The sequence below is a fragment of the Sinorhizobium mexicanum genome, from assembly GCF_013488225.1.
GTDB lineage: Bacteria > Pseudomonadota > Alphaproteobacteria > Rhizobiales > Rhizobiaceae > Sinorhizobium > Sinorhizobium mexicanum.
In genome coordinates this window covers 57,672-285,678 of the sequence record NZ_CP041241.1, presented here as the reverse complement: position 1 = coordinate 285,678, position 228,007 = coordinate 57,672, and the positions used below count along the sequence as shown (strand labels likewise).

Sequence of the window (228,007 nt, the reverse complement as noted above, 5' to 3'; positions counted from 1 at the left end):
ACAGTCGTGGTGACGGATGAGCCGAAGTCGCTGGACCCTTGCGACACGGATCTCTCGGGCAATGCCCGCGTCCTGCGCAACAACATCACCGAAACGCTGGTCAATCTCAGTCCCGCTGATGGCTCGGTCGAACCCAGTCTTGCGACGGCGTGGGAACAGGTCGGCGATCTAGCCTGGAAGTTTACGCTGCGCGAAGGCGTAAGCTTCCACGACGGAAAAGCCTTTGATGCCGCCGCCGTTGCCGTGGCCCTGAAGCGCGCCCAAGACCCCACGCTCGCCTGCGAAGTCGGCCTTGCCACACTCAAGGGCATCGTTTTGACACCGGAGGTCGTCGACGCAAAGACGCTGGTGATCCACACTGATTTCGTCGAGCCCATCCTGCCCAACAAGCTTTCTGCTCTCGACATCGGATCGCCGGATACGCCGACGCATGCGAAGTCCCGCGAACCGATCGGTACCGGCCCGTACAAGCTTGCGGCCTGGACGCCGGGTCAATCGATCACGCTGACGGCATTCGACAAATACTGGGGCGACAAGCCCGCCATCAAGGATGCAACCATTCTCTGGCGGGCAGAATCGGCGGTTCGCGCCGCTATGGTTGATACCGGCGAAGCGCAGATCGCCTATGAAATCGCGCCGCAGGACGGCACGACAGCAAATGACCATGCGTTTCCCAATGCCGAAACATCCGTGTTGCGCATCGATCAAGAGGTTGCGCCTCTGAATGACAAGCGCGTGCGCGAAGCGCTCAATCTCGCGATCGATCGTGACGGGCTGATCGGCACGATCTTCCATCCTCAGGCCCAGAAGGCGATGCAGGTCGTTCTGCCCTCCGTATTCGGTTACAATGCTGATATCCCGGTCTGGAGCTACGATCCGGAAAAGGCACGCGGCCTGTTGGATGCCGCACGTGCTGACGGTGTGCCTGTCGATACCGAGATCGTCATCTACGGGCGCATCGGAATCTATCCCAATTCGTCCGAAAGCCTGGAGGCCATCCAGACCATGCTCGCCGATGCCGGCTTCAATGTCCGTCTCGAAATGCTGGAAACCAGCCCGTGGCTGAAGAAGCTCCTGAAGCCATGGGATGGCGGTCGCCAGCCCTCCATTCTGCAGACCCAGATCGACAACACCGAAGGCGACGCGGTCTTCACGCTTCCCAACCGCTTCACCAGCGACGGCAATACGTCATCGATTGCCGACACGAAGCTTGATACCTTGATTTCCGATGCTTCCAAGGCAACGGGCGACGAGCGCAAACGCCTCTTCCAGGAAGCGTTCAAATATCTCGCCGTCGATGCAATCAATATCGTGCCGCTGTTCCATATGGTCACGATCGCGCGCATTGCACCGGATGTGAACTATACCCCGGATGTTCAGGCCGGTAACGAGATCAAGCTGAAAACAATCAGCTACCGCTGACCATTTTCTTCGATCGTTACCCGAGGAGAACGGATGTCGCTCGCCTATTTTGTCAGAAGGATGGTCTTCGCCGCGCTCGCGCTTGCGGCGTTGATGACCTCCGCCTTCATCCTCGTGCGCCTTACCGGCGATCCCGTAAACCTCTACTTGCCGGTCGATGCATCCGATGCGGCGCGTGAGGCGATGCGGGGTCGTCTCGGCCTTGACCGCTCCCTCCTGACCCAGTTCTTCGACTGGGCCGGAGACATGCTCCGGCTCGATTTCGGCATGTCGCTCTGGCATAACCGGCCAGCCATGGATGTGGTGCTCGAAGCCTTGCCGAACACGCTTGCCCTGGGCGCAATTGCCCTGACGCTCGCCTTCGTGGCGGCCATCGTTGTGGGCTCCATTGCCGCCGTCAACGCCGGCGGCTGGATTGATCGCGGCATCAATGTGCTGTCGCAGGCCGCGGCGAGCGTTCCCGACTTCTGGCTGGGACTGATGGGCGTACTCCTGTTTGCCGTCACCTTTCGCTTGCTGCCGACATCCGGCTTCGGCGGCCCGGTCTACTGGGTTCTTCCGGTCGCCTGTCTTTTCGCCCGACCTTTCGGAACGCTGGTTCAGATCGTTCGCGGCTCGATGATCGAGGCGCTGAACGCGACATTCGTCCGCACCGCCCGCGCCAAGGGCGCCCGCAGCAAACGCGTGATCTTCGTGCACGCGCTACGCAACGCGTTGTTGCCGGTCGTCACGGTCACCGGCGATCTGGCCGCGCAGTTTGCCGGCGGCGGCGGTGTTGTCGAGGTTGTCTTCGGGTTCCCCGGCATTGGTAAACTTCTGATCGACGGAATTCTCAAACGCGATTTTGCCATCGTGCAGGCGTCGATTTTCGCCGTCGCCGTCGTGATCTTCATCATCAATATCCTGGTCGACATGCTCTACGCGTCCATCGACCCGCGCGTGAGGGTGGAATGACCGAAGCCACCTCAGAATCGCTCAGCGAACGCAACTCCGGAACCGGCCGCCTCGCCTGGTTCCTTCGTGCCCTTCGCGGAGATCCCATGGCTGTCGCCGCCTCGGTCTGGCTGCTGATCGTTGTCCTCGCCATTCTGGCGGATGCCTTCTCTCTTCTGGGAGACACCCGCATTTCGCTGAAGGCTCGCAATCTGCCGCCTTTCGACTTCAGCCAATCCTGGACGCTGTGGCTTGGTGCGGATGCGCTCGGGCGACCGCTTCTTGTGCGGCTGATACAGGCAGCGTCAACAACGATCGGCATTTCCCTTGTGACCGTGCTGACCAGCCTGCTTGGAGGAACGCTGCTTGGGATTGTCGCCGGCTATTTCGGTGGCCTCATCGGCAATGTCATCATGCGGATTTCCGATATCATTCTCGGCTTCCCGACACTGCTCGTCGCGCTCTTTGGTCTCTACCTGTTCGGCCCGAGTATCCTCAATCTCATCCTCGTTCTCGCGATCACCCGCATGCCCGCCTATATCCGCGTTGCCCGTGCTGAAACGCTCGAAGCGCGCGAACGCCTGTTTGTCGACGCGGCCCGCGTCTTTGGCGGCGGATCGCTCTGGATCCTGCGTGTTCATATCCTTCCAAGTGTCGCACCGACGATGCTGACACTCGCATCCGTCAATCTCGCCATGGTGATGCTGTTCGAATCCGGCCTCAGCTATCTGGGTCTCGGCATTCAGCCCCCGGCCGTCAGCTGGGGCCTGATGGTCGCGCAGGGACAGGGCTATCTCTCCTCCGCCTGGTGGCTCGGCTTTTTCCCCGGCCTTGCCGTCATGCTCACCACTATGTCCTTCAATCTTCTCGCCAACTGGTTCCGGATCGTCAACGACCCCTCTCAGCACTGGCGTCTCGTGAGCCGGAGACGGTAATGGCGCTCCTCGAAATCAAGGACCTTCAGGTCAGCTTCGACACGGCAGCCGGACGCATTCTGGCTCTCAACGGCGTGTCTTTCTCGCTGGAACGCGGTGAGGTGCTGGCGCTGCTCGGCGAAAGCGGATCAGGCAAATCCGTGACAGCGGCTGCGATCATGGACCTCATTCCCGATCCGCCCGGCGCAATCAATAAAGGCGCTATTCATTTCGACGGCACCAATATTCTCCGGCTTGCCCAAAACGAGCGCCGGGACCTCTGCGGCAGTCGCATTGCCCTGATCTTCCAGGATGCGCTCGCCGCCCTCAATCCGGTTTATCCGGTCGGCTGGCAGATCGCCGAAATGTTCCGTATCCATGGCCTCACACCAGAGGCAGGCATCGACAACGCCGTTCTTGATCTGCTGACGGCGGTCGGCATTCCAGACCCTGCCCGGCGCGCGAAACAGTTTCCGCATGAATTCTCCGGCGGCATGCGCCAGCGGATCATGATCGCGATGGCTGTCGCGCTCGAACCGGACATCATCATTGCGGACGAGCCGACGACTGCGCTCGACGTCACCATTCAGGCCCAGATCGTCGATCTCTTGGACCGCGTGCGCAAGAAAAGCGATGCCGGCATGATCTTCATCACCCATGATCTTGGTGTCGTCGCCGAACTCGCCGATCGTGTTGCGGTGATGTATGCCGGCCGGATCGTCGAGACGGCGAATGTTTTCGAGTTGTTCGAGGACCCGCGCCATCCCTACAGCGAGGGTCTTCTTGCCTCGCAACCGCGCATGGATAGCGAGGATGCCGAACTCACGCCGATCCCCGGTTCCGCTCCCAATCCGGCCTCCCTGCCCTCCGGCTGCGCTTTTCGGACCCGCTGTCCCAAATCTGAGGATATTTGCGCTCAGGTCGTTCCCGCCCTTCAGCCCATGGGTCCCGGCCGACAGGTCGCGTGCCATTTCCCGGTGTTATCCGCATGAGCAAACCGCTTCTCAAGGTCGAGAATCTTTCGCGACATTTCGGTAGCCCGCAAGCGCCGATCCGCGCCGTCGAGGACGTCAGCTTCGAGATCGCGCGAGGCGAAACACTGGGCCTTGTCGGAGAAAGCGGCTGTGGCAAGACATCGCTGGTCAGAACCCTGCTGAAACTTGGCCCGGCAACCAGCGGTCGCGCGGTGCTTGATGACGTCGATATAACGAGCGCGAGCGGAAAGCAGCTTCATGCCCTGCGCCGCAAGATGCAGGTGGTGTTCCAAGACCCTTACCAATCGCTCAATCCCCGCATGCGTGTCGATCGCCTGATCTCGGAGCCCTGGGCGCTACATCCGGATGTTTTGCCGCGGTCACGGTGGTGCGCAGAAACCATCGACCTTCTGGAATCCGTTGGCTTGCGGGCCGAGCACGCCGAACGCTACCCCTCCGAATTTTCCGGTGGCCAGAGACAGAGGCTTGGCATTGCGCGAGCGCTCGCGCTCAATCCCGCCCTTCTCGTCTGTGATGAGCCCGTATCCGCACTCGACGTATCAGTTCAGGCGCAGGTGGTGAATCTTCTTGCGAAACTGCGGCGCGAACGAAATCTGGCCATGCTGTTCGTCGCCCACGATCTCGCAGTCGTTCGGCATGTATCCGATCGGGTTATGGTCATGTATCTCGGCAAGATCATCGAGACGGGGCCGAAAGAGGCGATCTTCAGCGCGCCGGCGCACCCCTACACGCAAGCCCTGCTCTCGGCGGTCCCAACACCGGACCCGAAGTTGCGACGCACGCGTCAACGCATCGTTCTCCAAGGAGACCTGCCAAGCCCGGCAAACCCTCCGAGCGGCTGCAGGTTTCGCACCCGCTGCTGGAAGGCGACTGAGATCTGCGCAGAACGCGAGCCAAACTTGGTTGAAAGAACAGCGTCGCCTGGCTTGTTTACTGCCTGCCATCATGCAGACATCGCAACGTAGCCAGTCAATTGCGCCTTCAACCCGGACTCTGACGCCGGAGGTCGGCCGATCGAGTTGTGTGACTGTAGCAGTTGCCCATATGGCAGTCTCAGGTGGACGCGCCCGGTGGAACGCTCCTGTGCCCGGTTGCGGCCAACGGCTCAGATGAACCCTCGCCCGCGAGCGTCACTTCGTGCTCGCCTGTGTCCTGATGGACTTGAAGAGATTCGATCGGGCAACCCAGCAATCGAGTTCGCCCGCCCGGCGACTGCCTTTGCGGAGTGACCAGCCCCACAAACGGAACAATAAGCGGTGGAAGCCGTTGTGGCTGCTGATCAAGAGGAGACAGAAGCGATGCCCACTGAGCGTGACAAAGCCCCCCAGCAGCCAATCGATGAAGACGCTCCGGGGACGATCGTCGGCGGCCCCGAGGCTCACGCGCGGGAAAAAAAGGGTAAGGATCCGGTCAACAAGAAAGAGCCGACCGGCACCATGACGCCGCCCTCTCGCGGGCCCTCGAAGTCCGATCGAGACGGACGCGCCTGACAGTAGCCTCTCGGCAAAGAGATAAAAAAGCCCTCCCCGAGACGTCCGGGGAGGGCTCATTTCGTGGTGCCAGGCAGATCAGCCGACCAGATCGAACCGGTCGTTGTTCATGACCTTGGTCCAAGCGGCGACGAAGTCGTTGACGAACTTCTCCTTGCTGTCGTCCTGTGCGTAGACCTCGGCATAGGCGCGCAGGATCGAGTTCGAGCCGAACACGAGGTCGGCTCGGGTCGCAGTGTACTTCGCCACGCCCGACTTGCGGTCGCGGATTTCGTAGCTGTTGCGGCCGGTCGGAACCCAGGTATAGGCCATGTCCGTCAGCGTGACGAAGAAGTCGTTCGTGAGCGCACCGACGCGGTCGGTGAACACGCCGTGTGCCGTGCCGCCATGGTTCGTGCCGATGACACGCATGCCGCCAACCAGAGCCGTCATCTCAGGAGCTGTGAGGCGCATGAGCTGGGCACGGTCGAGAAGCATTTCCTCGGGGCTGACCACGAACTCGGTCTTGGCCCAATTGCGGAAACCATCGGCCAGCGGCTCGAGCGGAGCAAAGCTCTCGGCATCGGTCTGCTCGGCCGTCGCGTCGCCGCGACCCGGAGCGAACGGAACGGTGATATCGAAACCGGCAGCCTTGGCAGCCTGTTCAACACCCCAGTTACCAGCCAGGACGATGACGTCGGCAAGGCTGACGCCCGTCGACGCCGCAATCGGCTCGAGAGCGGCAAGCACGCGGGCGAGGCGAGCCGGCTCGTTGCCTTCCCAATCCTTCTGCGGAGCAAGGCGAATGCGTGCTCCATTGGCACCGCCGCGGAAGTCGGAACCGCGGAAGGTCCGTGCGCTGTCCCATGCGGTGGCGACCAGTTCGGCTGACGGCAGACCGGCAGCAGCGATCTTGGCCTTGACTGCGGCGACGTCGTAGTCCTTGCGGCCGGCCGGGATCGGGTCCTGCCAGATCAGGTCTTCAGCCGGAGCATCCGGGCCGAGGTAACGCGACTTCGGTCCCATGTCGCGGTGGGTCAGCTTGAACCAGGCGCGAGCGAAGGCATCGGAAAACGCGTTGAAGTCGTTCATGAAACGCTCGGAGATCGCCCGGTAGGTCGGGTCAACCTTGAGCGCCATGTCGGCATCGGTCATCATCGGCATCCAGCGGATGGACGGGTCCTCGACGTCGACCGGCTTGTCTTCCTCGGCGATCGAGACCGGTTCCCACTGGGTGGCGCCGGCGGGGCTCTTCACCAGGTGCCATTCATGCTTGAACAGCATGTCGAAGAAGCCGTTGTCCCACTTGGTGGGCTCGCTGGTCCATGCGCCTTCGAGGCCGGAAACCACGGTGTTGCGGCCGATGCCGCGACCCTTGGTGTTCATCCAGCCAAGTCCCTGGAATTCGGGGCCGGCCGCTTCCGGATCGGGGCTGAGATCAGCCGCGCTGCCATTGCCATGGCACTTGCCTATCGTGTGACCGCCTGCAGTCAGGGCGACGGTCTCTTCGTCGTTCATGCCCATGCGTGCGAAGGTTTCGCGCATCTGAGCGGCCGTTGCGAGCGGATCGGACTTGCCGTTCACGCCTTCCGGGTTGACGTAGATCAGGCCCATCTGCACGGCTGCAAGCGGGTTGGAGAGGGTCTTCGGGTTGGAGACGTCGCCGTAGCGGTTGTCGCTCGGCGCCAGCCATTCCTGCTCGTCACCCCAGTAGACGTCCTTTTCCGGATGCCAGATGTCTTCGCGACCGAAGGCGAAGCCGAAGGTCTTCAGGCCGGCCTGTTCGTAGGCGACGGTACCGGCGAGCGCGATGAGGTCGGCCCAGGAGATGCTGTTGCCGTACTTCTTCTTGATCGGCCAGAGCAGGCGACGACCCTTGTCGGTGTTGACGTTATCCGGCCACGAGTTCAGCGGAGCAAAACGCTGGTTGCCGGTGTTGGCGCCGCCGCGGCCATCGGCCGTGCGGTAGGAACCAGCCGCATGCCAGGTGACGCGGGCCATCATGCCGACATAGCTGCCCCAGTCGGCAGGCCACCACTCCTGGCTATCGGTCATCAGTGCACGGAGGTCGGCCTTTAGAGCCTCTACGTCCAGCTTCTTCAGCTCTTCGCGATAGTTGAAGTCCTTGCCGAGGGGATTGGTCTTGGTGTCGTGCTGATGCAGGATGTCGAGATTCAGCGCGTTCGGCCACCAGCCTGTCACCGACTTGCCGGAAGCGGTATTGCCGCCGTGCATGACAGGACATCTTCCGGTCGTCGTTTTGGTATCCATTTAGATCCTCTTGAATTTTCTTTGTCCACAACGGATACGGCATCCGCACTTCTCGATCGATCCATTGGACGCCGAGTCGAGGCAGCTACCGGATGACCTCACATAGCAAGGTGGATCAATAATCTCCAATTGTATATTCTAACGCCTGCGATATGTTTGTCTTATGACTAGCCTGTCCATGAAGCATCTGCGCTATTTCGATGCGCTTGCCCGTATTGGCCATTTCGGTCGTGCGGCCGAGAGCTGCGCCGTGTCCCAGCCCGCGCTTTCGGTTCAAATCCGTGAACTGGAACAAGTGGTTGGCTCGCCTCTCGTCGAGCGCGGCGGGCGTCACATCCGGCTGACCGGGCTCGGAGAGGCATTCGCGCTGAGAGCACGCGCCATCCTCCGACTGGTGGACGAGCTCGAGGATCTCGGCAAGGCAACCCGAGGACATCTCAGCGGGCGGCTTCGCCTCGGTATCATCCCGACGGTAGCCCCCTATCTATTGCCGGACATCATCAAAACTCTGAGCGCCCGCTTTCCTGGAATTGACACCAGGCCGCGTGAAGCGATCACGCATAGGCTGATCGACGATCTTGCCGAGGCGCGCCTGGACGTAGCGATCGTCGCGCTTCCCGTGTCCGAGCCATCACTGGAAGAGGTCGCGCTGTTTCAGGAAGAATTCGTTCTGGTGCGGCCGCTGGAAGACAGCGGCAAGTCGGTCCCCGACCCCGACCTGCTAAATGAAATGCGGCTGCTGCTGCTAGAAGAGGGGCATTGCTTCCGCGACCAGGCGCTCTCCGTATGCAATATCACCACATCGTCCGCACGGGAACTCATGGAGGGCAGTTCGCTGACCACGCTCGTGCAGATGGTCGGCGCAGGCATAGGCGTGACACTCATCCCGCAGATGGCGGTGGAGATTGAGACGCGGTCCTCGCCGGTCTGTGTATTCCGCCTCGCGGAGCCGCGTCCCACCCGTACGATCGGCATGGTCTGGCGCAAGACCAATCCGCTAACGGCGCAATATGCACAGATAGCCGATGTCGTGCGCAATGTCGGGCTGCAGAAAGTCAAGCGAGTGTGACACCCTCTGTCACCTGAGACCCAAGTTTCCTCCGGGATTTCGGAGAGTCTTGGGTTGTTTCGGCCGAGACCGAAGCTTGGACCGCCGGGAGTTGGAGTTTCCTGCTTTGATCAGGCCGGCGGGCTGGCGACGCCACCAGGCATCCAGCCCGCCGGCCCTTACAAGATGCCGTGCGTGAACTCTCGCACCTCTTGGGCGATCCAATTGCGGAAGGCGTTCACCTTCGGATGGTCCTGGTTGCCGATCCGGTAGACCAGGTCGTAGCCCCATTCCACCTCAAGCCGGGCTTGGGGAAAAAGCGATACGAGCCGGCCGGCTGCGAGGTCTTCGGCGACGAGGACGCTCCGTCCGAGCGCGACACCCGCGCTACGGATAGCCGCCTCGATGGACATGCTCCCATGGCTGTATCCAGGACCCCGCATGCCCGGATAGGGCAACTGCATCATGGCGAACCACCGCTCCCATGTGGTATTCATGCCGATCTCGTGAATGAGCTTGCATTTCGTCAAGTCTTCGGCCGCGTGCAGCCCTCCCATTTTCCCCCGATAGTCCGGAGAACAGACAGGCGACACGGTCTCGTTCATGATGCGCTCGGCCGTCGCAAAGGGATACTGCCCGTTGCCATAGCGTAGGGCGACGTCCACATGACCGGACACGAAATCCACGGGCACGTCAGTGACTTCCAGATGCACGTCGAGGTCCGGATAGTTTCCCATCAGGCGATGCAGGCGCGGGGTCAGCCACTTGCTCGCGAAGGACACGCCGCAACTGACAACAAGGCGACTGGTATCGCTCCTGCGCCGTATGTCCTCAGCTTCGCGTGACAGCTCGGAGAGGAGCCGCGTGACGGTGCTGAAGAACGACTGGCCTGCTTCCGTCAGTTCGATTCTCCGTATCATGCGACGAAAGAGCTGCACACCCAGATGGTCCTCCAAGGCCTTGATCTGACGGCTCACTGCCCCATGGGTCAGATGGAGTTCTTGCGCCGCGAGCGTCATGCTCAGCCGCCTGCCCGTTGCCTCGAAAGCGCGGAGCGTCTGCAGGGGAGGAAGCTGGTCAGTCATGGCGTCGAATGCGTGATCAAACGTCACGCGTCCTGTGAGAACAAATGGTTTGTCGAGCGGGTAAAGCTCGGACTACACATGGCATAGACTCACGCCAAAACCAACTCGACGGCCACCTGAACATGTCACAATATTCGCTTGAAGCGGCGGTTTTGCCGCGACCGCTGGCTCCATCCGGCTTCTTGTCGACGAAAAGCCTCGGTGCGATGTTCCTGCTGGCGCTGATGTGGGGCCTATCGATCCCGATCACCAAGCTTGGGCTCGGCACAATACCGCCGATGACGTTCACGGCCCTGCGCTTCATGGTCGCTGTGCCTCTGTTCATGTTCCTGGCGCGGCGCGAGCTTCGGGTACCCAGAAAGGCCATTCCCAGCATCATTGGCCTTGGCGTGATGGGCATCACGCTCGGCAATGTCGCCCAGTCATTCGGGGTGCAGGGGACATCGGCTTCCGTCGCGACGATCCTTTCGGCCACCATCCCCGTCTTCATGGTCATCCTGGCGGCCGTTCGCTTCAAGCAGGCGGTGACCCGCCTGCAATGGGGTGGCCTCGTCGCCGCATTCTTCGGCATCGCGCTCGTAGCCGTCGGCAGCGGGTCAGGTGTCGACGACATGTCGAAGACGACGGTCGCCGGTGTCGTCTGGATGCTGGTATCGGCGGTCGGTATTGCCTCCTATTACATCTGGAGCGCCGAGTTGACCGAGAAATACGGCCTCATGCCCGTTGCTGCATGGAACATGCTCGTCGGGCTTCTTACAGTCCTGCCGATGGCCGGCTGGGAAATGACCCGGCAACCCGTTGAGATCACCGTCGAAGCCTTTGCCGCCATCACCTATCTCGGCGTGATGGTGACGGTCGTCGGCCTGATCCTTTGGCTCTATCTGCTGAGGGCCGTACCCGCCCGCGTCGCGGCGAGCGTCCAGTACCTGCAACCTGTCTTCGGCATCACTGCAAGCGCCTTCTTGTTCGGCGATAAGCTCGGTCTAATGTTTGCCGCTGGCGTGGCGCTGGTTCTCGCAGGCCTCGGGCTCGCCGCGTCTGGAAAGCGTGCCGATTCCTCATCTGCGTGAGGTCGGACGAGCACGCGAACTTTCCCCCCGCTCGGTTACTCCCCGAGCGTACTTGGCCTGCCCGTCGTGGCAGGCCCCTTCTTATGAACGATTGAGGAATACCGCCGTGGTGAGACTGCCGAGGGAGAACGACAGGCAACGGTCATGATATGCGCGCCACCCTGCCTCCACGTTTCGGCATTCCCGCTGTGGAGTTCAGCCTTTCTCGGCATCCGCCACACATCCGACCTTGGGCCGATATCGCTTGCCCTCTTCTGGCGTACGCTGGTTGCCGGCTGTTCCTCGATCTGCTGCGACAGAGAAAGCATGGTTATCACTCACGAGCTTTGACGCCGAAATGGAGGCTCGCCTAAGCGGGCCTCGATTGTGTCTTACCGGCGCCGACAGTCGCTCCGGTGATGACAGACATCAAGCGCTACGAGCGAGTGGCATATTTGGTTGAACCGGTTTCAATCCGAAATGTGATCTCAAGGTGCTTCCTTCATAGTCAGTGCGGAAGAGACCTCGCTTGCGAAGTATCGGGACGACCTCGGTTGCGAACAGCTCGAACTGCTTGTGAACGATCGGCGGCATGACATTGAAGCCATCGGCTGCGCCGGTCTTGAACCAGTCCTCGATGATGTCGGCAACTTGTTCCGGCGTTCCTGTCGCGGTGAAATGTCCTCTGGCTCCCGCCAGCTTCTGCAACAGCTGGCGCAGTGTGAGGCCTTCCTTGAGGGCCGCATCGACATAACCGGTCGCACGGCTTTTGGACGCCTCGACTTGTGTCGGATCTGGAAAATCTCCACGCGTCAGGACGCGATCCAGCGGGATTCCGGAGAAGTCATGCCCACCGAACCGCGCCGAGAGGCGCGCGAGCCCGATCTGCGGGCTGGTCAGCGCGTCAAGCTCCTCCCACACCTGCTGCGCTTCACGCGTGGTCGATCCGATCGCGGCGCTGATGCCTGGGAGAACAACGATATCTTCCGGGTGGCGTCCGAAGGCGCCCGCCCGTCCCTTCACGTCTGAATAGAATGATTGCGCGGTTTCCTTGACGAGGTGGGCAGTAAAGATTGCTTCGGCCCAGCGCGCCGCGAAGCTGCGTCCCGATTCCGATTGGCCGGCTTGTACATAGACAGGCCGACCTTGCGGGCTGCTCGGGACGTTTAGCGGTCCCTGCGTACGGTAATGGGTGCCGCGGTAATTGACGGGCTGTATGAGGGCTGGATCGAGATATTGCCCGGAGTCCCGGTCGTCCTTAATGGCTCTGGACGGAAAACTGCGCCAAAGCGCGTCGACCGCCTCCACGAATTCTTCTGCGATCGCGTAGCGATCTCCGTGACCGACATCCTGCTCGAGCCCATAGTTCAGGCCGGCCTGAGGCGCCCAGGAAGTAACAATATTCCAGCCCACTCGACCGCCGGACAAATGATCAAGGGAGGCAAACTGCCGCGCATGCGTATATGGCAGACTGTAGGTCGTCGAGGCAGTTCCGATCAGGCCAATCTTGTTTGTACGTGCCGCCACCGCAGACAGAAGCGTGACCGGCTCCAGAGAACCGGTGGCAACCAGACCGCCATTGTTGGGAGCAACCAGAACATCAGCAAGGAATACGGCATCGAATTTTGCGGCCTCGGCAATTTTGGCAGCTTCGACATAGAGTTCCAAATCGGTCAGGGCACGGCGCGTAGAGTCCGGATGGCGCCATGCGCCCTCGTGGTGTCCGCGGGGCATCAGAAAGAGGTTGAAGTGCAGTTGACGCGTCATGGCAATTTTCTTTCAAACGAGGTTTGGTTCAACGCCTAGGCTGCGCAGCAGCGTCTGGCGGAGTTCGATAAAGGTCGGGTGACCGGCGCTTCGGGGATGCGACAGGGCGAACTGGTGGTCTTCGGCTATCCGACCATCTTTCAAAACGAGGACACGATCGGAGAGAAGCAACGCCTCATCGACATCATGGGTGACGAGCACGACCGTCGGCTTGTGAAGTTCAACGAGGTGGAACAACAGGCCATGCATCCGAATGCGTGTAAGCGCGTCGAGTGCGCCGAACGGTTCGTCAGCAAGCAGGAGTTGCGGCTGACGAAGGAGCGAACGCGCCAGCGCCGCCCGCTGCTTCTGGCCGCCGGACAGAGTGGCCGGCCAGACATCGGCCTTGTCGCCAAGTCCCACCGCTTCCAGCATTGCCAATGCTGCAGGTTTCGCGTCAGCCCGTCTCAGACCGAGCGTCAGGTTGTCGACGACGCTCATCCAGGGCAGCAACCTCGCATCCTGAAACAAGACCGACGTGTTTCGGGGTGCCCAGAACTCTCCCTCGGTTTTGGCATCGTCGTCCAGGCCGGCGAGCGCTCGCAACAGGGTTGTCTTCCCGGAGCCCGATTCGCCAAGAAGCGCCACAAACTGCCCCTTGGGTATATCCAGCGTGATATCCTTGAGGATCGTCTTATCGTCGAAGCCACGCGACAAGTTCCGCAGGGAAACCGACGAGAACGAGGGTGAGTGGACGTTCATGCTCCCAATGCCTTCCGATAAGAGAGCGTCCGCGCCTCGACCAGACGAACCACGGCGTCGGAAGCAAGGCCGAGTATCGCGTAGATGAAGATCCCGACGACGATGATGTCTGTCTGACCCCAATCGCGGGCACGGTTCATCAGGTATCCGATGCCGGTCTGCGTATTGATGAGCTCGAGCACGACCAGCGCTGTCCAGCAGAGCGTGACGGCCAGGCGTAGAGAGACGAAGAAGCCGGGGAGAGCACCTGGAAGCGCAACCCTTCGGACGAATTCGGCTCGGGTCAGGCCGAGGGTTCGAGCCAATTCGACGTGACCGATGTCTATTCCGCGCAGGGCCGCATGCGTATTGATGTACACCGGCACGAGAACGGCGGTGAAGATCAGGAATATCTTCATGGCCTCGCCGATACCCAGCCAGATGATGACAAGGGGGACGAGCGCCAGCGTTGGAATCGCGCGCTTTATTTGCACCACGCCATCGATCAGTGCTTCGCCGCTCCGTGTCAGCCCAGACACGAGCGCAAGGACGACGCCGGCCGTGACGCCGAGAAAAAGGCCGGCATAGGCACGCACCGCTGAAGCCAAGAGATGTGGCAGCAGAGTGCCGTCGGCCAACAGTTCATAACCGGTCACGACGGCGGTGGAAGGCGCCGTCAGCGTGTAGGGGGAGAGAAGCCCGAGGCGAGACGCAGCCTCCCATACCAGAACGACCAGGGCAGGACCAAGCAGCCTTGCACCCGAAGGAAGGCGTCCTGGCGTGAGGCGTCCGCTCCAGGCGCGTTCGGCTGGCCGATCGACGATGGGTGCGGGCTTGGGCAAGTTGGCTGGAAAGGTACGGTCGGAAATGAACTCGGTCACGGTTCCTCCTCTCTGCACAATGGCTCGCTCAGCGCTCCGCCGCGATGATTGAGTCGTAGGTGTCCACGAAGGACGTCTTTGCGTCGAAGCGCTCCCTGAGCGACCCCGCCTGATAGAGGATGTCGATCAGCTTCTGGTGGTGAGGAATGGCTTCCGCCGACGTCTGCAGCAAGAGCGGGGACTCTGCAGCGACAATTGCCGCCGTTTCGTCGGGCGAGATTCGCTGGAAGTCGGTGAAGTAATACTTGGCCCAAGCCTGCCTGTTCGCATTGCTCCACTTGGCTGCACGGGCAAACGCGGCAAGGAAATTTTCGATAGCTGCGGCCTTCTTGGAGTCGGCCAGGACATCGGGCCGGGCATAGAAATAGCTCGTGCTGGGCAGGATTTGCCGTTCGACCGGATCAAGCACCGGAGAGGCGCCAGCTTGCCTGACGAGACGCGTGACATGAGGTTCGGTCAGAACGGCCACGTCGACAGTACCGGACCGGATCGCATCGGGTAGGTCCGCGACACGAAGGTTGACGAGCTCAACGTCTTTCAAAGAGACCCCGGCCCTGTTTAGAGCCTCGATCAGGAAAACCTGGCGCCCGGATCCCTCGACATAGCTGAGCTTCTTGCCCTTGAGCTCCGCCAGTTTGTTGATCACCAGTCCAGGGCGGCTCGTGAGCCGGTATTGCGCAACCTGACGCGTAAATGTGCCGACGATCGGCAGGAGTGTGCCGGCGGCACGCGCCTGGATCGGCGGCGTATCGCCGACATATGCTATATCCAGCGCGCCCGCTCGGATCGCTTCAAGGATAGCCGGCCCACCGGCAAAGTTCGGAAAACTCGCCTTGAATCCGAGCTCCGAGGTTTTGCCGCTGGCATCGAGGAGATTGCGCACGAATTCGCTCTGGTCGGCGATTGCGAGTGTCGTGCTGGCGTCGACGTTCGCGGCCGCTTTTGGGAGACCCAGTGCAAGTCCAAGCGAAAATGTCGAGGCAAAGGAAAGAAATGTACGTCGGTTCATCGACTGGCGTCCCGGATTTCATTGATGGTGCTGGAGTGCAATTGCCAGCAACTAAACTGCATAGAATTGATAGATTTTATAAGCAAAGAATTTTCTCAAATCGAACGCAAGATGACATTTTCGTTCCACCTTGCGCTGGGCCTTGGCTTTCATTGCTGGCGTGCGAACGGTCACAGCGTGAAGGAAAAAGGCCCGACGACGGTCGACTTGTCCGATGTGATGGAGGCTGGAACGAAGGTTTCGGCGCAGCGCCGGACGGTAACGCCCAATCCCGAGCCCTCGTCTCGCCGATTGGACCGGGGGCAGGGCGCCGGACGGCGTGGCGAAAGGTCTCCGTCAGAACGGAGACTCCCTGCTCGGGTGAAGACGCGACCGATCGGGAGTGCAGGCAGCGTCAGTCGCCTTGACGGACCACGCTGCGAATCCAAAAAGTATACGTTCGACGATATGGCCGGCTAAGCCGTCAGCTCGCAGCGATAAGCACTTCAATGCCGCGGCGCTCAAATTCTTTCGCATCGCGATCGGAAATGCCGTCGTCAGTAATGAAGGAGTGGACGACGTCCAGGGAACCAAGCCGTGTGAAGGAGGATTTGTTGATCTTGGTGGAGTCGGCCACGAGGTACACGTGGGCCGCCGCCTTGATCATAGCCTCCTTTAGCTGCAGGTCGGCGAAACTTGGATAGGTCAGTCCCGCGTCCAGCGCCACACCAGCTGTCGCAAGGAACAGCTTGCCGGCAAAGATGTTGCGAAAATACTCGACGGACTTGTCCCCCGACAGCGAAAGCGTCGGCGACTTGAACTGGCCACCGGGCATATGAACAGCAAAGGTCGGCACCGAGCCAAGGATGATGGCGATGTTGAGTGCGTTGGTGATCAGCGTCAGGTCGCGCCGGCTGGTCAGGCGCATGGCGATTTCAGTGGTCGTCGTCCCGGCATCGAGGATCAGAGTTTCGCCATCCTTGACGAGGCTCGCGGCAAGCGCGCCTATACGGCGCTTTTTGTCCATGTTTTCCTGGTGATGGAGCGTCATGGTGCCGATCTGGCGTGAGCCGGCGTTCAGGTAGGCGCCGCCATGTTCTCGGGTGATGAAGCCTTCGTTTTCCAGTCGCTCGAGATCCTGGCGGATCGTCGCCTCGGAAACGTGGAACGCGGCTGCGAGTTCGCGCACCCGCGCGGAGCCTTCTTCTTCCAGCCATTCGAGGATCCGCCGGCGCCGCGGTTCGGACAACAGCCCCACCATGGACTCGGAAGCATCGTTCTCTGTCTTCGCTTCCATCTGAACCTGCCTAAACCCCGATAATCGCAATCAAACGAATTTAAATCGATTCTACCCCATGGCACCCTTACAGCAAGACACTGCGCGCTGAAATCCTCAATTCGCCTGCTGCTGCAAGATCACCCGCGCCTGCAGCTTCTGCTGGATCTGGTCCACCACGACCGCGGCGATGATAACGAGGCCTTTGATCACGGTCTGCCAGAAGGACGAGATGCCCATCATGATCATACCGTCGGCCAGAATGCCGATGACGAAGGCGCCTATGATCGTCCCGCCGATGCGGCCGCGGCCGCCCGACATTGACGTTCCACCGAGCACCGCTGCGGCGATCGCGTTGAGTTCGAAGGTTTCGCCGGTTGCCGGATGGCTCGCCTGCAGCTGCGACGAAATGATCAGGCCGACGAGCGCGGCGCAGAGACCGGAGAACATGTAGACGAAGAGCTTGGTCCGGTCGACGTTGACGCCGGAGAGAGCCGCCCCGCGCTCGTTGCCGCCGACGGCGTAGATGTGCCGGCCGAGCGGAGTGCGCGCGGCGAGATAGGCGGCCAGAAGGGCGACCACAGCCATGATCCAGACCGATAGCGGGAAGCCGAACAGCGTTCCGGAGCCGATCAACTTGAACGTATCCGAGCCGTATTCCGGGTTGCCGCCGAGGTTCGGGAACGTGCGTCCGTCGGAGAAGAGCAGTGCCGCGCCGCGGGCGACATAGAGCGTACCAAGCGTGGCGATGAACGGCGCGACATTGAGTTTCGTTATCAATATGCCGTTGATGAGACCGATGAACACACCGACCACCAACACCATCAGGCAGATTTCCAGCGTGTTGAACTGGATGCTCCAGCCGATGCCGAGATCGATGCCGTAGAGCACGAGATAGCCGGCGACCATGGCGCAGAGGCCGACAATGGACCCTACCGAAAGATCGATGCCACCGGCGATAATGACGAAGGTCATGCCGATCGCCAAGAGCGCGTTGAGCGCCACGTGCTTGGAAATGATCAGCATGTTGGCGGTCGACAGGAAGTTCGGGGCGGCGAGCGCGAAGAAGCCGAAAACGAGGATCAGCGCGACGAAGGTCCGCATATGCAGGAGCAAGAGAAGCGCCGAGGTTCCCGATGCCTTGGGGCCCAGCTTCGCGGCGGTTGCGGTGTCGATGCTGCTCATTGTGTTTCAACCCTGCTCAGATTGGGCGTGGCGGCGGAAATGACCGCCGACGCTTCGGCGCCGGACGGGAAACTCCCTGTCAGCTTGCCATTCGCCATGACGAGAATGCGATCGGAAAGGGCCAGAACCTCCTCCAGATCCGATGTAACGAAGAGAATCCCGAGACCTTCGGCGGCCAGACGCCGCATGGTGCGGAAGATCTCGGCCTTGGCGCCGATGTCGATGCCGCGCGAAGGCTCGTCCATCAAAAGAATCTTCGGCCGCGTCATCAACGCCTTGCCGATGACCACCTTCTGCTGGTTGCCGCCCGACAGGCTGGAAACCGGGTGCTCGAGGCTGGCGATCTTGATCGCCATGCGCTTGACGAACTCCGTCGCCTTGGCAGCTTCCTGCTTGAGACTGAGATGGATGAAGCGGGTGAAATCGCCGAGCGACGACAGCGTCAGGTTCTCGCGAATGGTCATGATCTGCACGAGACCGTCGCGCTTGCGGTCCTCGGGGATCAGCGCCAGTCCGCGCCGGATGCGGCCGGAGACACTCTTTTCCCGCACCGGCTCGCCACCTATGAACAGCTGGCCGGTGGCGTTCGGATGCTGCGCCATGATGCATTCGAGTAGTTCGGTGCGGCCCGCGCCCATCAGGCCATAAAGGCCAACGATCTCGCCCGCCCGCACCGAAAGCGACATATGGTCGACCGCGTAACCGACGGCGGGGCTCGGCAGGCATATGTTTTCGACCCGGAACACCTCCTCGCCGAGACTGTGCTCAACGGTTTTCGGAAACTCCTTGGAGGAACTGCCGATCATGTTGCTGACGATCCAGGGGATATCAACGCCGGCCATGGAGCGCGATCCGGTGATCACGCCGTCGCGCAACACGGTGATGTAGTCGCCGATGCGGATCAGCTCTTCCAGCCGGTGGGAAATATAGACGATGCCGACGCCCTGGCGCTTCAGGTCCGTGATGACCCGGAACAGAACCTCGACCTCGGCCGCCGACAGAGCCGAGGTCGGCTCGTCGAGAATGAGGATGCGCGCGTTTTCCGCCAGCGCCTTGGCGATTTCGACAATCTGCTGCTGGCCGATGCGCAAATTTCCAAGCGGCGTTTCGGGATCGATATCCTGCTCCAGCCGCTTCATCAGCGCGCGAGCCGCTTCCGTCTGGGCAGCCCGGTCGATGTGGACGCGGGCGCGCGTCTTCTCGCGGCCGATGAAGATGTTCTCCGTCACCGTCAGGTTGGGAAAGAGGTTGAGTTCCTGGAAAACGATGCCGACGCCGTGGCGGGCGGCATCCGACTTGTCGCCGAAGACCACGGGTTTGCCGTCGAGCTCGATCGTGCCCCCATTCAACTGTTCGACGCCGGCGATGATCTTCATCAGTGTCGATTTGCCCGCGCCGTTCTCGCCGACCAGCACGTTGACCGCGCCCATGCGCAGGTCGAAATCGACATTCTTCAGCGCCTGGGTTCCAGGATAGACCTTGGAGCCGCTGCGAATGGACAGACCGATCGGATGCGCATCGGTCATGGCGCGATCTCGACCGAAACGGGGACGATCAGCGGCTGTTCGGTTGCCGAGCGGATCGTGGTCGCACCGACGAAGGCGACCTTCTTGCCCTTTAGGCTACCCTTGGGCAGGGACAGGCTCGACACGGCCTTGTCATTGAGCGCGCGGCCGAGCTTGGCATATTCGATCTGGTCACGGAACGTGGAGAAGTCGTAAAGTTTCGTGGTGTCACGCAGCGCCGTGCCTTTGACGACGGGACCGAGCTGCAAGGTTGCATCGGCCTTGCCGTCGCCGTCGATATCCACCTTGGCCAGGGCCGCCTTGCTGGCAAGATCCTCTTCCACCACCACGCCTGTCCCCTTGACCGGGAAATTCCACCCGCCGCCGGCGCCGCCGACGCGCACGCCATGGGCTTTCCCTGCGGCGTCGAGGCCGCCCTTGATCGCCGCCTGCAACGTCGGCAGGTCGACGGCCTTTTCCTTGAGCGCAGGGACAAGCTTGCCGTCGAACGTGGTTGCGACGAGGCCCGAAACGCGCTCCTGATCGCCACCGGGACCAGCCGCGGCGCCGTTCTTGCCGCCTTCGCCGGTCTTCACCAGCTTGCAGCCGGAAAGACAGAGAACCGCGAGCATCCCCGCGGCGAGGAACAGTTTCATCTTCATTGGCGCAACCGGATCTTACACGTCTGAAAGCACGTCCCGGGAAATCGATGCTCCCGGGACGTGTCGATTTGACGTCAGTTGGAAAGAGCGAACGTTTCGAGATTCGAAGCGTTGTCCGCGCTGATGAGAACGCAATCCATCAACTGCTTTTCTTCCAGGCCGGTGGAGCCAGTCTTGATGAACTTGTCCGCCTGTTCCACGGCCAGCTGCGCCTGCTGATAGGCCGGCTGGAGAACGGTGGCCTTGATGCCGCCCTTCACGATGGAGTCGCGCACGTCGTTCGAGCCATCGAAACCCACGACGATGACGTCCTTGCGACCGGCGGCTTCAAGAGCGGCATAGGCGCCCATGGCCATCGTGTCGTTGCCCGAGATCACGCCCTTGATATCCGGGTGCGCCTGCAGGATCGATTCCATCACCGTGTAGGCTTCCGTCTGCGACCAGTTCGCGGTCTGCTTGGCGACCGACTTCATCTCCGAATATTGGTCGATGACATCGTGATAGCCCTGGGACCGGATACCGGCGTTGGTATCGGACTCCTTGCCGACGAGCTCGGCGTAGTTGCCCTTCTCACCCATCAGCTTGACGAACTCCTCGGCGCCGAGCTGAGCGCCCTGGTAGTTGTTCGACACGATCTGGGAAACGGCGACGCCCGCGGTGGTGATTTCGCGGTCGATCAGGAAGGAGGGAATGCCCTTGTCCTTGGCCTTCTGCACGGCGGCGACCGAGGCGTCGGCGCCGGCGTTGTCCAGGATGATGGCCTTGACGCCCGCGGCGATTGCCGAATCGAACAGTTCGTTCTGCTTGTTGGCATCGTCGTTGTGCACGAGAACCATCGTCTCGTAGCCAAGCTCCTTCGCCTTGGCGGCCGCGCCGTCGGCTTCCGCCTTGAAGAACGGGTTATCGTGGCTAGGCGTGATGATGGCAATCGTATCGGCCGCCATGGCAAAGCCCGGCACGAAGCCGGAGAAGCTGAGAGCGCAGACGGTAACGAGCAGGCGACGTGTGATTTTCATGTGAGAACCTCCCTTTCTCAATCCAGGCACATAGGTGACCTTCTCAATCACTATCGAATGTTATCGAATTCTGTCAATCTATTTTTGTTTATCTGTTATTTTAAGCGAAACAACCTTCCCGCACTATCGATCGCCAGGGCTTGAGAGGGAGAAACCCTTATTTTGTTGCAATGCGGCATTTATACTGGGAAGCATTGCGGTTTTTCCCTTGCTGAAACAATCAAAATGTGAAAAATATCGAAAACAAATAAAAATAACCGAAAGCATCCATTCTAGCGCTTCTCTAGGCCACGTAACGGAGGAACCCATGTCCGCACAGCGTTTTGGCGCCGGCATCTGGCACTTTGCCACCTATCTCGACCGCTATGCCACCGACGGCTATGGCGCGCCGCGCAGCGTCATCGAAGCCATCGATCTTGCCGGCCAGGTGAAGGACCTGTCGGTGGTGGACATCAACTATCCGTTCTTCGGCGGCGATTTTTCCAATGCCCAGGTCAAGGAAGCGCTGGACCGCAACAAGCTCGGCGTCATCGGCATAACGCCGGAGATCTACACCCGCGAATTCGTCAAGGGCTCGTTCACCAACCCCGACGCCGGCGTCCGCCGCCGCGCCCACGAGCTGGTCACCGAGGCGTGCGACCAGGTGCGCTATTTCGGCGCCGATTACGTCAAGCTCTGGCCGGGCCAGGACGGCTGGGATTATCCCTTCCAGGTCGACTACGGCACGCTGTGGAAACATTCGCTCGACGGCGTCGGCCGGCTCGCCAGCGAAAACCCGGACTTGAAGTTCGTCATCGAATACAAGCCGCGCGAGCCGCGTGTGCGTATGAGCTTCGGCTCGGTCGCCCGCACCCTGCTCGGCATCGAGAAAATCGGCCTGCCCAACGTCGGCATCCTGCTCGACTTCGGCCACGCCATCATGGGCGGTGAGTCCGCCGCCGACAGCGCCCAGCTCGCCATCGATTACGGCCGTCTGTTCGGCATGGACGTCAACGACAACTACCGCTCGTGGGACGACGATCTCGTCGCCGGCAGCCTGCATCCGATCGAGATCTTTGAATTCTTCTACGTGCTTCGGAAGAACAATTGGGAAGGCGTTTGGCAGCTTGATCAATTTCCGTTCCGCGAGGACAGCATCGCCACGGCAAACCACGCCATCGACTTCCTCAAGGCCGCGGCGAAAGGCCTCGACGCTCTCGACGTCGATGCGCTGAAGGAAGCGCAGAGCCGCCACGATGCCATCAGCGGTTTGAAAATCGCGCAGAAGGCTTTGTTCGGCGCCATGTAGGGGCGGCGGGATGAGCAAGGGTTTGAGACTGAAAGGCTTACAACTATGCTGAGAAACGATACTGTCGCAACGATCCAGGAAAAGGCTCTGTGGATGCGCCGCAAGGCCTTCCACATGGTTTTCGACGCACAGCTCGGCCATCCGGGCGGCGACTTTTCCGCCATCGATATTATCGCGACGCTCTATTTCGGCGTGATGCGTTACGACGCAAAGAAGCCTGACATGGCGGAGCGCGACCGCTTCATCATGTCGAAGGGGCATGCGACGGGCGCGCTCTACACCGCGCTCTGCGCTGCCGGCTATTATCCGGAAGACTGGCTCTCGACCTACATGGGGCCGAACTCGAAGCTCAACGGCCACCCCAACCGCAATTACCTGCCCGGCGTCGAGACGAACACCGGGCCGCTCGGCCATGGCATGCCGGTGGGCCTCGGCATCGCGATTGCCGGCCAGTTGACCAGCAGCGATTACCGCACCTATGTCCTGACCGGCGACGGCGAACTGCAGGAAGGCTCGAACTGGGAGGCAGCCATGACCGCCGGCCACCGCAAGGTCGGCAACTTCACTCTGATCGTCGACCGCAACCGGCTGCAGCAAGGAATGGGAACGGAAGAGACCAATGGCCTCGATCCGCTCGATGACAAGTTCCGCGCCTTCGGCTGGGACGTCGAAATTCTCGACGGGCACGACGTGGCGGCGCTGCTGGACAAGCTCGATTTCGCGCCGGGCTCGCGCCAGCGTCCGCTTTGCGTGATCGCCAACACGGTCAAGGGCAAGGGCGTGTCGTTCATGGAGAACAAGGCATCCTGGCACCATGGCGTGCCGAACGCCGAACAATTCGATATCGCGATGAAGGAACTCGTGTAATGGCCGCTCCCGCTGTGAAACAGGAAGGTTTCTTTGATTGCCGGGACGCCTGGGCCCAGACGCTGGAAGCCCTGGCGCAAGACGATCCCCGCATCGTCGCCGTGGTCAACGATTCCGTCGGCTCCTCCAAGCTCGGAGGTTTCCAGAAGAAATTCCCCGAGCGGCTGATCAATGTCGGCATCGCCGAGCAGAATATGGTCGGCGTCGGCGCCGGGCTTGCCAATGGCGGCCGCATTCCCTTCGTTTCCGCCGCTGCGTGCTTCCTGACGGGCCGCGCGCTGGAGCAAGTGAAGGCGGACATCGCCTATGCCGGGTTCAACGTTAAACTCGTCGGCCAATCCTCCGGTATCGCCTACGGCGAACTGGGGCCGACCCATCACTCCATCGAAGATTTCGCCTGGCTTCGTCCCCTTATCCCCCTCACCGTCATCGTTCCGGCCGATCCGTGGGAAACGGCGGAGGCGGTAAAGTGGGCGGCGAGCCATGAAGGCCCCGTTTTCATCCGCCTCAGCCGCATGCCGGTGCCGAACCTCGAGGTTGCCAACCGGACGTTCCAGCCGGGCAAGGCGGAATTGGTACGGCAGGGCGGCGACGTGGCGCTAATCGCCTGCGGCACTATGGTCCATCTGGCCGCCAAGGCCGCGGCGGCGCTGGAGGCGGACGGCATCTCCGCCCGCGTCCTGAACATGGCGACGATTAACCCGCTGGACGAGGCCGCCGTGGCGGCGGCGGCCAGCGAAACGGGCGCAATCGTAACAATCGAGGAAGCGGGCATTCGCGGCGGACTGGGCGGCGCGGTCGCCGAATTCACCGCCGGCAATTTACCGGTTCCGGTCGAGCGCATGGGTTTCCCCGGCTTCGTGCCGACCGGCTCTGTCAAGTGGCTGTTCGAGCAGTTCGGCCTGACGGTGCCCGGCATCGCCAAGGCCGCCCGCAAGGCGATCGGCCGTAAACGCCCATGACGAGCGGTCGCGTCATCGCCATCGACCAAGGCACCACCAATACCAAGGCCATCCTGGTAGATGGTGCCGGAGGGATCGTCGCCAAGGCCTCGTCGCCGCTGAAATCAACCTATCCCCGCCCGGGCTGGGCTGAGCAATCCGCCGAAGACATTTGGGCGAGCGTACGAGCCGTGATCACCGACATCGTCGCCACCGGCATATCCGACATTCGGGGCCTTGCTATCGCCAACCAGCGCGAAACGCTCGTGGTATGGGATGCCGGCACCGGCTCGCCGATTGCACCCGCGATCCTGTGGCAATGCCGGCGCACCGCGCAGGCCTGCGAGGCACTGATCGAAAGTGGCGCGGGCCCCGCGGTCGTCGACGCGACCGGTCTTTCGATCAATGCCCTCTTTCCGGCCTCCAAGCTGGCCTGGGTCATGGAAAACGTACCCGCGGCCAAGTCGTTGGCCGCTCAAGGCCGGCTTCGCGCCGGCACGGTGGATAGCTGGTTGCTCTATCGGCTGACGGGCGGCCGAGAGTTTGCCACCGATCATTCCAATGCCTCGCGCACCCAGCTTTTCAACACCGACCGACTTGCTTGGGACGAAAGCCTCTGTGCGCTGTTCGGCGCGCCGCTTTCCGCCTTGCCTGAACCAAAACCGTCCGACAGCCTGTTCGGCCACACGGTGGAGGGGGCAACGGCGTTGCCCGCCGGCGTTCCGATCCTCACCATGATGGGCGACAGCCACGCCGCCCTCTATGGTCACGGCGTCCGCGCTCCGGGTCTGGTCAAGGCGACCTACGGGACCGGCTCTTCACTGATGACCCTGACGCCCCGGCGGGTCATGTCCCGGCACGGGCTGTCGAGCACCATCGCCTGGAGCGACCGCGACGGCACAGTTTACGCACTTGAGGGCAACATCACCGTCTCCGCGCAGGCCGCCGCGTTCGCGGCGACGCTGCTCGGCCTCGCCGATACCAGGGCACTCTCCGATTTGGCACAGACCGTGCCGGACTCCGGCGGCGTCACCTTCGTGCCGGCCCTCGCGGGTCTCGGCGCGCCACATTGGAACGACAATGCCACCGGCACGATTTCCGGCATGACGCTGGCCTCCACACCCGCTCATGTAGCGCGCGCCACCTTCGAAGCGATTGCCTTGCAGATCGCCGATGTGTTTTCAGCCATGGAGAAGGACGTGGGCACGCCGCTCAGGGGCTTGCTGGCCGATGGCGGCGCATCCGCCAACGATTTCCTAATGCGGCTCCAGGCCGACATTTTGGACCGCCCCGTCTCGCGCGGCGATCAGGCGGAAGTTGGTGCCATTGGCGTGGCGACCTTGGCGCGGCGTTCCCTCGGGATGGGAAGCAACGGCGAAACCGAGGAGATCCACCGGTTTGCCCCGGGAGGAATGTCCGCTCCTGAACGCGACGGGCTCCTGCGAAACTGGGCGCGGGCGGTTACACAAGCCATCCACGACCGCTAGGACATCCCGTATTTTAGTAACCTGAATGAAATTCAGTGTTTTTTGCACCGCGGCAGTCTTGCATTTCCCGGTCGCTTATCCTTATGTTTCCAACGTTCTCAGGGCGGGGTGCAATTCCCCACCGGCGGTATCGGGAGAAATCCCGGAGCCCGCGAGCGCTTCCGGCGGCGTCGGAAGGTCAGCAGATCCGGTGCGATGCCGGAGCCGACGGTATAGTCCGGATGGAAGAGAGCACGACTAAGGCGACTCCCCCTTCAAGGGATGAGTGTGCCGCGTCTGTTCGCCCAAGGGATATTTTGCCGATGCGCGTCCAGCGCGGATGGCTCAATCAAGCCGGGTCCCCGGCTCAACCCTTGAAAGACATAAAGCATGACTATCTCGAAAATTGATGATGCGATCGCCGCCATTGCCCGTGGGGAAATGGTTATCGTCGTCGATGACCAGGATCGTGAAAACGAGGGTGACATCGTGTTTGCCTCGCAGGACGCAACGCCCGAAAAAATCGCCTTCATGATGAACAAGGCCCGCGGCCTGATTTGCGTGTCGATGGAAGGCGACCGTCTCGACGAACTCGATATTCCGCTGATGGTGCCCAACAACACGGAATCGTTGAAGACGGCCTTTACCGTTTCGGTCGACTACCTGCCAGGCACGACGACCGGCATTTCCGCGGCCGACCGGGCCGCGACCGTCAAGGCGCTGATCGACCCGGCCTCGAAGCCCGCGGATTTCGCCCGCCCCGGCCACATCTTCCCCCTGCGTTCCAATCCTGCCGGCGTCCTCGGCCGCCCGGGCCACACGGAAGCCGCCGTCGATCTCTGCCGGCTGGCCGGCAAGGTTCCGTCGGGCGTCATCTGCGAGATCGCCAACGACGACGGCACCATGGCCCGGCTGCCGGAGCTGGAAGTTTTCGCCGAGCAGAATGGCATGCTGCTGGTAACCATCGAGGACCTGATCGCCTACATGCGCGAGAACCAGACCTCAGTAATCGAGATTGCGGCATAACAAAACCGCGGCTGTTGCGGCGGGCGGCCGCGTGGTGTCGATCGCACCGACCTCGGCCGCGTTTTTTCTGCCACCGCGCTAAGGAAAACGCGCTTCGGGGCTGGAAGGCGACGAGATCGACAGCATCAGCTTGCAAACTTCAGGCGCACGGCGCCCGACGCGGAAATGATTTCCGCATCGATCGAGGCTTGTCCGAAATAAGCGCAGAGGCTTGCGCCACGGAGCAAGACGCCAAACGGCGCCGCGGCGACGTGCGCTTATCAACGGGATCAGGAGACAGATAAGCTTCCCGTTCGAGGCGAAACAGGCACAGCAGGCCGAGAACATTCGTCGTTTAAGTCCGCCTGTTGTTCGCGGTCAAGTGATAGGACCCACGGCGCTGTAGTCGCGCGGCGCCACGACGCGACTGCTCCGCGTCCTCGATGAACGGCTTGCGGGCCGCGACTGGGTGATGGGCGCTGACTAAAGCATCGCCGATATTTCGCTGCTCGGCTGGGTACGCAACCTGATCGGCTTTTACGAAGCGCGCGAGCTCGTCGGCTTTGACCGCTTTCTTCATGTGCAAGCGTGGCTCGACCGGCAGGCGAGAGCGACGGGTGGCCGCCCCCATCGCGGAGATGGAGGCGGCACCTTCTCACTGGCGCTTGTGTTGACCGATCAGGGCTTCCATCATCGAGATTTCCTCCGCCGAAAGATCCTGCAGCGGCGAGCGAACAGGACCTGCATCGAAGCCCTGGAGGCGCACGCCAGCCTTGATGGCCGACACCGCATAGCCCTTCGCGCGGTTGCGGATCGCCATGAACGGATAGAAGAAATCAAGAAGGATCTTCTCGCACTTCGCTCGCTCTCCGGCACGCAACGCCCTGTAGAACTCCAATGCCAAGCCCGGCACGAAATTGAAGACCGCCGAGGAATAGGTGGTGAAGCCGGCGCCGAGATAGGCTTCCGCGAAGAGCTCAGCCGTCGGCATGCCTCCGAGATACGTCAGGCGGTCGCCCATCTTTGCGGTAATCTGGCGGACAAGGCCGATGTCACCGGTACCATCCTTGAAGCCGACAAGGTTCGGGCACTCGTCGCAAAGGCGCGCCAGCGTGTCAGCCTGGAGAACCGAATTATCGCGGTTATAGACCATTACGCCCATGCCGGTCGCCTGGCACACAGCCTTGATATGCCGATAAAGGCCTTCCTGCGGCGCATCGATAAGATAGTGCGGCAGGAGCAGAATGCCGTCGGCGCCCGCCTTTTCGACGGATCTGGCGATCGAGACGGCAATATTGGTGCCATAGCCGCAACCGGAGACGATCGGGGTCTTGCCTGCCGCTTCCTTGGCAACACGCACGATCTGCGGAATTTCCTCCGGCGTCAGCGAAAAGAACTCGCCGGTGCCGCCGGCGGCGAACAGGGTAGCCGCCTCGAAACCGGAAAGCCAAGCCACGTGTTCGGCATAGCTCGTGGCGTTGAAGTTGCCCTCCGCATCGAAATGCGTCACCGGAAAGGAAAGCAGACCGGCGCCGAGCGCCTGCTTCAGTTCTTCAGTTTTCATGGGTGTGACCCTCCTTTGGAGGAAGCATCGTAGAATGCCGATGCTTCCGGGTTGACCTGGTTGTCAGGGGACGTTTTCTCCGGCCTCAAGCGACCGCACCATGGCGGCAAGACGCTCGCAGGCACCCTCCAGTTCGCGGTCGGATGCCGCGATTGACAGGCGGATGAACCCGGGCGCACCGAACGCCGCACCGGGCACGCTCGACAGGCCGAATTGCTGCAGCAGATGCGAGGCGAAGGCCGTATCGTCGGCGATCAACTGTCCTGTCGCCGTCTTCCGGCCGAGCAATCTGGCAACACTGATAAAGGCATAGAAGGCACCATCTGGCGGGGTGAAATCGATCCCCTCGATGAGTGCTAGACGTTCGGCGATGATCTTCGCGCGGCCGGCGAAGGTTTCCGCGGCTTGGGCGACAAAAGCCTGATCACCCGTCAGCGCGGCAAGCGCGGCCGCCTGCGCGACGGTCGAGACGGACGTCACGCTCTGCGACTGCATCTTGTTGAGCGCAGCGATCAGAGCCCTCGGTCCGGCAGCGTAGCCGACACGCCAACCGGTCATCGCATAGGCTTTGGACACACCGTTGACGATGAGCGTCCGGTCGCGCAGACCCGGGCAGGCCGAGGCGAAGGAAACGAAAGGCACATTCTTCAACAGGATGTGTTCGTAGATCTCGTCCGAGATCACCAGAACTTGCTGATAGCGCGCAAGCACCGCCGCAAGCTCGCGGAACTCGTCGGCGGAATAGATTGCCCCCGTCGGGTTGGACGGCGAGTTCAGCATCAGCCAGCGGGTCTTCGGCGTGATCGACGCCTCCAGTCTCTCGGCGGTGATCTTGAAGCCGGTGTCCGACCCGCAACTGACGTAAACCGGTTCTCCACCGTTCAGGGACACGATGTCGCCATAGGACACCCAGCACGGGGTGGGAATGATGACCTCGTCGCCGGGCTCCAGCGTGGCCAGGAACACGTCAAACAGGATCTGCTTGGCGCCGTTCGCCACCGTCACCTCGTCAACGGCATAGTCCAGTCCGTTTTCCGTCTTGAACTTGCCAACGATCGCCTGGCGCAGGCTCTCCATGCCGGCCGGCACACCGTAGCGTACCCTGCCCCTTCGGATGGCCTTGCAGGCTGCGTCGGCAACATGGGCCGGCGGTTCGAAATCCGGCTCGCCGAGCGACAGATCAATGATGTCGCGGCCTTCCGCAGCCAGTTTTTTTGCGGCTACAGCGATTGCCATGCTGGGGGACGATTTGATGCCCGCAGCGCGCTTGTTCTCGAACGTCATCTCCGGCTTCCTTGAATTGATCTTACACTTGAGGCCGGACGAAGTTTTCACGTCGCCCGACCCCGGGGAGGGTCACTCGGCGACGACGTAGTCGAAATCGCTGTCACGCCGCACGGCGACCGGATCGCGCCTGTCGGCCGGGCCATAGCCGCCGCCGCCGGGAAGCTGAAGGATGAGCCGGCGGCCGGCCGGCACATGCTGGCGTCCCTTGGCCGCAAGGCGTGTGCCGTCGTCCAGCAGCACGGCTCCGGGGGCACCGTTCTCGCCGCCATCACGGCCGCGTGCCGGATGCTCGATGCGATCGAACATGGCGTTGAAATGCATCTCGTGACCTTCGGTGGGCGAGATCTCCACGACCTGACCGAGACCGCCGCGGAATTGCCCGGCGCCGCCCGATCCGTCGCGCAGTTCCTTGCGCCAGAAGATGACCGGGCCGACATGCTCCGTCGCCTCGATCGACATGGAATGCACGCCGCTCGGGAATGCTGTGGCGCTCAGCCCGTCAAGCATCGGACGTGCACCGGCGCCGCCGCTGTTGAACAGCAGGACTTCGGCGCGCTGGCCGCCGTCGGCCGGTGCCTTTTCGCCCTGCAGCGGCCGTACGCTGACATGCAGGTTCCACAGCGCGCCCGCTCCTTCCGCGGGCACGCGACCGGGCAGCATCTTGTGAACCGCGCCGAGCACCGCATCGGGAACGAGGTGACCGAGGACGTGGCGTACCGATACGGGCGCCGGATGCTGGGCGTTCAGGATGCAATTTTCCGGCGCCGTCACGCGGAACGGCAGCAGGGACGCGTGATTGTTCGGGATCTCCGGTGCGATCGAGCACTTGAGGCCGTAGCAGGCATAGGCTGCGGAATAGATGATCGGGCAGTTGATGCCCTTAGGGCTCGGCGGCGAGGTTCCCTCGAAATCGGCGAGGATGTGGTCGTCCGCGACATCAAGACGAACGGCGATATCGATCGGCGAACCATAACCATCGACTCGCATCACGTTGGAATAGGAGCCCTTCGGCAGCGTCGCGAGCCGCTCCAGCGTTGCGTCGTAGCTGCGCTTGAAGATGAAGTCGGCCAGTGTTTCCAGATCCGCGAGATCGAATTCGTCCATCATGTCCATCAGCCGGCGATGGCCGATCTCGTTGCAAGCCGCCAGCGAATAGACATCGCCGACCACCTGGTGGCTTTCGCGCACATTGTTGCGCAGGATGTTCACGAGGTCCTTGTTGACCGTGCCGCGCTCCGCGAACTTCATGATGGGAACAAAGATACCTTCCTCGTAGACCTCGTTGGCATCCGGACCGAAGCCGCGGCCGCCGACATCCACGACATGCGCGGTGCAGGCGAAGTAGCCGACCAGGGCGCCGTTGCGGAAGGTCGGAGACACGACGGTGAAGTCGTGCAGATGGCCGGTGCCCTTCCACGGATCATTGGTGATGTAGACGTCACCCTCGAAGATGTTTTCCGGACCGATATCGCGGATAAAGTGGCCGACAGCCTCGGCCATGGCGTTGACGTGGCCGGGGGTACCGGTCACGGCCTGGGCGATCATCTTGCCACCCCGGTTGAAGACGCCTGCAGACAGGTCGCCGGATTCACGCACGCTGGTGCTGAAGGCGGTACGGATCAGCGTGACGGCCTGCTCCTCGACCACGGAGATGAGCCGGTTCCACATGATCTGCATATGGACGTCGGAAAGTGCATCGGTTTTCATGGATTATTCTCCGTTCAGGCGGCTTCTTTGGCGCGCACGAGCAGGCAGCCATCGGCCTGCATGACGACCTCGCGGCTCGCCGTGATGATGGTCGAGGTTTCGCGTTCCGTGATGACGGCCGGGCCGACGACCCAGTCGCCCGGCTTCATGTCGTGGCGGGAAACGATCGAGGCATTCTGGAAGCTGCCTTCCTGGACATCGAAGATTTCGCGCCTGCCGCGAATGGTTGCGGCGACTCCCTTGGCGGTTTTGCCGATCCGCTGAGGCGGGGTAACCTTCGAGGTGGCGCGCAGCGACCAGCTGACGATCTCGACGTCGAGGCCATCGATCACGCGGCCGAAGAAGCGCTCATACTGCTCGTCGAACAGCGCGCGGAACAGTGCGCCATCGCCGTCAACATATTCGCGCACCTCGATGGTGACCGGCACTTCCCAACCCTGGCCGACATAACGCATGTAGGCCGTGCACTCGAGGTCGGGGTCAGCATCCGGCGCGCCGGAACGGACGAAGGACGTCGCCTCCCCGATCAGATCCGAAATGGTCGCGGTGATGGCCTTCGCTTCGAAACGGCTAAGGCGGCTATAGGCGCTGCGGACAGCTTCGAAGCCGAAGGGCGCGCGCAGGAAGCCTATGGCCGAGCCGACGCCGGCACCCGGCGGGATCAGCAGCTCCGACATGCCGAGCTTTTCGCAAAGGCGGGTCGCGTGGATCGGTGCTGCGCCGCCGAAGGCGATCATGGTGAATTCGGAGAGTTCCTTGCCGTTTTCGACAGCATGCATGCGGGCGGCATTGCTCATATTCTCGTCGACCACTTCGCTGAGGCCATAGGCGGCCGTCGCGACATCGGTGTCGAGCTTGGCCGCGATGTCCTGCTGCATGGCCTTGTCCGAGGCCGGGCGGTCGAGCTTCATCGCGCCGCCGGCAAACTCGTCGGCATCGAGACGGCCGAGGACGAGGTCGGCATCGGTGACCGTTGGGTTCTCCCCGCCGCGGCCGTAGCAGGCCGGACCCGGCTCGGAGCCGGCGCTGTGCGGGCCGACGCGGATCTGACGCATGCTGTCGACCGTTGCAATCGAACCGCCACCTGCGCCGATCTCGACCATTTCGATGACCGGAATCGAGATCGGCATGCCGCTGCCCTTTTTGAAGCGCCAGGTGCGGGCAACCTCGAAGGTCTTCGACGTCTTCGGCGACTGCTTCTCGATCAGGCAGATCTTGGCCGTCGTTCCGCCCATGTCGTAGGACAAGACCTGATCGAGGCCGTAGCTGCTGGCGATATGGGCTGCGAAGATCGCACCGCCAGCCGGGCCGGATTCAAGCAGGCGGACCGGGAATTCAATGGCGCTTTCGACGCTGATGATGCCGCCGCCGGAATGGATCATGAAGACGGGGCAGCGGGTACCCTCTTCCGTCAGCCGCCCGACGAGGCGGTTGAGATAAGAGGCCATCAGTGGCTTGACGAAAGCGTTGGCGCAGACCGTGTTGAAGCGCTGGAATTCGCGCATCTGCGGCGAGACCTCGGACGAGATCGAGATTGAGATGTCGGGCTTCTTGGCGAGCAGACGGTCGCGCACGACCTTCTCATGGGTGCCATTTAGATAGGAATGGATGAAGCCGACGGCGACGCTTTCATAGCCGGCGGCAATGATACGATCGCAGAGAGCATCGACCTCGGCGAGATCGAGCGCCTTGAGCACCGAACCGTCCGCGCCGATGCGCTCGTCGAGCACGAACCGCTCGTTGCGGGCAACCAGCGGCGCCGGGAGAACGATGTCGAGATCATACTGCTCAAAACGGCTTTCGGTGCGCATCTCGATGACGTCGCGAAAGCCCTCGGTGGTGATGAAGGCCGTTTTCGCGCCGCGGCGCTCGATCAGCGCGTTGGTGGCAAGCGTGGTGCCGTGGATGATCGTGTCGATCTCGGCGAGAGCCACGCCCGCGACTTCGGCAACCTGGCGGATGCCTTTGACGATCGCGTTTTCGGGGAACGAGTAATCCGTCAGCACCTTGATCGAATGGAGCGTGACGCCTACCTCCATCGCGACATCGGTGAAGGTACCGCCGATATCGACACCGACCCGGATCTGCTTGCCATCTTTAGCCATTTTCTTGCAATGCTCCATAAGCGAGCTGTTGTTGCGCCACGCCCGAGAGGGCACCGTTTCGACGCAGGCGGGCAGTCCCCGCCCGCACGAACAGGCGGAGGCCAAGAGCTCTTCGGTTGTTGATGTTTCTGGTGCCCTGCGCGGAGGCCTGCGCCGTCGCGCAGGGCTGAGCGCTACTGCTTGCCGGTGAAATCGACACCAGGAAGCGTGGTTGGAAGCTTGGCGCGGTCTACACCGATCCACTTCTTGTAGAGAGCGTCCAGCGAACCGTCAGCAGTGTGGCGGCTCACGAAATCCGTCAGAAAGTCGAGCATTGCCTGGTCGCCTCTGCGTACGGCCATGCCCTGGAAATTATCTGCAGCCTTGTACTTGCGCTCGTATTCCGCGTTATGGCCGGTCTTGTCGATGACAAGGCCATAGGTCACGCTGCCAAGGATGGCATCGACCTGGCCGGACAGAAGCGCCTGCACCGTCGTGGCATCGTCGTCGAAGCGCTTGATCTCGGTGTTCGGCGGGGCCGCCTTGACGAGGATCGGCTCAAATGCGCTGCCGCGGTTCACGCCGATGACATATTTTCCGAGATCCTCGTTACCCTTGATCTCCGCGTCCTTCCTCCCCCAGACGGTGATGTCGTTCGATGAGTAGGGAATGACATACTGGATGACCTTGGCGCGCTCCTCCGTAATCGTCATCGACGGCACGAGGAAATCGACGTTGCCGTTGACAAGCAGCGGAATGCGGTTCTGGCCGGTGATGCGCTCGAACTTGACATCGACGCCGAGCTCCTGGGCGATCAGCTTGGCGATTTCGATGTCGAAGCCATCGTTCTGACCGCTTTGGTCGATGAAGCCCCAGGGAAACTGGTCCATCTGGACCCCGATGACGGCCGTGCCCTTGGCCTTGATCTCTTCCGGGGTAACAGCCTCGGCATTGGTGGCGAAGACGGTTGCCGCCAGCAGAACTGCTGTAAGGCGCGACAGGACCCTGGAACCTGAGTTGGTCAGTGCTGAATTGAACATGGAGATTACCTCTGGTTGGCTTTGGTTACGCGTTCTTCTTATTATCGGGCGGCGTTGAGGCGCCGTTCGACTCTTGCGCTGAAGTAGGTCAGGGGAAGGCAGATGAAGAAGTATACGAGCCCGACCGCCCCGTAGACTTGCAGCGGTTGAAAGGTAATGTTCGCCATCAGCTGGCCCGAGCGGGTGAGCTCGGTCAGGCCCAGCAGCGCCGCCAGCGCCGTGCCCTTGATGAGGTTGACCATGAAGCCGATGGTGGCAGGAAGGCCGATGCGAAAGGCCTGCGGCAGCACCACATCGATCATGCGATGGACATAGCCGATGCCGAGTGCGCGGGCAGCCTCGCTCTGACCCGCCGGCACGGCCTGGATGCTACCGCGCCAGATCTCGCCGAGGAACGCACTGGCATGCAGCGACAGGCCGATCGTCAGCGCCACCCAGATATCCACCTTGAGACCCAGAAGTGGCAGGCCGAAGTAGACAAAGAACAGCTGCACCAGAAGGGGGGTGCCCTGGAAGATCTGGATGTAGGTTGCCATCAGGCCGCGCAGCACCGCCCACTTGCTGGTGCGGCCGAGCGCAACGGCGAGACCCAGCGCACCTCCGACGGTGAAAGCGAGCAGGGATAGGATGACCGTCCAGCGGGCACCATCCAACAGGAACCAAAACTCTGCGAAACCAAACTCACGGATCATCGCCTCGGCCTCACTTTGTCGGATAGGAGAAGTAGGTTCTGCCGATGAACTGCAGCGCGACAGAGAAGAACTGCGATAGCAGCAGATAGATCGCACCGAGCACGAAGTAGATCTCGAAGCTGCGGAACGTCTGGGCGTCGAGGGTCTGGGCCATGTAGGTCAGCTCCTCTGCCGAGACTGATGCGACCAGGCTCGAATTCAGCATCATCAGGATGAATTGGCTGCAGAGCGCCGGAAAGACCGCCCGGATCGCGGGCCGGAAGACGATAAAGCGATAGATGTCGAGCGTGTGTAGGCCCAGCGCCCTGCCCGCCTCGATCTGGCCGGGACGGATGGACTGCACCCCGCCGCGGACGATCTCCGCGGCATAGGCCGCACAGTTGAGCGACATCGCAAGGACTGCCGCCTCTTCGCCGCCCAGCTTGATACCGAGCGTCGGCATCCCGAAATAGATGAAGAACACCTGCACGAGAAATGGCGTGTTGCGGATCAGCTCGATATAGCCGATTGCGACCATGCGAAACGGGGCGAGCTTGCTCATGCGCATCAGCATGAAGACGATGCCGAGTGCCAGGCCCGCAATCATCGAGATTGCCGACATTCTGAGCGTCTGGATGGCACCGTCCAGAAACATGGGCCAGGCGGCGAGAACCGGGGCGAAGTCGAAGGAATATTGCATCGATCGACCTCCGGCCTAGTGATTGAGGATCTGGCTGAGGAACGACTTGGTGCGCTCGTGGGTCGGATTGCCGAAGAACTCTTCCGGCTCGGCGCTTTCGATGATCTCGCCACGGTCCATGAAGATGACGCGGTGGGCGACCGCACGGGCGAAGCCCATTTCATGGGTGACGCAGATCATGGTGATGCCGTCGTCGGCGAGCGAGATCATCGTGTCGAGCACTTCCTTGACCATCTCGGGATCGAGCGCCGAGGTCGGCTCATCGAACAGCATGATCTTCGGATCCATGCAGAGCGCACGCGCAATCGCAACGCGCTGCTGCTGGCCGCCGGAAAGCTGGGCCGGGTATTTCGATGCCTGTTCGGCGATATGCACGCGCTCCAGGTGGCACATGGCCTTTTCCTTGGCTTGGGCCACGGAAGCCTTCCGCACGCGGCGCTGGGCCAGCATACAGTTTTCGAGCACGGTCAGATGGGGAAAGAGATTGAACTGCTGGAAAACCATGCCGACATCGCGGCGGATGTGGTCGGCATTGGCTCCTTTCTGGCTGAGCTGCGTGCCGTTGACCGAGATAGTGCCCTGCTGGACCTCCTCCAGATGATTTATGCACCGGATCAGCGTGGACTTGCCGGAGCCAGACGGCCCGCAGAGAACGATGTGCTCGCCACGAGGGACGTCCAGGTTTATGCCCTTCAGCACCTGCAGGGAGCCGTACCATTTGTTGACGCCAATCATTTCGATGGCTTTTTCGGACTTGGTGCTCTCGCTCATCGCCAGTTCCCCTTCCCGCTATCGTCAGGATTTCGTTGCGACTTCAAACACGGCATCGACCTCGACGGATGAGCCGCGTGGAAGTGATCCGGCGCCGAGTGCCGTGCGGACATGGCGTCCCTTGTCCCCGAAGATTTCGACGATGAGGTCGGAAGCACCATCAATGATGGCCGGATGGCCCTTGAAGCTCGCCGGCGCATTGACAAAACCGCGAACCTGGACACAAGCCAGCACGCGGTCGAGATCACCTTCGAGAGCCGCATTGACCCGGGCCACGATGTTCAGCGCACACAGCCGTGCGGCCTGATAACCGTCTTGCGGGGTGATGTCCTGCCCGACCACTCCAACGAAGTGCTCGACACCATCGATCCTCGGGATCTGGCCCGATACAAAGAGGAGGTTTCCCGCAAGCCGATAAGGAATGTAGTTGCCGGAGGCCGAGGCAATCGAAGGCAACACTATGCCTAGCTCGGAGAGGCGTGCTGAGACGTCGCCCATAGCAGTTTCCACCTGATTTTTGCGTGCACCACAGGGGCGCAAATTTCGTTCCCGGAGCCATTCGCCACATCCGCCTCATGGGTCAGCTATGTCGGCGGCTCGCTTTTCTGAGGTCAGAGATTATTGAAATAGTATCTCATGTCAACAAGGAATTTAGAGATACTATCTCTTGTGGAAATGACGCAAAGGCAAAGTCGCAAAACCTTTTATTATCAATTATTTCGGAGACTATTTGGTTGTGGATTTCGACACACACTTCCATTTTCAGCAAGAAATATCGTGACTTCTCTGCGCAAAATCGAGGCGATCTCCGCTGCGGAAGTCGCCATCACCGGGAGTGTGTGCACACTTTCGAGAAACGGTGGTCAAAGAGATAGCATCACAACATCATGTAGTGCTATCTTGTCAGAGCGGTTGCGAATCCCTATTAATCAGACATCGCCGATGGAGAATGCGGCGCCAGTTAAGCGAGTGGACCTTGGACACACTGACAAGCCGAACGATACAGGCGATGAAGGCCCATATTGTCGAGAGCCAATTCGGCAAGGGACACAAGCTCGGATCGCTGAACGAATTGTCCCAGCAGTTCGGCGTGAGCCGCACAGTCATTCGCGAGGCTGTCTCCGCGCTGCGGTCAGACGGCGTCGTCGAGGCGCGTCATGGCGTGGGCGTCTTCGTGCGGGAAATGCCGCAGCCGGAGGACCCGAACCGTTACGATTCCGACCTGGTGCTGGCACCGCTGCGGCGGTTGAAGACTTCGTTTATGGACCTCCTGGAACTCCGGATGGCATTCGAGGTGCATGCAGCCGGCCTTGCCGCGACCCGGCGCTCCTGGGCACAGGAATCGAATATCTGGAACGCCGCTCGCCAGTTCGAAGCCTCGCTCGACGACGAAGCCGCGCTCGATCATCTCGACTTCGTGTTTCATCGCTCGATTGCGGAAGCAACGAACAACGGCGCCTTCATCGAATTCTTCAACCTGATGAGCCTTCAGATCCTTCCCCAGCCTGCGTTCTCAAAGGAGCTGAACCCAGCGCTCATCACGCCGGAATATATTCAAAACACGGTGAGAGAACACAGGACCATTTGTGAGGCGATTAGCATCGGAAATTCAGAACAGGCGCGCGAGGCAATGCGGGCCCATCTCAATCGAAGTCACCTTCGTTATCGCGGTTTTTCAGACGACGCCGCCTCGCCTCTCAGCAATGTAGCGCGAGAAGATTGACTCAAAGATCTAAGCAGGATCTTCACCGATTCTCGAATCGGAGATCCGTAAGCTGATATGTGGAGTTTCGACCTGTGGTCGACGACGGGTGAGCGATCCGACCGCTACAGCGCCGTGCGTCCTTCAGGACGCACCAAGGACGCTGCAAGTCTTCGAATCTACGCATCGTGCTTTCCGAAAATCGATTCCGATTTTCGGGCCGATGCGCTACTGCATGTCTCCTTAAATCGACCTCGGCTTAAGGACAAAGACATGCAGCAATTCAAAGTGCTACAGCGACCTTTGCGCGTCTGATAAGACGCGCGGCGCTGTAGCAAACTCAAGCAAGGAGTCTCCCGGGAAAGCGCTTCGCCTTTACGAAGCGCGCGTCGCGGCAGTCATAACCCGTCGACCATCCACCCGGTCGTTCACAAGAACGCGGCGGCCGTTAGCTATGAGTTCTGATTTTTCATAAAGGCCGCGTGCCATTTCGCCAGCATGGACACCGCTTCCTTGAGAAAGGCCGGATGGGTGCCGGGCAGGAACTCGATTCGTGGGGCCTTTCCATCGAGCCTCAGGCGCGCGAAGACACGGCCCGCCTCGTCCCTCAACTCCTCCGGCTTCTGCGGCTCCGGCTTGTCGTTCTCAGACAGGCGATTGAAGACGAGCTGGAAGCGCTGGTCGGTGTCTGCTGCGCGGAATCGCGACGCGCCGATCTCGGCATCCGCCAGATCGCGGGCCTCCTCCCTTTCGAGCAGCGTGGCGATCGCCATCCACCGCTCCCGCCCTGCCTTCGGCGCCGGCCCGATGGCACGGGCGAGATGATGCGGCACGCTGTCGGCCACCTGGAGAAGGCGCGACAGCTCACTCTTTTGCACGGCAAGCGCATCGCCGATCACCTTGCGGTCGAATCCGCGCGCGGCAAGCGCCGCGGCGAAAAGCGCCCGCTCGATGAAGGAGAGGTTGCGCCGCTCGGCGTTTTCCTTGCCCTGGGCGAGCACAAGCTCGTCGTCGGAAAGCGGCCGAACGATCGCCTTCACCTGCAGTTCGAGCCGGCGGACCGCCTTCAACCGGCGATGGCCGTAGGCGGTCTGGTAGTGACCCTGCTTTTCCGGGTGCGGACGCACGAGGATCGGCGATTGCTGGCCGTTCTCGCGAATGCTTTCGACCAGCGCCAGAAAATCGGGATCGTCGACCTCGCCGTCGGTCAGCCGGTCCTCGACGAAGGAGCCCTCGATGAGCGCCGGATCGAGCGCCACCACGCGCTCACCCTGCGTCAGAGCTTCCCGCAACGCGCGCGCCTCTTCCGCCTCGCGTGTGATATTGCCGAGCGAAAGCCCCATCGCCCGGACCGCGCCGGATGCGGCGCGCGGGACCTCCGCAGTGGAGGCGGGCCGGCCGTTGACAGGTGTCAACTCGCTCTCGGCCTTCTGCTCCGTCGGTGCCGCCGGAGCACCGCCCGCAAACAGCGCCCGCAATTCGTTCTTCCGGTTGTTGCCAGCCATGTCTTAGCGCCCCCACGCCGCATGAATGAGAGCCTCGACTTCGCCGTTGACGGCATTCAGCGACTCGATCGCCCGGTCGTAGGTCGCGCGGGTGAAATTCTCGCGGCCGACCTCGTAGAGCGTCTGTTTCGTCAGGCCTGCATCCGAGATCGCAGTCGATTTCACCATGGCCGAGGTCAGCACGCGATCGCCGAAGAGCGAGCGCATAAAGCCGACGATCTGCGCCTGCGGCCCGTCATTGGGCTCAAAGCGGGTGACGAGATAGCGCAGGAAATCGAAATTGAGTTCGCCGCCGGCTTCGCGCACGACGCCGAGCAGGTCCGAGGTCATGTAGAGGAACTGGTTCATCGAGGCGACGTCGAGCATCTGCGGATGCACGGTGACGATGACCGAGGTCGAGGCGCAGAGCGCCGAAAGCGTCAGATAGCCGAGCTGCGGCGGGCAGTCGATGACGACGACGTCGTAGTCGTCGGCAACGCTCGCAAGCGCCGTCTGTACGCGCGCGAAGAAAAGCGGGCCGGCGTCCGCGCCACTCTGGCGGGCGCTCAGCGCCTGCGGCGTGGTATGCTCGAACTCCTGCAGTTCGAGATTGCCCGGCACCAGATCGAGCCCGTCGAAATAGGTCTTGCGGATGATGTCCTTCAGCGGCCGCGCCTCGGCATCGTAGCGGATGGCGCCGTAAAGCGTGTCGTTGCCGGTCAGGTCCAGTTCCGGCTGATAGCCGAACAGCGCCGAAAGCGAGGCCTGCGGGTCGAGGTCGACGGCGAGCACCCGGTGGCCGGTCAGGGCGAGATACTGGGCGAGATGGACGGACGAGGTTGTCTTGCCCGAGCCGCCCTTGAAGTTGGTGACGGAGATGACCTGCAGGTGCTCGCCCTTGGCGGCATCGCGCCATTTCAGGTAGCTGCGCGCCTTGGCGGCATTGCCCTTGCCGAGCGCCTGGTCGGCGAGATGGCGGCGAAGCGCATTGATGTCGAAGAGCGAATAGGAGCGCCGCCCGCCGGATCCGGTATCGGGCTGCGGGCCCTCGCCCGCCAGCGACAGCTGCCGAAGATAACCGTCCGAGACGCCGATCAGCCGGGCGGCCTCGCCCGAGGTGAAGCTTCTGAGCGTCTTCATCGCCGTTGGCGGGAACAGACGCTCGCGCATCGCCTTGAGTTGCTCCGACAGTGCCCGCGCGTCCGCCGCGATCGCCTCGTCCGCGGGTCGCCGATAGTCCGTCCCGCTCAAGCCCCCCGCTTCTCCGACCACCGCCGTCGATCCCGCCATATCCATTCCCAAATACCCTCTCATGCTTCGCATCGCATTTGCGGGGTTCAACAGTGTCCCTATTGCGGCCGCGCAAATGCGCCCGCAATATCTCCTTACAGACCGGCCGCTGAACTACGCTGAAATGCGGAATATGCGATCTATTCCGTTAGAGGGTGATTCATCCTCTGATTCGCGTCAAGCCCTTTCGGAAAGGGGCGAAGCATCGTCACCGGTTCGGCGGCGTACGGCCGTAGAGGAGCAGCATGAAGATGATGACGACGCCGTAGACGATCTGGCGGCCCGCTTCCGGCATCTGCATCACCGAGAGGATCGATTGGAGGAGCGTGATCAGGATCACGCCGGCGACCGTGCCCAGATAGGAGCCGCGCCCGCCAAGGATCGACGTGCCGCCGAGCACGACGGCGGCGATTGCCGGCAGCAGATAAGCATCCCCCATCGCCTGCGCCGCCTTGGAGGAATAGCCCGCGAGCAGAACTCCGCCAAAGGCGCTGAGCGCGCCCGAAATAGCAAAGGCGATCATGACGATGCGCCGCGTGTCGACCCCCGACAGATAGGCCGCGCGTTCGCTGTTGCCGATCCCGTAGACCGCCCGGCCGAAGGAGGTGCGGGTGAACAGGAACACCATGATGGCGCTGATCGCGACCCAGACGAGGATGGCGTTCGGCAGGCCCGGAATGACGAACCCCGTCGCGAGCCAGCGCACAGCCGGAGGCGCGGAGTCCTGCGGCGAGAAGCCGCCGGTGTAAACGACCATCAGCCCTTGCGCGACGACATTGCTTGCAAGCGTGACGATCATCGACGGGATGCGCAGATAGGCGACGCCAAAGCCGTTCAGCAGGCCGAAGACCGTGCCGCAGAGGATCCCGAAAGGAATGGCGATCACCGGCCCCATGGCCCCGAAGCCGGCAGCGGCACAGGCCATCATCGCGCCGGTCGTCATTACCCAGGGAATAGAAAGATCGATATGGCCGAGAAGAATCACCACCATGACGCCGGCGGCCACGACCCCGAGGAATGACGCGACCTTGAGCTGTTGCAGGAGGTAGTTGAGCGACAGGAAATTGCTGGAATAGAGGCTGCTCAGAAAGAGGAGCAGCAGGATGCAGCCGAAGGCGGTGAGCACGGCCGGATCGGCGCGCCGGAGGAACGCCGGCAGGCGGGTCCTGATCGAGATGCGGTCCTCGGATGTGTCGCTCATTGGAACCAGTCCAGACGGTTGCGCACCCGCAGCAGAGCCAGCGAGCCGATGCTGACCGCGATCATCAGGACAACGCCCTGGAGCAACGGCTGCCACAGCGGATCGACGTCGAAGACGAACAGCATATCACCGGTCGTGCGGGCGGCGAAGGCGCCGAAGATCGCGCCGACGGCGCTGCCGCGGCCGCCATAGAGCGACACGCCGCCGAGCACGACCGCAGCGATCGACCAGAGCGTATAGCCGCTGCCGCTGGCATAGGCCGCCTCGCCGGTATAGGTGAAGAAGGTCAGGAACAGGCCGCCCATGGCGGCGAGCAGTCCGGCGAGCGTATAGGCCGCAAACTTGCCGCGCCGGATCGGCACGCCGGACATGAAGGCCGCCTGCTCGGACGAGCCGGCCGCATAGGCAGCTCTGCCGAGTCTCGATCGCCGGAAGGGCAGCCAGACCAGGACAACCGCCGCCGCCAGCGCCACCAGGCTCGATGGGATCACGCCGAAGAGGCGGCCGGTCAGCGCATCCGCGAGGTCCTCGTTGACCGAGCCGCCGGGAAAGGGTCTCAGCAGCAGCGCCAGGCCGAAATAGACCGCGCCAGTCGCGATCGTCGCGACGATCGGCTGTAGCCGACCGTAGATCACCAGAAGCCCGTTGATAGCGCCGCAGACCATGCCCGCCGCAAGCACGGCGACGACGCCCAATGCGGTCGGCAGCGGCTCGCCGACGACGATCCAGGACGCCAGGCAATTGGTCAGGATGAAGATCATGCCGACCGAGAGGTCGATGCCTGCCGTGATCACCACCAGCGCCTGGGCCATGGCGACGAAGGCGAAGAGCACCCCCTTGTTGGCGGCGGTCTGGGCGACGTTGGCTGTCAGACCGGCCGGATGGTTCGCGATGTAGACGGCAAACATCAGGAGAAAGATTGCGAGCCCCATCAGCGTCCCGCGTTGCTCGTTCAGCCAGTAGCGCCATTCGCTCATGTCGCCGTTCCCTCCTGGCCGCCCTCGACATTGAGAGCGCTCGCGATCAGCGCGTGCTCGGTGATATCCCGGCCTTCAAGCTCGCGGACGATACGACCGTCATAAAGGACAAGGACGCGATCGCAGCAGCCGATCAACTCGTCATAGTCGGTCGAATAGAAGAGGATCGCGGCGCCGGCGTCGGCCAGCCGGCGCAGAAGCTGATACATCTCCTGCTTCGTGCCGACGTCGATACCGCGTGTCGGATCGTTGAGCAGAACGATCCGCGGCTGGCGCATCAGCCACTTGGCAATGACCACCTTCTGCTGGTTTCCGCCCGATAGCGCGCCCACCGGGATGTCGAGCCCGGCCGTCTTGATCGCGAGCAGGCGCACCATTTCATCGATCAGCTGTTCTTCCGCGGTGCGGTCGATGATGCCGCCGCGCGAAACATGATCGAGTGCGGCGAAGGACAGGTTCTCCCGCACGGTCATCGGCAGCATCAGCCCCTCGGTCTTGCGGTCTTCCGGGATGAGCGCCATGGCGCTGCGCGAGGCGCGGGCGGCCGCGGGGCTTGCGATCGTCATCGGCGCCCCGTCGATGAGCAGAGAGCCCGTGGTGCCCCGCAATACCCCGAAGAGAGCGAGCAGCAGGTCGCGCTGGCCTTGGCCGTCCAGCCCGCCCAGGCCCACCACCTCGCCTTCGGCGACCGAGAGCGAAATGTCGCGCAGCCGGTCGCCCCAGCCGAGATTCCGGCATTCGAGGCGGGGAGGCTTGGCGTTGGCCGCACGTGGCGGCTTCGGCGGAAAGACGTTGCTGTATTCGCGCCCGATCATCATTTCGACGACTTCGCTGTTGCTGCGGGTGCCGGCGCGGAAGCTCGCGACGTTGCGGCCGTTGCGGAACACAGTGCAGGTGTCGGCGAGTTCGGCGATCTCATGCATGCGGTGCGAGATATAGAGGAGCGCCAGACCTTCGGAACGCAGGCGCTTCAGCACCGCAAACACCTTGGCGACATCGCCGGCCGTCAGCGCCGACGTCGCCTCGTCGAGGATCAGGATGCGTGGCTTCGATGCCAGCGCCTTGGCGATCTCGACCACCTGCCGGCGCGACAGCGGCAGGTCCTTCACGGCCGCACGCGGGTGAATGTCCTCGGCGCCGGCCCGCGCCAGCGCCTCTTCCGCGATCACGCGCTGGGCCCGACGGTCGATCAGGCCGAAGCGGCGCGGCGGATCGGCAATGGCGATATTGTCGGCGACGCTGAGGTCGGGGATCAGGGACAGTTCCTGGAAGACGCAGGCGATGCCCGCGGCTGAGGCTGCAGCCGGCGAACGGAAGGTGACGTCGCGGCCATCAAGCAGCATCCGCCCCTCGTCCGCTGCAACCACGCCTGCCATGATCTTGATCAGCGTCGACTTGCCCGCGCCGTTTTCGCCGAGGATCGCATGGATGTGGCCCGCTTCGACGTCGAGCTTGGCATTTTCCAAGGCGCGCACGCCACCATAACGCTTGGAGACGCCCTCCATCCGGAAGAGCGGTGGCTTCGCCTCTATCTCTGCCGTCGTCATCCGTCGCCTCGGCTACCGCAATTTTCGCGCATGCCGCGCCTGAACGCGACATGCGGATCAGGAAGGACCTCTACTGGTTTTCCTTCGTCTGCCCCATGATCTCCTGGGCGGTAAAGTTGATGCCGCAGGTGGGGAAGGCATTGCCGACGAAGAAGTTGTCGGACTGATCGGGATAGAAATCCTGCCCTTCCTTGAAGTTCGGATCCTCGACGATTGCCAACGGCAGCTTGATCGACTGCGGCACCACCTGTCCCTCGAGTGCAGCGATCGCCGTCTTGATGGCGACGGCAACCTGAGCCGGGCCGGTGCCGGCCGACGAGCACTTCAGCCCCTCGCCGGCATGCTTGGCACAGAACTTCCGGAAGCCGTTCTCGGTCTCGCCGCCGAACGGAACGAAGGGATGGCCGGCGTCGATCATCGCCTGCACCACGCCGGTATCGCCGCCCTGTGCGGTGATGCCGTCAAAGGTCTTGTGCACAGCGATCGCATCGGCGGTCGCCTTCTGCGCTGTCGGGTCGTCCCACTTGCCGATCACCTCGACGACGTCCCATTTCTTGCCGGTCGACGCAAAAGTTTCGTGGATGCCGTTGTGGCGGTCTGTATCGACCGACGTACCGGCGACACCACGCACCTCGAGGACTTTGCCGCCGTCCGGAAGATGCTGGGCAAGCCATTTCGCCCAGAGGATGCCGAGACCCTTCTGGTCGACGTTGACGTTGATGGCGTCCTCGGTGTCGAGAATGTTGTCGAAGGCGACCAGGACCACGCCGGCTTCCTTGGCACGCTTGATGACCGGCCCGAAGGCGGTCGGGTTCTGGGCGTTGACGACGATCGCGTCATAACCGGAATCGATGAAGTTGTTGATGGCCGATATCTGCGCCGGCACGTCCTCGCCGGTGGAAACGACCTTGAACTCCTTGAGCTTGGCGGCAACGTCCGGCTGCGCCGCGTAGGCCTTGGCGGTCTGGATCATCTGGATGCGCCATGTATTGGCGATGAAGCCATTGGCGAGCGCGATCCGATATGGCCCGTCCTTTTTCGGGAACTTGAAGAACTTCGTTTGGGCCGTCCATGGCACGAAACAGCCCGGTTCGGCTGCGGGACCGCTGACGACTTCGGGTTCGGCATAGGCTGTCGTCGATAGAAACGTGAGCGCAGCGGCCGCGAGAATGCCGCTGACGAATGTTCTGGTCATCGAATTCCCTCCCATTGTGGTTATGTCGGGACGGGGTATCGAAACAGGGGCCGTTGGAGCATCCCGCTTTGGGTGGAATCCCGAAAAGCGTCCTTGTGCGTTCACTCCAGCGCCGCGCGTCTCAGACGCGCAAAGGACGCTTTAGCCCTTTTAAGTGCTGCATGTTTTCATCCTTGAATCGGCTGCGATTTAAGGAAACATGCAGTAGAACGCACAAGGCTCTAGACGTCGAGCATTCGCCGCAGGCAGCACCTGCGTTCGTTGCCAATCCGGCACGACATGTCGATACGCGAGTCCGGTGACGTCAGACAGGTCTCCTCCCGAAACGTCACAAGCTGGAATGGTAGCGCTACCAACAGGCATTGTAAAGCGGCGCATTCTCGCTGAGCCGCGGTCAGATCGCGGGTTTCGCGGGAAGCGTCGTGCTCTCGCGAACTTTCAACTCGAAGCCGAGATCCACGACGGTTCGCCGTGGCCGCTCGCCGGCAATAGCGGCACGCGCCATGGCGATGGCACGGCGTCCGATTTCGTATCGGGGGGTGCGCACGCTGGTAATGGAAGGCGACGCGACCTCCATCATTTCAAGGTCGTTGAAGCCGGCTATGCTGATTTGAGCCGGAACCTGCAAGCCTGCGCGATGGCAGGCGAAGAGCACGCCGAGCGCCACGTCGTCATTGTTGCAGATGACCGCGTCGAGATCCGGGGTTTTTTCGAGCGCCTTGTGAAAAAGGCCTACCCCCATCGAAACGCTGGAGGGCGAAATGGTTGTCGTCACGAGTGCTGCATCGAAGCGACCGGCTTCGCGCATCACCGCCTCATAACCTGCGAGGCGCCGACGCGAGCGCGGATCCATGCGGGCGCCCAGAAATCCTATGCGCTTGCAGCCGACATCGATCAGGTGCTGCGCCACTGCCTTGCCAGCATCCAGATGGGAGAAGCCGATCATCATGTCGACCGGGTCCGGCCCGATCTCCATGATCTGCACGACCGGACAGCCTGCCTCTTCCAGCATCTGCCGCGTCTTCGGCCCCTGATCTATGCCGGAAACGATCAGCGCCGATGGACGCTGCCCGAGGAAGACCCTCAGCAGTCGCTCCTCCTCCTCGCCGGAATAATGCGTGTTGCCGAACTGGATCTGCAGCGGGCAGTCCCCCAGGCCGTCGTGGATGCCGCGCAAGACTTCGGAAAAGACATTGTTCGTCAGTGACGGAACGAGCACCCCGATGACATCGGCGCGCGCCGAGGCCAGCGCACGCGCGCTCGGGTTCGGCACGTATCCGAGCTTATTGACTGCCGCGGCGATGCGCTGGCGCAACTCCGGCGACACGCGCTCGGGATCGCGTAGCGCGCGGGAAACGGTGATGCTGCCGACGCCGGCGAGACCCGCAACATCCGCGAGCGTCGGGCGGCCGCTGCCACGGCGCGATCGATTCCTGACTTCGCTGTCGTTGGACGACGCCACACCCCGCCCCAATCTAGCCCATCGGCAACGCTCGCCGCTGCCTCTTCTCGCCTACTGGTGCTTCGCGCCGCTGATAAGACGCGCGGCGCTGTAGTCGGCGCTGGGGAATTACGCATGGCCTGGCGCTCCCCTCACCCTATCTTACGGCATAGAATGAAAGGAAAGAACTCTCCGTCGTGCGGTGACGGCGCTGCGGGCCCACATCGGCAAACGCTGACAGCCGGACAACGAAACAGCGCGGCATGACGGCCGCGCTGTTTGTGCAATCCGGGTTCCGTACTGTCACTCAGCGTGAAGCGGCTGATTGAAGCGGTCGACGAAAGCTTCGATCGAACCGCGCCCGAAGCGCCTCAGCCGGCGCCTGACCAGAACGGACATGACGCGGGCGGCAGTGGAAAAGGGCATCTCGTCAAGCGGTCCGCGGCCGCTCCATGGCTTGCTCAGCCGGTCGGTGACGATACCGAGCATGTTGGCGGGCATGATATCGGTGCAAGGTTTCATCCAGTCGAAAACGTCGCCGATCGGCAGGACGTTGCCTTCGTAGGGTACGATCGGTTCCGGCATCCCCTCATCCCAGTCGTCATAGGCCTCGAGTGCGTCTCGAAACAGATTTTGCAGGGTGATCGGGGCGTGCCCTTCGTAAAGGGCGGGCAGGAAATTCGTCATTTGTGTCTCCTCAGAATGTGTAAATCGGGAAACGCGAATGGCCAATTCTGTCGGTTACGAAATACGATGCTCCTACAGCGCCGCGCGTCTTTTCGGACGCGTAACGGTCGCTGTAGCCCTTTGAATTGCTGCATGTCCCTGTCCTTAAATCGACATCGATCTAAGGAGACATGCAGTAGGCAGCCGAGACGCGAGCAGCACGCAATCGATAGATTGCGGGCAAAGACGGAATGCATGATACACGAATAGGTTCCCGGCGGCGGTACTTTTTCTTCAGGAAAATGCCGCACACAACTGCGGCCTTTTGCCTGCCGGCAACCGCCGTCCACTGATTTTTGAAGAGGATACAGACGGTTTCCCGCCGGCTTTCCACGCCCGCCGCAGTGATCATCCGCCAGTCGCGCTGCGCTGCGGATACGTCATTCCACATAGGTGACGAGGGAAGAAGGCGTTTAAATCAAGGGGGAGGCTCGTCGCCGCTGACAAGCTATCTGAGTGCCTTCAGGATGCTCCATGCCCAACGCGTCCGGATCTGAAAATCACGACGAGACCGACGACCAGAATCACGAGCAGGATGATGTGGAATGTCTTGTCGGCCGCGGTCTGCGGACCGATCCCGACGGTGATGGTGAAGGCGCCGACCAATGTCCCGAGTAGCGCAAACGCCTGAACCACGAGGGCGATGAGGCGCGTCCGCCCCGGCACGCCGATGCAAGCCAGCAGGCCAAGGACCAGGACTGCCGCAATCACGCCCTCGGCAGTCGCGGCGCGCGAATGTTCGTAGCCGCCGAACAGGATGCCGGCGTGGACAAGTGAGGCGGCAGCAAACAGCAGTGCCTCGAATCCGAGTATCGCTTTTATCGAGGAGACGGGCATCACATCTCACCTCTTGGGCAGTTGAGCCGACCATGGGCTCAGCATCACGGGATCACTTCGCCGTGAGGCCTACAGCGTCGCGCGTCTTATCGGACGCGCAAAAATCTTTAGCACTTTGAATTGCTGCATGTTTTATCCTTAAATCGGCTGCGATGTAAGGATAGCCAGCAGCAGGCTGCGGCTTGAAACGGGAATGAGCCGCTCCAGTTCCTCCGGCAAATTCAGCTTGTATTCGGAGGGCGCCGATGGACGTCTTTTCCCTAAAGGCCGGATTTCTCTGCGCTCGAATGCGGTTTCTCGCGCTGGCAGCGCTCGCCTCCGGCGTGGCTCTCGGCCCGGCACGGGCCGCCCTGCTCGCCCGCGTTCCCGCCGCGCGCGAAATGGCGGTCTGCGGCGACATCGTGTTCGTCGGAACCAAGGGTTCCTCGGTCTATGCCGTGCCGTTGTCCGGCGGCGGAGCCCGGCGGGTCGCCTCGGGTTTCTCCGCTGCGAACGGAGTCGCATGCTCCGGCGGTCGTCTGTTCGTCGCTTCGAGAGACAGCGTAACCGTGTTCGACATCGGGCGCGGGGGCGATCTGAGCGGCAGGCGTGATATTCGCCGAGACCTGCCGAACTCGGGAGCCCATAGTTATCGCTATATCGCCGTCGGCCCCGATTCCCGGCTCTACGTCTCGTTGGGATCGCCCTGCAATATTTGCCGGCCGCGCGGGCAGCAAGGCACGATCGTCAGCATGAACCAGGACGGTTCCGATCTTCGGCGCGTCGCATGGGGTGTGCGCAATTCGGTGGGCTTCGACTGGCGCGGCGGGACCATGTTCTTTACCGACAACGGCGCCGACCGTATGGGCGACGATGTCCCGCCCGACGAGCTCAACGCGCTTCGCCCGGGCGGCTTTTACGGTTTTCCCTACTTTGGAGGCCAGACGCGCCTCAAAGGATTTGAGGACGCATCGCCGCCCGAGCGGCAGATCCCGCCCGTCTTCGACTTTCAGGCGCATGTCGCGGCGCTCGGCATCCATTTCTTCCGCAGTCTCGGCGGTGACGCTCTGGTCGCCCAGCACGGCAGCTGGAACAGGTCGGTTCCGGTCGGGTATCAGGTGGTGCGGGTACGCTTCCGGGGCGCCCGACCGGTCTCGGCAACGACTTTCCTCAGAGACGTCGGCCGGCCCGTGGACGTCAAGGAAGCGCCCGACGGTTCCGTCCTCGTTTCCGACGACGCTGGAGGCGCGATTTACATCTTCAGGTGATGACCCGGGCCAGCGGCTTCCCGGCCGTCAGCGCGGTAGGATCTGTTCGTAAGTGCACTGGCGCGGATCCTTGTCCGGCCTCCACCGCATCAACTTTGTACCGTGACGAAAGCGCCGGTTGCCGACGTGGTCGAACCGAACCTCGACGACGAGTTCCGGACGAACCGGCTCCCATTCGCCGCTACGCTCGCTGCTCCAACGGCTGGGTCCGCCGGGAGCCTTGCCGGTAAAGCCCGGTGGTTCGCGCAGGCCCTCGAGCCGGCGCGTCAGCGCAGGCCGCTCCTTGTCGGAGATCGTCGCGGTGAAGCCGACATGGTTCAGCGTTCCGTCTGCGTCGTAAAGACCGAGCAAGAGCGAGCCGACCTCCGCGCTGTCGCTTTCGTACCGGAAGCCGCCGACGACGCAATCGGCGGTCTTCAGGCGTTTGACCTTCACCATTGCGCGCGCTCCGCATTCGTAGGGGCCGTCGAGGTTTTTTGCGACAACGCCATCGGTGGCGCCTGCTTCCCACCCGGTGAGCCACCGCTCGGCTTCCTCCCTGTCGAGCGTGAAGGGCGAAAGCTCCAGCTTGTCCGTAACGGCGTTCTCCCTTGCGAAGGCTTCGAGCGCAGCTCGCCGGACAACGAGCGGCTCGCCCGTGAGGATTGCGCCGTCGGCGCCGACCAGCACATCGAAGAGGATGAGCTTGGCGGGCGTCTCCTGCGAGAGCTTTCGAACGCGGCTCGCCGCCGGATGCAGACGCATCTGCAGCGCGTCGAAGGAAAGCCGTCCATCGACCTCGATTACCAGTTCGCCGTCGACCACGAACTGTGCGGCGCCGAGCTGCCGCAGCACGGCAACGACTTCCGGGAAGAAGCGCCCGAGCGGTTTGCCGGATTTCGCGCGGAGATCGACCTCTTCGCCGGACTTGAAGGCCAGGCAGCGGAAACCGTCCCATTTCGGCTCGTGCTGCCATGCACCATCAGCCGGGAGCTCCGGGGCAGAGCGCGCCTCCATCGGCGCGGTGCTGACGGGCAGGGCGAAGCGGCCGGCAGGTGCGACTGCGCCGGTGGTTCTTGCCTTACGCGCCGGCCGCGGTGCCTTCGCCCGCCTCGTTGGTCTTTCACGCGTGCGCAGAGCCATCGTCCAACCCCGCTAGCTCAGCCTGGCGCAGCGTTCCTTCGCCGAGCCGCAAAGCTTGCCAAGCTCATCGAGGAGGGCCGCTGCTGGCGGATCGGTGAGACTGCTCGCCTGGTCGAGAGATTCAGCAATGCCTGCTTTGCCGCAACCGGTGGCCGGTCTCTCGTTGCTTGGCCTGGCGGCTTTCTTGGCCATGGAAGCACTCCTTTGGTCGAGTGCACGAAACCCCAACCCACAGACGTTAGTTCCAGCTGTCGACCAAAATCGAGCTGCCTCGGTTGGCGCAATGGGCGGTGATTATTCCGAGCCGTTGCGCCACCGATCATCCGATGTTCTCCCTGCACGGCGCACGTTTCATTCGACGTTGGCGAAGGAAGCAGGAAGCAACGATCTGGCCGCAGCATAATTTTGCCGGTTATTGGAAATCCGTGAGCGCCGGCGGTTATGATGGACACAGCGACAAAGGGAAAAATCATGAAAGCACGAATCAAATGGGTTGAAGAGCGGACGTTCGTTGGCGAGTCCGGGAGCGGTCACAAACTCGTATTCGGAACGGCTTCAGGGCCGGAAGGGCGGACGCCCGGGCCGAGCCCGATGGAACTGGTTCTGATCGGGGCCGGCGGCTGCTCGGCCTATGACGTCATTCACATCCTCGAAAAGGGCCGCGAGGCGGTCGAAGACTGCACCGTCGAGCTCGACGCAGAGCGAGCCGAACAGGACCCGAGGGTCTTTACCCGCATTCACATGCACTTCGTGGTGACGGGGCGTGGTCTCGCGGCGAAGAAGGTGGAGCGCGCGGTCGCGCTGTCACTGGAAAAATACTGCTCGGCGTCGGCGATGCTGGCCAAGACCGCGACGATCACGCATGATTTCGTCGTCATCGACACGGTGGCTGTAAGCGGGTGACCGTTCTAAGCTCGCTTTCGCCTTTTCTAAATTTGGCTGGCACCCGAGGTTCTGCGCGGGCTAATTAGGTGGTGAGGGAGATGGCCGGCAAGCCTGTAAGCTCGTCGCCCCTCCCCGAGCTGCCGGAGGCTTGCGCAACGGTCGACGCGCGGAGTCCTTGCGCCAAAAAAAGAGCGCGGCCTGGACAACCAGACCGCGCCACACCGCAAGACTGCGGTCTTGCCCTGGGAGGCAGCTTATTCGGCGGGCTGGATCGCCGCCGGGATCGTCTCGACGGCAGGTGTTCCACCGCCGAGTGCGGCGGAGAGCTGCGCCTGATCCAGTTCGCCTTCCCATTTCGCCACCACGACCGTCGCGACAGCATTGCCGACGAAATTGGTGAGCGCGCGGCACTCCGACATGAAGCGGTCGATGCCGAGGATCAGCGCCATGCCGGCGACCGGTACCGAGGGGACGACCGAGAGCGTTGCGGCAAGGGTGATGAAGCCCGCGCCGGTGATGCCGGCAGCGCCCTTCGAGCTCAGCATTGCGACAAGCAGGAGCAGGATCTGGTCACCAAGCGACAGCGGGATATCGGTCGCCTGCGCGATAAAGAGCGCGGCAAGCGTCATGTAGATGTTGGTGCCGTCGAGGTTGAAGGAATAGCCGGTCGGGATGACGAGGCCGACGACCGAGCGCTTGCAGCCTGCCTTCTCCATCTTGTTCATCAGGCCCGGCAGCGCCGCTTCCGAAGAGGACGTGCCGAGCACGAGCAGCAGCTCTTCCTTGATGTAGCGGATGAGCGCGACGATCGAGAAGCCGTTGTAGCGCGCGACCGCACCAAGCACGATGAAGACGAAGAGGAACGACGTGAGATAGAAGGTGCCGATCAGCATCGCGAGATTGGCGATCGACGCCACGCCGTACTTGCCGATGGTGAAGGCCATCGCGCCGAAGGCGCCGATCGGAGCGGCCTTCATCAGGATCGCCACCAGGCGGAAAATCGGCAGCGTCAACGCATGCAGGAAATCGACCACCGGCTGGCCTTTTTCGCCGACCATGGCAAGCGCGATGCCGAAGAGGACCGAGATGAACAGCACCTGCAGGATGTCGCCCTCGGCGAAAGCACTGACCAACGTCGTCGGAACGATGTTCATGAGAAAGCCGGTGACCGACTGTTCATGCGCCTTTTCGGTATAGGTGGAGACCGCCTTCATATCGAGCGAGGCCGGATCGATATGCATGCCGGAACCAGGCTGCACCACATTAGCGACGATCAGACCGACGACGAGCGCGAGCGTCGAGAAGGTCAGGAAGTAGATCATCGCCTTGCCGGCGACGCGCCCGACCTTGGCAAGATCGGTCATGCCGGCAATACCGGTCGCGACCGTCAGGAAGATGACCGGCGCGATGATCATCTTGACGAGCTTGATGAAGGCATCGCCCAGCGGTTTGAGTTCGGTGCCGACATCCGGATAGAAATGCCCGAGCAGGATGCCTGCGGCGATCGCCGCGAGGACCTGGACATAGAGATGCCGATAGAGCGGTGTCTTGCCGCGGACCTCCGCGGAATGTTGTGCGATCATGATATCCTCCACGCGGGCCTAGTCCGGCAACAGCCGGGCCTCCCAGGCCACTCTTCCGAAGACCGACAGCACCCGGCTGCCATGCGGAGGGACTTGCAACGTCCGTGCCAGATTTGAGGAACAAGGACAACCCATTGATTCTTAACCTCTTTAAATTTCACCCTTAATGATTCACGCTGGATTGGGCGGAAATCCGCACAGATGAATTGGCACGATGAGCGAAAAGATGCACAATGCCGCCCATGGCCATTCCACTCAAAAACGATCTCGGCGATCTCCAGCGCCGCGCCGTGCGGTCGTGGTCGATCTTCGCGCTCGTCGCGGTCGCGCTACTTGCGGCGGGCTTTTTCGCCGCCGGCGAATATGGCCGCACGAACGCGCACCGCACATTGACCGACCAGAGCCGCATCGACGCCAGCCTCAAGGCGTCGCTGTTGCGGGCCGTCGTCGAAAGGCAGCGTGCGCTGCCACTGGTGCTCGCCGACGACACGGCGATCCGCCAGTCGCTCCTCGCCCCGGACGCAGCTGCGCTCGACCAGATCAACCGCAAGCTCGAGGCGCTTGCCACAAGCGCCGGCGCGGCGGTCGTCTATCTGATCGGGCTGGACGGCGTCGCCATCGCCGCGAGCAACTGGCGGGAGCCGACGAGTTTTGTCGGCAGCAATTATGGCTTTCGCGACTATTTCCGGCTGGCGATCCGTGATGGCCAGGCGGAGCATTTCGCCATGGGCACGGTCAGCAAGCGGCCGGGCCTCTACATTTCGCGGCGGATCGACGGTCCAGCGGGGCCGATCGGCGTGATCGTCGCCAAGCTCGAGTTCGATGGCGTCGAAGCCGATTGGGCGAACACGGGCAAGGCCGTCTATGTCACCGACCGACGGGGGATCGTTATCATCACCAGCATCCCCTCCTGGCGCTTCATGACCACGAAGCAAATTCCCGAGGAGCGTCTGGCGTCGATCCGTGAAAGCCTGCAATTCGGCGATGCGCCCCTGCTGCCACTGCCCTTCAGCCAGATCGAAGCAGCGGCCGATGGTTCCTCCACCCTCAATGCCCTGCTCCCGGGCGGTCACGCCGAGACGTTCCTGCGCGTCGAAACGCTGGTGCCGTCGACAAACTGGCGGCTGGAGCAATTGTCGCCGCTTACGGCAGCGCTGTCGGCAGGCGCACGTGAAGCAAGGCTGCAGATGCTCGCGGTCCTGGTGCCTGTCCTCGCGCTTGCGGCCTTGCTCATGCGCCGGCGCCAGGTGGTCGCCTTTCGTTCGGCGGCCGAACGCGCGGCCCGCAACGAGCTCGAAACGCGCGTCGAGGAGCGGACGCGTGACCTCACCATGGCCCGCGATCGCCTCGAGACGGAAATCGCCGACCATCGCCAGACGACGGAAAAGCTGCAGGCCGTTCAGCAGGACCTCGTGCAGGCCAATCGGCTGGCGATCCTCGGACAGGTCGCCGCTGGCGTCGCGCACGAAATCAATCAGCCTGTCGCCACGATCCGCGCCTATGCGGACAATGCCCGCACCTTCCTCGATCGCGGCCAAAGCGCGACTGCGGCGGAAAACCTCACCAGCATCGCCGAGCTTACCGAACGTGTCGGGACAATCACCGACGAGTTGCGCCGGTTTGCCCGCAAGGGAAACTTCGTCGCCGAGCCGACCGAGATGCGGGACGTCATCGAAGGCGCGATGCTTCTGCTTCGCAGCCGCTTTGCCGGCCGCATGGATACGATCAGGATTTCCCTTCCTCCAAACGGCTTCAAAGCCATGGGCAATCGCATTCGCCTGGAGCAGGTGCTGATCAATCTTCTCCAGAATGCGCTGGAAGCGCTCGGCGACGCAGAGAGCGGCGAGATCAGGGTGCGCTGCGCGGAGACCGAACGCGGCATCGAACTGATGGTCGCGGACAATGGCCCGGGCATTCCGGAGGATGTTCGCGATGAGCTCTTCACGCCCTTCAACACCTCGAAGGAAGAGGGGCTTGGCCTCGGACTGGCGATCTCCAAGGAGATCGTCGCCGACTATGGCGGTGACATCGCGGTCGAGACAGGCGCCTCCGGAACCACATTCACGGTCCATTTGAAAAAGGCTCAAGCGCAATGAGCGACGCCGCTTCCGTTTTCCTGATCGACGACGACCGCGACCTACGCAAGGCGATGCAGCAGACCCTTGAACTTGCCGGCTTCACCGTCTCGCCCTTCGCCAGCGCGATCGAAGCGCTTGACGTCCTCAGCCCGGAATTCGGCGGTGTCGTCATCAGCGACATCCGCATGCCGGGCCTCGACGGGCTCGCCTTCTTCCAGAAAGTGGCCGCCCTCGATCCGGACCTCCCCGTCATTCTGGTCACCGGGCATGGCGACATCCCGATGGCGGTGCAGGCCATGCAGGACGGGGTTTATGACTTCATCGCCAAGCCCTTTGCCGCCGATCGACTCGTCCAGAGCGCGCGGCGCGCCGAGGAGAAGCGCCGCCTGGTGATGGAGAACCGTGCGCTCAGACGCGCGGCGGAAGCCGCCTCCGACAGCCTGCCGCTGATCGGCCAGACGCCGGTGATGGAGCGGTTGCGGCAGACGCTGAAACACATTGCCGACACCGACGTCGACGTCTTGGTCGCGGGCGAAACCGGCAGCGGCAAGGAAGTGGTCGCCACTCTCCTGCACCAGTGGAGCCGGCGCCGGAACGGAAATTTCGTGGCGCTCAATTGCGGCGCGCTGCCGGAGACGGTGATCGAAAGCGAGCTCTTCGGGCACGAGCCGGGCGCCTTCACCGGCGCCGTGAAAAAGCGGATCGGCCGGATCGAGCATGCCAGCGGAGGCACGCTGTTCCTGGACGAGATCGAAGCGATGCCGCCGGCGACCCAGGTCAAGATGCTGCGCGTGCTTGAAGCGCGCGAGATCACGCCGCTCGGCACCAACGCGACGCGCCCGGTCGACATCCGGGTCGTCGCCGCTGCCAAGGTCGACCTCGGCGATCCGGCCGAGCGCGGCGACTTTCGCGAGGATCTCTACTACCGGCTGAATGTCGTGACGCTTTCGATCCCGCCGCTGCGCGAACGGCACGAGGATATCCCGCTGCTCTTCTCGCATTTCCTGACGCGGGCTGCGGAACGTTTTCAGCGCGACGTTCCCGCGGTTTCTCCGGCTGTGCAGCACCACCTGATGTCGCATTCCTGGCCTGGCAATGTGCGCGAGCTTTCGCATTTCGCCGAACGTGTGGCGCTTGGCGTTGAAGGAAACCTCGGCGAGCCCCTCCCGCCGGCGGCGGCCGGAGCATCGCTTCCCGAACGACTGGAGCGCTACGAGGCGGAGATCCTGAAAGACGCCCTGACGGCGCATCGGGGCGACGTCAAGGAAACGCTGGAAGCGCTCGGCATTCCGCGCAAGACCTTTTACGACAAGCTGCAGCGCCACGGCATCAACCGGGCCGACTATGTCGAGCGGTCTGCGCCGGCGAGCAGCCGAGAGTGAAAAGCCCGCTGCCACTTGCCTAATCGTGTCGAGTTCAAAATATTGTGATAAGTTTTGCGCCCAAAGGACAGTGAAGAGACGGCAATGAGCGAGGCAGCCATGCACAAACGCGACCTGCGCCAGGAAACGGCGCCCCTTCGCGCCCAAATTCTCGACAGGCTCTCGCAACTGCCGTGGGACGGGGTTCGCTACAGCCACTCGATCCCGGGGCTCTCCCTTTATCGCGTCACCGGGCCGACCGGCCCGTTTTCCAGTCTCTCTGAGCCGAGCCTGTCGCTGATCCTCAAGGGAAGCAAGCGCGTCAAGGTCGGCAACGAAACGCTCCTCTACGACGAGTCCTGCTTCTTCGTGACCGCGATCGGCTTGCCCATGACCGGCCAGATCTGCGAGGCGAGCGAGGGTGAACCCTATGTGGCCGCGACGTTGCGCCTTGATCTCGAGAAACTTCGCCGGATCATCACCGATTACGACATACAGCCGGCGGACATGCCGGAGCGCGACCTCGGCGTCGTCGTCGGCGCTGCGACACCGGAACTGTTCGATGCCCTGTCGCGGCTGATTTCGCTCGTAAACGCGCCAGCGGACATCCCCTTCCTGGCCAATCATGTTCAGAACGAGATCCTCTATCGGCTGCTTACCGGCGAGCAAGGGGCGCGGCTTCGGCGTTTCGCGCTCACCGGCACCAACAGCAACCGCGTGGCAAAGGCGGTGGCATGGCTGAAGGAAAACTATGCCCGGCCATTGCGAATAGAGGAGTTGGCGGAAGTCGCGAACATGGGCGTATCGACGCTCCATCACCATTTTCGCGCCATGACCGCAATGAGCCCGCTGCAGTTCCAGAAGCACTTGCGGCTGCATCACGCACGGGAGTTGATGCTTTCACAGTCGATCGACGCAGCGACGGCGGCCCTACGCGTCGGATACGAGAGCCCGACGCAATTCAGCCGGGAGTATCGACGCGCTTTCGGCCACCCGCCGATAAGAGATATCAGGGCTATCCTGAACTCCAGCGAGCCGAACCGGCGCGATTCCATTAACTAGGCGCGGCGCCCAAGTCGGCTCTCTCCAGACTCGACTCGGCGGCTTGACCTGTGATCACAAGTACGTCAGGTCGAGAGAATTAGGCAATAATCCGACAGGATCGACTCTACCGCGCCGGGGGATCGTCTCCTAAGCTTTGGCCGCAGCCTGGCGAATGGCTGCCGCGCGTGAAGCGGCATGTCCTAAACGCACATGCCGACGCCGCGCCTAACGCGAGGAGACCACCATGGCAATTGTGACGATCAACGGCGTCGAACATTCGGTCGAGGCCGAGGCGGATATGCCGCTTCTTTGGGTGATCCGCGATCTTGTAGGGCTGACAGGTACGAAGTTCGGTTGCGGCATGGCGCAATGCGGTGCCTGCACGGTCTATGTCGACGGCGCGCCGGTCCGGTCCTGTCAGACGCTCATCGGCGACATCGAAGGGGCCGAGATTACCACCATCGAGGGGCTCAAGGGCAAGGTCGCGGAAGCGGTCCAGGCCGTCTGGGCCGATCTCGACGTTCCTCAGTGCGGCTATTGTCAGTCCGGGCAAATCATGTCGGCGACAGATCTCCTGACCAACAATCCGAAACCCAGCGACGAGGACATCGACGCGGCGATGGCGGGCAATCTCTGTCGTTGCGCCACCTATCATCGAATCCGTGCCGGCATCCATGAAGCCGCAAAGCGCCTGGAGGGCTAAGTCATGATCCCGAGATTGATGCAATCGGTTACCCTCCCCGCAGCACAGGTCCAAGCGTCGCGGCGGCAGTTCCTCATCGGCGCCCTTGCCGCTGGTACCGGTATCGCCGTCGGTTTCCACCTCCTGCGTGCATCGCCGGCGTCGGCAAGCGAGACGACGTCGGCAGAGGGCGCGAATTCCTTTTCCCCCTATCTGATAATCGACGGGGACGGAACGGTGACCGTACTCTCGTCGCAGTTCGAGATGGGGCAAGGATCCTATAACGGTATCGCCACGCTGGTGGCGGAAGAGCTCGACGCCGACTGGTCGGCGATCGACGTGAAGGGGGCCGCCGGCAACATCAAGGCCTACGGCAATCTCGCCTTCGGCGGCGCAATACAGGCAACCGGAGGCTCGACCTCCATGGCGTCCTCGTGGGAGCGCTATCGCAAGGCCGGTGCGGCAGCCCGCGCGATGCTTGTCGCTGCGGCAGCCTCCGAGTGGGGCGTGGATGCGGCGGAAATCACCGTCGAGAACGGCGTTCTTGCCCATCCCTCCGGCAAGAGCGGCGGATTCGGCGCCTTTGCCGCCAAGGCGGCGGCCATGCCGGTGCCCGGCGACGTCAAGCTCAAGCAGCCCGGCGACTGGAAGCTTATCGGCAATGCTGACCTGAAGCGCTTCGACAGCGCCCGCAAGGCGAACGGGACGGAGCAATATACGATCGATGTCAAGCTGCCCGGCATGCTGACGGCCGTGATGATCCACCCGCCGCTCTTCGGCGCGAGGGTGAAGTCCTTCGACCCCTCTGCCGCCCGCGGCATCAAGGGCGTCGTCGACGTCGTCGAAACGCCGCGCGGCATCGCGGTGATCGGCGAACACATGTGGGCGGCGATCAAGGGACGCGAAGCGGTCAAGGTGGAATGGGACGATGCGGCGGCGGAAAAGCGCGGTACGCAGGAGGTCATGTCCACGTACCGCGATCTCGCAAAGAAGACGCCGGCGGCGGCTGCCCGCAAGGACGGCGACGCCGATGCCGCCTTTGCGCAGGCTGCGAAGGTCATCGAAGCGAGCTTCGAGTTCCCCTATCTGGCGCACGCCGCCCTGGAGCCGCTAAACGCCGTCGCGCGCATGAATGAGGACGGCACGCTCGAGGTCTGGGGCGGGCATCAGTTCCCGGACGTCTATCAGAAGCTTGCCGGGGAGATCGCCGGAATTGCTCCCGAGAAGGTCCGCCTCAACGTCATGAAGTCGGGCGGCAGCTTCGGCCGGCGGGCCGTATTCGACGGCGATGTCGTCGTCGAGGCCGTGCATGCGGCGAAGGCGATCGGCTTCCGCGCGCCTGTGAAGGTGCAGTGGACGCGGGAGGACGACATGCGCGCCGGCCGCTATCGCCCCGCCTATGTGCACACGCTCAAGGCGGGCATCGATGCGGACGGAAAGCTGCTCGCCTGGAACGATCACATCGTCGGCCAGTCGATCATGGCGAAGACGGCGTTCGAGGGAATGGTCAAGAACGGCGTCGACCCGACATCGGTGGAAGGCGCGAGCAACCTTCCCTATGCCGTCCCGAACCAGATGGTCGGCCTCACCACGACGGATGTCGGTGTTCCCGTTCTCTGGTGGCGCTCGGTCGGTTCGACGCACACCGCCTTTGCTGCCGAAACCTTCCTGGACGAGGTAGCCGAAGCGGCAGGACGCGATCCGGTAGAATTCCGTCTGTCCTTGCTCGAGCCGCAGTCGCGCCACGCGACCGTGCTCAAGCTGGCGGCGGAAAAGGCGGAATGGCAGAAGCCGTTGCCGGAAGGCCGCTTCCGGGGTGTCGCCCTCGCAGAGAGCTTCGGCTCTGTGGTGGCACAGATCGCCGAGGTGTCGACTGACGGGAGCGGTCAGATCAAGGTCGAACGCGTGGTCGCTGCGGTTGATTGCGGTTTGGCGATCAACCCGGACCAGGTCCGCGCGCAGGTCGAGGGCGGCATCGGCTTCGGGCTCGGCGCCATACTGGCCGAGGAGATCACGCTGACGGATGGCAAGGTCGATCAGGGCAATTTCGACGTGTATACGCCGCTCAGGATCGACGCCATGCCAAAGGTCGAAGTCCAAATCGTGGCCTCGGCCAATCCTCCTTCCGGCATCGGCGAACCTGGCGTTCCGCCGATCGGCCCGGCCGTTGCCAATGCCGTCTACAAGGCGCTCGGCAAGCGGATCCGCGTGATGCCGTTCTCAAAATCGCTCAACGCCTAGTCCCGAATGCCCGGCCGCTCCGCGGCCGGGCATTCTCTTCCAGGAGCAGCAGCGGCATTTCGCGCAAGCTTTCACGACTGGGCACCGGCTTTCCCTCGTCCTCATCCGGCCGGACCAGCACGACCTCGGTCACGGACGGTTCGGATATCGGCTGCGCCACGATGGCCGTGTCGATCAGGAAATCCAACTTAAATTAATGGAACCCTTTTGGTACATTGCTTGAGCCGTAGAGGAAACAGCCAACGTCCCCCGCCTCGATTTCCGACGGCGGGAAAGTCAGTGATGTCCTGACCATCCAGAACGGTGGCACTCAAGGCTGTTTTGTTCAGAGGGTCTTTCCCAAGGGAACCTCGAGCAAAAGGACATTCCATGTGTCCGGCGCATTCGCGCTGGCCATGAAACCGGACCAGCACGATTCGTGTAATTACAATGGGAGACCGACATGGACGCAAAAGCCGAAAAAACGGGCCGCTGCCCAGTCGTGCACGGCACGTCGAACCGCGACTGGTGGCCCAACCAGTTGAACCTGAAAATCCTCCACCAGAATTCGTCGCTCACCAATCCCATGGACGAGGCGTTCAACTACGCCGAGGAGTTCAAGAAGCTTGACCTGAATGCCGTCAAACAGGACCTCTATGCGCTGATGACGGACAGCCAGGACTGGTGGCCGGCCGACTTCGGACATTACGGACCGCTTCTCATACGCATGGCCTGGCATAGCGCGGGCACCTACCGCACCGGCGATGGCCGCGGCGGCGCGTCCTCCGGCACGCAGCGCTTTGCGCCGCTCAACAGCTGGCCGGACAATGCCAACCTCGACAAGGCGCGCCGGCTGCTCTGGCCGATCAAGCAGAAATACGGCAACAGCATCTCCTGGGCCGACCTGATGATCCTCGCCGGAAACTGTGCGCTGGAATCGATGGGCTTCAAGACCTTCGGCTTCGGCGGCGGCCGTGCCGACGTCTGGGAGCCGGAGGAAGACATCTATTGGGGCATGGAGACCGAGTGGCTCGGCGACAAGCGCTACACGGGCGACCGGGAGCTCGAAAATCCCCTCGCCGCCGTGCAGATGGGCCTGATCTACGTGAACCCGGAAGGGCCGAACGGCGACCCCGATCCGGTCGCGGCCGCGCGGGACATCCGCGAGACCTTCGCCCGTATGGCCATGAACGACGAGGAGACTGTCGCCCTCATCGCCGGCGGCCACACCTTCGGCAAGACCCACGGCGCCGGTGATGCCGCACTCGTCGGCCCGGAACCCGAGGGCGCCGGCATCGAAGAGCAGGGCCTGGGCTGGAAGAGCAGTTACGGCAGCGGCAAGGGCGGCGACACCATCACCAGCGGCCTTGAAGTCACCTGGACGTCGACGCCGACGAAGTGGAGCAACAACTTCTTCTGGAACCTGTTCGGCTATGATTGGGAGCTGACCAAGAGCCCGGCCGGCGCGCACCAGTGGAAACCGAAGCATGGCGCAGGCGCCGATGCCATACCGGATGCACACGACCCGTCAAAGCGTCGTGCGCCATCCATGTTGACCACCGACATCGCGCTGAGGGTCGATCCCGCCTACGAGAAGATCGCAAGGCGCTTCTACGAGAATCCGGATCAGTTCGCTGATGCCTTCGCCCGGGCGTGGTTCAAGCTGACGCACCGCGACATGGGTCCGCGCTCGCGCTATCTCGGCCCGGAGGTCCCAACGGAGGAGCTGATCTGGCAGGATCCGGTTCCCGCCGTCGATCATCCGCTGGTCGACGCGGCTGACATTGCCGGCCTCAAGGCCAAGGTCCTCGCATCGGGCCTTTCCGTATCCGACCTTGTCTCGACCGCCTGGGCGTCGGCTGCCACCTTCCGCGGCACCGACAAGCGTGGCGGAGCGAACGGCGCGCGCATCCGTCTCAGCCCTCAGAAGGACTGGGAAGTCAACCAGCCCGCCCAGCTCGCCAAGGTGCTGGAAACGCTCGAAGGCATCCAGAAAGCCTTCAACGAGGCGCAGTCCGGCGGCAAGAAGATCTCGCTCGCCGACCTGATCGTCCTCGGCGGCGCCGCCGCGATCGAGGAGGCCGCAAAAGCCGCCGGGCACGATGTGGACGTTCCCTTCGCGCCTGGCCGCACGGATGCATCGCAGGAGCAGACCGATGCGGAAGCCTTTGCCGTTCTCGAGCCGATCGCCGACGGCTTCCGCAACTACCAAAAGGCTCAATATGCCGTTTCGGCAGAGGAGTTGCTGGTTGACAGGGCGCATCTCCTGACGCTGACCGCGCCCGAGATGACGGTTCTCGTCGGCGGCTTGCGCGCCCTGAACGCGAATGCCGGACAGTCCCAGCACGGCGTCTTTACCGAGCGCCCAGGGGCACTCACCAACGACTTCTTCGTGAACCTGCTCGACATGGGTACGGAGTGGGAGGCGTCCACGGAAGCCCAGGACGTGTACGAGGGGCGTGACCGCAAGACCGGCGAAGTGAAGTGGACCGGCACCCGCGTCGACCTCGTCTTCGGTTCGAACTCCGTGCTTCGTGCAGTCGCGGAAGTCTACGCACAGCAGGATTCGCAGAAGAAGTTCGTGCGCGACTTCGTGGCGGCCTGGAACAAGGTGATGAACGCCGATCGGTTCGACCTCGTCTGATCCTACAGCGCCGCGCGTCTGATCAGACGCGCGGCGCTGTAGCACTTTGAAGTGCTGCATGTTTTTGTCCTTAGATCGACTACGATTTAAGGGAACATGCAGTGGCCGAATCCGCCGTCCCGTGTAGGGGTCGGCACACAAAAAAGTCCCGAAAAGTCGCCTGGACCAGCATTCATGGGGCGCTTCGCCCAGCCATTAACCCCACTGAGGGTTTGGAACGACAACTCCATTGAATGGGCCGGCTCACCACACTCGTACGAGATTTCTATGCCGAGCTTGACAACCCGGTGACCGAATGAGAACATAACATGAACATTCGGAGAGCTTACCATGACCCACGCCGAAGAAGTCATGAACCGTGCCATGGCCGTCGTCGCTGCTTCTCGCGTCCGGCGAGAGCGCGAAGAGGAACGGCGGAAACAGATCTTCGGGCGGATTCAACTTAACCCGCCCCTGCCCGCGTTGAAGCGCGGCGGTACGCAACTTTCGCTCAATCTGGACAGCTAAGCGCATGAATGACGATGAGGCATCGACGGGGAATCGACCTGGCACCGCGCGGAGATACCGCGGAATCCGCCTCGACCCTGGAGACGCTGCCCGAATGGTATGTGCTCGTTGCCATGTGCGGGAAGTGTCGGCATCAGGCGCCGGTTGATCGTCGCCAGATTGCCAGGACGCGCGGTGTCGGCACATCCTTGCTGGCGATTGCAGGCATGTTGAAATGCCGGCGATGCGGAAACGCTACAGGAAATGAGCTTTTGCTCGGCAAGCTCCCGCGCGATTGACGTCGGGGAACGGCAATGTGTGTTCACATCTTTGTTGCCCACCAATGTGGTGAGGGGGAGCCCGCCTGGTTGTGGCCTGCCGCATGTTTGCAGCAATTCACGGCTGCGACCGCGACGCCTGCGCGTCTTAAAACGCCTCTCGGCGCCTCAGAAATGTTCATTTGCTGGGGTCTTTTGCCATTCTTGTCGTTTTTCAGCTTGACCGCACCCGCTGCATGTTTCCTTAAATCGGAGCCGACTTAAGAGCAAAAACATGCAGCAACTCGAAATGCTGCAACATCCTTTGCGCGTCTGATAAGGCGCGCGGCGCTGCAGTGCCGAAGGCACTCGGCTAAGTGCAGAGCCATTGCGGAACGAACATGGCAGGGCGGATGAGCGCAGCTTACCTTGAAAAACTGAACGACAGGCAGCGCTGCGCCGTCGAGCATGGTATCGGACCGGACCACGGCATTGTCGGCGGACCATTGCTGATCATCGCCGGGGCGGGATCGGGGAAGACCAACACGCTGGCCCACCGGGTCGCTCACCTGATCGTCAATGGAGCAGATCCCCGCCGTATCCTTCTCATGACCTTTTCGCGCAGGGCCGCGGCTGAAATGTCGCGCCGCGTCGAGCGCATCTGTGCTGAGGTGCTTGGTGCCGGCTCCGGCGTGATGACCGACGCGCTTGCTTGGGCGGGAACGTTTCACGGCATCGGGGCGCGCCTGCTGAGGATCTACGCCGAGCAGATCGGGCTGAACGTGGATTTCACCGTCCACGACCGGGAGGACAGCGCCGACCTGATGAACCTCGCCCGGCACGAGCTCGGTTTGTCGAAGACCGAAAGCAGGTTTCCGACGAAGGGCACCTGCCTGGCGATCTATTCGCGGACGGTGAATTCGCAGACGCCGCTGAATGATGTGCTGCGGAACTGGTATCCTTGGGTTTCCGGCTGGGAGACCCAGTTGAAGGCGCTGTTTTCCGGATATGTCGAAGCCAAGCAGGCGCAGAACGTTCTCGACTACGACGACCTGCTTCTCTACTGGGCGCAGATGGTGACCGACCCGACGCTCGCGGCCGACATCGGCGGCCGGTTCGACCATGTGCTTGTCGACGAATACCAGGACACCAACAAGCTGCAGTCCTCCGTCCTGATGGCGCTGAAGCCCGGCGGGCGCGGCCTGACGGTCGTCGGCGACGACGCACAGTCCATTTATTCCTTTCGGGCGGCGACCGTTCGCAACATCCTCGATTTCCCGAAGGAGTTCTCCCCGCCCGCCGACGTCGTCACGCTCGATCGGAACTACCGTTCGACGCAAACGATCCTCGCGGCCGCCAATGGCGTCATCGAGCTTGCACGCGAGCGCTTCACCAAGAACCTCTGGACCGACAGACAGTCGGCGGAGCGTCCGAAGCTGCTGACGGTCAAGGATGAGAGCGATCAGGCGAACTACATCGTCGAGCAGGTCCTCGCCAACCGTGAGACCGGAATGCGCTTGAAGCAGCAGGCCGTCCTGTTTCGCGCGTCGAGCCACAGCGGTCCTCTCGAGGTGGAACTTACCCGCCGCAACATCCCCTTTGTGAAGTTCGGCGGCCTGAAATTCCTCGACTCGGCCCATGTCAAGGACATGCTCGCGGTACTGCGTTTTGCACAGAACCCGCGCGACCGCGTCGCCGGATTCAGGCTGCTTCAGATGCTGCCGGGAATCGGGCCGCAAACCGCCGGCAAGATCCTCGACGCGATCGCCGCCGACCCCGAACCGCTGATGGCCCTCGGCGAGGTTCCTTCCCCGCCCAGAAGCGGGGACGACTGGGTGCGTCTCGCGGAACTGCTGCAGGGTCTCCGCAGATCCGGGTGGCCCACAGAACTCGCCATGGTGCGCGCCTGGTACGAGCCGCATCTCGATCGCATCCACGAGGATGCCGAGACACGCAAGGCCGATCTTCTGCAGCTTGAGCAGATCGCTTCCGGCTATCCCAGTCGCGAACGCTTTCTGACAGAACTGACGCTCGATCCACCGGATGCGACCAGCGACCAGGCGGGCGTGCCGCTGCTCGACGACGACTATCTGATCCTCTCGACCATTCATTCGGCAAAGGGGCAGGAATGGCGCGCCGTCTTCATGCTCAATGTGGTCGACGGCTGCATTCCGTCCGACCTCGCAACCGGAACGACCCATGATCTCGAAGAGGAGCGGCGGCTGCTCTACGTCGGCATGACGCGTGCCAAGGACAGCCTGACGCTGGTGGTCCCGCAGCGCTTCTTCACCGGTGGCCAGCACGCCCAGGGCGATCGCCATGTCTATGCGAGCCGGACGCGGTTCATTCCCGCGACGCTCCTGCAGTTCTTCGAGACGGCGAACTGGCCCATGGCCAGCCCGACGAGCGCCGAGCGTAACGCCCTGCAGATCCGGATCGACGTCGCCGAGCGCATGCGCGGCATGTGGCGATAGGGCGACGGTCACGGAGAGCAATTCCAGGAAAAGTGTGTGACGGTTTTCCGTCCGGGATTGCGTAGATTCAAAGACTTACAGCGTCCTTTGTGCGTCCTGAAGGACACACGGCGCTGTAGGAGGGACAACGGCCCCGCGTCCCTCGTACAAGGGACGCCAAGGCTGAACGTTCCTCGGCCAGGCGGGATAAGGGAAAAAATGCGAGCGCTTCCGCCCGCGTCCCGCTCTAACCTATTGAAATCGATCACGTCATGATTTTGGGTCGGTTCGACCCAAAATCATAGCGAACTAGGGCCGCATGAACGCCTGGACCTCTTCGACAGAAACCTTCCCGTCCTTGTTGGCATCCACCTTGTCGAAGATCCGTCTGTGGATGGCCGTCACCTCATCGAACGAGAGGCTGCCGTCCCCGTCCGCATCGGCGATGGCGAACATTATCTTCATCATGTGCCCGCGCATGGGCATCATCGGCATGCGGCCCATCATACCCCTACCCATCATGTCCTGGCCCATCATATCCCGCTCGCGAGGCTGGTCGCCTTCCCTCATACCTTCGGGGCTGGAGCGCTGCGCCTCCGCTTCGGGTGACGCGTCGGGCCGACGCTCTTCGCTCTCGGTTGTTTGCGCGCTGGCGCCAGCACTCACGCCAAGGGCGATGAGACCGGCAACAGCAGCCGAACGCAGTAATGCAGTCGGTATCATGGACTCCTCCTTCCCGTCAGGGGCTGTCAGAACCGTTCGAAGCCATCGGCGTTCGTCGCCGATGGCTGATGACGGGCTCATTATACCTTAGATCGGCGACGGTCTCGCGACCTTGCACCCGATCAAATTGTCGGGAAAAGCCCCCATGGGATCGTCGGCTTCGGGTGCTCCTGCACGTTTCCTTAAATCCTAGCCGATTTAAGAAAAAACATGCTGCAATTCAAAGTGCTACAGCGTCCTTTGCCGTCTGATAAGACGCGCGGCGCTGTAGTGACGCGGGACAGACAGGCCGCAGGCCACGGCGGCAAAACGGTGATGCCATTGTGGTTCGTGCGCCGCCGTTGTACCGTGCAGATAGACAGCGCCCAGATTGCCAGTGCTTAGCCGGCGCAAAAGTCCGGCCACGTGTTTCAACCCGTTGGAAAAGCAGCCACGGACATGGAACTTATCGTCGCCCTTGGCCTGATCGTCTTCAAGGTCGCGTTGCTGATCGCGATGCTCCTGCTCTTGCCCTTGCCGCTGACCTGGCTGGAACGCAAGATCGCCGGGCACATGCAGCAGCGGATGGGGCCGATGCGCGTCGGGTGGCACGGGATGCTGCAACCGGTGGCGGACGGCATCAAGCTCTTCACCAAGGAGGACCACATCCCCGCCGAAGCCGATCGCTTCCTGTTCAAGCTGGCGCCGATCCTGGCGCTCGCCCCGCCCTTCGTGGTGTTCGTCGCGATCCCCTTCGGCGAGAGCGTCTCGGTGCTCGGCAACGAGATCTCCCTCTACGTTTCCAACATGAACGTGGCGCTGCTTTTCGTCTTCGCGGTGATCGGACTCGAGGTTTATGGCGTCATCTTCGGCGGCTGGGCCGCAAACAGCAAATATGCCGTGCTGGGCAGCCTCAGGACCTGCGCGCAGATGATCAGCTACGAGATCCCGATGGGGTTCGCGGTCATCGGCGTGGTGATGCTGGCGCAATCGATGAGCCTTTTGGACATCGTCCGGGCTCAGGCCGATGTCTGGAATATCGTTTACCAACCGGTCGGATTTTTCGTGTTCTTCGTCGCCGGGCTTGCCGAAGCCCAGCGCATCCCCTTCGATCTGGCGGAAGCGGAAGGCGATCTGGGGGCCGGATTCCACACCGAATACAGCGGCATCCGCTTCGCCTTCTTCATGGTCAGCGAATACGTCATCATGCTGCTCGTCTCGGTCCTTTCGGTGATCCTATTCTTCGGTGGCTGGAATGGGGTGCTGATCCCCTTGCCGCCGCTCCTCTGGTTCGTGCTCAAGGTGGCGTTCTTCGTCTATTTGTTCATGTGGTTTCGCTTCACCTTCCCGCGCTATCGCTATGACCAGCTGATGGCCATCGGGTGGAAAGTCTTGCTTCCGCTGTCGATGGCGAACATAATTATTACAGGTATTGTTTTCTCCTAGGGGCCGGGAGCGGCTTCCCGCATCCGAGGAGACGATGCAGCAGCGAGGCGGCGATGTCGCACGCACGAGACAGAACCGGAACATGGATCGGCTGGGCGTTCTTCTCTGATCTGTCGAGCGCCCTGGCGGTGACCTTCGGCTATATGTTCTCCAGAACCGTGACCATGCAGTATCCGGACAAGGAAAAATGGCTGCCCTATTCGCGCTATCGCGGGCACCACTTCCTCAAGCGGGACGATGAGGGCGAGATCAAGTGCGTAGCCTGCGAACTCTGTGCGCGGATCTGTCCCTGCGACTGCATCGAAGTCGTTCCCTACGAGGACGAGAAGGGCAACCGGCGCCCGGCCAAATTCGAGATCGACACGGCCCGGTGCCTGTTCTGCGGGCTGTGCGAGGACGCCTGCCCGGCGGATGCGATCGCTCTTGGCCAACAATATGAATTCTCGAGTTTCTCCTCGCGCGACCTGGTGATCGGGCGCGACGACCTGCTCGCGAAGCCCGGCAAGGCGGCGACCGGCGGCGGCGTGGTTGCCGCGCGGCTGAACACGAAGAAGGACGTTCTGGTCGAGGCAAGCGAGCCGCAGGGCTACAACTGGTGGAGGAATATCCGCCGAACGTGAACGCGCGTTAGTTGTCGATCCCGGGCTTGGCGCATGACCGCTTAAATTGCAGGCGATTTGAGGGTAAAATCGTGCGGCAATTCAAAGTGCTACAGCGACCCTTGTGCCTTTGAAAAACGCACGGCGCTGCAGGGCAGGAGGCTCACATGTTTGTCGGCGATATCGTGAAGAACAAGGGCGTCGGGGTTATTGCGGTCACACCCGCTCACACCATGGTGGAAGTGCTGCGGCTGTTTCGCGAAAGCAATATCGGTTTCGTGGTCGTCAGTCGCGCGCCCGGGGAATACCTGGGTACGCTTTCGGAACGCGATTGCTGCAATGCCTTGGCGGAATACGGCGCCGACGCAGCGATGATGCGGGTTGCTGATATCATGAACCGCAGCGTGGCAACCTGCTCGACACAGGATTTGCTGCCCTATGTGATGGCGATGATGACCCAACGGCGTACCCGCCATGTGCTGGTCCTTGAAGGCGACAGCGTTGTCGGCGTGGTCAGCATCGGCGACGTGGTCAAGCACAGGCTCGACGAAGCTTTGCGCACGGAGCAGGACCTGCACGATTACATCTGCGGAAGCCACTATCACTGAACCAATCAGCCTGCACGAGGTACCCCGCCGCCCTGCCGGGCATCTCCCCCACAAGGGGGGAGATCGGCAAGACGCAGACTCCCGGCCTTTCCTCACCGCGACAAAGTTAGCCTCATTGTTGGCAGAGGCGAGTTCGCAGCGGTGCCCCCTTGATCTCCCCCCTTGTGGGGGAGATGCCCGGCAGGGCAGAGGGGGGTACTGCGCTCGGTGGATCACAAACGCTACGCAGGACGGTGTCCTGGGAGCGATTCAATCAAATTCGATCTTGCTCAAAAGCGGTGGAAGCGGCGCTATCGAAAACTGGTGCGGCCTCGCATACTTCCACCGGACATGGATATTCGTTTCTCCGCATCAGGCTGTTGAGGCGCAGCGCCCTGTAGTTTTCCGGAACAAACACGAGGCCGCTCGGGAAGCGCCGGTTGACATTGAGTTTCGCCGTCAGTTCGCCGTGCGCGGATCGCACCACCAGCTGAGCGCCATCCGAAAGGCCAAGCTCGGCGGCGTCCTCGGCGCTCATTTCGACATAGGGGTCATCTGCAACGGTGTTCAGGATCTCCGAGCGTTCGGAAAGATATCCGTTATGGAACAGCGAGTTGCCGGTCACCAGCACGAGCCGGTCGGTAGCCTTCGCGGCCGGCGGCGCCGCGAAGAACCTGCCAGCCGCAGCTAGCGCGGCCGATTTGGTGAAGGCACCGTCGGCGCCGAGACCGTCCTGCGTCAGTCCCTGATAGGCTGGAACGAGCCGGGCAATCTCGTCGAGGATCCCGCCTTGCGTCGACGGCTGCAGCGGTTCCTTGCGAAGCGCGGCGACGAAGTCGAAGATCGCCAGATTGTCGCGCGCCTCGAAGGCCGGCTCGCGGAATTTGCGAACCTTCTGGACCCGGCCCTCGTTGTTGGTGAACGTGCCAGCCTCCTCGCCGAAGCCCGCCGCCGGCAGGACGACCTCCGCCAGGCCTGCCGTTTCCGTGAGGAAGGTGTCCTGCACAATCAGGAGATCGGCGCCGCCGAGCGCATGCGTCACGAAATCCCGGTCGGGATAGGCGATCAGAGGGTCGGTTCCAACGATATAAAGCGCGCCCATCCGCCCGTCGGCGCAGAGATCCAGCATCGCGTCGAGACCGGAGCCCGGTTCGAACGGAATCTCGGCGCCCCAGGCCCGTTCGAGAGTTGTTCGCGCCGCGTCGTCGCTGACGACGCCGAGCCCCGGCAACGCCGTAGGCAGAACCCCCATGTCCCAGGCGCCCATCTGGTTGGCGCGGTCGAAGAGAAACTGCATCGCCGGGCCCTTGCCGAGCAGGTCAAGAACCTTCAGCAGGCTGTTGACCTGTTGCAGCGTCGCGCGCGCTTCGGGTGACCTCAGGAGCTCCATGCTGACAAGCACGGTGACACTGCGGCTCTCCCTGAGCGTGGAGGCCAGTCGATCCGATTCCTCACGATTGGCGGCCTCGGCTTGTCCGCCGATTTTCGCGCCGATATCCGCAGGGACGTCACCCGCCAAGGCCTGACCGTCCGCCGCCGCGAGCGCAGCCGCTACGTCCGCAAGGCCCGCCGCCTCCCCGCCCGGTCGCACGCGAACCACCGCACGGGCATCGGCATCGAGACGCGATGGCCGCGCCGAAAGCATGAGCAATCCAGTCTGCCGCCGCCGCACGGCATCCCTCAGCAGGTATTCGGTGACCGGGTTTTCCTCCGTCACGTTGCCGCCGATCACGAGCACGCAGTCGCGACCGATCACCTCTTGCAACGGCGCACGGCTATAGAAACCCGCCACCAGCGGGCCGAGCGCATCGAAAGGCGTAGACCAGCGCGAGGAGCAGTCGATATTGTTGGTGCGGAACACCGTCCGCATCAGCTTCTGGAATTGATAGAGCACCTCGTTGGGCAGGCGCGCAGAGGCAAGCCCGCCCGCGGCCTTGCCCTCGACAGCCGAGAGGCGGCGGCGCAGGTAGTCCCCGGCCTCAGCCCAGGAAACCGGAGTGAGCGCGCCGTCACGACGGATCATCGGCCGCTTGATCCGGTCCCGGCTCTCGATGAAGTCGAGGCCAAAGCGCCCGCGCACGCAGAGCGTTTCGCGGTTCACCCCGTGCTCCCAGTCCGAGCGGACCCGCATGAACTCGCCCTTGCGCGCGCCGACGGTCAGTTGACAGCCGGTGCCGCAATGCGGGCAGATGGTATCGGTCTCGGCAAGATCCCAGGGCCGCGCCTTGTAGCGGTAGGGGAAGCTCATCAGCGCGCCGACGGGGCAGACCTCGACGCAGTTGCCGCACTGGTCGCAGCTTGCAAGACTGCCCTCGAAACCGGTGACGGCGGTATCCATCCCCTTTTCGACCGTTCCCAAAGCGACTGCACCGACGACCTCTTCGCACATCCTGACGCAGCGTTGGCACTGGATGCAGCGGTTGACGTTCATGATGATGACCGGGCTCAGACGGATGTCCTTCGAGTGGAAGACACGCTTGGGGTCGCGGAACTCGCTTTTGCGCGGTCCGTATGCCATCACCATGTCCTGCAGCTCGCACTCTCCGCCCTTGTCGCAGATCGGGCAGTCGAGCGGGTGGTTGGCGAGGAGCATGTCGAGCATGGACGAGCGCGTCTCCTCGATCATGGGCGTGTTCGTCCTGACCACCATGCCGTCGGTGACCACGGTCGCGCAGGAAGGTTGCAGCCGCCTGAGCCCCTCGATTTCGACCAGGCACATGCGACAGGAGGCAAGTGCCGGCAGCCGCTTCCAGTAGCAGAATGTCGGGATTTCGATGCCCAAACGCTCGGCGGCCTGCAGCACCGTGGAGCCAGCCTCAACTTCCATCGTTTGTCCGTCGATCGTAATGCTAGCCATATTTCCTCGCAGCCCTGTCCGTCTTGGTTTCATGCATGTCGTTGTCGCAAAACCGCAGCACGCTTTTTGGGTGACATGCATTAGTGGAACGGGCACCTCCGTTCCTCGATATGGGCGACGAACTCGTCGCGAAAATGCTTCAACGCGGCACGCAATCCCATCGCGGCGCCGTCACCCAGGGCACAGAACGTGTTGCCGAAAATGCCCTTGCAGAGCATATCGAGCTGCTCCAGGTCACCGGGCGCGCCCTCCCCGGCTTCGATCCGACGCAGGACCTTCACGGTCCAGTTCAACCCCTCCCGGCATGGCGTGCACTTGCCGCAGGACTCATGGTGGAAGAATTCGACGATCCGGGTCGCGACCTTGACCATGCAGGTGGAATCGTCGACCACGATCACGCCGGCCGAACCGAGCATCGAACCGACGGCGGCGAGCGAATCGAAATCCATCCCCACCTCCAGCCCGGGCTCCGGAATGACCGGCGCCGAAACGCCGCCCGGTATGACCGCCTTGATCTTGCGTCCCGGCAGCGGGCCGCCGGCGTGCTCCTCGACCAGTTCCCTGAGTGGTATGCCCATCGGCAACTCATAGAGGCCGGGTTTCTTCACCTGCCCGCTCACACAGTAGAGCTTCGGGCCGGGGCTCTTGTCCGGGCCGATGCCGCGGAACCAGGCAGCGCCCCGCGTCACGATATGCGGCACGCAGGCGAGCGTCTCGACATTGTTAATCACCGTGGGGCTGGCGTAGAGCCCGGCCACGGCCGGAAACGGCGGCTTCAATCGCGGCTGCGCCCGCTTGCCCTCGAGCGACTCGAGCATCGCGGTCTCCTCGCCGCAGATATAGGCGCCGGCGCCGCAGTGAATGTGGACAGTGAAGTTGAATTCCGTGCCCAGAATGCGCTTTCCGAGGTAGCCTCTTTCGTGAGCCTCGGCGATCGCCTGCTCCAGGCGACGGATCGCCGTCACATATTCCCCGCGAACGTAGACATAGGCCGTCTCGGCCCCAATGGCGTAGCCGCTCACCGCCAACCCTTCGATGAGCTGGTGGGGGTCGCGCTCCATGATGATTCGGTCCTTGAAGGTGCCGGGCTCCCCCTCGTCCGCATTGCAACAGAGGTATTTTGGCTTGTCGGTCCCTTTCGGCACGAAGCTCCACTTCATCCCCGTCGGGAATCCGGCGCCGCCGCGACCGCGCAGGTTGGATTGTTTGACGAGCTCGACAAGCTCGTCAGGCGTGTTTTCGCTGAGCGCCTTCCTAAGCGCCTGATAGCCGCCGCCGGCCTCATAGGTCGAAAGCAGATGGCCGTTCGCGGCCTCGATATTCTTGAGAAGAACCGGCTCGAACATGGCGCTACTCTCCCGGCAATGGCTGAGAAGCACGCTCATCGTCCGCGACCCGCCCCGCCGCAGCCCGAAGACTGTCCAAAAGGGCGTCCAGCCGCGCGACATCGAGATCGCCGTGGTAATCGTCGCCGATCTGCATCACGGGGGCCATCTCGCAGGCGCCGAGGCATTCGACGGTCGAAAGGGTGAAGAGCCCGTCCGCCGTGGTGTCGCCCCTTCTGATGCCGAGCGCCCCCTCCATATGCCTCAGGAGGTTCTCCGATCCGCACAGCATGCAGGAAACATTGTCACAGAGTTGCAGATGGAACATGCCCACCGGCTCGGTGTGGAAGAGCGTATAGAAGGTCGCGAGCTCGTAGACCCAGATCCGCTCGACGCCGAGGATGTCGGCGACCTCCTCAAGCACGGGACCGGGCAGATGGCCATGCTCCTTCTGTGCGATCACAAGCGCGGGCATGATCGCCGAGCGCTGGTCCGGATAGGCTGCCGCCGCCTGTTCGATTTTTTCGCGCATGCTCATCGCGCCCAAATCTCCCCTACTTGTCCACCTCCGCCATCACCGGGTCAAGGCTGCCGAGCACCGCGATCATGTCCGCCAGGTAGCGAGCGTTGGTGACCCCGAAGAGCGCCTGAAGATTGACGAACGAGGGCGCCCGCACCTTCATGCGGAACGGTTTTGGCGACCCGTCGCTGATGATGTAGAAGCCGAGCTCGCCCTTTGGCGCCTCGATCGCCGAATAAACCTCGCCGGCCGGCACGTTGAAGCCATAGGCCGACAGGTCGAAATGCTGGATCAACGCCTCCATCGAACAGTGCACCCGTTCCTTGTCCACCGGGAAGGCGATCGTCGGCATGTCGATCTGGAACGGCCCTTCTGGCATCTGGGCGAGACATTGCTCGATAATGCGGATGCTTTCACGCATCTCGTCGACCCGGCACCGCCAGCGCGCGTAGCAATCGCCCTCGTCGCGGGTGATGACCTTGAAATCGAGCCGGTCGTAGATTTCATAAGGTTCGTCGCGCCGGATGTCCCAGTCGACACCGGAAGCACGCAGGTTCGGGCCGCTCACGCCCAGGTCGATGGCATCTTCGGCAGAGATCACCCCGACGCCTTCGGTGCGATTGAGGAACACACGGTTATCTTCGAGCAGTCGCTCATAGTCGCGGATCCGGCTCGGGAAGATATTGCAGAACTCCCTGATCTTCGGAAGGAACCCCTCGGGCAGGTCTTCGCGCACCCCGCCCACCCTGCAGAAGGAGGTGTGCATGCGCGCACCGGTAATCATTTCCAGGAGGTCCATGATCATTTCGCGTTCGCGCATGACGTAAAGCAGCGCGGTCATGGCACCGAGGTCCATCGGCAGCGCCCCGGTAATCAGGAGATGGCCGGAGATCCGCGCCAGTTCGGCCATCAAGACACGGATATATTGCGCGCGGATCGGCGCTTCGATCCCCAGAAGTTTTTCCACCGCCAGCGCGAAGGCAAGGTTGTTCGAAGGCGGACAGAGATAGTCGAGCCGGTCCGTCAGCGGGAAAATCTGGGTGTAGGTAAAACTCTCCGCCAGTTTTTCGGTGCCGCGGTGAAGATAGCCGATATGCGGATCCACGCGCTCGACATACTCGCCATCCAGTTCGAGGACGAGGCGCAGCACCCCGTGGGTGCTCGGATGCTGCGGGCCGAGATTGAGAAGCACCTCCTTGGTATCGAGCGCTTCGCCTTGCGGCCTCGTGAGCTCAGTGACTTCGGTCATCTCAAGTCTCCGGTGCGGAGCGGCCTCCTTTGAACCAGTGAGTACGATGCGGGCGGAAAACCGCCGACAAAACCGCTGCACATTTTTTGGGCGACATGCATCAGGGAATCTCCCTGGTGGCAAGATCGGGCTGCGTCGGCGGCGGGCCTTCGGCGCCAAACGGGTTCAGCTCGTCCTTGTAACCCCGGAGCGGAAAATCCTTGCGCTGCGGGAAGCCCTCGAACCCTTCCCACATGTAGATCCGGCGCAGGTCGGGATGCCCGGTAAACCGGATCCCGTACATGTCCCAGGCCTCGCGCTCGTGCCAGTTGGCGGTGCGCCAAACGCCCGTGACCGAGGGAACCTCGGGGGGATCGCCAAGCCGGCACTTGATGCGGATCCGCCATTTGTTCGGCAGCGAATAGAGGTGATAGACGGCCTCGTAGCGCGGCGTTTCGGGATAGTGATCGACCCCGCAGATGTCCGAGAGGAAATTGAATTTGAGCGCCGGATCTTCTTTCAGAAACCGGCAGAACTCGACGATCTTCTCAGGAAGAACAGCAAAGGCATCGATGCCGTGCGCGGTGCCGAGATCCTCGATTGCTCCCCCGAAGCGCTCCATGATCGGAGCGCGGTTGAGAGACGGTTCCACACTCATGACGCTACAACCCTACCCAGAGGCGTTCCCGTCAACGCACGGGACTTCTTGATCTTCTCTTGCAACAGGAGGAAGCCGTGCATCAGCGCCTCGGGCCGCGGCGGGCAGCCGGGCACATGCACGTCGACCGGCACGAAGGTTTCCGACCCCTGAACCACGGCGTAGGTGTTGTAAACCCCGCCCGAAATGGCGCAGGTGCCCATGGCGATCACCCAGCGCGGCTCCGGCATCTGATCGTAGAGCCGCCTGACGACCGGTGCAAATTTCCGCGTCACGGTGCCGGCGATGATCATCACGTCGGACTGGCGGGGCGAAGGCCGAAACACCACGCCGAACCGGTCGAGGTCATAGCGGGCGCAACCGGCCGAGATCATTTCGATGGCGCAGCAGGCAATGCCGAAGGTCTCCGGCCACAGTGCCGACCTTCGGCTCCAGCCGATGATGCTGTCGGCGGTGGTGAACAGGACGCTGTCGCGGATCGCGTTTCCTACTCCTCCCATTCAAGCGCTCCCTTCAGCCAGGCGTAGGCGAAGCCTACGAGCAGCAGCACGATGAAAACGAACATCTCGATAAAGCCGATCAGCCCGATCTCTTTGAGGACCACGGCCCAAGGAAAGAGGAACATCGCCTCGACATCGAAGACGACCAGCAAGATCGCAAGGATATAGAACTGCACCCGGAAGCGGCCTCCCGCAGCCTCGCCCGCAGGGTCCATGCCGCACTCATAGGGCATGTTCTTTGCCGGATAAGGATTGGAGGGGCGCAGCAGCGAGGAAACAAAAAGCGTCACCCCCGCCACCAGAACAACTCCGGCGACCATGAAAAGAACCGGCAGGAATTCCATTGCCGTCATATCAGTACGCCCCGCTCAACCAACGAGGGCTTTGCTCAGTCGCGATATGGGGGCCGGTACTATCATCGCCCCGAGAAGCAACCTGGGCAATCCTCCTGAGACTTTATTCCGTCGGGCGGATCATTGCAAATCCAATCGATTAGGCGGAATCGGTGGATCGTTTCGGGTCGTGACCACGTTGCCGAGTGGAGGCCCCCCCTCTGCCCGGCCGGGCAGAGGGGGGTATCAATGCTCGCTTCCACTCTAATCGGCATCCCACTTAACCCCCAGCCGCCGACTGTTGCGCAAGCCCAAGGAACCACGCCGGGAATAGTCCGATGCCGATGGTGCCGAGGGCGGTGAAGGCGAGCGTGGCGCGCACCATGGGCGTCAGCGCCGGGTCGAACGCCCTCTCCGGCTCGCGCATGTAGATCACCATGACGATGCGGATGTAAAAGTAGGCTGCGACGGCGCTCAGGAGCACGGCGATCACCGCCAGCAGGACGAATCCTCGCTCGACGAGTGCGACCAGCACGTAGAACTTGGCGAAGAATCCGGCCGTCGGCGGAATGCCGGCGAGCGAGAAGAGATAGAGCAGCATCAGGAGCGCGAGTCCCGGATGCGACTTGGCGAACCCCGCGTAGTCGTTGATAACCTCGCCCGAGAAATCGCCGTTCCGCATCATGATGACGGCGCCGAAAATGCCGAGGTTCATGAAAGCGTAGATCAGCAGGTAGAGCATCACGCTGGCGATCCCGTCCTGGCCGCCGGCCACCACGCCAAAGATCGCGAAGCCGGCATGAGCGATGCTGGAATAGGCGAGCAGACGCTTGAAATTGTCCTGCACCAGCGCCACGAAACTGCCGAGCGCCATCGTTACCACCGCGATGACCGCGACGAGGATCCAGACGTCCGAGGCGGCGACCAGAGGGTTGAGGAAGACCCTGAGGATCACTGCGAACCCCGCCGCCTTCGGCCCAACCGACATGAAGGCGGTGATCGTCGTCGGCGCGCCTTCATAGACGTCCGGCACCCACATGTGGAACGGCACCGCGCCGACCTTGAAGACCAGCCCGGCGACAATGAAGACCACCGCCAGCAGCAATCCGGGATCGAGCGGATCGCCGGTCACCGCCTCAGCCATGGCATTGAGCTGCGTCGTGCCGGTAAGCCCGTAGATCAACGAGACGCCGTAAAGGAAAATCCCGGTCGAGACCGCGCCAAGGATCACGTATTTCAGCGCCGCTTCGTTCGAGCGCCGGTCGCGCCTGAGGAAGCCCGTCAGCACATAGGTGCAGAGCACCATCAGTTCGAGGCCGACATAGATCGACAGAAGATCCGTCGCCGAGGCCATGATCATCATTCCGAAAAGCGCGAAGAGCAGCAGGACATAGTATTCGCTGCTCCCGATCCCTTCGATATCGGCATATTTTCGCGACAGGAGGAAAGTCAGGATGGTGGCCAGGTAGAACACGAGCTTGAAGAAGACCGCGAAGCGGTCGGCGATAAACATGCCGGAATAGGCCGGCCGCACCTCGCTCGCCAGCAGCAGCGTCGCAAAGGCCGCGATCAGCACGACCGCGACGGAGGCGGCGACAAGGAAATGTTCCTGCCGCTTGCGCACAAGCTGACCGAGGATCAGCAGGATGCAGGCGCCGGTGACCACCACGATCTCGGGCAGGCTTGCTATGATCGAGTGGAAGAGCTCGGCGTCGGTCATCGGCCGCTCCCCTCATCATGCACCTCTGCCAGCAGATGCTTCACGGAGGCGTCGATGATCTCGAGAAAGGGTTTTGGATAAAGCCCGACCCAGAGCACGAAGACGGCGAGCGGTAGGATCGCCACCATCTCGCGGGCGTTCACGTCGCGGATCTTGAACCGGGCGCCGACGCTGGCCGGACCGAGCGCCACTCTCCTGTACATGCCGAGCAGATAGGCCGCGCCCAGGGTTGCGCCCAAAACGGCGGCCGCGCCGACGGCGAGGTTCGCCGCAAACCCGCCCGACAGCACCAGCAATTCACCCACGAACGAATTCGTTCCCGGCAGCGCCATCGACGACAGGGTGAACAGCGCGAGAAACACGGTATAGACCGGCGCCACCTTCATCAGCCCGCCATAGTCGGCGATGCTTCGCGTATGGGTGCGCTCGTAGATCAGGCCGACAAAGAGGAACAAAGCGCCCGTCGTCACGCCGTGATTGAACATCTGCAGGATGCCTCCCTCGAGCCCGCGGATGTTCAGCGCAAAGATTCCCATCGTCACAAAACCCATGTGACTGATACTGGAATAGGCGACCAGCTTCTTCAGGTCATCCTGCGCGAGCGCAAGCAGCCCGCCATAGACGATTGCGAGCGCGGATAGCGCCAGCATCAGCGGCGAAAAATACACCGACGCCTCCGGCAGCATCGGCAGCGAGAAGCGCAGGAATCCGTAGGCGCCCATCTTCAGGAGCACGCCGGCAAGGATGATGCTGCCCGCCGTCGGCGCCTGCACATGGGCATCCGGGAGCCACGTGTGCACCGGGACCATCGGCACCTTGACGGCGAAGGCGATCAGGAAGGCGAAGAACAGCCAGGACTGGACGCGGAACGGCAAGTCCTGCGCCGTCAAGGCGAGGATGTCGAAGGTCTCGCCGCCATGGAAATAGAGCGCGATGACGCCAATAAGGAACAAGAGGCTGCCCGCCAGCGTGTAAAGAAAGAACTTGAACGCCGCATAGACCCGGCCGTCGCCGCCCCAGACGCCGATGATCAGGTACATGGGGATCAGCATCGCCTCCCAGCATACATAGAACAGGAACAGATCGAGCGCTGAAAACACCCCGAGCATCAGCGCCTGCATGGAAAGCAGGCTGACCATGAACGCCTTCACCTTGCGCTCGATCGCGACCCAGGAGGCGAGCACAGAGACCGAGCCAAGGAGCGCAGTCAGGAACACGAAGAGCGCGCTGATCCCGTCGACGCCGAGTGCGTAGGTGATCCCGAGCGCGGGCACCCACGGGACCGTCTCGGTGAACTGCATCTCATGGGTCGTCGTGTCGAAGCCGGCCAGCAGAGCGATCGCGAGCACGAGGTCGAGGACGGTAACAACGAGCGCTGTCCACCGCACCGCGTCGTCGCTGCGGAGAAACATCAGAACCGCCGCCCCGGCGGCCGGCGTGAATAGGATGAGACTGAGCAGCGGGAACCCCATCATTCCCCCTATCGCCATACCACGGCGAAAACGACGATAGCCGCAATCACGCCGGCGATCATCGCCAGCGCGTAGTGGGTCACGACGCCGGTCTGCAGCCGCCTCAGCACCCCGCCGCCGCCAAGGATCGAACGGGCGACGCCGTTTACGACGCCATCTACGCCGTTAAGGTCAAGCCGCAGCCCGGCGCGCGCCGAACCGTGCAGGAAGGGCAGCACCGCAGTCTCTGACGCGTCACTCACAGCCTTCTCGTAGCGCGCCAGCGGCTTTTCCGCGAGCCACATGAAGCCTCGCGCCGCCTTGCGATAGAACCAGTCCGTATCGAGGCTGATCGTGTTCTCGGGATCGAGCGCGCTCAAGAAAATGACGAAGCCCAATGCGGTGAACATCAGGATGCCGAGGCTTTCTGTCACATGGGCGCCTGTATAAGGCTCGAAGTCGACCGGATAGGGCAGGAGCGCATAAAGCGGCCCGGGGAATACCCCGATCGCAATGCAGAGCGCCGCCGCCATGCCCATCGCAACCAGCATGTTGCGGGGAGGCTCCCGCGCCTCCAGCTTCCGGTCCGTGCCGAAAAACATGTAATAGGGCAGCTTGAGCCCCGTGTGCAGGAACGTTCCCGACGATGCCATCGTCAGCGCCAGCATCACCAGCGCACGGTGATCCTGGCCCGCGGCCGCCACCACCATCGACTTGGTGACGAAGCCCGAGAAAAACGGAAACGCCGAGATCGCGAAGGCGCCGACCATGTAGAGCGCCACGGTCAACGGCATGGTCCTGTAGAGCCCGCCGAGCTCGGTGAGCTTGCGCCGGCCGGTGACGTGAATCACCGCGCCGGCCCCCATGAACAAAAGCCCCTTGTAAAGGATATGGGCGAAGGCATGGCTGGTGGCTCCGTTCACCGCCAGCTCGGTCCCGATGCCGACGCCCGCCACCATGTAGCCCACCTGGCTGACTATATGATAGGCGAGCAGCCGCCGGCAGTCATTTTCAAGGACTGCGTAGACGACACCGTAAAGCGCCATCACCGTGCCGAGCCAGACCAGGAGCTCCGTGCCGGGAAAGGCTCGTGCCAGCACATAGACGGCGGTCTTGGTGGTAAAGGCGCTCATGAACACCGCGCCGGTGACGGTTGCCTCCGGATAGGCGTCGGTGAGCCAGGCGTTGAGCGGCGGCACAGCGGCATTCAGCAGGAACCCGGCGAGGATCACATAAGCGCCTGGGCCCATATTGCTCTCGATCGGGCCGAAGAGCAGCGATCCGGTGGCGGCCGCATGGACAAGGATGCCGCCGAGCAGGGCGACGCCGCCGGTGACGTGGACCATGAGATAGCGGAATGCGGCGCGTGTCGCCTTCTCGCTACCTTGAGCGAAAACCAGATAGGCCGAGGCGAACGCCATGCCCTCCCAGAAGAGGTAGAGCGTCAGGTAATCGCCGGCGAACACCACGCCGAGCGCGCTGCCGACATAGACGAACGCCGCCACATGTTGGCCCGCGCGCGTAAGATGCAGCGCGTAGACCATGCCGATCAGGGCCATGATGGTGAAAACCGTGGCAAAGACGATGCTGAGCTTGTCGACCCTCGCAATCAGGATTTCCTGTCCGATGAAGGTCGTCGCGCCGTAGCTGCCCGGCTCAATGGCGAGCACGGCGAAGATCGCCAGGAGCGGGATCAGCACCAGATAGACCTTGCGAACCAACCCCTCCAGGAACGGGATCGCTACAGCGCCAAGAATGAACAGGAGGGCGGGATGGACAAAGTCAGTCATAATAGTCCTCGCGCCGCATGAGCCCGCCCTGGTGGCCGAGGAACTTGGAAACGAAAATCAGGATCACGCAGGAGCCGAAGCCATAGACGGCCGACCAGCCAGGCAAGCGCTCCCACAAATATTCTGCATGTTCGCGGGGGACCAGAAAGTCGGCGACGACGATCAGAGCGAGCAGCAGATAGAACAGCCGGCGGCGGCGTGTCGCATGTCTCTCGTCGCCAAAGAAATCGACGATGCGCTCGATCATTTGATCACTCCCTCCGCCAATACGAGGAAATAGCCGGGGAAGACGCCCATCAGCACCGACAGGATCGCGGTCGCAACCAGCGGGATCGTCACCAACGGAATCTCGCGAACTTTTGCCGAGCTCTCCTGCGCCTCCGCCCCAAAAAAGGCGACATAGCTGACCGGCAGGAAATAGGCGGCATTCAGCACCGAGCTCGCCAGCAGCACGATCAGGAACGCGACTTCTCCTGCCTGGACCGAGCCGAGCGTCAGATACCACTTGCTGACGAAGCCCGCGGTCGGCGGCACTCCGATCATGCTCAGCGAGGCGACGAAGAACGCCCCCATCGTCCAGGGCAGCCTGCGGCCGATACCGGCCATGTCGCTGATGTTGCGCTTGCCGGACGCGCAGTAGATCGAGCCGGCGCAGAAGAAGAGCGTGATCTTGGAAAAGGCGTGCGCCGCGATGTGAATGATCCCGCCGACCATCGCGACCGGCGACAACAGCACCGCGCCCAGCACCACGTAGGAGAGCTGGCTGACTGTCGAATAGGCGAGCCGCGCCTTGAGGTCGTCCCGCGTCAGCGCGTAGATGGACGCCATCACGATCGTGAACGACACCAGATAGGCGGTGGCGATGCCGAGTCCCAGCCCGCCCATCAGGCCCACGCCGAAGACATGGAACACCACCCTGAGCACGCAGAAGACGCCCATCTTGACCACCGCCACCGCATGCAGGAGCGCGCTGACCGGCGTCGGGGCGACCATTGCGGCAGGTAGCCAGGCATGCATCGGCATCACCGCGGCCTTGGCGAAGCCGAAGAGATAGCAGAAATAGACGACCGTCAGCAGAGCCGCCGGGGCGTTGGCGCCCGCGAGCAGTCCCCCGGGCACGAAGTCCAGCGACCCCGCGATGTGGTAGGTCAGCGCCAGCGCGGCAAGGAGCACGCTTTTCGAAGCACCCATCAGATAGACGAGATACTTGCGGCTGCCCTTCCAGCTCTCCTCGTCCTCGTGGTGGTAGACGAGCGGATAGGTGACGAGGCTCAGCACCTCGTAAAAGATCACCAACGTGAACAGATTGGCGGCGAAGGCGCCCCCGACAGCCGCCGCGAGGCTCATGGCGAAGCAGGCGAAGAACCGGGTCTGCGCGTGCTCATGCAAATGCCGCATGTAGCCGATGGAATAGACCGCCGCCACGATCCACAGGAGCGACGAGACGGTGGCAAACACCATGCCGAGCGCATCGACCCGGAAAGCGAAATCGATGCCGGGCAGGATCTCGAAGAGACGCAGTTCGACGGTTCCGCCGGAAAGCACCGTCGGCGCCATCGAGGCGACGGTTGCAAACATGGCGATCGCCGCCAGCGGCGAGACGAGATCGCGGGCTTTTTCGCGCTTGTTCAACAGGAGAACTGAAAGGGCCGCCAGGCCGGCAATGGCGACGGCAAGCAGCGGCCGGATCGAGATCACCGGTTCCAAGCCGCTATCCTTTCATCACGGTCACATCGTCGACCTTGAGAGTAGCCTTGTTCCTCACGAGGGCGACCAGGATGCCAAGGGCGACGGCTACCTCCGCAGCGGTAGTTGCGATGACGAAGATCGCGAAGATCTGCCCGCGGAAATCAGCGTAGTAACGCCCGAAAGCGATGAAGTTGATGTTGACCGAGTTGAGCAGCAACTCCAGCGACATCAGCACGACCAGAATATTGCGCCTGAGCAGCACGCCGGCCGCCCCGATCACGAACAGCACTACTCCGAGCAAGATGTACCACGAGAGCGGAACCATCACCCCGGCTCCTTCCGCGCCAGCACGATCGCGCCGACAAGGGCAGCCAGCAGGATGACGGAGGCGGCTTCGAACGGGAGGAGATAGTCGGCGAAAAGGGCCGTGCTGAGTTCTCTGACCTGATCGCCGCCGCGGATGGCGACAGGTTCCGCGATCGAAAAGCGGTCGCTCCAGAGCACCAGTACAACCATCTCGACGCCGAGCAGGACGAGCAGCACGAGAGCCGGCAGGTTGCCACCCGGCAGGAACCGCTGCAACACCGCTTCCCGCACGTCGATCATCATGATCACGAACAGGAACAGGACCATGATCGCGCCGACATAGACGAAGATCTGGATGACCGCGAGCAATGGCGCGCCGAGCAGGACAAAGATTGCCGAGACCTGGAGGAAGCACGCCATCAGTGCCAATGCGCTGTGAACGGGATTGCGCGCCAGGACCACAGTCAGGGCTGTGATCACGGACACCGCAGCGAACAGAAGAAAGAACCCCTGATGCATCGACGCCGACCCCTCCCACGCGAACTAGTCACTCGGCGCGAGGCGGCCGGTCTGCGATAGCTCCGCACTTCGGGTGCATTCACAAATTGTGCCCTAGTATCGGATATTTCACAAGATTATTGAGATCGGCCGAGCAGACCGGGGCAGTCCGGACCTGGCACATGGGCACCGTTCCTCGAACGGTGGCTCGACCCCACCAACCGCAGCCCTGCGAGACGATGCGCCACACCTCTTTCGAACGCCGCCTCTCGATGCCGGCCGGCTTGCCGGGAATGGTGGCCCGTTTGTTCCTTGCCATCCGGCCTGCAGGTGGCGCAGGGGCAATCTCGAGAAAGGCCGCCATTGATCTGATGGCATCAGTCGAAAGACTCTTCGCAATTTCTGCCATAGAGCTCGAATAGAGTATGCTTGCATTCCGTCAGCGGCGCAGCATCTGCCATTCCTTGTACCTGTCGTTGGCAACCTCTTGCCCGGCCAATGCGTTCTGCGCGCAAGGCGATCCGAACCGAAGCGAGAACATCGGAAGGGTCGCGTCGCGCGGCTCATGGCGGCGTTGGCGCAGTCGTTTGGAAAAGAGTTCACGCATGGCGGACAACAACGCTGCTCCGGGTGGAGGCGCGGAAAATCAAGGGCCAGAGTCATCCCGGTCCGGCATTGAAGCGGCAGGACGCTCCGATGGCGCTGCATTTGGGCGTACGGGCAGAGCGCTTGCAGAAATCGGCCGGGCGTTGCTGAGGCTTGGACAGGCAGTGCGTCACGATGCGGTCGGCGCGACCTCCCAACTCGCTGAAAAGCTTGATGGCAAAAACCTCCGGCAGCGACCGCGAGAGCCGGAGGTATCCGACGCAAGGCAGAACGCTGCCGGCTTGGATGGAACCCTTTGGATGGGCCTTCGGCGCCGGCGTTCAAGAGACATGACCGCTCCCCCAGCGAGCGCACACAGGAAGCGCGCCATCTTCGCGCGGGGCGCGGCAATTGCGGGCGCAGTATTGCTTGCCGCGCTGATCGCCGTTTTTTCGTGGGCATTGAGGGACGTGCCGTGGGACGAGATTGCCGATGGTTCATTGAAGCCGGTGGTGGTGCTTGAAACGGCTGCCGGCAAGCCGCTGGTGACCCAAGGGCCGCTTCAGGGCCCCTATGCGACCCGAGCAGATTTCCCGTCGCATCTCATCGATGCCGTGCTTACAAGAGAGGATCGGCGTTTCTATGCGCACTTCGGTATCGATCTAAGGGGCATTCTTCGTGCGCTTTATACGAATGTCGGTGCAGGCGAAGTCGTGCAGGGCGGCAGCACGATTACGCAGCAGCTGGTCAAGATCCTCTATCTGGAGCGGGATCGCACCTGGAAGCGGAAGATCCAGGAAGCAGTCATTGCCTTCTGGCTGGAGCGCAAACTTGGCAAGGACGAAATCCTCACGCGATACCTGAACAATATCTATCTTGGTGCCGGCGCAACGGGCGTCCCGGCAGCTGCCCGCATTTACTTCGACAAGGACGTGCGGGATCTCAATGTAAGTGAATCCGCGATGCTTGCGGGCATCATCCGTGCGCCCTCGCAGCTCAATCCCATAAGCAACCCGGATGGCGCGCGGCGGCAGGCGGAACTCGTGCTCGATGCCATGATCAAGAGCGGCAAGGTAACCGCAGAGCAGGCCAAGACCGCGACCGCCGAACTTCGTCCGGCAAAGCCGGCAATACGGTCAGGCAGTTGGTTTGCCGACTGGGTGATGCAGGAGGCGCGCGAGCTTGCAGGCCCTTACCGCGGCACGATCAAGGTCAGAACGACGATTGTGCCGCGGCTGCAGGCGATCGCCGAAAAGGTGGTTGCCAAAGCCCTCGAGCAGGCAGGTAAAGAAGCGGGAGTGCAGCAGGCTGCCTTGGTGGCGATGACGCCGGAGGGCGCTGTGGTCGCCATGGTCGGTGGGCGCGATTACTCGAAGAGCACCTTTAACCGCGCAGTCTCGGCGATGCGCCAGCCGGGCTCTGCCTTCAAGCTCTTCGTCTACTATGCCGCATTGAAGGCCGGCCTCACTCCTTTCGACTGGGTCGAAGATGCGCCGATAGAGATCGACGGCTGGTCTCCGGAAAACTACGACGGCGGCTATCGCGGGCAAGTGAGTATCGCGGAGGCGTTCGCGCGCTCGCTGAACGCCGCGACGGTGGCGCTGGCGATGGAAGTTGGGATCGACAAGGTTATCGCCGCCGCTCGCGAATTGGGGATCGATGCCAAACTCGCTGAAACGCCGAGCTTGGCGCTCGGCTCATCGGAAGTGAACCTGCTTGATCTTACCGGCGCCTACGCTTCGGTCCGGGCGGGCGCGGCCCCGGTCGAGCCCTGGGGGATCGTATCTTTCCGGGCGGATGGCGAGCCCCGCGCGTTCCGCTTGGGCGCTCCCAAGCACCCCACTATCGATCTTCGCCAGTACCAGCCGGATCTCGTCGATTTGTTGCGGCTGGTCGTCGAACGAGGGACGGGCCAGGAGGCCAATCTCGGGATGTTTGCAGCGGGCAAGACGGGCACCAGCCAGAACCATCGCGACGCATGGTTCATCGGTTTCAACGAACGGCTGGTCGTTGGCGTCTGGGTCGGAAATGACGACGAGACACCCATGAACGAGGTAACAGGCGGCAAGCTACCGGCGCGAATCTGGCGGAGCTTCATGAGCGCAGCATCGGCCACAGGCGACGAAAAGGCGCCCAGCGAGTCCGATCAGACGATCAGTTCCGCAGATGACGGCGGGGCGCCTGCGTCCTGCAATGTTCACGCCTGCGCACGCGCCTACCGCTCGTTCCGGCCGTACGACTGCACGTTCCAGCCCTACACGGGGCCTCGTCGCCTTTGCGAAAAATAATCCACTCCGCGACCTTGGGAACCGTCTGCCGGAAATGAGTCGAGGTCTCGAATTCCGCGGCCAAGCGACGTCTTGCAGCCATTTTCGTCGCGATTAGGACTTCCGCCTGGCGATGGCTTGCATGTCTTCCAGCTTGAGCTCATCGATCGCCGATAACGCCTCCTCGGCGGACCAGCCGGCGCGTATGGCCGCAGCCACGAGCTTGGCTTCGGCTTCCTGTTCGAGGTGCAGATATAGCAACTCCAATGCCTCGCGCGCGGTCACAATGTGCTCGGCGGGGGTGGCAATGGAGTGAGGCTGCTGTGGCATCGCACTTCCTCCCTTGCTCGCTTGTTATCCCTGTTATTGTCCCTATTAATGCGATTAATGCAATGCATGGGCGGCGCTTCGGCTGCTTTCTGAACGCGGCGGCGCCCCATCCGCCGCGGAATTGCCGTCCTCGTCAAATGGAATAGGGCGCTCAACCCATTGAGGGGAGCGCCCTATTCGACCCGGAGATGTCTTGCGGCCAGACCAGTCGTCGGCTCGAAAACGCCTCGATACGGGCAGTGTGGGATAGATGGGTCCTGACCCGCAGGTTTCAAGCCCCCGATCAAGCAAATTGCCTCCCAAAACCCGCAGCCCGCGCGTCCAACAATCCCACCGGTTGCCTCTCCCGTAACCCGGCCGTGGGATCCGATACAAATCAAGCTCGCCGGGTTCCGGCCGCCAAGCGCGTCAAGAAAGTAGCGGAGGAGGATTTGAGGCTTGATCGTTGCGTGCGCGACAGCGATCCAAAATCAGGTGGCATATTATGTAATTATCGGGAACAGTCGCATCTCTTCACGGAAAATGCAGAATATAGGACGCGTGATTTTTCGAAATATAGTTTTCACGTTTTATTTTAGTCTTTAACATTCCGCAAATATGTGGAACCTATCCATATGCTCGGCGTTTTATCCTCCACAGAAGAAGGAGGATTGATCATGAGTACGAAAATTCTTCTGGTTCCCGCCCTTGCAGTCGGGCTTATGGCAGCGCCTGCGATGGCAAATGACAATAATGACGGCGCCGTGACCGGTGCGGCAGGCGGCGCTGTGACCGGCGCGATTGTCGGAGGCCCGGTAGGCGCTGCTGTCGGCGGCGCGGTTGGTCTCATCGCCGGTGCCGCCATCTCGCCTCCGCCGCAGCAGGTAGTCACCTACGTGCAGCAGCAGCCGATGGCGGATACGGTCGTTGTTCGTGAGCGTATCGCAGTCGGTCGACCGCTTCCGCGGACCGTTGCCCTGACGCCGATACCGGAGAATCCGACCTATGCCTACGCGGTCGTGAACCATCAGCGCGTCATCGTTGATCCCAAGACCTATACTGTAGTGCAGGTCATTCGGTAAGCGACCGGTGCTCCCCGCGCCTTCAGCAGCGGGGAGCACCTTCATTTCCGTCTTGCCCGGCCATTCGTCTCTACGCCGCTGATATCCCGCGGGCTGCGACGGGAAAGCCCGGGGCCGGAGTCGTTTCAACCGTCAATGTGAATCTGGAAGCGGCTGATGAAGTCGCCCTGCCACCACATCGGGAAATTGGTGCCCCATTTGTTGTTATGGAGGTTGAACGCGAGCCCTGCTCTGTAGGCCGGCGGCCTGTCGGGGAACCGCATGAAGGATTCCCCGAGCGGTCCCACGAGCGGCGAGTCGAGCGGCTCGACCGTCATATGTCCGCCGGCAAAAGCTGTGCGCGCGGCGAAGATCGCCTGCAACGCTCCGCCACCCCGCCGGACAGTCCGCGCCGCCTTCTGCCAGAGTCCGGTCTTGCAAAATTCCCAGCCGACAGCCCCCTTCGAGACAATATCGATGAAACCCGCTTCCGGCATCCGGTTGGCGGGCTTGCCGCGCAACACTACCGCGAGTTCGACGCCGTCGCCCGCCGGCTGCACGACATAATCCACCCGGGCGGGGGCTCCCAGTTGTTCCTGCGCTGCGCCGAAAAACCGGCAGGCGACCACAAGCTTGCCGCCATCCCTTGCAATGCCGATCAATTGCGGCCTGAAGGAAGCGGACCGCGCCGTCTGCGCACCGCTTAGCCCCGGCTTGCCGTGATCGAGGATCGCCCATTCCGGCCGGTCGGTGAGATAGCTGTCCATGAACCGGGCCAGATCGTCGGCGTCGTAGCTCTCATAGCGGTAGCCGAACAGCCGTCCGTCTCCTTCGAGCCGCCAGTTGCTCGCGGCGAGCGCCAGGATATCGCCGGTCTCGGGATCGAGTTCCACCTCCATGTCGTCGACCGTGACCTTGCCCGTCGGCGGCGACGGCTGGACGTCGATCGCAGCCGGCACCTCCGTCTCCCGAAGGGCAGCCTCCGCTCGTCTGCGGTCGTCAGCCGAAAGCGCCTCGACTGCCTGACCGAGATAGATCCGCTGTTCGCCCCAGGAAGCTTCGGTATAGCGGAAGCGGTAGTCGTCTTTCCTGATCGCCTCGAAGGCCGGCCGGTCCCAGGCCGTTTCGTCGCGCAGGTATGTCTTGATATCGACGCCGCAAGTGTGCTCGGCCACCAGCGTCAGCTTGCGCCCGAAGTCGTGCCGCGCCGGCGACAGCCCCTCCGCCTCGAAGGTGTCGTAAAGCCGCTGCAAGGCCCGGAACCGCGCGATCTTTACCGGGTCGGCGGCAGCGCCGTGGATCCAGCTGTCGCCGAGTTCTAGGTCCACCACCGGGAAGCGCTCCCGGCGTTCCCACAGGAACGCGCCATAATCCTCAAGGGTGCCCGCTCGAATTTCAGCGTCCGGGTGCCGGTGGCCCATTTCCCGCAGAACTTCCACCACCTGATGAATCTGCTGCGGGCCGATATTGTCGCTGGTGTGGGCAAAGCTCAGGCCCTCGGAAAGCCCCTCAGGCAGGTGGGTGGCGCCGTAGCTTTGCTGGTACATGACGACGATCTCCTCGCCGCCAGGGGCCTGCCATCGGAAGATTTCCGGAACGTCCGGAGAAGGACAGGCGGTGTTGACGCCGATATGCAGGAATTTCAGCCCGGCCTCGGCCATCAAAGGCACAATTCCGCGCGTATGGCCCGGCACGTCCGTCATTTTTGCAGCGATCGTCTGCCGTCCAAAGCGGCGGTCGAGCTCGGCCGCATAGGAAAGCCCGGCCCGGAAGAGCGCGGGACTCATTAGTTCCGAATGGGTGGTGAAGGGAAGGCCGTGCCAGCGGATCACCCCCTTCTCGATCGCCCTTTCGAGCCGCGCCACCTCTTCGGCCGAACGCGTGTTGAGGTGGTCCCAGATGAGCCATGCGCCCGTCGTCCAGATGAACTTCGGGTTTTGCGGGTCCTCTGCGTGAAAATGCTCGCCCGTCGCGATCGCCTGCGGGATGAACCGCTCGTGATAAAGCCGCCGCACGTTTTCCGCATGGTCTGTGAAGCCGATATCGAGATGGGTCTTGAAGACCAGGTGGATGCGTCGAGCGGTCATGCAATGCCTTTCGCGCAGATCACTTCATGGGGAAGCAGTGAAGTGATCTAACTGCTTGAAATTACGCAATTCCGGACGGAAAACCGTTGCACACTTTTCCTGGAATTGCTCTAGCCCACCGTGCCGCGCACCACGAGCCGCGTGCGCACGGTCTCGGAAAGGGCTGGCGCGGCCGGATCCTTCAGGCGACGCAGGATCAAGCGGACGAGCGCGCGCGTGCGCGCCTCGAGATCCACCTTCACCGTCGTCAGGTTGTAGCTGCGCCAGTGCGACTGGGAGATGTCGTCGAAGCCGACCACCTTCACGTCCTCCGGCACGCGCCGCTTCAATTCGTAGCGCAACGCGTCGAGCGCGCCGAAGGCGCTCTCATCATTGGCGGCGAAGATGGCGTCGGCCCCCTCGCCGACCCGGAAGAGATCGAGCGTGCCGGCATGGCCGGCGTCGTAGCTGAAATCACCGGGAATGATGATCGGCGGGGTCAAGCCCCGCCGCGCCATCAGCACTTCCAGCGTCCTGCGGCGGGCCTGCTCGGCAAGTGAATCGCGCTTGCCGGAAAGATAGGCGATGCGCCGGCAGCCATAGCCCGCAAGAAGCGCCACCGCCTGTTCCATGCCCTCCCACTGATCGACATCGATCCGGTCGTAGAGCGCCTCCGGCTCTCGCGCGCGCACTCCATCCGCCGGTTCCTCGTCCATAAGGTAGTTGATGTAGATCGGTACCGCCCGGTCAAGGAAGCGGCTAAGGATGTGCGGACGCACATTCTCGGTAAAGGCGATCACCGAGTCCGGATTGAAGCCGCGCATGTAGGCGAGCAGCGTCTCGTCCATGCTGAAATCCGTGCGCGTCTTGAAGAGCAGCGTGGCGAAGCCTTCCGCCTGGAGGGCTGTCGTGAGCGCATCGATCTCCTGGCTTTCCCAGGGACTGCAGACATCGGGTACGATCATGCCAACAAGGTGGGTGCGCCGGGTCACTAGCGCGCGCGCCGCACGATCGGGGACATAGCCCAGTTCCTCGGCGATCTTCAGGATGCTCGCCCGCTTTTCCGGCTTCAGCGGCGCGTCCGGATTGAAGGCGCGCGAAACGGCGGCCCGGGAGACCTTGGCTGCCTCGGCCACCGTCTCCGCCGTGATGCGCTGCGGTGTCTCATTAAGTTTGTTGGTCAAGCGATCGACCTGACTTTCCCCGAAAACTGAAATCGTGTTCACTATTATCCTTCCGCGCGAGAACCGAACGGTCAAGCCCCGTCTGGGCGATTCCGCGAAAATTTCCCTGCTTCTCAGTGATTTCGACGATCCGCTTCTGCGGCGTGAGCGCCAGCAAATGAATTCGGCTCACGTCGGGTTGACGCCAAACTGAAAACGTGTTCACTTTTCGACACGAGGGACGACGGCACTTGCCGGACAGCCGCTCGTGGGCCGCGGGAGCCGGCCCTACCAATCGCGAAGGGAGGAAAATCGCGATGCGCATTCACCTGCATGCATTCTGGCTGAGTCTTGCAGCGGCGACGACGTTCGCCTCGCCGACAATCTCCGCCGACCTTTCGATCACCTGCCGCTGCGTCGAGGGTGGCGTAAACTCCGAACTCGCCGCCTGGGTCAAGAAAAGCGTCATTCCCGGCTTTGCCAAGATGAAGGGTGACGGGGTCAAGGTTACCCTGACCGAATTTGCCGGTTCCGACGAGCAGCTGACACAGCAGCTCGCCCTCGACTTTTCCACCGGCGCCGGACCGGACGTCGCCGGCTTCGATGGCTTCCTGATCCCGAGTTTCGTCGAGGGCGGGCTTTTGAAGCCGCTCGACGAACTGGCGGGCGATGCCGTGACGAAGTGGGACGGCTGGAGCCATATCACCGAGGGCGCCAAGGCGCTCATGTCCTATCAGGGCAAAGCCTACGGACTTTCGCTCGGTACCGATGTGCGCGTGATCTTCGTGCGCGCCGATCTCCTGAGGGAGGCCGGCATCGACCCCGCAAGCTGGCAGCCCAAGTCGTGGGCGGACCTGCTCGATACCGCCCGCAAGCTCAAGGCGAAGAACCCCGATTCTTTCCCGCTGCAGATCAACGCCGGCGTGCCGATGGGCGAGGCGACGACCATGCAGGGCTACTGGATGGCGCTGCTCGGCACGGGCGAAGAGGTCACCGACGACAAGGGCCGCTATATCGTCTCCAGCCAGGGCATTCTCGACACGCTCAATCTCTACAAGACGGTGTATGTGGACGAGAAGCTCGGCGACCAGCGGGCCCAACTGCTGGGCGACGGGCGCAACCGCACCTTTGCGAACTTCCGCGATGGCAAGACCGCGATGCTTCTCGAAAGCGACTGGTTCTATCGCTCGGTGACCGCACCGGGCTCCGAATTTGCCGTCGAAAACCGCGATCAGGTCGTGACCTGGGCCAAGATGCCGGCCAAGGAGCCCGGCAAGGGCATCCGCGGCCAGGACTTCGTGACGATCTCCGGCGGCACCGGTTTCGTCCTCAATCCCAACACGGATGAGAAGGCACTGGCCTGGGAACTGCTCGCCTTCATGAACAGCAAGGAACAGCTCGCCGAGTTCCAGAAATACGAACCGCGCATCCGCATTCGCGACGACGTGGAGATCGCGGACGCCCCCTTCCTTGCGGAAACCTCGCAGGCGCTGCTGCCGCTCACCACCGCGCGGCCGAACGACGCCAAATACAACGCCGTTTCGGCCGAGGTCCAGCGCATGACCGAGGCGGTCGTCTCGGGCGAGCTGTCGCCGGAAGACGCCATGAGCCGCTATCGCGATGCCGTGATCCGGATCGTGGGCGAGGAAAAGACCGTGAGCCTGCTCTAACGGTCGCCCCGCGTCCCGCACGGCAGACGTGGCAACCCTCCGCGCATATGGGTCGGCAGGAGACGGCCCCATATGCGCGGAAGCAGGAGGTCGGATGAAATCCTTTTCCCTTCTATCCCGCGGCACCGGGGTTGCCTTCCTCGCCCCGGCGGGACTTCTGATCGGCGCATTCGTCATCGCGCCGTTCTTCTGGGTCATCTTTGTTTCCTTCACCAACCGCTCGCTGCTGGGCCGCACGGCGGTGGACCCGGATTTCGTGGGACTAGCCAATTATTTCTCGCTCTTCGACGCGGCGACCTTCTTCACGCGCGGTGAATTCGGCTCCTCGCTGATCCTGACCATCCAGTTCGTTCTGCTGTCGGCGGTCGTCGGACAGGCGGCACTCGGCATGTTGTTGGCGTGGATGCTGCAATCGGTGCCCAAATCGCTGAAGCACCTGACCGAGACGGTGGCGATTGGCGCGTGGATCCTTCCCGAGGTTGTGATCGCCTTCGCATGGTTCGCCTTCCTCGACTACGAGAACGGTACGCTCAACATGATCATGGAAGCGCTGGGCTTCCCGCGGGGTGATTGGCTCCTGTCATTTCCCTTCTGGGCGATCGTCGTCTTCAACACCTGGCGCGGCACGGCCTTCTCCATGATGTTGTTCAACTCCGCCTTCTCCTCCATCCCGCCGAGCTATTTCCAGGCGGCGGACGTCGCGGGGGCTTCGAGCTGGCAGAAATTCCGCGATATCGGCTTTCCCCTCATCCGCGGCCATGTGGTGACCGATCTGATCCTCATCACCATGTGGAGCTTCAATGTCTTCACACCGTTCCTGCTGACGAGCGGTGGGCCGTCCTATCGCACCGAGATCCTGCCGATCTACACCTACCGCATCGCCTTCCGCGATTTCGATTTCGGCAAGGGCGCGGCGGTCGGCGTGGTCGTGATGCTGATCAATCTCGTCTTCGCGCTCTTCTACCTCTGGGTAATGCGCCGTCGCGCCAAGGGAGTGGCTGCATGAGAAGTTACCTCGGCCTCTACTTCACCCGCATCGGCTTTTCGGTTGCGACGGCCCTGATCGGGGTGTTCTTCGCGCTACCGCTCGTCTGGTTCATCTTCGCGCCGTTCAACCCACGCGCCGAGCTGGGCCTTTCCATTCCGGCGCCGTTCTCGCTTGCCAATTTCGAGGCCGTCTTCCAGAACGGCTTCGCGATGCGAGGCCTCTGGAACTCCCTCGTTCAGAGCGTCGGCGGCGTCATCCTCGTGGGCGGTGGCGCCACGCTTGCCTCCTATGCGCTGTCGCGCTCGCCGATCCCCGGCAAGAGCGTCATCACCTACATCCTGCTGCTGTTCTCCTCCGTCGTATCGGGATCGGCGGCGATGGTACCGATCTTCCTCATCATCAACGGCATCGGCCTCATCGACACGCAGATCGCGGTGATCCTCGTTTTCGCCGGCGGGCTTTTGCCGACCGCCATGTTCATCCTGCGCGATTTCATCGACAGCATCCCGAAGAGCTACGAGGAGAGTGCGATGGTCGCTGGAGCCTCGCCCGTCCAGGCCTTCTTCGACGTGGCCCTGCCGGTCATCCGCCCGGGCATCGTGGTCGTGGTGGTGTGGGCATTCGTGAGCATCTGGGGAAGCTTCCTCATCCCCTTCATCCTGCTGCGGTCCAGCGAAAAGATGCCCGCCTCCGTGGCGATCTATTCCTTCTATTCGGAGGCGGGAACCCCGATCGTCACGCTGCTCGCCGCCTATTCCCTGCTCTACTCACTTCCAGTCGTCATTCTCTACCTGTTCGTGAGCTGGAAGTTCGGTTTCCGGTTCTTCGGCGGTATCAAGGCTTAAAGGTTCATGGCTTCCATACGCTTCAAAAGCATCACCAAGAAATTCGGCGAGTTCGTCGCCGTGTCGGATCTCGACCTCGAAATGAATGACGGCGAATTCGTCTGCCTCCTCGGCCCCTCCGGCTGCGGCAAGACGACGACCCTGCGCATGATTGCCGGCCTGGAGACGCCGACCTCCGGCCAACTGCTGATCGGCGATCGCGACGTCACCTTCCTGCATCCGAAGGACCGCAAGATCTCCATGGTGTTCCAGGATTATGCGCTCTATCCACACATGAACCTGGCCGACAACATCGCCTACCCGCTGAAGGTGCGCGGAGAAGCGGAAGCCAAGCGCCATGCGCGGGCCCGCGAAGTGGCGAATGTGCTGAAGATCGGCCACCTCATGGAACGCATGCCGTCGCAGATTTCCGGCGGCCAGCAGCAGCGTACCTCGCTTGCGCGTGCGTTGGTCTATCCGTCCGAGGTCTATCTCTTCGACGAGCCGCTCTCCAATCTCGATGCGAAGCTCAGGCTGGAGGCGCGTGGCTTCCTGAACCATCTGCAGCGCGACATGGGCATGACGGCGGTCTATGTCACCCACGACCAGGCCGAAGCCATGGCGCTTGCCACCCGGGTCGCGGTGATGGACGCCGGCAAGGTTGTGCAATATGCGCCGCCGATGGAGGTTTACCGCCGGCCCGCAACCACCTTTGTCGCCAATTTCGTCGGCAGCCCGCCGATGAACCTGCTGCCCGTCGAGGCGATGATCGCCGATGGCGTGCTCCACCTGAAAGCGGACAGGGTTTCCGTCGCGCCGCTCCCGGTCTCACGCTCGGTCGCCGCGGCATTGAAAAACAACAGCAAGCTGACCCTCGGCGTTCGCCCGGAACATCTATCGATCGCACGCGGTGGAGAAGCGAACACCGTCTACGGGCAGCTTTTCGCCAACGAGAATATGGGGCCGGAGAAGCTGGTTACGCTCGAGCGGGACGATGCCGCGCGCTTTACCGCCCGCATCTTCACCGATGACGTGATCGCGCTCGACGCGACCGTGACGCTCGGCTTTTCCTCCGAACACGTCCACCTCTTCGATCCATCAGGAGCACGGCTTCCGATGGATGGGGAACCGGCCTGACATGCTCAAGTATAACCTGCATCTGACACCGGCCGACAAGGCGCGCTCGCCCTATTTCTACGCGCCTTTCGACGTGCCCGTGGGCACGACGCGCCTTGAGGTGACGATGCGTTACGAGGGGGCGAGCGACTGCATCATCGATCTCGGCTGCGCCGATCCGCGACTTGGCGATTTCCCGAGCGAACAGGGCTTTCGCGGCTGGAGCGGCGGCGCGCGCGATCGCTTCTTCGTGGCAACCGACGACGCCACGCCCGGCTATGTCCATGGCGAGATGCCGGCCGGCATTTGGCGCGTGATCCTGGGGCTGTACCGAGTTCCCGAGCACGGCGTCGATGTCGAACTGACCTTCGCATTCGACGACGCGCCGCGCCCGCACGCACCGCAACCGCAACGCCCGCGCCCCGTTCGCAAGGGTGCCGGCTGGTACAGGGGCGACCTCCACTGCCACACCTTCCATTCCGATGCCAAGGGCAGCCCGGAACTCCTGCACGCCGCGGCGAAGCAAGCAGGCCTCGATTTTCTCGCCGTGGCGGACCACAACACCACCACCCAGCGGCGCTATTTCCATGCCCGCTCCTCGCCTGAGCTCGTCTTCGTGCGTGCCATGGAAGTGACCACCGCCGAAGGCCACGCCAACGTCTTCGGCGTCGACGACTGGATCGACTTCCGCATGACCAGGCGGGAGGACGCGCACAAGCTGTCGCAGATCGTGCACGAGAAGGGCGGACTGCTCTCGATAAACCACGACAAGCCGACCATTCCCTGGGATTACGAGTTGCCGCGGATCGACTGCATGGAGGTCTGGCAGCAGCCCTGGTTTGCCCGCAACTGGATATCGCTGCGCCGCTATCAGGAGCGGCTCGCATCGGGCCGGAAACTGTCGGCGATCGGCGGCAGCGACTATCACCAGCCGGCCCGCTTGCTGCCGGAAGGGCCGTTCGCACTCGCCCGTCCGACGACGGTCCTGTGGCTGCCCGAACTCTCGGAGGACACCGTGCTCGAAGCGATGAAGGCGGGGCACGGCTATGTCACCGAAGGCCCCACCGGCCCGCATCTCGCACTGACCGTCGACGGCGCGCCGATGGGATCGACCGTTCATTCAACCGTTTCCGGCGGGCGCGCCGAGGCGCACGTCATGGGCGCGGCCGGCGACCTCCTGGCCTGGTACGACGCCAGCGGCGAGATCGCGCGCATGCCGATCGAGGACGTCGACCAGAGGTTCAGACTGGAAGCCGCACCCAAGAAATTCCTACGTTGCGAAATCCTGGCCCACGCCAGCCACGCCGCACTCGTCGTGGAGTTTCGCGCGGCGGTGGGTGATGCCCCCCTTCCATGGGGCCTGACCGAGGCGGAGCTCGAGGTCGAGCCGCTGCGCCGCGCAATTTCCAATCCCGTCTATTTCGCGCCATAGGAGAGCCCGAATGCTCCTGTCCAACGCCCCCTGTTCCTGGGGCATCTTCTATCCCGACCATCCGCGCGTGAGCGCCGGGCGATATCTCGACGAGGTCGCGGCAGCCGGCTACCGGGGCACCGAACTCGGCCCCTACGGTTTCCTGCCCACCGATCCGGCAGCGTTGCAGGACGCGCTGGCCGGCCGGGGTCTCGAACTCGTCGGCACGGTGCACGTGCACACCTTCTCGGATCCGCTGAGTGGCTCGCAGTTGCTTGCGGATGCGGAGAAGATCGGCAAGTTGCTTCATGCCCTCGGCGCCCGCACCCTTACGCTCATGGACGAGGGCAACGTCTATCCGCCGCATGCGGTCGGCCGGCTCACCGACGCAGAGTGGCGGGCGATGACAGCGATGCTGCAGGGTGCACAGGCGCTGCTCAGGGAAAAGTTCGATATCACCCTCGCCTTCCATCCGCATGTGGCAACCGCGGTGGAGTTCGAAGAGCAGATCGACCGCCTGCTGCAGGATACGGGAATCGAGCTCTGCTTCGATACCGGTCATCACGCCTTCTGGAATCAGGACCCGCTCGCCTACATGGGCAAGGTCTGGGATCGCATCGGCTCAATGCACCTGAAGAACATCGACGCCACGGTGCGCGAGCGCATGCTCGCCGGAGACCTGACCGTGCGTGAAGCCTTCGAGGCGGGCGCCATGTGCCCGCTCCCGGACGGCGTGGTCGATATCGCCGCGGTGGTGCGGATGCTCAAGGAGCGCCACTTCGCCGGCCCCGTGGTTGTCGAACAGGACTATTTCGAGGTCATGAGCGAGAGCCCCGCCCAGCTTGCAAAGCGCAACGCCGAATTTCTGAAACCACTTATCTAGGAGCAGTCGCCGATGCAGATTTCTGTCGGCCTGATCGGTCTGGGCGAGGTCGCCCAGATCATGCATCTTCCCCTCCTCGCGGATCACCCCGGCTTCCGGATCGCCGGCGTCTGCGACGTTTCACCGATGCTGGTCGAGGCGATGGGCGTGCGCTACGGAGCCCGCCTCCGCACCACCCACGTCGAGGAAATGCTTGCGGCACCGGATATCGATGCTGTGTTCATCCTCGCACCGGACTATCTGCATTCGGAGCTTCTCGCCAAGGCGATCGAAGCGGGCAAGCACGTCTTCATCGAGAAACCCGTCTGCCTCACACGACGCGAACTTCTGCCGCTCATCGAACGCAACAGAAACAACCCGAAGACTGTCTTCGTCGGCTACATGCGCCGTTACGCCCGGCCGTTTCTGGAACTAAAGAAGCGCATGCCTCCGGCCGAGGAGATCCGCCATGTCCGCATCCGCGACCTGATCCGTGAATCGCGCTTCTTCGTCGACCAGACGCGCCATATCTTACGCGCCACCGACGTCCCGGCGACCGTCATTACGGAAGGTCGCACGAGGACGCAGGCCCTTCTGCGGGAAGTGATAGGCGCGGATCGCCCAAATCATGCGGTGCGCGCCTATCAGGTGCTGACTGGGCTCTCCTCGCACAGCTTTTCCGCCATGCGCGAGCTCCTGGGCCCGCCGAAGGGCGTGGCGGCGGCGCGGCAATCGGGCGGGGAATCGCTGGTGGCGCTCTTCGACTACGGTCACTTCACCGCGGTCTACGAGGCGGTGATCCACGACGTCGCCCGCTTCGATTCAGGCATCGAGGTGCTGACCCAGAACCGGCAATACAAGATCAACTACGACACGCCCTATGTCCGCAACCTGCCGACCCGGCTCGAAATCACCAGTTCCACCGACACCGAAACCGGCACCGAGATCATCGGACCGTTCTACGAGGATGCCTTCCGGGTGGAGCTCGGCGCCTTCCACGACTGCGTGACGCAAGGGACACGCCCAAAAACCGACCTCGAGGATTCACTCGCCGACCTTGACCTCTTCGCCGAGGTAGGGCGGCATTTCTGAGACTGTCCCGCTCTCATTCAAAGCGGATCGCGGCCATTCGATCCTGAAAAAAGCGAGGCATTCGCTGTGAGCAGCGCCGAAAGCCGGTCTGCGACCGTGCGCACGGTTTGGCGACCCCGTTCGTCGCCGTGCAGTACGATCCACAGATCATGGCCGAGTTCATCGATCACCGGCCCCGCCCGGACGAAACCTCGATCGCTATCGCCGATGAAACACGGCATGACGGCGATGCCCGCTCCCGCCTTCACCAGATCGAACATCATCCGCGGTGAATTTACCCAGTTCGTGATGTGCCGGCCCGGCTGTTCGAACGCCCACCGCTTCCACGGCTGGTTGGCGACATCGGTACCGAGCGAGACCCAGTTGCAATGGCGCCGATGGTCGAAACCCTGCGCGCAGTACGGCGCGTAGGCAACGGCAACGGAACGCCGGACCGCGACATTGCCCAACTGCGGCCGCTCCGCGGCGAGCCCAATATCGACGTCGCGGTGTGTCAGGTCGATCGCGGCCTCGGTCGTCTTGAAGCAAACGCGAAAAGCATCGTGCGGCGCCCAAAGGTGCCGAAGGCTTGTTGCCGTGAAGCACGACAGCGTGTTGTCCGAGAGGAGCCTTACGATCGGCATCGAATGCACCGCCTCGTGCCAATCGACGATGTCCTGCGCTGCCTCGTGCATCGCCCTCACGCGGTCCAGCAATATCCGCCCATCCGCTGCGAGCTCGTATCCCGTCCGCGCCCTGACGAACAGCGCTCGGCCCGTCGCCCGTTCCAACGCCAGCATCCGTCGCCCGATGGTCGGCGCGCTGATGCCGGTCTTCTCGGCAGCACCCGCAAGCCCGCCTTGTTCGGCGACGTGCAGAAAGAGACGAAGATCTTCCCAGTTTTCGACTTTCATGCCAGCTCGACTTTCATCCATGAAAGATGGCTTTCGTTTGTGCCTCTACAGTTGCACTGCCTCGCGAACCATCTTCGGGCAACGCTGCTGCATGTTTCCCTAGATCGTAGCCGATTTAACGAAACATGCAGCAAATTCAAAGTGCTACAGCGCCATTTGCGCGTCTGACAAGACGCGCGGCGCTGTAGAAGCCTGGAGCAACGAGATGCTACTTCAATGGACGATCCTATACAGGGAACTGGTAGGCCAACAGCGCAAAAAGAGAAGCGACGCCTTTGCCGATCCACTGGACGGTGCCGAATGGGAGGGGTTCGGCTGGCTGGTGAAATGGATCGAGACGTCGGCGGCGCGTCGTTCGCAAGCCGGTGATCGCGAAGGCTCGCTCGGCGCGGCAAGCCGCGCGAGACACTCTCAGCCCTGCGGTCATCCGGCCAACCTGTCGATCAGCGATTGCACCCCCGTGAAATGAAGGCAGACCTCATTCCCGGGGCGATTCGCGTAACCGATCTCGGGCAGCGTCATGAGCTTCAAGCATGGCATCGCCGGTCTTTTCCAGGACCTCCTGCCCTGTCTCGATCGCGTCGCCGACCGCCGCATTGGTCCTCGCCGCGAGATTGCCGCGCACGTCGTCAGCGGCCTCACCCATGGCCTCGTCCTCGGTGTCGGTATGGGGCAGCGCGGCCCCTATCGCCGCACCGACCGCAAAGGCGAGTGCGCCGCCGACCAGCGGCTGGTCGCGGAAATGCTTGAGGATAGCCGCATTGAGATGTGCACCCTCCTCTTGCAGCGATCGGCCGGTATCTTGCGCGCGGCCGGCAAGCGACTTGCCGGTGTCCGCGAGAGAGCCGGACAGGCGGCTTGCCGTGGCACTCACCTGCCGCCATGTGCTGGATGCCCAACCGGATGCCTCGTCGAACAAGGCACCGGCCTCGTTGCGTATGTCTTCGATCTGCTTCCCGGTTGCGTCGGCGAAGCCGCGGTAAACGTTGCCGTTTGGGTCGACGAAGTGGCCCGCCCGACGATCGGCCGTGTCCGTCAGGGCCCTGAAGCGACTGCCGCTTTCATCCGTGAAGTGGCTGTAGCGCTCGCCGAAGCTCGCCTCCACAGGTCCGATGCGCCTTATGGAGCCCGTCACTGTCGCGAGCGGATAGTGGTCCGCGCCGTCGTCGTCATCCTTCAATCCTGGCGCGCGAGACCCCGGATTGGCGAGCAGCCAGGCGAGGCTTACGCCCATCAAGGCGACGGGGATCGGATTTGCCTTGAGCGCGACACCGAGATTGCTGAGATATTCGGCTCCGCCGCTCGTCTTGGCATATTCGAGCATTTCATCCATCAGCTGTCCCGGGGACATGCGTTCCTGGATGGCGTGGAGCTTTTCTTCAATCCGTTGGCGATCAGCCTCGATCTCTCGCTGCAGCTCTGCAGACGAATGTGTGTGGAGAGATTCGTTCATCGCATTTGCTCCTTAAACACGTCCACGTCGCGCTGCAGGGAGGCTGTCGTCCTGTCGAGTTTGAGGCTGCTGCCTTTCATCGTCGACAGGCCGCGCGAAATCATTGCCCAGGAGAGCAACCCCACGACGACGCCGACGACGGCCGCGGACAATGCTTCGGCATTCGGTTCCGTGATGCCTCGCGTCGCCAAAAACGCGGCCAGCCCCTGGACCACCGCGCTCAACAGCACGCCAATGGCGCCGATCGCGAAGATCAGGCCGACAAGAAGCGTCTCGAGACCACCTGTCGCCCGGTTCAACGTCTCGGACGCCTCGGTTTTTGCCAGATCGATTTCCTTGCGGAAAAGCCCGGATATGTCCGCCACCAAACCGGTCATCAGTTCCGATAAGGGGCGGTCGTCCCGATGGTTAGCCATTGTACTGATCCTCCTCAAAATTCCACCCGCCTCCGCTTGGCCGGCCACTTGCTGGCTCTGCTGCGGAGGACGGTTGGGAAACGGTTCGGCGAGGGCGACGCTGAGCCGAGGCGGTCAGAAACCGACTGGCGGCCAAGCCGGCAATCGCTGCGATCCCGAGAAAGGCGAGCGGCTGCCTTCGGCCGAAGTCTTCGGCCATGCCCGCAACTTCGCCGAGGTCGCGTCCCTCGATGTCGCGTGCCAAGGCGCGGAGCGACGTGCCGATTTGTTGCGCGTAGCGGCCAAGCGCCTGTTGATCCGACTGCTGAAGCTCGGAGCCGACCTTCTCAATGGCCATCGCGACGCCGCTCAGTTGGCGTGCCGCGACGTTCTTCTCGCGCTCGGCGGCGCGGGCTGCAGCGTCCCGGGCTTGCTTCGCCCGCTCATCGGCGAACTCCCGGACGTCGTTCAGGTCTTCACGCACCGCCTGTTGCAGGTTGCGATCTGTCGCGCCCTCATCAATTCCACTGGATTGCGCGCCATGGGCATCGTCGACACCTTGCGAGGTCGTTGCAGGCACCCGCAATGGATCGCCGGGGGCCCGGCTGCTTAGTTCATCGTTCATTTTGGCTCCTCCCATCGCGTATCGCGATCGATCACATATTTGCAATCAAACGAGCCACTTGCAGCCTTGTTCCATGGCGGTTCCAATTGCGAAGCAATTGCTGGTATCGCGGCTGCCGTTGCCACGCGGTCGGGAGGGCAAGCGCATCATTCCGCGGTTTACATTCGCGGTCAGCGCCCTAGTTCTGGCATGTACCGATGCCGGCAGAGACCGGCATGTCGCGCCGCGGTCGGCCCTTCGCCAAGAGACCGCAATCATCACTCCAACATCCATCCAGAGGCAGATATGACCGAAGTCAAAAACGGCGATGTCGTTCGCATTCACTACACTGCCAAGCTGGCCGACGGCACTGCGGTCGAATCCTCGCAGGGTCGGGAGCCGCTCGAAATCGAAGTGGGCGCAGGCCAGATCATTCCCGGCCTCGACCGCGAGATCAGCGGCATGACCATCGGAGAGACGAGCACGGTCGCCATTCCCGCCGAGCAAGCTTACGGCCCTCACGATGACGCCCAGGTGCAGACGGTCCCGCGTTCCGTGGTTCCCGACGGGGTCGAGATCGGGACAAGGCTTCAAGCAACCACTGCGGATGGCCGTCAGCTGGCGTTCACCGTTACCAGCGTCGAGGACGACCAAGTGACGGTGGACTCCAACCATCCGCTCGCCGGAGAGGATCTGGTTTTCGACGTCACCGTCGTTGAAGTCGTCAACAGCTAGGTGGCGCTACTGTAGAGGCCGGTCAGGTAAAACGAACGCGGGAGGCCGGCATCGATGCCTCCCGCCGGCGGCCGTGGCAATCGTGCCGCGGCCCAAGGCTCCCGCGCCATATCCGTCAATCGACGGCTTTCCCGAGCGTGTCGGCCACGCAAGCGCCGCGTTGGCCCATTGGCAGCGGCTTTCCTGTCGTGGAGTCTACCGCCGTCTGGTGCTCGAGTTCGGCATTGATGAGCGCACCGACGATGAGGATGATCACCGAGATCCAGACCCACATCATGAGACCTGCAAGGGCGCCGAGAGCGCCATATGTGGCGTTGTAATTGGCGAAGTGTTCCAGATAGAAAGAAAAGATCGCGGAGGCAGCGAGCCACAGCAATGTGCTGAATACAGCGCCCCAGTTCAGCCATCTGAGTTTCGCCCGTTCCCGGCTCGGCCCAAATCGATAGATGAGGACCGTGCCGATCGTCGCAAGCAGCAGAATAGCCGGCCATCTGGCCATCTTGGTCAAAACTTCCACCCAACGATCGAGCCACAGATAGGTGAGCACGGCCGGCACGACGCCGATCGCAACGATCAGCGCGACCGCAAACAGCAGCGCTGCAAAGGTGAACACAAGACACAGGAGGGTTCTCGACAGGACGCCCCTCTTTTCCCTTTCTCCATAGGCGACATTCATCGCGTCGAAAAGCGCTGCCATGCCATTGGCGGCGCTCCACAAGGAAACGAGCAGGCTCACCAGGAAGCTGAGGCCGAGCGTGGATGTTTTCTGCGTCGTCAGTGTCTGCAACTGATCCGCGATCAGGTCGTAGGACCCGGGCGGCAGCAACGCATCAAGCATGCCCATGTGTGTGCCGATCGCGGATGGATCCGCGACAAGCCCGTAGATCGAGACCAGGGCAGCCAATGCAGGAAACAGCGCCAGCAGCAGATAAAAACTCACCCCGGCCGCGATCAGGACGATTCGCTCCTCAGAGATTTCGGATACCACTCGCCAGAAGACATCCCGCAGCCCCTTCGCAGGTATTTCCCGCGGCGTGGCGGCATCCCGCCCCCTCCCCGGCTCCGCGGCCGCCAGCCTTTCGGCAGCATCGATTTCGTTCGTACCCATGGATTGTCCGCCGATGGATGAGAGGAGCTTCCTCTCGCTGCATGCATAAGCAACTCCGGAGAAAATGGCTTGTTCCGATACTTCGCCATCTTGCAGGCATTTGAGCGAGCGCATCGCCCGCCGCCTCGATCATGCAGCATTCGAGATCCCGATAGGGCGCCCCGAGCCTGCTCCTCGCAGCCCCGTTTAAACAAGCTCACCCACACGCTCCGTCCCTTCGCTCACTTAAACGGCCAAGCCATGTTCCATAGATGACTCCTTCCAGCGGTCTTGCTGTGGTATCGTTCCCACTTGCGCTTCCTCTCGGGGGGGAAAGAAAATGGAAGCCCTTGTAGCTTTGGCGCGAAACCGCATTTTCACCGTCTTGTGCGGGTGTCTGCTCTTGTCGTCTTCGGTGGCGGCTCAAGAGGCCGCCGATGTGGCGACCGGGGAGCGGCTCGCCGAGTTGCTGAGGGCGGCCCGAAGCGTCCTTTCGAATTATCAGTCGCTCATCAATGATCCGGCCGTCGGCGACAAGCATCTCGATGGCGAGCGTTTCACGGCAGAGGCGATTGCGCTCTATGCCAAGCGCACCGGCCATCCGTTGATCACCGATGATCTCGCCGAGCGCGACCGCAGACTTTTGCAGGCGCAGGTCGAGGCCATGCGTGAGGTCGTCGACGAGGAGCAGGACGACATCAACCGTCCCGGCATCGGGTTCAAGGGTTTTGTGCCGGCTGTTTTCGCGCGCCTGATGAACGAGAAATTCGCCGCCAAAGTCGGAAACGAGGCGCTCGTGCGCGTAACCGCGCCGGAAGTCCTGGTGCGTAACCGCAAGTCGCTTCCCGATGCCTGGGAGACCCGGGTCATCACTGAAGTCTTCTCGAAGCCTCAGAAGGCGAAGGGCGAGGCCCATACCGAAGTGACGAAGGTAAACGGCCGCCCTGCCTTCCGGATGCTGCTGCCGGAATACTACACGGAGTCCTGTCTTTCCTGTCACGGTTCGCCGAAGGGCGAGATCGACGTCACCGGCTATCCGAAGGAAGGGGGGAAGGCGGGTGACCTGGGCGGTGCTATCAGCATCGTCTTGTTCAAATGAGCGCGTTAGAGCAGCAGCGGTCGATCGAGGCTGCCCCGGCGCCGGCCAGGAGCCTCGGAAGCCGGCTTGCCAATCTGCCGATCTCCGCGCGCGTCGCGGCGCTGACCGCCGCCGGCCTGATCAGTCTGATCCTCTCATCCGTTTTTCTCACCCAGGCGCTCTACCGCAGCGCCGAGCAGATGGCCGAGACAAGGGAACTGTTCGATCGCGCCGATTCGGCGGCTGCGGCGCATGTCGCCTTCGGCGACCTCAGATACTGGCTGACCGACCTCTCGGTCAGCCTGCTGATGAATTCACAGCGCAACGCCGACGAGGCCCGCAAGCGCCTGCAGATTCAACTGGAGCGTCTTGCAGAGCATTCGCCCGAGGCGGTCGAGAAAATCCGTACAGAGGTCGACGCCTATGTCGAGACCGCGCTCCAGGCAACGGACAGCTATACCCAGGACAATCGCATCGTCGGCAACGCCTTCCTGGCAAAGGCGCGCACCCACAGCGGCAACGTCGATGCAGATCTCAACAGGCTCGTCGAGCAGGTGAGAGCCGATGCGGATGCCGCCCGCAACGAGGTCGTCGCGCAAACGCAGAAGACCGCCACGACGTCCGCCGTCCTCGTCGGCGTCGTGGTTCTGGTCGGCTCGCTTCTTACTCTTCTTGTCCTGCGCTCGATCGTCGGTCCGCTCCGGCGCCTCAGTCGTGTCGTCGGCGAGCTGACGGAGGGACGTTATGAGGTCGAGATACCCCAGGAGGGCGGCGACGATTTTGGAGCAATGTCGAAGACGCTTTCGCTTTTCCGAGAAGGCGCGATCGAAAAGAAGAAGCTCGAGGACGAGGCAGAGCGGCAGAGGCGAACGATCGCCGCGGCGCTCGAGGTGATTTCCGACGGGTTCGTCCTCTACGATCCCGACGACCGGATCCTGATCGCTAACAGCAAATATTGCGAAATCTTCCCGAGCCATAAGCCGTCAGCGCTTCGCGGCAAGAGCTTCCGCGAAATCGTGGAGCAGAACCTGGAAAGAGGGCAAGTAGACCTCGAAGGCAAATCGCCGGACGAGTGGGTCGAGGAGCGGCTGCGCCTCCACAGGGATCCCGCTGGACTCGTCGACGAAAAGCGGTTCGGCGACAAATGGGTCCGCATCAGCAAGCGCAAGATCCCCGATGGCGGAACCGTCGCCGTCTATACCGACATCACCGAACTCAAGCAGAGGCAAGTCGAGCTCGAGCGGGCGAAGAGCCATGCGGAGTCGGCAAACGAGGCCAAGAGCCGTTTTCTCGCCTCCATGAGCCACGAGCTGCGCACGCCGCTGAACGCGATCATCGGCTATAGCGAAATGCTGATCGAAGAGGCACGCGACCACCAGGACAGCGAGCTTGTTCCGGACCTCGAGAAAATTGCCTCCGCCGGCCGGCATCTCCTCTCGCTCATCAACGATATCCTCGACCTGTCGAAGATCGAAGCGAACAAGATGGAGGTTTTCCTTGAGACTTTCGACGTCGCCGAATTGCTCCGCGACGTCGCCGCTACCGTCACACCGCTGATGGCGAGGAACCGGAACGAGTTCATAGAGGACCGTGAGGCCGATCTTGGGCAGATGCACTCCGACCAGACCAAGCTGCGCCAGAATCTTTTCAATTTGCTCAGCAACGCGGCCAAGTTCACCAATGGCGGCCGGGTCACGCTCTCGGTCCGGCGCGAGGGGCGCGCCGACGGCGACTGGCTGGTATTCAAGGTATCCGATACGGGGATCGGCATGACACCAGAGCAGCGGGAACGGCTCTTCAACGCCTTCACCCAGGCGGATGCCTCCACCACCCGCAACTACGGCGGCACCGGGCTGGGCCTGAGTATCACCCGCAGCTTCAGTCACATGATCGGCGGCGTCGTCACAGTCGAAAGCGAAGTCGGGAAAGGCTCCGTCTTCACGATGGAGGTGCCGGCGCAGTGCAGGCGAGAAGCCGAGGAGCCTCGAGCGGCCGAGCCGGCGCCGACTTTAGAGCCGGGTCGCACTGCCCTCATCATCGACGACGAACCGGCGGCGAGAACCCTGATCGCAAAGGCGCTCGCCGAGGCGGGGCTCGCCTCGATCGAGGCGGCAAGCGGGGCGGAAGGAATAGCAGCCGCCCGGCAGCATCGGCCGGCCGCAATCATCCTCGACATCATCATGCCTCATCAGGACGGCTGGTCGGTGCTGCGCACCTTGAAGAGCGATCCCGAACTATGCACGATCCCTGTGATCCTGGCGACCATCCTGGCGGATCGCGAACTCGGCCTCTCGCTCGGCGCAGTCGAATATCTCACCAAACCCATCGACACCGACAAGCTGATCCGGACGATAGAGGCTCACGGCGGCGGCAACCGCGACGTGCTGGTCATCGACGACGACCAGGCTTCACGCGACTTTCTCCGGCGCATTCTGGTGAAGAGGAATTGGACCGTCCACGAGGCAGGCGACGGTATTCGCGGGCTGGAAATGATGAAGCGGCTTCTGCCGCGTCTCGTCCTGCTCGATCTTCTGATGCCGGAGATGGACGGATTCCAGACGCTGAGCGAGATGCAGAGGACGCCGGAGCTGCAAAACATCCCGGTCGTGGTGGTCACGTCGAAGGACCTCTCTTCAAACGAATTGATATGGCTGCGCGATCGAGCGGTCGCGGTGGTAAACAAGGGCGCAAACAGCAGGTCCCAATTGGTCAAGGCACTCGAGCGCCAGATAGCAAGGCAGGAAACAGTCGGTAACGCCGTTGCCGAGGGCTAAAGCCTGCAGCACCGCGCGTCATCTCCGGCGCGCGGTGCTGCAGCACTTGGAATCGCTGCGTGTTTTCATCCTTGGGTCGGCTCCGATTCAAGCGAACATGCAGCAGGCCGGAGGAACCGGAAATGACGAGAATCCTTCTGGTGGAAGACAATGAAATGAACCGCGACATGCTTTCGCGACGATTGTCTCGTCGCGGCTTCGACGTGCTGATCGCCGAAAATGGCAAGGCGGGCGTCGAGCTCGCCACATCGGAAAAGCCCGACCTCATTCTCATGGACATGAGCCTGCCCGTAATGGACGGCTGGGAGGCGACCCGGCGGATCAAGGCCAATCCGGTGACGTCAGGAATACCGGTCATCGCGCTTACTGCGCATGCAATGGCGAGCGACCGCGACATGGCGCTCGAGGCTGGCTGCGACGACTATGACAGCAAACCTGTCGACCTGCCGCAGCTCGTGCGGAAAATCGAGCAGTTGCTCGCGACATAGATTGAACGGCGTCCGCAAGATGAGTATCGGAAACGAGTTCCAGCGCCAGGCGATTGCCGCGCATGTGGCCCAGAAGCTAGCAGGCCCCGCTCGGGCGATTTCGGGTTTTCAGGAGCTGCTTATCGAGCAGGCGCGGGATCTCGGCCTGCACCACATGCAGGCCGACCTGGAGCGGATCGGCACCGCCGCCAGGCAACTGAACGGGCTCGTCGATCACCTGCTCGACGGCACGGCCTGCTCTGCGGAGATCCCGGAAGCAGAAGCGGAGGCAAGGCTCCGCCATGACCTGCGCACGCCGCTCAACGCCATCATCGGCTATTCGGAAATGCTCCTCGAAGACGCAAGGGACGTGCACGAGCACCCGCTGATGGAGGATCTCGGCGTCATTCTTGCGGCCGCAGCCGAGCTTTTGAAACAGGTCGATGCCATTGCGGGCCTTTCGCGCGGCGAAGCGATCGAGACGCTCCAGTCGGGCGAGAAAGCCGAAATCGACGCGGCCGGGCTTGAACGGCTTCTCTTCACGACCGAGCATGCCGCATGGCCGGATCAGGGTGGCAGAATTCTCGTCGTTGACGACGTCGCCAGCAATCGTGACCTTCTCTCCCGCAGGCTGCGGCGCGAGGGTCATCGCGTCGTCACCGCCGAATCCGGACTGTCGGCGCTCGCAAGATTGGCCGAGGACGAGTTCGATCTTATTCTGCTCGATATACTGATGCCCGACATGAACGGCATAGAGATGCTCTCGCGACTGAAGTCGGAGGGCCGATGGCGGCACGTGCCGGTGATCATGATATCGGGCCTGAGCGAAGTCGCGGCGGTCGCCCGATGCATCGAGGCCGGAGCCGACGACTATCTGACGAAGCCGTTCAATCCGGTCCTGCTGCGCGCACGCATCAACTCGACGCTGGAGAAGAAGCGCTGGCTCGACCGCGAGCACCGCTATCTTCAGCAGATCGAAACAGAGAAACGGCGAGCCGATACGCTCATTCACGCGATCCTGCCCGACCAGATCGTCACCCGATTGCAGGAGGGCGAAGAGATCATCGCGGACCGCTTCGAAGAGGTTTCCATTCTCTTTGCGGATATCGTCGGCTTCTCCGCCATCGCGACAAGGCTGCCACCATCCGATCTCGTCACCCGGTTGGACGGGATGTTCAGCCGCTTCGACGTCCTGACGGAACAGCACGGCGTGGAGAAGATCAAGACCATCGGCGATGCCTACATGGCCGCTTGCGGGATCCCGGAACCCGCAGCGGACCACGCCGACAGGCTCGTGGCTCTCGCGAAGTCCATGCTTGAATCATTGAAGGACATGGCTCCCGAGCGCGACCGCTTTCGGGTCCGGATCGGAATTCATTCGGGACCGGTTGTCGCCGGGTTGATCGGCCGCCTTCGTTTCGTCTACGATGTCTGGGGAGAAACCGTGAACATCGCGAGCCGCCTCGAGTCCCAGGGAGTTGCCGACGGCATACAGATCTCCGAGGCGACCCGGCGCTCTCTTCGAGGCCAGTGGACGCTCGAGCCGCGCTGCGCCTTGGATCTGCGAGGCATCGGCGCGGTCGAAGCCTACCTCGTGCAGTAGCCAATTCGATCTGCCACTGAGAGGATCCCGCCGCCGCGCCCTTGTGGGCGTTGCGGGCGCGGGGCGACCGCTCAACTGTCGGCGAACTCGGCCATGCTCCTGATCAGGAAATGGCCGACCGTGGCGCCTGCATCCTGAAGGCCGATGGTTTTCTCCTGGAAGGCGGCTGCCTTGCCATGTTGCGCAAGCATCGATTTGGTGGCTTCAAGCGCGCGCTCCGCAGCATCCGATGCCGCCGCGAGCGCCTTGGCGAGCGGCTCGCCGGAGCCGGCCGCGGTCTCGAGCGCAACGGCGATCGGATCCAGCACGTCGAGCAAGGTCTTGTCGCCCAGCTTCGCCTTGCCGCGCTCGGCGACGCCGTCACGGAACGCCCGCCAGAACGCGGCCGTTTCGCCGGTCCCCAATATGTCGGCGCCTTCGGTCGCTTTGCTCGCACGCAGGAAACCAGTCGCCGTCAGCGTCCCCATCGTCGACGGCGCAGTCCGCGCCATCGTCGCCCCTGCCGTCCGCAGGAGCTTGGAAATGCCCGCCGCCTCGCCCTCGGCCGCAACCGCCTCGGCGGCCGCGGCAAACGCCTTGCTCATGGTGATGCCGAGGTCGCTATCGCCGACCTTGCCATCGAGCGAGATGAGGAAGTCGCGCTGTTCGGCAAAAAGCGACTTCCAGGTCTCAAAAAGCCGGATCAGGTCGGAAGCATTTATCGCGTCCATCATCTCACCTCAGGATGCAAAGTGCTTGAAGAACGGGGTGTTGGCAGGCGCAGCAACGAGCCGGTCGAGCTCCTCGTCGAGATGCAGCACCGAAACCGAGGCTCCAGCCATTTCCATCGAGGTCGCGAATTCCCCAACCCAAACGTGCTTTGCCTTGACGCCGCGCTGATCGAGAAGCTGCGCGACACGACGGAACAGGATGTAGAGCTCTTCCATCGGCGTACCGCCGAGGCCGTTGACGAGCACGGCGACATTGTCGCCTTGCTTGTAATCCGTCTCGGCGAAGATGCGCTCCATCATCTCGTCGATGACCTTGTCGGCTGGCGCCAGCTTCTTGCGGCTGATGCCAGGCTCGCCATGGATGCCCATGCCGATTTCCATTTCGTCCTCGCCGATCGAGAAGGTGGCGTGCCCGATCTCCGGCACGACGCAGCTCGACAGCGCGACGCCCATGGTCCGGGTCCGCGACCGCGCCTTGTCGGCAATCCTGGTCACTTCGTCGAGAGACAGGCCCTCGGACGCAGCCGCGCCGGCTGCCTTGTAGACGAAAAAGATACCGGCGACGCCGCGGCGCTTGTGCTCCTCGCCCACCACGGAAGAAGCCACGTCGTCGTTGCCGACCACCTGCTTCACCTGGATGCCATCGAGATCGGCAAGCTCGGCTGCCATGTCGAAATTGATGATGTCGCCGCTGTAGTTGCCGTAGATGTAGAGGACGCCGGCGCCCTGGTCGATCTGCTTGGTGACCTGGTACATCTGCTCGGCGCTCGGCGACTGGAAGACGCCGCCGACGGCCGCGCCATCGAGCATGCCATCCCCCACATAGCCGAGGAAGAGCGGCAGGTGGCCGGAGCCGCCGCCGGTCGCAATCCCGACCTTGCCGGCCTTCGGCTTCGCCGTCACCATGCAGCGCTTGTCATCGGCGACATAGGTCAGTTCCTTGTGCGCGCCGTAGATACCCTCGAGCATCTCGTCGACGAAATTGACCGGGTCGTTCAGAAACTTCTTCATGGATTCCTCTCTGGATAGGGGCTTATTTCTTGCGCTGACGGGTGACGAAGAAAGCGGCGGCGAGCAGGATGAAAATGCCCACGACGAGCCGCTGCCATGTGCTGGGAATTCCCACCATCACGAGCACGCTGTTGATGACGACGATCAGAAGCACGCCGAGAAGGGTGCCGAGCACGGTGCCCGTACCTCCGGTGATCCTTGCACCGCCGAGGACAACGGCTGCGATCACGTTGATCTCGGTCCCGACCAGATCGAAGGGATTGGCCTGCCGGTTGGCACAGACGTGGATGATGCCAGCAAGTCCCGCCAACGCTCCGGCGTAACCGAACAGGAAAATCTGGACCGTGCGCAGATTGTAGCCGAGGCGGCTGGCGATGTTCGCGTTGCCGCCGACGGCGAAAATGGCGCGGCCCATCAGCGTGCGGTTCAGGATCCACCAGGTCATTAGCGCCGCCACCGGCAGGATCAGGAAGTAGAAGGGCAGCGTGACCACGGCACCGTTCGCGGACTCGAACTGAAAGAGCGGCATGCGGCCGAACGCACCCATCTGCGGCGGCAGCGACATGATCCAGACCGTGCCGATAAAGGAGAGCAGGAAACCGCGGAACAGATACTGGGTGCCGATCGTCACGATCAGCGACGGCACCTTCAGATGGTACACCAGCAGGCCGTTGACGACGCCGAGAAGCGTGCCGCCCAGGATGGCCGCAACCAGAATGACGACAATCGGCGTGGCGGGGAAGTGGTTGAGCACCAGCACCGTCAGCGAATACATCGTGAAGGCCGCGATGGCCGTGAACGAGACGTCGATGCCGCCGGCTGCCAGGATGATGAAGACGCCGAGGGCGAACAGGCCCATCACGACGCTCGCACGACCGATGTCGATCAGCGTCGAAGGCTGAAGGAAACCGGGATTGATTGCCGTAACGATGACGCAGATCGCCACCAACAGCATGAAGGTGATCGTTTCCGGCCGCCTGCGGATCAGGTCTCCCAGGCTGAAGGACCGGGTCTCAGAGGCGCTCTCCTGAAGCTCCTCGATCCGTGAAGCACTCATTGAACGGTCTCCATCTTCGAAGTCAGCATTGCCCTGTAGAGCTGGTCCTCGGTCGCCTGCTCCGCGTCGAACTCGGCGACGACGCGTCCGTTGTTCATGACGAGGATGCGGTCGGCGTTCTGGAGCAACTCCGGCAGGTCGTCGCTGACGATGATCAAGCCCATGCCGGCCTCGGCGAGGGACTGGATGGCGCGATAGATCGTATCCTTGGAGCCGACATCCACGCCGACCGTCGGACCATGGAGGACGAGCAGCTTCGGTGCGATGCTGAGCCAGCGGCCGATCAGCACGCGCTGCTGGTTACCGCCGGAAAGCGCTCCGACCGGAAGATCGAGATCTTTGGTGTTGAGGCGCATATCCTCGGAAAGGCGGGCAGCGATGGTGCGGCCCTCTTCCTTGTCGACGACGCCGAGCGCATTGCTGAGCCTGGTGATGATCAGCGCGATTTCGTTCTCGAAAATTGACTTGTCGAGGAACAGACCTTCGGCGAGGCGATCCTCGGGGACATAGCCGATGCCATTCGCAATGGCGTCGGCAGGGCGTCTTATGGACACGTCGCGCCCGTCGAGGGTGATCGTGCCGGAACCGGCCGGCTCGACGCCGGCAATAGCCATGGCAAGCTCGTTGCGGCCGGAGTCCGCCAGCCCCGTGATGCCGAGGATCTCGCCCTGCCGCACGCCAAAGCTGACCTCCTCAACGCCGGCGGCCATCAGCCGGCTGACGTTCAGAAGCTCCGCAGCCATCGGCTTGCCGGTCCGGTAGCGCTCGGAATCGATGACGCGTCCCGTCATCAGCTCGGCAAGCTGCTTCTTGTTGTAATTCTCAATGGGACCCTGCGCGACACATTGCCCGTCGCGAAACACGATGGCGTGGCCGCCGATGCGGTAGCACTCGTCGAGCTTGTGGGTGACGAACAGCACCGCGACATTCTCCGAGCGCAGCCGTTCCACGACGCGGATCAAATTGTCGACCTCGCGTCGGGTGAGCGAAGTGGTGGGCTCATCCATGATCACAAGCTTGGCGCGGGTGGCGATGGCGCGCGCGATCGCCACGAGCTGGCGTGCCGCAAGCGGAAGATCGGAAACGGTGGTGTTGAGGAACGCGCGGTCCGTCGGCAAACCGACGGTGGCCAGCGCCTTCTCGGCAGTCTGCCTGAGACGTGACCGGTCAAAAAGACGCGCCAGGCGGCCATTGCCGCCGACAAGCTGTTCGTTCAGAGCGACGTTTTCCGCGACCGTCAGGTTCGGAAGAAGCGAGAGATCCTGGTATACGGTCTCGATCCCTGCGGCGAGCGACTGGATCGGAGTGAGGGCGGTGAAGGTCTGGCCGTCCAGCACGATCTCCCCGGCGCTCGGCTCAAGCGCCCCGGACATGATCTTGATGACCGTGCTCTTGCCGCAGCCGTTTTCGCCCAAAAGGTGATAGGCCTCGCCAAGCTGAAGGGTGAGGTCGATGCCGCGCAGGGCGTGCACGCCGCCAAACCATTTCTGGATGTTTCTGAGTTCCAGAAACCGGCCCAAGCCTTGCTCGCTAGTTGCTCTTGCCAACACGTCGGATCCTTCGTGAATTGCCGACGCCGCAGTCAGTGCGGCGGTTAACAGCCGGGGACCCCTTGGAGCCCCCGGCCGGCTTGGGAGCGATCAGAAAAGATGCTCTTTGTAGGTGGCCTTGTCGGCGAGAACCATGCCGTTGCCGACGATCAGCAGGCCCTCGCCCGCGCCCTTCTTCACGGTGACCTTGTTGTAGCCCTCGACGCCGAGATCCATGCCGTTGGTGACCTCTTTCTTCGCGAGCAAGAGCTTGGCAACGGCGTTCATGGCCATGCCGGCCTTTTGCGGATCCCAGAAGCCGATGGCGGTGATCGCACCCGACTCGAGCAGATCGGCGGAGGGGTTCGGCAGACCGGTACCGACGAGGCAAACCTTGCCCGTCAGGCCGGCTTCGTCGATCGCGCGGCCGACGCCGAGGACGTCGTTGCCGGCGGAGGTCTGGAAGCCCTTGATATCCGGGTGCTTGCGCAGGATCTCCTTGGCCTTCTCATAGGTGCCGTTGGCGTCGTCGAAGGATTCGTTGTTGGGGTCCACGAGTTCCATGCCAGAGTACTTCTTGGCGTTCTCTTCTCCGGCGCCAACCCACTGCATGTGGGTACGGCTGCCGAGCGAGCCGACGAAGGTGGTCCACTTGCCTTCCTTGCCCATGCACTCCGCCAGACGCTCGTTCAGCGCAGCGCCGTAGTCGGCGTTGTCGAACGCCTCGACATCCGCATTGGTGTTCGTCTGGTTGTCCGCTTCATGCGTCACGACGACGATTCCGCGCTCCATCGCCCGCTTGAAGGTGCCTTCGAGCACGGCCGGGTCCATCGGAACGACGGCAAGCGCATTGACGCCCTTGGCGACGAGGTCCTGGATGATCTGGAGCTGCTGGGCGGAATCGGCGGTGGCCGGGCCGCTCTGGCTCGCGTCCACGTCCGGATTGGCCTCGGCGAAGGCGTCCACACCGGTGTTCATGCGGTCGAACCACGGGATACCGCTGATCTTGACGACGGTTGCAATAACCGGCTTTTCCTGCGCGACGAGGGCGCCTGCGGAACCGGCGAGCATTGCTGCCGCTACGGCAGTGCCGGCCAGCATCTTCTTCGATAATGCTTTCATGTTTTCCTCCACAACAAAGCTTCCCTCAGTTGTCTCGCTTCGGCGCGTGAGGGCGCGGCGCCAAAGAAACGGGCTGGCGATTGCCAGGAAACAGAAAGCCGGTCAGGTCGTAGCGGCCGACGGCAAGGAAGGTGAGCAGCAACAGCCCCCAGGCGAAATCACGCACGAAGTTGGACAAGCCGCCGAAGTTGAGCAGGCTGGACATCAGCTGAAGCGCCACGGCGCTGAGGACGACGCAGATCACGCGCCCATAGCCGCCTTCGGGCTTCACGCCGGCCATGACTGCGATCAGGATCGCGATCAGCAGATACGAGCTGCCATAGTCGAACTTCACGTTGACGTTGCGCGCGGCGATGATGACGCCCGCCAATCCCGAAAGCGTGCCGCTGATTGCATAGGTGGCCACCAGCACGCCATTCTTCGGAAAGCCTGCATAGAGTGCCGCCTTCGGGTTGGTACCCATCAACATCAGCCAGAGCCCATAGGGCGTGAACTTCAACGCGGCGGCGATCAATCCCGCTACGACGACGAAGATCAGGAAGCTGATCGGCACTTCCAGGAACATGTCGTTGCCGATGCTGGAAAGGAGCGCGGGACTGCCTACCATCACGGCCTTGCCGCCGGAGACGACGACAGCGAGCCCCATGAAGGCCATCTGCGTGCCAAGCGTGCAAAGAATCGGCGTAATGTTGAGTTTTGAGATCAACAGCCCGTTGGTCAGGCCACCGAAGAAACCTATCGCCATCGCGCCTGCTATGAATGCGAGGCTGAAAGCCGTCTCGCTATCGGCGCTCGACAGGAAAGAGGACACGATCACCGCGGAAAGCACGCCGGAGAGGTTCGCAAGCGCAATGCCCGAAAGGTCGATGCCGCCATTGCCGGCACACATGGCGAGCATGACGCCAATGGCCAGAAGGCCGATTTCCGGCAGCTGGCTCGCCATCGACTGGAGATTGAACAGCGAAAGGAAGGAGCCGCCCGATATGGCAGCGCCCAGGACCAGCAGCAGGCAATTGATGGCAACGAGCATAACCAGCTGCCCGCCAGTCTTTTGCATGGTCTCCTCCCATGTTTAGTAAACGATAGCAAGCTTTACTAAACTGGTTATCAAAGCCGATTACCTTCTGCAAGCCGATTTTCAATGGATTTCGGTTGCGGAAGCGCGTTTTTTGCCTTACGCCTCCAAATCAGGCCGGAGATCTGTTTACTAAACGCTTCGCCTCCGCAGCATAAAAATAGGGATCCGGACAGGCGCGCATGAAGGAAAAGAAGACTCTGACGATCCGGGATATCGCGGACGCGGCGGGCGTTTCGCCTGCTACGGTTTCGCTCGTCCTGAACGGGAAAGGGGACATTTCCGGCGTCACGCGAGCGCGCGTGCTGGAGGCGGTTGCCAATCTCAACTACGTGCCGCGCGCCACCAAGAGCAGTTCCGAGCCGGGCGAAACGTTGCGGTTCCTGAAGATCGCGAAACACGGCCATACGGTTAACCGCGATCACAGCGTCTTCATTTCCGACTACATCGACGGCATGTCGGCGGAGGCTACGCGCCGGAACTACACGCTTGAGGTCGTCAGTTTCGAAGGCCAGCCCATCAGCTCCGTCGCGGAGTCGCTGGCCGGTGCCCCGATCAGCGGCGTCATCGCGTTGGGGACGGAACTTACCGAGGCCGATATACGCCTGATACAGGGCCTGGGCCTGCCGACGGTTTTCATCGATACGTTCTACGACGTGATCGACGCCAACTTCGTCGACATGAACAACGAGGACGCGGTCTACAAGGTGCTGTCGCGATTCCAGCGGCAGGGTTTCAAGCGCATCGGCTTCGTGGCGAGCCATGTCGATACCACGAACTTCAGGCTGCGGCGGGATGCGTTCTTCAAGAACATGGCGCGTCTCGGCCTGAAGCCGCGTGAGGAAGACGTCATCTCGGTGGAGTCGACCTATGATGGCGCCTATGCCGATACGCGCGCGCTCCTGCGCTCCGGCATCGAGCTCGCCGAATGCTATTTCTGCACCAACGACATCATCGCCTATGGCTTCATCCGGGCGCTCAAGGAGTTCGGCATCCGCATCCCGGATGATGTCTCGGTCATCGGCTTCGACAATCTGCCGCAGAGTGCGACCATGGAACCGTCGTTGACGACGATCGAGGTTTCAAAGCGCAAGATCGGCTACCTTGCCGTGACCGTTCTGGACGACCTGATTAATGCCTCCGAGTTGCAGCCGTCGGTGAAGATCCTGGTGGGAGCGGACCTTGTCGTCCGCGCCAGCGACTCGCGCGGAGAAAAGCAGCCGATTGGACGACGGCCTAGCAAGACCACGGCCGCGAAGCTGCCTGTAGACTGAATGTTTTCTTAAATCGCAGCCGATTTAAGAAAACATGCAGTAATTCAAAGCGTTACGGCTTCGCTGCGCGTCTGATAAGACGCGCGGCGCCGTCACCTTTTTCAGCCTGCGATGGGAGGAACTTGCGATGCCGTCTCTGGCGCTGATACACACGGTGCCTGATCTCGTGGCCAGGTTCCGGCCGCTTGTCACCCGATCCCTTCCCGACTGGACGAGCTACAACATCGTCGATGAAAGCCTGCTCGCCAACACCGTGCGTGACGGCGCGCTCTCGCAGCAGACGACGCAGCGGCTTGCCACTTATGTCTTCTCCGCCGCCGAGGCCGGTGCGGACGCGGTCGTCGTCACCTGCTCGACGCTTGGCGGTGCCGTCGACCTCATTCGACCGCTCTCGTCCGTCCCGCTTTTCCGCATCGATCAGGGTATGGCCGTGGAGGCCGTGGAACGCGCCCGGCGCATCGGCGTGCTGGCGACGCTATCCACGACGCTGGTCCCGACAAGCGCGCTGTTGCAGGACTGCGCGAAGGCTGCGGGAAAGGACTGCACGATCGTGCCCGTGTTGTGCGAGGGCGCGTTCGAGCGGCTCAGCGCCGGCGATCGCAAGGGGCATGACGCGCGGGTGATGGAAGGCTACCGGTCGGTGGCGGAAACCGTCGATCTCGTCGTGCTTGCCCAGGCTTCGATGGCCGCGGCGCTTGCCGACGGGGCTGATGAAACACCGGCGCCCTTCCTGACCAGTCCGGAACTTGGGATGGCCTATGTCGCGAGGCAGCTGGCATCCATCTGAGACCGCCGCGCCTTCAGCTTGAATTCATTGATGGGAGTAAACAATGGAATACAGGACACTCGGCCGCTCCGGCCTCAGAGTCTCGGCCATCACGATGGGGACCTTCTCCTTCGGCGGGGTGGGGGCGTTCGCGAAGGTGGCAAGTCAGGACGTAAAAGACGCCCGACGGCTCATCGACGTCTGTCTTGACGGCGGCGTCAACCTCTTCGACACCGCCAACATGTATTCGCTTGGCCGCTCTGAGGAGATCCTCGGCGAAGCACTCGCCGGCAAGCGTGACGGCGTGCTGATTTCCTCTAAGGCGCGCATGCGGATCGGCGACGGTCCGAACGATGAGGGCGTTTCGCGCTACCACCTGATCCGCGAATGCGAGCGTAGCCTCAGGCGCCTCAACACCGATCATATCGACATCTACTTCATGCACGAGTGGGACGGGCTTACGCCCGTGGAGGAGATGCTCTCCGCTCTCGACACTCTGATGCGCCAGGGCAAGATCCGCTACATCGGCTGCTCCAACTATTCGGGCTGGCACATCATGAAGGCGCTCGGTGTCGCCGAAACGAAAAACCTGCCCCGCTTTGTCACGCAGCAGATCCATTATACGCTCCAGGCGCGCGAAGCGGAGTACGAACTGTTGCCCATCTCCGTCGATCAAGGCCTCGGGGTCATGGTCTGGAGCCCGCTCGCCGCCGGATTGCTTTCCGGCGCCTTCGGCCGTGACAAGGCTCCGGCCGACTCCCGTCAGGCCGCAGGCTGGACGGAGCCGCCGATCCGCGATCAGGAACGGCTTTGGAACATCATCGATGCCCTCGAGGAAATCGCCGCGGAGCGAGGCGTCAGCGTCGCACAGGTCAATCTCGCCTGGACACTGACCCGGCCGGGCATCGCAACGCTGGTTGTCGGCGGACTGAGCGAACAGCAATTCAGGGACAATATCGCCGCGGTCGATCTAAGGCTTTCCGGAGAGGAACTGGAGCGTCTGAACCAGGTCAGCCGCCCGTCCTATATCTACCCCTATTGGCACCAGCACAATTTCGCAAAGGACCGCTTCTGCCCCGCCGACTGGGCTCTGCATGCAAGCTACGAGGATCTCGGGCCGGTCTGATAACCTTGCCCTGCCGGGATTGCGAGCGAACCTGCCGTCCGGGCAGGCTCGCTTGACGGCCGGCTCCTTGTCGACGGTCAGGCTTGCGGTGTCCCGGGCGCGTCAGCGACCTTCAAGCTCGAACACGTGATGGTGGATGTGCCCGTCGAACATCGCGAGCAGGCCCTTCGTCAATTCGCGGCTCTCGTAGCGCACCGGCGATTCAAGGGCCTGCGCCAGGGCCTCGCGGTCGTCATAGGCAGTCGAAAGAACCATCGCGAAAGGCGTCGCTCCTTCGTCGCGTTCCACGGCATGGAGAACCCGGACTTCCCGGACGCCCGGAAAGGCCTGCCAAAGCGGCATCAGCTTCTCCGCGACATAGGCGCGGAATGCTTCTTCCCGGCCAGGATGGATCACGCCCTCGAAGAGGGCCTGTCGAATGATCATGCTGTTTTCTCCCGCTTCAGTTGGCGATGTTCGGCGATTTTTGGCCAGCGAAATGGGCGGCGAGATTGGCGAGCACGAGTCTCCCCATCGCCAGCCGCGTCTCGACCGTCGCACTGCCCTGATGCGGCATGAGCACGGTATTCGGCGTCGAATAAAATTCGCTGCGGATCTTGGGTTCGTTCACGAAGACGTCGAGCCCCGCACCGGCGACCGTTCCGGATCTCAGTGCCCCGATCAAGGCGTCCTCGTCGACGACGCTGCCGCGCGCGACGTTGACCACGATGCCCTCCGGACCGAGCGCTTCAAGCACGGAAGCGTCGACGATGTTCTGCGTTGCCGCACTCGCCGCCACGCAGACGGCGAGAACGTCGCTGTCGCGGGCGAGATCGACCGGGCTTTCATGGGCCACCCACGTGACGTCGGTCAGCCTCGAGCGGTTCCAGTAGCGCACCGACATGCCGAAGGCCTCCGCGCGGATCGCCAATGCACGTCCGATCTGACCGAGGCCGAGCACGCCGATGCGCTTGCCCTTCGGGCTATGGCCGAGCGGCAGTTGTTCGCCCGCCGCCCAGCGGCCCTCCCGCACCAGCCTGTCGCCGTCGCCGAGCCGGCGCAGGACCGCAAGCATGAGCGCGATACCGAGATCGGCGACGTCGTCCGTGAGCACGCCCGGCGTCGTCGTCACATCGATATTGCGGCTGCGCGCATAGGCAAGATCGACCTTGTCCGTGCCGACCCCGTTGATCGCGATGATCCCCAGTGAAGGAAGCTTCTCGATCCAGTCGTTGGACAGGCCCGTGCCGCCGCCGGTCGCAACCGCACGGATCAACGGAAGTGCCGTCTCGAGCGCCGGCCGATCAGCGGCTTCATAGAGCCTGTGAATCGTATAGTCCCGGTGAAGCTCCTCCATGACGAGCGGCATCATTGGCTCTACGAGCAATAGATCTGGTTTCACGGTCTAAACTCCAATTGCTGAGGTGCCGCGCAAGGTGTGTAGCGACGTCGGGACGATGAAATGCATGAAAACAAAGACTTGAAGCGCGCCGAAATTCGCGTGACGGCGGCGCGCTTCAGTTGGACCGTCAGGAAATCTGGCCGAGGAAGAATCGCGTGCGCTCGTGCTGCGGAGCGTCGAAGAAAGTATCGGGGGTCGCAACTTCGAGGATCTCGCCGCGGTCCATGAAGACGACACGATCGGCAACGCTTCGCGCGAAGCCCATCTCGTGCGTCACGCACAGCATGGTCATGCCTTCGTTCGCAAGATCGACCATGGTGTCCAGCACCTCCTTGACCATTTCCGGATCGAGCGCCGAGGTCGGCTCGTCGAAAAGCATGATCTTCGGATTCATGCACAGCGCACGCGCGATCGCCACGCGCTGCTGCTGGCCGCCCGAAAGCTGCGCCGGGTATTTCGCCGCCTGCTCGGGGATGCGCACACGCCGAAGAAACGTCATGGCGGTCTCCTCGGCTTCGGCCTTCGTGATGCCGCGCACTTTCATCGGAGCGAGCGTGCAGTTCTCGAGCACCGTCATATGGGGGAACAGGTTGAACTGCTGGAAGACCATGCCGGTCTCCTGGCGGATCAGATCGACATTCTTTCCGCCGGCGGTCAGGTCGTGACCATCTACGACGATCGTGCCCGAATGAATGGTCTCGAGCTGATTGATGCAGCGGATCATCGTCGACTTGCCGGAGCCCGAAGGTCCGCAAATGACGATCCGTTCGCCGCGGCCAACGGTCAGGTTGACGTTTTTCAGGGCATGGAAGGACCCATACCACTTGTTGACGTCCTCCATGCGCACGGCCGGATCAGAAGCCCCGCGCAGAGCGGGGGCGGAGGCGATTTCGCTTGCCATGTTCATCGCGAGGGGCTCCCGTTTTCTCATTTCGCTTTCGTCACGAAGTCCGGCAGCGGAGAACCAAGCCATTTCTCATGAATGGCATTGAGCTGTCCGTCGGCCTTGACCTTGTCGAGGAAGGTGTTGACGAAGGTGAGCATCTCGCTCGATCCCTTGCGGACGGCGATACCCTGGACCTGCTGATTCAAGACGAGCTTCTGATTGAACCGCCCCGGAGCGGCCGCCTCGATCTGCTGGGCGACGACATTGGAGACGCCGATCAGCTCGACTTGGCCGGAAAGCAACGCTTGCACCGCACTGGCGTCGTCATCGAAACGTTGGATGTTGGCGTCCGGCGGCGCGATCTTGGTGACCGCCGTGTCCTGCGTGCTGGCGCGCGCGACGCCGATCGTCTTGCCGGCCAGGTCCTCCGGTTTTGCGATAGCCAGATCCTGTGCGCCGAACACGCCGATCGAGATGCCGGCGTAAGGCTGAGAGAAATCGACGTTCTTGGCGCGCTCTTCGGTGATGCCGAGCGAGGCGACGAGTAGGTCCACCTGGTTGCTCTGCAGGTACGGAATGCGGTTCGGGCCGGTCACGGGCACGATCGTCACCTCGACGCCGAGTTCCTTGGCAAGCAATTTCGCGACATCCGCATCATAGCCGTCCGGGTTGTTGCTCGCGTCCATGATTCCGAACGGCGGAAAATCGACCAGCATTCCAACCTTGACGGTCCCGGCCGATTTGATCGCATCCACCGTCTGCGCTGCGGCAGGGGACACGAAACCGGCAAGAAGTGCAGCGCCAAGAACCGACATTGCCATGCGTCTCGATATATTCATTCTTCCTTCCCTTTCACTTGCCGGCCCTCCCGCCGGTGGGGCCCGTCAACGTGCCGTTGCGCGGGAAAAACGGGTTTCCATTCGGCGTGCGACCAACGACAGCGGCCAGCACAAGAGGAAATAGATAGCGGCCACCGTGCCGAAGACGAGGAACGGGCTAAACGTCGCATTGTTGATGATCTGCCCTTGCCGGGTCAGCTCGGTGAAACCGATGATCGACGCGAGCGACGTGCCCTTGATCAATTGGACCAGGAAGCCGACCGTCGGCGCGACTGCGATGCGGATCGCCTGCGGCAGGATCACGTAGCGCATCGAATGATAATAGCGCAGGCCAAGCGCCGTCGCAGCCTCGCGCTGCCCCTTGGGCACGGCCTCGATGCAGCCGCGCCAGATTTCGCCGAGAAAGGCGCTGGCGTGGAGCGCAAGCGCGACAGCCGCAGCAATCCACGGGTTGATCGCAAAGCCGACGATATTCATGCCAAAGTAGACCAGGAAAAGCTGCATCAGCAGCGGCGTTCCCTGGAAGAGGCGGATGAAGCCGGTGGCGAAGCGACGGAAAGCCCGCACTTCCGACACGCGCATCAACGCCATCAGCAGCCCGCCGATGCTGCCGCCGGCAAAGGCGATTGCCGAAAGCGCGATCGTCCATTGCGCCGCCACGACGATGATGAGGAACTCGTTCCAGCCGAAGACTCTGATCATGGTCGTGCTCCTAGCGGCTGAGCGGATATTTGAAGGTCATTTTCTCGATCGCGTAAAACAGCGCGGAGAAGCCGACCGACAAGGCGAGATAGATCAGGGTGACGGTGATGTAGACCTCGAAGCTCGCAAAGGTCGCGGATTGGAGATCGTTTCCGGCGGCGGTGAGGTCATCCGCGGAGATCACCGACACGACGCTGGTATTCAGCATCAGGTAGATGAACTGGCTAGTCAGTGCAGGATAAACGGTGCGCAGTGCCGGCTTCATGATGATGTAGCGAAAGATCTGCGCTCGCGACAGACCGAGCGCCCATCCCGCCTCCACCTGGCCCTTGTGGATCGACTCGATGCCGGCGCGAATGATCTCGGTGCCATAGGCACCGAAGTTGACAACAAGTGCCAGGAGCGCCGCGCTGTTCGGCGACAGCCTCAGGCCAAGCGATGGCATGCCGAAGTAGATGAAGAAGATCTGCACGAGGAAGGGCGTGTTGCGGATGATCTCGATGTAGCCGTCGATCACGGCACGGAGGATCTTCGGCCCGGACGTCTTTCCCCAAGAGCAAAAGATGGAGACGACGAGACCAATCAGCATCGCGGCACACGACAGGCGAACGGTCAGCCAGGCGCCAATCGCCAACTGGTCGAACGCCGCCAGAACAGGCGCAAAATTGAAATCGTACATGCAGGGACTCCTCCCGAACGCCGAGACCGGACATCGCGCCTCTCCCGCGATCCTGTTACTTAGATCGATCTAAAATGTTTCCCAGCGAGCGTCAACCGCAAATGAACGTCAATTTTCACATGGGTCGGCCGCAGGACTGCCTAACGTGCAAGGTGGTGTCGTTCACCACGCGGCGCGGCGGCAAGTCGGGATCGGTGATGCGTTCGACGAGGAGCCTGGCCGCCATTTCGCCGATTGTCACCGGCCCGGTCGACACAGAGGTGAGTTTTGGCCGGATGGCTTCTTCATCCGCCACATCGTCGAAGCCGATCAGGGAGAGATCGCGACCGATCGTCATTCCGCAGTCGTGAAGCCCTGCAAAGAGCCCGAGAGCCACGAGATGATTGAAGCAGATCACCGCAGTTGGCCGCGTCGCCTGATCGAACAGGAGGTGCGTTGCGCTGGCGATTTCTCCGAGCTGCGTCGGAAAGTGGATCAGGGTGCCGGGATCGAGCGCCTTCGACAGCATGGCGTCGCGGAATCCATCGACGCGCTCCTGATAGGCCGATTGGACCGGGCCATGGGCGGCAAAGGCGATCTTTTCATGGCCGAGTGAAGCGAGATAGTCCACCGCCTGGCGCATCCCGGCGGCATAATCGGCTCCGACATAGTCAATGTCGAAGGAGATATGGCGCAGCACCTGCACGACCGGCATGCCCCAATCCGCTATCTCTTCAGAGAGAGCCGGAGGCGTGCGTGCAGCGGGGCAGAGAATGACCCCATCCACACCGTGTTCACGCATGCGCTGCAGCAGCGTCGCCTGCCGTTCGACCTGGTCGCCGCTATTGGCGAGGATGACCACCTTGCCGGTCTCCCCGATCACCTCCTCGATGCCTGACAGAAGCTCGGCAAAAAAGGGATTGGTGAGATTTGGGACGATGGCGCCGATGATCTGGCTGCGTTCGACGCGCAGGCGGGCCGCGCCGATATTGTAGACATAGCCGAGGTCCCGCATCGCCTGCTCGACGCGGCTGCGCGTCTCGCTGCCGACCAGCGGGCTCTTGCGAAGAACAAGGGATGCGGTCGCGCGAGAGACATTTGCATGTCGCGCGACATCGAGAAGCGTGACGCGGCTCTTTTTTCGTTCGTCAAAGGACATTGAATACCAATGAGATAAGAATGGGGTGCGGGGAACTATAGTCAACAACGAGAGCCAGGCAAACGCTGCCGCATTTCTGGCGCCGCCCTTAAGGGCTCGGTTCTGGTAAATCATTTCATTGTTTCATTGAAACAGTGAAATGATCTACCTCGTTGAAACCACGCAATTCCGGACGGAAAACCGTTACACACTTTTCCTGGAATTGCTCTAATGGAGGCTACCAACACCCAGCAGCCGTTCGACGGTCGCGTGGTCCTGCGCAAGCTGCACCGGCGTTCCGGTCCAGGCGATCCGTCCCCGCTCGAGCACGATGACACGGTCGGCGAAATCCAGCGCACTCTGTATCCGCTGTTCGACGAGCAATATCGTCATGTCGCCGGTTTTCGCGAGCTCGGCAAAGACCTTCATGAGCTCTTCGCAAATGACCGGTGCCAGGCCTTCGAGCGGCTCATCCAGCAGCAGCACCGAGGGCCGTCCGAGGATCGAGCGGGCGGTCGACAGCATCTGCTGCTCTCCGCCGGAAAGTTGCGAGCCGAGATTCCTGCGCCGCTCATGGAGGCGCGGGAACATGTCGTAGGCTTCCTTGAGTGCGCTCTTCGGCCGGCCCTTGAGCCCGACGAAGAGGTTTTCCTCGACGGTCAGGGTTGGAAAGACGCAGCGCGCCTGCGGCACGAAGCCGAGACCGCTCAAGGCCCGCGACGCGCTCGGCAACGCGGTGACATCGGTCTCGCCGATGCGGATGCGCCCTTCGTAGCGGCGTGTCTGGCCGGCGAGCGTCGCAAGCAACGTCGTCTTCCCCATGCCGTTGCGACCGAGCACCGCGAGACGCGCGCCGGCCGGCACCGAAAAGGAAATGCCTTCAAGCACCCGCGTCGGCCCGTAGCCTGCGGACAGGTTTTCGACGTCAAGCGACGTGGCTGGCATTGGCATAGCTCCCGAGATAGGCCTCGCGTACCCGCGGATCCTTGGTCACATCCGACGGCGAGCCGTCGAAGATGATCGCGCCGGCAGCCAGCACGATCACCCGCTTTGCGAAGCGGAAGACAAGGTCCATGTCATGCTCGATCATCAGCACGGCAAGGTCGGGCGGGAGATCGGCCAGCGCCTGCTCGATCCGGCCCGTGTCGCTTTGCGGGACTCCAGCGGCCGGTTCGTCGAGGAGCAGCACCCGGGGCTTCAGCGCCAGTGCCACGGCGATCTCCAGAAGCCGCTGCTGGCCATAGGCAATTTCGTGGACACGCCGGTGCATCAGGTCGCGCAGTCCGAGCTTGCCGATGAGATCGCCGACCTCCGCCATCACCTCGGGCATTGCGAGATAATTCCCGAACAGGCGCCCGGCCCGGCCGTCGCGCTGCAGCACTGCAAGCGCCACATGTTCGGCCGGCGTCATGTTCTGGAAGAGGCGCGTCACCTGGAACGATCGCACGAGGCCGCGCCGAACGCGTCCGATGGCATCGACACGGGTGATATCTTCGCCGCCGATCCGGACCCCGCCGGAATCGGGCGCCAGGTTGCCGGTGACGAGATTGACGAAGGTCGTCTTTCCGGCGCCGTTCGGTCCGATCAATGCCACGCGGTCGCCCGGCGCCATGGCAAGGCTGACGTCGTTGGTGACGGCGAGGCCGCCGAAGGATCGCTTCAGATTTCGAACCTCCAAGATCGCACTCATCGGCGCGCCTCCCGCCATCTGGTCACGGCGCCGGCGATGGTGCCGTAGAGGCCTTTGGGCGCAAACAACACGACTGCGATCAGCAGGGCACCGACCATCGTCAGCCAATGGAAGGGATTGGCGGCCGAAACGATATCCTCGAAGAACATGAACACGATCGTGCCGGTAAGCGCTCCGAAGAGCGAGCCCGTGCCGCCGAGCACCAGCATCACCAGGCTCTCCGCGGAGAGCGTGAAGGAGAGGCTGTCGAGACCGACGACCTGGGTCGAGATGGCGTTGAGCGCCCCACCGGCCCCGGCCACCGCGCCGGAAATCATGTACATCTTGACCAAGGTCGCCTTCGGCGAGGCGCCCATCGCCCGAATGCGGATCGGATCCTCCTTGATGCCGCGGCAGAGCATACCGAAGGGCGAGCGCACGATAAGGCGCAAGACAACGAACACAGCTGCAAGAAGGACGATGCCGAAGACGTAAGCGGTGCGGCCCCAGAGGTCGAACGCGAATTGCCCGAGCAGCGGATCGGGCGCGATGCCAGCAAGCCCGTCGCTGCCGCCCGTCCAGGACGAGGCCTTGTTGGCGAACTCGTGAAAGAGATGGATAAGCGCGATCGACAGAACGAGCTGGGGCAGGCCGTGGGCTCTGAGGATGACCACGCCGCAGAGAAGCCCCGCAACGACACCGCCGAAAATGCCGCAGACGAGCATGAGCAGCGGATCCGTGATGCCGAAGTGCACCGCGGCAATTCCGGACGCATAGGCACCCGTTCCGAACAGAGCCGCATGACCGAGCGTCGCCACACCGCAATAGCCGGTCACGAGGTCGAGAGACAGCACCAGGAGCGCGATCGCCGTCATGCGCGTGAGCAGCGCCAGGTTATTTGGAAACAAAAGGTAGCCGACGATGGCCAGTCCGATGATCACGGAAAGGCCGGCGAGATCGCGGCCGAACTTTCGCCGACTGCCATGCGCTCTCGCAAGTGCGTCGTTCATCGTCGCCATGGTCACTATCTCGTTCTCCCGGCAAGGCCACGCGGGAATACGCAGACGATTGCGATGACGGCGAGGTAGAAGAAGAACTCGCCGAATTCCGGCACCAGGTAGCGGCCGGCGGTATCGATCCCGCCGAGCAACAGGCAGGCAACCAGGGCGCCCGGTATCGAGCCCGCCCCACCGACAGAAACGACGACCAGGAAGGTCACCATGTAGCGCAGGGCGTAATAGGGTTCGACCGGGAGCAGTTCGGCGCCCACCACGCCGCCCAGGGCAGCGAGACCGACGGCAATCGCAAAGCTCACCGCATAGACGATTTCGGTGCGCACCCCGAGGGCTGCCGCCATCGCGGCGTTGTCGACAGCCGCCCTCAGCTTCACGCCGAAAGCGGTCCTCTCGATCGCGTACCAGAGGACGGCAGCAACTGCGAGACCGCAAAGGATCGCGAAGATCCGATGCGTGGCGATCGAGCGGAAGCCGAGGTCAACAGATCCCTGAAGCCCCGGCGGCAGGGGGATCGTCTTCAGCGTCGGGCCGAAGACATAGTTGGCGATGCCGATGATGCAGAAAGTGATACCGATCGTCATCAGGACCTGCGTCAGTTCCGGCGCCCCATAGATCCGGCGATAAAGCAGCCGCTCGATGGGGATGGCGATGACGATCGTTCCGAAAACCGCAATCATCAGCGCGATCCCATAGCCGAGACCCAGGTCGCGCGCCGCATAGGAGGCAATGTAGCCGCCGATCATGGCAAAGGCGCCATGAGCGAGATTGACGACCCGCATAAGCCCCATGGTGACGGAAAGACCGATCGAAATCACGAACAGCACCATGCCGTAAGCGAGCGCGTCGACCGCTATGCTGAAGACGGTTTGCATGTATCCATCCTGTTTGCCGATGATGCGGGGCAGCATGGCGACCCCGCATCAAAACAGCCGGCCGTTGCTATTTCAGCGCCGCAAGGCCAGGGTCGCCCTGCTTTTCGAAGGTCTGGATCTCCTTGTTGTAATAGGAGCCGTCCGCGGCTTTGGCGACCTCGCGCAGATAAATGTTCTGGATGATGTGGCGCGATTCCGGGTCGATCGAGACCGGCCCGCGTGGGCTCGTCCAGGAAAGTCCCTTGACCGCATCGACTGCCTTTTGCGCGTCCTGCTCGCCGCCGGTCGCCTCGATCATCTTGTAGATGACGTGCATGCCGTCGTAAGCGCCGACGGCAGGGAAGGAAAGTTCGGCGGGATTGCCGATCGCCTTGCCGGCCGCCTCGACGAAGGTCTTGTTTTCGGGAGAGTCGTGCGAGACGGCATAGTGGAACGTCGTCTGAAGGCCGAGCGCGGCTTCACCCAGCGCCGGGAGGTCGGACTCCTGCGTCAGGTCGCCAGGCGCAAAGAGCTTGATGCCTGCATCCTTGAGCCCGTTTTCGTTATAGGCCTTGACGAAACCGAGCGTCGTCGGGCCGGACGGGAGGAAGGCGAAGACGCCCTGGGCGCCCGAATCCTTGACGCGCTGCATGATCGGCGAGAAATCGTTGGTGGCAAGCGGCATGCGGACCGCCTCGACGATCTCGCCGCCCGCCGCTTCGTACGCTTTCTTGAAGGCGTTCTCCGCGTCGACGCCCGGGCCGTAGTCACTGACGACCGAAATGATCTTCGAGACGCCGGCATCCTTCGCGACCTTGGCGATCGGCGTGGAGGTCTGCCAGAGCGTGAACGAGGTGCGCACGACCAGTGGGCTCTTGGTGACGATCGCCGAAGTCGCGGCATTCATGACCACGAGCGGCACATTCCCCTGCTCGAGCAGCGGCGTCACCGCCATCGCGTCGGGGGTGAAATAGAAGCCGGCGAGATACTGCACGCCCTCCTTGACGACGAGTTCCTGCGCCAATGCCTTCGACTGGGCCGGATCCGCCTGCGGCACGTCCCGGTAGATGACCTCGACATCATCGTCGCCGACCTTGCTGCCGTTCAGCGCCATATAGGCGTCGATGCCCGCCTTGAAATTCTTGCCCTGCAGCGCGAACGGGCCTGAAAATGGCCCGATTACGCCGATCTTGATCGTGTCGGCCTCGGCTGCCCCGCTCATTGCCAATGCCGCCAGTGCGGCGAGAATGGTCCGTTTCATTTTTCCTCCCTGCGATAGCCGGCTCACTCCCGTCCGGCATCGTCTATTTATTAGCGTTCAACCTCATGCTCAGTCTGTCATGTCCGACCGCGATAAATAATGAAATGTCAGCGCTCGTTCCATAACTGATGGGTTATGTTATCACGACGAAGCTTGCGTCTAGGTTCTCCTGCCAATGTAACGCGTCGGCACGCAAAACGCAGGCTCGATCTCGTCGCCGCAGTTCCGTTGGGGCGGCCGAGGTGGCCATGTCGAAGTCGCGATCAAAACGGCAGGCCCACATAGTTTTCCGCAAGCGCCATGGCGGCCGCTTGGGAATGGGTGAGATAGTCGAGCTCGGCCTCCTGGATCTTCTGATCGAAATCGCTCGTGTCCGGGAAACGATGCATCATCGTCGTCATCCACCAGGAAAAACGGACCGCTTTCCAGACGCGCGAAATTGCTCGGACCGAATAGGCGTCGAGGCCGGCGTTCGAGCGATCCTCGTAATGCTCGATGAGCCCCTCGTAGAGATAGTGCACGTCGCTTGCTGCAAGGTTCAGCCCCTTGGCCCCGGTCGGTGGCACGATATGGGCCGCATCGCCGACGAGGAACAACCGGTGAAAGCGCATCGGCTCGGTGACGAAGGATCGAAGCGGCGCGATCGATTTTTCGAAGGATGGCCCGGTCACCACCCGTTCGGCATGGTGGGCCGGCAGCCGGCGGCGCAGCTCGTCCCAGAAGCGCTGGTCGTCCCATTCCTCGAGCTTATCGTCGCGCGAGCACTGGATGTAATAGCGGCTGCGACTCATCGATCGCATCGAACAGAGTGCGAAACCGCGCGGATGGTTGGCGTAGACCAGTTCGGGGCTAACCGGCGGCACGTCGGCGAGGATACCGAGCCAGCCGAAGGGATAAACCTTTTCGAAGGTGCGGATGGACTTTTCCGGTACCGATTTGCGACTGACCCCGTGCGACCCGTCGCAGCCCGCAATGAAATCGCAGGCGATGCGGTGCGTGGTGCCGCCCTTCTCGTAGGTGACGTAGGGTGCGTCGCCGTCGAAATCATGCGGCGTTACGTTCGCAGCCTCGTAGAGCGTCGATGCGCCGGTTGCCTCCCGACGGTCCATGAGATCGCGGGTGAGTTCCGTCTGGCCGTAGATCAGCACGCGCTTGCCGTCGGTCAACCCGAAGAGATCGATGCGATGGTCGCGACCGTCGAAGGCGAGTGAAAAGCCGTCATGCGGCAAGCCTTCGGCATGCATGCGGCTGCCGGACTGCGCCTCGTCCATCAGACGCACGGTACCCTCCTCCAACACGCCGGCCCGCACCCGGCCGAGGATGTGATCCTTGCTCGCACGATCGAGGATGACATTGTCGATCCCCGCCTGTGTCAGCAATTGCCCGAGCAGGAGACCGGACGGTCCCGAACCGATAATGACGACCTGGGTTCGCATGGACCTCCTCCCATCGAGCACGCGGTGCGCGAGATCGAACTTTTTGGCCGCCGGCGGACCGGCTGCCCCACGTTGCGCCCGCACAAAAATTGTCTTTTGTCAGGAAGTTTGCGCGCCGTCCGGGCTTGTCTCAATGGACATTTCAGCCAAGAAATTGCACTTATCGAACATCGCGGCTGGGTGAAGAAGATGAAGCGGGCGGTCCCGACATATGAGCTTTACGGCGAGGAGTCCGGAGAACGGCCTGATTTCTGGCTGCATTGCGAGACGATCCCCTCGCGCAGCAGCCTGCACCATTGGGAAATCGGCCTTCACCGCCATCAGAGCTTCTTTCAGATCCTGTACATCGCCGAGGGCTCGGGCGACGCCGTATTCGGCGAGACGTCGCAGGCAATCTCTCCCCCGGCGGTAATCACCATCCCGCCCACCGTCAGCCATGGCTTCCGCTTTTCCCGCGACATCGACGGTTTCGTTTTCACGATCCTCGCGTCACACCTGCCGGCTGCTCCGGGCGGCCGCAGCAGACTGGGTACATGGCTGGCAAAACCTTGCCTGACGCCGCTCGGCGAAAGCGAGGACGGCCGCTACGTCGCCGAGACCTTGCAGCGCCTGGCGGAGGAATGGGCGGCGCGGCGCAATCACCGCACCGGCCTGCTCGACGCTTATCTCTCGACGGTGCTGGCGCTGACGGCGCGGCTGGCAGAAGCGCCGCGTGTCGACGCGGCTGCCGCGGAAAGCGAAAACGAGCGCCGAATGGAGCGGTTCGACGCCCTGCTCCGACAGCACGTTCTTGCGCACCGGCCGGCGGCGTTCTACGCCCGCGAACTCGGTCTGTCGCAGACGCATTTGAACCGCGTGGTCCGGTCGATGACGGGACAGAGCGTGCACGAGGTGATCGCCGAAAGGCTCTTGAACGCGGCGCGGCGCGAGCTCGTCTTCACCCGTGCCAGCGTCCAGGAGATCAGCTTCCGCCTCGGCTTTTCGGACGCGGCGTATTTCTCGCGCTTCTTCGTCCGTCACCTCGGAACTACGCCGCGCGCGTGGCGGATGGCGGAGCGGCAAAAGCTCGGCGTGTGACGCTGCGTATGCCCTGCGCCCTAAGACGCCGGCAATTCCTCGATCGAGTCCACCCGATCGGGATAGAATGCCATGTGGTCCTTGATTTCACGCACCGCTGCATGCGGGTTTTCATAGGTCCAGATGGCGTTCTTCGAGCGCTCGCCACCTGGCGTGACGCTGTAGTAGGAAGCGTCGCCCTTGTAGGGGCAATGCGTCGAATGATCGGTGCGCGCAACGAGCGACATGTCGACGTCCTTGCGGGGAATATACTGCACCGGCGGATAGGACGCCTCGCGCAAGGTCAGTGCATCGCGCGTATCGGCAACGACGCGGCCGTCGAGCTTGACGACGACGCGCGCTGGATTGTGGTCGATGATGATCGGATGATCGGGCCCGGGAATCTTGATCGACTTGTCTGACATGAGCGAACACCTCCGGATTTTGATCCTTCTTACATAGGGTCAGGCCTCCGGCATCCCAAGGGCTGCAACCGTCCATGCGGGCTGCACCCGGCCAACCGCCGAAAAAACAGGGTTGACGCAGCGGCGATATCGGTGACTATTTGCACTCATTCACCAGGGGGGTCCCGGCAAGGGGCTGAGATACTGCTAAAGCGCGCAGTGACCCGTTGAACCTGATCCAGTTCATACTGGCGTAGGGACGGTGCAGACGTGCGAAGGCCAGGATTCCGTGTGTTCCCGTGATCCATCGGCGTAGCGTCTTTTCATCCTTCCGGCTTCAGAACTGGGTCTCCAACGCGAAAACTTTGGAGCCTCAAGATGAATGTTATCAAGCCTCTCGCAGCGCCATCGGTCACGCAGGGTCCTCTTCCGGCCTCGCAGAAAGTCTACAAGCCCGGCGAGATCCATCCCGATATCCGCGTGCCGATGCGCGAGATCGCGCTGCATCCGACCTCCGGCGAGCCGCCGGTGACGGTCTACGACTCCTCCGGCCCCTACACGCTCGACAACGCGGATATCCGCATCGACCGGGGCCTGCCGGAGCTTCGCCGCCAGTGGATCCTTGGGCGTGGCGACGTCGAGACCTATCAGGGCCGCAGCGTCAAGGCGGAAGACAACGGCTTTGCCACCGGCGAGAGGCTGACGCCGGAATTCCCCGTTCGCCGTGAGCCGCTGCGCGCCAAGCCGGGCCAGGCCGTCACCCAGCTTGCCTATGCCCGCGCCGGCATCATCACGCCCGAGATGGAGTTCATCGCCATCCGCGAGAACCTCGGCCGCAAGGCGGCAAGGGAGGCGCTCACGCGCGACGGCGAGAGCTTCGGCGCATCGGTTCCCGATTACGTCACGCCGGAATTTGTCCGCCAGGAAGTGGCGGCGGGCCGCGCCATCATTCCGGCCAACATCAACCATGCGGAAACCGAGCCGATGATCATCGGCCGGAATTTCCTGGTGAAGATCAACGCCAATATCGGCAATTCCGCCGTCACCTCGTCGATGGCCGAGGAAGTCGAGAAGATGGTCTGGGCGACGCGCTGGGGCGCCGACACGGTCATGGACCTTTCGACCGGCCGCAACATCCACAACATCCGCGAATGGATCATCCGCAATTCGCCGGTGCCGATCGGCACTGTTCCGCTCTATCAGGCGCTGGAGAAGGTCAACGGCATCGCCGAGGACCTCACCTGGGAGGTCTACCGCGACACGCTGATCGAGCAGGCGGAGCAGGGGGTCGACTATTTCACCATCCATGCCGGTGTGCGGCTGCACTACATTCCGCTGACCGTCAATCGCGTCACCGGCATCGTTTCGCGCGGCGGCTCGATCATGGCCAAGTGGTGCCTGCATCACCATCGCGAAAGCTTCCTCTACGAGCACTTCGAGGAGATCTGCGACATTTGCCGCGCCTATGACGTCTCCTTTTCGCTGGGCGACGGCCTACGCCCCGGCTCGATTGCTGACGCCAACGACAAGGCGCAGTTCGCGGAGCTCGAGACGCTCGGGGAGCTCACGAAGATCGCCTGGGCGAAGGACTGCCAGGTGATGATCGAAGGCCCCGGTCACGTGCCGATGCACAAGATCAAGGAGAACATGGACAAGCAGCTTGAAGTCTGCGGCGAGGCGCCCTTCTACACGCTCGGCCCGCTGACGACCGACATCGCGCCCGGCTACGACCACATCACCTCGGGTATCGGCGCGGCGATGATCGGCTGGTTCGGAACCGCCATGCTCTGCTACGTGACGCCGAAGGAGCATCTGGGGCTGCCCGACCGCGACGACGTCAAGACGGGCGTGATCACCTACAAGATTGCCGCCCACGCCGCCGACCTCGCCAAGGGTCACCCGGCCGCGCGCATCCGCGACGACGCGCTTTCGCGCGCGCGCTTTGAATTCCGCTGGGAGGACCAGTTCAATCTCTCGCTCGACCCGGAGACCGCACGCAGCTTCCACGACGAAACTCTGCCGAAGGAGGCGCACAAGGTCGCGCATTTCTGCTCCATGTGCGGCCCGAAATTCTGTTCGATGCGGATTTCCCACGACATCCGTGCCGAGGCGCAGAAGGAGGGCCTCGCGGCCATGGCGGCCAAATACCGCGATGGCGGCGATCTTTATATGCCGGTCGGCGAAGAAGCGCAGCCGGGAGAGTAGGAATGACGGTATTGATCAAGGGAGCCGGCGTCGCCGGCCTTGCCGCCGCCTTCGAGCTCAGCCGCCGCGGCATCGCGGTGGAGGTGATCGATACGGCGGAAAACGTCGGCGCCGGCGCTTCCAGCTATGCCGGCGGCATGATCGCGCCCTATTGCGAACGCGAAGCGGCCGGTGAAGCGGTCTTGACGCTCGGGCTTTCCGCGGCCGACTGGTGGGAAGAAGCCGTCCCCGGCGAAGTGTTCCGCAGGGGCACGTTGGTTATCGCCGCGGGACGGGACAGCGGTGAGCTCGACCGCTTCGCCGCCCGCACCCGCGGATACGAATGGGTCGGCGGCAACACGATCGGAGAGCTCGAACCGGACCTTGCGGGCCGGTTCGAGCGCGCGCTGTTCTTTCCCGAAGAAGCCCATCTCGATCCGCGAAAGGCAATGGACGGCCTTTACACCGCGCTCGTCGAGAGAGGCGTCCGCTTCCATCTCGGGAGCCCCGATCTGCCGTCGGATACGTCCTTCTCGGCAGTGGTCGAATGCACAGGCGCGGCGGCGATTGCCACCACGACCGGCCTTCGTGGTGTGCGGGGTGAGATGCTCTTTCTGGAAACCTCCGAGATCAGCGTCTCAAGGCCTGTCCGCCTGCTTCATCCACGCCACCCGCTCTATATCGTGCCGCGCGACAACCACCGTTTCATGGTCGGTGCGACCATGATCGAAACCGATGATGACGGGCCGATCACCGCCCGCTCGGTGATGGAGTTCCTGAACGCCGCCTACGCAGTTCATCCCGCCTTCGGCGAGGCTCGCGTCGTGGAGATGGGCGTCGGTGTCCGGCCCGCCTTTGCAGACAACCTGCCACGCGTCCTCGACCGCGACGACGGCTTCGCGATCGCCGGCATGTACCGCCACGGCTTCCTGCTTGCCCCCGCCATGGCGCGGCAGCTCGCAGAAAAGCTCTGCGGAGCGGAGCATCCGCCGTTCTCACCCAATCCTCCTTTCCGACAGGGAGCAACCCAATGACCTACATCGTCAACGGCGAGACCTTGGAGAGCAGCGCAAAGACGCTGTCGGAGCTGCTGCTGGCGCTCGAATACGAAGGAGACTGGCTCGCAACCGCTGTCAACGGCGAACTCGTTCACCGGACTGACAGGGCAAGCCATCGGCTCAATGATTGCGACCGGATCGAAATTCTTTCGCCGATGAAGGGAGGCTGAAGATGCTGACATTATACGGACAGGAACTTGGCTCGCGCATGCTGCTCGGTACGGCGCGCTACCCCTCCCCCGCCATCCTCGCCGATGCCGTCCGGCAGGCGGGCACGGAGGTTGTCACGGTGTCGCTCCGTCGTGAAACGGCCGGCGGCCGCTCGGGCGGCGCCTTCTTCGAACTCATCCGCGAGCTCGGCGTGCGCGTGTTGCCGAATACGGCCGGCTGTCATTCCGTATCGGAAGCGGTGCTGACGGCGAAGATGGCGCGCGAGGTCTTCGGTACGAACTGGATCAAGCTCGAGGTGATCGGCAATCACAATACGCTTCAGCCGGACGTCTTCGGGCTTGTCGAGGCGGCCCGCATCCTCGCCGGCGAAGGCTTCGAGGTCTTTCCCTATACGACAGACGACCTCGTCGTTGCCGAACGGCTGGTCGAAGCGGGCTGCAAGGTGCTGATGCCCTGGTGCGCGCCGATCGGCAGTGCCATGGGCCCGCAGAACATCGCGGCGCTTCGAACCATGCGCGCGCATTTTCCCGACGTGCCACTGATCGTAGATGCTGGCATCGGCCGGCCCTCACATGCAACGATCGTGATGGAGCTCGGCTACGACGCGGTGCTGCTCAACACGGCCGTTGCCGGCGCCGGCAATCCGGCGCTGATGGCCGCAGCCTTCGCCAAGGCGATCGACGCCGGCCGCGCCGCCTTCGAAGCGGGCATGCTTGAACCGCGCGACATGGCCGTGCCCTCGACCCCCGTCATCGGAAAGGCAGTCTTCTCGTGAAACTCGACCCGTTCTACCTCATCGTCGACAGTGCAGACTGGATCGAACGCCTGGTGCCGCGCGGCGTGAACCTGGTGCAGCTTCGGATCAAGGACCGCGCCGAGCCGGAACTCAGAAGCGAGGTCCGCCGCGCCAAAGCGATCTGCGCCGCCAATGGCTGCCAGCTGATCATCAACGACTACTGGCAGATCGCGATCGAGGAAGGCTGCGACTTCGTCCATCTCGGCCAGGAAGACCTCGCCGTGGCCGACATCGCGGCGATCCGCGCCGCCGGGCTGAAGCTCGGCCTCAGCACCCATGACGAGACGGAGCTCGAAACCGCGCTCGCCGCCAAACCCGACTACGTGGCGCTCGGTCCGATCTATCCGACGATCCTCAAGAAGATGAAATGGGAGCCGCAAGGGCTTGCCCGCATCTCCGCCTGGCGCGAGCGCGTGCGGCCGCTTCCGCTGGTCGCGATCGGGGGGTTGAACACCGATCGACTCGAAGGGGTCTTCGCCCACGGCGCAGACAGCGCTGCCGTCGTCACCGACATCACGCTGAATGCCCACCCCGAGAGCCGGACACGGGAATGGATCGAAAAGACCGCGCGCTGGCGCTGAACCACGCGCTCCCAGAGATGCGCTGTGGACGATCGGCGTCACGCCGCACGATTCGCGCCTCTGTCGGCGGCCAGCTTTAGATCCTGAGCGTAAACCAGCCCGGGCTCGACGATCCATTCCCCGGTCTGGAGCGATTGGACATCGAACCGGCCCCGCTCGTCGCGCGGCGCAATACCGACGAAGCGATAGCGAAGCCCGTCACCGTCGACGGCTGTCTCGCGGATCGGACGGCCGGCGAGATGGCCGATGACTCTTCCTTCGAATTGCACATTCGCCAGGACGAAATACTCGACTGGCAGGCTTCGGCTGGCTCCCCAGGTAATCCTAAAGCCGTTCTTGATCTTCATCGTCTCTTACTCGCTGGAAAACATCGGCCGCCAAGCTGGCCGATACTCATCGCCAGGTCGGGCGCGACCTCGCTTGACGCGACAACTGTGGAATTCTGAAGGCGGCGCCGCACCAAAAACGGTGTCCCGTTCCACGCCACCGTGACCCGAAGTCGCATAGGAAATCGATACGTCACTCATCCCAAAGACATGAGGAACGCATAAGTTCCCGGCAGGCCGGCCACGTTGCTTTCGCTTGCCTTTTCGGTAAGGGCGACCGTCAGCCTGGGCGTTCGCCCAAGACTACGCGCCTGCAGTCGAATCCGCCGAGGCGAAATTGCCGGAAAAGGCAAAGACATCGATCGGCTCGTCGAGCCCCCTTACCGGATGGGAGCCGAGATTTTCCAACTCGCCTTGGCATCTGGCCATTTCGACGAAGGCCCTGGAGAGCAGAATGGGCCGTTTGATCACCTTTGTCAGGCTTTCGAGGCGGGAAGCGATGTTCACGGCCGGCCCGATCACCGTGAAATCGAGGCGTTTGCTTGAGCCGATATTGCCGTACATCACGTCGCCCACATGGACGCCGATGCCGTAGCCGAGCGGTTCATGGCCCTTTTGCACGTTCTCTTCGTTCAACCTGGCAAGCGCCGCCTGCGCTTCGCTGATCGCGCTGAGAAGATTGCTGCAGGCCATCGGATCGCTCAGCGGGAAAATCGCCAGCAGGCCATCGCCCATGAACTTGAGTATCTCGCCGCCATGCCGCTCGATCGGCTCGCACATCGCGTCGAAATAGCCGTTCAGCAGCTCGATCACGTCGTCCCGCGGCCAAAGGTCGGACAGTTTCGTGAAATCGCGGAGATCGCAGATCAGGATCGCGGCGCCGACCGTCACCCCGCTGCCGCGCGTCGTCGCGCCGGCCAGGATCTGTTCGCTCGCATGCGGCCCGACATAGGTCTCCAGCAGCGTGCGGGCGAAGCGGTTCTTCAGCCTGATCTCGCTGACCAGCGCCAGCGCAGGCAGGAGATCGGCGAAGACTGCCATGTCGTCGTCGCTGAAGCCGCCCGGCCTGTCGCTGGCGAAGGTAACCGCATGCCGCTTGCCGAGCGTGTGCTCGAGCGGCCAGATGAAATAGTCTGTAAGACCGCTGGCGCGCAGTTCATCATAGAGGGGGTATTGCGGGCCGCCCGCCGCGGGGTCGTCGAGGTGCGCCCGCACCTCCGGCGCGCCGTTGTTGAACTCGTGCAGCGGGCTGTTCAGATACTGCTCCGTATCCTCGATGCCGTATTCATAAGTCTGCAGTTCCGCCTCCGACAGCCCTTTCCGCCAGAGGATTCGCGCGCCGATCCATTGCGGATGGTGAATCCTGAAATGAAGCGAGGCCCGAGCGACCGGCACGCCGGCCGCCACCAGCCGTTCGCACATTTCGACGAAGATGTTGTCGATGAAACGCTCGCCGCGCGTCTCGTTGATCAGCCAATCAACGATTTTCCGCCCTTGCATCGGCCGGGTTGCGTCGTCCCGGCGCGCCTCGGCGAGGCTTGGATTCAATAGCGACTGCATTGCGACACTCCATCATCGCCGACGGCGCTCGCGTCCTCTCGGACGCATAGAGGCCGCTGTGGCGCTTCCGATCGCTACATGTTCCTATCCTCCAATCGACACCGATTTGAGCAAACATGCAGGATATACTTTGGGTAATGTGGCGCACCGTGGCACGATTTTTAAGGGGCCGGTTGTGGAAAAGCCCCGGAACGATCGTTCCGGGGCTTTCTTGCCGCCTGACCGGGAGAAATGTCAGGCGGCTTGAACCTTTTTCGAAACACGCGCCCATTCCGGGATCCAGTCGCGGTGGGCCGCAAGCAGGTCGTCGACGAGCGACCAGATCTGGTCTAGGTCGAGTTCGGCGGCCGTATGCGGATCCATCATCGCTGCGTGATAGAGGTGCTCGCGATTCTCGGTCACGAGCGCCTGGACCGTCAGCTCCTGGACGTTGATGTTGGTGCGGATCAGCGCCGTCAACTGCGGCGGCAGCGCGCCGATATAGGTCGGCTGGATGCCGGAAGCATCGACCAGGCAAGGCACTTCCGCGGCGCTATTTTCCGGCAGCGAGGTGATGCAGCCGTTGTTCCTGACGTTGCCGTAAATGACCGAGGGTTCGCCGGTCCAGACCGAGTTCATGATCGAGGAGGCATATTCGTGGCTCTCCTTGACCTCGATCGTCTCGGCTTCCTTGTAGGCAGCCGCCTGGCCTTTCCAGCGTTCGATCTGCTCGATGCAGCGCTTCGGATATTCGTCGAGCGGAATGCCGAACTTCTCGATGAGATCCGGACGCCCCTCCTTGATGAAGTAGGGCGTGTATTCCGCGAAATGCTCCGAGCTCTCGGTGACGAAATAGCCGAGCCGCGTCAGCATCTCGTAGCGCACCTTGTTCGGGCAGCGCGGGTTCCAGTGGCTGGGCTTCGGGAAGCGGCCCTCGCGATAGCCACGGATAAGATCCGGGTAGAGGTCGCGATAGCTGCCGTCCGGCTGCCGGTGCTCGAACTTCAGGTAGAAGGCCATGTGGTTGATGCCGGCGGCGCGGTAGCGGATTTCCTCGACCGGAATGTCGAGATCGCGGGCGAGCTCGAAGGCCGTGCCCTGCACCGAATGGCAGAGCCCCACTTGGCGGATCGTCGGGTATTTCTCAGCGATCGCCCAGGTATTGATCGCCATCGGGTTGACATATTGCAGCAGGATCGCCTCGGGGCAGCAGGCGAGCATGTCCTCGCAGATCTTCCAGAGATGCGGCACGGTGCGTAAGCCCCGCATGATGCCGCCGACGCCGAGCGTGTCGGCGATCGTCTGGCGCAGACCGTATTTCTTCGGCACCTCGAAGTCGGTGACGGTGCAAGGCTCGTAGCCGCCGATCTGGAAGGCGACGACGACGAAGTCGGCCCCTTCGAGCGCTTTGCGCTGGTTCGAATGGGTTTCGATCTTCGCCTTGACGCCGAGCGTGCGCACGAGCTTGCCGGCGACGATCTCGCTTTCTGCGAGACGCTCCGGGTTCACGTCCATCAGCGCGATGGTGGCGGCGGAAAGCGCCGGGCGCTGAAGCACGTCGCCGATGATGTTCTTCATGAAGACGGTGGAGCCGGCGCCGATGAAGGTGATCTTGGGTTGCCTGGTCATGGGATACCTCTGTTTGAAGCTCATGCGGCTACATCGAAGGCGGCCCTGACGAGCCGTTCGGTGTAAGCGGTCTTGGGATTGGAAAGGATTTCGCTCACCGGCCCCTCTTCGACGATCTTGCCGTTTTGCATCACGACCACACGATGGCAGAGCGCGCGCACGACTTTGAGATCGTGGGAGATGAAAAGATAGCTCAGGCCCCGCTCGTCCTGGAGCTTGCGCAACAGGTCGATGATCTGCGCCTGCACCGAAAGATCGAGCGCCGAGGTCGGCTCGTCGAGCAGGATGAACTCCGGCTCGAGCGCGATCGCCCGGGCGATGGCGATGCGCTGGCGCTGGCCGCCGGAAAACTCGTGCGGGAAGCGCGACAGGATGTTGGCCGGCATGCCGGCGCTGACAAGCGCGTCCTCGACACGCGCCAACCGGTCCTGGCGATTCTGACCGATCCCATTGACGATCAGGCCTTCCTCGATGATCTGGCCGACCGACATGCGCGGGTTGAGCGAGGCGAACGGGTCCTGGAAGACGATCTGGATTCGCGAGCGAAGCGGCCGCATCGCCTTGCGGTCCTTTCCGTGGATCGGCTGACCATCGAAGTAGATCTCCCCCCTGTCGGTGTTGATGAGCCGGATCAGCGCCTGGCCAAAGGTGGTCTTGCCGGAGCCGGATTCGCCGACGAGACCCAACGTTTCGTGCCGCCGCAGGTGGAGGTTCAGGCTGTCGACGGCGACGAGCTCCTTCAGCTCCGGCTTGAAGAAGCCGCCCTTCTTCAGCATGAAGGAAACCCTGACGTCCCGGCCGTCGAGCACAATCGGTGCATTATCCGGCAGCGGATTGGCCGCGCCCGAAGGTTCGGAGGCGAGCAGCCGGCGCGTATAGGTGTGAAGCGGATTGGCGAAAAGCGCGGCGGTGGTGTTGTGTTCCTTCACCTCGCCGTATTGCATGACGTAGACGTAATCCGAGAACTGCCGGACGACGGTCAGATCATGGGTGATGAGGATCACGGCCATGCCGAGTTCCTTTTGCAGCTTGCGGATCAGATTCAAAATCTGCGCCTGCACGGTGACGTCGAGTGCCGTTGTCGGCTCGTCGGCGATCAGTACGTCCGGGTCGTTGGCGAGCGCCATGGCGATCATCACCCGCTGGCGCTGGCCGCCGGAAAGCTGATGCGGATACTGGTTGAGCCGCGCTTCCGGGTCGGGGATCTGCACGTGGCGCAGCAGTTCCAGCGCCCGCTCGTTCGCCGCGCGGCGGCTGACGCGACGGTGGGCGCGGATCGCCTCGATGATCTGGCTGCCGATCGTGTAGACCGGGTTCAGCGAACTCATCGGCTCCTGGAAGATCATCGAGATCCGGTCGCCCCTGAGCGCCCGGCGCTGCCGCGCGGAAAATTTCAGCACGTCCTTGCCGTCATATTCGATGCGGGAATGCGAGGCGATCGTGGCGCGCTTGGACAAAAGACCCATGATGCTGCGCGCCGTCACCGACTTGCCGGAGCCGGACTCGCCGACGATCGCGACGGTCTCGCCGCGATAGAGCTGGAAGGAAACGTCCTTCACCGCTTCGACCGTTCCGTGCTCGACCTTGAAGGTGACCGCGACTTTGCGCACGTCGATGATCGGTCTCGCGCCCTTCGTCGTAAGGTCGCGCCTTTCTTCCGGGGCCGGGGCAATGGTTTCTGTCGTCGCCATTGGCGTGCTCCTCAATAGGGATCGATTGCGTCGCGCAGGCCGTCACCGAGCGCGTTGAAGGCGAAGACGGTGACAAGCACGAAGGCTACGGGCGAGAGAATCCAGGGATAGGACCCGATCGCCGAGTAATTTGCCGTATCCTGCAGCATCAGCCCCCAGGAAATGAGCGGCGGCTTCACCGCGAAGCCGAGGAAGCCGAGGAAGGATTCGAGCAGCACGACCTGCGGGATCGACAGCGTCACCGCAACGATGACGTGACTCATGACGTTCGGGAAAATGTGCTGGAAGATGATGCGCCGGTCCGTCGCGCCGATCGCGATCGCCGCACGAACATAGTCGATCCGGGCGAGCGCCAGCGTCTTGCCGCGGACCTCGCGCGACATCTGCGCCCAGCCGAGCGCCGACATCACGATGATGACGAAGGCGAGGAACACGCTGGTCGGCGCCGTCACCGGGATCAGCGAGGCGAGCGCCAGATAGAGCGGCAGTTGCGGAAAGGCGAGCACGAGTTCGACGAAACGCTGCACCCAGGCATCGAAGCGGCCGCCGAAATAGCCCGACACCATGCCGACGGTCGTTCCAACCACGGTGACGATAAAGACGACGATCAGCGCGATCATCAAGGAGATACGCGAGCCGTGGAGAATGCGCGAGAGCACGTCGCGACCGAACTTGTCGGTGCCGAGGAAATGGACGGCCGTGCCATCGACGGCGCCGAACAGATGGCGCTCCACCGGAATGAGACCGAGAAGCCGGTAGGGTGCTCCCTTGACGAAGAAGCCGAGGATCTGCGGATTGTCGTAATCCGGGCCGATCACCGGCTGGAAGGTGATCGGGTCGAGCTCTTCCGTCTCGCGCACCGGATAGCTACGCGGCGGGAAGACGAAGTTGCCGTCCTTGTCGTGGATGCTGATTGCCTGCGGCGGAGCGAAGCCGACGCCGGTCGCCTTCGGATCGACGGGCGACAGGAAATCGGCGAAGAGCGCCATCAGGATCAGCAGGCTGACGAGGATCAGGCCGAGCAGACCGGTCCAGGATCGCTTGAGGCGGCGCCAAACGAGCGCGGTGTAGCTCTCGTTATGGTGCTTTTCCTTGGGCTGCATGGAGAGCGGGATGGTGCTGTGTGTTTCGACACTCATGCGTGGGCCCGTCCTCCCATACGCACCCTCGGATCGAGGGCGGCAAGCAGCAGGTCGGCGATGATGTTGCCGACGATCAGCGTTGCGGAGAGAACCAGCATGAAGGTCGCGGTGACATAGACGTCGCCGACCCACATGGAGCCGACGATGGCCGGGCCGACCGTCGGCAGTGCGAAGATGATCGCCGTCTCGATCTCGCCGGTCAGCATGTAGGGAAGCACGACACCCTGATACATGATCAGCGGGTGAAGGGCATTGGGAACAGCATGCCGCATGACGACGGCACCTTCGCTCAAACCCTTGGCGCGCGCCGTCTCGACATATTGCGCGTTCAGCGTATCGAGCAGGTTGCCGCGCATGACGCGCATATTGTAGGCGAGGCCGCCGAAGGTGGCGATCGCGACGACCGGCCAGACATGCTTCACCAGATCGACGAACTTGTCCCAAGACCACGGCGCCCCGCCAAAGCGGGCGGAATGGAAGCTGTTGATCTCGCTGACATTGAAATGGAAGACGAGGACGTAGACGATGATCAGCGCCATCAGGAAGCGCGGCACCGTCATGCCGAGGAACGAGACGGTCGAAAGCAGGCTGTCGACCCAGGAATATTGCCGCGTCGCGGCAAGGATGCCGAAGGATATGCCGAAAAGCGACGCCAGAAAGTGGCACACGAGCGCCAGCGCCAGGGTACGCGGCAGGCGTTCGCCGACGACGTCGGCAACCGGCTTGTTGTAATAGAGGCTGTGGCCGAAATCGCCGCGCGTGAGAATCCCGGTCATCCAGTTGACGTACTGGATCGGCAGCGGCTGATCGAGGCCGTGCTCCTTGCGATAGGCCTGCGCCTGCGCGTCGGCTTCCTCGAAGGAGGCGCCGCCCTGATTGATGAGCTGCGAGCGGATGTAGTCGCTGTAGTCACCGGGCGGCGCCTGGATGATGGCAAAGGTCGCCACGCTCAGGACAAGCAATACCGGAATGGCAGAGGCGATGCGGACAAGCAGAAACCTGAACATGCCGTTTCCTTCTGTCGTTCGTCGCGCGGGACACCGGTCTTTCCGGCCTCCCGGGCGTATTGAAAGGGCGCCCATCATTCCGGCCACCACGGAAGCCGGAATGATGGTTCAAGGCTTAGTTACTCGGGCCGCTATCGCCGGGCTTGCCGGGAAGCTGTTCCGGGTAGAGCTCGTAGTCGCCCTGCTTGTCGGCCGCGACGAAGACCCGCTCACGAATGATCGTGTCTTCGGCCCAGTTGAACATGAAGATCGGCGCGCCGGTCGGAATGTTCGAGAAACGCTTGTTGATGATCAGCGCACCCGGATATTCCGTCAGGCCGACGGTATCGACATTGGTCGTCGCGGTCTTCTGGTACTGCTTCATCAACGCCGCCCGCTCATCGTTGTCGTTGCTGGCGATGAACTTGTTGACCAGATCGACGAGCTCCTGCTCGTACGGCATCAGGTCGACGGTGCCGCTTTCAGGGGCACGATGGTGCCAGCTGGTCCGGGGACCGGTCGGCGCAAGCTGCGTCGTATTCTGCACCACCGACGTCAGCTCCTGGTCGTTGCGGCGGATCAGCCAGTCGAATTTGCCGGCATATTGCGTCGCGTCGCGCTTGGTACCGTCGACGGCGTTGATAACGACCTTGAGGCCGAGCTGCTCCATCTGGCCGATCAGGCCTTCGGCGAGATTGCGGTCGGTGCCGTAGTCGGAATTGACGAGCAGCACGATCTGCACGTCCGCGCCGCCCGCGGTCCCTTCCGGGAAGTTGACGAAGCCGTTGCCGTCCGTGTCCTTGAGCCCGGCCTTTTCGAGCAGCGCCTTGGCGCCTTCGAGATCGAAGGCATAGTACATGGTCGACTGCCGGTCGTAGAAGCTCGTGCCGGAGGAAAGTCCGCCCGGATAGATCGCCGTGAACGGGCCTTTCACCAGAGCTTCGCCGAGCTTCTTGCGGTCGATCGCCATGGTCACGGCCTTGCGGAAGTCGAGGTTACGGTTGAGCTCGCGCACCGCCTGGGCCCGCGCATCTGGCTCGCCCCAGCCATTGGCCGAGAAGTTCAGGCGCAGATTGTAGCCGATGACGCGGGGACCGAAGGCAAGCCGCGCCGGCGCCGCCTCATCGGCCGCACGTTTCAGCGACTCGACGAAATTCTCCGGCTGTTCCAGGTTCGAGAAATCGCCCGAACCGGCAATCGCCTGCACGTCGCGGTCGGCCCAGGTCGAAAGCTTGTAGTGCAACTCGTTGAGGTATGGCAGCTGGTTGCCGGCCTCGTCCACCTTCCAGTAGTAGGGATTGCGGCGCAGCACGATGATGTCGTCCGCCCGGTAGGCCACCGGCACCCAGGCACCCATCACCGGGATGTTCAGGTACTCCGCCGGAAAACCGTTCTTGTACTGGTCGTAGGTGGTGCCGGCATATTTCGGGTGCTTGGTCTTCAAAATGTGCGACGGGCCGGGGCAGAAGGTGCCGTAGGCCATCGCGTAAAGATGCTGGCGTGGGAAGGCTTCCTTGAAGGTCCATTCGACCGTGTATTTGTCGATCTGCTTCAGCGTCGTTCCAACCCCGAAGGTCTCGGGCGTCGCGCCATTCAGCGGGGAAACGTTGGGATCGACGACATTGTCCTCCCAATAGAACATGACGTCCTCGGCGTCGAAGGGATCGCCGTCCGACCATTTCGCACCCTCGACGAGATGCATCGTAAGCTTGTGGCCGTCCTCTGACCATTCCCAGCTTTTCGCGAGGTTCGGCAGCGGCTCCACGTCGGCAGCCTCGACCTGGAAGAGCGGTGCGGTGCGCGTCAGGCATTCCGACATGCCGATGTCGATGCCGCCCCAGCCTTGAGTCTGGCCGGCACTGTAGTTCCAGCCTTCGGGCCGCCCGCCGATGACGTGGCGGAGCACGTCGCCGTAGATGCCGACACCGTCAGGCATGTTGCCGGTCTTGAAGACCATCGGCTCCTTCGGCAGCCGCTCGGCCACCGGCGGCAGCTTGCCGGTCTTGACGAATTTCTCCGTCACCCAGTCCGGCTCCTTGTATTCGGGCAGGGCCTTGAACTCCAGAAGCGCGTCGCGCGGGACATAGGTGATCTTGCCCTGCGCCGGGAACGGCGGCTGTTCGGGCACGACGGTCGGCTCGGACGACCAAGCCTCGACGGCGAAGGTAGAAATACCGACCAGCAGGGCGGCCGTTGTCTTCAATCGGTGCGTTCTCATTGGCTTAAGGTTCTCCCTCCTCAATTCGCCACGCCGGGGCGGGTGGCGCTCCTTGTTGGCTACGAGCACCAGCGTCTCCTCACGCAGATGTCGTCGGCCGTCATTTCAAAGCGTAAGCGGGCTGGTTACCCCCCTCTGGCCTGCCGGCCATCTCCCCCACAAAGGGGAAATTGGATGCGGCGGCCACTCGCTCTAATCGAAACGCATCTGCAGGTAGAACGCTTCGGTCGAGGGGCGCATAGCTTGCCACGCGGCGATCTCCCCCCTTGTGGGGGAGATGGCCGGCAGGCCAGAGGGGGGTTTTAAGCTCGTCGCTCATTCACTCCACTTCCAGGTACCCACACGCCTACCCCGCAACGCGCAACTTCGCGGCTTCCTTTTCCTGACGGATTTCCTCAATCGAGCGCACCTCGCGGCGCGCCGCGCCCTTCCAGTCGTGGGTCTTGACCGTAGCTCGGCCGAGCCGCTCCTTCGCGGCATCGATCGCATGGGCGTATTGCGGCAACCATTCGGCCTGGGCGACGACCATCTCGTCGACCATCTGCCACACTTCCTCCGGCGTGCAGATAGCGCCGACCAGCGGGTCGTGCAGAACCGCGAGCTTCAGCAGATCGATGTCGCCGGAAATCGCCGCATGAACCGACATGCGCTGGACGTTGATCGACGAGATACAGGTGGCGGCGCACGCCTCCGGCAGCGTGATGCCCGACACCATGTTGATGCCGAAGCGATCGACGAAGCCGGGCGATTCGATGATCGCATCCGCCGGCAGGTTGGTGATGACACCGTTGTTCTTGACGTTGAAATGGCCGCGATAGACCCGGCCGGTCTCCAGCGCCTCGAGGATGTGGCTTGCATGTTCGTTCGAACGCTTCGCCGGATCGATCGGCTTGCCGGCGGAAGCCAAGAGCTGCGGATACTCCGTTTCGAACCAGTTGCGGGTTTCGGTCGAGTAGCGCAGATAACCGCCGGTCTCGCCATGGATCCAGTCGGACATGTCGATCCATCTGGTGATCTCATCCGGGCGCTTGCGGTACCAGGGCAGGTATTCGGAGAGATGGCCGTTGCTTTCCGTCGAATAGACGCCGAAGCGCTTCAGGACGTCGATTCGGAGCTTTTCCTGCTTCGAGAAGACCGGATGGGCCTCGAAGGCGGCGACAAGCTCGTCCTTGCCGACCTTGCGGCCGTTTAGCCGCACATCGATGAACCAGGTCTGGTGGTTGATGCCGGAGCAGATATAGTCGAGTTCGCCATCCCTGGCGCCCAGGATTTCCGCGATCTGCTCGCCGCCGTGCTGGACGCCGTGGCAGAGGCCGACGGTATCGACCTTGCCGTATTCGATCGCTGCCCAGGTGTTCATCGCCATCGGGTTGGCATAGTTCAGGAATTTGGCGCCGGATTCGGCGACCTCACGGATGTCCTTGCAGAAATCCAGGATCACCGGAATGTTGCGCTGGCCATAGAGAATACCGCCGGCACAGATCGTATCGCCGACGCACTGGTCGACGCCGTATTTCAGCGGAATGCGGATGTCGTCGGCATAGGCGCCGAGCCCGCCCACCCGAACGCAGCTGATGATGTAGCGCGCGCCTTCGAGCGCCTTGCGCCGATCGGTGGTGGCCGTCACCCGCGTCGGCAGGCTGTTCGCCTCGACAATCCGGTCGAGGATCGTCTTGATCATGCCGAGGTTGTGTTCGCTCAGATCGGTGAGCGCGAATTCGACGTCCTGGAGCTCCGGCACGGAAAGAATGTCGGTGAAAAGCTTCTTGGTGAAGCCGATGCTGCCGGCACCGATAATGGCGATCTTGAAGCGGCTCATGGTCGTCTCGTTCCTCCTCGTCCTACGGCATACGCGCTATAAGGGTAAAATCAATTCATCGAGTTGACCCCGGTCGCAAGGTGCGACCTCTCCTCTCTCAGGTGCTTTTCCACTAAGGAAAGCAGCCGTCTTGCGCCATCTGCGGCCATTATGTGTATAATCGACCGCACGACTAGAGAGGTATTGTGCTTTCATGGGTAATTCTGTGCTGCAGGATTTGATCGAGCACGGCCCGGTGATGCGGACCGTTTCATTGCCGCGGGGAAGGCAGAGCCTGCACACCATGCCGACCAGCACCGGCTATGAGATCAGGACCGACGCGACCTATGACTGGGACGGACGGAAGCGCGGCCAGACGCCATTCACCGTGCTGCAGCACACGATTGGCGGGGCCGGCAACCTGCGCTACGAAAACCGCACCTATCGGCTGCACGAGGGCGATACGCTGCTCCTGCTCGTGCCGCACAATCACCGCTATTGGCTCGAAGACGGCGGCCGCTGGGAGTTCTTCTGGATATCGATGAACGGCGAGGAGGCGCTGCGCATCCACCGCGCCATCCTGGCCGTCACGGGCCCTGTGCTGAAGCTGCAGCCGGAAACCATCGAGCATCTCGCCGATTGCAGCCTGCGGCTCATCAGGGGCGGCGAGACGCCCGGCCGTGCCTCGGCAATCGCCTATGAGGCGGCGATGGCGCTCTATGACGACGTCTTCGGCTCGCACCCGGTCTTCAGCCAGGAATACCGGACGATGCAGCACGTCATCGATCACATCATGGCCCACCTGGAAAAACCGCTGCCGGTCGAGGAACTTGCAAGAGTCTCGGGTCTCAGCCGTGCGCATTTCTCGCGCATCTTCGCGGCCAGCGAGGGCATGCCGCCGGCCGAATTCGTCCTGCAGAAGCGGCTGCAGCGGGCGGTGAAACTTCTGACCAAGACCGCCAGCCTGCCGGTCAAGGAAGTCGCCATCATGTCAGGCTTCGACGACCCTAATTATTTTGCCAAGGCCTTCCGCCGCGTTTTTGGCGCAAGCCCGACGGAATTCCGCACCACCGGCATGTATGCGAGCGTGCCAGCGGGGCCGCCGCGACAGGACGCGCGTGCCGTCGACCCTTGACGCTGCCCGCCATTGAAAAATCCGAGATAAAATTTTACTAAACGAACAGATGCGCCGTGCTCGACGGCGGCCTGCGGAACCAGACGACATGGTAACAATCAAGGAAATCGCCTCTGCGGTCGGCGTCTCGTCGGCGACGGTGTCGCGCGTTCTCAATTATGATCCGACCCTGTCGATCTCGGCGGCAAAGCGGCAGGCAGTGATCGAGACCGCGGAAGCGCTGAACTATGCGACACCGCGCAACCGGAACCGGGCGGCCGCCGTCAACGGTGCGGCGCAGGCGCTGGTGCCGGGAGCCACCAAGATCGCGCTCGTGCACTTCCTCGAGCCGGCTCAGGAACTGGTCGACCCCTATTATGTCGGTGTGCGGCTCGGCATCGAAAGCCGCTGTCAGGCGCTTAAGATCGAAGTCGTCAAGGTTTTCCATACGAAAAGCCTTCCCGACCCGACCGTCTTGCAGAGCGCTTCCGGCGTTGTCGCGGTAGGCCATCACTATGGCGAGGAGGTCGAATGGCTTCGCCGGCACAGCCGCCACCTTGTTTTTGCTGATTTTTCGCCGCCGGGCGAAGTGGATGACAGCGTCATGAGCGATGTCGGCCATGCGATGACCAGGCTCCTGGAGGCCCTTTATGACATCGGCTATCGCCGCATCGGTTTCCTTGGATGGATTGAGACGTTCTACGGCGCCGAAAACCTCCACGCAGAGCGCCGCTGTCGCACCTTCATCGACTGGATGACCAAGGCCGGCCTCTTCGATCCGGACCTTTGCATGGTTGAGCGCCTGACGCCCGACAGCGGCTATACGCTTGCCAAGGCGATGCTGTCTAAACCCAACCCGCCGAAGATCCTGATCACCTGCAACGACAACATGGCGATCGGCGCCTACCGGGCCGTTCACGAAATGGGCCTCAAAATCCCGCAGGATGTCGCGGTGGCGAGCTTCAACGACATTCCCGTCGCGCAGTTTCTCGGCCCGCCGCTTTCTACCGTCAAGATACCGGCGGAACTGATCGGGGAAACCGCCGTCGACCTGTTGCTGGAACGTCTTTCCGGGCGCGACATCAGCAAGAAGATCGTGCTCGGAACCGAGATCGTCTGGCGTGGCAGCACCCCTCCACCGGTTGACGCATCAGCGCCGCGAGAAAGCTGAAGTAAAAATTTACTGAAATATTGCCTCCCTTTTCATTTTAGGAAATACTCCGGCACCGAGACAGGGAGGACTGTCTCGGGGACCGATCTCTGGGAGGAAACAATGGATAATTTGGCGCGTGCTTTGCCGCGCATCGCCGGCCTTGCGCTGGCGAGCGTGAGCTTCCTGGCGGTGACCGCCGCGCAGGCGAAGGAAATCACCATCTGGTGCTGGGATCCGAACTTCAACGTCGCGATCATGAAGGAGGCCGGCGCCCGCTATACGAAGACGCACCCGGATGTCACCTTCAACGTCGTCGATTTCGCCAAGACCGATGTCGAGCAGAAGCTCCAGACCGGTCTTGCCTCCGGCACCGCCGATGCGCTGCCCGATATCGTTCTCATCGAGGATTACGGCGCGCAGAAATATCTGCAGTCCTTCCCCGGTGCTTTTGCGCCTCTTTCCGGCACCGTCGACTATTCCGGCTTCGCTCCCTACAAGGTCCAGGTGATGACGGTTGACGGCCAGGTCTATGGCATGCCGTTCGATTCCGGCGTCACCGGGCTCTATTACCGCAAGGACTACCTTGAGCAGGCCGGCTTCAAGCCGGAGGACATGCAGAACCTCACCTGGGATCGCTTCATCGAGATCGGCCAGCAGGTGGAGGAAAAGACCGGCAAGAAGATGATGGGGCTCGACCCCAACGATGCCGGCCTCGTCCGCATCATCATGCAGTCGGCGGGACAGTGGTATTTCGACACGGATGGCAAGGCCAATGTCACCGGCAATCCGGCGCTGAAGGCAGCCCTTGAAACTGTCGGCAAGATCATGTCGGCCAATATCTACAAGCCGGCAGCCGGCTGGTCCGACTGGGTAGGGACCTTCACCTCCGGCGATGTGGCCGCGGTCGTCACCGGCGTCTGGATCACCGGCACCGTCAAGGCGCAGCCGGATCAGGCCGGCAAATGGGGTGTCGTGCCCATTCCGGCGCTTTCGATCGATGGCGCCACACATGCCTCGAACCTTGGCGGTTCGAGCTGGTATGTGCTTGAAAGTTCGGCGGAGAAGGCCGAGGCAATCGATTTCCTCAACGAGATCTACGGCAAGGACATCGATTTCTACCAGACGATCCTGCAGGATCGCGGCGCCGTCGGCTCGCTGCTCGCCGCGCGCGGCGGAGCGGCCTACGAGGCGGCCGATCCCTTCTTTGGTGGCGAGAAGGTCTGGCAGAACTTCTCCGACTGGCTGGCAAAGGTGCCCTCGGTGAACTACGGCATCTTCACCAACGAGGCGGATACCGCCGTCACCGCGCAGCTCCCGGCGCTGACGCAAGGCACGCCGGTGGACGACGTCCTCAAGGCGATCGACGCCGAGGTCAGCGCGCAGATTCAGTGACCGGATGAGGAAGGTGGGCGGGCAACCGCCCGCCTTACGGTCGCAGCTCGATGCGCGGCTAACAGGTCCCCTTCCCGAGAGGATGATGATGGTTCACGCGCGCCGCGGCGGCATCGGCCGCTACTACGACGTCAATGGCTGGCTCTTCGTCGCCCCGGTGCTCGGGCTGATCGGCCTTTTCATGATCTATCCGATCTTCTGGTCGCTCTGGATGTCCTTCCAGTCCGGCCGCGGCATGATGATGAAGTTCGTCGGCTTCGGGAACATCGTCCGCCTCTGGAACGATCCGGTTTTCATCAAGGCACTCACCAACACGATGACCTATTTCGTCGTGCAGGTGCCGATCATGATCCTGCTGGCGCTGATCCTTGCGTCGATCCTCAACAACCCGCGGCTCGTCGGGCGCGGCCTTTTCCGAACTGCGATCTTCCTGCCCTGCGTTACCTCGCTGGTCGCCTATTCGGTGCTCTTCAAGGGCATGTTCGCGACCGACGGCGTCGTCAACTCGACGCTTGCAGCGCTCGGGGTGATCGCCTCCCCGATACCGTGGCTGACCCATCCCTTCTGGGCGAAAGTGCTCGTCATCATCGCCATCACCTGGCGCTGGACCGGCTACAACATGATCTTCTATCTCGCCGCGCTCCAGAACATCGACAGGTCGATCTACGAGGTGGCGCGCATCGACGGTGTTCCCGCCTGGGCACGCTTTACCCACATCACCGTCCCGCTCCTGAAGCCGGTCATCCTCTTCACCACGGTCATCTCGACGATCGGCACGGTGCAGCTTTTCGACGAGGTCTACAATCTCACGGAAGGCCGGGGTGGGCCGTCCAATGCGACGCTGACGCTGTCGCTCTATATCTACAACCTCACGTTCCGCTTCATGCCGAATTTCGGCTATGCGGCGACCGTCTCCTACGTCATCGTCGTGCTCGTCGCGCTTCTCGCCTTCTTCCAATTCTTTGCGGCCCGGGAGCGCGACAAATGACGAACGGCATCGGACGCGCGACACGCGCGCTTCTCACCTACGGTTTCCTGGGGCTGATGGCCTTCCTTTCCGTCTTCCCCTTCTTCTGGATGATGCTCGGCGCCACCAATTCGTCGATCGATATCATAAAGGGCAGAGTGCTGCCGGGCGCAGCGCTCGCAACCAATGTCGGCACTTTCTTCACCCAGGTGAACGCACCGCTCGTCTTCTGGAATTCCGCAAAGATCGCCATCCTCTCGACAGTGCTGACGCTCACCGTCTCGTCGCTCGCCGGCTACGGTTTCGAGATATTCCGCTCGCGCCACCGCGAGCATCTCTATCGCGCCATGCTCCTGACGCTGATGATCCCGTTTGCGGCGCTGATGATCCCGCTCTTCATCATGATGGGCCAGGCGGGCCTTATCAACACGCACATCGCCGTCGTGCTGCCGACCATCGGCTCGGCTTTCGTTGTCTTCTATTTCCGCCAGTGCACGAAGGCGTTCCCGTCGGAACTGCGCGACGCCGCGAAGGTCGACGGGCTGAAAGAATGGCAGATCTTCCTTTTCATCTACGTGCCGGTGATGCGCTCCACATACGCAGCCGCCTTCATCATCGTCTTCATGACGGCCTGGAACAATTATCTCTGGCCGCTGATCGTGCTGCAATCCAACGAGACGAAGACGATCACCCTGGTGATTTCCTCGCTCGCCTCCGCCTATTACCCCGATTACGGCGTCGTCATGGTTGGAACCGTGCTGGCAACGCTTCCGACCCTTGCCGTCTTCTTCTTCATGCAACGTCAGTTCGTCCAGGGCATGCTGGGCTCAGTCAAATAGGAATGATGATGCGCTCTGTTACTTCGTTCAACGATTCATGGATCTTCTCCGAAGGCTTCGCGGCTGCCGAGGCCGGCAAACCATTGGCCGGAACGACCGTCAGCCTGCCGCACAACGCGGTCGAACTGCCGTTCAACTATTTCGACGAGACGTCCTATCAGCGCGCCTTCAGCTACCAGAAGGTGCTGCCCTGGCGCGCGGAGTTCGCGGAGCGCGAAGTCTCGCTCGTCTTCGATGCCGCCATGGCGGATGCCGTCGTCTATCTCAACGGCGAGAAGATCATCGCCCACAGGGACGGCTATACGCCATTCGAGGCGCGGCTGACCGGCAAGCTCAGGCAGGGCGACAACCTGATCACGGTCAAGATCGACGGCAGCGAGAACCCGGAGATCCCGCCCTTTGGCGGCCGGATCGACTATCTCACCTATGCCGGCATCTATCGAGACGTCTGGCTGAAGATCACCGACCCGGTCTCGATCGCCAACATCAAGATCGAGACGCGCGATGTTTTGAGCGACGCCAAGTCCGTCACCGTCGGCTGCGATCTCGCGAACCCGCAGGGTCTCTCCTTCTCCGGAACGGTGACGGCGCTTCTGAGAGACGCGGAAGGCGAACTCCTGGCGGAGGCAGTCGGCGAGAGCGGCGGGGAAAGCGTCACGCTCGAAATGAGCGGCCTCACAGGTCTGTCGCTCTGGGATGTCGACAATCCAGTGCTTTACCAGGTCGAGGTGCAGCTCAGGACCGATCACGGCCGCGACCTCCTCTCCTCCCGTTTCGGCTTCCGCACGGCGGAATTCACCACCGAAGGCTTCCGGCTGAATGGCCGCCCGCTCAAGATTCGCGGTCTCAACCGTCACCAGTCCTTCCCCTATGTCGGCTATGCCATGGGGCAGAGCGCGCAGGAGCGCGACGCGGAAATCCTGAAATCCGCGCTCCATTGCAACCTCGTGCGCACCTCGCATTACCCGCAGTCGAAGTGGTTCCTCGATCATTGCGACCGCATTGGCCTGCTGGTCTTCGAGGAAATCCCCGGCTGGCAGCACATCGGCGGCGAGGCGTGGAAGGAGGAGGCGATCCAGAACGTCCGCCGCATGATCGAGCGCGACTGGAACCACCCGTCGATCGTCATCTGGGGCGTCAGGATCAACGAGTCGCAGGATTCGCACGACTTCTATGTCGAGACCAACCGGCTGGCGCGCGAGCTCGACCCGACGCGGCAGACCGGGGGCGTGCGCTACATTACCGACAGCGAATTTTTGGAAGACGTTTACACGATGAACGACTTCATCCTCGGCAACGAGGAACTGCCGGGATCGAACCGGCCGCGCACGGCGCTCCGCCCGCAAGAGGAGTGCACCGGGCTCTCGCGCAAGGTGCCCTATCTCATCACCGAGTTCGGCGGCCACATGTATCCGACGAAGATCTACGATCAGGAGCAGCGCCAGGCCGAGCATGTGCGCCGGCATCTCGAAGTGCTGAATGCCGCCCATGGGAGCCCAAGTACTTCCGGCGCGATCGGCTGGTGCATGTTCGACTACAACACCCACAAGGATTTCGGCTCGGGCGACCGCATCTGCTATCACGGCGTCATGGACATGTTCCGCGAGCCGAAATTCGCAGCCTACGTTTACGCCAGCCAGTGCGATCCCTCGGAAGCGGTGGTGATGAAGCCCGTGACCTTCTGGGCGCGCGGCGAGCGCAACATCGGCGGCGTGCTGCCCTTGATCGTGCTCACCAATTGCGACGAGATCGAACTGAGATACGGCTCGCTCACCAAACGCGTTGGGCCTGATCGCCAGAACTTCCCCCATCTGCCGCACGCCCCCGTCGTTATCGACCACCGCCACTTCACCAAGGACGAGCTCGGCGTCTGGGGCATGAAATGGGAGGATGCCGCGTTTACCGGTTTTATCGCCGGCAAGCCCGTGGTCACTCTGCACATGGTCGCCGATCCCGTTCCGACCACCTTAGAGGTCGAGGCCGACAGCGAGACGCTTCATGCCGAAGACCGCGACAGCGTGCGGGTCATCGTCCGCGCGCTGGATCAGGTCGGCAACATCCTGCCCTTCCTGAACGATGCCGTCGACATCGCGGTAGAAGGTCCGGCGCGGCTCATCGGGCCGGACCGGATTGTCTTCCAGGGAGGCTCGACCGGCTTCTGGCTGGAATCGACGGGCAAGACAGGCGAAGTTGTCGTCACCGTTACTTCGGCGCGGCTCGGCTCGGCGAAGCTTGAACTCTCCGTCGCGGGAGCAGCGAGCGCATGAGCGAGCTGCAACTCAGCGACATCCGCAAATCCTATGGCAGCCTGGAGGTCATCAAGGGCGTCGATCTCGACATAAAATCCGGCGAGTTCGTCGTCTTCGTCGGCCCGTCCGGCTGCGGCAAGTCGACCCTTTTGCGAATGATCGCCGGTCTCGAGGAGATCACCGCCGGCGATCTGACGATCGACGGCGAGCGGATGAACGATGTCGATCCATCGAAGCGCGGCATCGCCATGGTCTTCCAGTCCTATGCGCTCTACCCGCATATGACCGTGCGCGAGAACATGGGCTTCGCGCTGCGCTTCGCCGGTGTCGCCAAGTCCGAGATCGAACGCCGGGTCGGCGAGGCGGCAAAGATTCTCGAGCTCGATCCCCTGCTCGACCGGAAGCCGAAACAGCTTTCCGGCGGGCAGCGCCAGCGCGTGGCGATCGGCCGCGCGATCGTCCGGCACCCGAAGATCTTTCTTTTCGACGAGCCACTTTCTAATCTCGACGCGGAGCTCCGCGTGCACATGCGCATCGAGATCGCGCGGCTCCACAAGACGCTCGCCACGACGATCGTCTACGTTACCCACGACCAGGTCGAGGCAATGACGCTTGCCGACAAGATCGTGGTCATGCGCGGCGGCGTGGTCGAGCAGATCGGCTCGCCACTCGAGCTTTACGACGATCCCGCCAATCTGTTCGTCGCCGGCTTCATCGGCTCGCCGAAAATGAACTTCCTAAAGGGTGCGATCGAGCCCGGCGATGGCGGGCAGTTTTGTGTGCGCCTGCCGGACTACGCTGATGCGAATATCCCGGCGCAGTTGACAGCGGCGGCACCGGGAACTCCGGTAACCGTCGGCATCCGCCCGGAGCACTTCAATAACACCGGGCCGGCGGCCCTCGATCTGACGATCGACATGCTCGAACATCTCGGCGGCGAGACCTTTGCCTATGCCCGCCACGGCAATGGCGATCTCGTCGTCATCGAAACGAAAAACGGCCGCGGCCTGAAGTCGGGCGACCGCATCGCCGCCCGCTTCGACCCTGCCTCAGCGCTCGTGTTCGACGTCAATGGCAGGCGCCTGCGGTAGCGCGACCTTCTGCCCCGCCACCGTTCGTTCAAAGCATCAGCTACTGCATGTTTCCTTAAATCGTAGCCGATTTAAGGACAAAAACATGCAGCAATTCAAAGTGCTACAGCGTCCTTTGCGCGCCCTGTCAGACGCGCGGCGCTGTAAGACCGCCGATGCAAACATATTTTGTGTCGAGATAATCTTCGATGCCCTGGTGCCCGCCTTCGCGACCGAGGCCGGACTCCTTGACGCCGCCGAAGGGAGCTTCCGGTGTGGTGATGAGCCCCTCGTTGACGCCCACCATGCCGTATTTCAGGCCCTCTGAAACCCGGAACGCCCGAGCGAGGTCGCTGGTGTAGAAATAGCAGGCGAGCCCATATTCGGTGTCGTTGGCGAGCGCGACGGCCTCTTCCTCCTTTTCGAAGCGGAAGACAGGGGCGACGGGGCCGAAGATCTCCTCCTTCATGAAGCGCATGTCCGTCGTCGCTTCCGAGATCACAGTCGGCCGGAAAAATGTGCCGCCGAGCTCGTGCCGCGTGCCGCCGGTGATGACCTTTCCGCCCTTCGAGGTGGCATCCGCGATCAATTCCTCGACCTTTTCCACCGCGTTCCCGTCGATCAGCGGGCCTTGCTGCACGCCTTCCTCGATCCCCGATCCGACCTTCAGCTTGTCGCAGGCCTCAGCGAGCTTCTCGACGAAGCGGTCGTAGACGCCGCTCTGCACGAAGAAGCGGTTGGTGCATACGCAGGTCTGCCCGGAGTTGCGATATTTCGCGACCATCGCGCCCTCGACGGCACGGTCCAGGTCGGCATCGTCGAAGACGAGGAACGGCGCGTTGCCGCCAAGCTCCATCGAAACCTTCTTCACGGTCGACGCCGCCTTTGTGAGGAGGAGCTTGCCGACCTCGGTCGAGCCGGTGAAGGTGATCTTCTTGACCGCGGGGTTCTCGCAGAGCTCGTCGCCGATCTCCGACGCCGAGCCCGTCACTATATTGACGACGCCGGGCGGGATGCCGACTTCCTCGCAGAGAACGCCCCAGGCAAGACCCGAATAGGGCGTCTGAGAGGCGGGCTTGACCACGGCGGTGCAGCCGGCGGCGATTGCCGGGCCGATCTTGCGCGCCAGCATGGACGATGGGAAATTCCACGGCGTGATCGCCGCAATCACGCCCACCGGTTCCTTCGTCACGAGGATACGGCGGTCGGCCCAGGGGCTCGGCACGGTGTCGCCGTAGGTGCGCCGCGCCTCTTCGGCAAACCAGAGAACGTAGGCGGCCGAAGCGCCGATCTCGCCCCGGGCCTCGGCGAGTGATTTCCCCTGCTCGAGGGTCAGCAGATAGGCCAGCGCTTCCTGATTTTCCATGAGCGCGTCATGCAGCTTGCGCAGCAGCTTCGAGCGCTCGAGTGCCGTCGTCTTGCTGAAGGTCTGAAAAGCCTTATCCGCCGCCTCTATCGCGCGCCTGGTCTCCACCCTCCCGGACTTCGGCACAACGCCGATCTTCTGCCCTGTCGCAGGATTGATTACGTCGATAGTCGCGCCGGCATCGGCCTGAACCCACTTGCCATCGATCAGGTTGGCCTCGCGCATGAAATGGCTGCTCTTTTGAAGCATCGCGGTCTCCTCAAATGTATGTTGATTAACGGCCCGTGGGCCTCGCTATTGCTGCATGCCCCACCGGCGCACCGTCTTCTCCTCGATCTTGCGGAAGACCAGGTTTTCAATGGCGAGACCGATGATGATCACAGTCAGCAGCCCCGCGAAGACATCGGGGATGTCGAGCAGGTTCTTGCGCTCGTAGATGAACCAGCCGAGCCCTCCTCGGCCGGAGCTGACGCCGAACACGAGTTCGGCCGCGATCAGCGTCCGCCAGGCAAAGGCCCACCCGATCTTGAGCCCGGTGAGGATGCTCGGCAGCGCGGCCGGAATCAGGATCTTGCAGACAAGCCGCGGCCCGGAGAGACTGCAGTTCTGCCCCACCATGCGGAGCGTGCTCGATACCGCGCGAAAGCCGGAATGCGTGTTGAGCGCCACGGTCCAGAGAACCGAATGGACGAGGACGAAGATGAGACTGCCCGATCCCAGTCCAAACCAGGTCATCGCGAGCGGCAGCAGGGCAATTGCCGGCAACGGATTGAAGATCGACGTCATCGTCTCGAGAAAGTCGGAGCCGATCCGCGTACCGATCGCAAGAAAAGTCAGGACGCCGGCAAGCATGATGCCGATGACATAGCCCGCGAGCAGCATCTGGATCGAGGCCCAGGCGCGAATGACCAGGATGCCGCTGGCGGCGCCTTCGACAAGAGCCTCAACGGTCTCGGCAAATGTCGGGAACAGCAGGGCGTTGTTCAGCCACCGCGCATAGACTTCCCAGATGACTGCAAGCACGATCAGCATGACCAGCTTTCGCAGCCAATTCAGATTGTAGATCTTGTCAAAGGCTGTGAGCGGCTTCTCGACGACACCGTGCGCGTCTCCCTCCATTCGGGCGACGGCGATACTAGGAGCTGGGGTCATGTCAGACATGCTCGACCTCCTCGATCTCTTCGGCGAAGAGCATGTTATGGATCTCTTTTTCGAGCGCGGCAGCGGCGGATGGCGCCATGCCGTAGGGAATATCGTCGATACGGGCTTTCACGCGGCCGGGGTGAGGTGAAAGCAGCAGGATCCTGTTGCCGACCTTGATCGCCTCGGCAATCGAGTGCGTTACGAAGAGGACCGTGAACTTCGTCCCCTCCCACAGGGCCAACAGTTCATCTTGCATCTTGCGCCGGGTAAGCGCGTCGAGCGCGGCGAAAGGCTCGTCCATCAGCAGAATATCGGGTTCCATCGCCATCCCGCGGGCGATTGCCACCCGCTGCTTCATGCCGCCCGAGAGCGTATGCGGATAGCTGTCGGCGAACCGTGCGAGTCCGACCTTGGCGATGGCATCGGCGGCTTTCTCCCGCGCCGCCGCGCCGCGCAGCTTGCGCGAGGCCTCCAACGCGAAGACGACATTTTCTTTGACCGTCTTCCACGGGAGCAGCTGATCGAACTCCTGAAAGACCATCATCCGGTCTGGCCCCGGTGCCACGATCTGCCGTCCGTTCAGGCTGATCTTGCCTTCGGTCGGCTTGAGGTAGCCGCCCACGGCCTTGAGAAGGGTCGACTTGCCGCATCCCGACGGACCAAGCAGGATGAAGCGGTCGGACCGGGACACGTCGAAATCGACCCGATAGGTCGCGGTGACGACGTGTTCCTGAGTCCTGTACTGGAGCGTGACGCCCTTGACGTCGAGGAGAGGTGCAGTCATCCCAACACCCCCTCAGCTTCCCGGAAGCGAATGGATATCCTCGAAGAAGTAGTCTTTCCAGGATTCCGCATCGGCTTCGAGCGTTCCGATCGAATGCATGAACTCCGCCAGCCGGAACGTTCCCTTCGGCACCGTGGTGAACTCGATTTCGGGGTTGTTGAGGAGCGCCAGGGTCTCTTCAAGCGAATCCTTCGCGCCCGTGACGTCGAGATAGATTTGCGCCGCCTTGGGTTTATCGCTGCGGATCAGATCGGTCGCCTCGGTGATCGCCGCGAGGAAGGCCTTGTAGATACCCGGGTTCTGCTGTTGGAATTGCCGGGTGGTCCAGACCATTGAAAAGGTATGCGGCTCGCCGACCACGTCGTAAGAGCTCAGCACCTTGTGGATGTTCGGCAGCTTCAGCTCCTGATACTGGAAGGGCGGCAGGCTGACATTGGCGGTGACGGGGCTCTGATCCGACCGCAGGGCTGTCGTCGCGTCTACCGCGTTCATTCCGACCGTCAGCTCGTCGAGGCGGTCATAAGCGTCCATGCCGAACTTCTGCGCGGCAGCCATCTGGACGATGATCGCCTGGATGGAGACCTTGATCGCCGAGACCGCGATGCGGTCCTTCTCGGTGAAATCCTCGATCGAGCGGACGCCGGGATTCTTGGTGTTGAGATACATCGGCATGATCGCCTGATTGCAGACGCCGCGCACCTCCATCGGCGTTCCTTTCGTGCGCGACCACAGGGTAAGCATGGGCGGCGGTCCGCCGGTGGCGAAAGACAGATTGCCGGAAATCAGGGCATCGTTCATCACCGAGCCGGAGCCAAGCGTCACCCATTCTGTGGCCACGCTTGCGAGCCCAGCCGCATCAAGATGCTTCCGGAACAGCGACTGGTGTTCCATCACCATCACCGGCAGGTGCGGGATGGCAAAACCACGCGCAACGGAAACGGAACCCGTTTCGGCTCGCGCCGGGCGAACCAGACCTGCGCCGCACAAGGCTGCGGCGCCCGCCAGAAAATCACGTCGATGCATGTTTTCTCTCCCTCCCAGTGACCGCCGGCCGACAGAGTCCCTCCCTCGCAGCCTGGCGATAGAATTTAGCATCGATAGTCTTCTATAAGTTATAAGTTAGAGGAGTCAACAGGGATTAACGGTAAAACGGCATCCTGCACGACCTCGCTGCCGCCGAAATCGCAAGAGGCCGGTCGGAAGGGGAGAGAAGTTGTCATGGAAGGAAGACTTCACCGCGCGGGCGACGAAGCAGTGGCGAACACGGGGTCAGCCCACGGCCAGCAGGATATGCCCTGCGATCGTCTCTCCAGGCGCCAGAATGCGGAGGCCGTGATCCACCGTAGAGTCCATGCGCTTGACGGCATCCGGCATATGGCTGACCGGTTCGAAAGCGAAAAAGGACTGCCCCGCAGGCGTATAGACGATCGCCATTGAAAACAGCTCGTCCGCCGCAAAGCGCAAAGTGGGCAATCCGCCGCCAAGTTCTATCCTGGCGCGCCGCCTCCAGCCGGTGAAGCAATTGTTCAGCGTCGCGCATTCGACCCGACGTCCTCCATCGAAGGCACGGTCGGAAGTCACTGCAACGTGCTCCGTCGGCAGATGGTCCGGTCCGGTCATCCACATGCCGGATGCGCTGAAGGCAAGGACCGTATCGGGCCGCAGAGGGAAAAACGGATGCCAGCCGAGCCCGGCTGGCATCGGCCGCGTATCCACGTTTTCGAGCGAAAGCGCCACGCGCAGGCTTCGCGGTTCGAGCGTAAAGCTCTGCGTAGCGCGAAAGGCAAATGGCCAGCCGTCCGAACCTCCCGGCCCGCAGCCGAAGGGACTGTGCTCGAGGACAAGCCTGCACGACGAAGTCGAGGCGTCGGCGACGGACCATGGAAGCTGCCAGCCATTGCCGTGCAGGGCGTGCTCCTCGCCGGCATTGCGGGCGAGGTGGTGCTCGCCCCCAAAAGAAAAGCGCCCATGCGCGATGCGATTGGAGTAAGGCACGAGCGGGAAGGCGCTCGTTTGACGCACAACGCCCTTCTCCAGTGCCTCAGGCGGGGTCCGACGCATCAGGTCGGCCCCGGATTTCGCGAAGCCCGCGACCGAACCGCCGATATGCGGCGAGAGAGTAAGAACCAGGTCCCCCGCCGAGAGCCTTACAAGTGCGTCACCATTCCGCATAGGTGCCGTCGGGATGGGTCCAGTCGGCATCGGGCAGGCGCCAGTCCTGCTGCTTCGCAACAATTCCTTCCTCGTCCAGCACGATGCCGAGGCCGGCGGCATCGTTGATGGCAAAGACGCCGTCAGCCGTGGTCAGCGGCTTGGTGTCCTTCAGATAATCGAGCAGGTCGGCTTTGGGCAGTCCGGCAAACCCGGCGTGATAGTGCAGCCCGAGGCTCTGTTCCTGGATGACGATGTTCGGGCAGCAGAAGCCCACTTGCAGCGACGCCGCAAGCGATATCGGCCCGTTCGGGCAGTGCGGAGCGACCGCCACGTCGTAGACCTCGGCCATGCGGGCAATCTTCTCGAGCTCGAACAGTCCGGTGATCGACACGTCCGGCTGGATGATGTCGATCGCACCGGTATCGAGCACCCGCTTGAACTCCCAGCGCGAACTGAGCCGCTCGCCGGTCGCGACCGGAATGGAGCGCGCGGCGCTCGCCAGCATCTTCAGCGTTTCCTCGTTCTCCGGGGTCGTCGCCTCCTCGATCCACATCGGGTGGAACTGCTCGAGCTCCGCCAGCAGCGGCTTCAGGGCGGCGCGGTGCACGCGCCCATGGAGATCGAGCGCGATATCGAGCTTGTTGCCGAAGGCATCGCGCAACGCGCCCATGCGCGCGGCGGCGGCGTCGATGAGGTTCCGCTGGCCGATATGCCCCAACGCCGGTGTGGCGTTCATCTTGACTGCGGTGAAGCCCTCTTCCATCCGCTTGCGCGCATGCTCGACGATATCATTCGGACTGTCGCCGCCGATCCAGGCATAGGCACGGACGTGATCGCGCACGGCGCCGCCGAGGAACTCGTAGACGGGCATGCCGGCCCGCTGGCCCTTGATGTCCCACAATGCCTGTTCGATGCCGGCCGCCGCCGTTGCCAAGATCGGCCCGTGGCGGAAAAAGGCCCCGCGGCGGAGGCGCTGCGCTATGTCCTCGATCCGCGAAACATCGACGCCCTTGAGATTGGCGGCCATGTCCTCGATCGCCGCAACCACGGCGCGGGCGCGCTTCGGAATGATGGCTTCGCCCCAACCGGTGAGACCGTCATCCGTCGTCACCCGGACGAAGATCCACCGCGGGGGAACGCGGAATGTTTCAATGCTGGCTATGCGAGACATAACTATGCTCCTGATTTCATGAGAGGACCGGCAAGGTCCGCAACTGCATCACCAGACGCGCCCGGGTTTTTCGCAGGCCGGGCGCGGGCGTCGTTTGGCGACCGTACCGATCGCGGAAGAAGCGCGAGGCGCGCGCTACCGCAGCGCCACGCCGCTTTCCGGATCGAAGAGGTATAGGTGCTTTGCGTCAGCACGGAATGTAACGGCATCGCCGGCTCTGACCTGCTGCTCGCGTGGCACGCGCGCGGTCAGCTCACCGCCCTCCACGAAGAAGTGCACATACTGCTCCGAGCCGAGCATCTCGACGGCGTCGACCCGGCCGGGAAGCAGGATATCTGCCGTCTCGTCTGCCTCTTGCGTGAGAGAGAGCCTTTCGGGGCGGATGCCGACCGTCACCTTCGCGTTTCCGTTCCGCGACAGGAGCCCGTGCTGTGCATCGGTCAGGCGAACGCGCGGTGCAAGGGCCGCCTTGCCCTTACCGTTCATCTGCGCCGCAGGGCAATCAAAGAAGCCCATCGCAGGCGTCCCAATGAAAGAAGCGACGAACTTGTTGTCCGGGCTGTCATAGAGCTCGTCGGGGGTCCCGACCTGGTGGATGCGCCCCTCCGCCATCACGACGATGCGATCACCCATCGTCAGGGCCTCGACCTGGTCGTGCGTGACATAAACTGCCGTCGCCGATACCGCTCGATGCACCTTCATGATTTCCGTACGCATCTGGACGCGCAGATGGGCGTCGAGATTGGAGAGCGGCTCGTCGAGCAGGAAGACCTTTGGATCGCGGACGATGGCGCGCCCGAGCGCGACGCGCTGACGCTGCCCGCCCGAAAGCTGCCGCGGCCGGCGCTCGAGGTAGGGTGCGATATTGAGCATCTCGGCCGACTTGCGCACGCGCCGGTCGATCTCGTCGGTCGGCATTTTCCGACGCTTCAGGCCGAACGCCATGTTGTCGTAGACCGACATGTGCGGGTAGAGGCCATAGTTCTGGAACACCATCGCTATGTCACGGTCGCCGACGTCGACATCATTGACGCGGCGCTCACCGAAATAGAGGTCCCCCGCGGTGATATGCTCCAGCCCCGCTATGATGCGCAGCAGCGTAGTCTTGCCCGATCCCGAAGGACCGACGAGGACGATGAATTCGCCTTCGTTGATTTCCAGATTGCAGTCGCGAAGAACGGACACGGCGCCGTAGTGCTTCTCGACATTGCGCAGCACGATTTTGGTCATTCCGGAATTCCTGATTCAGTTCTGTCACCGAAGGACTGTTCAAATGGGTCAGCCTTGCGGCTGATGCTGCGGCCGCCGTCAACGGGTAGCGCGGCGCCGGTGATGAAGGATGCGTCAGAGGAAGCGAGGAAGGTGACGGCCGCAGCCACTTCCGCAGCTTCGCCCTGACGCTCGAGCAGTGCCGCCGTCATCGGCATCTGCCGTTTGGCATCCGCTCCATCGGCGAGTGCCTGCTTGAAAGCTTCGGTCGCGATCACCCCTGGCAGGACCGCGTTGACCCGAATGCCGGCCGGGGCAAGCTCGACTGCCAGTGCGCGGGTCAGTGCCGCGATGGCGCCCTTGCTCGCCACATAGGCCGCATAGGTCGCCACCGGCAGGCCGGCCTGGATCGAGCCGATATTGACGATCGCGCCCGCGCCTTGCGCCTGCATCGCTCTGGCCGCCGCTCGGCAGAGTGCGGCTGTCGCGGTGACGTTTACAGCGAAAATCTGCTCGAACTCCTCTTCGGAGGCGTCCAGGAAAGTCCGCCGCTCGCCATGAAAGGCGGCATTGTTGACGAGGATGTCGAACCGCCCCCAGCGCTCGAGTGCTACGGGAACCAGCCGGTCCCGTTCGCCTTTCTTCGCGAGGTCGGCGACCAAGGTATCGACCTCGGCCCCATTCGCTCGAAGGTCATCGGCGGCCGCGGCCAGCCGCGCTCCGTCGAGATCCGTCATCAGAACGCGGGCACCCTCGGCTGCAAGGCGCCGGCAGACGGCGAGACCGATGCCGCCCGCCGCTCCCGTGACGAGCGCGACCAGGCCGCTGAGCCGCTCGTGGTTGAGCTTGTTTCGATTGATATCAGGCACCGGCGACCGCTCCCGATGTAAGGCCGCGCACCATCGATCGCTGCACGGCGAAGAAGGCGATCATCAGCGGCAAGGTGGTGATCGTCGCGGCAGCCATCATGCCGCCCCAGTCCGTCTTGAACTGGCCCGTGAACGTGAGCACGAGGGCTGCCGGCAGCGTCTGCTTCTCAATCGTGGTGATGAAGGTCAGCGGATAGATGAGGTTGTTCCATGCTTCCATGAACACGAAGGTCCCGGTCGTCAGGATACCCGGCATGATCAGCGGCACGACCACCTTCAGCAGGATCTGCCAGCGTGGATAGCCGTCGACGCGGGCGGCCTCTTCGACCTCGATCGGCACGGCATCGACGAAGCTCTTCAGCATCCAGACCGCGAAAGGCAGGCCGAAGGTCGTGAAACCGACGACGAGGCCCGTGCCGCTGTCGAGCAGCTTGGCATTGAGGAGCAGCAGATAGAGCGGCGCAAGCACGACCACCATCGGCAGCATTCGGAAGGAGAGTATGGCGTAGCCCACCGTCCCCGCCAGCCTGAAGCGCGCCCGCGAGAGGGCGTAGGCGGCCGGCGTCGCGATGACGACGCAGACGATCGCCGTCAGCAGGCAGCTCATGACGGTGTTGACGAAGAACGACACGAAGGGAAGCGACGTGCCCATGAGGCCGCTGTAGTTGGCGATCGTCGGCGCTTCCGGCCACAGGGTCGGGTCGAGGCGCGCCGCCTCCAGCTCCGTCTTGAAGGAGGTCGAGAGCATCCAGTAGATCGGTGCGAGACTCCACAGGAGCGCGAAACCGATCGCGACCCAGCGGGCGATATTACCGGGTGACAGCCATCCGGCCCTGGAAGATTGAACGTTGGGTTTCATCGGCTTTCCATTCGCAGCACGCGCATATAGATCCAGGCAAGCACCATCAGCATGATCAGCCAGATCACGCCGACCGCCGAGGCGTAGCCGAACTCGAAGCGTTCGAAGGCAAGGCGGTAGACGTAGACGACGAGCGTACTGGTCGAATATCCGGGTCCGCCCTGAGTCATCGCCCAGATCTTGGCAAAATCGTTGAAGTTGGAGATCACCATCAGAAGACTGCTGATCAACAGCGGGTTGCGCAGAAACGGCAGCTTGATGTGCCAGATCATGCCCCAGGTACCCGCGCGGTCGACACGCGCCGATTCGATGACCTCGTTGGGAATCGCAGACAGCGCGGCGCTGAGCAGCAGGAAGAAAAACGGCGCCATGGCCCAGATATTAGCCACCATGACGGCCGGCAGGGCGAGCGTTGACGAATTGAGCCATGGTATCGGCGCATCGATGATACCGGTCGATAACAGCACCGCGTTGATGACGCCGCCGTTTTGCAGGTACATGTAGCGGAACAGGAATGCCACCACGACGAATGGCACGGCCCAGGGTGTCAGCAGCAGGGCACGTATCGCGCGGAACCGCGCGCCGCCCAGGTTTTCCATCAACAGGGCAAGTGCAAGCCCCAACAGCGCAGAAACGCCGACGCTGCCGAATGTGTAGACCGCCGTGTTGGTGAGCGAACCCCAAAAGATGGGATCGCCGGCCAGCTTGGTATAGTTGGCCGCGCCGACGTAAGCGGCCGGCCTGAAGTCGAGCAGGTTGTAGTTCTGCACCGACAGCGCGATGGTATAGACGATCGGATAGCCGACGACGACGGCCATGACGACCAGCGTCGGCAGCACCATCCGGTCGAGCCAGGGCTCGTGGCGCGCACGAGACCTGACACGAACTTCGGTCGTTGTTGTTTCAGCCGCCATTATTGCGGCAGCCCCAGCTGGATCGACGCGGCGATGTCGTCGATCGGCTGTGATCCTGTGACAGCCTCCTGGACGCCGGCCATGATCGCGGTGGCGGCGGCCGCGAAATCCGGGCCGTAAGGCTGCGGCGCGAGTGTCGGGATGATCTCGTCCGAGAAAGCCTTGAACACAGGCGTGCCGAGCGCGGCGTCAAGGTCCGCCTTACCCGTTGCCTTGATCGAGGGCAGCGAGGAATTGACGCTCATCGTATAGTTGGCAATCGCGTCGGGCGAGGTCGCAAGATACTCGATGAACTTCCAGGCCGCTTCCTTTTGTTTGCCGGAGGCGAACATGACGAGCTGGTGCCCGCCTTCGAAGGTCGTCGGCTTGCCGGCACCCGCCGGAAGTGTCGTCACGCCCCAGGTCTTGTAGAAATCATCGTCCGACATTTTGCTGGCACCCTGCATGACACCCTTGAGGAGTACCTGGTCCCAGATGAAGGCAACGTGGCCCTGAGCCGCGAGCGGCCTGAACTCGCCGATTCGCCGGCCCGGATCGATGTAGCCGGCTTGTGCGATCTTGCGCATCCAGCTGAGATACGCCTTCATCTCGGCGGACTCGGCCCCGGTTGCGCCCTCACCGACCGGCACTGCTCCAAAGCTCTTCATCCACGGCCAGTTCGAGCTGAGCGCGAAGGCGCGATTGGTCGTGTCGATCGCCAGCGGGATGACGTCCGGCTGGCTCGATTTGATGGCCGCGAGTGCGGCGGTCAGCTCGTCGATCGTGCGGGGCGGCTTGTTCGGATCGAGGCCCGCCTTCTGCATGATCTCCTTGTTGTACCAGAAGCCGGCTGGCGACTGGTTCCACGGAAATGCGAAAAGTCCGCCGTCATCGCGAAGACCGGCATCTGCGCCTTGCTTGAGGTTGGCTGCGAGGTTTTCTTTCACATAGCCGTCGAGCGGCTCCAAAGCACCGGTAAACGCAAGCAGCGTCGTATCGTTGCCGGCGATCTGCGCGACGTCCGGCGGATTGCCCGAACGCGCCCTCAGCACCAGCTGGCGCGCGATCTCGGAAAACGAGATCGCCTCGCTCACGACATCGATCTCGGGATTGGCAGCCTCGAAATCTGCTATCACCTTCTCGATGCCCGGCCGTGTGGTACCCTCTGCCGCGGCCCAGTTGGCGAAGGTCAGCGTGATCTTGTCCTGGGCCGAGGCGGCGCCTGCCATGCCGGCGACCAGTGCTGCAATGGATATGGTGGCGAGCCGCAGCCCACGTCTGTCGAATCGTATCATCAAAACCCTCCCTTTCATCCGCGAACTCTCACCTCCCGTGAACTCGCGTTCTTATATAAGACATAAGATATAATTTCTGGCAATGCGTGATGAACTCCGCTAGAGAGAAATCTGACGCGCCGGGCGCGCGCGATCTCGATTCAAGCGGAGAGGAGTGTAGAACGTGGAGATGCCGCTCAATGCATTCAAAAGGAATCTCAAGCGCACACCGCCGATGATCGGCGTGTGGTCCATGAGCGGAAGCGCCATGGCGGCCGAGGCGCTGGGCTTTGCGGGCTACGACTTCGTCGTCCTTGACATGGAACACGCCCCCAACGACGCGCCGCGCGTCTTCGGCCTGCTTCAGGCAGCGGCCGGGTCGCCAGCGAGCCCGGTCGTGCGGCTTCAGTGGAACGACACTGTAACGGTGAAGCAGCTCCTCGATTTCGGCGCCCAGACGCTGATGTTCCCCTATATACAGAACGCCGACGAGGCGCGCCGCGCGGTTGCCGCCACGCGCTACCCTCCGGAGGGCGTTCGCGGCTTCGCGGGGATGAGCCGCGCCACGCGCTACGGCGCCATCGCCGACTATCATCGCAACGCAGCGAACGAGATCTGCGTCATTCTCCAGTTGGAGACGAAGAAGGCGGTCGCGAATCTTGAGGAGATCGCCGCCATCCCGGGGGTCGATTGCATCTTCATCGGCCCGGGAGATCTCTCCGCGGACATGGGTTTCATCGGCCAGCCTGGTCACCCTGAAGTGCAGACGGTGCTTGCCTATGCTGCCGCGCGCTGCTCGAAGCTCGGCATGCCGAGCGGCATCCTGGCCGGTGGCTCGGCGCAAGCGCGCGACTATCTCGGATACGGCTTCAGTTGGGTCGCTTCCGGATCGGATCTCGGTCTGATGATGTCGAACGCCCGAAGCGAGCTCAAGAACCTGAGGAGCGGTGGCTGACATGCGCGTGCTGAGGCCAAGGATCGAGCGGCTCGGCTCCTATACCGCGCGGATCGGGGAAAGCGCGATCTGGGACGAGCAGGAAGGGGCGTTGCTGTGGGTCGATATCGCCGGCTGCAAGGTGCTGCTGACACGGCCGGAAAGCGGAGAGACGGAAAGCTGGGATTTTCCGGAAATGACCGGCTTCGTCCAGCCTGCCGACGACGGGACGTGGCTCGTCGGCCAGCACGACAGCGTCCTGAAATTCGATCCGGCGAACGGAACGGCCAGCGTTTTCACTGAGCTCGAGCCCGCCGGCTCGGGCAACCGGACCAACGACGCCGCGTGCGATCGCCAGGGACGGCTGTGGGTGGGAACCATGCCGCTGCCGCAGACCGGCCTCAGTCCTGTCGGCAACATCCATCTGGTGGGGAGCGACGGCGGCACCGCCACGATCGAGCGCGGCCTTACCGTCCCGAACGGCATCGCATTCAGCCCGGATGGACGCACCGTCTACTGGGCCGACACGACCCTGACGCCGCACCAGGTCTGGCGGGCGCGCTACGATCCGGACACCGGCAGGACGGAAGGAAAGGAGACATTCGTCATCTTCCCAGAGGATGGCGGACGTCCCGATGGTGCCGCCGTCGATGCCGCGGGCTGCTATTGGGTGGCCGCCGTCCGCGGATCGCAACTGCTGCGCTTTACGCCGGAAGGCAAGCTCGATCTTGCCGTGCCGTTGCCCGTCGCACGTCCCTCGAAAGTCGCTTTCGGCGGATCGGACCTGAAGACCCTCTTCGTCACCTCGATCAGCGAGGGACTGGCGCCCGAAGCCCACGCTGCGGAGCCTCTCGCGGGGGCGCTGCTCGCGCTCGACCTCGGCATCGAAGGGTTGCCGGCGACACCCTTCAGGACCGGCGCGTAATTGGGACACAAGACATGCAGGGATTCGCTACAGCGCCGCGCGTCTTATAAGACCTGCGGCGCTATAGTTCAGCTCAGATCGGACGCGTAGTGCATGGTTTCGGTCTGACAGCGAGATTCGCGATATTCGACCGGCCGCTTGTGCAGGTCGAAGGCGATGCGCCTGATTTCCAGCAGGGGCGCGCCAACGGCGCAGTTCAGTGCGGCACGGTCGACTTCGTCGGCCGAAACGGCCTTCAGCTTCTCTGATATGCGGGTGACGGTGATGCCCCAGCGTTGCGAATAGAGCCGATAGACGTTGTTGGGGATCTCCTCCGTCTCCGACAGGCCCTGAAAAATCTGGCCCGGCAGCGACAGGGTTTCGCGCAGCATCAGTTCCGAGCCGTGATAGCGCAAGCGAGATATACGCCAGACCGTGGCCTTGTCATCGAGGCCGAGCGCCTCGCGCTCACGCGGGTTCGGCGTTGCGGACGACAGGTTCAGCACCTTCGATATGGGAAACAGCCGCTCGCCCGAATCGGGATAGAGCCGGAAGAACTGGAAAAGAATCCGGCTCTCCTCATATTCGGCGACGAACGTTCCCCTGCCCTGCCGGCGAACGAGAATGCGTTCGGCGGTCATCGCATCGAGTGCCTTGCGGACCGTGCCCTGGCTGACGCCGAGTTCACGCGCAAGCTCCTGCTCGCTTGGCAGCATCGTGCCGGGTTGCCAGCGCCCGCTCGCAAGCTGCCGGGTAATCTCCTCCCGTACCTGCAGATAGAGTGGACGAAAGCCCAAGCTGGTTTCCGCGCTCACGTCCATTGATCTTCGCCTCCAATTTTCCTGCACCCTTATAGCGAAGTTTGATTGACAACGCCAGAGTTTCGTATCTTATGTCTTATATAAGAATTCTGAACCAAGGAGGAAAGCGTGAGCGTACCGCAACTGCTGGTGCACGAGACACACGACAACGTCGGTGTCGTCGTCATCGAGGGCCTGAAAGCCGGCACGGAAATGACCTGCGTCGTAACGGCCGACAATTCGAGCTTTAACCTGAAGGTCAACGAAGACGTGCCGATCGGCCACAAGGTGGCACTGACCGATCTCAAGGCCGGCGATACGGCGATCAAGTACGGCGAGGACATCGGCCGAATCATCGCCGACGTCGCCAAGGGCGGACACGTTCATGTCCACAATCTCAAGACCAAGCGCTGGTAGGTCCGATCATGGCTTCAAACTACTCCAACCTCACCTTCAAGGGCTATCGCCGCGACAACGGCCGCGTCGGCGTGCGCAACCATGTCGTGATCCTGCCGGTTGATGACATCTCCAACGCCGCCTGCGAGGCCGTGGCCAACAACATCAAGGGCACGCTGGCCTTGCCGCATGCCTACGGTCGTCTGCAGTTCGGCGCCGATCTCGATTTGCATTTCCGCACCATGATCGGAACCGGCGCGAACCCCAACGTGGCGGCAGTCATCGTCATCGGCATCGAACCCGGCTGGACGAAGCGGATCGTCGACGGCATCGCGGAAACCGGCAAACCGGTCGCCGGTTTCTCGATCGAGCAGAATGGCGACCTCAAGACCATCATGGACGCAAGCCGGAAGGCCAAGGAGTTCGTCCACTACGCCACCGAGTTGCAGCGCGAGGAGTGCTCGGTCTCGGAGCTGTGGGTCTCGACCAAGTGCGGCGAGAGCGACACCACGACGGGTCTCGGCTCCTGCCCGACCGTCGGCAACATGTATGACAAGCTGTTGCCGGAAGGCATCTACGGCTGCTTCGGCGAGACCTCCGAAATCACCGGCGCCGAACACATCTGCAAGGAGCGTGCCATCAATGCCGAGGTCGGCGAGCGCTGGTACAAGATGTGGAAGGCTTACCAGGAAGACGTGATCGAGGCCCACAAGGACAGCGACCTCTCCGAAAGCCAGCCGACCAAAGGCAATATCGAGGGCGGCCTCAGCACGATCGAGGAAAAGGCGCTCGGCAATCTGGAGAAGATCGGCCGCACCTCCCGCTATATCGACATTCTCGAACCGGCAGAGGCGCCAAGGTCCGGCAAAGGCCTCTATTTCATGGATTCGTCTTCCGCTGCTGCGGAATGCGTCACGCTTATGGCTGCGGGCGGCTACGTGATCCACACCTTCCCGACCGGACAGGGGAACGTCATCGGCAACCCGATCGTGCCGGTCATCAAGATCACCGCTAACCCGCGCACGGTGCGCACCATGGGCGAGCACGTCGACGTCGACGTGTCCGGCATCCTGCGCCGCGAGATGACGATCGATCAGGCGGGCGACGCGCTGATCGAGAACATCCTGCGCACCGCCAACGGCAGGCACACCGCTGCCGAGGCGCTCGGCCACCGGGAATTTGTGATGACCAAACTCTACCGGAGCGCCTGATAACCGAAGCCAATCGACCGAGGCCTTTTATCATGAACGTCGAAACTCGGCCGATGGCGGGGCGTGGATGGCTGAAGGCGCTGTCCACGCCCGCGCCGGGGTTGTTTCTCGCGCTGACCGTCGCGGCGGCGGCCACCTTCGTGGCCCAGGCCGTCGGCGCGCCGGTCATGCCTTTTGCATTGCTGATCGGCATCGCGCTCAATGGGGCTTCCGGCGATGAGCAGTTGCGCGCGGGGCTCGCCTTCGCCTCGCGGCCTCTGCTGCAGGTCGGTATCGCTCTTCTCGGACTGAAGATCTCGGTCATGCAGGTTGCGAGCCTCGGCTCCGATACCTTGCTGCTCGTGGCCAGTGGCACGGCAGTCTCGATCGCGAGCGGCCTCGCACTTGCGAGGCTTTTCGGGCTGCCGTCCACCTTGGGTTTACTCGCAGGCGGCGCGACAGGCATTTGCGGCGCTTCCGCCGCACTGGCCATCTCGTCGACACTGCCCGCCTCACCGAACAAGGACCGGGAAACGGCCTTCGTCATCGTGACGGTCACGACGCTCTCGACCGTCGCGATGCTCGCCTACCCGGTCATTGCACACTTCCTCGGTCTCGATGATCGCCAGACCGGGATATTCCTCGGCGCGACGATCCACGACGTCGCCCAGGTCGTCGGCGCCGGCTACGCGGTATCCGAGGAGGCCGGCGACACCGCGACGATCGTGAAGCTCTTTCGCGTGGCCCTTCTTCTGCCGACAGTCCTCGGCATAGCGCTCACGATGCGATCGCGCGCGAGTACGGAAGGACGGCTGCCGTGGCTTCTGCCCCCTTTCGCGGTCGCCTTTGCCGTGCTGGTAGTGGTCAATTCGTCCGGCTTCGTGCCGACCGCACTGCGCGACGTCTCGATCGCGCTCTCAAACTGGTGTCTCGCCACGGCCGTAGCCGCGATCGGCATCCGCACCTCCATTTCCGGTACACTGAGGATGGGCTGGGCCGCCTTGGCGGTTCCGATCGGTGCGACCATTCTCCTGATGACCCTTGTCATCAGCTTTGAACTCATCATGAGGAACTAGACCTTGGCAGAAATCGTCATATCCGAATTCATGGACGAAGCGGCGCTTGATAACCTCAGGCAGCGATATTCCGTGACTTACGATCCGTCGCTGGTTGATAACCCCGACCGTCTGCAGGTCGAACTTGCCGACGCCGTCGCACTCATCGTGCGCAACCGCACCCGCGTGAACGCAAGCCTGCTCGACCACGGGCCGCATCTGCGCTGCGTCGGCAGGCTGGGCGTCGGGCTGGACAATATCGACCTCGACGAGTGCCGACGCCGCAACATCGTCGTCCATCCGGCGACCGGAGCCAACGATCTGTCGGTGGCCGAATACGTAATGACGGGCGCCCTCATGCTCCTGCGTGGCGCATGGCTCTCGACCGCAGCCGTTGCCTCCGGCTCCTGGCCGCGCCAGGCACTTATCGGCCGCGAACTCGCCGGCCGCACCATGGGGCTTGTCGGCTTCGGCGCAATTGCCCGCGAGGTCGCCTGGCGGGCGCAGGCGATGGGCATGCAGATCGTCGCCCATGATCCGCATCTGCCAGCGGACAATCCCGCATGGCAGTCGGCGCGCAACATGTCGCTGGACGGACTGTTGGAAGTCGCCGACGTGGTGAGCCTCCATGTTCCCCTGACGCCCGCCACGGCGAAGATGATCGGCGCGGCGCAGATCGCCGGAATGAAGACCGGCGCCGTCCTCATCAACGCGGCACGCGGGGGAGTCGTAGACGAGCAGGCACTTGCCGACGCCCTCAGGGCCGGCAAGCTCGGCGGGGCCGCCCTCGACGTATTCGAGGTCGAGCCCCTCACGGCCGAAGCCGGTGCAAAGTTCGTCGGAATTCCCAATCTCCTCCTGACGCCGCATATCGCTGGCGTTACCGACGAATCGAACGTCCGTGTCAGCAGCGTCATCGCCGAGAAGGTGCTGGCCGAACTGGAGAGAACACGATGAGCTCCGTTACGCTTGATGTTCGCGAGGTCCATACGCTCATTGTGGGTGCGCTTGTACGCTCGCGCACTTCGGAGAAGAGCGCGGCGTCGGTCGCCGACGCACTGGTCGAGGCAGAACTGGCGGGCCAGGGCGGTCACGGCCTGCGCCGTGTCGCTGCCTATGCCGCACAGGCCAAGGCCGGAAAGGTCGACGGCTTCGCGACGCCGGTCGTTGAAAAGCCTCGTCCTGCCCTCCTTGCCGTGGACGCCGCCAACGGCTTTGCCTTCCCGGCGCTCGATCTCGCGGTTGAACCGCTCAGCGAGTGCGCCCGCTCGCAAGGCGTCGCGCTCGCCGGTTTCCGCAGGTCGCACCATTGCGGCGTCGCCGGCGTAGTCGTCGAGCGTTACGCCAGGAACGGGCTCGTCGCCCTGATGTTCGCCAACGCGCCGGGCGCGATGGCGCCCTGGGGCTCCAACCGCCCGTTGTTCGGCACCAATCCTGTCGCTTTCGCCGCACCGATCGCCGGGGCGGATCCGCTCGTCGTCGACATCTCGCTGTCGAAGGTGGCGCGCGGCAAGATCATGGCCGCCAACCAGAAGGACGAGGCTATTCCACCAGGCTGGGCTTTCGACGCGGATGGCCGGCCAACCACCGACCCGAAAGCGGCACTTGCGGGCACCATGGCGCCGGTCGGAGATGCCAAGGGCACGGCGCTGGCGTTGATGGTCGAGTTGCTTGCCGCTGGTCTGACCGGCGCCAACTACGCCTACGAAGCAACGTCGTTCTTCGACGACAAGGGTGCGCCTCCCGGGGTCGGCCAGTTGATTGTCTGCATCGATCCCACGGCGTTCGGCAGCGGCACCCTCGAACGCTTCGCGGCCATGGCCGACATGGTCTCGGATGCACCAGGCGCGCGGCTTCCCGGCCGTCGTCGCCAGGCGCTCAGGCAATCCCTCCTCAAGGAAGGAATTCCTGTCGAGCAGTCCTTGATCGTGGAGATAGAAGCAATCGGCCGGTAACTGCGCCACCGCATATGGTGAGGAAGAACCCTCTACACATAGAAGCCCAGGCAGAGGATCGAGGCGGCTAACATCGGCAACTGCTGCCTCTTTCCTCGAAACCTGGCGGCGACTGCGAGTGCGGCGAGACAAGCAATCGTGGCAGCAAGAATGGCTCCGGCAGAGATATACAGGCCCAACGCGCCGACAAAAACCGTGGTTCCGACAGTCGTTTCGGCAGCGGTTTTCCAGTTATCGGGCCTATCGCCAAAAGCCGTGAGAAACGCGGGGCCGCTCAGTCCCAGAGCAAGCCAAATCAAGGCGGAGGAGAAGTCGACGAAGCCCAAGCTGCACCCATCCCGATTGTAGTCGTTTGATGCGCAGCAATTTGCGTGCCAACTTCTACCCCTAGAGCGCCGTGCGTTCAAATGAACGCACAAAGGACGCTCTAGGACTTTGATTCTAGAGCATCTTATCCGCCGTCAGTGATGCCACTTGAAAGCGGGATGCTCTAGCCGAAATGGATGGCGTAGCCGAGCGAACCCGGAAAAAGGCCGTCGCGGTTGAGATCACCACAAGATTTTTCACAGCTTGGATGGACGCGGAATAGACCCGGAATCATCGGGCTTCTGCCCGATCCACGTCATCGCACCCTGCCGTAACCGGCCAAATTTCCGAAAAAGCGATCGGACCCACAAGAATTCCGTCCGCGCTATTGCCTCGCCCGTTTTATAGGCACATAAGCCTCGAAAAATAAGCAACTGCATCTGACGCCCCGGAATGATTGTCCCACCTCCGCCTCCCCAAAAATCAGGCTATTTGCCCAAGTTTAAGCTGTTCTCGCCGATCCTGGCGGGTGCAACGCTAAAAGAGCGCTTGATCGGCTGCCTCGGGGCGTTGATCGGGATCTGCCTCACCGGCCTGGTCTGCGGATTTATTTTCGGCGACGATCCCCAACTGCCGTTGATCGTCGCACCCATCGGCGCCTCTGCGGTTTTGCTCTTTGCCGTTCCGGCCAGTCCGCTCGCGCAACCTTGGTCGATTGTTGGCGGAAACACCATTTCCGCCCTAATCGGCGTCACCGTGGCCTATCTGGTGAAGGACCAGATGCTTGCGATCGGCCTCGCCGTCTCTCTGGCGATCCTTGCCATGTCGCTCACGCGATCGCTTCATCCGCCAGGGGGCGCCTCCGCGCTGACGGCGGTAATCGGTGGAGCCGCGGTCGCGCGCGCAGGCTTTTGGTTCCCGTTCATACCGGTGGCTATCAACTCGTTGATCCTCGTCGCGTTGGGCGTGGTGTTTCATCGCTTGGCTCGCCGCCAATATCCCCATCGACCGGCAGCTGCGCCGGTGAATACGCACAAGACTGCGGATCCCCCGCCTGCGCTTCGTGTCGGCTTCAATTCCGAGGATATAGATGAGGCAATCGCACGCCTGAATGAAACACTCGATGTCAGCCGCGAGGATATCGACGCCCTGCTGAGGGAAGTCGAACTGCAGGCCCTTATCAGACAGAGGGGAGAATTGACTTGCGCCGACATCATGTCCCGCGACGTGGTGACCGTGCCAAGCGACACAACGCCCGACCATGCACGATACCTGTTGTTGAAGCACGACGTTCGCACGCTTCCAGTGCTTGACGAGAATGAGAAGCTGCAGGGCACAGTCGGCCTGCGAGAGCTGGCTGACAAGGAACTCGACGGCAAACTGCCGATAACCGTCGCAGCCACCGCCAAGCCATCCGACCCCGCGATTGGCCTGCTCCCCCGCCTGACGGATGGCAAAACACACGCCGTTGTCCTCCTTGACGACGACGCCAAGGTCGTGGGCATCATTTCCCAAACCGACCTGCTCGCGACATTGGCCAAGAGCCTGTCGCAAAATGGTCCGTCCGAAATCATGCATGGCAACGGGCAGGGCATCTGATCGAGGCCGGGGACACCGTCTACATATCGGCACGCCCAGGATACGTGGACGGAACCGCCTGCCCGACAAGGGCGGGCGAAGATGTACAGGTTCTCAGATCACGATGATTTAGGTCGAATCGACCTAAACCATAAACGTGAGTCAGGGCGGAATGCGGGCGGAAAAACGCGCGCATTCTTCCTCATCCCGTTCTAGTCGTTGAAGTGCCGTCCTTCCTTCACCTCGGCGGCGTAGCGCGCGCGGATCGCGAAATCGCCGAACCGCTCGTCCGGAAAGCGGTCGCGCGCGAAATCGGCGATGACCTTGCCGAGTAAACCGAGAATAGCCTGCTCGCCGGCATTTTCGAGCACCATCTTGTTCAGGCGCTGGCCATGGAACCCGCCACCGAGATAGAGATTATATTTTCCGGGCGCGCGGCCGGTCAGTCCGATCTCGGCTATGTAGGGGCGCGCACATCCATTGGGACAACCGGTCATCCGGATCGTGATAGGCTCTCCCGAAAGTCCGTGCACGGCAAGGATCGCCTCGATTTTTCCGACGAGCGTCGGCAAATAGCGTTCGCTCTCGGCCATCGCCAGACCGCAGGTTGGCAGCGCCACGCAGGCCATCGCATTGCGACGAAGTCCGCTTCCCTCGTTGAGGCCGGTTAGCCGGTACTCCTTCAGCAGGCTTTCGATCATCGGCCGGTCCTGCGGCTCGATATCGGCGATGATGAGGTTCTGGTTGGGGGTCACCCGGAACATCCCGCTGTGCGCCCTTGCGATGGCGCGCAAGCCGTCGAGCAAAGCGACATGCTCGAAGTTGCTGACCCGGCCGTTCTCCACGCGCAAGGTGAAATGCTCGCGACCGTTCTCGCCGCGCGCCCAACCGATCTTGTCGCCGTTCGAGACGAAGCGATAGGGCCGTGCCGGCTCCAGGGGAAAGGAGAGCCGGTCCTCGATCGCGGCCTTTGTCCAGTCGAGCCCCTTGTTGTCGATCGTGTACTTGAAGCGGGCATGGCTGCGGTCGACCCTGTCGCCATAATCCCGCTGGACCGACATCACCGCGTCGCAGGCCTCCAGGACCTTGTCCTTGGGTATGAAGCCTATGACACTGGCGAGCCTGGGGTAGGTGTCGGGAGCCTGGTCCGTCCGGCCCATCCCGCCGCCGATCGCGACGTTGAAGCCCTCGAGCCGACCTTTCGTCGCGATGGCGATGAAACCCAGATCCTGGGCATAGACATCGATGTCGTTGATCGGCGGAATGACGAAGCCGATCTTGAACTTGCGCGGCATGTAAGTGCGGCCGTAAAACGGCTCCTCCGGTCCGGCGGACGGCCCCGTCCGTTCCTCGCCGTACCAGATCTCGCGATAGGCGCCCGTCTTCGGGATCGCGTGATCGCTGGCCTGTTTGGCGAGCGCGTACACTTCCGCATGCAGCGCCGAGAGCTCAGGGTTTATCGAGGCCATCACCCCGCGCGAATCGTCGCCACACGCAGCCTTGGTGTCGAGCACCACGTCGCGCAGGCCCTGGATAACGGCGCGGAGATTGCGCTTGTGGACGCGATGAAACTGAAAGGTCTGCCGCGTCGTCAGCCTCAGTGTTTCACCCGCATGGGCGCGGGCGAGCTCGTCGAGCTTCAGCCATTGCCCGGGCGACAGCACCCCGCCCGGCAGGCGGACGCGCGCCATGAAGCGGTAGGCCGGTTCCAGCTTCTGGCGGCGGCGCTCATCCCGGATGTCGCGGTCATCCTGCTGGTAAAGCCCGTGGAACTTCATCAGCTTCACATCGTCGCCGGGTACGGCCGCCGTCAGCTCCTCCTCCAGGCCGGCAGCGATCGTGCCGCGCAGCTGGTCGCTGCGGTCTTTAAGCGTTTCGTCGGGGCCGAGCCGGTCCAGCGGCTGCGAAAGATCATGGCGGCGATCCAGTGGCATCATCGAACCTCAATAGACATCGATCTGGTAACGACGGGCCGCCTGCATGGCGCCGATATATTCCTTCGACGCCGAGTGGCTGAGCCCGCCCTGTTGTTGGACGACAGCGAGCAATGTCGCGTGAACGTCGGGAGCAAGCTTCGCGCCGTCGCCGCAGACATAGACGTGGGCGCCTTCTTCCAACCAGGCGTAGACGTCGCGCGCTTGTTCCATCAACCGGTGCTGCACATAGGTCTTCGTGTCGCCGTCGCGCGAAAAGGCAACGCTCATGCGCGTCAGGACGCCGTCCTTCAGAAAACCCTGCCACTCCGTCTGATAGAGGAAATCGCTATCGAAATTGCGCTCGCCGAAGAACAGCCACGCCCGTCCCCCGGCGCCTCGCGCCTCCCTCTCCTGCAGGAAGGCCCGGTATGGCGCAACGCCGGTACCCGCTCCGATCATGATGATGGGTGCGTCATCGCCGGCGAGCCGAAAACGCGGATTGGGTTGAACGTAGACCGGAACGGCCGTGTCGGGCTCGGCGCGCTGCGAGAAATGACCGGAGGCGACGCCGTAGCGTTCTTCGCCATTGAGCTGATAGCAAACGGTGGCGACCGTCAGATGAACCTCGTCGGGAATTGCCGATGCGGAGGATGCGATGGAATAGAGCCGCGGCTGCAGCGGTCTTAAACCGGCGGCGAAGCTCTGCGCATCAATGCCCGTGGCCGGAAATTGCCGTACGATGTCGACGACGTGGTTCGCCCGCAAAAAGGTGGCGCGCGCATCGGTGTTTTCTTCCCCTCGTAATGCCTGGAGTGCCTTCGAGCCGGTGATCTCGGCCCAGTGGTCGAGGAAGCGCGGCGTGGCGGCCGTGGCTTCAAGCGTTCCGGCGAGCGCCTCGCCGAGCGTGGTCTCATGCTCCTTGATGCGGAGAGGCTCCTCCCCCGAGAGGTGAAGTGCCGAGAGCAGAGCCTCTACGACGGCCGGGTCATTTCGGGGCGCGACGCCAAGGGCGTCGCCAGGCTCGAAGGCAAGGCCAGATCCGTCAAGCGACAGTTCGATATGGCGCGTCTCCTTGCTCGATCCGCGTCCGGTCAGCACCAGATTGTCGATGACGAGGGCGGAAAAGGGATTGCTCTTGTCATGAGTTGCCGCGATCGGAGTCGCGGCCGGCGCGGCCGATGGCAAGATCGCTGCTTCGCCGGGAGGCCCCAAGGAAGGCGTGAGTGCGGCGACGGATTTTTCGATCCAGTCGGTGGCGAGATCCTCGTAGTCGACATCGCAATCGACCCGCTCGCGGAGCCGCTTGGCGCCCAGTTCGGCGAACCGCGCATCGAGCCGCTTGCCTGCGCCGCAGAAGAATTCATAGGTGGTGTCGCCCAGCGCCAGGACGGCGTAGCGCAGGTTCTCGAGCTGTGGCGCCTTGCGGCTCTCCAGGAATTCGAAGAACCCGACCGCCGAAAGGGGCGGCTCCCCCTCCCCATGCGTGGACGTGATGATCAGGAGATCCTGTTCATCCTTCAGCTTGCGCGGCTTGTAGTCCGCCATGTCGACCAGGCTCGGCTCAGCCCCTTTCCCGCGAGCCGCGTCGGCGAGCCTCTTCGCGAGAGCCGCGCTGTTGCCGGTTTCGCTGCCGAAGAGGATGGTGAGGGAACGGGTTTTGCTGGCGAGAACATCAGCTGGCTCCGCTTTGGCGAGATGCGGCGCCAGAGGGGTCGCGCCGTGAAGGGCGCGCGCGCCATGATCGAGCCCGGCGAAATATCCGCTGATCCAAAGGGCCTGGCCAGGTCGGAGTGACGTCGCCAGCGCCGAGATCTGGCTCCATTGGTCGGCTGTCAGCCCCGGGCCGGGAAACTCCAATGCGGTCATGTGCACGCCTCCAGCTTAAGAAGCCATTCCCAGATGCGAAGAACCTGATGGTCGGTTGCTGCGCGGATGTTTGCCACGCGGTTCCAGACCTGACAAACGAAGGATATTGTGGGATAAACACAATGAAACTGCTGGAAACGAGATTTTAGATGATGTTTCTAGCGGACAATCGCGTCCAACAAATTTGTTCCCGAAATCACGATTTGGGCAAATCGAACTTTGCGCCAAAAAAGTGCCGCCGCGCGCGCAAGCTCCTTTCCTCCATGCGACGGTAGCGCGCAAAACGCCACACTTCCCGCCGTCATGTCCGTGCTGTAAGACGCCGCGGAAACTCAGCTTGCGGGCAACCGGCCGCAACTTTACGCTAAAAGCACGACGGAGGCGCCGGACACGGCGGCGATGGAGCATGAGGCGGAGATCGAAAGTTGACCGTGTGCCAATGGGGAGCGAGGGAGCGCCCGCGCCGCTTGGCACCCCGATAGGCTGGGACGATCTCTCGAGCGAGGAAAAAACCGCGCTGAAGCGGATAAACCGCGGCCCCGACCACGTCATCTCCCAGTCGGTCGGCGAGCGGTTGATCGCGCTGGGACTGGCGGTGGAACGACCACACGGAATCGGCATAAGCAGGCAGGGTCGCGAACTCGTGATCGCTGTCTTGCTGCGTGCGCGCGAAGGCAGCGGGACGGAGCTCGACGACTCCCAGTCATGAATGCCAGGACGAATTTCGCTCTCAGTACTGCCGAGTGGAAAACGTAGCGATCTGCCTCAGTGGCCGGCAACAGACGCGGCAGCCCTCAGTCCTGCCCGGATGCGATCCAACATCGACTGATCTGCCTTTGCCGACGAAACAAGATAGGCGGGGTAGGCAAATTCCGGACTGTTGGGAACGATCTCAAGGCGGCCCTCTTCGAGATAAGGCTGAATAAAGCCCCGCCGAAAATATCCCGACCCGCCAACTGCCAGGATGTAATCGAGAGCAAGCGGACCATAGCTGATCGACACCACCGGATTCGGACGGCCGGGAAAGGCCGCGCGATAGCCCCCCGAAAAATCCTCTCCCCAATCGATGCCAACGAGATCTTCCGGGCCGAGCGGCTGGGACAAGGGCGTCGTGCGAACGAGGACGAGCTTTTCCTCAAACAGCAGCTCCGCCAGCGTGCCTGGACGGCTCGGCGCCCCGTATAGGACTGCCGCGTCAAGCGAACCGTCCTGCACGAGCTCCATGAGGCGTTCCGATCTGTCGATCGTCGTTCGGATGGCCACACTGGCGGCTTCGCGGCGCATCCACAAAAGCCAATGCTTCAACAGGGGATTCCAGAGGCTGAGCTCCGCACCGATCGTCACCATCGCCTCGCGCCCCGGCGGCAGCGCCACCGAGGTCCGCGCCGCCTCCCAGACTTGTACGAGGCTCGTCGCAAAACGGAAAAACTGCTCCCCGGCGGGTGTCAGCCTGGCACCGGCCTTGTTCCGAATGAACATGGGGCGATCGAGTTGTTCTTCGAGCACGCGAATGCGCGCGCTGACCGCAGTCTGGGAAATGTTCAGATTGGTGGCAGCATTCACGAAGCTGCCTGTCTTGACCACTTCGAGGAACGTACGCGCAATGCTGATATCCATCTCCGCCCCACTTAAACAGCGTCAGCCCTTTGACGGCTTGCTACCAGCAGCCCATCGGAATAAGCGCAGAATATTTGCGGTTAAACCGCAATTCAATTCGTTTGTCAGCGGAAACCGACGTTGCCATTTTGCTGTCGAGCAACGCGAGGAATTCCCATGTCTCTTCAGATCGGCCAAACCGCACCGGATTTCGAACAGGAAAGCACCCACGGCAACATTCGCTTCCACGAATGGCTGGGAGAAAGTTGGGGCGTATTGTTCAGTCATCCCCGCAACTTCACGCCGGTCTGCACCACGGAGCTGGGTGAGGTCGCGCGGCTGCGTCCGGAGTGGGACAAGCGGAATGTGAAGGTCATCGGGCTTTCGGTCGATCCGGTCGAATCTCACCGCAAATGGGAAGAGGATATCGCCGAAACGCAAGGCCATTCGCCGGATTTCCCGATGATCGCGGATCCCGAAGCAAATGTGGCGGGCCTCTACGGCATGATACATCCGGAAAGCGACCCTAATCTCACTGTAAGAGCCGTGTTCGTCATCGACCCCGCACGAAAGATTCGGCTCATACTGACCTATCCTCCGAGCACCGGCCGAAACTTCCAGGAAATCCTCCGCGCGATCGACAGCCTGCAATTGACGGCAAGCCGTGGCGTTTCGACGCCGGTAAACTGGAACTCGGGTGACGAGGTCGTGATCTCTCCCAAGCTTTCCGATGAGGAGGCGGCTCGCCTGTTTCCTCAGGGTTTCCGGAAGTTGAAGCCGTATCTGAGACTGACGTCCCTCGATTAGCCCTGACCAGCCACTCAACTTTGATGCCATCTGAATGAAAGGCGCTACCGCTGATGCTCGAGCGAAAATCCAGATCTGCTAAAGCGGAGACAACGGCCGCAGCCTACGGGGTTGCGACCGACGCGGCATTCGGCTCCGTGGTGCCACCCATATACCTGTCCAGCACCTACGAGTTTGCCGGCTTCGACGCGCCGCGCGCCTATGACTATGGCCGTTGTGGAAATCCTACACGTGATCTGCTGGCGGAAGCGCTTGCGAAGCTTGAGGGAGGCGCCGGCGCGGTTGTCACGCCGAGCGGCATGGCCGCGCTCGATCTCTTGCTGGGCCGTCTGAGGCGAAACGATCTCGTGCTGGCGCCGCACGATTGCTATGGCGGCACGCTGCGCCTGTTGAAGGCGCGTGCAGACCTGGGGCACCTCACGCTCCGCCTGACCGATCAGACGGATCTGGGGGGATTTCAGGCCGCACTGTCGGATGTTCCGGCGCTCGTCCTGATCGAGAGCCCCAGCAATCCTTTGATGCGCGTCGTTGACATTGCCCGCCTGTCCGATCTCGCCAAGGCGGCCGGCGCTGCCGTCGCTGTCGACAACACGTTTCTCTCTCCCGCCCTCCAGCAGCCGCTCTCTCTCGGAGCCGATTATGTCATTCACTCGGCGACCAAATTCCTGAACGGACATTCGGATGTTATCGCCGGGGCGGTGATCGCTGCCGATCCACGCGAAGCTCATGATCTCAAGCGCTGGTCCAATGTCACCGGAGCAATTGCGGCACCTTTTGATGCCTGGCTGACGTTACGCGGGCTCAGAACCTTGTTTGCGCGAATGTCCATGCAAGAACGCAACGCCATGAACATCGCCGGGTATCTCGACGCGCACCCTGCCGTCCGCCGCGTCCACTACCCTGGACTTCCGGGTCATGCTGACCACGAAGTCGCAAAGCGGCAGCAGCGCGGCTTCGGCGCCATGATGAGTTTTGAACTAGAAGGCGGCGTCTCGGCCGTTCGGCAGTTCCTCGCCCACGTCAACTGCATCACGTTGGCCGAGTCGCTCGGAGGGATCGAAAGTCTTGTGGCGCATCCGGCCACCATGACCCATGTCGATATGGGTGCTGAAGCAAGGGCGCGGGCGGGCATTCGCGACGACCTTCTGAGACTTTCGGTCGGGCTGGAACACATCGACGATCTTCTGGAAGGGCTCGAAACCGGATTGAACGCCTGTTGAGCGAAGGCCGATCAAGGAGGTAACGGGAATGGACATCGACGACGATATCCCGCCGAGTTTTGCCTCGCCGCCTTGCTTCATGCACGAAATCGACCCGGCCTATGCGGGCCTTCCGTCCGATCCGGGGATGTGTATCGATGTGAAGCGGTGGCGGACAAGTGAACGGGCCCGCCTCATCGCGCAACGTTTGGCGATGTCTCCCGACGTTCGGGCAGCGTGCGAAGCGCAAATCATGAGCCGCGTGCTTGCCGAAATCGGGGACGTGCGCGGCCTCGTCGTCAGCGTCTACTGGCCGTTTCGCGGTGAGCCCGATCTCCGACCGCTGATGCGACAAATAACCGATGACGGCGGCCAATGTGCGCTTCCGGTAGTGGTCGAAAAGGGACAACCCCTGGAGTTTCATCCCTGGCGACCGGGCGACAAACTCGTCCGCGGCATCTGGAACATACCCGTTCCGGCCGAACATGTTTCCTGCACTCCCGATGTAGTTATTGCCCCTGTCGTGGGCTTTGATCCATCGTGCTATCGGCTGGGTTATGGCGGAGGGTATTACGACCGGACCTTGGCCAGAATGGCGGCGAAGCGCCGCGTGCTGGGCGTCGGTTTCGCGCAGTCAAGAATAACGACCATTTACCCGCAGGGGCATGACATCCGAATGGACGTCGTGGTGACCGAATCGGGCGCGGATCGTTATCGAGGGGTGTATTGAATTCCGACGACCGTTGCGGCCCTTCGTTTCCGCAGAAACAGCCGCACCGCTCAACGCTCCAGGCACCTGCTGCCGAAAGCGATGCAGCAGTCGTTGGACCGTCGTTGACGCAGGCGCGAGCCCCCGTTTTCCGCCCGCATCCCACGCCTCAATTCGCTGAAATCGATGACGTTCATGATCTTAGGTCGACTCGACCTAAGATCATCGTGATCCAGCGGCTCTCGGTCCGCTAGTCTTTCTTGCTGCGAGCTTTGGAAGCAGGGTTCTTTTTCGGCTTCGCATCGTCTTGCAGCTTCCTTGCTGCGGATTTCCTCGGTTTTTTGCCTTCAGAAGGGTCTGCAGATACAATAGGATCACCGGAAAGCGTAGCTTTCTCCGGCTCGCCGCGCCGATCGATCCTTGCCTGAATCTCTTCCGCGGCCTCTAACCAGTGCTTAAGGCCGTCACCCTCCGGCCGCCCCGCTCTCTCCCACAGTTCATAGGCTCGCTTCCTGATCAGTTCTTCGCCGTCCGTCTTCATGGCAAACGCTCCTTATCAGTTGAGGTGGAAAAATGACCGGTGGGCGGCGGTAAGTCCGATGATGCCGCATCGAAAGCAGAGTTTAGGCAGAATGCTGCACGCTCGCAATCGCAACGCGCTCTGCGCGTGGTCATTTGTTGCAGCGAGACGAACGCGGGACCCGTGCGGCGCACGCAGCGCCGGCGAACCACACCGTTTGGCCCTCGCGTGGGTCCGCCTATCGCGCCCCCATCCGCAACGCGCCGTCGAGGCGGATGACCTCGCCGTTCAGCATGTCATTCTCGCAGATATGCCGGACAAGCGCGGCATATTCTGCCGGGCGGCCGAGGCGCGGCGGGAAGGGCACGCTCTTGCCGAGCGAATCCTGCACCTCCTGCGGCATGCCGGCCATCATCGGCGTTTCGAAGATGCCCGGTGCGATCGAGACGACGCGGATGCCGAAGCGCGCGAGCTCGCGCGCAATCGGCAGCGTCATCGCCACGACGCCGCCCTTCGAGGCCGAATAGGCCGCCTGGCCGATCTGCCCGTCGAATGCGGCAACCGAGGCCGTGTTGATGATGACGCCGCGGGTGCCGCCGTCATCCGGCTCTTCCTTCGCGATTGCCGCCGCGGCAAGGCGGATCATGTTAAAGGTGCCGACAAGATTGATGCCGATCGCCCGCGTGAAGCTCTCGAGGCGATGCGGCCCGTCGCGCCCAAGCACTTTTTCGCCGGGCGCAATGCCGGCGCAGTTCACCAGCCCATGGAGATGGCCGAAGCTCTCAAGCGCGACCGCAACCGCCGCCTCGCCCTCCGCCTCGCTCGTCACGTCGGTCGGCACGAAGCGCGATTTCGCGCCGAGCTCGGCGGCCATCGCCGAACCCGTGTCGGCATTGACATCGGCGATAACGACAGAGGCGCCATCGGCCACAAGGGCGCGTGCGACGGCGGCTCCGAGCCCCGACCCGGCGCCGGTCACCAGAAAGACCTTGTCCCGGATCAGCATGGCCGCGCTCCCCCAACCCGGTTGGCCGTGTTCCTCTGCATCATATTTCCTCCCGTCCGCCTCTCGGATCACGCATGTCCTGCACGGCGATTCCGACTGCCTGCCTTGCATTCGCCCGTCCAATTAGACGCGGCGTTGTGCGGACTATAACCAGACGTGCCGTCGGAGGCGACACCAAAAGGGCGCTGGATCGGTCACGCGCCCGTGCGCGCGACGACCGAACGTAGTCTTCCAGTTCCGGCGCCGGAAACATGAGCGTCGCGCCGATCTCGGCCGACCGATAGAGACCCATCAGGATCTCGACCACGGCGAGGCCGTCCTCGAAGGCTTCGAGCGGCTTCACGCCCTTGCGGAAACACTCGACCATGGGCCGGTTTTCATCCGTGTAGCCATAGACGCCGGCCTCGTCCTCCGGCGCCGGCATCAGCCCCTGCTCGGCATTCTGCTTTTCGACGAGATCCTCGCCCTCGGACCCCTTGACCTCGCGCGACAGGAAGATCTGCAAGCCGGTTTCGAGCGAATTGTATTCCAGCGCATATTCCGGGCCTAGAAGTTGAAGCTGTATGCGTAAGCCGGCGCTGACATAGGCCTAGGAGGTGGTCGCCTCGATCATCAGCTCGTTGCCGTCCTCGTCCTCGAGCGTGACGGCCGCTCGGGCAAAATCCTCCGCGGGACGCCTGCGGTAGTCGACCGCCTTTCCGAAGCGCCCGCTGAGCTCATCGGCATAGGCCGGCCCGGTCCATTTGAGGTTTGCAACCGTGCCGTTGACCGCCGTCACCTTCAGTTGCGCGGGGCACCCGGCGCCGTCAGCAGATGACGCGCCACCTCGACGCTGTGGGCACATCATGTCGGAGAGCACCCCGCCGCCCTGTTTGTCTCGGCGGTTACCAGCGCCGAATCGCTCAGCGCACGCGACACCGTCGCAACCGACACGCCCGCCCGCTCGGCGATATCCTTGATCTTCGGCCGCTCTCTCATGCGCGCATCGCCCGGCCCCTACCATAGAACATCATGAGCAGGAGCAGCGTCGCCCCGAACACCATCTGCCGCCCGGATTCGTCGATATTCACCGTGGTTAGGATGCTCTGAAGGATGACGAGCAGGATCGCGCCGGCCATGGTGCCGGTATAGCCGCCCCTGCCGCCGGCAAGCGACGTGCCGCCGAAGACGACGGCGATGATCGACGGAAGCGTGTACTGCTCGCCGACATTGGCGAAGGACGAGCCGGAATAGCCGAGCAAACAGAGGCCGGCGACCGCGGCGAACATGCCGGAAATGATGAAGAGCGCGATGCGCATGACCCGAACGGGGACGCCGGCCATGTAGGCCGCATGCTCGTTCGAGCCGATGGCATAGATGCGATGGCCGAAAACCGTGCGGTGGAGCATGAAGGCCATGATGAGGCCGATGGCGATCCACAGCCAGATGATGCCGGGAATGCCGCCGACGAGCGGCTGCGTGACGAAGCTTGAAAGGCCCGGCGCGGCGCGGCCGGAAGGGATGCCCATGCGGATGACGACGAGCAGCCCCTGGAGGACGCCGAGCATGCCGAGTGTCATGACGAGCGGTGGGATGCGCAGGAGCGTCACGCCCAATCCGTTGAGCAGGCCGAAGAAGGCGCCGGCGGCGAGGCAGGCGAGGATTGCCGGGACAATGCCGCTGTCTGCCCCGTTCATGACGTTGCCGGCGATGATCGCCGAAAGCGAAACGACGCCGCCGACCGAAAGGTCGATCCCCTCGCGCCCACCGAGAATGACGACGTTCTGGCCCGCCGCGACGATGCCGAGGAGCGAGGCGACGATCAAGAGCCTCAGGACCTGTCCGCCGGAGGCGAAGCCCGGCGACAGCGTTTGGCCGAGGTATAGGAGAGCCGCGATCAGCACGAGCGCGACAACGAGCGGCTGGCGAATGACAGTGAGGATCCGGCTCACGCGCGCGCCCTCCTGCCTGCCAGCACGCCGGCCATCAGCACGACGAGAATAGCGAAGCCTTGAACGAAATTCTGCCATTCCGAGGGCGTGCCCATGAAGAAGACGACCGAGTTGATGAGACCGATCGTCAGTGCGCCAAGAGCCGAGCCGACCACCGTTCCCCAGCCGCCGGAAAGCGCGCTGCCGCCGAGCACCACGGCGGCGACGCTGTAGAGCGTCATCTTGCCGCCGACCAAGGGGTCGCCGCTCGCCGTATCGCCGGTGATGCAGAAGGCGGCGAGTGCGGAGAACAACCCGCAGAGAAGGTAGCCCCTGATCCGTATGGGCACGACCGGCAGCCCGGTCTGGTAGGCCGCCTGCTGGTCGTCGCCGACCGCAAGCAACTGCGTGACGAGGCGCGTGCGGCTCAGCACCAGGAGCACGGCGGCGAGCACCGCCAGGATGTAGAACACGAAGGGCACGCCGAGCAGCCGGCCGCCATAGGTCCGCCAGAACAGCGCCGGCGCCGGCGTGCCGGCGACGGGAAGGATGTAGAGGGCGAAGCCGGTAAAAAATATGCTCGTCGCGAAGGTCGCGACGATCGCCTGCAGCCGCAATGCGGCGACGACGATGCCGTTCAGCAGCCCGCAGGCGAGCCCCAGCAGAAGGCCGAGCGCAAGGGCGAGCAACACGGCGCCGGCGCCGCCACCCCATCGCTCCATCAAGACGACGATCGCGACATTGACGAGCGACAGGATCGAGCCCGCGGAAAGATCGATATCACCGGCATAGACGACATAGGTCTGGGCGATCGCGAGCAGGATCAGCGCCATGTAGGTACTGAGCAGCCCCGTCAGCGACCGGTAGCTGAGGCTGTTCTGCGAAAAGACGCCGTTGAGCAACAGGAGGCCCACGACGATCAAGAGCGCCGGCAGAAAGGGATAACGCTCCAGAAGCTTGCGGATGCCGCCCGTGCGCGCCCTCGGAGTGATCGTGATCTCTGCCATCACGCAGCCTCATAAGCGGCTTGACAAAGATTGTAGCGTGTGCGGTCGGCACCCGTCAGTTCGCGGCTGACCGATCCGCCGTTGAAGACGAGGATGCGGTTGGCGTTCCCGAGCAATTCGGCGTCCTCGGATGAATAGAGCAGGATGCCGAGGCCCTCGGCGGCCAGCTGGCGGATCAGCGCGAAGAGGTCGGCCTTCGCCGAAAGGTCGATGCCCTTCGTCGGGTCGTCGAGCAGCAGCACATGGGGCCGGTCGATCAGCCAGCGGGCGATGATCACCTTCTGCTGGTTGCCGCCGGAAAGCGAATTGATCGGGCGGAACAGGCTCTCAAACTTGGTGTGCATGCTCTGAAGTGCCGGCACCACCTTGTCGCGCAGCTTGGAGGGCCGCGCGATCAGCAGGCGATCGCGCAGATAATGGATCGGCGTGACGTTCTCGATGATCGGCCTGCCGCTGATGACGCCATCGCGGCCGCGATCGCCGGAAACATAGGCGCAGCCGCGCCGAATGGCGTCGCGCGGGCTCGAGACGTCAAAGCGGCCGTCGCCGATCAGCACTTCGCCCGAGCTAATCGAGCCGGCACCGAAGATCGCCCGGAGCAGCGCCGACTGGCCCTGACCGTGAAGCCCGCCGAAGCCGAGAATTTCGCCCTTGGCGACTTCGAAACTGACATTGCGGAAGCCGCGACCGGAGAGATTGCGGACGGTCATCGCCGCGCCGTCCTTGCCGTTGACCACGGCGGGGGCCGACGACTGCGAAGCCGGCATGTCGCCGGAGCCGCCGACCATCAGCCGGATAACCGAGGCAGCATCCGTCTCGGCGAGATTGAGCGTCGTGATCGTCTCGCCGTCGCGAATGATCGTCACCCGGTCACCGATCGCCTTGATCTCGTCCATGCGGTGGGAAATGAAGATGACGCCCCGATCCTGCCGCTTCAGATCGCGCAGGATCTCGAAGAAGCGATCGACCTGCGCCCGGTCGAGTGCCGAGGTCGGTTCGTCGAAGATCATGATCGGCGCCTCGCTCGCGAGCGCCTTCATGATCTCCACGAGCTGTCGCTGGTCGGGACGCAGGTTGCCGACGAGAGCGCCGGCGGAAAATCCTTCGCCGGCTACCTCCTCGAAGAGTCTGATATAGCGCGCTGCACGCTGCTTGAGCAGAGCCCGGTCGACGAACAGGTGGGCCTTGATCGGCAACGCGGCAAGACAGATGTTTTCCTCGACCGAGCGGTGTGCCGCCAGACTGAGCTCCTGATAGAAAATACCGATCCCCTCCGCTTGCGCCGAGTGCGGTCCGGTGATCGTGGCCGGCCTGTTGTCGATCAGAATTTTCCCGGCATCCGGCCTGACACTGCCGGCGATGATCTTGCAAAGCGTGCTCTTGCCCGATCCGTTCGAGCCCATGAGCACATGAACTTCGCCGGCCATGACTTCCAGATCGCCGCGACGCAGCGCCAATGTGGCGCCGTAAGCCTTGCTTACGCCGCTCAGTCTCAACTTCGTCATGGAACTTCGTCCGTTACAGTGCGAAGGGAAGCACGGGCCGAAACTCGGCCCGCGCTACCATTGGAAACACTCACTTGAAGAGGGCTTCCGCGTCTTCGATCGAAAGCGAGCTGGTGTAGGAATAGTAGCCGGGCTTGCCTTCGAGCTGCTTTGCGGCATCGCCGACGTTCTTGCTGTCGATGAACGGGATCGGCAGGTAGAGGGCGTTGCCGTACTGGCCGGCCTTGGCGGGCTCCTTCAACTCCTTGCCCTGCAGCATCAGCACGGCGACGTTCAACGCGCTCGCCATGACGCCCGGCGGGTTGACGGTCGCGCCGGAGTTCAGCTTGTCCTTGATCCAGAGGTCGATGAAGTCCTTGCGAATCTCGCCAGTTGCGGCGATCTGGCCGGTCTTGCCGGCGTCCATGATCGATTTCCAGGCGCCGGCGGCCATGCCGTCCTGCACGACGACGCCGTTCACGTCGGGATAGGTGGCAAGGATGTTCTGCATCGCCTGCTGGCCCTGCGCCTGATCCCAGTTGGCGTTGACTTCGTTGACGATCTGGATGTCCGGATAGTCCTTGAAGACCTGCTTGTAGCCTGACACGCGCATCTCGTTGGCCGGGTGGCCGGCAACGCCGTTTATCGCGACGACCTTACCCTTGCCGCCCAGCGTTTCGGCAAGCCATTTCGCACCGGCGGCACCCCAGGCGGTCTGGTCGATGCCGACATAGAGGGCATCCGGAGACGAGACTTCCGCGTCCGTCGCGATCACCAGGATGCCGGCTTCCTTCGCCTGGGCGAAGATCGGGTCGAAGGCGGTCGGGCTGTTCGGGTTGACGATGATGGCGTCCACGCCTTCGGCGATGAAGTTGCGGATATGGGCGATCTGCCCGGGAACGTCGACATTCGCACTCTGGACCGAGACTTCGACGTCGACGCCCTTGTCCTTCCACACGGCCGCGGCGGCCTTGGCCTCGTCTATCATCTGGGTGCGCCACTCGCTGCCGACCCAACCATTCGAGAGACCGATCTTGAAGGTCTCCGCACTGACTGCCGATGCCGAGATGACAATGGACGCAACTGCGCCAAGCGCTACTGCGATAAGCGTTTTCATAAGATCCTCCCAAATCTTAAGGAGGACATGAAGCCAGAAAGTATAATCTATTTCAATGAGGTTCTGGCAGCCGCGCTTGGCGGTGGCGCCGGTCTCGGTGGCCCCAGCCTAGACCACGACGTTGCCGACGATGTCGCTTTCGCAGAGAACGAGGTTCGGCGAATAACCTTGCGCGAGGAACTGCTGGCGATCGTTTTCAGCGACGACGAAAACGGCCGTGCGCGCGATCTCGTCTGCCTCGAGCTCTGGCGCCGTGGCCAGGACGGCGATGTCCTGGCGCAAGCCCAGTTCGCGCAGCAGGCCTTCGAGCGACGACGGACTGTCGACGCCATGCAGGACCACGCGGTTGACCTCCGCAGCCGCATTGACCTGCCAGGCAAGCGTCTGCACAGCCACCATCAGCGGCAAGGAATCCTTCAGTTGCCGTGCCGTCGGGTGGTGCTCGAATCCGGCAAGCGCCATGCGTGTATAGATTTCGTAGGCCTTAACGTATTCTTTCTTGGCCGCCCACATGCGCATCGCCACCGCCATCCGGACGGACGTGAACTGCCTGATCTGCGCGTCCCGTGCCGTGCGCCGGTCGGGTGTCATGCGTAGCGCTCCACGCTTGGCTCCGACGTGGAGAAAATACTCCAGGCCGCCCCGGTAACGGTCCCAAGAGGTCAGCAGTTCGTCGTGGCCGGCCTGGGGGCGATCCCGTCCCAGCTTCGATTGGACGACCTGCCGGTAGAAGGGTTTCTTCAGAAACGCGACGCCGCCGCGCTCGAGAAAATGCGCGAGATTGGAGAACGCCCAATAGGCGAAATGGCGCGGCAGCCATGATGTCCGCAGCGCCGCGGTCCGATAGATTCCAATCTCGGGAAAGATGTGCCGCTCGACGATGAAAGCGAAAAGCCGCTCGAAGTCGTCCTTGTCGAATTTGCTGTCGGCATCGATCTTGTAGAAAAGTTCGGTGTCCCGACCCTCGACCTCGTTATGAATATGCCACGGCGCAAAACAGGCGGAGAGTTCCGGGTTCCTGTCGAGGTAGGCGATGGCCTCGACAAGACCATCTACCGCCAGCATGTCGTCGTCGGCGAGATAGATCGCATAGTCGCCGGCCGCGTGGCGGAAGGCGCTGCAGAGATTGGGGTCGACGCCGCGATTTTCCAGCTGGCGGAAATAGCGGATCGGCAATCCCTTGCCGGCGAACGCCTCGACGACTTCCCGCGTGTTGTCCGTGGAAGCGTTGTCGGAGATGACGATCTCGAAGCTGAACGGGATCTGGTAGCTTTCGACGAAGCGGCCGAGCGCATTCTCCAGAAACCGCGCTCGGTTATAGGTCGGGATGCAGATGCTGAGCTTGACGAGGTCCACCCAAGTGTTCCTGCTAGGGCAATTCCAAGAAAAGTGTGTATCCGTCCGGAATTGCGTGGTTTCAAAGAGTTAAATCATGTCGATGGCGCTTGCCCGCCATCGAGAGGCCGCTCTCCGAAAGCCTACGCAGCCTTCGCAAGCAGAGAACCGATGAGAACACTTATTCCGGTGCGATCTTGTGTGAGCCTTGCTGCCGCATGTTTGCCTACAGCGCCGCGCGTCTAATTAGACGCGCAAAGGACGCTGTAGCACTTTGAATTGTCGTAGCCGATTTGAGGAACCATGCAGCCGGCTTCATGCGTGGGATTTGACGACGGCTGCAGCGCCGTCCGACATCAACCCGGCGAGGTTCCGGACGAGCGTGTCGCGGAACGCTTCATCCGACGGCAGATCGTCGCCAAACACCTCCGTGATGCGGAGAAGCGCAGCCACGATCTCGTCGGGCCGTTGCAGCGGTTGCGCCACGGCGGCGATCCGGCCGGCAAGCGGGTCGCGGACATCGATGGCGTTGGCTTGTTCATCTATGCCGCGCGCGTACCGCATCCAGGCGGCGACGCCGAGCGCCAGTCGGTCATAGGACGCTTTCGCAGCGATGCGGTCCCGGATGGTTCCGAGCAGTCGCTGCGGCAGCTTCTGCGACCCGTCCATGGCGATCTGCCATGTATGGTGGCGCAGCGCCGGATTGCGGAACCGCTGAAGCAGCGCCTGTCGATAGGCGGAAAGATCGAAACCCGGCAGCGCCGGCAGGGTCGGCGACACCTCGTCGACCATCAATCCTTCGACCAGCGCCTCCATGCCCGGCAGCGCCATGGCGTCGGCGACCGTTTCCGCACCGGCGAGGTAACCGAGATAGGCGAGCGTCGAATGGCTGCCGTTGAGCAGCCGCAGTTTCATCATCTCGAAGACGGCGACGTCATCGACGAAAACGACTCCCGCCTTCTCCCAGGCCGGGCGGCCGAGTGGAAAGTCGCCTTCCACCACCCATTGCCGGAACGGTTCGGTCACGATCGGCCAGGCATCGACAACGCCGTTCGCCGCGGAAATGTCCGACCGGTCCTTTTCCGTCGTCGCCGGGACGATCCGGTCCACCATAGTCGACGGCGAGGCAAGCTGCCCCAGAATATTGGCGAGGGCCGGATCGCGCAGTTCCGCGAAGCGCGTCACGACGCTTTTCAGCACGTGGCCGTTGGACGGAAGATTGTCGCAGGAGAGCAGCGTGAACGGGGGCACGCCAGCGCTCGTCCGGCGCGCGAGCGCTTCGACGATAAGGCCGACCGCCGACCTCGGCCGCGCGGGGTTCTGAAGGTCATGGATGACGTCGGGATGGCCTTCATCCAGCTTGCCGGTCGCGGGGTTGTGGCAATAACCCTTCTCGGTGATCGTCAGAGAGACGATCCGCGTCGCCGGATTGGCCAAGCGGGCAAGCACCGCTTCCGGATCCTCCGGCGCGCAGAGGAGTTCGACGACGCTGCCGACCACCTGCAGTTCCTCGCGCTCGCCATCCTGGACCTTGAGCGTATAGAGCCCGTCCTGCGGCGCGAGCGCGGCGCGCGTCTCGGGGCTGCGCAGCGAGACGCCGCAGATCCCCCAGGAAGGATCCTCTGCGAGCACCGCATCGGTAAAGACGGCCTGATGCGCCCGGTGAAACGCGCCGATGCCGAGGTGGACGATACCGACGGCAAGCCGGGCCGGGTCGTATTCCGGCCGTTTTACGGCAGCCGGCAACCGGTCGAGTGTCTGTCGTGAGAGCCGCATCATGAAGCCTGCTGTTGTTTTGCGCGCGCGACGATCTGCGTCGGGCTGACGAATTGTAGTGCGAGGACCAGCCAGAAGAGCGTCGTCACCATATAGACGACCGCCATCGCGTCGATCGACTGGCTGGCGCGCACGCCGGAGGCGAAGACCGCGTAATAGAGCGCCACGACCAGCGTCTGGCTCGTCGGCCCGGCGATCAGGAAGGTGAGCTCGAACATCGCGATGGTCCGCACGAGGACGAGGAGCAGCGCCGCCAGCATGCCCGGAAGCAGGAGCGGCAGCAGGATGCGCAGGAAGAGGCTGCCGGTGCCCGCGCCGAAGACGCGCGCGGCGGCTTCGATGCGCGGATCGATCTGCTCGATGAACGGGATCATGACAAGGATAACGAAGGGCAGCGAGGGCACGAGATTGATTAGCACCACGCCCCAGAACGAACCGCCGAGACCGATCTGGTAAAGCACCGTCGCCAGCGGAATGCCATAGGTGAGCGGCGGGATGAGGAGTGGCAGCAGGAAGAGCAGGATGACCGCACGCTTGCCGGGAAAGTCCCGCCGGGCCAGCGCATAGGCGGTGATGACGCCGATCATTCCGGAAATGAGAACGACGGCGAAGACGACCTGAAAGGTGACGAGAACTACGCTCGAAAGCTGGAACTCGCTCCAGGCGTCAAAGTACCAGCGCGTCGTCCAGCCCGCCGGCAGCCAGGTGCCGAGCCAGCGCCTGGCGAAGGAGTTCATCACCACGGCGGCAATTACACCGATGAGGTTCAGCACGAATAGGCCGGCGAGCGCCCACACGGCGAAGCGCCACAATTTGGAGGCAAGGCCCTGGTCACGGATCATGGCGTCACCTTTTCTAGTTCAAGGAAGAATGTCGTTGAAACGTCGAAGTGCATCGCCTTACCCCTTCGTGCCGCCCGCGGGGCCACGGTAAAAGAGCGTACGCAGGCCGAGCACTGCCACGACGACGACGAGTTCGACGAGGCCCATGATGATCGCGATCGCCGAGCCCATCGAGTGATCATACTGCTCGAACGCGGCCTGGTAGGCGGCGATCGAAATCACCCGCGTCGGCCCGGCCGGCGCACCGAGCAGCACGGCCGATGGAAACACCGCGAAGGCCTGGACGAAGGCGAGGCAGAAGGTGACGGCGAGGCCCGGCACGAGCAGCGGCAGGAAGACCCGGAAGAAGCGCTGCCGCGGTCCGGCCCCGAGCGTCGCGGCCGCCTGTTCGATCGCCGGATCGATGCCGGTCACGTAGGAGAGCGTCAGGAGAAATGCGAACGGGAATCCGGTGATCAGCAGCGACGCGAAGACGCCCCAGTAGTTGTTGGTGAGCTTCACCGGCGCGTCAAGCAGGCCGACGAGGATCAAGGTGCGGTTGAACCAGCCCTGCGGACCGAGAAAGGTCAACAGGCCATCGGCGACGAAGACCGTACCGAGCGTGATCGGCAGTACCAGGATCGTCGTCAACAGCCGCTGCCGGCTCATCAGCCGCACACGAAAGGCAATCGGCAGCGCCAGCGCCATGTTGACGATCGTCACCGGCAGAGCGAGCCAGAGCGTCGCGCCGATCGTCGCGAACTGGAAGCGGTCGGTGAAGAAGCGGATGTAGTTCGCATACCAGACGCCCTCGCGCGGCATCAGCGAATCGACGATGCCGTAGACAAACGGATAGACGAACAGGGCGAGCATCACCGCAAGTCCGGGCAGGACGAGCAGCGTCGTCGCGTCGAAACCGCGGGCGGCAAGCCGCAACCGAAGGGAAGGCCTGTTCATGCCGCCTGCCCCTTGAAGAGAAGCGCCCGGCCGGCGGCCGGCTGCAGCTTTGCGGCGGCGCCGCGCGGCAGCGCATGATCGGCGCGGAAATAGAGTTCCGAGCCGTCAGCGCCATGCGCCATGCCGAAGAAGGCGCGGCCGCGATATTCCATGCTGCTCACCGTGACCTGAACTCCGTCTCCATCCTCGACGGCGACGAGATCTTCCGGGCGCACGGAAAGGATGGCGGCGTCCCCCGGTTTCAGCGGCTGGCGCATTGTGCCCGTGAGTCGTGCGCCGGCTGCCTCGATTTCCGCCTCGCTGCCGGAGACCGACAGCACCCGCCCCGGAAGCCGGGTGCGGAAGCCCATGAAATCCGCCACGTCGACATGGACGGGGCGCTGGTAGAGGTCTTCGGGGGTGCCGATCTGCATGATGCGGCCCTGGCTCATCACGACGATGCGATCGGCGAGCGAAAGCGCCTCGTCCTGGTCGTGCGTGACATAGATGGTGGTCGAACCGATCTGGTCGTGAATGCCGCGGATTTCGGCGCGCATCTCGAGCCTAAGCTTGGCATCGAGGTTGGAGAGCGGCTCGTCCATGAGCACGACCGGAGGCCGGATGACGACCGCGCGCGCAATGGCGACGCGCTGCTGCTGGCCACCGGACAGCTGCCCCGGCAGCTTGTCGGCCTGCGAGCCGAGACGGACGAGGTTGAGCGCGTCGTTGATCCGCTTGTCCGCCTCGGCACCGCCGATACCCTGCATGGTAAGGCCGAAACCGACATTGCGGCGCACGGTCATGTGCGGAAAGAGCGCGTAGCTTTGAAACACCATGCCGAAGCCGCGCTTTTCCGGTTCGAGCTGGTCGATGCGCTGGCCGCCGAGGCGGATTTCGCCGCCCGTCAGCGGCAGAAGGCCCGCAACGCAGTTGAGCGCCGTCGACTTGCCGCAGCCCGAGGGTCCGAGAAGCGCGATGAATTCGCCCGGCTCGATCGCAAGATCGATGCCGTCAAGCGCGTTGTAAGAGCCGAACGAGCGACGCAGGCCGTCAAGCTCGAGACGCGCGCCCTGTCTTGACTCGCCCTTTTTCAACTCGCTTTGTTGCTGCGAGGGAGCCTGTCTTGGGTTTTGAACCGGCAGGGTCAAGGTATTCTCCTATTCATGGTGCGCTTTCCGGTTGCCGACCCACTGCACGTTTCCCCAAGTCGGAGCCGAAAACATCCAGCAATTCAAAGTGCCGCAGCGTGCCTCTGCGCGTCTGAAAAGACATGCGGCGGCGCTGCAGCGGGATCGTCACGACACCCATTCTTCTGGTGGCGGTGTCTGCCCGGCCGATAGCGTTTGGATGCGGCGCCGACGGCTCGCCGGCGTCGCATCCGGTTGATTAGAGCGGGATGAGGAAAAGTGTGTGCGGTTTTCCGCCCGCATCCCGCTCCAACTTGTTAGAATCGATCAGCCCTTCGATGCGCCGATCTGTTCGTCCCAGATGCGGAACGCATCGACGAGCTTCGCCGGCTCGAGCGGAACCTCGAGCGGGTTGTTGGCGATCCAGTCTTCGTATTCCGGCCGCCCGAACTCGGCGATGGCATCCTGGCTTTCCTGCGGCGCCATGTCGAGCGTCACGCCCTTCGCCGCCGGACCCGGGTAGAAATAGCCCTCGTCGAAAGCGATCGCCTGCTGCTGCGGCTGCAGAATGAAGTTGATGACATCGAGAAGGACGGCAACCTTTTCCTCGGACACGCCCTTCGGAATGACCGCATAATGCGCATCGGTCACCCAGTGGAAGCCTTCGAGGGTACCGACCTTCGCCTCGGCCGGAACGATGCCGAGCACGCGCGGGTTGATATCCCAGCCGGTGGTGGTGACGACGATGTCGCGGGTGCCCTCGCCGAGCTCCTTCATCACCTGCGTGGTTCCGGTGCCGTAATACTCGATGTTTTCGCCGAGCGCCTTCAGATACTCCCAGGTCTTGCTCCAGCCGTTGACCGGATCGCGCGGGTCGCTGTCGCCGAGGAGATAGGGAAGCCCCATCAGGAAGGTGCGACCGGGACCGGAGTTGGCCGGGCGCGCATACATGAAGCGCTTCGGATTGGCCTTGGTCCATTCGAGCAGTTCGGCGGCCGTCTTCGGCGGCGTCGCGACGCGCTCCGGAATGTATTCGATCAGCGGACCGGAGGGGTAATAGGTGATGACGACGCCCTGGTCCTTCGCGAGAGCCTGCATCTTGAAGGCCTGCGGCAGGAGGATGCTTTCAAGGTTCGGCAGGCTCGCCTTGTGCGCGGAGAGATCCACCCAGAGCCCCTGGTCGAGTCCGGCGGAAAGCGCGTCGGTGCCGGTGAGGACCAGGTCGATATCGACCTTGCCGGCGGCCTGCTGGGCCTTGATCTTCGACGGCAGCTCGGGGGCGGGCGCCTTGGTGAAGGCGAAGCTCGACACCCATTCCGGCTTTGCCGCCGCGTAGTTCTCGAACATGCCCTGCGTCAGCGCCAGGTTACCGGCAACGTCGACGACGGTGATGGTGACCGGAGCCGACGGCGCCTTGGCCTGTGCAAAGCCGCGGGTGGGGATCAGGCTCAACCCCGCCATCCCGGCAACGCCGCCGACAAAATTTCTGCGTGTGATCTTCATTCTCATTCTCCTCCATCGTTATGCCGGACGTCTCCCGAGCGGCCGGCCCCTGCAACGCCGCGCGTCTCATCGGACGCGCAAAGGTCGCTGCAGCACCTTGTGTTGACTCACAAGCGATACGCCCGCTTGGCGAGCCCGTAAGCAAGTTCGCGCGCAAGGTCGTGCGCCTCCTCCTCATCGAGGCGGTGGTCAGCGACGAGCTGCGCGAGATAGGCGCAATCCACCCGGCGTGCCATATCGTGTCGCGCCGGAATCGACAGATAGGCGCGGGTATCATCGTTGAAGCCGACGGTGTTGTAGAAGCCGCAGGTCTCCGTAGTCGTCTCGCGGAAGCGGCGCATGCCCTCCGGGCTGTCGAAGAACCACCAGGCGGGACCGAGCCGCAGCGCCGGATAGTGGCCGGCGAGCGGCGCCAGCTCGCGCGAATAAGCCGTCTCGTCGAGCGTGAAGAGAATGATGGTTAGCGAAGAGTCGTTCCCGACCGCATCGAGCAGCGGCTTCAATGCACGCACATAGTCGGTTGCCTTCGGGATATCGGCGCCCTTGTCCGGCCCGAAGTTCGCAAACAGCGACGGATTGTGGTTGCGGTAGGAGCCGGGATGGATCTGCATGACGAGGCCGTCCTCCTGGCTCATGCGCGCCATTTCCGTCAGCATCTGGCCGCGGAAGGCTTCGGCCTCCGCGGGTCCCGCCTTGCCGGACAAGACCTTCTCGAACAGGCTTGCAGCATCGCCCGGCGAAAGGTTTTCCGTCCGGGCTGTTGCGTGGCCGTGATCGGTCGCCGTGGCGCCGCGTGCCTTGAAGAAGGCGCGCCGGGCGCGATGCGCGTTGAGATAGCCGGTCCAGGTCGCGGATTCGCCGGTCAGCGCAAGGAGCTTCCCGACATTCTCGACAAAGCCCAGCGCCTCGGCATCGACCACCGCGTCCGGCCGGTAGGTCGGCACGACGCGGCCATGCCATCCCGAACTGCGAACCGCATCGTGATGCGCAAGATCATCGAGCGCGCCGTCGGTCGTCGCGATCACTTCGATGCCGAATTTGTCGTAGAGCGCGCGCGGCCGCAGTTGTGGCGTGGCAATCGCCTCGGCGATGCGATCGTAAAGGGCGTCGGCATTGGCCGGCCCCAGCCGCTCGGTGATGCCGAAGACGGCTTCCAGCGAATGCTCGAACCAGAGCCGCGTGGGCGTGCCGGCAAAGAGATGGAAATGCTTGGCGAAAAGCCGCCAGATCGAGCGCCCGTCGGGAGCGGTACCCGAACCATCGCGCCTCCTGACCCCGAGGTCCTCCAGCCTGACGCCCTGCGAATAGAGCATGCGCGTCGCATAATGGTCCGGCGTGATGAAGAGCGCCGCCGGATCTGGGAACGCCCGATCCTGGGCATACCAGACCGGTTCCGTATGGCCGTGCGGGGAAATGATCTTCAGGCCAGCGACAACGTCGTAAAGGCGCCGGGCGATGGCCCGCACCTCCGGCTCCACCGGAAACAACCGATCGGGATGCAATGCCATTTCCGGGGCCTCCCTTCCCTCATCCATATTGGCAACCTGAATGAATTGATATACTAGTATCCAAAACCGAGTCAACAGATGGAATTCGCCTCCATGTCGAAACGCCAACGCCCGGATGTGTCCTCGCCGACTTTCGCGGTGTCAGGCGGCGCCAGGATTCGCCGGGTGACGTCGGCGTCGGCGATCTATGAGCAGCTCCATGCCGCGATCCTTTCGCTGCAGATGAAGCCGGGCGTCGCGCTGCAGGAGAAGCGCATTTCCGAGGAATTCGGCGTCAGCCGCACGCCGGTGCGCGAGGCGCTTTTAAGGCTGGCCGAAGCCGGGCTCGTCGAAATCTTTCCGCAATCGGGAACCTTCGTGTCGCGCATTCCGATCTCCGCCATTCCCGAAGCCGTCGTCATCCGCAAATCGCTGGAGCGCACGACGGTCGAACACGCCGCCGAGATCGCCACCGCCGACGATATCGCTAGGCTCGATGCGATCATCGCCCGCCAGCGCGTCCACGCAACGCTCAACGAGCCATCGCAGTTCCATGAACAGGACGAGGCCTTCCATGAGGCAATCTCGGCAGTCGCCGGCTATCCGGGCATCTGGAACATCCTGAAGACGGTAAAGCTGCAGATCGACCGCGCGCGCCGTCTGACGCTGCCAGTGCTCGGCCGCATGGACAGTGTCATCGAGGAGCATACGACCATCCGCGACGCCATCGCGGCCCACGATACGGACCGTGCGCGCGGCGCGATGATGCATCACCTGAGCGCCGTCATTCCCGACATTGACGAACTGCGGCTTCTCTATCCGGGCTATTTCAGCTGAACACCGGCTGCCCCGGACGACCCCACCAAAAGATTCAAGACTGACAGGAGGAACACCAATATGCGGCAAGGCTGGAGATGGTTTGGGCCGGATGCGCCGGTCACGTTGGACGATGTGCGTCAGGCGGGCGCGACCAATGTCGTCTCGGCGCTGCATCAGGTGCCGATCGGCGAGGCCTGGACCGAAAAGGCGGTGCGCGAGCGCCAGTCGCTCATCGAGACCACGCCTCCCGGCCGTACGCCGCTCAAGTGGTCAGTCGTCGAGAGCATACCGATTCCCGATCTGGTCAAGCGCAAGGGCGGTAAGGCAAAGGCCGAGATCGAGGCCTGGATTGCCAGTCTCGAGGCTGTCGCCGCCTGCGGCATCAAGATCATCTGCTACAACTTCATGCCGGTCGTTGACTGGACCCGCACCGAGCTCGACTTCATCACGCCGACGGGCGCGACCGCGATGCGCTTCGATCACGAGCGCTTCGCGGCCTTCGAACTTTTCGTCCTGAAACGACCCAGCGCCGAGAGCGAATACTCGCAGGAGGACCGCGAGCGGGCAGAGGCGGTCTTCCGCTCGATGCCGGAAGAGGAGATCGCCGAGATCACCCGCATCATCACGTCCGCGCTCCCCGGCTCAACCACCGAACCGCTGACGATCCCCGCCTTCCGCGAGCGGCTTGCAGCCTACCGGGAGATCGACGCGGCGCGCCTGCGCCAGCATCTGATCGAATTTCTTGAGGCCGTGACGCCGGCGGCGGAAGCGCGCGGCGTCAAGCTTACGCTTCATCCGGACGATCCGCCCCGTCCGCTCTTCGGCCTGCCGCGCATCGCCTCGACCGAAGCCGATTACGCCGCGCTGTTCGACGCCGTGCCCTCGGAAGCGAACGGCATGTGCTACTGCACCGGAAGCCTCGGCGTCAGGGCCGACAACGACCTGCCGAAGATCGCCCGGCGTTTTGCCTCGCGCATCCATTTCGCCCATCTTCGCGCCACCACCCGCGAAGGCGACGGCCGCAGCTTCCATGAAAGCGCGCACCTCGAAGGCGACGTCTCGATGGTCGATGTCCTGAAGGAGCTCGTTGCCGAAGACAAGCGCCGGGAAGCGGAAGACACCATCGTGTTCCGCTCGGACCATGGCCACCGGATGCTCGACGATCTGCAGAAGACCGTCACGCCGGGCTATCCGGCGATCGGCCGTCTGCGCGGTCTTGCGGAACTGCGCGGCATCCTTCACGCGCTCGGCGCGCCGCCGACATGATCGGTCGTCGAACGAACGCCAAGCGTCGTCTGACTGCTGTATGTTTCATCTAAAGGATCATGCAGTAGTCAGCGGGAGCTTCCCGCCGAGCCGGATGATGGCGGAAGAGAGTGGGAGTCGAACCCACCAAAGGCCGTCTCTCGACCCCTCCCGGATTTGAAGTCCGGACGCCCCACCGGGGACGAATCTCCTCCTGAAACACCCGCCTTGTCACTGACACCATTCGACAAATTGCCGAAAAGGTCCAGTCGGTTGCGATTGAGACGGCGCATGTCGCCGCGCCTGAGCGTGACGCTGTGACGGTCGAAGAAGTCGAGGATCTGGATCGCGACCTTGCGGCCGTTTTCGAGGCGATCGCGAAGCTGCATCGCCGTAAACCAGCCCTTGTCGGCGGCCGAACTGATCTCCGCGATCACCGCGACCATCTCCGCCACCACTTCGCGCAGGAAGAAATGATCGTGCGCCACCTCGTGCACCTTGCCCATGCGGCTGCCAAGCTTCATGAGCCGGCGCACCTGCGCCTCCGGTACCGCCAGCAATCCGGCGATATCGCGCACGCGTGGCGGGCGGAACCGCTCGGTTCCATCGAGCAGCGGCGCGATATCGTGCCAAAGCCGTTCGTCGGCCAAGGTCATTGTCACCCGATGATCAGCAAGCCGGACGCAGGCTCCGTCGAGCCCGATCTCTCCCGGTCGCGCAAGGGCCTGCAGGGCGGCCCGAAAGGCCGGCACCGGCAAACGAAGTTCCGCCTGCGTGCGCAACCGCTCGACACCCATGCCCAAGAGGTCCGGATTGTCGGCATGGAAGGTCTTGAGCCGGGCAAGGATATCGTTGCGGAATTTATCCCAACTCGCCTGAGACATGGCGAGCGTCGTCGCCTCGAGCGGCAGTTGCACGACGCCTAGCGCTTGCGTCAGCGCGGGCAGGTCCGTTGCTGCAATCGCCCGGTCGCGGGCGAAGGCGCCGAGGTCGAGATAAAACGGCGGCGCGGCAAGCAGCGCCTCGATCGCCTGCTTCGGCCCGGTCAGGGCGTGGCCCTCGAGTTGCGCCATCCGTTCCGGGGTACGGCGCTTGCGTGCCGGCGCGCGCAGATCCAGGAACCGACCACCGCCGATCGTGCGCCGGGCGGAGGTGTCGCGAACAACGTAGCGGTCGCCGGCCGCGGCCGCGATCGGCCGCTCCAGCACCAGCTGGACCAGCGTGCACGCTCCGGGCGCGACCGGCTCTTCGGCCAAAAGGACGATCCGGGCCCCGACTTCCGCCGAGGCATAATGAAGCCGCACCGGGAACCAATGACCGATCGGCTTCGGTTCAGAGCCGAGCACACGCAGCGTCGCGTCGATCCGGCTCGTCGGCGCGTGCAGATGCTGGTCGCAGACCATGTCGCCGCGACCGACCGCCGTTTTCGTGATGCCAGGACCGGCTAGATTGAGCGCGCAGCGATCGCCGGCGCGGCCGGTTTCGCTTGGCCTGTTCTGCGCATGGATCGATCGCACCCGGGCGTTAAGGCCGGAGGGGCTGACGGTGACATGGTCCTCCACCGACACTTGTCCTGAAAGCACGGTTCCGGTGACGACCGTGCCGACGCCTTGGATGGTGAAGGAGCGATCGACGGCCAGCCGGAAGCGCCCGGTTGCCTGCCGTCGCGCGAAGCGACGTGCCGCACCGACTATTTCGTCAAGAAGCGGCGCCACGCCCCTGCCCGACAGCGCCGAAACCGGGATCATCGAAATATCGGCAAGCGCCGTGCCGGCAAGCGCATCCCGCATCTGCCGTTCGACTTCTTGAAGGCGCTCTTCCGCCACGAGATCGGCCTTGGTGATGGCGACGATGCCGTGTTCGATGCCGAGAAGATCGACGATCGCCAGATGTTCGCGGGTCTGCGGCATTACGCCATCGTCGGCTGCGACCACCAGGAGCACGAAGTCGATGCCGCCGGCGCCGGCCAGCATGGTGTGGATGAATTTCTCGTGGCCGGGGACGTCGACAAAGCCGAGCGTCTCCGCGCCCTCGACCGGCATGTAGGCAAAGCCGAGGTCGATCGAAATGCCGCGGTCCTTTTCCTCCTTCAGCCGGTCGGTGTCGACACCGGTCAGCGCGCCGATCAGCGACGTCTTGCCATGGTCGATATGACCGGCGGTGCCGACGATCACGTTTCTTTCCTCTCGCTGGCCGGCTGGGATGGATCCGCCGTCTCGGACAGCGGCATCGCAGCGCGGCGTTCGGCCTCCGTCAGTTCCTCCGCGTTGAGCCCGTCACGCACGACGTCGAAAAATGGCGTCGCCAGCGCGCTGCCAGCTTCACGCGCCCTCAAGAGCCAGGCGAAGGCTTCGACGGGATCGCGGGTGATGCCGCGTCCCAGATGATAGGCCGCGCCAAGCATCGCCTGCCCGTCGGCGTCGCCGGCGCGCGCGCCAAGCCCCCACCAGTAGACCGCCTCGATCGGATCGCGCGCGACGCCGATGGCATTGTGATAGAGCATGCCTAGCCGCGTCATCGACGCTGCGGAACCGTTCTTCGCGGCAGCGAGCGCCCAGCGGTGCGCTTCCGCAAAGTCGGGCTCTACCAACTCGCCCTCCAGAAGCATCCAGCTCAGCATGTCCTGAGCCTCGGCGTCATCCTGTTCGGCTGCCTTGCGGTAGAGCGCCGCCGCCCTTTGATAATCGGGTGCGGACCCCTCGCCCTTGAAGAGCAGCGAGGCGAGGTTGCGCTCACCGACCGGATCGCCGGCCTCGGCGGCGAGACTGAGCCAGCGATAGGCAAGCTCGGCATCGCGGGCAACGCCCAGTCCGCCGGCAAAACATGCGCCGATATTGTTCTGCGCCCGCGGGTTTCCCACCCGCGCCAAGGGCATCCAGATCGCAAGTGCAGTCTCGTAGTCGCCGCTACGGGCAGCGGCGAGCGCCTTCTCCATCGGTGCGTCGTCGGAGGTATCGCTCACGGTCGTTCTTCGCAGAAAGCGGCTGAAAAGACTCACGACGACGGTCCTTCTCCCGGCGGATCGAGATGGGCGAGATTGGCGACGAAACCGTCCTCGTCCTCGAGGCAGCGCAAATCGAGGATGAGCGACCCGCGCTCGATGCGGCCGATGACCGGCATCGGCAGACACCTCATGGCCGCGGCCAGGTCGGCGAGCGTGCGCCCGCTGCCCGAATGCGGCGTCAAGGCGAGCCCTGCGCTTGGCACCGTGGAGAGCGGCAGGGCGCCGGAACCGATCTGGCTTTCGCAATCTACGACGGAAACGCGGCATGCGCTCTTCAACGCATGCTCGACCACAGATGCCAGCCGCGCCGCCTGATCGCCGATGTCCGTCTTCGGACGGGAAAGCAGTCGCATCGTCGGAAGACGCTCGCTCAGGCGATCCGGGTCGCGATAGAGCCTGAGCGTCGCTTCCAGCGCCGCCAGGCGGATCTTGTCCACCCGCAGCGCGCGTTTCATCGGGTTGCTGTTGATCTTTTCGATGAAGGCTGTGCGGCCGACAATGAAGCCGGCTTGCGGTCCGCCAAGCAGCTTGTCGCCAGAGAAGGTGACGATATCGGCGCCGTCGGACACCGCTTCGCTAACTGTCGGTTCATGGGCAAGTCCGAAACGCTCGAGATCGGCAAGCGTCCCCGAACCAAGGTCGTTGACGAGCGGCAGACCGCGCTCGTGCGCAATGCACGCAAGCTCCCGCGCCCCGACCTCCTTGGTAAAGCCTTCGATGCGATAATTGGAGGTGTGGACCTTCATGAGCAGGCCCGTTTCGGGACCGATGGCGTCGCGATAGTCCCTCGCGTGGGTGCGGTTCGTGGTGCCCACCTCGACGAGGCGGACGCCGGAGCGCAACATGATGTCCGGCATGCGGAACGCACCGCCGATCTCGATCAGCTCGCCGCGCGAGACGATCGCCTCCCTGCCGGCCGCGAGACTGTTCAGCACCAGAAGCACGGCCGCCGCGTTGTTGTTGACGATGGTCGCATCCTCCGCGCCGGTCAGCTCGCAGATGAGCGCCCGCAGGTGATCGTCTCGTTCGCCGCGTTTACCGCTCGCAAGGTCGAACTCGAGCGCCACCGCCTCGCGCATCGCCGCCGTCGCGGCATCGATCGCCGCCTCGGCCAGTAGCGCCCGTCCGAGATTGGTGTGGAGCACCGTTCCCGTCAGGTTGAACAGGGGGCGGAGCGTCGATCGATCGTTCTCCTCGAGCGCGGCGACGGCTTTCGTGATGATAGCGTCCGCAGGGGGAAGCTCTCCACCTTTGCGCACATCGTCCCGGGTCGTGGCCAGGACTTTCCGCAGGGCCTCGGTAACGGCCGGTCGGCCGAAGCATTCGACCGCCTCGACGAGGATGGCCGATCTCAGGAGCTCGTCCACCGACGGGATGTCACGCAGCCTGACATTGGCATCCATTACATTCCTCCCCGGTGCATCAGAAACCGGCCAGAAGCGGCGCAAATCCGCCCCGGTGGTAGGGCCCATCGCGCATCAGGAGATCGAGGCCGAGGCTTGCAACGTCGTCGGCAACCGGTTCTGCGGCCGGCTCCTTGTTCTGGTAGAAAATCTTCGTCCAGCCATGGCATTCATCGCAGGTCTCGGCCTTGACGGTCCCGCCCTGGTTCTCGATCTCGCGATAGGAGATTCCTTTGGTGGAGCCGCAAAGCAAGCACTTGATCCGGACATAGTGCCAGTAGGTGCAGCACAGCGAGCAGGAGCAGAACCGCGCGCCGTGCGAACCCGGCCAGCCGACGACCATGGACGATACCGGCTTGCCGCCGCATGACGGGCAAACGCCGTCGGCGACGGGCGTCAGTTTCTTGGCGTCGAGAAGCGACGCGAGGCGGGCGAAATGCACCTGAAGCCCCGCCCAGACGAAAATGTGTTCCGCAATCGCGTCCGGGGGCAACGCGCCGGAGAGAACGGCATCGGCCATGACAAGACGCTCTTGCCGATCGGCGGCGGCGACGCGTGCCAGCGCGGCGGCGGCCGGCACCGGTTTCTCGATTGCGTCAGCGGCTGCGAACAGGCGGTCGAATATCGTGTTGAGCGCTTCGCCCTCCATCCCATGGCGATGGATCGGCGGCATCTCGAACTCTCGGGCGCGTGTGAGCGCGGCGGCGTCCGGGCCGTCGGCAGGCGGGAGGCCGGCCTGGATATCATGTTGAGCCAGCGAAAGGCCCGCTAAGAAGTTGAGATAGGGCGCAAGCTCGCTCGCTTCGGCCAGTTGACGAAAACGCAGTGATCGGGCGGAAAAAAGCGAAGCGGGATCGGGCAGGCACGCAAAGGGCGGCGACGAGACATCTCCAATGGCGGTGGGATCCGGCGCTGCTGCGTCTTTGCGTTTCATCACACTCCCTCACGAACCCGACGGGCCACGTGATAACCCTGAAACTTGGCTTCGAGCGGGATGCGGGCAGAAAACCGCCCACACTTTCCTCATCCCGCCCTATTCGGCTGCGGTCGTCTTTTCGTCTTTCGCATGCGGCTTGGCGACCAGTTCGCGCAACCATTTGCGGTGGTACCGCCAAGCCCAGCCGCCGGTCACGGAGCCGCGTACCATCCCGCGTATCGTACCCTTTACCCAGATCGCTGCATAGACATGGGTGATCCAGACGCTGATCGCGAGGATGGCGGCGATCGAGTGGACGAGGACGGCCCATCGCTTCTGCTCGATGGTGGTGAAAGCCGCGAAATACTCATCCCATATGACGACACCGGACGCGATCAGAACGATGATCAGGATCGACATGGACCAGAAGACGAGCTTCTGCCCGGCATTGTACTTGCCGATCTCGGGCAGGCGTTCGTCGTGCGCGGTCAGCACATCGCGCCCCCGTGCAAGCCAGGTGCCGTCCTCGCGTTTCCAGAGATTGAGCTTCCAGAAACGCAGGAACAGGCCGAGGAAGCTGAAGAACAGCACGACGCCGATCCACGGGTGGATGGCGCGCACCAGTTGGCCCCCGCCGAACAGCGCCGAGAGGAAGAAAAGCCGCGGGTGGAAGAGGGAGAGGCCGGAAAGCGCGAGCAGCACGAGGCTGCCGGCGGTGATCCAGTGATTGATCCGCGCGCCTCCGGTGTAACGATCCACCGTGACAGGCTTGCCGGCATGCACGCTGTTGCTCTTGCCGGTGTCATTTTCCGTGGTGGTACTCATGAGGAACGATCTCCCGTGAGCCGCTCAGCGGCCTCCTCGTCCTCTTCGGTAACGCGGTTCGGGCCGTTGACCATGTAGTGCAGGAAGCCGGTGGCCGCGGCGACGCCCATGACGGCGAGGCCGGCATATTTGGTGATCCCCTTCCAGGCCTCGACGATCGGGCTGATCCTCGGGTCGTTGGGAAGACCGGCGTAAATCTCCGGCTTGTCGGCATGGTGCAGCACATACATGACATGCGTGCCGCCGACGCCCGGCGGATCGTATAGGCCGGCATTGGCAAAGCCGCGGGACTTCAGGTCGGTGATGCGCCCTTCGGCATGCTTCTTCATCTCCTCCTTGGTGCCCCAGACGATCGCCTGGGTCGGGCATGCCTTGGCGCAGGCCGGCCCCTGGCCGACGGCGATGCGGTCGGAGCAGAGCGTGCATTTGTAGGCCGTGTGATCGACCTGCGAGATCCGCGGAATGTTGAACGGGCACCCCTTGATGCAATAACCGCAGCCGATGCAGTTCTCGTGGACGAAGTCCACGATGCCGTTCGAATATTGCACGATGGCGCCGGGTGCGGGGCACGCCTTGAGACAGCCCGGATCCTCGCAATGCATGCAGCCGTCCTTGCGGATCAGCCATTCGAGATTGTTCGTCTCCGGGTTCTCCCACTCGGTGAACCGCATCAGCGTGAACATGTCCGGCGTCAGGTCGTGCGGGTTTTCAAACACGCCCCTGTTCTCCTCGATCTCGGGATGGGTGTCGTTCCACTCGATGCAGGCGGATTGGCAAGCCTTGCAGCCGATGCACTTCGAGACATCGATGAGCTTGGCCACTTGGGTCTGGCGCTCGGCGGGCGGCGTCACGTTCGACGCCGAGCGTCGCATCAGGTCGTTTTCGCCGAACTTCGGGTTTTGAGGTCCGGTGCTGGGATTTGGGACGGGCGGGAACATGGTTCTAGCCTCCTCAAGCCACCGGCCCGGCAATGGGCTCGATATTGACCAGGAACGCCTTGTATTCCGGCGTCTCGATGTTGGCGTCCCCGACGAACGGCGTCAGCGAGTTCGGGCCGAAACCCTTCCTGGCCGCGCCGGTAAAGCCCCAATGCAACGGTATGCCGATGACGTGGACCGGTTTGCCGTCGCAGATCAGAGGCTTGATCCGCTTGGTCACGAGGGCCTTGGCCTCGATCGAACCGCGTTTCGACCAGACGTGCACCCAGCCGCCCCTGGTGATGCCTTTCTCGGCCGCCAGTTCCTCCGATATCTCGACGAAGAACTCCGGCTGCAGCACGGCATTCACGTGGACGTGCTTGGTCCAGTAGTGGAAGTGCTCCGTCAGGCGGTAGGACGTCGCCGCATAGGGGAACTCTTTCGAGGCGGTCTCGGCAAACTGCTCAAGATCGCCCTTGAATACCCGCGCCGCGGGATTGCCGCGTATGTTCGGCGCAACAAGATTGCCGAGCGGGGATTCGAACGGCTCGTAATGCGTCGGGAACGGACCGTCGCGCATCATGCCCCTGGTGAAAAGGCGCGAGACGCCTTCCGGGTTCATGATGAACGGCCCAACCTCGGCAGGCTTCGCCGTCGGCAGGATATCGGGCACGTCGTAGCCTGCCCATTTCGCGCCGTCCCATTCGATCAGCTTGCGGCTCGGATCCCACGGCTTGCCGTTGATGTCGGCCGAGGCTCTGTTGTAGAGGATGCGGCGGTTCGCCGGCCACGAGAACGCCCATTTGGAATAGGCGCCGGTTTCATCCGGGTCCGAGGTGTCCCGACGCGCCATGTTGTTGCCGTTCTCGTTGAAGCAGCCGGAAAAGATCCAGCAGCCGCACGAGGTCGAGCCGTCGTCCCGCAGCGCCGCGAAAGCAGGCAACTGCTTGCCAGCCTCCGCCAGCACCTTTGTCGGGTCGGCGGTATCATAAACGGTGGCAAGCGCCTTGCCGTTGAGCTCCTTGGCGAGCTCTTCCGCCGTCGGCTCGTTCGGGTCGGCATAGGCCCAGTCGAGATTGACGATCGGATCCGGGAACTTTCCGCCTTCCTTGCGATAGAGCTCCTTCAGCCGCATATGGATCTGCGCCATGATCCAGTTGTCGTTCTTTGCCTCGCCTGGAGGCGTGCCGCCCGGCCAGTGCCATTGCAGCCAGCGGCTGGAATTGGTGAGCGACCCCTCATCTTCGGCGAAGCAGGTGGAGGGCAACTGGATGACCTCCGTCTGGATCTGGGAAGGATCGACGTCGTTGTACTCGCCATGGTTCTCCCAGAACCGCGACGTCTCGGTGTCGAGCGGGTCCATGGTGACGAGGAATTTGAGCTTCGACAGCGAATCCGTCAGCTTCTTCCGGTTCGGGGCCGCAAGCAGCGGATTGAACCCCTGGCAGAAGTAACCCGCCATCTTGCCCTGGTTCATGAGCTCGAAGGCGCGCAGCATGTCGTAGCCAGGCAGGTCGAGCTTCGGCAGCCAGTCATAGGCGAAATTGTTTGTCGGCGTCGCCGCCGCGCCCCACATCGCCTTCTGGAAACTGACGAAGAACTTTCTGTAGTTCTGCCAGTAGCTCATCTGGTTGGGTCTGAGCGGCTTGAAGCCGCGCGTCGACATATAGCTCTCGAGATCGGCCTCCTTATCGGTCGGCAGTGTCATGTAACCCGGCAGCAGGTTCGACATCAGCCCGACATCGGTGAGGCCCTGGATGTTCGAATGGCCGCGCAGCGCATTCATGCCGCCGCCGCGCATGCCGATATTGCCGAGGATCAACTGCAGCATCGCCATGGCGCGGATATTCTGCGAGCCCTTGGAATGCTGCGTCCAGCCGAGCGCATACATCGAGGTCATCACCTTGGTCGGCGACGAGCATTCGGAGATCATTTCGGCCACCTTCAGGAACTTGTCCTTCGGGGTGCCGCATATGCGCTCGACCATTTCGGGTGTGTAGACGGAAACGTGCTCCTTGAGCAGGTTCCATACGCAGCGCGGGTTCGCCAGCGTGTCGTCCACGGTCGCATAGCCGTCGGGCCCGATCACATAGTCCCAGCTCGACTTGTCGTAATCGCGCTTGGCCTCGTCATAACCCGTAAACAGGCCATCCTTGAAGGCGAAACCGTCCTTGACAATGTAGCTGGCATTGGTGAACGCCTTGACATAGTCCCACTGCACCTTGTCGTTCTGGATGCAGTGGTTGATCACGCCAAGCAGGAAGGCGATATCCGTGCCCTGGCGGATCGGCGCATAGAAATCGGCGACCGACGCGGAGCGGGTGAAGCGCGGATCGACGACGATCAGCTTCGCGCCGCGATTGGCCTTGGCCTCCGTCACCCATTTGAAGCCGCACGGATGCGCTTCGGCGGCATTGCCGCCCATGATGATCACCAGGTCGGTGTTCTTGATGTCCGTCCAGGAGTTGGTCATTGCGCCGCGGCCGAATGTTGGAGCCAAACTGGCTACCGTGGGGCCGTGTCAGACACGCGCTTGGTTGTCGAAGACCAGCATCCCGGCACTGCGGACGACCTTGTAGGTCTCCCATGCGGTTTCGTTCGTTGTCGCCGAGGCTGCGAGGAAGCCGGTCGTTATCCACCGGTTCACCGGCACGCCGGCCTCGTTCCTCTCGATGAAATTGGCGTCGCGGTCGTCCTTCATCAGGCGGACGATCCGGTCAAGGGCCTCGTCCCAGCTGACCCGCTCGAACTTGTCCGAGCCGGGTTTCCGGATCATCGGATATTTCAGCCGTGTTTCGGAATTGACGAAGCCGAGCAGCGCCGCGCCCTTCGGACAGAGCGTACCGCGATTGGTCGGATGGTCGGTGTCACCCTCTAGATGGATGATCTCAGCCCGCTCGCCCTTCGTCCGGTCGCCCTTCGAATACATGATGACGCCGCAGGCGACGGAACAGTACGGACAGGTGTTGCGGGTTTCGGTCGTGCTCACGAGCTTGAAGGGGCGGATCGCTGCGGCATGAGCGGCCTCGATCTCACCGAAGCCCAGAGATCCGAGCGCCGTAGCCGCCGCTCCGGCACCGACGGCACCCAGGAATTGGCGCCGCGAGAGTTCCACGTTCATAACATGACACCTCCCTGAAACCGGCCTTGCCGACGAGGGCATGCCGGAAAACTTGGGTCCGCCTCTCTGACGAGAAAGACGTAAAATCGGCCCTGCAAGTTTAAATCTTAATCCTCCCTATCCCATTGTCAAATCGATAAGAACTCAAATCGCGAACATGATATTCCACTTACATCTAAATTGACACGCGCGTGTATTAAAGGCGGCGAACACAATCGGACCACATCCATGTTCGGGCATTTTCTCTCACGTCTCCGTGAGCCCCACTTGATCGTTGCTGGCGACTGTTTTCCCGCAAATTGACGCGCTCACCCGGATCAACCATAATAACATTATGGGCTTGCACGCCGCTCCCGAGGTTCGGGGCATTGCGCACTTGGCTGTCGTTTTCGCCGTCCCCGGGGGAGTGGACCGTTTCGACCTGCGCCCAACCTATTTCTCGCAGCATTCAGCACGCGCCGTGTGCCGGCAAAACGGCGCACGACCACACCTTTTCGCGGGCGGTGCACGCCTACAGCGCCGAGCGTCTTATCAGACGCGCAAAGGTCGCTGTAGCACTTTGAATTGCTGCATGTCTTTGTCCTTGAATCGAGATCGATTTAAGGAGACATGCAGCAGCGCCGCCTGGTGGATCCATTCGGTCAATCGGGAGGGCAAATGATGATGTACCGTCGCGAAATTCTGAAGCTGGGCGCCGCGCTTTCGGCAACCGCCGCCTTACCGAGGATCTCCTTCGCAAATTCCGCCTTCGCGCCCGAACCCGGCGCATGGCGGACCTTCGAAATCACGACGCGCATCGAGCTTTCCGGCACCGAAGGCGGCGCGCGGGCCTGGATCCCGTTGCCAGCCCTCGCCGGCAATGGCTGGAACCGGCCCGGAACCAGCGCCTGGACGAGCAACGCCACCGAGGCCAGGATCGTTTCGAGTGACGCCGTCCAGGGCGATATGCTTCTCGTTGTTTGGAATGCCGGCGTTTCGGCGCCTGCCGTCGAGATCGTCAGCCATGCCGCCACGCGCGATCGGGCCATCGACCTGACGAAACCGACGGCAGCCGCGCCACTTACTCCCGCCGAGCGCGCCCGATATCTCACCGGAACGCCATTGGTTCCGACCGACGGTATCGTGAAGGAAACATCAGACCGGATTGTCGGATCGGTCACCGACGACGTCGAAAAGGCGCGGCTGATCTACGATTGGGTGGTTGCCAACACCTACCGCCGGGCCGCGACCCGCGGCTGCGGCACCGGTGATGTCGTGGCCATGCTGAAGAGCGGCGATCTTGGCGGGAAGTGCGCCGACATCAATCCGCTCTTTGTCGGCTTGGCGCGGGCCGCGGGCCTGCCTGCACGCGACCTTTACGGCCTGCGCGTGGCACCATCGAAATTCGGCTACAAGAGTCTCGGAGCGAAGAACGAGATCGTCACCAAGGCCCAGCACTGCCGCGCGGAAGTTTATCTTTCCGGTTTCGGCTGGGTGCCCGTCGATCCCGCCGACGTCAGAAAGGTCATGCTCGAGGAAGCAGAGCGAGGGCTCGCCGCCGGTGATCGCAAGGTGGTGGCGGCACGCGAAACCTTGTTTGGCGCCTGGGAGGGCAACTGGATCGCATACAACGATCTGCGCGACGTGGCGCTGCCCGGAGCGTCCGGACCGGATATCGGTTTCCTGATGTATCCGCAGGCGGAAGTCGCGTCGGCAAGACTCGATTGCCTCGAGCCCGATGCGTTCAAATATTCGATCCGTTCTCGCGAAATTTTCGTCTGACCGTGTGCTGGTCTTTGTGAAGACATTTGGAGGCCCTTATGGATAGTTCGAGCGCGACATCGCCCCGCCTGACGGCACTTGCCCATGGCGGCGGCTGCGGCTGCAAGCTGGCGCCGTCGGTCCTGCAGCAATTGCTTGCCGATCAGCCTGCGGGCAGCCCGTTCTCCCGGCTCATCGTCGGCACCGAAACGGGGGACGATGCCGCCGTCTGGCAGCTCGACGATGAGACCTGCGTGATCGCCACCACCGATTTTTTCATGCCGATGGTCGACGACCCCTTCCATTTCGGCCGGATCGCCGCGACCAACGCCATTTCCGACGTCTATGCCATGGGCGGAAAGCCGATCATGGCGCTCGCCATCCTCGGCATGCCGATCGACAAGATTCCGGCCGAAATGGTGCGGGAAATCCTTAAGGGCGGCAGCGCCATCTGCGCCGAGGCCGGCATTCCGGTCGCAGGCGGCCACTCGATCGATTCCCCGGAGCCGATCTATGGCCTGGCGGTGATCGGCACGGGCTCGACCGCCAATATTCGCCGCAACAGCGGCGCGCGCGCCGGCGACGTGCTGATCCTGACGAAGGCGCTGGGTGTCGGCATCTATTCCGCGGCCTTCAAGAAGGGCGCGCTGCCGGTAGACGCCTATGCCGAACTCATCCAATCGACGACGCTGCTGAACCGTGTCGGCGCCGAACTCGCCAAACATCCCCACGTCCATGCCGTCACCGACGTCACCGGTTTCGGTATTCTCGGCCACGCACTCGAGATGGCGCGAGGGTCGAACAGGCGGATTGCGATCGATGCGGACGCCATCGCGCTCTTCGCCCGGTGCAGAGAACTTGCAGAGCAGGGCTTCGTGACCGGCGCATCACACCGGAACTGGGCAAGCTACGGCACGGCCGTGGTGCTGCCGGACGATCTCCCGGCATGGCGGCGCCACATCCTGACGGACCCTCAAACCTCCGGCGGTCTTCTCGTGTCATGCCGCGCGGCTCAGGCGGACGCGCTGCTCGAAGAGATCGTCGCCGCAGGTTATCCCGCAGCGCGCATCATCGGCGCAGTCGAGGACGGCGAGCCAGGCTTGCGCGTCATCGCCTGACCGCCTGATCAGACCGGGTTCAAACGAAGCCATGCGGCACGCTACCAGGTGCCGGTGGCGAGCGCGAAGGGTGACCATTCGGCAAGATCGTAGCGGATCGGCAGCGCCTCCGGCCGCCAGACGATGCGGCGCGGACGGAACCGCCAGTAGCGCTCTGCCCCTTCGAGGCCCTTGCCAGCGGGGTGATCGAGCATGAGTTCGGCCGCGCCGCTCATCTGCAGCAGGCCGCCCGTCGAGAAGTCCGGAAAAACGAGTCCGGCGCGCGGATTGAGCGCGATATTGCCGAGCGTGTTGAAGAAGCGGTTGCCGACGAAGTCCGGGATCGTCAGCCAGCCGTCTTCGCCGACATCAACGAATCCCGCGCGCCCGCCGCGATGGGAAACGTCCACCTGCCGTCCGGCGGGAAGGTCCGCATAGGTGGCAACGAAGAACGTGTCCGCTTGCCGGATCAGGGCGCGGGCGGGTGCGTCGAGCTCTGAGCTCCAAGTGGGGGGCACGGCCGGCGGCTCCGACGGATCGCGGACGAATTGCACCTCGCGGAGCTGGATGTATTTCGGGCAGTTGCCGAAGCTCTGGCCGACGCTCAGATCGAACCCGCGCGGGTGTCGGCTGAGGGTGCCGTTCAACCGGTTGCGGCGCCGCGTGGCGAGATCTATGCCGAGGAGGGCGAGCGAGGCGCCATCCTCCATGCCCGCCTCGGCCGGATCCACCGGCTCTCTGGCGAGCTCGACGGTGAGCCGGTGAGCGTCCGGTGCATGGAGGAAGCCGGGGCGCCCCGCCCGGAGCGTGGCCCACACGTCGCCGTCCCCGTCGACCGCGCCCAGCACCACCATCGGCAGGAGAGGATAGAATTCCCGGTGCTGGTCGATCAGATGGTCGCGCAGAACCCGACGGCCGATCTCGTCCATGCGCGCTTCCACACCGAACCGCGTCTGCAGCGCAAGCTCGCCCGCATGCCAGGGCGAAGGATCGAGGAGCGTATGGTCCATGAATTGTGTCTCCCTAGATCACGATGATTTTGGGTCGAATCGACCCAAAATCATAAGCGTGATCGATTCTAATAAGTTAGAGCGGGATGCGGGCGGAAAACCGCGCACAGTTTTCCTCATCCCGCTCTAGGCTGCCAGACCGACAGCCGTTTTCTGGAAATCGACAAAGCCCGGCAAAGCTTCGATGCGGCTGAGCCAGGCGCGGATGTTGGGATAGGGCAAAAGATCGACGTCACCTTCCGGCGCGCTTGCCACATAGCTGTAAAGCGCGACATCGGCGATGGTCGGCCGCTCCGCGGCAATCCAGCTCCGGCCCGCAAGCGTCGCCTCGATCAGCGTCAGGATCGCATGGGCACGGGGAATGACCTCTTCCGCCCGATAGGGCGCCTTGAACACGTTGATGAGGCGCGCCTGCGCCGGGCCATGCGCGATCTGGCCGGCGGCGACCGAAAGCCAGCGCTGAACGGCGGCCGCGCCCTCGGGGTCTTCGGGCAGCCAGTCCGTGCGTCCCGCCTTCTTCGCGAGATAGACGAGGATGGCGTTGGAATCGGAGATGATCGTACCGCCGTCATCAAGCACCGGAACCTGGCCAAAGGGGTTGAGCGCAAGGAACTGCGGCTCCTTGTGCTCCTTCTTGGCGAGATCGACGAGCACAAGCTGGTGCTCGATGCCGATCAGCGAGAGAAAGAGCCGGGCGCGATGCGCATGGCCGGACAGCGGGTGATAATAGAGCTTCATGTCTGCCTCCCGAAGAATAGAACAGCACCAAGATGATTGTTAAACGTGACGTTGATAAGCACCTCGAAAAACACTAGACCATTTCACTAAGCGCAATAATTGGGCAAAGCGGGAAGGCGATGGATCGCTGGCAGGCAATGCGGATCTTCGTGCAGGTGGTCGAATGCGGCGGGTTTGCCCCTGCCGCCAAGATACTGCACATGAGCCCGCCATCGGTGACGCGGGCGATTGCCAGGCTGGAGGAGATCATCGGCACGCGGCTGCTCGTCCGCACGACCCGTTCGCTGAAGCTGACTGCGGCGGGCGAAGGCTACGCGGCCGATTGCCGGCGCATTCTGGCGGAGATTGCCGAGGCGGAGGCCAATGCGGCGGGGAGCTTCACGCACCCGGCTGGGCTGCTCACGGTGACGGCGCCGGCGCTTTTCGGGCGCATCCACGTGCTCCCTGTCGTTCTCGATTTTCTCGATCGCTACCCCGCCATGCAGGTGAAGACCGTCTTCCTCGACCGGGTGACCAACCTGGTCGAGGAAGGACTGGATGTCGCCGTGCGCATCGCAGCGCTTCCCGCCTCTGGCCTCATTGCTCGCCGCGTCGGTTCGGTCAGGCAGGTCCTCTGCGGCTCGCCGGATTATTTCGCTCGCTTCGGCGAGCCGAAGGAACCGCAGGATCTTGCGCATCACCGCATTATCGGCCGGGAGGGCCTTTTCGGCCATTCGGAATGGCTCTTCGGCCGTGACGGCAGCATTCGCGTTCCGATCACCGCCCGCCTCATCGTCGACACCAACGACGCGGCCATCGCTGCCGCGGTCGCCGGTTGGGGACTGTCGCGCTTTCAGTCGTACCAGGTGGCGCCGGAGATAGAGGCAGGCCGGCTCAAGGTGGTGCTTGCCGACTACGAGCGCGCACCGGTGCCGATTCACATCGTGCACGCGGAGGGGCGCATGGTTTCCGCCCGGGTGCGGGCGTTCGTGGATTTCGCAGGCGATCGCCTGCGGCGCCGTGCCGGAGTGAATGCCGAGGCTTGAAGAGCCGTGCCTCTGGCCAGCGATCCTCAGGCCTTTTCATATCCGCCGCCGGTCGGCGTCACGACGGTGAAGGCCTCGCCGGCTTCCAGAACCGTGTGGGCACAGCCCGGCAGTTCCTCGATACGGCCATCATTGCGCCGAACGCTGTTGCGACCGAGCTCGCCCGGCTCTCCGCCCTTCGACCCGAAGGGCGCGACACGGCGGTGACCGGAGAGGATGGCGAAGTCCAGCCGTTCGCGAGCGCGGATTGTACGCTTTGTGCCGTTGCCGGCCGTCCATTTTCCGCGGCCGCCGGAATCCTTACGAATGTGGAAATCCTCCAGCACCACCGGAAACCGCGTTTCGAGAATTTCGGGATCGGTAAGCCGCGAATTGGTCATGTGGGTGTGAACGGCATCGGCACCGTTATACCCGGGACCCGCCGGGGCGCCCGAGCAGATCGTTTCATAATACTGGTAGTTCGCGTTGCCGAAGGTGAGATTGTTCATCGTTCCTTGCGCAGCCGCCTGCGCCTCGACGGCACCGAACAGGCAATTGGTGACGGCCTGGCTGACCTCGACATTGCCGGCGACGACCGCCGCCGGATAGCGCGGCGTCAGCATCGTGCCTTCCGGGATGACGATGCGGATCGGCCGCAGGCAGCCGGCATTCATCGGAATATCGGCCTCGACCAACACCCGGAAGACATAGAGCACCGCGGCGCGCGTCACCGGCGCCGGCGCGTTGAAATTGTCGGCGCGCTGCTCCGACGTGCCGGTGAAATCCACCGTCGCCTCCCGGTTTTCGCGATCGACGGAGATCTTCACGACGATCCGGCAGCCCTGGTCCATTTCGTAGGAGAATTTGCCGTCGCGCAACTGGTCGAGCACGCGGCGCACGCTTTCGGCGGCATTGTCCTGAACGTGCCCCATATAGGCCTCGACCACGTCCTCGCCGAACTGGCCGATCATTTTCTTCAGTTCCGCGACACCCTTCTCGTTGGCCGCGACCTGCGCCTTCAGGTCGTTGACGTTCTGGAGGATGTTGCGCACCGGATAGCGCGCCCCGTTCAAGAGCTTCTCCAGCTCCTCCTCGCAGAAGCGGCCGCGGTCGATGAGCTTGAAGTTGTCGATATAGACGCCTTCCTCCTCGATATTGGTCGCAAGCGGCGACATCGATCCCGGCGAGATGCCGCCGATATCCGCGTGATGGCCGCGGCTTGCGACCCAGAAGCGGATTTCGCGACCGGCATCGTCGAAGACCGGCGTGCAGACCGTCAGGTCCGGCAGATGGGTGCCGCCGTTATAGGGCGCGTTGATCAGGAACACGTCGCCCGGATGGATGACGGGGTTTTCGCGGATCGCGGTCGCGACGGAGGCATCCATCGATCCGAGATGCACCGGCATGTGCGGTGCGTTGGCGACAAGATTGCCGTTGTTGTCGAAAACCGCGCAGGAAAAGTCGAGCCGCTCCTTGATGTTGACCGAATAGGCGGTGTTCTGCAGCGTGACACCCATCTGTTCGGCGATCGACATGAAGAGGTTGTTGAAGATCTCCAGCATCACCGGATCGGCCTTGGTGCCGATGGCGGTGCGTTCCGGCAGCGGCGTGATGCGCGTCAGCACGATATGGTCCTTCGCGGTCAGCTCCGCCTGCCAGCCGTCTTCCACGACAATGGTCTGGTTGGGTTCGATGACGATCGCCGGGCCTGCAAGCTTTTGCCCCGGATTGATCTCGGAGCGCAGCACCACCGGCGCATCATGGAATTGGCCCAGCGAATAGAAGCGGGTTCGCCGGCTGACATCGGGCGCACCGGAGTCGATGGCGAGGCCCTCGACCTCCATCTCAGCCGCACCGCCACCGACGGTCTCGACCTCGACCGCGTCGATCACCAGCGCCTTGTTCTCGGCGACGAAGCCGAAGCGTCGCTTGTGCATGAGTTCGAATTCTCCGCGCAATCGCGCGGCATCGTCCTGTTCCGGAAAACGCGCCTCGACGGCGAGCGCCGTGTCCGTGCCCGCATAGCGGACATGCGCGCGCAGATAGGTGCGGACGAGATGCGGTGGGATGCCCTGCGCCTCGAGCTCCGCAAGGCACTCGCTCCTAAGCTCATTGCCGAGCCCCGCCAGCGCCGGCGGCGCGTCCGCGTCGAGCCCGACGCCGAGCGCCTTTTGACGCGTGGCGCGGATGTCCGCGAGCCCCATGCCATAGGCCGAAAGCAGGCCGGACATCGGATGGACGAGAATATTCTTCATTCCGAGCGCATCCGCCACCAGGCAGGCGTGCTGGCCGCCGGCGCCGCCGAAGCAGCTCAGCGCATAGCGCGTCACGTCGTAGCCGCGCTGGACGGAAATCTTCTTGATCGCCTCGACCATGTTGGCAACCGCAATGCGGATGAAGCCGTCGGCGACCTCTTCCGCGCTCCGCCCGTCGCCGATCTCCTGCGCCAGCGCCGCAAAGCGCGCCCGCACGGTCTCGACGTCCAGCCGCTCGTTCTGCTCCGGTCCGAACAGCGCCGGAAAGAATTCCGGCATCAGCTTGCCGAGCATGACATTGGCGTCGGTGACGGCAAGCGGTCCGCCGTTGCGGTAGCAGGCCGGGCCCGGATTGGCGCCGGCCGAGTCCGGGCCGACGCGAAAGCGCTCACCATCGAAATGGAGGATCGAGCCGCCGCCGGCGGCGACCGTATGGATCAGCATCATCGGCGCGCGCACGCGCACGCCGGCAACCTCGGTCTCGAAGGCGCGCTCGTATTCGCCGTCGAAATGGGCGACGTCAGTCGAGGTTCCGCCCATGTCGAAACCGATGATGCGATCGAATCCCGCCGCCTCTCCGGTCTTCGCGAGGCCAACGACGCCGCCGGCCGGTCCGGAAAGGATCGCATCCTTGCCCTGGAACATGTCCGCCGCCGTCAGGCCGCCCGACGACATCATGAACATGATGCGCGCCCCGGAGCGACCGACGTCGAGTTCATTGGAGACTTGCGCCACGTAGCGGCCGAGCACCGGCGAAAGATAGGCGTCGATGACGGTGGTGTCGCCGCGGCCGACATATTTGACGAGCGGCGAGACCTCATGGCTGACAGAGACCTGCTCGAAACCGAGCGCGCGCGCGAGCCGTGCGACCAGCGCCTCGTGATCAGGATATTTGTAGGCGTGCATGAAGACGATCGCGACCGCCCGGTAGCCTTTCGCCTTCAAGTCTTCGAGCGCGCGCTGCGCTTCAACTTCGTTCAGCGGCCGCTCGATCGAGCCGTCCGCCAGCACGCGCTCATCGAGTTCGACGATGTCCTGGTAGAGCGCCTCCGGCTTGATGATTTCGGTCGCAAAAATCTTCTTGCGCTCCTGGTAGCCGATCCTGAGCGCATCGCGGAAACCGCGCGTGGTGACCAGCGCCAGCCGCTCGCCCTTGCGCTCGAGAAGCGCGTTGGTGGCGACGGTCGTTCCCATCCGCACCTCGCCGACCAAGCCGGCCGGGACGGCTTCGCCCACCGAAAGCCTGAGAAGCTGCCGGATGCCGTGCACCGCCGCATCGCGGTAGGCCTCGGGATTTTCGGAGAGAACCTTCAGCGCGTGAAGCGCGCCCTCGGGGTCGCGGCCGATGACGTCGGTGAAGGTGCCGCCGCGATCCACCCAGAAGTCCCAGGTCCCGGTTCCGCTCATCGTCATCCCCTTCACTTGCCTTATCCGCTTTCAGGTCGTTTCACTGAAAGCGGATAAGCTGCGTGAGATCAATCCGCAATCGTCGCAGGACGGGCGTCGCACCCGTCATTCGGCGGCGACGAAACGGTAAGCGCCGTTCTTGCGTTCGGCATAGCCGAGGCCGGGATAGGCCCAGTGATAGCCGAGAAGCCTGGCCTTGTCGGTCGCGGCGCGATCGATCAGTGCCTTGCGGTTCGCGAGCGCGACTTCGGGTTCGGTGTCGAAGCCGAAGTGCCATTCGGGATGCTCGAAGAAGACGATGTTGCTGGTTGCCGCGTCGCCGTCAGTTGGCAGACATCCCCGAACATGCTCGCGACAAGCCGCACACACGGCTCGTGAAGAACGGCTCTCGACCCGTTACTGTCGTCGGGGAAGTGCCCATTCAAAGGCCGCTTCGAGCCATTGCGGACAGATAGGCAGAGGGGTTGTTCCTATTCTGTTTCAATCCGCTATTCTCACTCGCGAAACCATGCGTCGGGGGAAGCGATGCTAGATCAAAACGCCAAGTTCGAGCGCCTGAAGGCACTTCATTACGGAGACAAGGCATTCGTCATCCCCAATCCGTGGGACGCCGGTTCTGCGCGCCTGCTAGCAAGTCTCGGCTTCGAGGCTCTTGCGACCACAAGCGCGGGCTATGCGTTCTCAAAAGGCAAGCTGGACTCCTTTGCCAGCCTCGGCAGGGGCGAGATTCTTGAGAACGCCGCCGAGATCGTCGGCGCGACCGATCTGCCTGTCTCGGCGGACCTTGAAGACGGCTTCGGCGCTGCGCCAGAGACTTGCGCCGAAACCATTCGTTTGGCCTGCGGAGTCGGGCTGGTCGGTGGATCAATCGAGGATGCGACAGGCAATCCCGATGCTCCGATCTACGAGCTTTCCCACGCGGTCGAACGCCTTCGGGCTGCGGCAGAAGCGGCCCGTGGTCTGCCCTTCCTGCTGACGGCACGAGCCGAGAACTACCTTTGGGAAAGGCCCGACCTGGAAGATACGATCAGGCGGCTTCAAGCCTTCTCGGCAGCGGGGGCTGATGTTCTTTACGCCCCGGGTCTGCCTGACATTGAGGCCATCCGGACCGTCTGCGCGGCCGTGGACAAACCCGTCAACGTGGTCATGGGGCTAAAAGGACGAAGCTACTCTGTTGCGGAGCTGTCGGATGCCGGGGTGCGCCGGGTCAGCGTCGGTGGTTCCTTCGCACGGGCCGCGCTCGGCGCGTTGATGCGCTCGGCCGAGGAGGTGAAATCGACCGGTACGTTCACCTATGCCGCCGATGCACTCCCTGCCGCGATCATCGGCCAGCTCATGTCGCAAGAGAAGCGCGACGACAGGCGATGACTGCATTGTCTCACATAGCCGCTCTCAGCACCTTCGCAACGGACTTCCGAATCCCACCCGACTGAGACGATCGGAAGCCGGCAACATACCGTCGGGTCCGGATGTCGATTGCCATCCCTCACCTTGATGAGAGTCGAACTGTCGACCCCGCAAATCCGAAAGGGCATACACGCAGAACATTAGGGACCTGCGCTATCTTGCCTATTTCCGTTGTCCGTAGATCGCGTCACGGACTTGCCACGGAAACGCTCCAGACATCCCTTCGAATGCGGTGTTGGTTAGTTGTACTGCAGTAAGGCGGTTCTTTTGGTCCACGAACCAGTAATGCCCGTAGGCGCCGCCCCACTGGATCGTTCCTTCGGCCTGGGGCGTCGCCGCCTGGGAGGCGTCGGACAGCACCGACCAGCCAAATCCAAAGCCCCAGCCCGGACCTTGAGTCGCCGCCTGAGGACCGACATGGTCGAACATCATCAAGTCCACTGTCGGTGCCTTGAGGATGGAGCCGCCCCGATTCTGATGGCTTCTACGAAACTCATGACATCGAAAGCCGTGCCGA

Annotated in this window: 200 protein-coding genes, 1 tRNA gene, 5 pseudogenes and 2 riboswitches (1 of these 208 running past the window's edge); of the genes and pseudogenes, 77 read left to right on the top strand and 129 right to left on the bottom strand. The window is 62.7% G+C overall.

Translation table 11 applies throughout. The features are described from left to right. The 6 genes from FKV68_RS25475 to FKV68_RS25450 form a co-directional block, all read left to right on the top strand. Positions 1–1,422, top strand: the 3' portion of a protein-coding gene (locus tag FKV68_RS25475) for an ABC transporter substrate-binding protein (protein ID WP_180943309.1). 102 nt of this gene lie to the left of the window's left edge; only the last 1,422 of its 1,524 coding nucleotides appear in the window; its start codon lies beyond the left edge, outside the window; it ends in the stop codon at positions 1,420–1,422. 33 nt (positions 1,423–1,455) lie between these two features. Then, entirely contained in the window at positions 1,456–2,376 is a 921-nt protein-coding gene (locus FKV68_RS25470) for an ABC transporter permease (protein WP_180943308.1), read from the top strand. Next, positions 2,373–3,290, top strand: a complete 918-nt coding sequence (locus FKV68_RS25465; RefSeq protein WP_180943307.1) for an ABC transporter permease — start codon at positions 2,373–2,375, stop codon at positions 3,288–3,290. The genes FKV68_RS25470 and FKV68_RS25465 overlap by 4 nt, the downstream gene beginning before the upstream one ends. Beyond that, the gene (locus FKV68_RS25460) at positions 3,290–4,261 is read left to right on the top strand and encodes an ABC transporter ATP-binding protein (protein WP_180943306.1); all 972 of its coding nucleotides are present in this window, start codon (positions 3,290–3,292) and stop codon (positions 4,259–4,261) included. Before FKV68_RS25465 ends, FKV68_RS25460 begins: the two co-directional genes overlap by 1 nt. Beyond that, a complete protein-coding gene (locus tag FKV68_RS25455; RefSeq protein ID WP_180943305.1) occupies positions 4,258–5,229 on the top strand; it encodes an ABC transporter ATP-binding protein in 972 nt (323 codons plus the stop codon). The genes FKV68_RS25460 and FKV68_RS25455 overlap by 4 nt, the downstream gene beginning before the upstream one ends. 333 nt (positions 5,230–5,562) lie before the next feature. Next, on the top strand, positions 5,563–5,754 hold the full coding sequence (locus FKV68_RS25450) for a hypothetical protein (protein ID WP_180943304.1): 192 nt from the start codon (positions 5,563–5,565) through the stop codon (positions 5,752–5,754). A 78-nt stretch (positions 5,755–5,832) separates the two neighbouring features. Here the strand turns inward: FKV68_RS25450 and katG (FKV68_RS25445) are convergent, their stop codons facing one another. Next, positions 5,833–8,004: a catalase/peroxidase HPI gene (katG, locus tag FKV68_RS25445; protein ID WP_180943303.1), complete on the bottom strand. Its 2,172-nt coding sequence runs from the start codon at positions 8,002–8,004 to the stop codon at positions 5,833–5,835. A gap of 163 nt (positions 8,005–8,167) precedes the next feature. Between katG (FKV68_RS25445) and FKV68_RS25440 the strand changes: the two genes are divergently transcribed. Further along, the gene (locus FKV68_RS25440; protein WP_180943302.1) at positions 8,168–9,073 is read left to right on the top strand and encodes a hydrogen peroxide-inducible genes activator; all 906 of its coding nucleotides are present in this window, start codon (positions 8,168–8,170) and stop codon (positions 9,071–9,073) included. Positions 9,074–9,231: 158 nt separating this feature from the next. Here the strand turns inward: FKV68_RS25440 and gcvA are convergent, their stop codons facing one another. Next, entirely contained in the window at positions 9,232–10,137 is a 906-nt protein-coding gene (gcvA, locus tag FKV68_RS25435) for a transcriptional regulator GcvA (protein WP_180943301.1), read from the bottom strand. Between the two features lie 206 nt (positions 10,138–10,343). Between gcvA and FKV68_RS25430 the strand changes: the two genes are divergently transcribed. Beyond that, positions 10,344–11,207 (top strand): DMT family transporter, encoded by an 864-nt coding sequence (locus FKV68_RS25430; protein WP_180943898.1) that lies wholly within the window; start codon positions 10,344–10,346, stop codon positions 11,205–11,207. Between the two features lie 408 nt (positions 11,208–11,615). On the opposite strand, the gene FKV68_RS25425 is transcribed toward FKV68_RS25430, so the two are convergent. The 9 genes from FKV68_RS25425 to FKV68_RS25385 form a co-directional block, all read right to left on the bottom strand. Beyond that, the gene (locus FKV68_RS25425; protein ID WP_180943300.1) at positions 11,616–12,953 is read right to left on the bottom strand and encodes an LLM class flavin-dependent oxidoreductase; all 1,338 of its coding nucleotides are present in this window, start codon (positions 12,951–12,953) and stop codon (positions 11,616–11,618) included. 12 nt (positions 12,954–12,965) lie between these two features. Then, positions 12,966–13,694, bottom strand: a complete 729-nt coding sequence (locus FKV68_RS25420; protein WP_180943299.1) for an ABC transporter ATP-binding protein — start codon at positions 13,692–13,694, stop codon at positions 12,966–12,968. After that, the gene (locus FKV68_RS25415; protein WP_245181405.1) at positions 13,691–14,515 is read right to left on the bottom strand and encodes an ABC transporter permease; all 825 of its coding nucleotides are present in this window, start codon (positions 14,513–14,515) and stop codon (positions 13,691–13,693) included. Before FKV68_RS25415 ends, FKV68_RS25420 begins: the two co-directional genes overlap by 4 nt. 67 nt (positions 14,516–14,582) lie before the next feature. After that, positions 14,583–15,563 carry an ABC transporter substrate-binding protein gene (locus FKV68_RS25410; protein WP_180943297.1) on the bottom strand — a complete coding sequence of 327 codons (981 nt, stop codon included), beginning with the start codon at positions 15,561–15,563 and terminating at the stop codon, positions 14,583–14,585. A 463-nt stretch (positions 15,564–16,026) separates the two neighbouring features. After that, positions 16,027–16,839, bottom strand: coding sequence for a DeoR/GlpR family DNA-binding transcription regulator (locus FKV68_RS25405; protein WP_180943296.1), 813 nt, complete (start codon positions 16,837–16,839; stop codon positions 16,027–16,029). 96 nt (positions 16,840–16,935) lie between these two features. Continuing rightward, a complete protein-coding gene (locus tag FKV68_RS25400) occupies positions 16,936–18,003 on the bottom strand; it encodes an ABC transporter permease (RefSeq protein ID WP_180943295.1) in 1,068 nt (355 codons plus the stop codon). Further along, positions 18,000–19,529: a sugar ABC transporter ATP-binding protein gene (locus tag FKV68_RS25395; RefSeq protein ID WP_180943294.1), complete on the bottom strand. Its 1,530-nt coding sequence runs from the start codon at positions 19,527–19,529 to the stop codon at positions 18,000–18,002. Before FKV68_RS25395 ends, FKV68_RS25400 begins: the two co-directional genes overlap by 4 nt. Further along, positions 19,526–20,170: a DUF2291 family protein gene (locus tag FKV68_RS25390; RefSeq protein WP_180943293.1), complete on the bottom strand. Its 645-nt coding sequence runs from the start codon at positions 20,168–20,170 to the stop codon at positions 19,526–19,528. Before FKV68_RS25390 ends, FKV68_RS25395 begins: the two co-directional genes overlap by 4 nt. A 74-nt stretch (positions 20,171–20,244) precedes the next feature. Continuing rightward, positions 20,245–21,186: a D-ribose ABC transporter substrate-binding protein gene (locus tag FKV68_RS25385; protein WP_180943292.1), complete on the bottom strand. Its 942-nt coding sequence runs from the start codon at positions 21,184–21,186 to the stop codon at positions 20,245–20,247. A gap of 307 nt (positions 21,187–21,493) precedes the next feature. Here FKV68_RS25385 and FKV68_RS25380 point away from each other — a divergent pair, with 307 nt between their 5' ends. From FKV68_RS25380 to FKV68_RS33380, 6 genes and pseudogenes are all read left to right on the top strand, one after another. Continuing rightward, positions 21,494–22,474 carry a sugar phosphate isomerase/epimerase family protein gene (locus FKV68_RS25380; RefSeq protein WP_180943897.1) on the top strand — a complete coding sequence of 327 codons (981 nt, stop codon included), beginning with the start codon at positions 21,494–21,496 and terminating at the stop codon, positions 22,472–22,474. Between the two features lie 45 nt (positions 22,475–22,519). Then, positions 22,520–23,341, top strand: coding sequence for a transketolase (locus FKV68_RS25375; RefSeq protein ID WP_180943291.1), 822 nt, complete (start codon positions 22,520–22,522; stop codon positions 23,339–23,341). Further along, the gene (locus tag FKV68_RS25370; RefSeq protein WP_180943290.1) at positions 23,341–24,303 is read left to right on the top strand and encodes a transketolase family protein; all 963 of its coding nucleotides are present in this window, start codon (positions 23,341–23,343) and stop codon (positions 24,301–24,303) included. Before FKV68_RS25375 ends, FKV68_RS25370 begins: the two co-directional genes overlap by 1 nt. Then, positions 24,300–25,769, top strand: a complete 1,470-nt coding sequence (locus tag FKV68_RS25365) for an FGGY-family carbohydrate kinase (protein ID WP_180943289.1) — start codon at positions 24,300–24,302, stop codon at positions 25,767–25,769. Before FKV68_RS25370 ends, FKV68_RS25365 begins: the two co-directional genes overlap by 4 nt. A gap of 90 nt (positions 25,770–25,859) precedes the next feature. Beyond that, a riboswitch (FMN riboswitch) is annotated at positions 25,860–26,006 on the top strand. A gap of 132 nt (positions 26,007–26,138) precedes the next feature. After that, on the top strand, positions 26,139–26,774 hold the full coding sequence (ribB, locus tag FKV68_RS25360; protein ID WP_180943288.1) for a 3,4-dihydroxy-2-butanone-4-phosphate synthase: 636 nt from the start codon (positions 26,139–26,141) through the stop codon (positions 26,772–26,774). Between the two features lie 397 nt (positions 26,775–27,171). Then, a pseudogene (locus FKV68_RS33380) lies at positions 27,172–27,354 on the top strand (glutathione binding-like protein); the annotation flags it as partial. A 54-nt stretch (positions 27,355–27,408) separates the two neighbouring features. Here the strand turns inward: FKV68_RS33380 and kdgD are convergent. The 9 genes from kdgD to FKV68_RS25310 form a co-directional block, all read right to left on the bottom strand. Next, positions 27,409–28,317 carry a 5-dehydro-4-deoxyglucarate dehydratase gene (kdgD, locus tag FKV68_RS25350; protein WP_180943286.1) on the bottom strand — a complete coding sequence of 303 codons (909 nt, stop codon included), beginning with the start codon at positions 28,315–28,317 and terminating at the stop codon, positions 27,409–27,411. Between the two features lie 63 nt (positions 28,318–28,380). Beyond that, positions 28,381–29,601, bottom strand: a complete 1,221-nt coding sequence (locus FKV68_RS25345; RefSeq protein ID WP_180943285.1) for a pyridoxal phosphate-dependent aminotransferase — start codon at positions 29,599–29,601, stop codon at positions 28,381–28,383. Between the two features lie 72 nt (positions 29,602–29,673). Next, positions 29,674–31,311, bottom strand: a complete 1,638-nt coding sequence (locus FKV68_RS25340) for a hydantoinase B/oxoprolinase family protein (RefSeq protein ID WP_180943284.1) — start codon at positions 31,309–31,311, stop codon at positions 29,674–29,676. 14 nt (positions 31,312–31,325) lie between these two features. Further along, entirely contained in the window at positions 31,326–33,416 is a 2,091-nt protein-coding gene (locus FKV68_RS25335) for a hydantoinase/oxoprolinase family protein (protein WP_180943283.1), read from the bottom strand. A 173-nt stretch (positions 33,417–33,589) separates the two neighbouring features. Then, the gene (locus tag FKV68_RS25330; RefSeq protein WP_180943282.1) at positions 33,590–34,435 is read right to left on the bottom strand and encodes a transporter substrate-binding domain-containing protein; all 846 of its coding nucleotides are present in this window, start codon (positions 34,433–34,435) and stop codon (positions 33,590–33,592) included. A gap of 41 nt (positions 34,436–34,476) precedes the next feature. After that, positions 34,477–35,127 (bottom strand): amino acid ABC transporter permease, encoded by a 651-nt coding sequence (locus FKV68_RS25325; protein ID WP_180943281.1) that lies wholly within the window; start codon positions 35,125–35,127, stop codon positions 34,477–34,479. 10 nt (positions 35,128–35,137) lie between these two features. After that, complete coding sequence (locus FKV68_RS25320) at positions 35,138–35,806, bottom strand: amino acid ABC transporter permease (protein WP_180943280.1); 669 nt, start codon at positions 35,804–35,806, stop codon at positions 35,138–35,140. A gap of 15 nt (positions 35,807–35,821) precedes the next feature. Continuing rightward, entirely contained in the window at positions 35,822–36,577 is a 756-nt protein-coding gene (locus FKV68_RS25315; protein WP_180943279.1) for an amino acid ABC transporter ATP-binding protein, read from the bottom strand. 24 nt (positions 36,578–36,601) lie between these two features. Then, positions 36,602–37,075: a RidA family protein gene (locus tag FKV68_RS25310; protein ID WP_180943278.1), complete on the bottom strand. Its 474-nt coding sequence runs from the start codon at positions 37,073–37,075 to the stop codon at positions 36,602–36,604. Positions 37,076–37,553: 478 nt separating this feature from the next. On the opposite strand from FKV68_RS25310, the gene FKV68_RS25305 reads away from it, so the two are divergent. Continuing rightward, entirely contained in the window at positions 37,554–38,300 is a 747-nt protein-coding gene (locus FKV68_RS25305; RefSeq protein WP_180943896.1) for a FadR/GntR family transcriptional regulator, read from the top strand. Positions 38,301–38,731: 431 nt separating this feature from the next. On the opposite strand, the gene repB is transcribed toward FKV68_RS25305, so the two are convergent. The 9 genes from repB to FKV68_RS25260 form a co-directional block, all read right to left on the bottom strand. Beyond that, on the bottom strand, positions 38,732–39,784 hold the full coding sequence (gene repB / locus FKV68_RS25300; RefSeq protein ID WP_180943277.1) for a plasmid partitioning protein RepB: 1,053 nt from the start codon (positions 39,782–39,784) through the stop codon (positions 38,732–38,734). Positions 39,785–39,787: 3 nt separating this feature from the next. Next, the gene (repA, locus tag FKV68_RS25295; protein WP_180943276.1) at positions 39,788–41,053 is read right to left on the bottom strand and encodes a plasmid partitioning protein RepA; all 1,266 of its coding nucleotides are present in this window, start codon (positions 41,051–41,053) and stop codon (positions 39,788–39,790) included. A gap of 208 nt (positions 41,054–41,261) precedes the next feature. Then, a complete protein-coding gene (locus FKV68_RS25290) occupies positions 41,262–42,254 on the bottom strand; it encodes an ABC transporter permease (RefSeq protein ID WP_180943275.1) in 993 nt (330 codons plus the stop codon). Continuing rightward, a complete protein-coding gene (locus FKV68_RS25285; protein WP_180943274.1) occupies positions 42,251–43,231 on the bottom strand; it encodes an ABC transporter permease in 981 nt (326 codons plus the stop codon). Before FKV68_RS25285 ends, FKV68_RS25290 begins: the two co-directional genes overlap by 4 nt. Beyond that, positions 43,228–44,778, bottom strand: a complete 1,551-nt coding sequence (locus FKV68_RS25280; protein WP_180943273.1) for a sugar ABC transporter ATP-binding protein — start codon at positions 44,776–44,778, stop codon at positions 43,228–43,230. Before FKV68_RS25280 ends, FKV68_RS25285 begins: the two co-directional genes overlap by 4 nt. 70 nt (positions 44,779–44,848) lie before the next feature. Further along, positions 44,849–45,973, bottom strand: a complete 1,125-nt coding sequence (locus tag FKV68_RS25275; protein WP_180943272.1) for a sugar ABC transporter substrate-binding protein — start codon at positions 45,971–45,973, stop codon at positions 44,849–44,851. 394 nt (positions 45,974–46,367) lie between these two features. After that, complete coding sequence (gene gntR / locus FKV68_RS25270) at positions 46,368–47,435, bottom strand: HTH-type transcriptional regulator GntR (protein WP_180943271.1); 1,068 nt, start codon at positions 47,433–47,435, stop codon at positions 46,368–46,370. A 282-nt stretch (positions 47,436–47,717) separates the two neighbouring features. Next, positions 47,718–48,101: a BRA0787 family protein gene (locus FKV68_RS25265; RefSeq protein WP_180943270.1), complete on the bottom strand. Its 384-nt coding sequence runs from the start codon at positions 48,099–48,101 to the stop codon at positions 47,718–47,720. Between the two features lie 501 nt (positions 48,102–48,602). Then, positions 48,603–48,977 (bottom strand): hypothetical protein, encoded by a 375-nt coding sequence (locus tag FKV68_RS25260; RefSeq protein ID WP_180943269.1) that lies wholly within the window; start codon positions 48,975–48,977, stop codon positions 48,603–48,605. Between the two features lie 245 nt (positions 48,978–49,222). On the opposite strand from FKV68_RS25260, the gene FKV68_RS25255 reads away from it, so the two are divergent. Further along, on the top strand, positions 49,223–50,224 hold the full coding sequence (locus tag FKV68_RS25255; protein WP_180943268.1) for a PQQ-dependent sugar dehydrogenase: 1,002 nt from the start codon (positions 49,223–49,225) through the stop codon (positions 50,222–50,224). Between the two features lie 27 nt (positions 50,225–50,251). Here the strand turns inward: FKV68_RS25255 and FKV68_RS25250 are convergent, their stop codons facing one another. Both FKV68_RS25250 and FKV68_RS25245 read right to left on the bottom strand, forming a co-directional pair. After that, positions 50,252–51,346: an ATP-dependent DNA ligase gene (locus FKV68_RS25250; RefSeq protein WP_180943267.1), complete on the bottom strand. Its 1,095-nt coding sequence runs from the start codon at positions 51,344–51,346 to the stop codon at positions 50,252–50,254. A 12-nt stretch (positions 51,347–51,358) separates the two neighbouring features. Continuing rightward, complete coding sequence (locus FKV68_RS25245) at positions 51,359–51,538, bottom strand: hypothetical protein (protein WP_180943266.1); 180 nt, start codon at positions 51,536–51,538, stop codon at positions 51,359–51,361. A 279-nt stretch (positions 51,539–51,817) separates the two neighbouring features. On the opposite strand from FKV68_RS25245, the gene FKV68_RS25240 reads away from it, so the two are divergent. Further along, entirely contained in the window at positions 51,818–52,249 is a 432-nt protein-coding gene (locus FKV68_RS25240) for an OsmC family protein (protein WP_180943265.1), read from the top strand. 236 nt (positions 52,250–52,485) lie between these two features. Here FKV68_RS25240 and FKV68_RS25235 read toward each other — a convergent pair whose 3' ends face one another. Then, on the bottom strand, positions 52,486–53,814 hold the full coding sequence (locus FKV68_RS25235) for a dicarboxylate/amino acid:cation symporter (protein ID WP_180943264.1): 1,329 nt from the start codon (positions 53,812–53,814) through the stop codon (positions 52,486–52,488). 242 nt (positions 53,815–54,056) lie between these two features. Between FKV68_RS25235 and FKV68_RS25230 the strand changes: the two genes are divergently transcribed. The 5 genes from FKV68_RS25230 to FKV68_RS25210 all read left to right on the top strand — a co-directional run bounded on the left by FKV68_RS25230 (position 54,057) and on the right by FKV68_RS25210 (position 61,220). Then, positions 54,057–55,910, top strand: a complete 1,854-nt coding sequence (locus FKV68_RS25230) for a sensor histidine kinase (protein ID WP_180943263.1) — start codon at positions 54,057–54,059, stop codon at positions 55,908–55,910. After that, a complete protein-coding gene (locus FKV68_RS25225; RefSeq protein ID WP_180943262.1) occupies positions 55,907–57,274 on the top strand; it encodes a sigma-54-dependent transcriptional regulator in 1,368 nt (455 codons plus the stop codon). Before FKV68_RS25230 ends, FKV68_RS25225 begins: the two co-directional genes overlap by 4 nt. A gap of 84 nt (positions 57,275–57,358) precedes the next feature. After that, the gene (locus FKV68_RS25220; RefSeq protein ID WP_180943261.1) at positions 57,359–58,315 is read left to right on the top strand and encodes an AraC family transcriptional regulator; all 957 of its coding nucleotides are present in this window, start codon (positions 57,359–57,361) and stop codon (positions 58,313–58,315) included. 226 nt (positions 58,316–58,541) lie between these two features. Continuing rightward, positions 58,542–59,000 carry a (2Fe-2S)-binding protein gene (locus tag FKV68_RS25215; RefSeq protein WP_180943260.1) on the top strand — a complete coding sequence of 153 codons (459 nt, stop codon included), beginning with the start codon at positions 58,542–58,544 and terminating at the stop codon, positions 58,998–59,000. 3 nt (positions 59,001–59,003) lie between these two features. Then, a complete protein-coding gene (locus tag FKV68_RS25210) occupies positions 59,004–61,220 on the top strand; it encodes a xanthine dehydrogenase family protein molybdopterin-binding subunit (RefSeq protein WP_180943259.1) in 2,217 nt (738 codons plus the stop codon). A gap of 34 nt (positions 61,221–61,254) precedes the next feature. On the opposite strand, the pseudogene FKV68_RS33375 reads toward FKV68_RS25210, so the two are convergent. Then, positions 61,255–61,395, bottom strand: a pseudogene (locus FKV68_RS33375) (hydrogen peroxide-inducible genes activator); the annotation flags it as partial. A 267-nt stretch (positions 61,396–61,662) separates the two neighbouring features. Between FKV68_RS33375 and katG (FKV68_RS25205) the strand changes: the two are divergent. The 3 genes from katG (FKV68_RS25205) to FKV68_RS25195 all read left to right on the top strand — a co-directional run bounded on the left by katG (FKV68_RS25205) (position 61,663) and on the right by FKV68_RS25195 (position 67,060). After that, complete coding sequence (gene katG, locus FKV68_RS25205) at positions 61,663–63,843, top strand: catalase/peroxidase HPI (protein ID WP_180943258.1); 2,181 nt, start codon at positions 61,663–61,665, stop codon at positions 63,841–63,843. Between the two features lie 330 nt (positions 63,844–64,173). Then, positions 64,174–64,350: a hypothetical protein gene (locus FKV68_RS25200; protein ID WP_180943257.1), complete on the top strand. Its 177-nt coding sequence runs from the start codon at positions 64,174–64,176 to the stop codon at positions 64,348–64,350. 649 nt (positions 64,351–64,999) lie between these two features. Then, on the top strand, positions 65,000–67,060 hold the full coding sequence (locus FKV68_RS25195; protein ID WP_180943256.1) for an ATP-dependent helicase: 2,061 nt from the start codon (positions 65,000–65,002) through the stop codon (positions 67,058–67,060). A 288-nt stretch (positions 67,061–67,348) separates the two neighbouring features. Here FKV68_RS25195 and FKV68_RS25190 read toward each other — a convergent pair whose 3' ends face one another. After that, positions 67,349–67,762 carry an EF-hand domain-containing protein gene (locus FKV68_RS25190; protein WP_180943255.1) on the bottom strand — a complete coding sequence of 138 codons (414 nt, stop codon included), beginning with the start codon at positions 67,760–67,762 and terminating at the stop codon, positions 67,349–67,351. A gap of 438 nt (positions 67,763–68,200) precedes the next feature. Here FKV68_RS25190 and nuoH point away from each other — a divergent pair, with 438 nt between their 5' ends. The 3 genes from nuoH to FKV68_RS25175 all read left to right on the top strand — a co-directional run bounded on the left by nuoH (position 68,201) and on the right by FKV68_RS25175 (position 70,394). Continuing rightward, positions 68,201–69,187, top strand: coding sequence for an NADH-quinone oxidoreductase subunit NuoH (nuoH, locus tag FKV68_RS25185; RefSeq protein WP_180943254.1), 987 nt, complete (start codon positions 68,201–68,203; stop codon positions 69,185–69,187). Positions 69,188–69,240: 53 nt separating this feature from the next. Further along, positions 69,241–69,807 (top strand): NADH-quinone oxidoreductase subunit I, encoded by a 567-nt coding sequence (locus FKV68_RS25180; protein ID WP_180943253.1) that lies wholly within the window; start codon positions 69,241–69,243, stop codon positions 69,805–69,807. Positions 69,808–69,953: 146 nt separating this feature from the next. Then, positions 69,954–70,394, top strand: a complete 441-nt coding sequence (locus FKV68_RS25175; protein WP_180943252.1) for a CBS domain-containing protein — start codon at positions 69,954–69,956, stop codon at positions 70,392–70,394. 253 nt (positions 70,395–70,647) lie between these two features. Here the strand turns inward: FKV68_RS25175 and nuoG are convergent, their stop codons facing one another. The 14 genes from nuoG to FKV68_RS25105 all read right to left on the bottom strand — a co-directional run bounded on the left by nuoG (position 70,648) and on the right by FKV68_RS25105 (position 85,268). Beyond that, complete coding sequence (gene nuoG / locus FKV68_RS25170) at positions 70,648–73,230, bottom strand: NADH-quinone oxidoreductase subunit NuoG (RefSeq protein WP_180943251.1); 2,583 nt, start codon at positions 73,228–73,230, stop codon at positions 70,648–70,650. A gap of 80 nt (positions 73,231–73,310) precedes the next feature. Then, positions 73,311–74,576: an NADH-quinone oxidoreductase subunit NuoF gene (gene nuoF, locus FKV68_RS25165; protein WP_180943250.1), complete on the bottom strand. Its 1,266-nt coding sequence runs from the start codon at positions 74,574–74,576 to the stop codon at positions 73,311–73,313. Between the two features lie 4 nt (positions 74,577–74,580). Further along, positions 74,581–75,093, bottom strand: coding sequence for an NADH-quinone oxidoreductase subunit NuoE (gene nuoE, locus FKV68_RS25160; RefSeq protein WP_180943249.1), 513 nt, complete (start codon positions 75,091–75,093; stop codon positions 74,581–74,583). A gap of 16 nt (positions 75,094–75,109) precedes the next feature. Further along, entirely contained in the window at positions 75,110–76,324 is a 1,215-nt protein-coding gene (gene nuoD, locus FKV68_RS25155) for an NADH dehydrogenase (quinone) subunit D (protein WP_180943248.1), read from the bottom strand. 100 nt (positions 76,325–76,424) lie between these two features. Further along, positions 76,425–76,961, bottom strand: coding sequence for an NADH-quinone oxidoreductase subunit C (locus FKV68_RS25150; protein WP_180943247.1), 537 nt, complete (start codon positions 76,959–76,961; stop codon positions 76,425–76,427). Further along, complete coding sequence (locus tag FKV68_RS25145) at positions 76,958–77,461, bottom strand: NuoB/complex I 20 kDa subunit family protein (RefSeq protein WP_180943246.1); 504 nt, start codon at positions 77,459–77,461, stop codon at positions 76,958–76,960. The genes FKV68_RS25150 and FKV68_RS25145 overlap by 4 nt, the downstream gene beginning before the upstream one ends. Continuing rightward, on the bottom strand, positions 77,449–77,814 hold the full coding sequence (locus FKV68_RS25140; protein WP_180943245.1) for an NADH-quinone oxidoreductase subunit A: 366 nt from the start codon (positions 77,812–77,814) through the stop codon (positions 77,449–77,451). The genes FKV68_RS25145 and FKV68_RS25140 overlap by 13 nt, the downstream gene beginning before the upstream one ends. A gap of 259 nt (positions 77,815–78,073) precedes the next feature. Beyond that, positions 78,074–79,513, bottom strand: coding sequence for an NADH-quinone oxidoreductase subunit N (locus FKV68_RS25135; protein WP_180943244.1), 1,440 nt, complete (start codon positions 79,511–79,513; stop codon positions 78,074–78,076). After that, a complete protein-coding gene (locus tag FKV68_RS25130) occupies positions 79,510–80,985 on the bottom strand; it encodes an NADH-quinone oxidoreductase subunit M (protein ID WP_180943243.1) in 1,476 nt (491 codons plus the stop codon). The genes FKV68_RS25135 and FKV68_RS25130 overlap by 4 nt, the downstream gene beginning before the upstream one ends. A gap of 8 nt (positions 80,986–80,993) precedes the next feature. Beyond that, complete coding sequence (locus FKV68_RS25125; RefSeq protein ID WP_180943242.1) at positions 80,994–82,754, bottom strand: Na(+)/H(+) antiporter subunit D; 1,761 nt, start codon at positions 82,752–82,754, stop codon at positions 80,994–80,996. Next, positions 82,747–83,001 (bottom strand): hypothetical protein, encoded by a 255-nt coding sequence (locus tag FKV68_RS25120; protein ID WP_180943241.1) that lies wholly within the window; start codon positions 82,999–83,001, stop codon positions 82,747–82,749. Before FKV68_RS25120 ends, FKV68_RS25125 begins: the two co-directional genes overlap by 8 nt. Beyond that, positions 82,998–84,461, bottom strand: a complete 1,464-nt coding sequence (locus tag FKV68_RS25115; protein ID WP_180943240.1) for a monovalent cation/H+ antiporter subunit D family protein — start codon at positions 84,459–84,461, stop codon at positions 82,998–83,000. Before FKV68_RS25115 ends, FKV68_RS25120 begins: the two co-directional genes overlap by 4 nt. Before the next feature lie 4 nt (positions 84,462–84,465). Further along, positions 84,466–84,768, bottom strand: a complete 303-nt coding sequence (gene nuoK / locus FKV68_RS25110; RefSeq protein ID WP_136504789.1) for an NADH-quinone oxidoreductase subunit NuoK — start codon at positions 84,766–84,768, stop codon at positions 84,466–84,468. Further along, positions 84,768–85,268 carry an NADH-quinone oxidoreductase subunit J gene (locus tag FKV68_RS25105; RefSeq protein ID WP_180943239.1) on the bottom strand — a complete coding sequence of 167 codons (501 nt, stop codon included), beginning with the start codon at positions 85,266–85,268 and terminating at the stop codon, positions 84,768–84,770. The genes nuoK and FKV68_RS25105 overlap by 1 nt, the downstream gene beginning before the upstream one ends. A gap of 584 nt (positions 85,269–85,852) precedes the next feature. Between FKV68_RS25105 and FKV68_RS25100 the strand changes: the two genes are divergently transcribed. Beyond that, positions 85,853–88,120, top strand: a complete 2,268-nt coding sequence (locus FKV68_RS25100) for a PBP1A family penicillin-binding protein (RefSeq protein ID WP_180943238.1) — start codon at positions 85,853–85,855, stop codon at positions 88,118–88,120. 93 nt (positions 88,121–88,213) lie between these two features. On the opposite strand, the gene FKV68_RS25095 is transcribed toward FKV68_RS25100, so the two are convergent. Further along, positions 88,214–88,429, bottom strand: coding sequence for a hypothetical protein (locus FKV68_RS25095; protein ID WP_180943237.1), 216 nt, complete (start codon positions 88,427–88,429; stop codon positions 88,214–88,216). 656 nt (positions 88,430–89,085) lie between these two features. Between FKV68_RS25095 and FKV68_RS25090 the strand changes: the two genes are divergently transcribed. After that, a complete protein-coding gene (locus tag FKV68_RS25090) occupies positions 89,086–89,490 on the top strand; it encodes a DUF1236 domain-containing protein (protein ID WP_180943236.1) in 405 nt (134 codons plus the stop codon). A 125-nt stretch (positions 89,491–89,615) separates the two neighbouring features. On the opposite strand, the gene FKV68_RS25085 is transcribed toward FKV68_RS25090, so the two are convergent. Continuing rightward, complete coding sequence (locus FKV68_RS25085; RefSeq protein ID WP_180943235.1) at positions 89,616–91,556, bottom strand: DUF5054 domain-containing protein; 1,941 nt, start codon at positions 91,554–91,556, stop codon at positions 89,616–89,618. 110 nt (positions 91,557–91,666) lie between these two features. Beyond that, positions 91,667–92,719 carry a LacI family DNA-binding transcriptional regulator gene (locus FKV68_RS25080; RefSeq protein WP_180943234.1) on the bottom strand — a complete coding sequence of 351 codons (1,053 nt, stop codon included), beginning with the start codon at positions 92,717–92,719 and terminating at the stop codon, positions 91,667–91,669. 296 nt (positions 92,720–93,015) lie between these two features. Between FKV68_RS25080 and FKV68_RS25075 the strand changes: the two genes are divergently transcribed. From FKV68_RS25075 to FKV68_RS25045, 7 genes are all read left to right on the top strand, one after another. After that, on the top strand, positions 93,016–94,368 hold the full coding sequence (locus FKV68_RS25075) for an extracellular solute-binding protein (protein WP_180943233.1): 1,353 nt from the start codon (positions 93,016–93,018) through the stop codon (positions 94,366–94,368). A 94-nt stretch (positions 94,369–94,462) separates the two neighbouring features. Then, positions 94,463–95,374 carry a carbohydrate ABC transporter permease gene (locus FKV68_RS25070; RefSeq protein ID WP_180943232.1) on the top strand — a complete coding sequence of 304 codons (912 nt, stop codon included), beginning with the start codon at positions 94,463–94,465 and terminating at the stop codon, positions 95,372–95,374. Next, positions 95,371–96,201 (top strand): carbohydrate ABC transporter permease, encoded by an 831-nt coding sequence (locus tag FKV68_RS25065; protein WP_180943231.1) that lies wholly within the window; start codon positions 95,371–95,373, stop codon positions 96,199–96,201. Before FKV68_RS25070 ends, FKV68_RS25065 begins: the two co-directional genes overlap by 4 nt. A gap of 6 nt (positions 96,202–96,207) precedes the next feature. After that, the gene (locus tag FKV68_RS25060) at positions 96,208–97,317 is read left to right on the top strand and encodes an ABC transporter ATP-binding protein (protein ID WP_180943230.1); all 1,110 of its coding nucleotides are present in this window, start codon (positions 96,208–96,210) and stop codon (positions 97,315–97,317) included. Between the two features lies 1 nt (position 97,318). Continuing rightward, positions 97,319–98,728: a CehA/McbA family metallohydrolase gene (locus FKV68_RS25055; protein WP_180943229.1), complete on the top strand. Its 1,410-nt coding sequence runs from the start codon at positions 97,319–97,321 to the stop codon at positions 98,726–98,728. Positions 98,729–98,738: 10 nt separating this feature from the next. Continuing rightward, entirely contained in the window at positions 98,739–99,590 is an 852-nt protein-coding gene (locus FKV68_RS25050) for a sugar phosphate isomerase/epimerase family protein (RefSeq protein WP_180943228.1), read from the top strand. A 12-nt stretch (positions 99,591–99,602) separates the two neighbouring features. Beyond that, positions 99,603–100,661, top strand: a complete 1,059-nt coding sequence (locus tag FKV68_RS25045) for a Gfo/Idh/MocA family protein (protein WP_180943227.1) — start codon at positions 99,603–99,605, stop codon at positions 100,659–100,661. Between the two features lie 17 nt (positions 100,662–100,678). On the opposite strand, the gene FKV68_RS25040 is transcribed toward FKV68_RS25045, so the two are convergent. Then, positions 100,679–101,554: a LysR family transcriptional regulator gene (locus FKV68_RS25040; RefSeq protein WP_180943226.1), complete on the bottom strand. Its 876-nt coding sequence runs from the start codon at positions 101,552–101,554 to the stop codon at positions 100,679–100,681. Between the two features lie 205 nt (positions 101,555–101,759). On the opposite strand from FKV68_RS25040, the gene FKV68_RS25035 reads away from it, so the two are divergent. Continuing rightward, on the top strand, positions 101,760–102,023 hold the full coding sequence (locus tag FKV68_RS25035) for a hypothetical protein (RefSeq protein WP_245181367.1): 264 nt from the start codon (positions 101,760–101,762) through the stop codon (positions 102,021–102,023). Between the two features lie 9 nt (positions 102,024–102,032). On the opposite strand, the gene FKV68_RS25030 is transcribed toward FKV68_RS25035, so the two are convergent. Genes FKV68_RS25030 through FKV68_RS25020 form a run of 3 tightly spaced genes read right to left on the bottom strand, consistent with a single transcriptional unit; the run spans position 102,033 to position 104,027 of the window. Next, positions 102,033–103,007, bottom strand: a complete 975-nt coding sequence (locus FKV68_RS25030; protein ID WP_180943225.1) for a DUF3618 domain-containing protein — start codon at positions 103,005–103,007, stop codon at positions 102,033–102,035. Further along, positions 103,004–103,423: a phage holin family protein gene (locus tag FKV68_RS25025; RefSeq protein WP_180943224.1), complete on the bottom strand. Its 420-nt coding sequence runs from the start codon at positions 103,421–103,423 to the stop codon at positions 103,004–103,006. Before FKV68_RS25025 ends, FKV68_RS25030 begins: the two co-directional genes overlap by 4 nt. Continuing rightward, on the bottom strand, positions 103,416–104,027 hold the full coding sequence (locus FKV68_RS25020) for a nutrient deprivation-induced protein (protein ID WP_180943223.1): 612 nt from the start codon (positions 104,025–104,027) through the stop codon (positions 103,416–103,418). Before FKV68_RS25020 ends, FKV68_RS25025 begins: the two co-directional genes overlap by 8 nt. Positions 104,028–104,312: 285 nt before the next feature. On the opposite strand from FKV68_RS25020, the gene FKV68_RS25015 reads away from it, so the two are divergent. Beyond that, positions 104,313–104,741 (top strand): FKBP-type peptidyl-prolyl cis-trans isomerase, encoded by a 429-nt coding sequence (locus FKV68_RS25015; protein WP_180943222.1) that lies wholly within the window; start codon positions 104,313–104,315, stop codon positions 104,739–104,741. A 115-nt stretch (positions 104,742–104,856) separates the two neighbouring features. Here the strand turns inward: FKV68_RS25015 and FKV68_RS25010 are convergent, their stop codons facing one another. Continuing rightward, positions 104,857–105,849 carry a YihY/virulence factor BrkB family protein gene (locus FKV68_RS25010; RefSeq protein ID WP_180943221.1) on the bottom strand — a complete coding sequence of 331 codons (993 nt, stop codon included), beginning with the start codon at positions 105,847–105,849 and terminating at the stop codon, positions 104,857–104,859. Positions 105,850–106,168: 319 nt separating this feature from the next. On the opposite strand from FKV68_RS25010, the gene FKV68_RS25005 reads away from it, so the two are divergent. From FKV68_RS25005 to FKV68_RS24990, 4 genes are all read left to right on the top strand, one after another. Continuing rightward, positions 106,169–106,927 (top strand): Tll0287-like domain-containing protein, encoded by a 759-nt coding sequence (locus FKV68_RS25005; protein ID WP_180943220.1) that lies wholly within the window; start codon positions 106,169–106,171, stop codon positions 106,925–106,927. After that, positions 106,924–109,680: a response regulator gene (locus FKV68_RS25000; protein ID WP_180943219.1), complete on the top strand. Its 2,757-nt coding sequence runs from the start codon at positions 106,924–106,926 to the stop codon at positions 109,678–109,680. Before FKV68_RS25005 ends, FKV68_RS25000 begins: the two co-directional genes overlap by 4 nt. Positions 109,681–109,802: 122 nt before the next feature. Then, a complete protein-coding gene (locus FKV68_RS24995) occupies positions 109,803–110,168 on the top strand; it encodes a response regulator (RefSeq protein WP_180943218.1) in 366 nt (121 codons plus the stop codon). A 19-nt stretch (positions 110,169–110,187) separates the two neighbouring features. Continuing rightward, complete coding sequence (locus tag FKV68_RS24990; protein ID WP_180943217.1) at positions 110,188–111,750, top strand: adenylate/guanylate cyclase domain-containing protein; 1,563 nt, start codon at positions 110,188–110,190, stop codon at positions 111,748–111,750. Positions 111,751–111,821: 71 nt separating this feature from the next. Here FKV68_RS24990 and FKV68_RS24985 read toward each other — a convergent pair whose 3' ends face one another. The 6 genes from FKV68_RS24985 to FKV68_RS24960 all read right to left on the bottom strand — a co-directional run bounded on the left by FKV68_RS24985 (position 111,822) and on the right by FKV68_RS24960 (position 118,236). Continuing rightward, a complete protein-coding gene (locus tag FKV68_RS24985) occupies positions 111,822–112,460 on the bottom strand; it encodes a dihydroxyacetone kinase family protein (protein ID WP_180943216.1) in 639 nt (212 codons plus the stop codon). A gap of 9 nt (positions 112,461–112,469) precedes the next feature. Next, the gene (locus FKV68_RS24980; RefSeq protein WP_180943215.1) at positions 112,470–113,471 is read right to left on the bottom strand and encodes a dihydroxyacetone kinase subunit DhaK; all 1,002 of its coding nucleotides are present in this window, start codon (positions 113,469–113,471) and stop codon (positions 112,470–112,472) included. A gap of 22 nt (positions 113,472–113,493) precedes the next feature. Beyond that, positions 113,494–114,426 carry an ABC transporter permease gene (locus FKV68_RS24975; protein WP_427916002.1) on the bottom strand — a complete coding sequence of 311 codons (933 nt, stop codon included), beginning with the start codon at positions 114,424–114,426 and terminating at the stop codon, positions 113,494–113,496. A 98-nt stretch (positions 114,427–114,524) separates the two neighbouring features. Beyond that, a complete protein-coding gene (locus tag FKV68_RS24970) occupies positions 114,525–116,078 on the bottom strand; it encodes a sugar ABC transporter ATP-binding protein (RefSeq protein ID WP_180943213.1) in 1,554 nt (517 codons plus the stop codon). 90 nt (positions 116,079–116,168) lie between these two features. Beyond that, complete coding sequence (locus FKV68_RS24965) at positions 116,169–117,179, bottom strand: substrate-binding domain-containing protein (protein WP_180943212.1); 1,011 nt, start codon at positions 117,177–117,179, stop codon at positions 116,169–116,171. A gap of 25 nt (positions 117,180–117,204) precedes the next feature. Further along, positions 117,205–118,236, bottom strand: coding sequence for an ABC transporter permease (locus FKV68_RS24960; RefSeq protein WP_180943211.1), 1,032 nt, complete (start codon positions 118,234–118,236; stop codon positions 117,205–117,207). A gap of 200 nt (positions 118,237–118,436) precedes the next feature. On the opposite strand from FKV68_RS24960, the gene FKV68_RS24955 reads away from it, so the two are divergent. The 3 genes from FKV68_RS24955 (at position 118,437) to FKV68_RS24945 (ending at position 121,420) form a co-directional block, all read left to right on the top strand. After that, positions 118,437–119,528 (top strand): LacI family DNA-binding transcriptional regulator, encoded by a 1,092-nt coding sequence (locus FKV68_RS24955; RefSeq protein ID WP_180943210.1) that lies wholly within the window; start codon positions 118,437–118,439, stop codon positions 119,526–119,528. A 127-nt stretch (positions 119,529–119,655) separates the two neighbouring features. After that, a complete protein-coding gene (locus tag FKV68_RS24950; RefSeq protein ID WP_180943209.1) occupies positions 119,656–120,315 on the top strand; it encodes an aspartate/glutamate racemase family protein in 660 nt (219 codons plus the stop codon). Positions 120,316–120,358: 43 nt separating this feature from the next. After that, complete coding sequence (locus FKV68_RS24945; RefSeq protein WP_180943208.1) at positions 120,359–121,420, top strand: aldo/keto reductase; 1,062 nt, start codon at positions 120,359–120,361, stop codon at positions 121,418–121,420. A gap of 102 nt (positions 121,421–121,522) precedes the next feature. On the opposite strand, the gene FKV68_RS24940 is transcribed toward FKV68_RS24945, so the two are convergent. From FKV68_RS24940 to pobA, 13 genes are all read right to left on the bottom strand, one after another. Next, positions 121,523–121,846: an EthD family reductase gene (locus FKV68_RS24940; protein ID WP_180943207.1), complete on the bottom strand. Its 324-nt coding sequence runs from the start codon at positions 121,844–121,846 to the stop codon at positions 121,523–121,525. A gap of 16 nt (positions 121,847–121,862) precedes the next feature. Continuing rightward, positions 121,863–122,801 carry a 2-hydroxyacid dehydrogenase gene (locus FKV68_RS24935; RefSeq protein ID WP_269808475.1) on the bottom strand — a complete coding sequence of 313 codons (939 nt, stop codon included), beginning with the start codon at positions 122,799–122,801 and terminating at the stop codon, positions 121,863–121,865. A 127-nt stretch (positions 122,802–122,928) separates the two neighbouring features. Further along, positions 122,929–123,708, bottom strand: a complete 780-nt coding sequence (locus FKV68_RS24930) for an amino acid ABC transporter ATP-binding protein (RefSeq protein ID WP_180943206.1) — start codon at positions 123,706–123,708, stop codon at positions 122,929–122,931. A 20-nt stretch (positions 123,709–123,728) separates the two neighbouring features. Then, positions 123,729–124,526 carry a transporter substrate-binding domain-containing protein gene (locus FKV68_RS24925; RefSeq protein ID WP_180943205.1) on the bottom strand — a complete coding sequence of 266 codons (798 nt, stop codon included), beginning with the start codon at positions 124,524–124,526 and terminating at the stop codon, positions 123,729–123,731. A 45-nt stretch (positions 124,527–124,571) separates the two neighbouring features. Next, positions 124,572–125,228 carry an amino acid ABC transporter permease gene (locus tag FKV68_RS24920; protein ID WP_180943204.1) on the bottom strand — a complete coding sequence of 219 codons (657 nt, stop codon included), beginning with the start codon at positions 125,226–125,228 and terminating at the stop codon, positions 124,572–124,574. Between the two features lie 10 nt (positions 125,229–125,238). Beyond that, positions 125,239–125,907, bottom strand: a complete 669-nt coding sequence (locus tag FKV68_RS24915; protein ID WP_180943203.1) for an amino acid ABC transporter permease — start codon at positions 125,905–125,907, stop codon at positions 125,239–125,241. A 115-nt stretch (positions 125,908–126,022) separates the two neighbouring features. After that, complete coding sequence (locus tag FKV68_RS24910; RefSeq protein ID WP_180943202.1) at positions 126,023–127,045, bottom strand: LacI family DNA-binding transcriptional regulator; 1,023 nt, start codon at positions 127,043–127,045, stop codon at positions 126,023–126,025. Positions 127,046–127,252: 207 nt separating this feature from the next. After that, positions 127,253–127,969 carry an ABC transporter ATP-binding protein gene (locus FKV68_RS24905; protein WP_180943201.1) on the bottom strand — a complete coding sequence of 239 codons (717 nt, stop codon included), beginning with the start codon at positions 127,967–127,969 and terminating at the stop codon, positions 127,253–127,255. Continuing rightward, positions 127,950–128,714 (bottom strand): ABC transporter ATP-binding protein, encoded by a 765-nt coding sequence (locus tag FKV68_RS24900; RefSeq protein WP_180943200.1) that lies wholly within the window; start codon positions 128,712–128,714, stop codon positions 127,950–127,952. The genes FKV68_RS24905 and FKV68_RS24900 overlap by 20 nt, the downstream gene beginning before the upstream one ends. Further along, entirely contained in the window at positions 128,711–129,712 is a 1,002-nt protein-coding gene (locus FKV68_RS24895; RefSeq protein WP_180943199.1) for a branched-chain amino acid ABC transporter permease, read from the bottom strand. The genes FKV68_RS24900 and FKV68_RS24895 overlap by 4 nt, the downstream gene beginning before the upstream one ends. 5 nt (positions 129,713–129,717) lie before the next feature. Continuing rightward, the gene (locus FKV68_RS24890; RefSeq protein WP_180943198.1) at positions 129,718–130,581 is read right to left on the bottom strand and encodes a branched-chain amino acid ABC transporter permease; all 864 of its coding nucleotides are present in this window, start codon (positions 130,579–130,581) and stop codon (positions 129,718–129,720) included. A 67-nt stretch (positions 130,582–130,648) separates the two neighbouring features. Further along, complete coding sequence (locus tag FKV68_RS24885) at positions 130,649–131,821, bottom strand: ABC transporter substrate-binding protein (RefSeq protein WP_180943197.1); 1,173 nt, start codon at positions 131,819–131,821, stop codon at positions 130,649–130,651. Between the two features lie 263 nt (positions 131,822–132,084). Continuing rightward, positions 132,085–133,257, bottom strand: a complete 1,173-nt coding sequence (gene pobA / locus FKV68_RS24880) for a 4-hydroxybenzoate 3-monooxygenase (RefSeq protein ID WP_180943196.1) — start codon at positions 133,255–133,257, stop codon at positions 132,085–132,087. Positions 133,258–133,446: 189 nt separating this feature from the next. Between pobA and FKV68_RS24875 the strand changes: the two genes are divergently transcribed. After that, positions 133,447–134,334 (top strand): helix-turn-helix domain-containing protein, encoded by an 888-nt coding sequence (locus FKV68_RS24875; RefSeq protein WP_180943195.1) that lies wholly within the window; start codon positions 133,447–133,449, stop codon positions 134,332–134,334. Positions 134,335–134,354: 20 nt separating this feature from the next. Here FKV68_RS24875 and FKV68_RS24870 read toward each other — a convergent pair whose 3' ends face one another. Next, positions 134,355–134,738 (bottom strand): DUF427 domain-containing protein, encoded by a 384-nt coding sequence (locus tag FKV68_RS24870; RefSeq protein ID WP_180943194.1) that lies wholly within the window; start codon positions 134,736–134,738, stop codon positions 134,355–134,357. A gap of 145 nt (positions 134,739–134,883) precedes the next feature. After that, a riboswitch (TPP riboswitch) is annotated at positions 134,884–134,995 on the top strand. 100 nt (positions 134,996–135,095) lie between these two features. Between FKV68_RS24870 and thiC the strand changes: the two genes are divergently transcribed. From thiC to FKV68_RS24845, 5 genes are read left to right on the top strand one after another with little or no spacing between them, the layout of a single operon-like run. Beyond that, positions 135,096–136,922: a phosphomethylpyrimidine synthase ThiC gene (thiC, locus tag FKV68_RS24865; protein WP_180943193.1), complete on the top strand. Its 1,827-nt coding sequence runs from the start codon at positions 135,096–135,098 to the stop codon at positions 136,920–136,922. Positions 136,923–136,924: 2 nt separating this feature from the next. After that, positions 136,925–137,935 (top strand): glycine oxidase ThiO, encoded by a 1,011-nt coding sequence (gene thiO, locus FKV68_RS24860; protein WP_180943192.1) that lies wholly within the window; start codon positions 136,925–136,927, stop codon positions 137,933–137,935. Then, positions 137,932–138,129: a sulfur carrier protein ThiS gene (gene thiS, locus FKV68_RS24855; RefSeq protein WP_180943191.1), complete on the top strand. Its 198-nt coding sequence runs from the start codon at positions 137,932–137,934 to the stop codon at positions 138,127–138,129. Before thiO ends, thiS begins: the two co-directional genes overlap by 4 nt. Positions 138,130–138,131: 2 nt before the next feature. Then, the gene (locus FKV68_RS24850) at positions 138,132–138,905 is read left to right on the top strand and encodes a thiazole synthase (RefSeq protein WP_180943190.1); all 774 of its coding nucleotides are present in this window, start codon (positions 138,132–138,134) and stop codon (positions 138,903–138,905) included. Then, positions 138,902–139,507, top strand: coding sequence for a thiamine phosphate synthase (locus tag FKV68_RS24845; RefSeq protein WP_180943189.1), 606 nt, complete (start codon positions 138,902–138,904; stop codon positions 139,505–139,507). The genes FKV68_RS24850 and FKV68_RS24845 overlap by 4 nt, the downstream gene beginning before the upstream one ends. Positions 139,508–139,545: 38 nt before the next feature. On the opposite strand, the gene FKV68_RS24840 is transcribed toward FKV68_RS24845, so the two are convergent. The 8 genes from FKV68_RS24840 to melA (FKV68_RS24805) all read right to left on the bottom strand — a co-directional run bounded on the left by FKV68_RS24840 (position 139,546) and on the right by melA (FKV68_RS24805) (position 150,857). Continuing rightward, positions 139,546–139,854, bottom strand: a complete 309-nt coding sequence (locus FKV68_RS24840) for a hypothetical protein (RefSeq protein WP_180943188.1) — start codon at positions 139,852–139,854, stop codon at positions 139,546–139,548. A 282-nt stretch (positions 139,855–140,136) separates the two neighbouring features. Beyond that, on the bottom strand, positions 140,137–141,393 hold the full coding sequence (locus FKV68_RS24835) for an adenylate/guanylate cyclase domain-containing protein (RefSeq protein WP_180943187.1): 1,257 nt from the start codon (positions 141,391–141,393) through the stop codon (positions 140,137–140,139). Between the two features lie 234 nt (positions 141,394–141,627). Further along, a complete protein-coding gene (gene melA / locus FKV68_RS24830) occupies positions 141,628–143,001 on the bottom strand; it encodes an alpha-glucosidase/alpha-galactosidase (RefSeq protein ID WP_180943186.1) in 1,374 nt (457 codons plus the stop codon). Between the two features lie 20 nt (positions 143,002–143,021). Continuing rightward, on the bottom strand, positions 143,022–144,692 hold the full coding sequence (locus FKV68_RS24825; RefSeq protein WP_180943185.1) for an ABC transporter ATP-binding protein: 1,671 nt from the start codon (positions 144,690–144,692) through the stop codon (positions 143,022–143,024). 11 nt (positions 144,693–144,703) lie between these two features. After that, on the bottom strand, positions 144,704–145,831 hold the full coding sequence (locus tag FKV68_RS24820) for an ABC transporter permease (RefSeq protein WP_180943184.1): 1,128 nt from the start codon (positions 145,829–145,831) through the stop codon (positions 144,704–144,706). After that, positions 145,828–146,841, bottom strand: a complete 1,014-nt coding sequence (locus tag FKV68_RS24815; protein WP_180943183.1) for an ABC transporter permease — start codon at positions 146,839–146,841, stop codon at positions 145,828–145,830. The genes FKV68_RS24820 and FKV68_RS24815 overlap by 4 nt, the downstream gene beginning before the upstream one ends. A gap of 115 nt (positions 146,842–146,956) precedes the next feature. Next, a complete protein-coding gene (locus FKV68_RS24810) occupies positions 146,957–149,038 on the bottom strand; it encodes an ABC transporter substrate-binding protein (RefSeq protein ID WP_180943182.1) in 2,082 nt (693 codons plus the stop codon). Positions 149,039–149,384: 346 nt separating this feature from the next. Next, positions 149,385–150,857, bottom strand: a complete 1,473-nt coding sequence (gene melA, locus FKV68_RS24805) for an alpha-glucosidase/alpha-galactosidase (RefSeq protein ID WP_180943181.1) — start codon at positions 150,855–150,857, stop codon at positions 149,385–149,387. 193 nt (positions 150,858–151,050) lie between these two features. Here melA (FKV68_RS24805) and FKV68_RS24800 point away from each other — a divergent pair, with 193 nt between their 5' ends. From FKV68_RS24800 to FKV68_RS24770, 7 genes are all read left to right on the top strand, one after another. Next, positions 151,051–151,971: an AraC family transcriptional regulator gene (locus tag FKV68_RS24800; RefSeq protein WP_180943180.1), complete on the top strand. Its 921-nt coding sequence runs from the start codon at positions 151,051–151,053 to the stop codon at positions 151,969–151,971. A gap of 88 nt (positions 151,972–152,059) precedes the next feature. Continuing rightward, positions 152,060–153,121, top strand: a complete 1,062-nt coding sequence (locus FKV68_RS24795; protein WP_180943179.1) for a LacI family DNA-binding transcriptional regulator — start codon at positions 152,060–152,062, stop codon at positions 153,119–153,121. A gap of 102 nt (positions 153,122–153,223) precedes the next feature. Continuing rightward, the gene (locus FKV68_RS24790) at positions 153,224–154,495 is read left to right on the top strand and encodes an ABC transporter substrate-binding protein (protein ID WP_180943178.1); all 1,272 of its coding nucleotides are present in this window, start codon (positions 153,224–153,226) and stop codon (positions 154,493–154,495) included. An 88-nt stretch (positions 154,496–154,583) separates the two neighbouring features. Beyond that, a complete protein-coding gene (locus FKV68_RS24785) occupies positions 154,584–155,483 on the top strand; it encodes a carbohydrate ABC transporter permease (RefSeq protein WP_180943177.1) in 900 nt (299 codons plus the stop codon). Then, positions 155,480–156,301, top strand: coding sequence for a carbohydrate ABC transporter permease (locus FKV68_RS24780; protein ID WP_180943176.1), 822 nt, complete (start codon positions 155,480–155,482; stop codon positions 156,299–156,301). The genes FKV68_RS24785 and FKV68_RS24780 overlap by 4 nt, the downstream gene beginning before the upstream one ends. An 8-nt stretch (positions 156,302–156,309) precedes the next feature. Next, the gene (locus tag FKV68_RS24775; protein WP_180943175.1) at positions 156,310–158,568 is read left to right on the top strand and encodes a glycoside hydrolase family 2 protein; all 2,259 of its coding nucleotides are present in this window, start codon (positions 156,310–156,312) and stop codon (positions 158,566–158,568) included. After that, on the top strand, positions 158,565–159,641 hold the full coding sequence (locus FKV68_RS24770; protein ID WP_180943174.1) for an ABC transporter ATP-binding protein: 1,077 nt from the start codon (positions 158,565–158,567) through the stop codon (positions 159,639–159,641). Before FKV68_RS24775 ends, FKV68_RS24770 begins: the two co-directional genes overlap by 4 nt. A 127-nt stretch (positions 159,642–159,768) precedes the next feature. Here the strand turns inward: FKV68_RS24770 and FKV68_RS24765 are convergent, their stop codons facing one another. The 11 genes from FKV68_RS24765 to FKV68_RS24715 form a co-directional block, all read right to left on the bottom strand. Continuing rightward, entirely contained in the window at positions 159,769–161,235 is a 1,467-nt protein-coding gene (locus tag FKV68_RS24765; protein ID WP_180943173.1) for an NAD-dependent succinate-semialdehyde dehydrogenase, read from the bottom strand. Positions 161,236–161,280: 45 nt separating this feature from the next. After that, positions 161,281–162,138 carry an ABC transporter permease gene (locus tag FKV68_RS24760; protein ID WP_209647239.1) on the bottom strand — a complete coding sequence of 286 codons (858 nt, stop codon included), beginning with the start codon at positions 162,136–162,138 and terminating at the stop codon, positions 161,281–161,283. Position 162,139: 1 nt separating this feature from the next. Beyond that, positions 162,140–162,913 (bottom strand): ABC transporter ATP-binding protein, encoded by a 774-nt coding sequence (locus FKV68_RS24755; protein WP_180943171.1) that lies wholly within the window; start codon positions 162,911–162,913, stop codon positions 162,140–162,142. 12 nt (positions 162,914–162,925) lie between these two features. Further along, positions 162,926–163,936, bottom strand: a complete 1,011-nt coding sequence (locus FKV68_RS24750; RefSeq protein ID WP_180943170.1) for an ABC transporter substrate-binding protein — start codon at positions 163,934–163,936, stop codon at positions 162,926–162,928. 246 nt (positions 163,937–164,182) lie between these two features. Then, a complete protein-coding gene (locus FKV68_RS24745) occupies positions 164,183–165,085 on the bottom strand; it encodes an aldose 1-epimerase (protein WP_180943169.1) in 903 nt (300 codons plus the stop codon). After that, a complete protein-coding gene (dgoD, locus tag FKV68_RS24740) occupies positions 165,072–166,238 on the bottom strand; it encodes a galactonate dehydratase (protein WP_180943168.1) in 1,167 nt (388 codons plus the stop codon). Before dgoD ends, FKV68_RS24745 begins: the two co-directional genes overlap by 14 nt. A 135-nt stretch (positions 166,239–166,373) precedes the next feature. After that, positions 166,374–167,468, bottom strand: coding sequence for an ABC transporter ATP-binding protein (locus tag FKV68_RS24735; RefSeq protein WP_180943167.1), 1,095 nt, complete (start codon positions 167,466–167,468; stop codon positions 166,374–166,376). After that, on the bottom strand, positions 167,465–168,316 hold the full coding sequence (locus FKV68_RS24730; protein WP_246452748.1) for an SDR family NAD(P)-dependent oxidoreductase: 852 nt from the start codon (positions 168,314–168,316) through the stop codon (positions 167,465–167,467). The genes FKV68_RS24735 and FKV68_RS24730 overlap by 4 nt, the downstream gene beginning before the upstream one ends. Next, positions 168,309–169,175 (bottom strand): carbohydrate ABC transporter permease, encoded by an 867-nt coding sequence (locus FKV68_RS24725; RefSeq protein ID WP_180943166.1) that lies wholly within the window; start codon positions 169,173–169,175, stop codon positions 168,309–168,311. Before FKV68_RS24725 ends, FKV68_RS24730 begins: the two co-directional genes overlap by 8 nt. Next, a complete protein-coding gene (locus FKV68_RS24720; RefSeq protein ID WP_180943165.1) occupies positions 169,172–170,089 on the bottom strand; it encodes a carbohydrate ABC transporter permease in 918 nt (305 codons plus the stop codon). The genes FKV68_RS24725 and FKV68_RS24720 overlap by 4 nt, the downstream gene beginning before the upstream one ends. Continuing rightward, positions 170,089–171,363, bottom strand: coding sequence for an ABC transporter substrate-binding protein (locus FKV68_RS24715; RefSeq protein WP_180943164.1), 1,275 nt, complete (start codon positions 171,361–171,363; stop codon positions 170,089–170,091). Before FKV68_RS24715 ends, FKV68_RS24720 begins: the two co-directional genes overlap by 1 nt. Before the next feature lie 169 nt (positions 171,364–171,532). Here FKV68_RS24715 and FKV68_RS24710 point away from each other — a divergent pair, with 169 nt between their 5' ends. Next, positions 171,533–172,297, top strand: coding sequence for an HpcH/HpaI aldolase family protein (locus tag FKV68_RS24710; RefSeq protein ID WP_245181400.1), 765 nt, complete (start codon positions 171,533–171,535; stop codon positions 172,295–172,297). A 1-nt stretch (position 172,298) separates the two neighbouring features. After that, positions 172,299–173,201, top strand: coding sequence for an SMP-30/gluconolactonase/LRE family protein (locus tag FKV68_RS24705; protein ID WP_180943162.1), 903 nt, complete (start codon positions 172,299–172,301; stop codon positions 173,199–173,201). A 68-nt stretch (positions 173,202–173,269) separates the two neighbouring features. Here FKV68_RS24705 and FKV68_RS24700 read toward each other — a convergent pair whose 3' ends face one another. Next, on the bottom strand, positions 173,270–174,001 hold the full coding sequence (locus tag FKV68_RS24700; protein WP_180943161.1) for a GntR family transcriptional regulator: 732 nt from the start codon (positions 173,999–174,001) through the stop codon (positions 173,270–173,272). 108 nt (positions 174,002–174,109) lie between these two features. Here FKV68_RS24700 and FKV68_RS24695 point away from each other — a divergent pair, with 108 nt between their 5' ends. The 5 genes from FKV68_RS24695 to FKV68_RS24675 are packed head-to-tail and all read left to right on the top strand — an operon-like array spanning position 174,110 to position 178,576. After that, a complete protein-coding gene (locus FKV68_RS24695) occupies positions 174,110–174,397 on the top strand; it encodes a UxaA family hydrolase (protein WP_180943160.1) in 288 nt (95 codons plus the stop codon). A gap of 8 nt (positions 174,398–174,405) precedes the next feature. Continuing rightward, the gene (locus FKV68_RS24690) at positions 174,406–175,587 is read left to right on the top strand and encodes a UxaA family hydrolase (RefSeq protein ID WP_180943159.1); all 1,182 of its coding nucleotides are present in this window, start codon (positions 174,406–174,408) and stop codon (positions 175,585–175,587) included. A 32-nt stretch (positions 175,588–175,619) separates the two neighbouring features. Further along, on the top strand, positions 175,620–176,642 hold the full coding sequence (locus FKV68_RS24685; protein WP_180943158.1) for a YeiH family protein: 1,023 nt from the start codon (positions 175,620–175,622) through the stop codon (positions 176,640–176,642). Between the two features lie 3 nt (positions 176,643–176,645). After that, positions 176,646–177,578 carry a hydroxyacid dehydrogenase gene (locus tag FKV68_RS24680; RefSeq protein ID WP_180943157.1) on the top strand — a complete coding sequence of 311 codons (933 nt, stop codon included), beginning with the start codon at positions 176,646–176,648 and terminating at the stop codon, positions 177,576–177,578. Next, positions 177,575–178,576 (top strand): Ldh family oxidoreductase, encoded by a 1,002-nt coding sequence (locus tag FKV68_RS24675; protein WP_180943156.1) that lies wholly within the window; start codon positions 177,575–177,577, stop codon positions 178,574–178,576. The genes FKV68_RS24680 and FKV68_RS24675 overlap by 4 nt, the downstream gene beginning before the upstream one ends. A gap of 32 nt (positions 178,577–178,608) precedes the next feature. On the opposite strand, the gene FKV68_RS24670 is transcribed toward FKV68_RS24675, so the two are convergent. Then, entirely contained in the window at positions 178,609–178,902 is a 294-nt protein-coding gene (locus tag FKV68_RS24670; RefSeq protein WP_180943155.1) for a hypothetical protein, read from the bottom strand. A 433-nt stretch (positions 178,903–179,335) separates the two neighbouring features. Between FKV68_RS24670 and FKV68_RS24665 the strand changes: the two genes are divergently transcribed. Then, a complete protein-coding gene (locus tag FKV68_RS24665; protein ID WP_180943154.1) occupies positions 179,336–180,481 on the top strand; it encodes a CBS domain-containing protein in 1,146 nt (381 codons plus the stop codon). A 191-nt stretch (positions 180,482–180,672) separates the two neighbouring features. Here FKV68_RS24665 and FKV68_RS24660 read toward each other — a convergent pair whose 3' ends face one another. Further along, complete coding sequence (locus FKV68_RS24660; RefSeq protein WP_180943153.1) at positions 180,673–182,397, bottom strand: NADPH-dependent assimilatory sulfite reductase hemoprotein subunit; 1,725 nt, start codon at positions 182,395–182,397, stop codon at positions 180,673–180,675. Positions 182,398–182,403: 6 nt separating this feature from the next. Then, positions 182,404–184,242 carry an assimilatory sulfite reductase (NADPH) flavoprotein subunit gene (locus FKV68_RS24655; protein ID WP_180943152.1) on the bottom strand — a complete coding sequence of 613 codons (1,839 nt, stop codon included), beginning with the start codon at positions 184,240–184,242 and terminating at the stop codon, positions 182,404–182,406. 406 nt (positions 184,243–184,648) lie between these two features. Between FKV68_RS24655 and FKV68_RS24650 the strand changes: the two genes are divergently transcribed. Then, positions 184,649–184,951 (top strand): hypothetical protein, encoded by a 303-nt coding sequence (locus tag FKV68_RS24650; RefSeq protein WP_180943151.1) that lies wholly within the window; start codon positions 184,649–184,651, stop codon positions 184,949–184,951. A 56-nt stretch (positions 184,952–185,007) separates the two neighbouring features. Here the strand turns inward: FKV68_RS24650 and FKV68_RS24645 are convergent, their stop codons facing one another. Then, positions 185,008–185,859: a LysR family transcriptional regulator gene (locus FKV68_RS24645; protein ID WP_180943150.1), complete on the bottom strand. Its 852-nt coding sequence runs from the start codon at positions 185,857–185,859 to the stop codon at positions 185,008–185,010. Positions 185,860–186,015: 156 nt separating this feature from the next. Between FKV68_RS24645 and FKV68_RS24640 the strand changes: the two genes are divergently transcribed. The 3 genes from FKV68_RS24640 to FKV68_RS24630 are packed head-to-tail and all read left to right on the top strand — an operon-like array spanning position 186,016 to position 188,574. Further along, positions 186,016–186,645 (top strand): peroxiredoxin, encoded by a 630-nt coding sequence (locus FKV68_RS24640; protein WP_180943149.1) that lies wholly within the window; start codon positions 186,016–186,018, stop codon positions 186,643–186,645. 53 nt (positions 186,646–186,698) lie between these two features. Beyond that, complete coding sequence (gene metB / locus FKV68_RS24635; protein ID WP_180943148.1) at positions 186,699–187,865, top strand: cystathionine gamma-synthase; 1,167 nt, start codon at positions 186,699–186,701, stop codon at positions 187,863–187,865. A gap of 28 nt (positions 187,866–187,893) precedes the next feature. Continuing rightward, positions 187,894–188,574: a 5-formyltetrahydrofolate cyclo-ligase gene (locus tag FKV68_RS24630; RefSeq protein WP_180943147.1), complete on the top strand. Its 681-nt coding sequence runs from the start codon at positions 187,894–187,896 to the stop codon at positions 188,572–188,574. A 229-nt stretch (positions 188,575–188,803) separates the two neighbouring features. Here FKV68_RS24630 and FKV68_RS24625 read toward each other — a convergent pair whose 3' ends face one another. From FKV68_RS24625 to uxaC, 16 genes and pseudogenes are all read right to left on the bottom strand, one after another. After that, positions 188,804–189,094 carry a DUF2934 domain-containing protein gene (locus FKV68_RS24625; protein WP_180943146.1) on the bottom strand — a complete coding sequence of 97 codons (291 nt, stop codon included), beginning with the start codon at positions 189,092–189,094 and terminating at the stop codon, positions 188,804–188,806. Positions 189,095–189,311: 217 nt separating this feature from the next. Then, a complete protein-coding gene (locus tag FKV68_RS24620; protein WP_180943145.1) occupies positions 189,312–190,079 on the bottom strand; it encodes a 3-hydroxyacyl-CoA dehydrogenase in 768 nt (255 codons plus the stop codon). Between the two features lie 40 nt (positions 190,080–190,119). Beyond that, positions 190,120–190,584, bottom strand: a complete 465-nt coding sequence (locus tag FKV68_RS33885; RefSeq protein WP_180943144.1) for a hypothetical protein — start codon at positions 190,582–190,584, stop codon at positions 190,120–190,122. Between the two features lie 84 nt (positions 190,585–190,668). Continuing rightward, a complete protein-coding gene (locus FKV68_RS33880) occupies positions 190,669–190,857 on the bottom strand; it encodes a hypothetical protein (RefSeq protein ID WP_180943143.1) in 189 nt (62 codons plus the stop codon). 89 nt (positions 190,858–190,946) lie between these two features. Continuing rightward, positions 190,947–191,057: pseudogene (locus FKV68_RS24605) on the bottom strand (LacI family DNA-binding transcriptional regulator); the annotation flags it as partial. Next, on the bottom strand, positions 191,054–192,010 hold the full coding sequence (locus FKV68_RS24600; protein ID WP_180943142.1) for an ABC transporter permease: 957 nt from the start codon (positions 192,008–192,010) through the stop codon (positions 191,054–191,056). The pseudogene FKV68_RS24605 and the gene FKV68_RS24600, both read right to left, overlap by 4 nt. Then, a complete protein-coding gene (locus FKV68_RS24595) occupies positions 192,007–192,996 on the bottom strand; it encodes an ABC transporter permease (RefSeq protein WP_180943141.1) in 990 nt (329 codons plus the stop codon). The genes FKV68_RS24600 and FKV68_RS24595 overlap by 4 nt, the downstream gene beginning before the upstream one ends. Continuing rightward, complete coding sequence (locus tag FKV68_RS24590; RefSeq protein ID WP_180943140.1) at positions 192,996–194,501, bottom strand: sugar ABC transporter ATP-binding protein; 1,506 nt, start codon at positions 194,499–194,501, stop codon at positions 192,996–192,998. Before FKV68_RS24590 ends, FKV68_RS24595 begins: the two co-directional genes overlap by 1 nt. A 70-nt stretch (positions 194,502–194,571) precedes the next feature. Continuing rightward, a complete protein-coding gene (locus tag FKV68_RS24585; RefSeq protein ID WP_180943139.1) occupies positions 194,572–195,597 on the bottom strand; it encodes an ABC transporter substrate-binding protein in 1,026 nt (341 codons plus the stop codon). A gap of 108 nt (positions 195,598–195,705) precedes the next feature. Then, positions 195,706–196,953, bottom strand: coding sequence for a glycosyltransferase family 2 protein (locus FKV68_RS24580; RefSeq protein WP_180943138.1), 1,248 nt, complete (start codon positions 196,951–196,953; stop codon positions 195,706–195,708). 294 nt (positions 196,954–197,247) lie between these two features. After that, a complete protein-coding gene (locus FKV68_RS24575; protein ID WP_180943137.1) occupies positions 197,248–198,708 on the bottom strand; it encodes a mannitol dehydrogenase family protein in 1,461 nt (486 codons plus the stop codon). Beyond that, positions 198,708–199,550: an ABC transporter permease gene (locus tag FKV68_RS24570; protein WP_180943136.1), complete on the bottom strand. Its 843-nt coding sequence runs from the start codon at positions 199,548–199,550 to the stop codon at positions 198,708–198,710. Before FKV68_RS24570 ends, FKV68_RS24575 begins: the two co-directional genes overlap by 1 nt. A gap of 57 nt (positions 199,551–199,607) precedes the next feature. Continuing rightward, positions 199,608–200,486 carry an ABC transporter permease gene (locus FKV68_RS24565; RefSeq protein WP_180943135.1) on the bottom strand — a complete coding sequence of 293 codons (879 nt, stop codon included), beginning with the start codon at positions 200,484–200,486 and terminating at the stop codon, positions 199,608–199,610. Beyond that, positions 200,483–201,559: an ABC transporter ATP-binding protein gene (locus FKV68_RS24560; protein ID WP_180943893.1), complete on the bottom strand. Its 1,077-nt coding sequence runs from the start codon at positions 201,557–201,559 to the stop codon at positions 200,483–200,485. The genes FKV68_RS24565 and FKV68_RS24560 overlap by 4 nt, the downstream gene beginning before the upstream one ends. Positions 201,560–201,919: 360 nt before the next feature. Next, positions 201,920–203,095 carry an ABC transporter substrate-binding protein gene (locus tag FKV68_RS24555; RefSeq protein WP_180943134.1) on the bottom strand — a complete coding sequence of 392 codons (1,176 nt, stop codon included), beginning with the start codon at positions 203,093–203,095 and terminating at the stop codon, positions 201,920–201,922. 107 nt (positions 203,096–203,202) lie between these two features. Continuing rightward, the gene (gene uxaC / locus FKV68_RS24550) at positions 203,203–204,603 is read right to left on the bottom strand and encodes a glucuronate isomerase (protein WP_180943133.1); all 1,401 of its coding nucleotides are present in this window, start codon (positions 204,601–204,603) and stop codon (positions 203,203–203,205) included. 93 nt (positions 204,604–204,696) lie between these two features. Here uxaC and FKV68_RS24545 point away from each other — a divergent pair, with 93 nt between their 5' ends. After that, on the top strand, positions 204,697–205,419 hold the full coding sequence (locus FKV68_RS24545) for a GntR family transcriptional regulator (RefSeq protein ID WP_180943132.1): 723 nt from the start codon (positions 204,697–204,699) through the stop codon (positions 205,417–205,419). A gap of 60 nt (positions 205,420–205,479) precedes the next feature. Beyond that, a complete protein-coding gene (gene uxuA / locus FKV68_RS24540; RefSeq protein ID WP_180943131.1) occupies positions 205,480–206,667 on the top strand; it encodes a mannonate dehydratase in 1,188 nt (395 codons plus the stop codon). A 98-nt stretch (positions 206,668–206,765) separates the two neighbouring features. Here the strand turns inward: uxuA and FKV68_RS24535 are convergent. The 8 genes and pseudogenes from FKV68_RS24535 to fdnG form a co-directional block, all read right to left on the bottom strand. Further along, positions 206,766–206,861 (bottom strand) — tRNA-Sec (locus tag FKV68_RS24535). Positions 206,862–206,984: 123 nt separating this feature from the next. Beyond that, positions 206,985–208,820, bottom strand: a pseudogene (gene selB / locus FKV68_RS24530) (selenocysteine-specific translation elongation factor); the annotation flags it as partial. After that, positions 208,817–209,581, bottom strand: a complete 765-nt coding sequence (locus FKV68_RS24525) for a tetratricopeptide repeat protein (RefSeq protein ID WP_180943892.1) — start codon at positions 209,579–209,581, stop codon at positions 208,817–208,819. The gene FKV68_RS24525 and the pseudogene selB, both read right to left, overlap by 4 nt. A gap of 59 nt (positions 209,582–209,640) precedes the next feature. Continuing rightward, positions 209,641–211,053 (bottom strand): L-seryl-tRNA(Sec) selenium transferase, encoded by a 1,413-nt coding sequence (selA, locus tag FKV68_RS24520; protein ID WP_180943130.1) that lies wholly within the window; start codon positions 211,051–211,053, stop codon positions 209,641–209,643. Between the two features lie 19 nt (positions 211,054–211,072). After that, positions 211,073–211,987 (bottom strand): formate dehydrogenase accessory protein FdhE, encoded by a 915-nt coding sequence (gene fdhE, locus FKV68_RS24515; protein ID WP_180943129.1) that lies wholly within the window; start codon positions 211,985–211,987, stop codon positions 211,073–211,075. Between the two features lie 99 nt (positions 211,988–212,086). Then, positions 212,087–212,794, bottom strand: coding sequence for a formate dehydrogenase subunit gamma (locus FKV68_RS24510; protein ID WP_180943128.1), 708 nt, complete (start codon positions 212,792–212,794; stop codon positions 212,087–212,089). Continuing rightward, positions 212,791–213,732, bottom strand: coding sequence for a formate dehydrogenase subunit beta (fdxH, locus tag FKV68_RS24505; protein WP_180943127.1), 942 nt, complete (start codon positions 213,730–213,732; stop codon positions 212,791–212,793). Before fdxH ends, FKV68_RS24510 begins: the two co-directional genes overlap by 4 nt. Before the next feature lie 13 nt (positions 213,733–213,745). Further along, complete coding sequence (gene fdnG, locus FKV68_RS24500) at positions 213,746–216,832, bottom strand: formate dehydrogenase-N subunit alpha (protein WP_180943126.1); 3,087 nt, start codon at positions 216,830–216,832, stop codon at positions 213,746–213,748. 663 nt (positions 216,833–217,495) lie between these two features. Between fdnG and FKV68_RS24495 the strand changes: the two genes are divergently transcribed. Then, entirely contained in the window at positions 217,496–218,593 is a 1,098-nt protein-coding gene (locus tag FKV68_RS24495; protein ID WP_180943891.1) for a transglutaminase family protein, read from the top strand. Positions 218,594–218,631: 38 nt separating this feature from the next. Then, positions 218,632–219,690, top strand: coding sequence for a selenide, water dikinase SelD (gene selD, locus FKV68_RS24490; RefSeq protein WP_180943125.1), 1,059 nt, complete (start codon positions 218,632–218,634; stop codon positions 219,688–219,690). 41 nt (positions 219,691–219,731) lie between these two features. On the opposite strand, the gene FKV68_RS24485 is transcribed toward selD, so the two are convergent. Both FKV68_RS24485 and FKV68_RS24480 read right to left on the bottom strand, forming a co-directional pair. After that, positions 219,732–220,679 carry a pyridoxamine 5'-phosphate oxidase family protein gene (locus FKV68_RS24485; RefSeq protein WP_180943124.1) on the bottom strand — a complete coding sequence of 316 codons (948 nt, stop codon included), beginning with the start codon at positions 220,677–220,679 and terminating at the stop codon, positions 219,732–219,734. Positions 220,680–220,805: 126 nt separating this feature from the next. After that, entirely contained in the window at positions 220,806–221,417 is a 612-nt protein-coding gene (locus tag FKV68_RS24480; protein WP_180943123.1) for a glutathione S-transferase family protein, read from the bottom strand. A gap of 119 nt (positions 221,418–221,536) precedes the next feature. Here FKV68_RS24480 and FKV68_RS24475 point away from each other — a divergent pair, with 119 nt between their 5' ends. Continuing rightward, entirely contained in the window at positions 221,537–222,442 is a 906-nt protein-coding gene (locus tag FKV68_RS24475) for a LysR family transcriptional regulator (RefSeq protein ID WP_180943122.1), read from the top strand. Between the two features lie 26 nt (positions 222,443–222,468). Here FKV68_RS24475 and FKV68_RS24470 read toward each other — a convergent pair whose 3' ends face one another. Beyond that, positions 222,469–226,083: a hydantoinase B/oxoprolinase family protein gene (locus FKV68_RS24470; protein ID WP_180943121.1), complete on the bottom strand. Its 3,615-nt coding sequence runs from the start codon at positions 226,081–226,083 to the stop codon at positions 222,469–222,471. Positions 226,084–226,188: 105 nt separating this feature from the next. After that, positions 226,189–226,422: pseudogene (locus tag FKV68_RS24465) on the bottom strand (MBL fold metallo-hydrolase); the annotation flags it as partial. A 186-nt stretch (positions 226,423–226,608) separates the two neighbouring features. Here FKV68_RS24465 and FKV68_RS24460 point away from each other — a divergent pair. Further along, entirely contained in the window at positions 226,609–227,451 is an 843-nt protein-coding gene (locus FKV68_RS24460) for an isocitrate lyase/PEP mutase family protein (RefSeq protein ID WP_180943120.1), read from the top strand. A gap of 201 nt (positions 227,452–227,652) precedes the next feature. Here the strand turns inward: FKV68_RS24460 and FKV68_RS33360 are convergent, their stop codons facing one another. Continuing rightward, positions 227,653–227,919 carry a beta-lactamase family protein gene (locus FKV68_RS33360; protein WP_245181364.1) on the bottom strand — a complete coding sequence of 89 codons (267 nt, stop codon included), beginning with the start codon at positions 227,917–227,919 and terminating at the stop codon, positions 227,653–227,655. Positions 227,920–228,007: the final 88 nt, after the last annotated feature.

What these genes read in the sequence shown, in the direction of transcription:
- thiS (WP_180943191.1), top strand. Translation starts at nt 137,932, where the DNA reads ATGACCTACATCGTCAACGGCGAGACCTTGGAGAGCAGCGCAAAGACG.
- FKV68_RS25465 (WP_180943307.1), top strand. Translation starts at nt 2,373, where the DNA reads ATGACCGAAGCCACCTCAGAATCGCTCAGCGAACGCAACTCCGGAACC.
- repA (WP_180943276.1), bottom strand. Translation starts at nt 41,053, where the DNA reads ATGGCGGGATCGACGGCGGTGGTCGGAGAAGCGGGGGGCTTGAGCGGG.
- FKV68_RS24510 (WP_180943128.1), bottom strand. Translation starts at nt 212,794, where the DNA reads ATGAGTACCACCACGGAAAATGACACCGGCAAGAGCAACAGCGTGCAT.
- FKV68_RS25280 (WP_180943273.1), bottom strand. Translation starts at nt 44,778, where the DNA reads ATGACGACGGCAGAGATAGAGGCGAAGCCACCGCTCTTCCGGATGGAG.
- FKV68_RS25245 (WP_180943266.1), bottom strand. Translation starts at nt 51,538, where the DNA reads ATGGCCAAGAAAGCCGCCAGGCCAAGCAACGAGAGACCGGCCACCGGT.
- FKV68_RS25400 (WP_180943295.1), bottom strand. Translation starts at nt 18,003, where the DNA reads ATGAGCAGCATCGACACCGCAACCGCCGCGAAGCTGGGCCCCAAGGCA.
- FKV68_RS25395 (WP_180943294.1), bottom strand. Translation starts at nt 19,529, where the DNA reads ATGACCGATGCGCATCCGATCGGTCTGTCCATTCGCAGCGGCTCCAAG.
- FKV68_RS25405 (WP_180943296.1), bottom strand. Translation starts at nt 16,839, where the DNA reads ATGGAAGCGAAGACAGAGAACGATGCTTCCGAGTCCATGGTGGGGCTG.
- FKV68_RS24770 (WP_180943174.1), top strand. Translation starts at nt 158,565, where the DNA reads ATGAGCGAGCTGCAACTCAGCGACATCCGCAAATCCTATGGCAGCCTG.
- FKV68_RS25135 (WP_180943244.1), bottom strand. Translation starts at nt 79,513, where the DNA reads ATGACCGACGCCGAGCTCTTCCACTCGATCATAGCAAGCCTGCCCGAG.
- FKV68_RS25330 (WP_180943282.1), bottom strand. Translation starts at nt 34,435, where the DNA reads ATGTTCAATTCAGCACTGACCAACTCAGGTTCCAGGGTCCTGTCGCGC.
- FKV68_RS24760 (WP_209647239.1), bottom strand. Translation starts at nt 162,138, where the DNA reads ATGACCCCAGCTCCTAGTATCGCCGTCGCCCGAATGGAGGGAGACGCG.
- FKV68_RS25265 (WP_180943270.1), bottom strand. Translation starts at nt 48,101, where the DNA reads ATGACGAATTTCCTGCCCGCCCTTTACGAAGGGCACGCCCCGATCACC.
- FKV68_RS24470 (WP_180943121.1), bottom strand. Translation starts at nt 226,083, where the DNA reads ATGAGCGGAACCGGGACCTGGGACTTCTGGGTGGATCGCGGCGGCACC.
- FKV68_RS24700 (WP_180943161.1), bottom strand. Translation starts at nt 174,001, where the DNA reads ATGGACGTGAGCGCGGAAACCAGCTTGGGCTTTCGTCCACTCTATCTG.
- FKV68_RS25190 (WP_180943255.1), bottom strand. Translation starts at nt 67,762, where the DNA reads ATGATACCGACTGCATTACTGCGTTCGGCTGCTGTTGCCGGTCTCATC.
- FKV68_RS24650 (WP_180943151.1), top strand. Translation starts at nt 184,649, where the DNA reads ATGAGGCGGAGATCGAAAGTTGACCGTGTGCCAATGGGGAGCGAGGGA.
- FKV68_RS25025 (WP_180943224.1), bottom strand. Translation starts at nt 103,423, where the DNA reads ATGGCTAACCATCGGGACGACCGCCCCTTATCGGAACTGATGACCGGT.
- FKV68_RS24480 (WP_180943123.1), bottom strand. Translation starts at nt 221,417, where the DNA reads ATGAAGCTCTATTATCACCCGCTGTCCGGCCATGCGCATCGCGCCCGG.
- FKV68_RS25095 (WP_180943237.1), bottom strand. Translation starts at nt 88,429, where the DNA reads ATGCCACAGCAGCCTCACTCCATTGCCACCCCCGCCGAGCACATTGTG.
- gcvA (WP_180943301.1), bottom strand. Translation starts at nt 10,137, where the DNA reads ATGACTGACCAGCTTCCTCCCCTGCAGACGCTCCGCGCTTTCGAGGCA.
- FKV68_RS25290 (WP_180943275.1), bottom strand. Translation starts at nt 42,254, where the DNA reads ATGAGCGACACATCCGAGGACCGCATCTCGATCAGGACCCGCCTGCCG.
- FKV68_RS24980 (WP_180943215.1), bottom strand. Translation starts at nt 113,471, where the DNA reads ATGAAGAAGTTTCTGAACGACCCGGTCAATTTCGTCGACGAGATGCTC.
- metB (WP_180943148.1), top strand. Translation starts at nt 186,699, where the DNA reads ATGCTCGAGCGAAAATCCAGATCTGCTAAAGCGGAGACAACGGCCGCA.
- thiC (WP_180943193.1), top strand. Translation starts at nt 135,096, where the DNA reads ATGAATGTTATCAAGCCTCTCGCAGCGCCATCGGTCACGCAGGGTCCT.
- katG (WP_180943258.1), top strand. Translation starts at nt 61,663, where the DNA reads ATGGACGCAAAAGCCGAAAAAACGGGCCGCTGCCCAGTCGTGCACGGC.
- FKV68_RS24565 (WP_180943135.1), bottom strand. Translation starts at nt 200,486, where the DNA reads ATGAACAGGCCTTCCCTTCGGTTGCGGCTTGCCGCCCGCGGTTTCGAC.
- FKV68_RS24920 (WP_180943204.1), bottom strand. Translation starts at nt 125,228, where the DNA reads ATGATCAGAGTCTTCGGCTGGAACGAGTTCCTCATCATCGTCGTGGCG.
- FKV68_RS25020 (WP_180943223.1), bottom strand. Translation starts at nt 104,027, where the DNA reads ATGAACGATGAACTAAGCAGCCGGGCCCCCGGCGATCCATTGCGGGTG.
- FKV68_RS25120 (WP_180943241.1), bottom strand. Translation starts at nt 83,001, where the DNA reads ATGATCGAGCGCATCGTCGATTTCTTTGGCGACGAGAGACATGCGACA.
- FKV68_RS24630 (WP_180943147.1), top strand. Translation starts at nt 187,894, where the DNA reads ATGGACATCGACGACGATATCCCGCCGAGTTTTGCCTCGCCGCCTTGC.
- FKV68_RS24825 (WP_180943185.1), bottom strand. Translation starts at nt 144,692, where the DNA reads ATGGCGACGACAGAAACCATTGCCCCGGCCCCGGAAGAAAGGCGCGAC.
- FKV68_RS25040 (WP_180943226.1), bottom strand. Translation starts at nt 101,554, where the DNA reads ATGAAAGTCGAAAACTGGGAAGATCTTCGTCTCTTTCTGCACGTCGCC.
- FKV68_RS25195 (WP_180943256.1), top strand. Translation starts at nt 65,000, where the DNA reads ATGAGCGCAGCTTACCTTGAAAAACTGAACGACAGGCAGCGCTGCGCC.
- FKV68_RS24985 (WP_180943216.1), bottom strand. Translation starts at nt 112,460, where the DNA reads ATGGACGCGATAAATGCTTCCGACCTGATCCGGCTTTTTGAGACCTGG.
- FKV68_RS24655 (WP_180943152.1), bottom strand. Translation starts at nt 184,242, where the DNA reads ATGACCGCATTGGAGTTTCCCGGCCCGGGGCTGACAGCCGACCAATGG.
- FKV68_RS25365 (WP_180943289.1), top strand. Translation starts at nt 24,300, where the DNA reads ATGACGAGCGGTCGCGTCATCGCCATCGACCAAGGCACCACCAATACC.
- FKV68_RS25045 (WP_180943227.1), top strand. Translation starts at nt 99,603, where the DNA reads ATGCAGATTTCTGTCGGCCTGATCGGTCTGGGCGAGGTCGCCCAGATC.
- FKV68_RS25345 (WP_180943285.1), bottom strand. Translation starts at nt 29,601, where the DNA reads ATGACGTTCGAGAACAAGCGCGCTGCGGGCATCAAATCGTCCCCCAGC.
- FKV68_RS25335 (WP_180943283.1), bottom strand. Translation starts at nt 33,416, where the DNA reads ATGGCTAAAGATGGCAAGCAGATCCGGGTCGGTGTCGATATCGGCGGT.
- FKV68_RS25455 (WP_180943305.1), top strand. Translation starts at nt 4,258, where the DNA reads ATGAGCAAACCGCTTCTCAAGGTCGAGAATCTTTCGCGACATTTCGGT.
- FKV68_RS25220 (WP_180943261.1), top strand. Translation starts at nt 57,359, where the DNA reads ATGAGCGAGGCAGCCATGCACAAACGCGACCTGCGCCAGGAAACGGCG.
- FKV68_RS24715 (WP_180943164.1), bottom strand. Translation starts at nt 171,363, where the DNA reads ATGATACGATTCGACAGACGTGGGCTGCGGCTCGCCACCATATCCATT.
- katG (WP_180943303.1), bottom strand. Translation starts at nt 8,004, where the DNA reads ATGGATACCAAAACGACGACCGGAAGATGTCCTGTCATGCACGGCGGC.
- FKV68_RS25420 (WP_180943299.1), bottom strand. Translation starts at nt 13,694, where the DNA reads ATGAACGTCCACTCACCCTCGTTCTCGTCGGTTTCCCTGCGGAACTTG.
- FKV68_RS24460 (WP_180943120.1), top strand. Translation starts at nt 226,609, where the DNA reads ATGCTAGATCAAAACGCCAAGTTCGAGCGCCTGAAGGCACTTCATTAC.
- FKV68_RS24485 (WP_180943124.1), bottom strand. Translation starts at nt 220,679, where the DNA reads ATGGACCATACGCTCCTCGATCCTTCGCCCTGGCATGCGGGCGAGCTT.
- FKV68_RS24545 (WP_180943132.1), top strand. Translation starts at nt 204,697, where the DNA reads ATGTCGAAACGCCAACGCCCGGATGTGTCCTCGCCGACTTTCGCGGTG.
- FKV68_RS25390 (WP_180943293.1), bottom strand. Translation starts at nt 20,170, where the DNA reads ATGAAGATGAAACTGTTCCTCGCCGCGGGGATGCTCGCGGTTCTCTGT.
- FKV68_RS24960 (WP_180943211.1), bottom strand. Translation starts at nt 118,236, where the DNA reads ATGCAAAAGACTGGCGGGCAGCTGGTTATGCTCGTTGCCATCAATTGC.
- FKV68_RS24885 (WP_180943197.1), bottom strand. Translation starts at nt 131,821, where the DNA reads ATGAAACGGACCATTCTCGCCGCACTGGCGGCATTGGCAATGAGCGGG.
- ribB (WP_180943288.1), top strand. Translation starts at nt 26,139, where the DNA reads ATGACTATCTCGAAAATTGATGATGCGATCGCCGCCATTGCCCGTGGG.
- FKV68_RS25385 (WP_180943292.1), bottom strand. Translation starts at nt 21,186, where the DNA reads ATGAAAATCACACGTCGCCTGCTCGTTACCGTCTGCGCTCTCAGCTTC.
- FKV68_RS24645 (WP_180943150.1), bottom strand. Translation starts at nt 185,859, where the DNA reads ATGGATATCAGCATTGCGCGTACGTTCCTCGAAGTGGTCAAGACAGGC.
- FKV68_RS24900 (WP_180943200.1), bottom strand. Translation starts at nt 128,714, where the DNA reads ATGAGTGCGATCTTGGAGGTTCGAAATCTGAAGCGATCCTTCGGCGGC.
- FKV68_RS24875 (WP_180943195.1), top strand. Translation starts at nt 133,447, where the DNA reads ATGAAGCGGGCGGTCCCGACATATGAGCTTTACGGCGAGGAGTCCGGA.
- FKV68_RS25090 (WP_180943236.1), top strand. Translation starts at nt 89,086, where the DNA reads ATGAGTACGAAAATTCTTCTGGTTCCCGCCCTTGCAGTCGGGCTTATG.
- FKV68_RS24495 (WP_180943891.1), top strand. Translation starts at nt 217,496, where the DNA reads ATGTACCGTCGCGAAATTCTGAAGCTGGGCGCCGCGCTTTCGGCAACC.
- FKV68_RS25035 (WP_245181367.1), top strand. Translation starts at nt 101,760, where the DNA reads ATGCTACTTCAATGGACGATCCTATACAGGGAACTGGTAGGCCAACAG.
- FKV68_RS25200 (WP_180943257.1), top strand. Translation starts at nt 64,174, where the DNA reads ATGACCCACGCCGAAGAAGTCATGAACCGTGCCATGGCCGTCGTCGCT.
- nuoE (WP_180943249.1), bottom strand. Translation starts at nt 75,093, where the DNA reads ATGAGCATGCGCGAAAAAATCGAACAGGCGGCGGCAGCCTATCCGGAC.
- melA (WP_180943186.1), bottom strand. Translation starts at nt 143,001, where the DNA reads ATGACCAGGCAACCCAAGATCACCTTCATCGGCGCCGGCTCCACCGTC.
- FKV68_RS24710 (WP_245181400.1), top strand. Translation starts at nt 171,533, where the DNA reads ATGCCGCTCAATGCATTCAAAAGGAATCTCAAGCGCACACCGCCGATG.
- FKV68_RS24675 (WP_180943156.1), top strand. Translation starts at nt 177,575, where the DNA reads ATGAGCTCCGTTACGCTTGATGTTCGCGAGGTCCATACGCTCATTGTG.
- FKV68_RS25470 (WP_180943308.1), top strand. Translation starts at nt 1,456, where the DNA reads ATGTCGCTCGCCTATTTTGTCAGAAGGATGGTCTTCGCCGCGCTCGCG.
- FKV68_RS25055 (WP_180943229.1), top strand. Translation starts at nt 97,319, where the DNA reads ATGCTCAAGTATAACCTGCATCTGACACCGGCCGACAAGGCGCGCTCG.
- FKV68_RS25255 (WP_180943268.1), top strand. Translation starts at nt 49,223, where the DNA reads ATGGACGTCTTTTCCCTAAAGGCCGGATTTCTCTGCGCTCGAATGCGG.
- FKV68_RS25075 (WP_180943233.1), top strand. Translation starts at nt 93,016, where the DNA reads ATGCGCATTCACCTGCATGCATTCTGGCTGAGTCTTGCAGCGGCGACG.
- nuoG (WP_180943251.1), bottom strand. Translation starts at nt 73,230, where the DNA reads ATGGCTAGCATTACGATCGACGGACAAACGATGGAAGTTGAGGCTGGC.
- fdxH (WP_180943127.1), bottom strand. Translation starts at nt 213,732, where the DNA reads ATGTTCCCGCCCGTCCCAAATCCCAGCACCGGACCTCAAAACCCGAAG.
- nuoF (WP_180943250.1), bottom strand. Translation starts at nt 74,576, where the DNA reads ATGTTCGAGCCGGTTCTTCTCAAGAATATCGAGGCCGCGAACGGCCAT.
- FKV68_RS25340 (WP_180943284.1), bottom strand. Translation starts at nt 31,311, where the DNA reads ATGAAAACCGATGCACTTTCCGACGTCCATATGCAGATCATGTGGAAC.
- FKV68_RS25460 (WP_180943306.1), top strand. Translation starts at nt 3,290, where the DNA reads ATGGCGCTCCTCGAAATCAAGGACCTTCAGGTCAGCTTCGACACGGCA.
- FKV68_RS24725 (WP_180943166.1), bottom strand. Translation starts at nt 169,175, where the DNA reads ATGAAACCCAACGTTCAATCTTCCAGGGCCGGATGGCTGTCACCCGGT.
- nuoK (WP_136504789.1), bottom strand. Translation starts at nt 84,768, where the DNA reads ATGGTTCCGCTCTCGTGGTACATCTTGCTCGGAGTAGTGCTGTTCGTG.
- FKV68_RS24575 (WP_180943137.1), bottom strand. Translation starts at nt 198,708, where the DNA reads ATGCGGCTCTCACGACAGACACTCGACCGGTTGCCGGCTGCCGTAAAA.
- FKV68_RS24905 (WP_180943201.1), bottom strand. Translation starts at nt 127,969, where the DNA reads ATGCCAGCCACGTCGCTTGACGTCGAAAACCTGTCCGCAGGCTACGGG.
- FKV68_RS24890 (WP_180943198.1), bottom strand. Translation starts at nt 130,581, where the DNA reads ATGCAAACCGTCTTCAGCATAGCGGTCGACGCGCTCGCTTACGGCATG.
- FKV68_RS25010 (WP_180943221.1), bottom strand. Translation starts at nt 105,849, where the DNA reads ATGGGTACGAACGAAATCGATGCTGCCGAAAGGCTGGCGGCCGCGGAG.
- kdgD (WP_180943286.1), bottom strand. Translation starts at nt 28,317, where the DNA reads ATGAAAACTGAAGAACTGAAGCAGGCGCTCGGCGCCGGTCTGCTTTCC.
- FKV68_RS24800 (WP_180943180.1), top strand. Translation starts at nt 151,051, where the DNA reads ATGGGTAATTCTGTGCTGCAGGATTTGATCGAGCACGGCCCGGTGATG.
- FKV68_RS24835 (WP_180943187.1), bottom strand. Translation starts at nt 141,393, where the DNA reads ATGCAGTCGCTATTGAATCCAAGCCTCGCCGAGGCGCGCCGGGACGAC.
- FKV68_RS24525 (WP_180943892.1), bottom strand. Translation starts at nt 209,581, where the DNA reads ATGGAGAAGGCGCTCGCCGCTGCCCGTAGCGGCGACTACGAGACTGCA.
- FKV68_RS24475 (WP_180943122.1), top strand. Translation starts at nt 221,537, where the DNA reads ATGGATCGCTGGCAGGCAATGCGGATCTTCGTGCAGGTGGTCGAATGC.
- FKV68_RS24720 (WP_180943165.1), bottom strand. Translation starts at nt 170,089, where the DNA reads ATGGCGGCTGAAACAACAACGACCGAAGTTCGTGTCAGGTCTCGTGCG.
- FKV68_RS25125 (WP_180943242.1), bottom strand. Translation starts at nt 82,754, where the DNA reads ATGACTGACTTTGTCCATCCCGCCCTCCTGTTCATTCTTGGCGCTGTA.
- FKV68_RS24690 (WP_180943159.1), top strand. Translation starts at nt 174,406, where the DNA reads ATGGCTTCAAACTACTCCAACCTCACCTTCAAGGGCTATCGCCGCGAC.
- FKV68_RS24955 (WP_180943210.1), top strand. Translation starts at nt 118,437, where the DNA reads ATGAAGGAAAAGAAGACTCTGACGATCCGGGATATCGCGGACGCGGCG.
- FKV68_RS24925 (WP_180943205.1), bottom strand. Translation starts at nt 124,526, where the DNA reads ATGAATATATCGAGACGCATGGCAATGTCGGTTCTTGGCGCTGCACTT.
- FKV68_RS24990 (WP_180943217.1), top strand. Translation starts at nt 110,188, where the DNA reads ATGAGTATCGGAAACGAGTTCCAGCGCCAGGCGATTGCCGCGCATGTG.
- FKV68_RS24590 (WP_180943140.1), bottom strand. Translation starts at nt 194,501, where the DNA reads ATGACGAAGTTGAGACTGAGCGGCGTAAGCAAGGCTTACGGCGCCACA.
- FKV68_RS33360 (WP_245181364.1), bottom strand. Translation starts at nt 227,919, where the DNA reads ATGTTCGACCATGTCGGTCCTCAGGCGGCGACTCAAGGTCCGGGCTGG.
- FKV68_RS24895 (WP_180943199.1), bottom strand. Translation starts at nt 129,712, where the DNA reads ATGGCGACGATGAACGACGCACTTGCGAGAGCGCATGGCAGTCGGCGA.
- FKV68_RS24790 (WP_180943178.1), top strand. Translation starts at nt 153,224, where the DNA reads ATGGATAATTTGGCGCGTGCTTTGCCGCGCATCGCCGGCCTTGCGCTG.
- FKV68_RS25440 (WP_180943302.1), top strand. Translation starts at nt 8,168, where the DNA reads ATGACTAGCCTGTCCATGAAGCATCTGCGCTATTTCGATGCGCTTGCC.
- FKV68_RS25005 (WP_180943220.1), top strand. Translation starts at nt 106,169, where the DNA reads ATGGAAGCCCTTGTAGCTTTGGCGCGAAACCGCATTTTCACCGTCTTG.
- FKV68_RS24910 (WP_180943202.1), bottom strand. Translation starts at nt 127,045, where the DNA reads ATGTCCTTTGACGAACGAAAAAAGAGCCGCGTCACGCTTCTCGATGTC.
- fdhE (WP_180943129.1), bottom strand. Translation starts at nt 211,987, where the DNA reads ATGAAACGCAAAGACGCAGCAGCGCCGGATCCCACCGCCATTGGAGAT.
- FKV68_RS24745 (WP_180943169.1), bottom strand. Translation starts at nt 165,085, where the DNA reads ATGCGGAATGGTGACGCACTTGTAAGGCTCTCGGCGGGGGACCTGGTT.
- FKV68_RS24555 (WP_180943134.1), bottom strand. Translation starts at nt 203,095, where the DNA reads ATGAAGATCACACGCAGAAATTTTGTCGGCGGCGTTGCCGGGATGGCG.
- FKV68_RS25250 (WP_180943267.1), bottom strand. Translation starts at nt 51,346, where the DNA reads ATGGCTCTGCGCACGCGTGAAAGACCAACGAGGCGGGCGAAGGCACCG.
- nuoD (WP_180943248.1), bottom strand. Translation starts at nt 76,324, where the DNA reads ATGACCGAAGTCACTGAGCTCACGAGGCCGCAAGGCGAAGCGCTCGAT.
- FKV68_RS24570 (WP_180943136.1), bottom strand. Translation starts at nt 199,550, where the DNA reads ATGATCCGTGACCAGGGCCTTGCCTCCAAATTGTGGCGCTTCGCCGTG.
- FKV68_RS24665 (WP_180943154.1), top strand. Translation starts at nt 179,336, where the DNA reads ATGATTGTCCCACCTCCGCCTCCCCAAAAATCAGGCTATTTGCCCAAG.
- FKV68_RS25230 (WP_180943263.1), top strand. Translation starts at nt 54,057, where the DNA reads ATGGCCATTCCACTCAAAAACGATCTCGGCGATCTCCAGCGCCGCGCC.
- FKV68_RS24965 (WP_180943212.1), bottom strand. Translation starts at nt 117,179, where the DNA reads ATGAAAGCATTATCGAAGAAGATGCTGGCCGGCACTGCCGTAGCGGCA.
- FKV68_RS25030 (WP_180943225.1), bottom strand. Translation starts at nt 103,007, where the DNA reads ATGAACGAATCTCTCCACACACATTCGTCTGCAGAGCTGCAGCGAGAG.
- FKV68_RS25235 (WP_180943264.1), bottom strand. Translation starts at nt 53,814, where the DNA reads ATGATCGCACAACATTCCGCGGAGGTCCGCGGCAAGACACCGCTCTAT.
- FKV68_RS25320 (WP_180943280.1), bottom strand. Translation starts at nt 35,806, where the DNA reads ATGCAATATTCCTTCGACTTCGCCCCGGTTCTCGCCGCCTGGCCCATG.
- FKV68_RS25325 (WP_180943281.1), bottom strand. Translation starts at nt 35,127, where the DNA reads ATGATCCGTGAGTTTGGTTTCGCAGAGTTTTGGTTCCTGTTGGATGGT.
- FKV68_RS24870 (WP_180943194.1), bottom strand. Translation starts at nt 134,738, where the DNA reads ATGTCAGACAAGTCGATCAAGATTCCCGGGCCCGATCATCCGATCATC.
- FKV68_RS25430 (WP_180943898.1), top strand. Translation starts at nt 10,344, where the DNA reads ATGTTCCTGCTGGCGCTGATGTGGGGCCTATCGATCCCGATCACCAAG.
- FKV68_RS25015 (WP_180943222.1), top strand. Translation starts at nt 104,313, where the DNA reads ATGACCGAAGTCAAAAACGGCGATGTCGTTCGCATTCACTACACTGCC.
- FKV68_RS24975 (WP_427916002.1), bottom strand. Translation starts at nt 114,426, where the DNA reads ATGCTGTTGGTGGCGATCTGCGTCATCGTTACGGCAATCAATCCCGGT.
- repB (WP_180943277.1), bottom strand. Translation starts at nt 39,784, where the DNA reads ATGGCTGGCAACAACCGGAAGAACGAATTGCGGGCGCTGTTTGCGGGC.
- FKV68_RS24820 (WP_180943184.1), bottom strand. Translation starts at nt 145,831, where the DNA reads ATGAGTGTCGAAACACACAGCACCATCCCGCTCTCCATGCAGCCCAAG.
- FKV68_RS24995 (WP_180943218.1), top strand. Translation starts at nt 109,803, where the DNA reads ATGACGAGAATCCTTCTGGTGGAAGACAATGAAATGAACCGCGACATG.
- selA (WP_180943130.1), bottom strand. Translation starts at nt 211,053, where the DNA reads ATGGATGCCAATGTCAGGCTGCGTGACATCCCGTCGGTGGACGAGCTC.
- FKV68_RS25140 (WP_180943245.1), bottom strand. Translation starts at nt 77,814, where the DNA reads ATGACGGCAATGGAATTCCTGCCGGTTCTTTTCATGGTCGCCGGAGTT.
- FKV68_RS25225 (WP_180943262.1), top strand. Translation starts at nt 55,907, where the DNA reads ATGAGCGACGCCGCTTCCGTTTTCCTGATCGACGACGACCGCGACCTA.
- FKV68_RS24940 (WP_180943207.1), bottom strand. Translation starts at nt 121,846, where the DNA reads ATGATCATTCGACAGGCCCTCTTCGAGGGCGTGATCCATCCTGGCCGG.
- FKV68_RS24930 (WP_180943206.1), bottom strand. Translation starts at nt 123,708, where the DNA reads ATGAACATGGCAAGCGAAATCGCCTCCGCCCCCGCTCTGCGCGGGGCT.
- FKV68_RS24595 (WP_180943141.1), bottom strand. Translation starts at nt 192,996, where the DNA reads ATGGCAGAGATCACGATCACTCCGAGGGCGCGCACGGGCGGCATCCGC.
- FKV68_RS25105 (WP_180943239.1), bottom strand. Translation starts at nt 85,268, where the DNA reads ATGCATCAGGGGTTCTTTCTTCTGTTCGCTGCGGTGTCCGTGATCACA.
- FKV68_RS24660 (WP_180943153.1), bottom strand. Translation starts at nt 182,397, where the DNA reads ATGATGCCACTGGATCGCCGCCATGATCTTTCGCAGCCGCTGGACCGG.
- FKV68_RS24945 (WP_180943208.1), top strand. Translation starts at nt 120,359, where the DNA reads ATGGAATACAGGACACTCGGCCGCTCCGGCCTCAGAGTCTCGGCCATC.
- FKV68_RS25150 (WP_180943247.1), bottom strand. Translation starts at nt 76,961, where the DNA reads ATGAGTGTGGAACCGTCTCTCAACCGCGCTCCGATCATGGAGCGCTTC.
- FKV68_RS24625 (WP_180943146.1), bottom strand. Translation starts at nt 189,094, where the DNA reads ATGAAGACGGACGGCGAAGAACTGATCAGGAAGCGAGCCTATGAACTG.
- FKV68_RS24810 (WP_180943182.1), bottom strand. Translation starts at nt 149,038, where the DNA reads ATGAGAACGCACCGATTGAAGACAACGGCCGCCCTGCTGGTCGGTATT.
- FKV68_RS25130 (WP_180943243.1), bottom strand. Translation starts at nt 80,985, where the DNA reads ATGGGGTTCCCGCTGCTCAGTCTCATCCTATTCACGCCGGCCGCCGGG.
- FKV68_RS25175 (WP_180943252.1), top strand. Translation starts at nt 69,954, where the DNA reads ATGTTTGTCGGCGATATCGTGAAGAACAAGGGCGTCGGGGTTATTGCG.
- FKV68_RS24795 (WP_180943179.1), top strand. Translation starts at nt 152,060, where the DNA reads ATGGTAACAATCAAGGAAATCGCCTCTGCGGTCGGCGTCTCGTCGGCG.
- FKV68_RS25275 (WP_180943272.1), bottom strand. Translation starts at nt 45,973, where the DNA reads ATGACCAGAACATTCGTCAGCGGCATTCTCGCGGCCGCTGCGCTCACG.
- FKV68_RS24780 (WP_180943176.1), top strand. Translation starts at nt 155,480, where the DNA reads ATGACGAACGGCATCGGACGCGCGACACGCGCGCTTCTCACCTACGGT.
- pobA (WP_180943196.1), bottom strand. Translation starts at nt 133,257, where the DNA reads ATGCGAACCCAGGTCGTCATTATCGGTTCGGGACCGTCCGGTCTCCTG.
- FKV68_RS25240 (WP_180943265.1), top strand. Translation starts at nt 51,818, where the DNA reads ATGAAAGCACGAATCAAATGGGTTGAAGAGCGGACGTTCGTTGGCGAG.
- FKV68_RS24585 (WP_180943139.1), bottom strand. Translation starts at nt 195,597, where the DNA reads ATGAAAACGCTTATCGCAGTAGCGCTTGGCGCAGTTGCGTCCATTGTC.
- FKV68_RS25370 (WP_180943290.1), top strand. Translation starts at nt 23,341, where the DNA reads ATGGCCGCTCCCGCTGTGAAACAGGAAGGTTTCTTTGATTGCCGGGAC.
- FKV68_RS25145 (WP_180943246.1), bottom strand. Translation starts at nt 77,461, where the DNA reads ATGGGAGGAGTAGGAAACGCGATCCGCGACAGCGTCCTGTTCACCACC.
- FKV68_RS24755 (WP_180943171.1), bottom strand. Translation starts at nt 162,913, where the DNA reads ATGACTGCACCTCTCCTCGACGTCAAGGGCGTCACGCTCCAGTACAGG.
- FKV68_RS24775 (WP_180943175.1), top strand. Translation starts at nt 156,310, where the DNA reads ATGCGCTCTGTTACTTCGTTCAACGATTCATGGATCTTCTCCGAAGGC.
- FKV68_RS25050 (WP_180943228.1), top strand. Translation starts at nt 98,739, where the DNA reads ATGCTCCTGTCCAACGCCCCCTGTTCCTGGGGCATCTTCTATCCCGAC.
- FKV68_RS24750 (WP_180943170.1), bottom strand. Translation starts at nt 163,936, where the DNA reads ATGCATCGACGTGATTTTCTGGCGGGCGCCGCAGCCTTGTGCGGCGCA.
- FKV68_RS24735 (WP_180943167.1), bottom strand. Translation starts at nt 167,468, where the DNA reads ATGACCAAAATCGTGCTGCGCAATGTCGAGAAGCACTACGGCGCCGTG.
- FKV68_RS25180 (WP_180943253.1), top strand. Translation starts at nt 69,241, where the DNA reads ATGTCGCACGCACGAGACAGAACCGGAACATGGATCGGCTGGGCGTTC.
- FKV68_RS25000 (WP_180943219.1), top strand. Translation starts at nt 106,924, where the DNA reads ATGAGCGCGTTAGAGCAGCAGCGGTCGATCGAGGCTGCCCCGGCGCCG.
- FKV68_RS25070 (WP_180943232.1), top strand. Translation starts at nt 94,463, where the DNA reads ATGAAATCCTTTTCCCTTCTATCCCGCGGCACCGGGGTTGCCTTCCTC.
- nuoH (WP_180943254.1), top strand. Translation starts at nt 68,201, where the DNA reads ATGGAACTTATCGTCGCCCTTGGCCTGATCGTCTTCAAGGTCGCGTTG.
- FKV68_RS24765 (WP_180943173.1), bottom strand. Translation starts at nt 161,235, where the DNA reads ATGCTTCAAAAGAGCAGCCATTTCATGCGCGAGGCCAACCTGATCGAT.
- FKV68_RS25315 (WP_180943279.1), bottom strand. Translation starts at nt 36,577, where the DNA reads ATGAGCGAGAGCACCAAGTCCGAAAAAGCCATCGAAATGATTGGCGTC.
- FKV68_RS25285 (WP_180943274.1), bottom strand. Translation starts at nt 43,231, where the DNA reads ATGAGCGAATGGCGCTACTGGCTGAACGAGCAACGCGGGACGCTGATG.
- FKV68_RS24840 (WP_180943188.1), bottom strand. Translation starts at nt 139,854, where the DNA reads ATGAAGATCAAGAACGGCTTTAGGATTACCTGGGGAGCCAGCCGAAGC.
- FKV68_RS24815 (WP_180943183.1), bottom strand. Translation starts at nt 146,841, where the DNA reads ATGTTCAGGTTTCTGCTTGTCCGCATCGCCTCTGCCATTCCGGTATTG.
- FKV68_RS24705 (WP_180943162.1), top strand. Translation starts at nt 172,299, where the DNA reads ATGCGCGTGCTGAGGCCAAGGATCGAGCGGCTCGGCTCCTATACCGCG.
- FKV68_RS24640 (WP_180943149.1), top strand. Translation starts at nt 186,016, where the DNA reads ATGTCTCTTCAGATCGGCCAAACCGCACCGGATTTCGAACAGGAAAGC.
- FKV68_RS25100 (WP_180943238.1), top strand. Translation starts at nt 85,853, where the DNA reads ATGGCGGACAACAACGCTGCTCCGGGTGGAGGCGCGGAAAATCAAGGG.
- dgoD (WP_180943168.1), bottom strand. Translation starts at nt 166,238, where the DNA reads ATGTCTCGCATAGCCAGCATTGAAACATTCCGCGTTCCCCCGCGGTGG.
- FKV68_RS25450 (WP_180943304.1), top strand. Translation starts at nt 5,563, where the DNA reads ATGCCCACTGAGCGTGACAAAGCCCCCCAGCAGCCAATCGATGAAGAC.
- FKV68_RS25410 (WP_180943297.1), bottom strand. Translation starts at nt 15,563, where the DNA reads ATGAACCGACGTACATTTCTTTCCTTTGCCTCGACATTTTCGCTTGGA.
- thiO (WP_180943192.1), top strand. Translation starts at nt 136,925, where the DNA reads ATGACGGTATTGATCAAGGGAGCCGGCGTCGCCGGCCTTGCCGCCGCC.
- FKV68_RS24950 (WP_180943209.1), top strand. Translation starts at nt 119,656, where the DNA reads ATGCCGTCTCTGGCGCTGATACACACGGTGCCTGATCTCGTGGCCAGG.
- FKV68_RS25065 (WP_180943231.1), top strand. Translation starts at nt 95,371, where the DNA reads ATGAGAAGTTACCTCGGCCTCTACTTCACCCGCATCGGCTTTTCGGTT.
- FKV68_RS25310 (WP_180943278.1), bottom strand. Translation starts at nt 37,075, where the DNA reads ATGGGCGACGTCTCAGCACGCCTCTCCGAGCTAGGCATAGTGTTGCCT.
- FKV68_RS25060 (WP_180943230.1), top strand. Translation starts at nt 96,208, where the DNA reads ATGGCTTCCATACGCTTCAAAAGCATCACCAAGAAATTCGGCGAGTTC.
- FKV68_RS25215 (WP_180943260.1), top strand. Translation starts at nt 58,542, where the DNA reads ATGGCAATTGTGACGATCAACGGCGTCGAACATTCGGTCGAGGCCGAG.
- FKV68_RS24785 (WP_180943177.1), top strand. Translation starts at nt 154,584, where the DNA reads ATGGTTCACGCGCGCCGCGGCGGCATCGGCCGCTACTACGACGTCAAT.
- FKV68_RS25085 (WP_180943235.1), bottom strand. Translation starts at nt 91,556, where the DNA reads ATGACCGCTCGACGCATCCACCTGGTCTTCAAGACCCATCTCGATATC.
- FKV68_RS24620 (WP_180943145.1), bottom strand. Translation starts at nt 190,079, where the DNA reads ATGCTGATCCGGGACAAGGTCTTTCTGGTGACCGGCGCCGGGTCGGGG.
- selD (WP_180943125.1), top strand. Translation starts at nt 218,632, where the DNA reads ATGGATAGTTCGAGCGCGACATCGCCCCGCCTGACGGCACTTGCCCAT.
- FKV68_RS25380 (WP_180943897.1), top strand. Translation starts at nt 21,494, where the DNA reads ATGTCCGCACAGCGTTTTGGCGCCGGCATCTGGCACTTTGCCACCTAT.
- FKV68_RS24685 (WP_180943158.1), top strand. Translation starts at nt 175,620, where the DNA reads ATGAACGTCGAAACTCGGCCGATGGCGGGGCGTGGATGGCTGAAGGCG.
- FKV68_RS25260 (WP_180943269.1), bottom strand. Translation starts at nt 48,977, where the DNA reads ATGCCCGTCTCCTCGATAAAAGCGATACTCGGATTCGAGGCACTGCTG.
- FKV68_RS25210 (WP_180943259.1), top strand. Translation starts at nt 59,004, where the DNA reads ATGATCCCGAGATTGATGCAATCGGTTACCCTCCCCGCAGCACAGGTC.
- uxuA (WP_180943131.1), top strand. Translation starts at nt 205,480, where the DNA reads ATGCGGCAAGGCTGGAGATGGTTTGGGCCGGATGCGCCGGTCACGTTG.
- FKV68_RS24850 (WP_180943190.1), top strand. Translation starts at nt 138,132, where the DNA reads ATGCTGACATTATACGGACAGGAACTTGGCTCGCGCATGCTGCTCGGT.
- melA (WP_180943181.1), bottom strand. Translation starts at nt 150,857, where the DNA reads ATGAGCCGCTTCAAGATCGCCATTATCGGTGCCGGCAGCATCGGCTTC.
- uxaC (WP_180943133.1), bottom strand. Translation starts at nt 204,603, where the DNA reads ATGGCATTGCATCCCGATCGGTTGTTTCCGGTGGAGCCGGAGGTGCGG.
- FKV68_RS25425 (WP_180943300.1), bottom strand. Translation starts at nt 12,953, where the DNA reads ATGACGCGTCAACTGCACTTCAACCTCTTTCTGATGCCCCGCGGACAC.
- FKV68_RS24915 (WP_180943203.1), bottom strand. Translation starts at nt 125,907, where the DNA reads ATGTACGATTTCAATTTTGCGCCTGTTCTGGCGGCGTTCGACCAGTTG.
- FKV68_RS25375 (WP_180943291.1), top strand. Translation starts at nt 22,520, where the DNA reads ATGCTGAGAAACGATACTGTCGCAACGATCCAGGAAAAGGCTCTGTGG.